This is a genomic window from Brevibacterium ihuae, from assembly GCF_900184225.1.
Classification (GTDB): Bacteria; Actinomycetota; Actinomycetes; order Actinomycetales; family Brevibacteriaceae; genus Brevibacterium; species Brevibacterium ihuae.
The window spans coordinates 286,157-514,191 of the sequence record NZ_FXWZ01000003.1 but is presented as its reverse complement, the minus strand read 5'-3'; the positions used below and the strand labels follow the sequence as shown (position 1 = coordinate 514,191).

The window sequence follows — 228,035 nt, the reverse complement described above, 5'->3', positions numbered from 1 at the left end:
TCACCCCAGGATCGTGCGGAGGATCCGGACTGCGCCGTCCTTGTCGAGGGGCTCGTTGCCGTTGCCGCACTTGGGAGACTGGATGCACGAGGGACAGCCGGAGATGCATTCGCACGACTCGATCGCTTCGAGGGTCGCCCGGTGCCAGTCGGCGAAGCAGTCGAATCCCCGCTGCGCGAACCCTGCCCCGCCGGGCTGCCCGTCGTAGACGAACACCGTGGTCATCCCGGTGTCGGCGTGCATCGCGGTCGACACCCCTCCGACGTCCCACCGGTCGCACCCGGCGAACAGCGGGAGCAGGCCGATCGCCGCATGCTCCGCGGCGTGCACCGTCCCGGGCACGTCCGCCCGTCCCACCTCGGCCTCGGCGAGCGCCTCGGGCGGGGCGGTCCACCACACCGCCTGGGTCCGCAGGGTTCGCTCCGGGAGGTCGAGCGGGTGCTCGGCGAGCACGACCCCGGTGCGCTGCTGACGCATCTGGTAGGCGACGACCTGATCGACAACCTCGACGGTCCCGGTGAACACCCGGGTGCCCGACGGCAGCGTCATCGACCGGTCGGTCGATTCGATGCTGATCTCGGTCACTGACTTCGCCTGCGTCGTGTAATCGACGGTGGTCTCCTCGACGAAGGCGACCCGGTCGTCGAGGTCGAGCTCGCGCACGGCGAAGGTGCGGCCCTGGTGCACGTAGACCGCTCCCGTGTGGCTCTGCGTGTGGGCTCCCGCGTCCTCCACCGTGCCGAGCAGGGTGCCCGTCGACTCCTCGACGATCCTCACCTGTCCGCCGCCGGAACCGCGGATGTCGGTGAGCGCCGCGGCCTGCTCCGCTTTCGCCCAGAACCACCCGGCCGGGCGTCTGCGGAGCATCCTCGCCTCGACGAGCGAGTCGAGGACCGCCGGGGCGGAGTCGCCGAACAGCGGCAGGTCGTCCTCGGAGAGGGGGATCTCCGCGGCCGCCGCGCACAGGTGGCCGGCGAGCACGAACGGGTTGCCCGGGTCGATCACCCCACCGTCCACCGGAGCACCGAAGATCGCCTCGGGGTGGTTGACGACATAGGTGTCGAGCGGGTTGTCCCGGGCGATGAGCACCGCAGCCCACTGTTGGCCGGCCCGTCCGGCGCGTCCGGCCTGCTGCCACAGCGAGGCGAGCGTGCCCGGCCAGCCGGCCATGACCACCGCGTCGAGGCCGGCGATGTCGATGCCGAGCTCGAGCGCATTCGTCGACGCGACCGTCCGCAGCCTGCCCGTGCGCAGACCCGTCTCGAGCAGGCGGCGCTCCTCGGGCAGATAGCCGCCCCGGTAGGCCGCGACGCTGCGGGGCAGCGCGGGGTCGACCAACCCGACCTGGGTGCGGACCGCCTCGGCGAGGGCTTCGGTGCCGCGGCGGGAGGCGATGAAGGCGATCGAGCGGTACCCCGCGCAGGTGAGGTCGGTGAGGAGATCGGTGGCCTCGGCGATCGTGCTCCGCCGATTCGCGTCGGTCACGGCGGCGGGCGTCTCGGCCTCGTCGTCACCCTCCGGGTCCGTCATCCCCCATGGTTCGGGCATCATCGGCGGCTCCCACAGCACGAAGTCCCCGGCCGCCCGCGGCGAGGCGTCCTCGGTGACCGCACGTGCCGGGCGGCCGGTGATCCGCGCGAAGGAGGCCTCCGGATCGGCCATCGTCGCCGACGCCCCGACGATCACCGGGTCGGCCCCGTAGTGCCGGGCGATCCGTACGAGGCGGCGCAGGACGAGTGCGACGTGGGACCCGAAGACGCCGCGGTATCGGTGCGCCTCGTCGACGACGATGAAGCGCAGGGTCTTGAACCAGCGGGTGAAGTACGGATGCCGGGGGAGGACCGAGCGGTGGAGCATGTCCGGATTGGTGAAGAGGACATTCGCATGCTTCCGCGCCCAGTCCCTGTCCGCCTGGGACGTGTCGCCGTCGAAGGTGCCCGGACGGAGTCCGCGGACCACCACGGTGCGGAGCTTCGCGAACTGGTCCGCCGCGAGCGCTTTCGTCGGCGCGAGGTAGAGCGTCGTCGCCGCCCGCGTGGGGATCTCCTCCCGGGTGCGCACTACGGCGTCGAGCACCGGCAGCCAGAAGCCCAGGGACTTGCCGGACGCAGTGCCGCTCGCGATGACGACGTCCTGCCCGGAATGGGCGAGGTCGGCGGCCGCCACCTGGTGCGTCCACGGCCGGTCGATGCCGGTCGACCGGAGAGCGGAGACCACCTCGGCGTCGGCCCATTCCGGCCAGTCGGCGGTGGTGCCGGCGCGGGCCGGGAAGTGCTCGATGTGCCGGATCCGATCCTCGCGTGCCCCGAAATCGCCCACGAGATCGAGGAGCAGGGAGCGGGAGTCGGGCATGGCGCACATTCTCCCACGCCTTCGGAGGGAGCGACGGGCTGCGAGCGCCTCCGGTGAAAGCAGTGGACTGCGAGCGGCAGACCTCGCGACGAGGTCCTCACCGCTGTCGGTGCCCACCGCCGCGGCAGGCCCCGACCGCGTAGCCTGGTGCGGTGACTCCCTCGCCTGCCTCCACTCCGCTGCCCCGTCCCGCCGTCTCCGACCTCCGAGCGCTCGCGGAACTCCTCCGCGCCTCCCAGTTCACCCCGGCCGGTCTGCGGGCGCTCTGGGGTGTCGATGCCGACGCCGCGCTCCAGCGCAGCAACGCCGCTCCTGCCCGGCTCCGTCTCCGCGGCAGGACCGAGCCGCAGGCCGTGCTCGTCGGGCTCTTCGTCCTCCGTGTGTCGCAGCCGGTCGCCGTGGTGCGCGCCGCGCTCGGCACCGAGCTCTGCGATGCCCTCACCGAGGCCGAACTGCTGGTGCAGATCGCCGGTGTGGCACCTGCGCTCGGTGCCGGCGCCTCCGGGGACCGCGCTGGGGTCCCGGTTGCCGCCCCGCCCCGGCTCATGTCGCGCCTCGCGCTCACCCCCTACGCCGTGCCCACCGGGGTGCCGCGCGGGCAGCGCCCCGGCGACGAGACGGTGTGGCTGTTCTCCGACCACGGCACGCTCACCCAGTCCGAGCCGGTGTCCGACGACTTCGTGCTCGGGCTCGGCGGAGCCGGTCGGACGCTCGCCGAGATCACCCCGCGCCACCGTGTCGGCACCGCGCTCGACCTCGGAACCGGCTGCGGGATCCAGGCGATCCTGCTGGCCCGTCACGCCGACCGCGTCGTCGCCACCGACTTCTCGATCCGCGCCCTCCACCTCGCCGCACTCACCGCGCAGCTCAACGGGGTCGAGGACACCATCGAGTTCCGGCTCGGCTCCCTGTTCGACCCGGTGCCGGAGGCCTTCGACCTCGTCGCCTCCAACCCGCCGTTCGTCATCACCCCGCAGGGCCGCGACCACCTCGAGTACCGCGACGGCGGGATGGAGGGCGACGGGATCATGCGCACGCTCCTCGCCCAGACCCCGGCCCACCTGCGACCCGACGGGCACGCGGTGTTCCTCGGCAACTGGGAGTACGGGCCGGACACCGTCGACCCCACCGGCTGGGTGGGCGACGCACAGACCTCGATCATGGTCATCGAACGCGAGCGGCTCGACCCGGTGGCGTACGCGGAGACGTGGATCCGCGACGGGGGAGTCGCCCGCGCCACCCAGCACTGGGCCGCGGACACCGAGGCGTGGCTCGCCGATTTCGCCTCCCGATCCGTCGATCGGATCGGGTTCGGATGGGTACGCATGCACCGCCTCCCCGACGAGGAGTCCGAACCCGCCTCGACGGCACCCGGCACCGGGCCCGAGGTGGGAACCGGACCTGACGCGAGTGCCGGGCACGCAGAGAACGCTGATCCCGAGGCGAGCGTCCCCTCGGGCCGGGAACCTGGGGAGTCCGGTGGTGCTGCCCCGGCTATGGACGCCGAGGCGCCGGGCAGTGCAGCCGCGGTGCGCCACTTCGAGACGCTCGATCAGCCGCTCGGCGCGAATGCCGCCGGCATCGCCGTCCACCTCGATGCACGGTTGGCGATGCTCGAATGGCTCGCCGCCGCGAACGACGCCGAGCTCGCCGCGACCGCGTTCGTCCGCTCGGGCGACGTCACCGAGCACAGGCATTTCATGCCCGGGCAGGAGTCGCCGACGATGATCACGATCGAGCAGGGGACCGGCTTCGCACGGACCTTCGCCTCCGACCCGGCGCTCTCCGGGTTCCTCGGCGTGGCCGACGGCTCGCTCACCCTCGGCGCCGTGGCCGCTGCGCTCTCCGAGCTGCTCGAGGTCGAGGAATCCGCACTGCGCGCCCAGCTCGTCGATCAGGTGCGCCTGCTCGTCCCCGCCGGAGTGATCTACCCGCAGGTGTGAGCGGCTGACCCTCCGGCGGCGCGCGGTGGCGTCACTCTCTGTTCCGCTTTCTCGGCCCGGTGATCCCGGCAGTGGGGAGGTTCGGCAGTCTTCACCTGCGGAAGATGTCCCGTAATCAGGCGTTCCGCGGGACTTCTGCCGCAGGTGAATCGATGAAGCGGGACGTTTTCCGCGAGTGAAGCCCGGTGCGACGGGGATGCGAGCGACGCTACGCACCTCGCCCGGCTCCAGGCCCTCCTCGGCCGCCCCGCCCAGATTCCCAGTCGAACACCGCTCTACGCGCCCCGCTCCGCCTCCCACCTCTATCTCGCGCATCGACATGTGAGACGGTGGAGGGGCCTAGTGCTACATTTCTCAGAGTTTCACACCAGCAACAGCGGGACTGACCGGCAGACGTGTCGGCGACAGTCGCCCACGAAAGGATCGCAGTGGCATCCTCCTCCTCGCAGCCGCGCCGACTCGTCATCGTCGAGTCGCCGACCAAGGCCCGCACGATCGTGGGATACCTCGGTGACGGCTACGACGTCGAAGCCTCCGTGGGCCACATCCGCGACCTCCCGCAGCCCTCCGAGCTGCCCGCAGACATGAAGAAGGGTCCGTTCGGCAAGTTCGCCGTCGACGTCGAGGACGGATTCACCCCGTACTACCGGGTCGACCCGGGCAAGAAGAAGAAGGTCTCCGAGCTCAAGGCCCTGCTGAAGAACGCCGACGAGCTCTACCTCGCGACCGATGAGGACCGGGAGGGCGAGGCGATCGCCTGGCACCTCCTCGAGGTCCTCAAGCCCAAGATCCCCGTCAAGCGCATGGTGTTCCACGAGATCACCCCCGAGGCGATCGCCCGGGCGCTCGAGAATCCCCGCGAGCTCGACACCTCTCTCGTCGACGCGCAGGAGACCCGCCGCATCCTCGACCGCCTCTACGGCTACGAGGTGTCCCCGGTGCTGTGGCGCAAGGTCAACCGCGGCCTGTCCGCCGGCCGCGTCCAGTCGGTCGCCACCCGCCTCGTCGTCGAGCGCGAGCGCGAGCGCATGGCGTTCGTCCCCGCCGACTACTGGGACCTCGACATCGACCTCGCCGTCCCCGGCAAGGGCAATGCGTTCTCCGCCCGTCTCGCCACCTACCACGGCACCAAGGTCGCCAGCGGCCGCGACTTCGATGACAACGGCAAGCTCAAGGGCAAGGCCGACGTCGTCGTGCTCGACGAGGAGACGGCGACCGCGCTCGCGGACACCCTCAACACCACGGCCAAGGACGCGCTCACCGTCGCGAGCCTCGAGACCAAGCCGTACTCGCGCCGGCCCGCCGCGCCCTTCACCACGTCGACCCTCCAGCAGGAGGCCGGACGCAAGCTGCGCCTGTCCTCCCGCCAGGCGATGCGCGTGGCCCAGTCGCTCTACGAGAACGGCTACATCACCTATATGCGAACCGACTCCTCGGCGCTGTCGGGCCAGGCGATATCCGCCGCCCGCCGCCAGGTGTCCGAGCTCTACGGTCCCGAGTACGTCCCCGAGTCCCCGCGCACCTACTCCGGCAAGCAGAAGTCGGCGCAGGAGGCGCACGAGGCGATCCGTCCCGCCGGCGACTCGTTCCGCACGCCCGCGCAGGTGTCCGGCGCGCTCTCCGGCGACGAGTTTCGCCTCTACGACCTCATCTGGAAGCGCACCGTCGCCTCCCAGATGGCCGACGCCAAGGGCAAGACCGCCACCATGCGGATCACCGCCGACCTCGGCGACGACAAGACCGCGGGCTTCACCGCCTCGGGCACGGTCATCACCTTCCGCGGGTTCCTCGCCGCCTACGAGGAGGGCAAGGACGTCGACCGCTACGACTCCGGCTCCGGCGAATCCCGCCTGCCCGAGGTCTCCGAGGGCCAGCAGCTCACCGTCGACCGCGCCGAGGCCGATGGCCACACCACCGCTCCGCCCCCGCGCTATACCGAGGCGAGCCTGGTCAAGACGATGGAGGAGCTCGGCATCGGGCGCCCTTCGACCTACGCCGCGATCATCTCGACGATCCAGGACCGCGGCTACGTCCGCACCCGCGGCAACGCCCTCGTCCCCACCTGGGTGGCGTTCTCCGTCGTGCGGCTGCTCGAGCTCCACTTCGGCGGGCTCATCGACTACCAGTTCACCGCGAGCATGGAATCCGACCTCGACCGGATCGCCTCCGGCGAGGAGGACCGCAACGACTGGCTCACGGCGTTCTACTTCGGCGACAGCACCGCGGACCGCCCCGGTCTCAAGCCCACGGTCGACGACCTCGGCGATATCGACGCGCGCGAGATCAACACCATCGGGATCGCCGAGGGCATTGATCTCCGCGTCGGCCGGTACGGCCCGTACCTCGAGGTGGCGCAGGCTTACGGCGAGGACCCCAAGCGCGTGTCCGTGCCCGAGGACCTCGCCCCCGACGAGCTCACCGAGGAGAAGGCGCGCGAGCTCATCGCGAGCCACGGCGACGGTGACCGGGAGCTCGGCACCGACCCGGAGACCGGGCACACGATCGTCGCGAAGTCCGGCCGGTTCGGCCCCTACGTCACCGAGGTGCTGCCCGAGGCCGAGGAGACGAAGGGCCGCAAGAAGGTCAAGCCGCGCACCGGCTCTCTGTTCAAGTCCATGGACCTCGCGACCGTCGACCTCGAGCAGGCGCTCAAGCTCCTGAGCCTGCCCCGCGAGGTCGGCACCGACGCCGAGGGGACGGTCATCACCGCGCAGAACGGCCGGTACGGTCCCTACCTCAAGAAGGGCACCGACTCCAGGTCGCTGACGGAGGAGGAGCAGATCTTCTCGATCACCCTCGAGGAGGCGCTCGAGATCTACTCGCAGCCCAAGCAGCGCGGCCGCCGTGCCGCGGCACCGCCGCTCAAGGAGCTCGGCGAGGATCCGGATTCGAAGAAGCCGGTCGTCGTCAAGGACGGGCGCTTCGGCCCCTACGTCACCGACGGCGAGACGAACGCGACGCTGCGCAAGGACGATTCGGTCGAGGGCATCACCCCGGCCCGCGCCTTCGCGCTGCTCGCCGAGAAGCGGGCGAAGGGGCCGGCGAAGAAGAAGACGACCCGCAAGGCTCCGGCGAAGAAGACCGCGGCCAAGAAGGCGCCTGCGAAGAAGTCGACCGCTGCCGCGAAGAAGCCGGCGGCGAAGTCGACGACCGCGCGGACCACCGCGGCGAAGAAGGCGACGACGGCGAAGAAGGCGGCCGGGAAGCCCACCACCCCCTGATCGAACTGCGCGGTATCTGCTGATCTGCGCGCAATTGCGCGTGGATCGTCGGATACCGCGCAGTTCGGTTGCTGTGCCCCCCTCGCGCGAGGTCCCGCGTCAGGCGCGGCGCTCCTTGCACGTGGTGCACCCCCGCGCGCGCACTGCCTCAGAGCACGTGCTGCGCGCGATACTCCTCGGCGGCCCGCGCCTCGGCGGGGGTGAGCGCGCCCGGCTCCACCGCGAACCTCTCGGTGTACGCGCTCCGGAAGGCCGCCTCGACGGCGTCGGCGGTGACATCCGGGTGCAGCTCCGCGATCGCCCCGCCGGTCGCCGGGTCCCACTCGACCCCGAGGGCGGACTGGATGTCGGTGAGCACCGCGCGGATCGGGTCGGGATCGGCGACGACGACCGAGGACGAGAACAGCCACCCGCTGTGCGTCACCCGCTGGGCGGTGCCGATCGCCTTGATCCGGCCGGCGACGTTGACGGTGTGCTCGCCAGGGCAGTACTCGCCGGGGATCTCGCCCAGCCGCGCATCGACGCCGAGGCCCCGCAGGATCCCGGTGTACCAGTCGCCGAACCCGGTGAAGCGCTCGAGAGTGCCCGACAGCAGACCGGCCGCCGGCTCGAGGTGATCGATGACGAGGCTGTCCTGGTGATAGACCGCGACGCGCCCGCCCAGGGAGCGCAGCACCGGGGTGAAGCCGTGGTCGCGGGCGGCGGCGATGGCGTCGGGGAAGCCCGGGAGGAAGCGATCGCGAGCCCCGAAGGCCGCGGTGGGTGCCGGGCGGTTGATCCGCAGAACCCCGGCCCGGTGTCCCGCCTTGATCGCGTCGAGGAGGGCGCGCGCCTCGGCGAGGGCGGTCGCCGGGTCGGGTGAGACGTCGTCGAGGGCGGTGAGGGAGATCGGCACCCGTCCAGGATAGGCGGGGCGTGCAGGACGCGCGGCCGAGGCCCGGGCCGGCCGCGCTCTAATATCCGTGTCAGAGTCGAGAAGTACAGTGGGCGACGTGAATAGCATCGAATCCCGCCCCGCCCCCCGGTCGGCCGTCCCGGCGCCCGCCGGTGCCTTCGGTCCGCTCGCCGTGGAGGTCTCCGGCTGGATGGTGATGTACGCGCTCATCGCGCTGGCGTTCGGGATCGCCGGCGTCGCGGGCTTCGCCCAGGTGCTCGAACCCGACTCCGCGCCCCTCATCGCCGAAGCGTTCGCCTCCGGCACGTTCGACCTGCGCCGCGGTGCCGCCGCGCTCCTCATCACGTTCGTCCTCGCTGCGGCCGGGGTGTTCCTGCCCCAGTCGGCCGCGAACCGTCTGAGCACCCCGCTGAGCCGCTCCGTCCTCGCCGGGTCGTCCGCGGGGGCTGCGGTGAGCGCCGCGCTCGTCTTCTTCTTCCCTGCCGTCTGGCTCATCTGGCTCACCGCGCTCCTGCTCGGCGTCTCCGTCGCCCTCCTCGTGCTCCAGGCACCGCACCAGCATCGCAAGCCCTGGCGCACCGCCGGGACGGCCGCGGTCCTGCTCCTCCTCACCACCTATGCCTTCCAGATCGTCGGCGGGGTCGGCGCGGGGATGAGCGGTGTGCGCTGGTTCCTCATGGCCGGCGCCGTCCTGCTCGCCGCCTCGGCGATCGTCGTCATGCTCGCGCCGAGGAGCCCGGTGGGCGACCCCTCGACCGGCGCCTTCCCGCGGAACCTCTCCGGCCCGGGCCTGCGCGCACCGGAGCTCATCGCTCGGCCCTGGGCCTGCCATCTGCTCTTCGGCGTCCTCGGCGCGGTGCTCGCCCTCGCCCAGCCTGCGGTGGCCGACCACCGCTTCGGACAGGCCGGCTTCGCCGTCATCATCTGCGCCGCGCTCCTCGGCTGGGCCGTGGGCTTCGAGGTCGGGCCGACCTTCGCGCCCGGCATGTCGCGACCGCGTCTGACCTCGCTCGCCCTGCTCGGCGCCGGTGTGCTCACCCTGGCGCTCGCGATCATCGAGGAACTGTCCGGCAAGGCGGTCCTCACCGCTCTCGTCGCCTTCGCGGTGGGGGTGGGCGTCCGCGCCCAGAACTACGACGCGTCCCGCCGGATGGGTGTGGGCGTCGGCGTCGTGCTCGCCCTGCTGCTCTGCCTCATCGACGTCGACACCGAGGTCCAGCTGAGCGCACACGCATCGTGGGGGATCAGCGCGACCACCGTCGCCTACGCCGTGATCGGGCTCGCCGCTCTCGTCGGCGGCATCATCGCGCTCTTCACCTTCGCCCCGCACGGCATCCAGGGACTCGGGGTCGACCTCGTCCATGCCTTCCGCACCACAGCGCTCGCCGGGGACCACCGCGCGGGTGCCGGCGGCGCACCGGCCACCGGCGACCTCGCCCGTCAGACCTCGGAGCACCTCGGAGGGCCCGGGTTCTTCATCGCCGTCGAGGGCGGCGACGGCTCGGGCAAGACCACGCAGATCCGACTCCTCGACGAGCACCTGCGCGCCCGCGGCCACGGTGCCGTCGTGCTCACGCGCGAGCCGGGCGGCACCGAGGCGGGGCAGGCGATCCGCTCCGTCCTCCTCGGCGGGACCGGCGTGGCCGCGCGCAGCGAAGCGCTCCTCTTCGCCGCTGATCGAGCCCACCACGTCTCCTCGCTCGTCCGGCCCGCCCTCGAGCGCGGGGACATCGTCATCACCGACCGCTACATCGACTCCTCGCTCGGCTACCAGTCGGCCGGACGGGAGCTCTCCACCGAGGACATCGCGGGCCTCTCCCGCTGGGCCACCGAGGGGCTCGTCCCGCACCTCACGCTCGTCCTCGACATCGATTCGGAGGTCGCCGCCCGCCGGACTGCCGAGCGCGGCGAGGAGAACCATCTCGACCGCGAGGACCTCGCGTTCCGTCAGCGGGTCCAGGAGGCGTTCCTCAGCATCGCCGCCCGGGAGCCGTCGCGCTACGCGGTCATCGACGCCAACCGCGACCCCGCCGCCGTCGCCGCCGATGTCGCGGCCGCGGTCGACGCGCACCTCGCCGGGTTCAACCCGAAAGGCCCCCGTCCGGACGCCGGACGAGGAGCACGGGCTGCTTCCGGGGTGCTGCCAGGTGCGTCCTCTTCCGAGCCGCGGGCCGCTGGATCGTCCGAGCAGCCGGGTGGCGCTTCGGCCCAACGGATGGATGCACCGCGAGCCGAGTCCTCCGCAGGCAGCGTTGCCGGGGCGCCCGGAACGGTCGCTGCAGGGCCGCATCCCGGTGGGCCGACCAATGGTCCCACCGGTTCGACCGCACCGGCGGCCGGAGCCGCAGCGCCAGCCGATGAGGCGGCAACGACGGTGATCCCTTCGGCGAGCGGTGCACCCGCGAGCGAGGCGGAGACGACAGTGATCCCCCCGGCGGGCAGCGCGCCCGCCGACGAGGCAGCCACGACGGTGATTCCGCCTGCCGGTCGCGCACCTGCGGGTCAGGGGGAGACTGCGGTGGCGCCGCCTTCCCGACGCCCGCGCGGCGTGGACGAGGATGCGGAGACCACCGTGCTCGGCGGTCCCGCAGCCGGTGCGGAATCCGCTCCGGGAGATCGCACGCCCGCGGGCGGAACCGCACCTGCATCGGTGCCCCCGGCCGGCAGCGCGACGAACCCCGACCCGGGCGAGGCCAAGACGACCGTCCTGCCCCCGGTGATGCCGGGAGCGCCCGGCGCCGCCGCCGGGACGGCCGAATCGGCTCACCCCGCCGTCGGTGAGGACGACCCCACCACTGTGCTGCCGGCCCGCCATGCGAATCGCTCGCCCGGCACGGGACCGGATCATGGCCGCGCGGCACCCGCATGGGATCTCGCGGAGACCCGGTCGGACGCCGCCCCGGGCGCCCCGCCGGACGCGGACCGCGCTGTCGATCCCTCACCGGAGCACGCCCGCGAGATCTCGATCGCGCAGGCCCATCAGCGGGTGAACCGGGACCGCCTGGTCGCGCAGGCGGAGATCGAGCGGCAGGCCCGTGAACGGCTCCGGCAGTCGCGGCTGCGGCGCTCCGGCCGGGAGAAGCCGCGCGACGACCTCACGGGTCGCTCTGGTCCCGGTCGCCCGCGCGGCAGCCAGCCCCGCGGTGGCGATCCGCGCATCGGCGATCCCCGCGGCGAGCATGGACCCGGCACGCCCGGGGGCGCGCGATGAGCGTGTGGGACGACCTCGTCGGCCAGGACGCGGCCATCGAGCAGCTGCGCCAGGCCGCGCACGCCACCGGCGGGGGCCCCGGTGCGGCGGCGATGACGCACGCCTGGCTCCTCACCGGCCCGCCCGGCTCCGGCCGCTCGAACGCCGCCCGCGCCTTCGCCGCAGCGCTGCTCAGCCCCGACGGCGGTGAGTCGCTCGGTCCGGAGGCGCAGCGGGCGCTCGCCGGGACGCACGAGTCGATGACGATCATGGCGACCCAGAAGTCGCTCATCACCATCGACGAGGTCCGCGAGCTCGTCTCCCAGGCGCAGAGCGCGCCGGTCAACGCCCCGTGGCGGGTGATGATCATCGAGGACGCGGACAGGATGGCCGAACGCACCTCGAACGTGCTGCTCAAAGCGATCGAGGAACCGCCGCCGGCGACCGTGTGGATCCTGTGCGCGCCGAGCCCGCAGGACGTGCTCACCACGATCCGCTCGCGCTGCCGCATCGTCACGCTCCGCATCCCTCCCACCGAGGCGATCGCCGAGCTCCTCCACACCAGGGACGGTGTCGATGAGCAGACCGCGGTGTGGGCGGCCGCCGCCGCGCAGAACCACATCGGGCGGGCCAAGCACCTCGCGACGAACGACGACGCCCGCACCCGGCGCGCCCGGATCCTCGACATCCCGCAGACACTCACCTCGCTCGGCTCCACCGTGCGCATGGCCGGGCGGATCGTCGAAGAGGCGACGGACCGGGCCAAGGAGCGCTCCGCCGAACGCGACGCTGCCGAACGCGCGGCACTCCTCGAGACCCTCGGGGTCGAGCCCGGGAAGGCGGTTCCGCCGTCCGTGCGGTCGCAGGTACGGCGCCTCGAGGAGGAGCAGAAGCGGCGGGGCGTCCGCGCCCGCAACGACGAGATCGATGCGATGCTCCTCGAGCTGCTCTCGCTCTACCGGGACGTGCTCCTGTGCCAGCTCGGACTCACCGAGGGGTGGATCAACCGCGGTGACGAGGAGAGGATCCGGGAGCAGGCGGCCGCCTCGGACGCGCTGAGCACGCTGCGCCGGATTGACGTCATCGGGCAGGCCCGCACCCGGCTGAGCACGAACATGACCCCGCTGCTCATCGTCGAGGCGGCGTTCATCGGTCTGTCGAACCCCTGGCTCACCGCGGAGTGAGCGCCGCGAGTCGTCGCACGACGGCGCGCACCGCACCAGCGCGCACCGCGCCGGTGCGGGAGCGAGCCGGAAGATCGCCCCGCGTCACTCCAGCGTGAGCTGCTGGGCGAGCATGACGATGATGCCGCTGGGCCCGCGGACGTACGTGAGCCGGTAGGCGTCCTCGTACGTCGCCACTCCGCGCAGCGGACGGCAGCCGTGCCGGGCGGCGATCTCGAGGGCCGCGTCGAGGTCGTCGACGGAGAACGCGATGCGGTGCATGCCGATTGCGTTCGGTCGGGTCGGCTCGGTCTCGATCGCCTCCGGGTGGAGGTACTCGAAGAGCTCGATGACGCCTTCGCCGTCCGGAGTGCGGAGCAGTGCGATCTTCGCGGGGTTCCCGTCGAGGCCGACCGCCGTCTCGACCCATTCCCCGCGCACGGTGTCACGGCCCACCACGGTGAGCCCGAGGTCGGTGAAGAAGGCGATCGTCGCCTCGAGGTCGCGGACGGCGATGCCGACGTTCTCGAATCGGATGGTCATCGGATCACCCGTCCCCGTCGGTCACCGCGCGATTGTGGTCGAGCGCGATGTCGAGCCAGAACTCCAGACCGTCGGGTTCGGCGATCGTTTCCGGGGCGACCCGGATCCAGCCGGGACCCATGTCGCGGTCGCGTCCCATGACCGCTTGCTGTGCTCCCGGCCGGTCGAGGAGTTCGTCGTGCGCTTCGGCGGGAACACGGACGAGAAGACTCCCGTCCTTCCCTGCGGCGACGATCATCTTCTCGCGGACCATGATCGCCCGGCTGCCGAACATCGCGACCTCGCGCACGGTCGGCTCGTCCTCGAGGAGCGTGCGGATGCGGTCGAGGAGGGCGGATTGCGCCGTATCCATGAGGCCGGCTCCTCAGTCCTATTCGGGCGGGCCGAAGGCCATCCGGTCGAATACCAGCACGGATTCGCTGATCAGACCGTCGCGCACCGTGAAGTGCTCAGCAGCCGGAGCCGTGTCCGTGGCCGCGGTCTGCGGGTAGTAGAACAGCGCGACCCGGTCCCCGTCGACGTACTCCGCGATGTCGCCGATCCCGGTGAGCGCCGGTGCGAACCCGCCGATGAATTCGCGGTACTGCTCCTTTCCGTGCAGGTCGATGCCGGGGGCGCGGCACACGATGTCGTCGGCGACGCAGTCCATCGCGGTGTCGATGTCGTTGCTCGTCCAGGCGCGGTGGTAGCGCTGCACGATGGAGCGGGCGGTGGTGTGTGACATGTCGTCTCCTCGTTTCCGATGGTGTCGTTCCGATTGGTGGTGATGCTGTTCTCGTGGGGGGAGCGGTGAGCGGATCACGATCGATGGGGTCAGTCGGCGGACGGTTGCCAGTCATCGGGACCGGTGTCGCCGCCGGCAGCGGCGATCACGAGGCGCGGGGCGAAGTGTGTCCAGCCGTCGGCATGGCCGGGGACTGCGGAGTCGGGGAGACCCGCGTGGAGGAGCTCGACCCGCGTACCGGATGCCGTCGGAGTCAGGACGAACTCGACGGTCGAGGCACCGGCGGGGAGTTCGTCGCTGCCGGCGAAGCCCCAGGACACGACCACCCGGGTGGCAGCATCGACGACGAGGTACTCGCCGCGCACCGGGTGCCCGGCGATGTCGACCGCGAACCGTCCGCCCGGCGTCGGGTCGAGGTCGGCGAACTGTCCCATCCAGGCCGTCATGCCCGCGTTCGTCGTGAGGTACTCGAAGACGTCCTCGGGCGGGGCCTCGATGTCGATCGAGGTGCGGAACTCAGCCATCGGTCCCACTCCGTCCGTTCTCGATGGCCTCCTTGAGCGCGGACAGCCTGTTCGGCCAGAAGTCGTCGAGGTAGGCGCGCACTGCGGTGAGCCCGTCGGTGTCGACCGCGTACAGGTGGCGCGTACCGTCTCGCGTCCCGGCTGCCAGGCCGGCCTTGCGCAGCACGGTGAGATGGTGCGAGGTGGTCTGCTGCGACAGGCCGAGGGTCGCGGCGATCGAACCCACCGGCTGCGGGGAGTGGCGGATCACCCGCAGGATGTCCCGCCGATTCCCATCCGCGAGAGCGCGCAGGGCGAGATCGAGATCGTCCGGTGCCGCTGAACCCATGTCTGAACCTCCTTCGGTGAGGTTCACGCTAACACAAACATCGGCTTGTACATATGGGATTCAGTAAAACGGTCGGCCAGAGGGTGAGGCCGGAGGGATCGGAGTGGAACCGGAGTGCGCCGTGAGCCCTTGAGTTCTGGCCGCCGTCAGCCCTGGAGTGCGGGTGCCCGTCAGCCTTTGAGCTCGGAGACGAGATCGCGGACGAGTTCGATCCGGCGCGGGATCCAGGCCTTGACAGCGTGCTCGCTGTCCGCGTGGGAGCCGCCGCCCACGGTGCCGAGGCCGTCGAGGGTGGGCACGCCGATCCCGGCGGTGAAGTTCCCGTCGGAGCCGCCGCCCACCGCGATCGACCGCAGCGGAGGGTGGCCGAGCCGGCCGGCGATCCGCTGCGCCTGGCCGTACAGACTCATCGACTGGCGCGGCTCGAGGGGCGCACGGTTGATCCCGCCGCGGAGCAGGAGGCGAGCGCTCGGATGGACCGGGCGCAGGGCGCGGAGCGCGGCATCCACCCGCATCTGCTCGGAGACCTCGGTCGCCCGGGAGTCGATGCCCACCCGGGCCCTCGCGGGCACGGTGTTCGTCGTCGTCCCCGAATGGAGCACTGTGGGCACCACCGAGGTGCCCGCCCGCCTGCTGCCCAGCTGCGCGATCGAGAGCACCTGGTGGGCCACCTCGGTCGTGGCGTTGATGCCCTTCTCCGGTTCGACACCGGCGTGCGAGGCGCGGCCGCGGACCTCGAGCTCGTAGATCGCCACGCCCTTGCGCGCGATCTTCACCGAGCCGTCCTCGCCGCCGCTCTCGAACACGAGCGCCGCACGGGCGCCCTCGGCCTCGGCCTCGATGAGGGCGCGCGAGCTCAGCGAACCGAGCTCCTCGTCGCCGGTGACGAGCAGGCTCACCCCGTCGAGGGACTCCCCGCGCTCCTGGAGCGCGGCGAGCGCATGGAGCGCGATGAGGACGCCGCCCTTCATGTCGTCGGCTCCGGGGCCGCGGACGATCCCCTCGACGTCGGAGAACGGCAGGCGGCGGATCGTGCCGAGCGGCCACACCGTGTCGTGGTGGCCGATGAGGACGGCGGTGCGCGGACCCTCGCCGAACCGCCACAGGACGTGCGGGCAGCCCTCGACGGTGACGATCCGCGGGGCGACGCCGAGCAGGTCGGTGCCGATCCGGGCGAGGAGCTCAGCAGACCGGGCGAGCGCCCCCGGATCCGAGGACGGCGACTCGCATTCGATGAACTCCTCGAACTCGCGCATGAAGCGCTGCATGTCAATGGCCACGTCGGTCTGAGGTCCTTTCGGGTGGGGCGCCACCCCACTCTACCGGGCGCCTTCTGCGGTTTTGACCGGGTCCGGCGCCCCCGGTACCCTGTACTGGTTGCCTCCTTAGCTCAGTCGGCAGAGCGTCTTACTCGTAATAAGAAGGTCGCCGGTTCGATTCCGGCAGGAGGCTCACGCTCCGGAACGCCCCCACCGCACAGGTGGGGGCGCTCCGTCGTTCCATGGCCCGCCCGCGTGGACCGCGGCCGTGACTACCACCGCCGCGCTTTGTTCTCTAGGATCGGGGTACACATGTTCGGCGAGGTCGTTCCCGGTCCTGGCACCGGGAAGCAAGGTGGAGCAATGCAGATCAACGGCGAGATCATCGTCGGCATCGACGGGTCCCGCACCTGCCGGGAGGCCGCCGCCTGGGCGCTCAAGGAGGCTCGCCACCACGGTGTCGGCGTCCGCCTCGTCTCCGTCGTCCGCCCCGCCGAACCCGGCGCCGAACCCACCGCCGAGGCGCGCGCGAAGGCTCAGGAGTCCCTCGATGCGGTAAGCGCAAAGCTGCGTGAGCTCCTGCCCGACTCCCCGTTCGACGCCGTTCTCGAAGCCGGCGATCCCGCCGAGGTGCTCGCCGGGATGTCCGAGCGCGCCGGACTCGTCGTCATCGGGCAGCACGGCTCCGACCAGGCCACCGGCGGACGGATCGGCACGATCTCCTCCGGCCTCCCCGGTCACGCGCTGTGTCCGGCCCTCGTCTACCGCGAGACCCAGGCGAGCGAGTTCGACTCCGCCGACGCCCACGTCACCGGCGGGGGAGGGGTCGTCGTCGGCCAGGACACCTCGGACTACGCCGGCGTCGCCGCGCTCGACGCCGCGAGCTACGCCGCCCGGACCGGAGTCGAGCTCACCATCGTCGTCGTCACCACCCCGCTCGCCGACGATGCGCGCGCCCGCGCCCAGACCGAGTTCGACATGGCCTGGCTGCGCTCGCAGGTGCCCGGCCTCCGGGTGCGCACGGAGTTCGTCGAGGGCGATCCGGTGGACGTGCTCACCGAGCGGTCCGCGGACGCCGACCTCCTCGTCATGGGCAAGCGCGGGCTCGGCCGCTTCACGAGCATGCGCGTGCAGCTCGGCCGCACGAGCTCCGAGGTGCTCAACTCCGCGCGCTGCTCGCTGCTCCTCGTGCCGTTCCGCGACGACCCGGCGCTCGAGCACCGACGCACTGCCGACTGAGCGTCCCGCCGCTCCGCTGCGCCGCACCATGACCTCATCCGACCTCACCGATTTCCCGAGGCCGTCGCTTGCCGTCGACACCGCCACCTTCTCCGTCGCGGACGATGCCCTCCACATCGTCCTCGTGCGCGACCGACACGGCCGGCTCCTCCTGCCGGGCACCTTCGTCCACGAGCGCGAGCGCCTCGCCGCCGCAGTGCTCCGCAGCCAGTCGGAGAAGGCGGGGATCTCCGGCCGCGAACCCCAGCAGCTCCAGGTCTTCGACGACCCGGACCGTGACCAGCGCGGCTGGGTCGTCACCGTCGCCCACCTCGACGTCGTGGACGCCGCGGTCGTCGCCGAGGGCATCGCCGCCGGCCGGATCTCGCTCGTCCCCGTGGCCGAGGTGGGGCCGGGCGGCTCGATCGATCTGCCCTACGATCAGCCGCGCGTCGTGTCCTTCGCGCTCGCCCGGGTGCGCGCCGACTACGCCGAGTCCCCGGACCCGTGGCGACTGCTGCCGGAGGCCTTCACCCTGCGCGACCTCCAGATCGTCCATGAGGCGGTGCTCGGCGAGGAGGTCCAGCGTGATGCCTTCCGCAGGCGCATGGAGCCGCTGCTCCAACCCACCGGCGAGATGACGGACGGACGGCGGGGGAGGCCGTCGAGGCTGTTCGTGCACCGGGGTTGAGCTCCCGCAGTAGGGTGCTGTCATGATCACCCACCGGATGCGCGCACCCCGGCCCACCACCGCGCTCGAGCAGGCCTACGAGCGGATCGCCGCCGACCTCCCGCACGAGTACCCGGCAGCGGCCCTCGCCGAGGCGCAGGACGCCGTCGCCGCGCTCACCGACCCGCACACTCCCGGCTACGACGGCATCGAGCAGCCGCGCGAGGACCTCACCGCGCTGCCGTTCATCACCATCGACCCGGACGGGGCCACCGACCTCGACCAGGCGATGCACCTGAGCGACAGCCCGGTCGAGGGAGCCCGCTGGCGGGTGCACTATGCGATCGCCGACGTCGGTCGGTTCGTCCGCCCCGGCGGCGCCCTCGACGCCGAGACTCGCGAGCGCGGACTCACCGAGTACCTGCCCGACCGCCGCATCCCGCTGCATCCGCCGGTGATCTCGGAGGGCGCGGCCTCCCTCCTCCCGGGCACGGTCAAGGCCGCCTACGTCTACATCGTCGACCTCGCCGAGTCCGGGGAGATCGTCGCCCAGGACCTCGTGCGCGCCGTCGTCCGCTCGGTCGAGCAGCTCGACTACGACACCGTGCAGGAGGCGCACGACGCCGGCCGCCCCCTCCACCCGAGCATGGCCGCCCTCCCGGAGATCGGTGCCGCGCTCCTCGCCCAGGAGCGGGCCCGCGGCGGCATCGACCTCGCGATCCCGGACCAAGAGGTCACGCGCGTCCAGGAGGCCACACGCGACGACGAGAGCACCTACACGCTCGCCTTCCGTCCGCGCCGGGAGATCGAGGACGCGAACGCGCAGATCTCCCTGCTCGCCGGTCGCGTCGCCGCCGCCCTCATGCTCGCTGCCGGCCACGGGATCCTCCGCACCCTCCCGCGACCCGACGACGCCACGATCGCGGAGTTCGCTGCGGTCGTCGCAGCGCTCGGCTTCGACGCCTCGGGCACCTACCAGGAGATCCTCGCCCTCATCGACCACACGGGAGGCGACCCGGCCGCACTCGCTGTCCACTACGCCTCGCCCATGCTCTTCCGCGGCGCCGGGTACACCGAGATCACCGCCGAACTCGGCGAGGAGGAGACCGTCCAGGCCGCCGTCGGCGCACCCTACGCTCACACCACGGCGCCGCTGCGTCGGCTCGTCGACCGCTTCGTGCTCCCACTCGCCTGGGCCGCGGCCCAGGGCGTCGAGGCGCCGGAATGGGCGCGCACCGCTCTGCCGGAGCTGCCGGACCTCATGAACTCGGCGGGCTCCCGGTCGCGGAAGGTCGAGAACGCCGTCATCGAGGCCACCGAGGCCGTCCTCCTCGCCGACCGCGTGGGGGAGACCTTCGAAGGCGTCGCCGTGTCCCAGCGCGACGCCACCGAACAGCGCGCAGCCCGCTTCGAGGTGCACTTCCCGGAGCCGGCCATCGTCGCGTTCGTCGACGGCGAGGCCGAGGTCGGCAGCCGGGTGAGCCTCGTGCTCTCCTCCGTCGACGTCGAGTCCGGGCAGATCGAGTTCGTGCCCGTGGAACGCTGAGCGCCTCCGAACACCGTGTGAGTCCGCTGGCGATCCCGTCGAGTCCGGCGCCTCGGCTTGCGACCGCGGACCGAGGTGCGAAAGCGTTGCAGGCGATGTCTGAGAGTCTCGTCTGGTACGTCAGCTACGGATCGAACATGTCCCGGGAGCGCCTCGCCTGCTATCTGCGCGGCGGTCGGCCGCCGGGCGCCGATGTCTCCTATCGCGGGGCGCGGGACCCCTCGATGCCGCGCGCCGAGGCCGGCGTCGACCTGCCGGGCAGCCTCTACTTCGCCGGCGAGTCCCGGGTGTGGGGCGGCGGCGGGATGGCGTTCTACGACCACGACGTGCCCGGCCCGACCCCTGCGAAGGCCTATCTCGTCACTGCTGGTCAGTTCGCCGACATCGCCGCCCAGGAGATGCACCGAATCCCCGACCCCGACGATCCGATCGAGGAGATCGTCGTCGGCCTCGAGGAGAACGCCCGCCACCGGGCCGGGCCCGGCCATTACGAGACGCTCATCGACGTGGGTCGCCGGGAGGGCACGCCCATGCTGACCTTCACCGCACCCCACGGGAGCGCCGCCGTCGAGCACACGATGCCCACGGCGGCCTACCTGTCGATGCTGAGCACCGGTCTGCGCGAGGCGCACGGCTGGTCCGCGAGCACCATCGATGAGCACCTCAGGTCCTGCATCGCGGCGTGAGCGGCGCTGGGACTGTCAGGCCACGTTGACGCGCATCCCCGGTGACGTACTCGATGGAGAGCTCGCCGCCGACGGCCTTCAGATAGCGGCGGACGGTGCCGATCCTGGTGTTCTCGAGGTCACCCCGCTCGATCGTGGAGATCTCGTCGACCGGCGAGCCGATCACAGGATTCCCAGCTGGGGCAGTGCGTTGAGGACGATGACGACGCCGGCGATCCCGAGGATCCAGCTCAGGGTGCTGCGCGAACCGGATTCGAGTGCGTCCTTCCAGCGGGCGAACCGCGCGTGCGTCCGCTCTCCCAGGGCGAGCGAAGCGGCGTAGATCCCCACGCCGGGCAGGATCATGATGAGGACGTACGCGCCGAGCAGCACGAGCCATCCGGCGGGCTCGAGGTCGGCCGCGGTCATGATGCCGATCGCCGCGAAGTAGGGCACGGCTGTGGCGAACTCGAACAGCCACGCTCCCACTCCCAGTCCGATCATCCCGCCGACAGTGAGGGCGCGCACGCGCTTCTCCGGCCCGGCGGACGGCCGCGTGGGGATGAGCCAGCTCGCGATGAAGAGCGCGACACCCATCCCGGCCTGGATCCACGGCGCGACCTCGGGGCTGATCGCCGGCAGCAGCGCGTCGAGGCCGAGCATGAGCACGACGCCGAGGGCGAAGTACGAGCCGGCCAGCGTGAGGAGGAACGTGCCGAGCAGGAGCCCGAGGCGCGGAGGGCGAGTGAGCACGAGGAACAGGGTGATCCCGAGGAGTGCCGGGCTCAGCGTGTCGAGCACGGCGAGTCCGAGGACCGGGGCGACCGTCGTGAGTGTCATGGGGATTCCTTCGATCGGTAAAAACACGGGCGTGCTAAATAAAATAACACGTGCGTGTTAATATCGGGGCATGCCACGAATCGTCGACCATGACCAGCGCCGCGCCGAGCTGGCGGAGGCCGCCGTTCGGGTGATCCTGCGGGAGGGCCTCGACGGCGTCACCGTGCGCGGGGTCGCGGCCGAGGCGGGATTCTCGACCGGCGCGCTGCGGCACTACTTCGCCAATCAGAAGGCGCTCCAGGAATACGTCATCACCACCGTGACGCACCGTCTGCGCGACCAGGCGATGCCGCGGATCCAGCGGCCCAGGTCCGGAGAGCCCCCGGCCGAGGTTGTCGCGCTGATGATCGAGGAGCTCCTGCCCCTGGACGCGCAGCGGCGGGAGGAGTATGCGCTGTGGATCGCGATCGCCGAATGGGAGCGCCGCCACGTGCCGCCCGGCGAATCCCGCACGTGGTCCGACCAGCGCTCGCTCTACCGGCAGTGCATCGCGGCGCTGCGCGGGCAGCCGGCCGCCGCGGATCCGGCCGCAGCCGCACGGCCGCATCCGGACGCCGAGGTCGAGGTGTGGGCCGCACTGCTCCACACCTTCGCCGACGGGCTCGCCTCCCAGCTCGTCAACACCCCGGGCGAGGTCTCGCCCGACTCCGCCCGCCGCCTGCTCCGCTCACTCCTCGCCGCGGTTCCGAGGCCCTGACGCAGCAGTTGGGTGCGGCCGCCCGGAGGCAGGGTAGGCAGGCCCGGGCTCAGCCCCCGCCGACCCCCAGCGTCGCCAGTGCTGCCGCGCGCAACCGTTCGGCCACGACTGCGGAATCGACCCGGCGCACGACGTAGGGCGTGGAGTTCACCATGCCGAACACCGCGTGGATCGTCACCGTCGCGGCGTCCTCGCTGAGCTCCGGCGCGTGCCGCCGGAGTGCGGCGACCCACAGCGACACGTACTGCCGCTGGAGGCGGCGCAGGCTGCTGCGCGCCTCGGCGGGAAGCGCGCTGAGGTCCCGGTCCTGGATCCGGATGAGCTCGGGCTCGCCGAGCGCGAACGCGAGGTGGAAGTCGACGAGCCGCCGCAGGGTGCCGGCCGGGCCGGACCCCGCGGTGACTGCGTCCCCGTCGCCCGGTGCGTCCCCGTCGCCCGGTGCGTCCCCATCGCCACGCTCGCCCCCGTCGCCCGGTGCGTCCCGCCCCGCGGCGATCTCCGCGCCCCCGGCATGGAGGTACTCCGAGATCCCGACGAGCAGCTCGGTGAGGATCTCCTCCTTCGACCCGAAATGCCGGTACACCGCCGGCCCGGAGATCCCTGCACCCGCGCCGATCTCCTCGATCGACACCGCGCGGAACCCCGAGGCCGCGAACAGCCGCTTGCTGTGGTCGAGGATCGCCTGCCGCCGGCGGGCCTTGGCGGTCTGCCGCATCGTCGCGCCGGCCGGCCTGCCCGCGCGCTCTGCCTCGGCTGCGCCCGGACCGCTCACGCGCTCCGCCCCGGCGGCATTCGTGCCGCCCGCAGTGCCTGCATCGCCCGTTCTCTTGTCCACTATGCCCATGATCGCTATGATACCAACTGAGTTAGCCTCAATTAACTGAAATGGGGATCATCCATGAAAGTGATCGGTTCACCGCTGAACTCGACCACTGGCGCCACCCACGCCTCGGCGCATGCCGAGCTCATCGCCGAGCTCCGTGAGCGGATCGCCGCCACCGCGCGCGGTGGGTCCGAGAAGTCCCGGCAGCGGCACCTCGACCGCGGCAAGCTCCTGCCGCGCGACCGCGTCGAGCAGCTCCTCGACCCCGGCTCGCCGTTCCTCGAGCTCTCCCCGCTCGCGGCGAACGGGATGTACGACGACGCCTCGCCCGGCGCCGGTATCATCACCGGGATCGGCCGGGTCGCCGGCCGGGAGTGCGTCATCGTCGCCAACGACGCCACCGTCAAGGGCGGCACCTACTACCCGATCACCGTGAAGAAGCACCTCCGCGCGCAGGAGGTCGCCAAGGACAACCGCCTGCCCTGCATCTACCTCGTCGACTCCGGGGGCGCGAACCTGCCCAACCAGGACGAGGTGTTCCCCGACCGCGAGCACTTCGGCCGGATCTTCTACAACCAGGCCACCCTGTCCGCCGCGGGCATCCCGCAGCTCGCCGCGGTGCTCGGCTCGTGCACCGCCGGCGGCGCCTACGTCCCGGCGATGGCGGATGAGTCGATCATCGTCAACGAGCAGGGGACGATCTTCCTCGGCGGCCCGCCCCTGGTCAAGGCCGCCACCGGCGAGGTCGTCACCGCCGAGGAGCTCGGCGGGGGAGCGCTCCACTCCCGCACCTCGGGTGTGACCGACCACCTCGCGGCGAACGACCCGCACGCCCTCGAGATCATGCGCGACATCGTCACCACCCTCGCCCCCCGCCCCGCGCCCGCCTGGGAGCGCACCGAAGCCGAGGCCCCCGCGTGGGACCCGGCCGAGCTCACCGCGGTGGTCCCCGTCGACTCGAAGGTCCCCTACGACGTCCGCGAGGTCATCGCCCGCCTGGTCGACGGCTCGCGGTTCCACGAGTTCAAGGCCGAGTACGGCACCACCCTCGTCACCGGGTTCGCCCGGATCGACGGCCACCCGGTGGGGATCATCGCGAACAACGGCGTGCTGTTCGGGGAGTCGGCGATGAAGGGCGCGCACTTCATCGAGCTGTGCGACCAGCGCGACACCCCGCTCGTGTTCCTCCAGAACATCTCCGGGTTCATGGTCGGCCGCGACTACGAGGCCGGCGGCATCGCCAAGCATGGTGCGAAGATGGTCAACGCCGTCGCCACCGCCCGCGTGCCCAAGTTCACCGTGGTCATCGGCGGCTCCTACGGGGCCGGCAACTACTCGATGTGCGGGCGCGCCTACTCCCCGCGCTTCCTGTGGATGTGGCCCAACGCCCGGATCTCCGTCATGGGCGGCGAGCAGGCCGCAGGCGTGCTCGCCACCGTCACCCGCGACCAGAAGACCGCCCGCGGCGAGGACTGGCCGGCCGAGGAGGAGGCCGAGTTCAAGGCCCCGATCCTCGAGCAGTACGAGCAGCAGGGCAACCCCTACTATTCGACGGCCCGGCTGTGGGACGACGGGATCATCGAACCCGGAGACACCCGCCGCGTCCTCGCGCTCGCCCTCGAGGCGTGCCGCCACGCACCGCTGACCCGCCCCCTCGACGCGCCGGGCTACGGCGTCTTCAGGATGTGACATGCTCTTCCACACCGTCCTCATCGCCAACCGCGGCGAGATCGCGCTGCGCGTCATCCGCACCTGTCGCAGGCTCGGCATCCGCACCGTCGCCGTCTACTCCGACGCGGACGCAGGCGCCGCCCACGTGCGCGCCGCCGACGCCGCCGTGCGGCTCGGCCCAGCAGCCGCGAGTGAGTCCTACCTCGACATCAGGAAGGTGATCGATGCCGCCCGGGCCACCGGCGCGCAGGCGATCCACCCCGGCTACGGGTTCCTCTCCGAGAACGCCGCGTTCGCCGCCGCCTGCGAGGACGCCGGGATCGTGTTCCTCGGCCCCACCGCCGAGGCGATCCGCACCATGGGCGACAAGATCACCGCCAAGCAGGCCGTCGCCGCCCACGGGGTGCCCCTGGTCCCCGGCGTCGCCGAGGCGGGACTCACCGACGAGCAGCTCATCACCGCAGCCGACGACGTCGGCTTCCCCGTCCTCATCAAGCCCTCCGCCGGCGGCGGCGGCAAGGGCATGCACGCGGTGTTCGACGCCGCTGAGCTGCCGGCCGCGCTCACAGCCGCGAGGCGTGAGGCCGCGAACTCCTTCGGCGACGACACGCTGTTCCTCGAACGGCTCGTCGCCACCCCGCGCCACATCGAGGTGCAGGTGCTCGCCGACGAGCACGGCACCGTCGTCCACCTCGGCGAGCGCGAATGCTCCCTGCAGCGCCGCCACCAGAAGGTCATCGAGGACGCACCGTCGGCGCTGCTCGATGCGGCGACGCGGGCGCGCATCGGCGAGGCCGCCTGCAACACCGCGCGTTCGGTGGGCTATCGGGGGGCGGGCACGGTGGAGTTCATCGTCGCCGCCGATGCCCCGGAGGAGTTCTTCTTCATGGAGATGAACACCCGCCTCCAGGTCGAGCATCCCGTCACCGAGGAGGTCACCGGGTTCGATCTCGTCGAATGGCAGCTGCGGATCGGCGCCGGCGAGCGTATAGATTTCGCCCAGGACGAGGTCACGCTCACCGGGCATGCGATCGAGGCCCGGATCTACGCCGAGGACCCCGCTCGCGGCTTCCTGCCCACCGGCGGCACCGCCCTCGCGGTCGTGTTCCCGGCAGGGGAGGGCATCCGCGTGGACGCAGGCCTGGACGCCGGGCAGCGGATCGCCACCGACTACGACCCGATGATCGCCAAGCTCATCGTCCACGCCCCGGACCGCCCGGCGGCCGTCGCGAAGCTCCGCGACGCCCTGCAGCGCTCCGCGGTGCCCGGCATCGTGACGAACATCGACTTCCTCCGCACCCTGCTGTCGCGCGACGACGTGGCGGCCGGTGAGCTCGACACCGGGCTCATCGACCGCATGAGCACGGGCAGCGAGCTCGAGCACACGCCGAGCGAGGCGGACTGGGCCTTCGCCGCGCTCGCCGTGCTCGGGGACGCGACGAAGGCCCGGACTTCGGACAGTGTGTGGAACCGGCCGAGCAGCTGGCGCACCTCCCAGCCGCCCGTGCTTCGCGTGCCGCTGACCCACGAGGGCGAGGAGCGCCTCGTCGAGGTCGACCTCGAGACCGTCGACCTCGCCCGGTTCGAACGCGACGGGGCCGGCAGTGCTCGTGCGGGCACGGCAGGTGCCGGGGTCGGCGGTGCTGCGGGCACCTCGGCCGAGGCGCCCCGGGGCCGGGAGATGACGTTCCGGGAGGACGGGGTGGATCAGCGGGCCACGGTGTGGACGACCCGGGTGGTCGACTCCCGCGCCCAGCGGCCGACCCTGGAGATCTGGGTCCGCTCGGAGACCGGGATCTTCCGGTTCACCCGCGCGGTCGCCGACCCGACGCTCGACCCGGGGGAGGCCGGCGCAGAGGTCACCGCCCCCATGCCCGGCTCCGTCATCGACGTGCGCGCCGTGGACGGTGACGCGGTCGAGGCGGGCCAGCCGCTCATCGTCGTCGAGGCGATGAAGATGGAGCACGTCCTCACCGCGCCCATGGCCGGCACCCTGCACCTCAACACCGCCGCCGGCGCTCAGGTGGCGCTCGACGAGCTGCTTGCCACCGTGACCGATGACGCGGGCACCGACACTTCTGAGACCAGCGATTCCTCCACCGACGCATCTTCGACAGACAAGGACGGCCAGTCATGACCACGACCTTCACCCCCGGAATGCTCCCCGATGAGTACGAGTCGCTGCGGAAGAGCGTCGCGAAGTTCACCGATGACGACGTCGCGCCGGTGAGCGCGGAGCTCGACGCCAAGCACGAATTCCCCTATGAGCTCGTGGCGAAGATGGGGCAGATGGGCCTGTTCGGCCTGCCGTTCGCGGAGGAGCACGGCGGGATGGGCGGGGACTACTTCGCGCTGTGCCTGGCGATCGAGGAGATCGCGCGGGTCAACCAGTCGCTCGCGATCACGCTCGAGGCCGGGGTGTCGCTGGGCGCGATGCCCATCCACCGGTTCGGCACCGAGGAGCAGAAGCGCGCATGGCTGCCCCAGCTCACCGACGGCTCCGGCCTGGCGGCCTTCGGCCTCACCGAGCCGGAGGCCGGCTCCGACGCCGGCGGCACGAAGACCCGGGCCGTGCTCGAGGACGGCATGTGGACGGTCAACGGCGGCAAGTGCTTCATCACGAACTCAGGCACGGACATCACCCGGCTCGTCACCGCCACCGCAGTGACCGGCACCCGGACCGGTAGGGACGGGCAGGAGAAGCCGGAGATCTCGACGATCATCATCCCGTCGGGGACCCCCGGGTTCACCGTGGAGCCGGCATATGACAAGGTCGGCTGGAACTCCTCGGACACGCACCCGCTGACCTTCGACAACGTCCAGGTGCCGGAGGAGAACCTGCTGGGGGAGCGGGGCCGTGGCTACGCGAACTTCCTCCGCATCCTCGACGAGGGCCGCATCGCGGTCGCCGCGTTGTCGGTGGGGGCCGCGCAGGGCTGCGTGGAAGAGTCGGTGAAGTATGCGAACGAGCGGAAGTCGTTCGGGAAGCCGATCGGGGAGTACCAGGGGATCTCGTTCAAGCTGGCTCGCATGGAGGCCCGTGTGGTGGCGGCGCGGGCGGCGTACTACCTGGCGGCCTCACGGATGCTCGCGGGGCTGCCGTTCAAGAAGGAGGCCTCGATCGCGAAGCTCGTCGCCGGTGATGCCGCGATGGACAACGCGCGCGACGCCACCCAGATCCACGGCGGCTACGGCTTCATGAACGAGTACCTCGTCGCCCGCCACTACCGCGACTCGAAGATCCTCGAGGTCGGCGAGGGGACGACGGAGGTGCAGCTCATGTTGATCGCCCGGGAGTTGGGGGTGGGGTGAGTAGGGGCGTCTACTTCGCATGAGCAGGGGCGTGCTGTGAGGACGATTTGAGCGTTCCGCGATTGCAGGTTCATCCCCGGAGAATGACGCACACTTAGGGCGTGTCTGACAATGATGTGGTTCGCTGGCTGAGAGCCTGGGAGCATGTCGAGATTCCAACTGCTCACGGATGCTCAATGGTCGCTGATCGCTGACTTGCTGCCTGCTCCGACCGGCCGCAGGGGCCGGCCCTTCGCTGATGCCCGCCAGATGGTCGAGGGCATCATCTACCGCTACCGGTGCGGGATCGCCTGGCGGGATCTGCCCGAGACGTTCGGCAAGTGGCAGACGGTATGGACCTGGCATCGCCGGATGGCCGACGACGGCACCTGGGACACCGCGCTGGCCCGCTTGGCCGCTCACGCTGACGCTGCCGGCCAGCTCGACTGGTCGCTGTCGGTGGACTCCACGATCGCGCGTGCTCATCAACACGCAACGAACATCACGCGCCTAAAAAAGGGACTCGTCGAACTACACGAATCCGGACGTCGAGCCGCCTGACCACGCGCTGGGCCGGTCCCGGGGTGGGCTGTCGACGAAGACCCATCAGCTCGTCGACGGCCACGGTCTGCCGTTGGTCACCGTGTGCACCGCCGGCCAGGACGGCGACTGCCCGATGCTCATCCCGCTCATGGATCAGCTGCGGGTCCAGCGCCCCGGACTCGGTAGCGCCCGCACCCGGCCGACAGCACTGCTGGGCGATAAGGCGTACTCCTCGCGGGCCAATCGTGCCTACCTGCGCAGCCGCCGGATTGAAGCAGTCATCCCCGAGCCGAACGATCAACAGGGCCACCGCAAGCGCCGCGGCTCCAAGGGCGGCAGGCCGCCGAAGTTCGACGCCGAGAAGTACCGGGGCAGGAACGTCATCGAGCGCGGCTACAGCCGCCTGAAGCAGTGGCGGGCCCTGGCCACCCGCTACGACAAACTCGCCATCGTCTACCGCGCAGCAGTCGTGCTCAATGCGGCTATTGCGTGGCTACACCATTTATCGGACACGCCCTAGGTCAGAGCTCCACCAATCCGTGCACGGTCCCCGGTGATGGCTGAGAGTGTGGGCGGATCGATAGTCGTGGCTATAGGGGCATGGAATTGCTGCTAGTCAATTTCGCACATGTTGAGTGACACCTTCCCCTCATGCGTTCGTAGCGAATTCTGATGGGCCATCGTGTCGAGTCGCGTCTCTCCTTGGTCGTCACGACGCGCTTCAGTTTCCCTGTCGTGGTGGACTGAATGAGAATGGTTGCGTCCTCTGCGTACCCGGCATTGAGGAATGCGTTGAGGCATTCCATAAGGTCACCGACCGTGGTCTGCCCGGAGCTGTGGGGCTGATCTCGAGCTGTGGTGGTGCCTGCTCGTGGCGGCGTTCCTACTCGGCGAGGTACACGAAGTCGCAGACGAGGATACCGGGAGTGGAAAGTTCGTCGTTCCGTTCTTACAGCTCCCGGTCCTCCGTCACACGATAGAGAGTGGCGGAAGTATCAACGGTCCGGAGTTCCATCCCTTCGAAGCTGCCGCCTCGGTACTGGTGAATAATGCTCATGGGGCCAGCCGAGGATTCGCGGCGGACAACGGACCTGTCTGAGGGTCGCGGCGGTCCTTAGTGAAGGCCGACTTACCGCTCCGAAGGGCGACTCCAGGAGAACCACCGGGTGCGCGAGTGTCAAGCCCAAACTTTGGGGGGGCGGCTCCAGAGGAGGCGCTGGAGGTACTTCGCACGGGTCGCCTCGGCCTTCGCGGTGCCCCTACGAAGGGGCGGCTATAGAGGATCCGCCGGGCGCGTCGCCCGGGCCGCCAGCGTGCACAAGTCGATGCCGACTCAACGAAGGGGCGGTTCCAGAGGAACCGCCGGCCAGGATGCGACGTGCCAGATCACCGCGGTGTAGAGGGCGCCTCAACGAAGGGGCGGTTCCAGAGGAACCGCCGGGGAACGTCGACAGGACGGAGATGGACGACTGGAAGTTGCCTCAACGAAGGGGCGGTTCCAGAGGAACCGCCGGGATCCAGTAGTCTTTGCCGGCGACGATGCGGTTGCCGCCTCAACGAAGGGGCGGTTCCAGAGGAACCGCCGGGGATCGCATTCACGCCGGGAGGCTCTACGATGACGGCGCCTCAACGAAGGGGCGGTTCCAGAGGAACCGCCGGCGGACGCGAGCGCATGTCCAAGGCGACGCTAGTCATCGGGCCTCAACGAAGGGGCGGTTCCAGAGGAACCGCCGGGCTGGTCGTCTCGGATCATAGGGAGTTGGTGTTCGATGCCTCAACGAAGGGGCGGTTCCAGAGGAACCGCCGGGTGAAGTCTCCGAGGTCGATGAGCGGTGCGGTGCCAGCGCCTCAACGAAGGGGCGGTTCCAGAGGAACCGCCGGGTAGGCGTCTAGTCGCGCGCATCGAGCGTCACCTCCTCGCCTCAACGAAGGGGCGGTTCCAGAGGAACCGCCGGCGCACATCGTCCGCGCCGTGAGCTCCGAGCAGACGGTGCCTCAACGAAGGGGCAGTTCCAGAGGAACCGCCGGTCGGCATCTCCCTGTACATCTGCCACCACACGATCGGGCCTCAACGAAGGGGCGGTTCCAGAGGAACCGCCGGGTGGTCATAGTGGTCTCCTTCTAGTTGTACTGACCGGATACGTTAGTCGGTACGGATCGTCAGGATCGATAACGTGCTGCCAACGCCTGGGCACGCACGTACAGCGCATCGCGGACGGATTCTGGCGCGAGTACGTCGGCGTCCGTGCCAAGGCGCCACACCGCCCATACCGCGTGGCGCAGGTCTTCGAAGGTCACGTCGAGCCGGACCCAATCATCCGGCTCCGGTTCCTCGGCGCGGACTGCTCGGGCGTTCTCCAGCAGCTCCTCACGACGTGACGTCTTGATGCGGATGACGACGGGGATGTGGTTCTCGGAGAGGAACTGTGCGGTGCGCTCGGCCCAGATGCGGTCGAGGTCGACCTGCGCAGGGCGTTGCGCCGGTTCGGGGAGCACTTCGGCGCTGAGCATCCGAGACAGACGGTAGGTCCGATCGTCTCCAGACCTCGTCGCCAGCAGGTAGGTGTGCCCGCGGACGGCGACCAGTCCAATCGGATCGACGGTTCGACGACTCGGTGCCTTGCCGGGTGCCGCATAGTCGAAGCGCAGCCGGCGGCCGGTGAGCACCGCGGTTCGGACTTCGCTCATGACGCCGTCGGCCAAGTCTTCGGTGGGGGCACGGCGAGAAAGCAGGTCGGTCTCCGGCTCCACGAGAAACCGTTTGGCCGCATCACCGAGGCTCATCTGGTGCCCCTCGGGTAACGCGTCGACGACCTTGCGCATCGCGGAGGCCAGTGGTGCGCTGAGGCCGAAGACCTTCTCACCACGGTTTGATCCGGCGGTGAGCAGCGCGAGCGCCTCGTCATGGTTCAGTCCGGTCAGTTCGGTGCGGAAGCCGGGAAGCAGCGAGAAACCGCCGTGTCGACCACGGTCGGCGTAAACGGGTACGCCCGCGGTCGAGAGGGCGTCGATGTCACGCAGCACGGTCCGCGTGGACACTTCGAGCTCTCCGGCCAGCTGGTCGGCGGTCATCCGGCCTCGCTGGCGCAGCAGCAGCACCAGAGAGACCAGTCGGTCTGCTCGCATGCATCGGATTCTACCAAAAATCATGACACAACATGTCATGGTTCCTCGGAAGGCTGGTAGAGCAGCGTCGAGGACGGCGACCACAGGGTTGCCGGGCGCTGGGCAACGAGCGAACGAACGGAGCAGCAATGAAACGCACGGCAGTGAACCCGGTGACGTGGTCGCAGGAGATGGGCTTCAACCAAGGGGAGGTCGTCGAGGGTGAGGCGCGGACCCTGTACATCTCCGGGCAGACGGCGATGGATAAGGACGGCCGGCCCGAGCACGACGGGGACATCGCGGCTCAGCTCGCGCTGGCTGTGGCGAACCTCGAGGCCGTGCTCGCCGAGGCCGACATGACGCTGGCGAACCTGGTTCGACTCAACGTCTACACGACCGACGTGGACGCGATGTTCCCGCACTACGGCGTGCTCGCCGGGAAGCTCGGGGCGGCAGGAGTCGCCCCGACTACCACGATGCTCGGCGTCACCCGCCTGGCGATCCCCGGCCAGATGGTCGAGCTCGAAGGAACCGCTGTCGCATAACGATTCCCCCCTTTTGAACCTCATCTCGGACGGTCAGCAGGGTAACCCTGCTGACCGTCCGACAGTCCTAAGGAGTCCCATGTCCAACGCAAATGCCGCTCTGACTCCCCGCCATCGCCTCAAAGTCGCTTGCCTGGTCGTAGATGGCGGTTGGCCGATTAGCGAGGTCGCCGCTCGCTTCCAGGTGTCCTGGCCGACAGTGAAGCGGTGGGTTGACCGCTACGCAAATGGCGAGTCGATGCACGATCGGTCCTCGCGGCCGAAGACCTCGCCGCACAGGACGAGCAAGGCGACGACGAAGCGGTGCGTGAGCCTGCGCCTGAGACTTCGCGAAGGGCCGGTTCAGCTCGCGAGCAGGCTCGGTATCGCGCCGTCTACCGTGCATCGAATCCTCACGGGCGTCCGGCTGAACCGGCTCGCAAACCTAGACCGCGCCACAGGCGAACCTGTTCGCCGTTACGAGCATGACTATGCCGGGTCGCTCGTGCACGTGGATGTGAAGAAGCTCGGGAACATCCCCGACGGCGGCGGCTGGCGCTATGTCGGCCGCCGCCAGGGCGACAAGAATCGCTCCGCTACGCCAGACAAGCCCCGCAGCAAGTGGCACAACCCCACGCTCGGGTACGCATTCATCCACACCGTCATCGACGACCACTCCCGCGTTGCCTACACCGAGGTCCACGACGACGAAACTGCCATCACTGCAGTCGCCGTCCTGCGCCGGGCGGTCGGCTGGTTCGCCGACCGCGGCGTCACCATCGAGCGCGTCCTGTCGGACAACGGCGGGGCGTACCGCTCGTTCCTGTGGCGCGACGCCTGCGAGGAACTATCGATCGCACCGAAGCGGACTCGCCCGTACCGGCCGCAGACCAACGGGAAAGTCGAGAGATTCCACCGCACCATGGCCGAAGGGTGGGCCTACGCCCGCTGCTACCGCAGTGAGCAGGAACGCCGCGACGCCCTGCAGTCCTGGCTGCACCAGTACAACCAGCATCGGCCGCACACGGCCTGCGGCAACCAGCCGCCCTTCTCGCGATTAACCAACGTCTCCGGTCAGTACATCTAGTTGTCTGGTTGTCCGCCTCAACGAAGGGGCGGTTCCAGAGGAACCGCCGGGCGACGGGTGACCGTCCACTAGACCGACCCGCACCGTGCCTCAACGAAGGGGCGGTTCCAGAGGAACCGCCGGGGGTCCGCGGTGGCCGGGATTCCCGTGGCGTCGACGCCTCAACGAAGGGGCGGTTCCAGAGGAACCGCCGGCGCGTCGCGCCACGGTAGGCGCATTTCGGCCCATGCCTCAACGAAGGGGCGGTTCCAGAGGAACCGCCGGCTGCCGCCGAGCAGGCGATCACCCGACTCACCGTCCAGCCTCAACGAAGGGGCGGTTCCAGAGGAACCGCCGGCCCGACAGCGGCCTGGGGGGCGAGGATATGATCCTGCCTCAACGAAGCGGCGGTTCCAGAGGAACCGCCGGGGCAACGTCATCGTGCGTGACGCGCTGGCGATGGAGGGGCCTCAACGAAGGGGCGGTTCCAGAGGAACCGCCGGGAAGCGAAGTGGAACTGCCCTCTACCCGAATTGGCGTAGCCTCAACGAAGGGGCTGTTCCAGAGGAACCGCCGGGTGTGGCATCACGCCCTCGGCCTTCACCCGCACCCAGCCTCAACGAAGGGGCGGTTCCAGAGGAACCGCCGGTTGGAATCGTTCGTCACGAGCGCGAACTGCGAGAAGTCGCCTCAACGAAGGGGCGGTTCCAGAGGAACCGCCGGCTGGATCGAAGACCTGACGGTGCGCGGCGACGTGCCCAGCCTCAACGAAGGGGCGGTTCCAGAGGAACCGCCGGGTTCCTCGCGATGGGCGACCCCAGCCCGTTCGACCTGCCTCAACGAAGGGGCGGTTCCAGAGGAACCGCCGGCGGTGGAATGAAAGGGTTGGTTGTCATTTCGCGGCCTCAACGAAGGGGCGGTTCCAGAGGAACCGCCGGCACGATGTCGGCGGGCACAGCGGGCAGGCCGTGGGTGCCTCAACGAAGGGGCGGTTCCAGAGGAACCGCCGGCCGGGGCTTCCCCTGCGACTCCTTCACATACCTGCCGCCTCAACGAAGGGGCGGTTCCAGAGGAACCGCCGGTCGGTTCGCCTCCGCTCGATCTCCGCGCTGATGCCCCGGCCTCAACGAAGGGGCGGTTCCAGAGGAACCGCCGGATACCCCGCAGCGACCCCGACTTGAACCGATCCCAGCCTCAACGAAGGGGCGGTTCCAGAGGAACCGCCGGGCACATCCGTGACGTCCGGGGCCACGTCCTCCCACGTGCCTCAACGAAGGGGCGGTTCCAGAGGAACCGCCGGCCATCAGGCGCGCCTCGAAATCCTCCATCGTTGCCAGCCTCAACGAAGGGGCGGTTCCAGAGGAACCGCCGGGGCACAGCCGACGGAGACCTGCGAGGTGATGTCGATGCCTCAACGAAGGGGCGGTTCCAGAGGAACCGCCGGCGGCCTCGACGCCGACGGCATCGAAATCTGATCCACCCGCCGGTTCCAGAGGAACCGCCGGGGGGTGCGGGGTGGGGTTTCCGTGTCATTCCGTGGAGCCTCAACGAAGGGGCGGTTCCAGAGGAACCGCCGGGGGCCGGCCACTGGATCGGCGGGAGGCGCGGTCAGGCCTCAACGAAGGGGCGGTTCCAGAGGAACCGCCGGAGCGAACCAAATTCATCATATCTGACCTGCGCTGACGAGCCCCTCCGCGAGCACTGCACGGAATCTGCTCGGTGGCATGGTCTCCTCTTCGAGCTGTATCAGCGAAGTTGCGTCTGACCAGCAAGAATGCGATTCGAGAGCTCAGCGGCGTGTCGTGCTGCACCGCAGTGCTCGCAGGCACCCCGAGGCATGAACCCATGTACGTCGGATCGCCGAGCAGTATCAGCAGCTAGAGAATGATTGAGGTGTCATCGGTGATGGTCCTCACTGCGCCGATGTATGAGAAGACAGAATCATTGAGCGATCGTCTCAGTCCCAGATCGCAGAAGAGCACGGAGTCCTCCTCCGCGTCGATGATCGAACTGACCTCAGATCGCAATCGAAGCAACTTCGCCGGTGCGACATCGACGACGAACACGCTGTACTGGATCCGATCGCCGTATCGGCTCAGTGCTTTCGCCAGCCGGGAACGCCTCCGGTCGTCGGGCACGTCGTAAGCGATGAGCGATCGGCGCGCATCGTCGCGGCTCATCGCACGCGCACCCCGGTGTACTTCTCTTGGCTCCCGTCGAGAACTCCCAACACCATCCGGGCCTGGATCTCCAGCGTTCGTCTCCACGTAGCCGAGTACCGGAAGACTGGGTGCACGATCTCAGTGCTGAGACGTCTTTCGAATGCGGAGAGAAGTCGTCTGCGCCCTTCATCGGTGAGCCTTGATGTTCCTAAGCGCGCGTCGAAGTGTTTCAATCGGATCTCGCCATTATTGATCAGCCTCAATACGACGGAATCGGCGATTGGTGCCCTGAACTCCTCGATCAGATCGAGTGCGAGTGCAGGTTTGTTCCGATGCGAACTGTGAAGGAAGCCTGCGTGGGGGTCGAGGCCGCACGCGACAATCGCTCGGATCATCTCTGCCGTCAGCAGCGAATAGGCGTAATTGAGCATGCTGTTGATCGGGTCCGACGCTCCCCGACCGGTCCGGCCGTTCCAAGTATCCAAGAGCGCTGCGGAATCCGGACCTCGAACGATGTGGGTGAACTCCCCGAAGTACACACGAGCAGCATCCCCCTCGATTCCGAAGAGCTCCCTCACTCCAGAGGCACTTCGGGCACGTGCTTGCAACCGGCGCAAGCTGTCGACTGCGGGACTCCGTTTCAGGGTCCGACGCAGAAGTGTCGCCTGATTGGCGATCTTCGATGCGACCATCTCGGATGCGATGTCGACTCTGCCGTTCGCGCTTGCAACGTGCTGGGCGACTCGGTGCAGTCCATTGGCGGATCGAGCCGGACGGGACCATGAGTACACGCGGCCCGTTCCAGAGCACCAGACGATCGACTGATCGCGCCAAGCCAGCTCGCGGACCAACGCGCTGGAAAGATCGATGTTGCCGTGGACGACGAGACCCATGATTCGCTCGAGCGGGACGTCCCCTAGTCGCTCACCGGCTTTGGTGACCACCAGACGGCCGCTGCGCACTCCGGCACGGCTTCCCGGAGTCGCCAGGTGGACGACTTGAGTATCCGGGTCAGCGACGAGGATCCGACGCGTTACCGGAACCGCAGATCGTTCGTCCGGAAGGCAAACCGAGACATGCGAGCATCGCGTGCATCGCGGGTCGTCCTCCAAAGGTTCGGGCGCCTTCGGAGCTGTGATCACCGCCCGGGTCTGATCGACGTAGCGGCGAGCGTCGGCGAAATCCGCTTCGTCGAGCTGCACCTCGACCCTGCGTCGGGTGGAGGTGAAGAAGACCTCCCATCCGGTGACCTCATTCCCCATGTCTTCCAGGCACAGCGTCTGGAGCGCCAGCTGAACACGGGTGGGGTGGGTGACCGAGCTCTGGCGCCGTACCGGATTCGCTTTAAACTCGACGACGGTCAATGGATCTCCAGGATCGCCTTCGACCACGTCGCACCTGCCGGAAAGGCTTAGCTCTGCATGCGTCACATCGAGTGCTCGGTGCTCGGAACCGCGTGATCTGCTCCGATCATCGCTCCGCGCATGGGCAGCTGCTCCGCTCTGCATCTGCGAGGTGTCGGTGTGCTCACCTGCGGCCTCGAGCCACGCCCTGCGCGGGCAGAAGACCGTGTGGGACACCAGGCTGAGCGGGATCGGACTCTCCACTTCTCGACGGAGATACTCCGTTGCAGGGGCGACGTACACCTCGTCGGTATCATCATCCATGACGATACTCCTCGCCGAGCGGGGTGACTTCGACGTCGAGAATGACCCGTTCGGGAGCTGAAGAACTGCCCCGAAGGTCGACCCGTGCGGCTCCGAGTGCAACCGAACCGAGTTCGACCAGCTGTGACTCCGCGGCGCGATCATATGCGCCCACGTGATCGTCATCGGCGATCTGTCTGCCCAGGACGGCCAGCGGCTCCGAGGCGATGACTGATCGCCAACGCGATAGGCTCACCGGTCGATCGAAGATCGGGACGACGAACCACCGCGTGTGCAACCGGTCCTGCGGAAACGCTCCTGCCGTCTGAGACTGCGCGTGCGGGTCGTGGGCCACCGGAAATGCGGTCAGTCCCCACAACGCCACCCATGCCTGAGCGGAATCGACTGGGCCGGGCCGCTGCAGGCCGGTGGCCGTCCGAGAATCGGGTGACCCATCGAGCTCGTCGTCGGTCCGCTCTCCGGTCACTCCGGCAAGTACGTCCTCCGGGGCACGGAGAGCAACCGTCCGGGCCAAGGGGGCGAAACGGTCCCCGATGAACTCAGCACCTCTGTTCCGGGTCTTCATCTCCCATCGACTGGCACCGGCGTCGGGCCGGGGCGACTGGCGCTCGAAGCGCCAGTAGGAGGGTTCCCCAAGAGCACCGATCATCGAAAGCGACAACCGATCATTGCGCTTGAGAAGCGCATCGAGGGAGCGTCTCCGCAGACGGGTGAGATTCGCCCACGAGTCGCCCGAGGTCGGTACTTTGATCCGTGGGCTAAAGACTCCCGTCGACTGCCTCTTTTCATGGTTCATGGTCTGCTGGACCCAGGATTCCGGATCTGCCATGCTCACAGCGTGTGCATGCAGCGAAGTGGCGATAGAGTCTGCCGACTCATGAGGGAAGCTCACTGATAGCCGAGGTTTGTCCTCGTCCGACCAGGACAACCGGATTCCGACAAACCCGGCGGCTTCGCCGATGGTGGCGAGCCCAAGGCCGGTGAAGTGCGTCAGCGCCGATTCGATCTCCCCGTTCACAACGATGTCGGTCATGATCTCTCCTTCGAGACTTGAGCGTCTGCGGCGCGCAGCACCGCCTCCAGATAGGCCATCCCCCACGTTCCATATGCGCGGCGGTTACGCTCGACGAGGCTGTCCCATTCCCCGCCGTCGAAGAGCTCGAAGGCTTCCCGGGCGGATTCGCACCGGTTGTCTCCGATCGCTGGCGAGTCGGCGGTGACGTCTTCCCGCGCGCGGGTGCCTTCGGAACTCATCGGCTCGGTCCCGAGGAGCAGCCGTTCGGCGCCGTGGGAGAAGAACGGTCGTCCATGCCCGTGTGTGGTTCCTACGAGCTGGATGAGGAGGTCCGACTCCGGCCTAGTCATCCTCCGTTCGAACGCAACACGGGCCGCTGCCGCAGCCGAGAGCTGTTCGTGGCGCCACCCGCTGGGCAATCCTGAGCGCTCTCGGGCGGCTCGAACCTCTACGGGAGAACGCTGCGTACTCTTCGCGATGAACCCCGTCTGCGTGCGTGCTCCCAGCATGCGCTGGAACCGCTCGGCCGATTTCCCCTCATCGTGGAGCAGCCCGGCCAATTCGACTACGGCACTGACATCGGAGTCCAACCCCAGGGCGTCGGAGTGGAACCGTGCGCGCGATGCGACTGCTCGTGCATGCTCGGAGAGCGCAACCGGGACCTCGGCCAGGCTGAACTCCTGCACAGTCGACTCGTCGTCGAGTGCACGAGCGCGCTCGGTGATGAGTACCCACGCCGGATCTTCGCCGGCAACCGGTTCGGAGAACCGCGCTTCTACATCGATGCCGGCAGGGTCACCCCAGATCACCTGGGCGTGGTCAGCAACGATCTCGTGATCCCAATCGGGACCCAACTCCGAAATCTCGGGTTCGGACAGGAGTGCGACCACGCCGTCGAGTTCGCTCCAATCCACCGCCGCGGCTCTGCGGGTCGGATTGCCGGACACCGCGCCGTCCCGCAAGATCGGATGTATGTCGTCGACGATGACGATGTCCCCGCTCCGGACGTATTGGTGGAGAGCACCGGCATCACTGTTCGGGAGCTGCAGTACCATGCGGTCGCGGACGCGGAATGCTCGAGCGCGGGCCGCCGGCTCCCACTCGGCGGGGTCGTGCAGGATCCCTGCGATGAGGTCTCTGCCGTGCCGGGGCTCGACGGGGAATACCTCGAGTGCCTGCGGGAGAGCTTCGGACAGGAGTGCGAGGGCATCCCCGTCGTCCTCCGGAAGGCGACTCCGCACGACCAGACCCATGGATTCCCTCTCCGGCGAGAGGTCGTCGCGCAGGTGCAGCGTCACATCGTCCGAGCCGAAGCTCGGCTGCGAGGAGTGGGACCATCTCCGCGCGTCCCAGTCCTCAGGGCGCTGCAAGACCTCGCGGTCGAGTTCGGCCTCGGGCGGCGGGTTCCGGGTCACCGCCCATGGTGAGACCCCGTCCTTCGAATCGACTCGGGACCTCAGCCATTCCAGTGCACGGTCGAGTTCGTCAGTGGTATATGGCGGCCGGGCATAGTCGCCGGCGCGGTTCGCCGGGACGATGACGCTGATCATGGTTCTGGCGCTACGACCGATCCGGTTCACCCGGCCGAAGCGCTGTACGAGCGAACTCCCAGGGGCGAGCTCAGTCACCATCGCGGAGAAGTCGATATCCACACCGACCTCGACCGCCTGGGTGGTCACGAGAACGGACACATCCGGGTTGCCATCAATCGTGTAGAGGCCCGGGAAGCGCTGGACCGGTGCGCCCTCCTCGCCGGTGACGCCCCGCTCGATGTCGATCGGGCGGGACTGGCCAGTGCGGCAGACGACGGCGAGATCACGTCGTGAGCGGAGGAGTTCGGCGGCTACGAGGTTGGCGGTGTCGACATTGTTGACTACGCAACCGACCGTCCGTTCGCCGCCTTCCGCCGACATCAGGTCATGCACGTCGAGGACCTCGCGGCATAGCGCCTGAATGTACTTCTCGCGGGGTTTCGCGGTGCCGGAGTGCTCCGCCGATTCGACGATGCGCACAGGCTTCGGTGTGCACAGGCGACGTCGCAGAACCTCATCGCTGTCGAGGTCAGCGGGCAGGACGCCTTCGATTTCATCGCTATGACCCTCCCCGGGAAGGGTCGCCGAGGTGCTCATAACCTGCAGGCGGGGAACAGTGGGAGGTCTGTCCGCCATGGATTCGAGAGCATCGATCCGGCGCGCGGTGAGATCGAGCTGGCGGGAGAGATGGGCCTCATCGATCACCGCGACGGTGTCATAGGCCAGGAGTCCGGCCTCGCGCGGCCGCGCGAGACGGCTGGAGCCGTAGCCGCGGAAAAGCAACCTGCTTCCGAACATCTCCGGAGTCGCACAGATCACCGTGCAGGTCGAGACGTCATCGACCCAGGACCGATCGCGAGGCGCGGCTCCGCGCAGCAGCACCGACCGCAGACCAGGCGTGGCCGTCCCCGGCGGTCGCGCAGGGGCCAGTAAACGGAGAGCCTCGCGAACCCGCGCGACGACGCCTCCTTCCGGCGCCATCGCCAAGCGATTGATCAGCTTCTGCGCCTGTGCGAGGTGGGAATCGACCAGTGCACGGCGACCCACGATCATCGCCATTCTGCGCGGCACGCGGGTGCCGGAGAGCGAAGCGGCGGCGACCGCGAAAGCGTGGATCTCGATCACCGAGCTCTTGCCCGCGCCGGTGGGCGCCCCGAGAGCTGCCGGCCAACGGCCGGTGCGCAGCACCGTTTCGAGGAGCCTCGTCTGCCAGGCGAACGGCGTGTGCCCGGTGATCTCGGCGAAGAACTCGCTGAACTCCTCGGCGGTGAGCTGCGCGGTGGTGGAGGGCACATTCATCTCGATTCACCTCGAGTCCTGATGAGCGATGCCGGCATGTCGACCGGAACGAGGAGGCCCCCGCCCAGGTGGCGGCTCTGGCCGATGGCGGCCATCGCACCGTCCGGCAGGTGGTCACCGAGGTCGATGAGTGCTCTGAAGGGCTCTGCCGGGACACCCTCGGGGAGTCGGTGAACGTAGTCCGAACCGTCGACGGGCAGCCGGTGGACGTCGAGGACAACGGGGTCGAGATCTTGTCTGACTGCGTCGACGAGTCGTCGATACCGCTCACCGCGACCGGCCAGCACAGGGCCGTATCCCTGCTGGTCCCGCCAGGTGAAGCCGATGGATGCGAGGACGGTCTCGACAAGAGACCACGGGGACCGCTGCCGGCGGATGTCGGCGATCATCGCGGGGATCGTCGACCGCAGGCGAACCATGCCGGCGGCCGGCGGATTCCAGAAGTCTTCGCACGAGACCTCGACGTCGCGCACCCGGACGCGGGCGAATCCGTGGCGGGAGCGAATCTCGCGCAGGCCGATGAGCGCATGCTCGAGTGCGAGCAGGTCATCACTTGCTGCCAAGGCGGGCAGGAGCAGCAGGAATGCGCCGTATTCTCCTGCGAGCGACGAGTACCTGCTGGCAGCCATGAGCGCCGGATCCAGATACTGGAGCGCAAGACGATTGGCCGGCTTCGTGAGGCCGTCCGGGTATCGCCCCGTGATAAACGACGGAGCCGGCCCGCTGATCCTCTTCACCAGCGCCCGGTGCAGCGCCACGCACCACGCGACGCGCTGCGGCTCGGGAATCTCGTCTGCGAACGCCCTCGGCTCCGCGCCGGGATGTGGTGTGAGCTCATCAACGGCGATGACGATAGCGTTCGTCCAGGGGAGCGAGGATGCGACACGTTGCGGGCGGACGTAGCGCTGACGCCGGTTCATCGATTCGGGGACCGGGTGCCGCCTCGACGACTCACTGGCCGTGTGCTTGTCACCGGCCACCGTCGGAGGCTTGAGCGGGTTCGCGTGCTCATGGGCATGCTGAAGCTCGTCGAGCCTGCCTGGCTGCGGGATGCGCACCCGGATGCCACCGCGGGTGAAGCGGCGCGCCTCCGGATCGCGCAGCCACGTGGCGTTCAGTTGCGTGCCTTCAGCGGAGGTTCTGGCGACCTCGAGGACCGCGGGTGAGAGCGCCTCGCCGATATGTGAGACCTCTGCGCAGAGGTGATCGAGCGCGGTGACGACCTCGTCGGGCGGGATCTCGTTCCATGACATACCGAACACCCCGTCGACGGAGACACCGTCGTCGGTCGCCTTCCCCGAAGTCTTGTCGACGAACCTCCCGCCTTCCTTCGGAATGAGGCCCTCTTTGCGAAAGGCGATCGGCGCGTCCGGATTCGGGCGCGACGTCCGCGGCAGATGCAGCGCATCCGGCGGGTGGGTTTCGAACCAGCGCAGTGCCGCGCGGCTTTCCGGCGACGGCTGATTCCGGCCGGCTTCGACGACGGCGCTGGTACCGGTGAATGCGGATTGGGTCAGTGCGGAGTACACCCGGGCCGGGTCGGGGAAGTAGTCTGCGGAACCATCGGCGCGATGGCCGGTGTACGTTCCCAGGGGGAACCGGATTCTGAGCTCGAACACACCCATCATTCGTCCGATTCCTCTTCGGCGGCGTGGTGGACCTCAGGGTTGCCCACCACGTGGAGCACTTCGCCGTCCCAGCTGATGCCGGCGGTCGACTCTGCCTGCTGAATTGCAGCGGCGAGGAGCTCGTCCGCCTCAGGAATGGTCAGCGGCTCCAGCGTGACAGAGTTGCCGTGCCGCTGGTCGAGGGTGACCACGGGCGCGCCGTCCTCGACGAGGTGGCAGTCGGCTCGCAGGAGGAGTTCGGAATCCGACCGGGCAAGGCCATTGAGAGCGTATGCGGCCAGAAGTGCCCGGCACGCGGCATCTCCCTCAGGACCTGCGCCGAAGCGGAGCTGCCGCAGAGCGGCGAAGGACAGGACGTGGGAGCGGACGATTCGGGAGCAGGAGACTCCGCCGAGGGATTCCAGGGTGGGTGGTACCCCGCCCAGGCCCAGCGTGGATCCGGAGAGCGTGGCGCCTTTCGCCTTCTTGGCCTGTGCCCGCGTTTCCGTGACGGTCTTGGGGCTCAGCTCGTCCTCCTGCGCGTCGATGAGAGTGGTCATCTGGTCGCCGGTAAGCTGCACGCTCATGCCGACGGGGTCGACGCGAGCTCCGCCCTTCCGGGGAGGATCGGTAGCTTCTGCGCCGGACTGATCGGCGAGGAACCCAATGATCTCACCTGAGAGGGCGCTTTGATAGCGGCCCTGGTTCGATGCGCGGGAGGAGTCCCACGACCCGAACACGAGGCTACCGGGGCTGAGTTCGAGCAGCGCACGGGCGTTGGTCTTGCTCGCATTGCGGGCTTCGCGGTAGATCGGGTTTTTCGTCGCGGGCGCGCCGTCGATGGAGCCGGCACGGATATGCCCGTCGAATGCTCGGTGTGGGAGTTCGATATCGGTGAACGCCTGATCAGAGTACGTGACTCGAATGCGAGGTGTGCGGCTCAGAATTGCGTGACCATCGGCGATCGCCGCGGCGATCTGCTCCTCGCAGCGATTGAGCTGTGACTGCTTCGAATCGATGAGCACTGCATGCTGTGCCGAGCCGTTCACGAACCTGATGAAGTACGAGAACGCCGAGGATCGCCCGGAGACGAATTTCGCGGGGGAGACGGCTGCGTGTGGGCCGGCCGCAGGGCTCAGTGCGGTGACCGAGGTGAGGACGCTGGGGCCGCCTGCCCGGCAGGCGGCCGTGAGGGTTTCAAGAGTGAGCTTCTCCATGGGATCCTCCTGGATCAGAGTGTGGTGGGACGGGACGGAGATCGGAATGATCTGGGCAGAGAGATTGAAGGACTGCGAGCTCTGTGCGCATCACCGGATCAGTGACGCATGTGCGCTCCCGCGGGGCGCCGGCACGCTGCAGATCAGGGGCTCCGTGGAGCTCCGCGTCCGTCTCCCCGGGGTCTCCGGGAAACGTCGGAGAATCGGGTCTACAGTTCCTCCTTCGTTTCGGCTGCTCTGGGCGGGACGGGCGTCACGACGGTGTTGCGGGATTTGATGAACTCACGCGTCCATCGGCGGATGGAAAACACGCTGACGTTCTCCTTGCGAGCGGTCTCGCTGATGTTCACCTCACCCGACAGGACGCTCAGCACGATCCGGCGCTGCTATTTCGGCGGAACCGGGGCAGTTCTAACCATGATCGAACTCTCCTTCGGGCGCGATGTTTCAGCACTGTCATCGGGCGTAGGTGCGACGGTTGTTTTCACCGCGCCCTCCGCCCTGCCCATGGTTCGTGTTGAGTCCACGATCATCATTGGCCGAGGCACGGACACGGGCTGCTGCGGAGGGTTCGTGCCCAATTAGTAGGGGTGATGACGATCACAGCCTAGCACGAGAGTGAGTGTTTAACAGAAGTTAACACATTAGCTCCTGTGGACGAGCTGGTGAATGCTGTCGAATGGTGTCACTGAGGTGATGGAGACCGGTGCCGCTCCCGAGCGTTGAGCGGCACCGGAAACGAAGCGGAGAGGCGTGGGTGCGCATCTCCGGTGCGCGACGCGGCATGTGCGCGGTTCAAGTTGACACACCCTCAACGAAGTACTGCATATCGTACGCGTGTCGCGTCATTCACCCGCAGCAGTGGTCGTCGTTCTGACGGTGGGATGCGCGGCGCAAGCACGAGGCTAGCAGGGAAACGTCCCCGGGTGTGTGCCCGCGGACGCGCGACTCTCTCCCATACTCTGCCGAGAGAGCCACCGCATCGACCTCCCGGTTCCACCTTATTCCGGATCCAGCTCGTGATCCCCGGGCGTGCATGCCGGAGGGTGTCAAATGAATTGTGTACCGGTTCACTCATGAGAGGACATGATGGTGACTGTGACCGATGCACAATCGAACCCGAATCAGGCATCCGAGCTGATTGAGCAGCTCAAGGCGTCCGGGGCTCTGGATGAGCTGTTTTCCAAGATCGATTCCGGTGAGGTCGAGCTGACCGGCGACGGTGGTCTGGTGCCGGCGCTGATCAAGGAGACACTCGAGCGAGGCCTGCAGGCGGAGATGACCTCGCACCTGGGCTACGGGCGACCGCGACGACAAGGTGACGGCCAATTCCCGCAACGGCTCCTATGCCAAGACCGTCGCGTCGGAGGCCGGCGATATCGAGATCGCCGTGCCCCGGGACCGGGACGGGTCGTTCACCCCCAGGCTGGTGCCGAAGGGCTCCCGGCGGTTGGGTGGACTCGATGACATGATCATCAGCCTCTACGCCGGCGGGATGACGATCCGGGACATCCAGCACCACCTGCTGTCGACGATCGGCACCGAGCTGTCGCACGAGACGATCGCCAATATCACCGATGCGGTGCTGGAGGCGGTGATGGAGTGGCAGAATCGACCCTTGGAGGAGTTCTACCCGGTCATCTACCTCGACGCGATCCGGGTCAAGGTCCGCGACAACGGCCACGTCAGATCCAAGGCCGCTCACATCGCCGTCGGTGTCGACATGGACGGCATCAAGCACGTGCTCGGCATCTGGGTGCAGAACACCGAAGGCGCCTCGTTCTGGGCCCACGGGACTGCTGACGGTTTAGTTGACTCCGGGGTTTATGCCGCCAGAGCGACGGCCTTGTGGTGAACAAGCTCGTATTCAACCGGAGTCAGTTTACCCAAACGCCGTTGCCGACGCTTCCGGTGGTAGGTCCGCTCGACCCAGTGGACGATCGATGTCCGCAACCTCGCTCGCGTGTCCCAACGGCCCCGGTCGAGGACGTTCTTCTGCAACACAGCGAAGAATGATTCCATCGCCGCATTATCACCAGCAGCGCCGACCCGACCCATCGATCCGACTAGCCCGTAACGCCGTAGAACCTGCTGGAACTTACGAGAGCGAAATTGCGACCCGCGATCCGAGTGAACGACACACCCTGCCACGGCTCGCGGTCCGCCACGACGAGCCACAGCGTCATCAATCGCCGCCACAGCCAGACGAGATTTCATCCTCGAATCGATGGCATAACCGACGATTCTGTTGCTGAACACATCCTTGACCGCGCACATATACAGCTTGCCCTCACTGGTGTGATGCTCGGTGATATCGGTCAGCCACAACTCGTTGACTGCCTTTGCTGTGAAGTCGCGTTCGACGAGGTCATCACACACTGGCGGGCCGGGCTTCTTACCGTGCTTCCGGGCTCGTTTGATCGTGTGGGAGAACAGCTCCTGCTGCGAGCACAGCCGCCACACACGACGTTCAGAGGCGCTGTATCCGCACGCCTGGAGCTCATCAGCGATGAACCGGTGCCCGAACTCAGGATCGTCCGTATGAACGTCGTAGGCGGCATTGATCAAGTGCGCCTCCTCGAGTTCCCGGTCAGAGACAGGTTTCGCGCACCACTTGTAGAAACCCTGCTTGGTAAAGCCGAGTACCCGGCAGGCCACTGCCACCGGCACCCCGGCGGCAGCAAGGTCGAGGACCAGCGGGTACATCATTTTGGGTGATGACCACCGAGCTTCAAGTTCGCTTGCGAGAGATACGCTGCAGCCTCGCGGAGGATCTTGTTCTCCCGCTCGAGTTCCCTGATCCGCTTCAGTGCTGCTGCCTGGGCGCGAGACTCCTCGACATCACGAGAGGGCTCGAGTCCGTGCTCACGCAGGCGTGAGTCACGCACCCAGGCCTGAAGGGCTGATTTCGAGATGCCGAGGTCGGCGCAGACCTGCTTCTGGGTCATCCCCTCGCCCAGGAGCTCGAGAGCTGATTGCTTGAACTCATCGGTGTAGATCTTTGGCATGACTTCCATCCTTCCTGGAACTTATCCAGTCGTGAAGTCAACCAAACCTTCAGCAGTCCCACACGTGCGCCATCGGGCCTGCGCATTCCGCTCGACGCCCGGGCCTGCGAGAATCGGGATCACGACCAACATCCTCAGCACACGAAGGGACATCGGCATGACCACCGAGGCGAACCCAGACTCCACGTCCGCACCGAGGACCATCACCCAACGCGGCCTGTGGTTCGACGAGATGGAGGTCGGCACCGTCTACAAACACGCTCCGGGCCGGACCATCACCGAGGCCGACAACACATGGTTCACCGCGGTGACCATGAACACCCAGGCGCTGCACCTCGACGCCGCCTTCGCGGAGACCGAGCCGTTCGGCCAGCGGCTGGTCAACTCGATGTTCACGCTCGCCACCCTCGTCGGGCTCTCCGTCTCCCAGCTCACCCAGGGCACGATCGTCGGCAACCTCGGCTTCTCCGAGGTGTCCTTCCCCAAGCCTCTCTTCCACGGCGACACCCTCTACGCGGAGACGACGATCCTCGACAAGCGCGAATCGAAGTCCCGCCCCAACCACGGCATCGTCACCCTCGAGCACATCGGCCGCAACCAGCGCGGCGAGGTCGTCGCCAAGGCCGTCCGCCAGACCATGGTCTTCAACTCCGCCCACGACCCGCAGAACCCGGAGATCATCGCATGAGCCCCGCCGACTCCGCCCACACCGGCCCCACAGCAGACAACACCCAGCCCGCCGACTTCGACTTCGCGCCGGCCTGGCTGTTCGTCCCCGCCGACCGCCCCGATCGCTACGCCAAGGCAGCCGAGCGCGCCGACATCGTCATCATCGATCTCGAGGATGCCGTCGCCCCCGCGGACAAGGCCGCCGCCCGCCAGTCAGTCGCGGAGAACCTCCTAGACCCGGCCCGCACGGTCATCCGCATCAACCCGCGCGACACCGAGGAGTTCGCCGCCGACGTCGAACTCCTCACCACCCTGCCCTACACCTACGTCATGCTCCCCAAGGCGGAATCCGCGCAGGATTCCGCACCCCTGTCCGACTACCGCGTCGTCGCGCTCATCGAGACCGCCCGCGGCGCCGTCAACCTCGCCGAGATCGCCGCCGCCCCCGAGGTCGCCGGCCTCATGTGGGGCTCCGAGGACCTCATCGCCGACCTCGGCGGCGGCTCCTCCCGCCTGCCCGCTGGCGGCTACCGCGACGTCGCGCTCCACGTCCGCTCGCAGACCCTGCTCACCGGGCGCGCCCACGGCAAGTGGGTGCTCGACTCGATCTGGACCGACATCCACGACCTCGACGGGCTCGCCGCGGAAGCACTCGACGCAGTGGAGAGCGGCTTCGCCGGCAAGGTCTCCATCCACCCCAAGCACATCCCCGTGGTCCGCGACGCCTACCGCCCCACCCCGGAGCAGCTCGCCTGGGCGCGCGCCGTCCTCGAACTCGCGGAGACCTCCGCCGGGGCCTTCAGCTACGAGGGCAAGATGATCGACGCCCCGCTGCTCAAGCACGCCGGCCACATCGTCGCCCGCGACCGCTGACACGGAACCCTCGCGGGCCGGTCAGCACCTCGGCCCCGCACCTCCCGACCGCACCACCCCGCTACCCGCGGCCCGGCGGAATAATCGCCGGGTCGCGGGTGTCCTACACGGTATGCAGACTCTCACTCTGGCCGCCGGGTGCTTCTGGTGCCTCGACGCGGTCTACCGCCGCACCCGCGGCGTGACCGACGTGACCTCCGGGTACACCGGGGGAGAGGTCGAGAACCCGGACTACTACTCCGTGTGCGCCGGCATCACCGGCCACGCCGAGGCCCTCCAGGTCACCTTCGACGAATCGATCGTCCCCGCCGAGGTCATCCTCGGCCAGTTCTTCACCGGCCACGACCCCACCTCGCTCAACCGGCAGGGCCACGACGTCGGTACCCAATACCGCTCCGCGATGTTCTACCGCGACGAGGACGAACGCGCCCGTTTCGCCGCCGCCATCGAACAGGCGCAGGAGCTCTTCAACGAGCCCATCGTCACCACCCTCGAACCCCTCGGCACGTTCTACCCCGCCGAGGAGGTCCACCAGGACTTCTACTCCCGCAACCCGTACAACGGCTACTGCACGTACATCATCGACCCCAAGCTCGCCCGGGCCCGCGCCGGGTTCGCGGAGTGGATGTCGTGAAGCACTTCGAGGACCCCGTGCTCCAGGCCATGGCCTCGCGCCGCTCGGTGTCGAAGGTCGGCCCACACACCCCCACGGACTCAGAGATCGCCCGGCTGCTCGCCGCCGTCACCCCGGTGGCCGATCACAAGGCGCTGCGCCCCTGGCGGCTCCTGCTGCTGCGCGGTGGCGACCGCCTGCGCCTGGGCGCGGCCCTCGACACCGCCTCCGGCACCGAGCGCGCCCCCGGCGAGGTCAACCCCAAGCCGCTGCGCGCCGAACTCCTCATCGCCGTCATCGCCTCACCCACCGAGCACCCCAAGGTCCCCGCGTGGGAGCAGCACGCCACCGCCGCCGGCGCCGCCCACCTCCTCGAGCTCGCCCTGTTCCAGGCCGGGTGGGGCGTCATGTGGCGCTCCGGCGTGCAGGCGAACGCCCCGGCCGTCCGCGCCCTCCACGGGCTGGACGACTCCGAGCTCCTCATGGGCTGGCTCTACGTCGGCGACATCGACCCCGCCTTCCGCGAGAAGCTCGCCGCCTCCAACCGCCCGCCGCTCGACCCGGCCCCGTTCCTCGGCCGCCTCCCGGACCCGACGCCGAGGTGACCCGCACCCGCCCGGACACCGCCGCCCCGGGGGCGACGCTCCCCACCGACATCTGGGTGCTCGTCGCTGGGGCGTTCATCGTCGCGATCGGCTACGGGATCATCGCGCCCGTCCTCCCGCAGTTCGCCGAATCCTTCGGCCTCGGGGTGACCGCCGCGACGATCGTCGTGAGCTCCTTCGCGTTCTTCCGGCTTGTGTCCGCACCCGCTGGCGGCAGGCTCGTCAACCGGTTGGGCGAACGGCCCGTCTACGTCACCGGCCTCCTCATCGTCGCCGCCTCGACCTTCGCCGTCGCCCTCGCCCAGACGTACTGGCAGCTCCTCCTCTTCCGTGCCCTCGGCGGGCTCGGCTCGACGATGTTCACCGTGTCCGCGATGGCGCTCATCATCCGCCTCGCCCCGCCGTCGGCCCGGGCGCGCGCCGCCGGTCGCTACGCCACTGCCTTCCTGCTCGGCAACATCTTCGGCCCCGTCGTCGGCGGCCTCATGGCCGGGTGGGGGATGCGCGTGCCGTTCCTCGTCTACGCGGTCGCCCTCGTCATCGCTGCCGCCGTCGTGTACTTCCGACTCGGCCGCAATGAGCGTCTCCTCGCTGCCGAGGCGAAAGCCGCGGCGGAGCGGGCCGCCGAGGACGCGGACGCCGAGGACGGCGACGCCGGTCCGGATCCAGCGAACGAGACTGCCACCGGGGAGTCCCCCGAACCCGACACGGTCGACCCCGACCGCTCGACCATGCGCTTCCGCGAGGCATGGCAGGACTCCGCCTACCGCGCCGCCCTCGTGTCCGTCCTCGCCCACGGCTGGACGTCCATGGGCATCCGGGTCGCGATCTACCCGCTCTTCGCCCTCCACGTCCTCGGCGCGGGAGCTGGGGTGTCCGGACTCGCGCTCACCGTGTTCGCCCTCGGCAACACCGTCGCCGTCGCCGCGGTGGGCCGCTGGGCCGACCGCCTGGGCCGCCGCCCGTTCATCCTCACCGGCCTGCTCATCATGGGCGTGAGCACGATCGCCCTCGGCTTCTCCGGCAGCGTCGCGGTGTTCTTCGTCCTGTCCGCGATCGCCGGGATCGGCGCCGGCCTGCTCAACCCGTCCCAGCAGGCCGTGGTCGCCGACGTCGTCGGACCCCACCGCGCCGGCGGCGTCGTCCTCTCGCGCTACCAGATGGCGATGGACACCGGAGCGATCTTCGGGCCGATCATCGCCGGCCTCCTCGCCGAATCACTCGGCTACTCCGCGGCCTTCGCAGTGTCCGGCGCGGTGGTGCTCCTCGCCTTCGTCGTCTGGCTCTCCGAACGGGAGACGCTCCCGGCCGGCGAGGGCAAGTCGCAGCCGGCCCAGCGGTAAGAGCCCACCGCTTCGCGCCCGGTCCGCGACAGCGCACCGTTGTCGGCCGAGCTGCGGGAGCCACCGCCTCGCGCCCGGCCCACGGGAACACGTCGCGAGACCCCGCCGCCGGGTGGGGAAACCCCGACCCGGATCCGGGGAGAACCCTGAGCGCCCCCGCACGCACCGACTCCTAGGATGGTGGGGACCCACCTCCCGGACGAAGGACCTCCCCCTGTGAACCAGCTGACGTTCATCAGCCTGAAGAACCGGGCGCTCATCGCGCTGATCTCCGTGTGCGCGGTGGTCTTCGGCGTCATCGGGGCCGGTGCCCTCAAACAGGAGCTCTTCCCCTCCTTCGAGCTCCCGCAGTCCTTCATCTCCGCCCAGTACGAGGGCGCCTCGCCCGAGGCCGTGGAATCCGAGGTCGTCGAACCCCTCGAAGCTGCGCTGGGCGGCGTCGAGGAGGTCGAGTCGGTGTCCTCGGTGTCCTCGACCGGGTCGGCCCAGATCACCGTCGAGACCGCCTACGGCACGAACTCCGACGACATCGTCCGCTCCCTCCAGCGCGCCGTGTCCCAGGTCGAGTCCCAGCTGCCCGACGGGGTCGAGCCCACGGTGATGTCCGGCGGGCTCGACGACTTCCCGATCCTCGTCTTCTCCGTCACCGGCGGGGAGGAGACCGATGCGCTCGCCGCCGACCTCGAGGACATCGCGGTCCCGGAGCTGCGCGACATCGAGGGCGTCCGGCAGGTCGAGGTCGCTGGTGACCTCCCGCAGGAGGTCGCGATCACCGTCCGCGAGGACGACCTCGAGGACGAGGGCGTGTCCGTCGACCAGCTCGCCTCGATCCTCCAGGCCAACGGCGTGCCCACCTCGGCCGGTGCGCTCGAGACCGGCGAGGGGTCCGCCCCCGTGGAGATCGGCACCCGGATCCGCAGCGTTGAGGCGATCGCCGACATCGCTCTCGCCGGACCCGACGGCCCCGTGCTCGTCCGCGACGTCGCTGACGTCGAGCTCCGCGACGAGGAGGCCACCTCGATCTCCCGCACGAACGGCGAGCCCTCGCTCACCCTCTCGGTGTCGAAGAAGCCGGACGCGAACACCGTGGAGATCTCCAACGCCGTGATCGCCGCGCTGCCGGAGATCACCGACACCATGGGCGGCGACGTCGAGTTCGTCACGGTGTTCGACCAGGCGCCGTTCATCGAGCAGTCCATCGAGGACCTCATGACCGAGGGTCTGCTGGGCCTCGTGTTCGCCGTCGTCGTCATCCTCGTCTTCCTCTTCAGCGTCCGCGCGACGATCATCACCGCGATCTCCATTCCCCTCTCGCTGCTCGTCACCCTCATCGGCCTGTGGCTGGGCGGGTACACGCTCAACATGCTCACCCTCGGAGCGCTGACGATCTCGATCGGCCGCGTCGTCGACGACTCGATCGTCGTCATCGAATCGATCCGCCGCCGCCACTCCCTGGGCGGCTCGAAGTTCTCCAACATCCTCGCCGCCGTCGGCGAGGTCGCCGGCGCCATCACCGCCTCGACCCTCACCGCGGTCGCCGTGTTCCTCCCGCTCGTCTTCGTCTCCGGGCAGACCGGCGAGCTGTTCCGGCCGTTCGCGATGACCGCGACGATCGCGCTGCTGAGCTCGCTGCTCGTCGCGCTCACCATCGTCCCCGTCCTCGCCTACTGGTTCCTCCGGGCCCGCGAGAGCCGGGTCAGGCTCACCCGGGAGCAGAAGGCCCGCGTGAAGTCCGACCGGAAGTCCGCGCTCGCGGAATGGAAGGCCGAGCGGAAGGCCGCCCGCTCCCGTGAGGTCGACGTCGAGAACCCGTCGGGTCGGCACTCGACATCCGAGCTGCCCGTCGTGGGCCCGCGGACCGACGACGAGGCCGCGGAGGTCGACGAGCTCGCGAGCCTCAAGTCGCCGGTCACCCGTCTGCAGAAGACGTACCTCCCGGTCATCGGGTTCACCACCCGGCACCCGGTGATCACCGTCGTCGCCTCGCTGCTCGTCCTCGTCGCGACCTTCGCGATGACGCCTCTGCTCAAGACCGAGCTGTTCGGCGACACCGGAGAGGACAGCGTCCAGGTCATGCAGACCTTCGAGCCGGGCACCGAGCTCGAACAGGCGGGCAGGGACGCCGAACCGGTCGAGCAGGTCATCGCCGACCACCCCGACGTCGAGTCCTACCAGCTCTCGATCGGCGGCGACCTCGCGTTCGGCGGCGGTGCGACGACCGGCAACTACTTCGTCAACATCGCCCCCGGCACCGACACCGGTGCGTTCGGCACCGAGCTCCAGGAGCAGCTCGACGAGCTCACCGATGTGGGCGACGTCGAGGTGCTCGCCGGCGGCACCATGCCCGGTGGCTCGACGATCGACGTCACCCTCACCGCGAACGACCCCGACGAGCTCGAAGCCGGCGCCGAGGCGCTCACCACGGAGCTCGAGGACCTCGCCGAGGTGCAGTCGGTGTCGACCGACCTCGAGGCCGTGCAGCCGATCATCGAGGTCGACATCGACCGCGAGGAGGCCGCGGACAACGGCCTGTCGGAGTCCGAGATCGGCAGCCTCGTCGCACGGGCGATGCGCGGCCAGCAGCTCGGCGACGTCGTGCTCGACAACATCTCCCACCGCGTGCTCCTCTACGACGGGAACGTCGAGACGGTCGAGGAGCTCCGCGACTTCGAGATCACCTTGCCTGCGCAGCCGGCCGCAGCTCCCGCTCCGGCAGCCCCCGCACCCGGTGGTCCCGAGGGTGGGGCCGGCGGCCAGGCACCGGGGGGTCAGGCTCCCGGCGGCGGGGCGCAGGCACCCGGCGGTGCTCCCGCTGTGCCGGCCCCGGAACCGGAGCCGGAGACGATCACCCTCGACGAGGTTGCCGACGTCAACGAGGTCATGACCGCGCCGACGATCACCCACTCCGACGGTCTGCGCTCGGTCACGGTGAGCGTCACCCCGGCCGGCGACGACCTCGGCGCGGCGAGCACCGCGGTCACCGGTGCTCTCGACTCCGCCGAACTGCCCGACGCGGTGAGCGCGGACATCGGCGGTGCGACCGCGGAGCAGACCGAGGCGTTCACCCAGCTGGGCCTCGCGATGCTCGCCGCCGTGCTCATCGTGTTCGTCATCCTCGTCGCGACCTTCAAGTCGCTGCTCCAGCCGCTCATCCTCCTCGTGTCGATCCCGTTCGCCGCGACCGGGTCGATCGGGCTGCTGCTGCTCACCGACACCCCGCTCGGCCTCACCGCGATGATCGGTCTGCTCATGCTCATCGGCATCGTCGTGACGAACGCGATCGTCCTCATCGACCTCATCAACCACTTCCGCGCCCGCGGGGTGCCGCTGCGCACCGCGGTGGTCCAGGGGTCGCGCCTGCGCTACCGGCCGATCCTCATGACGGCGGCGGCGACGATCTTCGCGCTCGTCCCCATGGCGCTCGGCCTCACCGGCGGCGGCGTGTTCATCTCGAAGCCGCTCGCGATCACCGTGATCGGCGGCCTGGTGAGCTCGACGATCCTCACGCTCGTCCTCGTCCCCGTGCTCTACCAGCTCCTCGAGGGCATCAAGGAGCGCCGGGCGGAGAAGCGGGCGATCACCGAGATGGCGCGCGGCCGGGTCATCGACGAGGCCGAGGCGGCCGAGGACTCCCGCCGCGAGGCCGAGCGCTCCGAGCGGATCCGCGCCGAGGCCGCCGCGAGTGGCGGTGGTGCGGCTGGTACTGGTGCTGCCGCTGGTGCAGGTACCGCAGACTCGACGGATTCCGATGCTGTCGCGGGACGCGGGGACCTCGACGACGCCACCGGGCGTGTGGACGAAGGCTCTGCGGCTCGGGATCGCGCTGATGGTCCTGGCGCCGCTGAGGCGGATCGTGCGGACGGCCCCGACCACGATGACGGGCCTGGCACCACCGGCGGCGGTTCCACCGACCGGTGACCCGGATGCCCGACGAGACCGCTCATCCCGAGGCGGGAGGCCCACCGGCTCCCCGCCTCGGCCGCCCGCGCTGGGGCTGGGAGCTCACGCTCGTCGCCGCGCTCGCCCTCGGCCAGTCGGCGGTGTACGCGCTCGTCCGGCTCATCGACATCTCCACCCGCGGACCGCTCACCGAGGCGCAGGCCCGACTCAACGTCGAGGCCTCACCCCGGCCGTGGTTCGACCTCGTGTACCAGCTCCTCGGCATCGGGTTCGCGCTCGTGCCGGTGCTCCTCGTCCTGTTCCTCCTCAACCGCGACCGGGTGTGGGCGGCGGCCGGGGCTGACCTCGACGGCGGTCCCGTAGCCCTGCGTGGCCTGTCCGGCAGGCGCACCGACGCTGTGGCGGATGTCCGGCCGGCGTTCCGGCGGATCGGGTTCGACCTCCGGCGTCCGGGCTGGGACCTCGGGACGGGGACGCTGCTCTTCCTCGTCATCGGGATCGGCACGCTCGGCGTGTACGCGACCGGCCGGGCGCTCGGGCTCACCGCCGAGATCCTGCCGAACAACCTCCAGGCCTACTGGTGGACGGTGCCGGTGCTCCTGCTCTCCGCGGCGAAGAACGGCGTCCTCGAGGAGGTGCTGCTTCTGGGCTACGGCGTCGACCGGCTCGAGAAGCTCCGGGTGGGACCGTGGGCGATCATCATCGGCCTCGCCCTGTTCCGCGCCTCGTACCACCTGTACCAGGGGGTCGGACCGTTCCTCGGCAACGTGCTCATGGGGCTGCTGTTCGGCTGGCTCTACCTGCGGTGGCGGCGTGTCATGCCGTTCGTCGTCGCTCACACGCTCATCGACGCCGTGGGCTTCCTGGCACCGGGCATCCTCGCCGCCGTCGACCCGCTGTAGTGCGCCCTGGGTGCGGGGAGATCAAGCAGGGTCGATGATCTTGCGATGTCGGTGATCTCGCGGGGCGGGCGATTCAGCGGGCCGGTGAGCGATGCCGGGTGCATATCGCGCGCTGGTCGGTGATCTCCCGCTTCGGTCGACCCGCTCCGAATCCGGCAGGCCCGACGGCGCGGGCCGGATGCCCGGCGGTCTCAGATGCCTGTCGACCCCGGACGTCTGTCCGCTCCGGAGGTCTGCCCGCCCGGGATATCTTTCCGCCCCGGAGGTCTGCTCGCCCGGGATGTGTTTCCGTCACGGCTGACGGGCCGACGCGCACCGGCGCAGACGCAGAACCCGCCGGTGACGCAGAAAGCCGGAGGACCCGGAGAGATCTCTCCGGGTCCTCGCGGGGCAGGGTCTGTGGGCGTCAGAGGGTGACGGGCCCGTTCGGGGTCTCGAAGGTCACCGACATGAGTCCCGGGGTGCCGTGCGGGGCGGTCCAGTCGATGCTGATCTCCGGGATCGGCTTGGGCTCGTCGGTTCCCAGCCACTCGCGCAGCCGGTCGCGGTCGCCGGCGATCTCCAGTGCGGAGATCGTCACGCCGGACCCCGCGCCGCGCGCAGAGGGGTGCTGGGTCGCGGGGGAGAGCCAGTGGATGAAGAACGGCAGCTGGGGATCGGCGATGAGGCCCTTGACGCCGATCTGCTTCCACAGGAGCTCGACGCCGTCGTCGGGGGTGCGGTTGCCGTCGACGGCCTTGCGCTCGAGGCGCTCCTCGACGGGGGCGAGGTCGCTCACCGACACGCACCAGCCCATCCAGCCGCCGCCGAGCTCGCTGCGGGCGCGCACGGCCTGGCCGAACGGGGTGCTCAGTGCGGCGGGGTGCTCGAGGGCTTCGACGACCTCGAGGTAGTGCCCGTCGGCGAGCGGGAAGATCAGGTTGCGGGTGCCGAACCGGGGGTGCACGCCGCCGTCGTAGGGTTCGATCCCGAGCTTCTCGGAGATCCGAGCCGCGGTGGCCTGGAGGCCGTCGTGTTCGCTGGCGAAGGAGACATGATCGAGATGCATGGCACGAGAATCGCATATCGCCGCCCGGCGTGTGAGTTAGGTCACCCTAAGTTGCATTTCTGTGGCCCACGTCACTCACCCCGGGCTCCTGCCCGGGCCGCCACCTCGGGTGCGGGCGAGAGCCTGGGTCCAGCGCGGCCCTGGCTGCGCCCCGGGAGCGACTGAGGTATCTGAATGCGACTGAGGTATCGATCCGGTGCGGTTCCGGGCGGGAAACCGTACGGGATCGATACCTCAGCGGCAGGTTGAAACGTCAGGTGACCGAACGAGTCCTCAGCGGACCGTGCGGGTGCGCCCTGAGGCCGCGCGGGAGGGGCCTCGGCTCACTCCTCGACGTCGCGGCCCTGGCGGCCTTCGCGGTCCGCGGGCTCGGTGGGCTCGCCGGCGGCCTGGAAGCGGTCGAGCGAGGCCTGGACCTCTGCCTCGGCCTCCTCGCGGCCCACCCAGTTCGAGCCCTTGACGAACTTGTTCGGCTCGAGGTCCTTGTAGTGGACGAAGAAGTGCTCGATCGCGTCGCGGGTGAAGGAGTCGACGTCGTCGATGTCCTGGATCGCGTCCCAGCGGGGATCGCCGGCCACCACGGCGAGGACCTTGTCGTCGCCGCCGGCCTCGTCCTCCATCTTGAACATGCCGATCGGGCGGACGTCGACGGCGCAGCCGGGGAACACCGACTCGGTGAGGAGCACCATGACGTCGAGCGGATCGCCGTCGAGGCCGAGGGTGTCCTCGAAGTAGCCGTAGTCCGTGGGGTAGGCCATCGAGGTGTAGAGGTAGCGGTCGAGCTTGACGTGACCGGTCTCGTGGTCGACCTCGTACTTGTTGCGCGAACCCTTGGGGATTTCGACGGTGGCGAGCAGTTCCATGAAGACTCCTTGACGTGGCGTGCGGTGCGGGAGCGCCCTCGGCGGGATGAGGTGCGCCGTGCAACTCCACTAGCATAATGACAGGCGAGCCGCGGCCCCCAATCGGTCCGGGCGGCAGACAGCAGGGCCGGACCGGCCGGCGTCACCGTCGGTCCACGCACCACAGGACCGGCGCGCACCGCCCGACGGTCTGCACCATCCGATGGGTCGGACCGTCGCACCACAGGGCCGGGCAGCCCACCGCCGACTCGAACGAGGCCCGCTCCCGAGGCGAGGCACGGCACCCGTACGCCGCGGCTTCGGCTCGCACATCACAGGCACGGCACCCGCACACCAGAGAACAGGACGGTCACGTGGAGGACACCCGAGGCAACCGCCGGCAGGGAGACACCCGGCGCGCCGCCACCCGGCGTGAGGCCCGGCAGCGCTCCGGTCGAGCGCGCCGCTCCCGGGTCCTGCCGATCACCGCAGGCGTCCTCGCCCTCCTCCTCGTGGGCTACGGCACAGCCGACGCCCTGGACGCTGCTCCCGGCGTCCTCACCCTCGACGACCCGATCGAGGTCCAGCCGCTGCCCGCCCCCGAAGCCGAGGCGCCCGCCGCCGGGGCTGCCGCCCAGCCGGTGAGTGCGCTGCCCGACACCGCGCCGATCCCGCAGGACCTCGGCTCCCGCCTGCAGTCGATCCTCGACCAGGACGGCATGACCGGGGCGCTCAGCGTCGACATCCGGGATGCGCTCACCGGGGAGGTCCTCTACACCGCCGACGAGAACAGCGCGAAGACCCCCGCGTCGGTGACGAAGGTCCTCACCGCCGCGGCCGCGCTCGGCACCCTGGGCGCCGACACCCGCTTCCGCACCACGACTGCGCTGTCCGGACAGGACGGCACGGCCGGCGCGGTGCACCTCGTGGGCGGCGGCGACGTGCTGCTCGGCACCGGCGAATCCGCCCCGGACCGCGTCATGGGCCATGCCGGACTCGCCACCCTCGCCGCGGACACCGCCGCTGCGCTCGCCGAGGAGGGCATCGACACCGTCACCGTGAGCGCCGACCTCTCCCGCTACACCGGGCCCGCCTTCAACCCCGGCTGGGACCGCGCCGACATCGGCAACGGCTACATCGCCCCCATCGAACCCCTGATGACCGACTCCGCACTCACCTCGTTCGACCGCGGTGCGCCACGCCAGGAGGAGCCCGCACAGGTCGCCGTCGACGCGTTCGCTGATGCCCTCGGCGGGCACGGCATCACCGTCGAGACCGCGGATCCCGCACCCGCCCCGGACGGCGCGACCGAGCTCGCCGCCGTCGAGTCCGCCCCGGTCGCGGGCGTCGTCGGGCACCTCATGCTCGCGAGCGACAACGTCGTGTCCGAGGCGATGGGCCGCGAGGTCGCGCTCGCCCTCGGCAAGCCCGGGGCCGCGGCCGAGGCGCCCGCCGCCGTCATCGAGTCGCTCGCCAACCAGCAGCTCGACACCGGCTCGATCGCGCTGTCCGACACCTCCGGCCTCGACTACGCCAACCGGATCTCCGCCCACGACCTCACGACGATCCTCAGCACCGCGGCCGCCTCCGACGGCGACCTCTCCCTCCTCATCCCGAGCATGCCGGTGGGCGGCCTGTCCGGCACCCTGTTCGACCGCTACCTGTCCGACGAGACCGAGGCGGCCGCCGGCCGGGTGGCGGCGAAGACCGGAACCCTGCGCACGGTGACCTCGCTCGCCGGGTCCGTGCTCACGCAGGACGGCAGGCTCATCGTGTTCTCGATCCTCGCCGACGACCTCGACCCGGGTTCCGCGCTCGCCGCCCGGCAGGTCGTCGACGAGGCCGTCACCGCGATCTCCGACTGCGGGTGCCCATGAGCCTGATCTCCGTCCCCGCCGTCGTCGGCGCCGCCCGCGAGGTCATGCCGCCGGGCCGGCTGCCGGAGCCGTCCGCCGCCCGCGCCCTCGTGAGCGACCTCCGGGAGGCCGCCGACACCGCGACCGACCTCGTCCTCGACGCGATGCGCCTGCCCTCGGACGTCGAGGACACCGCACGTTCGCGGCTGGCGCTCGGCGACACCCGGGTCGTCGACCGGCTCGGCTGGGTGCGTGCGAACGCGGAGACCTTCGCCGGACTGCTCGGCGGCGTGCAGACGCCCGGGGGATCCGGCATGTTCGCCCGGGTGCGCGACCGGGCCGCGCGGACGGCCGCGTCGGCGGAGCTCGGCGGGGCGCTCGCGCTCGTCGGGCCGCGGGTGCTCGGCCAGTTCGACCCGTTCGCCGGACCCGCCGGCGTCCTCTACCTCGTCGCGCCGAGCGTCGCCGAGGTCGAGGAGGCGCTCGGCGTCGACCCGCGCGACTTCCGGCTCTGGGTCGCCCTCCACGAGCGCACCCACCACGTCCAGTTCGCCGCCGCCCCCTGGCTCGCCGACCATCTGCGCGTTCGGATCGACGGCCTGCTCGGCACGGTGCTCGGCGGGAGTGGCGTGGCACCGGTACACCCGAGCTCCCCGGGGGAAGGGCTCCTCGACACCCTCCGCGCCCTGCCGCGTGCGCTCGCCGAGGGCGAGAGCCTCCTCGACGCCGTCGCGGGCCCCGGGCAGACCGCGCTCCTCGACGAGGTCGGAGCGCTCATGAGCCTCCTCGAGGGACACGCGGACGTCCTCATGGACACCGTCGGCCGGAAGGTCATCCCCGGCGTGAGCACGATCCGCCGCGCCTTCGAGGCCCGCCGCCGTTCGGCCACCGGACTCAAAGCCGTCGTCTCCACCCTGCTCGGCGTCGACGAGAAGATCGCCCAGTACGCCCGCGGCGCCGACTTCGTCCGCGCCGTCGTCCGCGATCGCGGGCACGCCGGCCTCGCCGCGGTGTGGGAGTCGCCGGAGCACCTGCCGAGCGCTGCGGAGATCGCGCAGCCGCGGCTCTGGCTCGACCGCCTACCCCGCCCCGAGCGGACCTGACCGGAGCAGCCGCCATGACCGGAAACTCTCCGTCCCGTCCTGACCGGGCCCGTCCGGAGCAGGCGCCGATGACCGGAGACCGCCTGCCGCGCCTCGACCGCGCGACCGCCGAGATCCGCAACGCCGTGCGCGCGATGCTCGCCGAGGCGCCGGAGACAACCAAGGCGACCGAGGCGCCTGAGACAACCACGGCGACCGAGGCACCGGAGGCGAGTGAGTCGACCGCGACGCCCGACGCGCACGAGTACATCCTCGCCGTCTCCGGGGGAGCGGACTCGATGGCGCTCGCCGCCGCCTGCGCCCACCTCGGCGGCGCCCGTCCCGCGCAGACGGCGACCGGTGAAGCACGGGCGCCGTACGCAGGCGGTCTCCGTTCCACCGCGTTACCGGCGAGCGATGACGCCGCTCCTGCCGGAGCCGCCACCACCGCCCGGTCAGCCGCGTCACCCGCCACCGCCCGGTCATCAGCGGCTCCCGCCACCCCGCGGTTCCACGCCGTCGTCGTCGACCACGGCCTCCAGCCCGAGTCCGCCGCCACCGCCGCCGAGGTCGTCGAGCGCCTGCGCGCCCTCGGCCTCGGCGCCGAGTCCGTGCGGGTCGAGGTCCCCACCGCCTCCGGCGGCATCGAGGCCGCCGCTCGCACCGCCCGCTACGCCGCACTCGAACGGATCCGCGCCGACCGCGCAGCGACCGCGATCCTCACCGGCCACACGAGCGACGACCAGGCCGAGACCGTGCTCCTCGGCCTCGTGCGCGGCTCCGGAGCGCGCTCGCTCGCCGGGATGCGCCCCCGCACCGGCCGCGTGTGGCGCCCGCTGCTGCCGATCACCCGCGAGCAGACCTCTGCGGCCTGCCGGGCCGCCGGGATCGCCGTGTGGGAGGACCCGATGAACGCCGATCCCCGCTTCGCCCGGGTCCGCGCCCGCGCCCGCGTCCTCCCCGTCCTCGAATCCGAGCTCGGCCCCGGCGTCGCCCGTGCGCTCGCTCGCACCGCCGCCCTCCTCGCCGCCGACTCCGATGCGCTCGAGGATCTCGCGGCGACCGCGCTGGCCGCCCACACCTCGGGCCCGGAGGTGTCCGCTGCGGCCCGGGACCTCGCGCCGGCCGTGCGCACCCGGGCGCTGCGCGACTGGCTGCGCGCGCAGGCCGGGACTGCGCAGGAGGTCGGCGCCCGGCACGTCGGGGAGGTGGACGACCTGCTGTGCGGCAGGCGGTCGGGGGCCGTGTCCGTGCCCGGTGACGCCGCGGTCGTCGCGACCTCCGGCGGGGGCGTCCGGTTCCGGCGGAACGGCCCGGATTCCGGCTCCTGATCTGCGTTACTGTAGAAGCAGGCAGCCGAGCATCGAGGAGCACACCGTGGATCAGAACGACCTGGGCACCGACATCGAGAAGGTCCTCGTCACCGAGGCCCAGATCGCCCACCGCCTCACCGAGATGGCCTCCGACATCGACCGGGACTACCAGGGCGAGGACCTGCTCCTCGTCGGCGTGCTCAAGGGCGCCGTCATGGTCATGGCCGACCTCGCCCGGGCGCTCCACTCCCCGGTGCGGATGGACTGGATGGCGGTGTCCTCGTACGGCTCCGGCACCAAGTCCTCCGGCGTCGTCCGTATCCTCAAGGACCTCGACACCGACCTCAAGGACCAGCACGTCCTCATCGTCGAGGACATCATCGACTCCGGCCTCACCCTGTCCTGGCTGCTGACGAACCTCCGCTCCCGCGGGGCGGCCTCGGTGGAGATCTGCACTCTGCTGCGCAAGCCGGAGGCGGTCAAGGTCGAGCTCGACGTGCGCTATGTGGGCTTCGACGTGCCCAACGAGTTCGTCATCGGCTACGGGCTCGACTACGCGGAGAAGTACCGCAACGTGCCCTTCGTCGCGACGCTCGCGCCGCACGTCTACGAGTGACCTGAACCGTCCCCGGCCGCGGTGCCGGGCACGCCGACAGAGCCCGCCCGCACCCGGGGCGGCACCTCGGCGGTGCCGCGCACCCCGCCGCCCGCACCCGGAGGATCCCCGTCATCCCAGGGATTCCCCATCCGCACTCCGGTAGGCTGACCGTGCTCCGAAGTGAACCGTCTGCCTGAGAGGACCCATGGCCGAGACCAAGAAGAGCGGCACCGACGTGAAGAAGATGGCGCGCGGGCCGCTGGTGTGGATCATCCTCGCCATCATCATCGTGTCGATCGGCACGATGCTGCTGTCCGGCGGCGGGTTCCAGCGGATCGACACCGACCAGGGGCTCAAGCTGCTGGCCGACGGGAAGGTCGAGCAGGCGAAGATCGTCGACAACGATCAGCGCGTCGACCTCGTCCTCACCGAGGATTTCACCGTCGAGGACCGCGAGTACGGGAACCAGGTGCAGTTCTACTACGTCGCGCCGCGCGGCGAAGAGGTCGTCACCGCCGTCACCGAGGCGGCCCCGGCGGAGGGCTACACCGACGAGGTGCCCCGCCAGTCGTGGCTCACCACGCTCCTGCTCAACCTCCTCCCGTTCGTCATCATCATCGCGATCTTCTGGTTCCTCCTGTCGCAGATGGGCGGCGGCGGCAAGATCATGAACTTCGGGAAGTCGCGCGCCAAGCTCGTCAACAAGGAGAACCCGGACGTCACCTTCACCGACGTCGCCGGCGTGGATGAGGCGCTCGAGGAGCTCGAGGAGATCAAGGAGTTCCTCGCCGAGCCGAAGAAGTTCCAGGAGGTCGGCGCGAAGATCCCCAAGGGCGTGCTCCTCTACGGCTCGCCCGGCACCGGCAAGACCCTCCTCGCCCGCGCCGTCGCCGGCGAGGCGGGCGTCCCGTTCTACTCGATCTCCGGCTCGGACTTCGTCGAGATGTACGTCGGCGTGGGCGCCTCCCGCGTGCGCGACCTGTTCGAGCAGGCGAAGAACAACTCGCCGTGCATCATCTTCATCGACGAGATCGACGCCGTCGGCCGCCAGCGCGGGGCCGGCATGGGCGGCGGCCACGACGAGCGCGAGCAGACCCTCAACCAGCTCCTCGTCGAGATGGACGGCTTCGACGCGACGAGCAACGTCATCCTCATCGCCGCGACCAACCGGCCCGACGTCCTCGACCCGGCGCTCCTGCGCCCCGGCCGCTTCGACCGCCAGATCTCCGTCGAGGCCCCGGACATGAAGGGCCGCCAGCACATCCTCCAGGTCCACGCGCGCGGCAAGCCGCTCGCCGACGACGTCGACCTCGCGATGGTCGCCAAGCGCACCCCCGGGTTCTCCGGCGCCGACCTCGCGAACGTCCTCAACGAGGCCGCGCTGCTCACCGCCCGGATGAACCGGACCGTCATCGACAAGCACGCCCTCGACGAGGCGATCGACCGCGTCATCGCCGGTCCCCAGAAGCGCACCCGCCTGATGAACGACAAGGAGCGCCTCGTCACCGCCTACCACGAGGGCGGCCACGCGCTCGTCGCGGCGTCGATGAACGACACCGACCCCGTCACCAAGGTGACGATCCTGCCCCGCGGCCGCGCGCTCGGCTACACCATGGTCATGCCCTCGGAGGACAAGTACTCGACCACCCGCAACGAGCTCCTCGACCAGCTCGCCTACGCGATGGGCGGGCGCGTCGCGGAGGAGATCGTGTTCCACGATCCGACGACGGGTGCGAGCAACGACATCGAGAAGGCGACCGGGATCGCCCGCAAGATGGTCACGCAGTACGGCATGAGCGAGAAGGTCGGCATGGTCAAGGTCGGCGAGGACAACTCCGAGCCGTTCGCCGGCAAGGGCTACGGCCACGGCATCGACTACTCGCAGGACACCATCGGGGTCATCGACGCCGAGGTCCGCGGCCTCATCGACGACGCCCACGCCGACGCCTACTGGGCGCTCACGACGAATCGCGACGTCCTCGACCGGCTCGCCCACGAGCTGCTCGAGAAGGAGACCCTCGACCAGCACGAGCTCGCCGCGATCTTCGCGCCGGTGACCAAGCGTCCCGTGCGCGAGGTGTGGCTCGCGAGCGACGATCGCCCGGTGTCCGAGCGCGGGCCGATCGAGATCCCCGAGCGCCGACAGCATCCCTTCGCCCCCGAGGTCATGGCCGGCGGGTCGAGCACCCCCGGTGCCGAGGGGCCCGGCGCAGATGGGCCCGGAGCGGGCGGTCCCGGTGCCGGCGGACCCGGTGCCGGCGGTCTCGCCCCGCCGGCCGGACCGCCCGGCGGGGCCGGCACGCTGCCTCCGCATCCCGGCCCGACGCCTCCGGGCACTCAGGGTCCCACGCCTCCGCCGGCGAACCCGCCGGGCTTCGGACCGGACGGCCAGCAGGGACCCGGTCCGCAGGGACCCGGTCCGCAGGGACCCGCGTCCGGCGGCCCGCAGGGACCGGTGCACTGACATGGTCGACCAGCCGCGCATCGAGGCCGCCGTGCGGGAGATCCTCGCCGCCATCGGCGAGGACCCGGACCGGAGCGGTCTGCAAGGCACGCCCGCCCGCGTCGCCCGCGCCTACGAGGAGGCGTTCTCCGGCATCGGCCGCGACGCCTCCGAGGTCCTCGGGGTCCACTTCGACGTCGGCTACGACGAGATGGTCCTCGTGCGCAACATCGAGATGTACTCGACGTGCGAGCACCACCTCGTGCCGTTCCACGGGGTCGCCCACATCGGCTACATCCCCGGCAAGGACGGACAGGTCACCGGGCTTTCCAAGCTCGCCCGGCTCGTCGAGATCTACGCCCGCCGCCCCCAGGTGCAGGAGCGGCTCACCGCGGAGATCGCCGACGCCATGGTCGAACACCTCCATCCGGCCGGCGTCATCGTCGTCATCGAGGCCGAGCACCTGTGCATGTCGATGCGCGGAGTGCAGAAGACCGGCGCCTCGACGATCACCTCGGCGGTGCGCGGACAGCTGCGCGACGGCGCCTCCCGCGCGGAGGCCATGAGCCTGATCCTGGGACGGTGAGCCGGATGCGGACGAAGATCATGGGCGTCCTCAACGTCACCGCGGACTCGTTCTCCGACGGCGGGCACTGGCTCGACTTCGACGCCGCCGTCTCCCACGGCATCGACCTCCTCGAGGCCGGCGCCGACATCATCGACATCGGCGGCGAGTCCACCCGGCCCGGCTCCGTGCGGGTGCCGGTCGACGAGGAGATGGCCCGCGTCGTCCCCGTCACCCGGGAACTCGCCCGGCAGGGCGCGGTGATCAGCGTCGACACCATGCGTGCGGAGGTCGCCCGCGCCGCCCTCGACGCCGGCGCGCACATCATCAACGACGTGTCCGCCGGGCAGGCCGAGCCGGAGATGCTCGCCGTCGCCGCGCAGACCGGCGCCCCGGTCATCCTCATGCACTGGCGCGGCCTCCTCACCGACGCGCACGCCGAGTACACCTATGACGACGTCGTCGCCGAGGTGCGCACCGAGCTCTCCGCCCGCATCGACGCCGCGCTCGCCGCCGGGGTCGCCGAGGCCGACATCATTCTCGATCCCGGCCTGGGCTTCTCCAAGGACGCCGAGCACAACTGGCAGCTCATGGCAGGTCTCGACACCCTCGTCGACATGGGCTTCCGCCTTCTGGTCGCCGGCTCCCGCAAGCGGTTCCTCGCCTCGCTCCTGGACCCGCAGGATCCCTCCCGGGTGACGAACGAGGACCGGGACGCCGCGACCGCCGCACTCAGCGCGATGGCCGCCCGGGCCGGTGCCTGGGCGGTGCGCGTCCACGATCCGCGGACCTCGCGCATCGCCGTGCAGGTCGCCGAGGCGATCGCCGACCATGCGTCCACCGCACCCCCGCTGCCCCTGCCCGAGGATCCCTGATGGACCGGATCCGGCTCACCGGGCTGCGCGCCCGCGGACACCACGGGGTGTTCGACCACGAGCGCGCGGACGGGCAGGCGTTCGTCGTCGACCTCGAGGTGCCGCTCGACCTCGCACCGGCCGGCACCGGGGACGCGCTCGCCGACACCGTCGACTACGGAGTGCTCGCCGAGGAGGCGGTCGCCGTCATCGAAGGTGAGCCGTTCGACCTCATCGAGTCCGTCGCGCAGGCGATCGCCCGGCGCTGCCTGGCCCACTGCCCGGCGATCACCGTCACCGTCCACAAACCGCAGGCCCCGATCCCGCACGCCTTCGACGACGTGTCCGTCACCGTCACCCGCACGCGGGAGGGCTGGGATACCGAGGCGGCCGGGAGGAGCGCGGCCGTCGAGTCCGACGCCGTCGTTGCCGGCGATTCCGCATCCGCGGCGCCCGGATCAGGTCCCGCCAGCCCCGACGCGGCTGCCGCGGGCGGACTGCGCGCGGTGCTCGCGCTCGGAGCGAACCTCGGGGACGCCCGCGCCGCACTCCTCGGCGCGGTCGCCGCCCTCGACCGCCACCCGCACATCGCCGTCCTCGCCGGCTCGCACATCTACCGCACCGCGCCCGTAGGCGGGGTCGAGCAGCCCGACTTCCTCAACGCCGCCGTCGTCGTCGACACCGCGCTCACGCCGGCCGAACTCCTCGGCGTGGCCCAGGGCATCGAGATCGCCGGCCACCGCACCCGCGAGGTGCGCTGGGGTCCGCGCACCCTCGACATCGACCTCATCCGCTGCACCCCGGCCGGGTTCGACCCCGACGACCCGGACCGCGAGCTGCGCCTGACCCGCCCGCGCCTCGAACTGCCCCATCCGCGGGCGGCCGAGCGCGCCTTCGTCCTCGCCCCGTGGCGCGACATCGCGCCCGCCGCCCGGGTGCGACTGAACGGCCCGGACGGATCGGGGGAGACGCTCACCCTCGACGATGCGCTCGCCCGCGCCGCCGATGCCGACGGCATCGAACGCACGTCGGACGTCCTGTGGCCGCCGGCCCGGGAGGCAGAGGATCCGGGGCAGAACCGGAATGCCGAGGATCCGGGGCCGCGATGAAGCAGACGACGACGAAGCAGCTGATCTCCTGGGGCGTCATCGGCCTCATCGCCGCACTCGCCTTCCACTACGTCTGGGAGACGCTGGGTCAGGCGCTGCCAGGTCTGCCGTGGCCGGCGATCCTCGGCATGATCGTGCTCTCGATCGTCCTCCTCCTGCTCGGCCGCCCCATCAAGAAATGGAACGAGGGGGACCGCACCCGCGAGATCGACCACGTCGCCGCCGCTCGCACCGCGATGCTCGCCAAGGCGGCCTCGCTCGCCGGGTCGCTGCTGAGCGGCTGGTACCTCGGTGCTGCCGCCTACCTCTTCATCAGTGCCGGCGGGGTGCGGGCGAGTGCCGCCCTCGGGATGCTCCTGGCCGTCGCGGCCTCCGCGATCCTCATGGTCGTCGGACTCATCGTCGAATCCGACTGCCGCCTCCCGCCCGACGACACCGCCGGCACCGACCCCTCAGGAGCCGATCTCGCATGACCTCCCCTCAGCCGCCCCCGACCCGCATCGACTTCAACCCGGTGAGTCCCAAGCTCGTGTGGGCCCACCTCCCGGGCCTCGTCCTGTGGATGCTCCCGACCGTCATCGCTCTCATCGTGCTCGGCGTGATCTTCGCCGGGTTCCGGCCGTGGATGTGGGCCGGGCTCGGGCTCTCGCTCGTCATCACGGTGTGGACCGCGATCGTCATCGTCCGGCAGGTGCGCCGCCTCGGCTATGCGGAGCGCGCGGACGACCTGCTCATCCGCCGCGGGATCCTCTTCCGCTCGACGACCGTCGTGCCGTTCGGCCGCATGCAGTTCGTCGACGTCAAGTCCGGACCGATCGATCGGATGCTCGGACTCGCCACCGTCGAACTCCACACCGCGTCGGCCTCGACCGATGCGTCGATCCCCGGGCTCCCCGCAGCCGAGGCCGACCGTCTGCGCGATGCACTCGCCGCCCGCGGCGAGGCCCGCCTCGCGGGGCTGTGATCGCCGATGAGCGCGACACCGCACCCCGGACCCGAGGATCCGCGTCCTGACCCCGTCGGTCCGGCCCCCACCGGGTCCTCGACGGACTTCACCACCTGGCGCCGGGTCCACCCGCTCACCCCGGCGCTCAAGAGCTGGGTCTTCATCGTCGCATCGGTCGGTGTGATCCTCGCCCAGAGCCAGCAGTTCCTCCAGGACATCATCAGCGGTGCCGCGACCGCCTCCGACGGGCCGGTGGGCTGGCTGCTCGAGCACCCGCTCGTCCTCCTCGGGATCGTCGGCGGGATCCTCGGCTTCATCGCGCTCGTCGCAGTCCTCAACTGGCTGATCTGGCGGCGCACCGGCTTCCACATCGACGACGATTCCATCTACCTGCGGCAGGGCCTGCTCAACCGCCAGCACCGGAGCGCCCGCCTCGACCGGGTCCAGGCCATCGACATCAACCAGCCGCTCGTCCCGCGACTCTTCGGCCTCGCCGCCTTGCGGTTCGACGTCGCCGGGGGCAAGGGCTCGTCAGTCGACCTCGAGTACCTCGCCAGGGCCCGGGCCGAGGAGCTGCGCGACGCGCTCCTCGAACGCGTCCGCACCCTGCGCGCAGCGGAGGCGGCCGGGACGGCGAAACCGGCTGGTGCGCCCTCGCACCTCGGGGATGGGCAGGCCGCGGGTGGGCACACCGACCCCGGCCGCGAGGCGGTAGCCGGTTCCGCCCCCGGCCCGCGCCCTGCCGACGCCGCATCCGGCCCCGGGAGCGCGCCCCGCGCCCGAGGTGCCGGGCATCGGACCCCGGCTACCAACCTCGGCGGCCGCATCCTTGCGAGCATCGAGCCGACGGCGGCCGGGGTGGGCGAGGACCTGAGCCGCACGATCACCGAGGTGCTCGCTCCCTATCGCGTGCGGGCCCGGGCTGAGGACGACGGCCGGATCCTCCGCATCCCCGCGCACACCGTCCTCCTGTCCGGCATCCTCTCGACCGAGACGATCATCACCGCACTATTCGTGTTCGGCGCCGTCATCGCGCTCATCGTGCTCGCCGTGCTCGGTCTATGGCAGGCCGTCGCGGCCACCGCGGCGGGCGTCTTCCCCGCCATCGCCGCCGGATTCGCCGTGCTCAAGAGGCCCCTGGACGAGGCGAACTTCTCCGTGGCGGTGAGCGAGGACGGCCTCACCGTGACCCACGGGCTCACCACGACGACCCGGCGGATCATCCCGCTCGACCGGATCCAGGCCGTCAAGCTCAGCCAGCCGCTCCTGTGGCGGATGACCGACTGGTGGCGGGCGGAGTACACGATCGCCGGACAGGCCGAGGAGGAGAAGAAGTCGACGACCCTGCTCCCGGTCGGCAGCCTCGACCAGTGCCTGCTCATGCTCGGGCTCGTGCTGCCGCATCCGGAGGTGCCGCACGGAGTGAGCGGGAGGGCGCTCATGGTCCAGGCGATGTACGCCGACCGCAGCCTGGCCCTCGCACGGACCACAGGGGATCCTGGGACACCGGATGGCCGGGCCGCAGAGCACGGTGCGGCATCGGACGCGGAGTCCCGCGGATACGCGGAAGGGCAGGCCGCGGAGTCCCGAGAACACGCCGAGGCGCAGGCCGCCGAAGCGCTCTTCCGCGGCCAGGCGCCGGCCTCGAAGTGGCTCGACCCGCTGACCTATAAGCGGAACGGGCGGGCTGCGACCGGCAGCATGCTCGTCATCCGGCACGGGCGGCTCGGCCGCGAGGTCGTGTGCGTGCCCCACGCCCGCGTCCAGTCGATGCGGCTGTCCGCCGGACCCGTCCAGCGGGCGCTCGGACTCGCGAGCGTCGACCTCCACTCGACCGCCGGACCGGCCAAACCGCGCGTCCACCACCTCGACGCGGCCGATGCCGAGGCGTTCTTCTTCGAGCACGCCGAGGTCACCCGGCGGGCGCGGGCCGCCATCGACGCGCACAGCGGGCCGGGAGCGGATGATGCCGCGGAGGTGCAAGGCGGTCGGTTCGCCCACGAGTCGCCGGAGGTGCAGGGAGAACCCCGGGCCCGCGACGCTTCACAGGCGCCCGGCGGTCGGCTCGCCGACGGGGCGGCGGACGGGCCCAGCACCCGGTTCACCCGCGACGCGGTGGATCCCGCGCCGCCGGACGGGGTGTGATCCAGCTCACTCCCTGAAAGTGGAGTTCAGTACTCCGATTTGGATACGGTGGAGCCATGCAGCTCACCCGCTTCACCGATCTCGGGCTCCGCGTGCTCATGATGCTCGCGAGCGCGGAGGCGGGTGCGCGCATGACCACCGGTGAATTGGCCCAGGCGCTCGACGCCTCGGAGACCCACCTCGCCAAGATCGTCTCCCGGCTCGTAACCCTCGACGTCGTCGAATCCCGCCGTGGCCGCTCCGGCGGCCTCAGCCTCACTGCCGCGGGTCGTACCCGGACCGTCGGCTCGGTCGTGCGCGAACTCGAAGGTGCCGGCGTCGTCGACTGCTCGACCTGCCCGCTCCGGGGGAGCTGTCGCCTCAAGAATCTCCTCGACCGCGCCGAGCAGGCGTTCCTCGCCGTCCTCGACGAGGCGACCCTCGGCGAACTCGTCGACTCGCCCACCGGGCCCTTCCTCCTCACCCTGCTCTCCGCCCCGCGCGGGAGTGCATCGGCCGACGACCCCTCGACGTTCCACCGCACCGCTCAGACCCGCCGCACCACCGCGGCGGGCGCATCACCCGTCATCGAACAGGAGAATCCATGAGCACTGCCGACCTCTACCTCGACGAGAAGGAACTCGAATCGATCGGGCTCACCCCCGAGCACGAGGAGACCATCCGGGCGACCCTGCCGCTCGTCGGATCGAAGATCGACGAGATCACCCCGAACTTCTACTCCCGCATGTTCGAGGCCCACCCCGAGCTCATCGCCGACACCTTCAACCGCGGCAACCAGAAGCAGGGCGCCCAGCAGCGCGCGCTCGCCGCCTCGATCGCGACCTTCGCCACCATGCTCGTCGACCCGGAGGCCCCGGCCCCGGTGAATCTGCTCTCGCGGATCGGGCACAAGCACGTGTCGCTCGGCATCACCAAGGACCAGTATCAGATCGTCCACGACAACCTCTTCGCCGCGATCGTCGAGGTGCTCGGCGAGGACACCGTCACCCCCGACGTCGCCGCTGCCTGGGATTCCGTCTACTGGCTCATGGCCGACGTCCTCACCGACTTCGAGTACGACCTCTACCGCTCCGCACAGGTGGAACCCGGCGACGTGTTCCGGCAGACGACCGTCGTCGACCGGAAGGAGCTGCCAGGAGAGATCACCCACTTCACAGTCCGGGCCGCCGAGGGGTCGGCCGACCTGCCCGGCCACCTGCCGGGCCAGTACGTGTCGGTCGGTGCCCGTCTGCCCGACGGAGCGCGCCAGCTCCGGCAGTACTCGCTCGTCACCGGCGGCAGCGGTGCGTCCGGCGAGCTGTCCTTCGCGGTCAAGCGCGTCCGGGGCGTCGACGAGGCGCCCGACGGCGAGGTGTCCAACTGGCTCGCCGACACGATCAACGCAGGCGACGCGCTCGAGGTCACGCTGCCCGCCGGCGACCTCGTGCTCGATGCCCAGGCGACGAATCCCGTCGTCCTCATCTCCGCCGGCATCGGCGTCACCCCGATGCTCGGGATGCTCGACCGCCTCGCCGCGGACTCCTCGGACCGGACCGTCGTCGCACTCCATGCCGACGACTCCGCCGAGGTCGACGCCTTCGCCGCCGCCCGCACCGGCTACGCCGATGGCCTGGCCAACGGCTCGGCCATCACCTGGTACGGCGCCGGGACCCCGGATGCCGGGCTGCGCGGCGAGGTCCGCGAGGGCTTCATGAACCTCGGCGAGGTCGACCTGCCGGAGGGCGCGAGCGTCTACATCTGCGGCTCGAACGGCTTCCTCCAGTTCATCCGCTCTCAGCTCTCCGAGCGCGGGATCGATGCGAAGGACGTCCACTACGAGCTGTTCGCGCCGAACGACTGGCTGCTCGACGCCTGAGCGGCGAGGCCCCGGCACCGGCGGACTGATCGGAGCGTCCGCCCGCAGCCACTCGGAGCGCCCGCCGGACGTGCATCCCAGACGTCCGGCGGGCGCTCCGGTGCGTCCCGCGCCCACCCGGGTAGCCTGGGGGCGACCGGCCCGCGCGGGGCGCGGGCCCAGGGAGGGGAGACGATGAACCACGAGGACGAGACGCGGCTGGGAGTCGGCGTCATCGGCTGCGGCAAGGTCGGCGCGGTCATCGGTCGCGCGCTGCGAGCGGCCGGCCACGCGATCGTCGGCGTCACCGCCTCTTCCGAGGCGAGCCGCGACCGGGCCGAGGCGATGCTCCCGGGCGCCCCCGTGCTCGACATCGAGACCGTCGTCGAGCGCGCCGAGGTCGTCCTCTTCACCGTGACTGACGACGTGCTCGGCGAGCTCGTGTCCGGGCTCGCCCGCCTCGGCCGGTTCAAGCCCGGGCAGATCGTCCTCCACTGCGCCGGCCGGTTCGGCACCGAGGTGCTCGAGCCCGCCGCCCGGGCCGGGGCGATCACCATCGCGCTCCACCCCTCGCTGTCGTTCACCGGGACGAGCATGGACCTCGCCCGGCTGCGCGAGGCGACGATCGCCGTCACCGCCGCGCGCACCGTCCTCCCGATCGGGCAGGCGCTCGTCGTCGAGATGGGCGCCGAACCGATCGTCGTCGCCGAGGCCGACCGGCCGCTCTACCACGCAGCGATCGCCCACGCTTCGAACCACACGGTGGTGATCCTGTCCCAGGCGCTCGAGGCGCTCGCCGGCCTCGGCATCGAGGACGCCCCGCGGGTCCTCGCCTCGCTCATGCGCGCGAGCGTCGACAACACCCTGCAGTCCGGGCCCGGCTCCCTCACCGGGCCGGTGAGCCGCGGCGACGTCGACGCCGTGCGCGCCCACCTCGCGGCCCTCGCCGAGCACGCGGTCGCGAGCGGGTCGACGGAGCTCGACGACACCTACCGGGCGCTCGCGCGCGCGACGGTGTCCCGAGCGCTGCGCAACGGCACGATCGACGACGCCCGCGCCCTGCGGATCATCGAGCTCCTCGAGAGCTGACCGCGCTCCCGGTGGCCGGGCTGGCCTCGGGACCTCGGGCCCGGGCGATTCCTGTCGTGCCCGGGCCAGGCGGTAGCCTTGGGATCATGCCAGAACACGTTCCCGCCCAGGCCGAGGACGCCTCGGCCGATGCCCCGGACCACCTCGATCCCGAACAGCTTCGCATCCGCAAGGACAAGCGCGCCCGGCTGCTCGCCGAGGGGGACGAGCCGTACCCGGTCGCGGTGCCGCGCACCCACACCCTGGCCGAGGTGCGCGCCGCCCACCCCGACCTCGAGGATGGGGAGGAGACCGAGGACGTCGTCGCCGTCGCCGGCCGCGTCGTGTTCTTCCGCAACACCGGGAAGCTCTGCTTCGTCACCCTCCAGGCCGGTGACGGCACCCGGCTCCAGGGCATGCTCTCGCAGAAGGAGGTCGGCAAGGACCGCCTCGACGCGTGGAAGTCCGACGTCGACCTCGGCGATCACGTGTTCCTCACCGGACGGGTCATCAAGTCCAAGCGCGGCGAGCTGTCGGTCATGGCCACGGAGTGGAAGCTCGCGGCGAAGGCGCTCCGGCCGCTTCCCGCGCTCCACACCGAGCTCACCGACGAGACCCGCGTGCGTCAGCGCTACATCGACCTCATCACCCGCGATGCAGCGCGCCAGGCGGTGAAGCTCCGCTCGGACGTCATGATCTCCCTGCGGCGCACCTTCGACGAGTCGGGCTTCATGGAGATCGAGACCCCGATGCTCCAGACGCTCCACGGCGGGGCCGCCGCCCGTCCGTTCACCACGCACATGAACGCCTACGACATGGAGCTGTACCTGCGGATCGCGCCGGAGCTCTTCCTCAAGCGCGCCGTGGTGGGCGGTCTCGACAACGTGTTCGAGATCAACCGCAATTTCCGCAACGAGGGCGCCGATTCGACGCATTCGCCGGAATTCGCCATGCTCGAGGCATATCAGGCATATGGCGATTATCATTCCATCGCTGATCTCACGAAGACGCTCATTCAGAATGCGGCCCGCGACGCGACCGGTTCTATGCAGGTCACCCTGTCCGACGGTACCGAATACGATTTCGGCGGCGAATGGGCGGTCGTGAGCATGTACGATTCGCTGTCCGAGGAAGTCGGGCAGCAGATCACCCCGGAGACCACCGTCGGCGAGCTCGCGGAAATCGCCGAGCGTTTCGAGATCGATCTCGAGGGCGTATTCCGCGGCCACGGCAAATACGTCGAGGAGATGTGGGAGCACTTCTACTCCGATCGCCTGTGGGCACCGACCTTCGTCGTCGACTTCCCGGTCGACACCTCGCCGCTCACCCGCGAGCACCGGTCCAAGCCGGGCGTCGTGGAGAAGTGGGATCTCTACGTCCGCGGGTTCGAGCTCGCCACGGGATACTCCGAGCTCATCGACCCCGTGATCCAGCGGGAGCGCTTCGAGGCGCAGGCCCGCGACGCCGCCCGCGGCGACGACGAGGCGATGGCCGTCGACGAGGAGTTCCTCATGGCGATGGAGTACGGCATGCCGCCGAGCGGCGGCATGGGCATGGGGATCGACCGGCTGCTCATGGCGCTCACCGGCCTGGGCATCCGGGAGACGGTGCTCTTCCCGCTCGTTAAACCGCTCGAGAAGTGATTCGACAGATGAAATGGAATTTCGATTCCCGCGAATTCCTGTGTAATCAAGATCATATTCTCGCCCGCTCTTTCGCATCGTCGGTATTCGTCGGTTAGGATTCGATATGGAATACGTCAAAGTTCTCCTCCCCTCGATCTGCGTGGGACTTCTCTTCTGGTATGTCATCAGATCGGTTGTGCGTGCGGACAGCATCGAGCGGCGGGAAATGGATCGCTTCTATGCGGAGAACGATGACGTCGACGCGCGCCCGGACGGCGCTGCGGAATCGACGGAGCCGGCCCGCGGGGCCGATCCGGAATACGGAAAGGACCCTGTCCATGGCACGCGAGATGAAACTCGTCCTGACTGACGACATCGACGGCACCGACGCCGCGGAGACCGTGAGCTTCTCCCTCGACCAGCACAGCTACGAGATCGAGCTGTCGAACGCGAACGCGGAGAAGCTCCGCGAGACGCTCGCCCCCTACATCGAGAAGGCCCGCCGCGTGGCCGGCCGTCAGCGGCCGGCCGGCCGGCGGCGGTCGTCGTCGACCGGCAGCGCCTCGCGCACCGGTGCCGACACCTCGACCGTCCGCGCCTGGGCGCGGGAGAACGGGCACGACGTGTCCGACCGCGGCCGCATCCCGGCCGAGGTGTTCGAGGCCTACGACGCCGCTCACTGACGCTCGTAGCGTCGAACTGCGGGTCACGCCGCAGCTGAGCGCTCACGTCACCGAACTGCGGGGTATCTTCCGATCTGCACGCAATTGCGCGCAGATCGGAAGATACCCCGCAGTTCGACGTTCCCGCACCCTCCGCGATACGCCGCACAGGCTCTCGCAGCACCCGCCGCTGCCGCGATTACGCCGTGAGCCGAATCCGTTTCGGCTGACCGCGAAACCGCAATAAATCGCGGCGGAGCCTGGTTAGAGTCGTAGGAATCCACAGACTCAGGAGGGGCAAATGTTCGAACGGTTCACAGATCGTGCCCGTCGCGTGGTGGTCTTGGCGCAGGAAGAGGCCAAGCTGCTCAAGCACAACTACATCGGCACCGAGCACATCCTGCTCGGCCTCATCCACGAGGGCGAGGGCGTCGCCGCCAAGGCCCTCGAAGGCATGGGCATCTCCCTCGACCAGGTCCGCGACCAGGTCACCGAGATCATCGGACAGGGGCAACAGGCGCCCAGCGGGCACATCCCGTTCACCCCGCGCGCCAAGAAGGTCCTCGAGCTCAGCCTCCGCGAGGCCCTCCAGCTCGGCCACACGTACATCGGCACCGAGCACATCCTCCTCGGCCTCATCCGCGAGGGCGAGGGCGTCGCCGCGCAGGTGCTCGTCAAGCTCGGCGCGGACCTCGGCCGCGTGCGCCAGGAAGTCATCAAGCTCATCTCGGGCTACCAGGGCAAGGAGCCGGTGTCCGCCGGCGGACGCGAGGAGGGCACCCCCTCCGGCTCGCTCGTGCTCGATCAGTTCGGACGCAACCTCACCGCCGCCGCCCGCGAGGGCAAGCTCGATCCGGTCATCGGCCGCGAGGAGCAGATGCAGCGGGTCATGCAGGTGCTCTCGCGCCGGACCAAGAACAACCCCGTCCTCATCGGCGAGCCCGGCGTGGGCAAGACCGCCGTCGTCGAGGGCCTGGCCGCGAAGATCGTCAACGACGAGGTGCCGGAGACCCTCAAGGACAAGCAGCTCTACACGCTCGACCTCGGGTCGCTCGTCGCCGGCTCCCGCTACCGCGGTGACTTCGAGGAGCGCCTGAAGAAGGTGCTCAAGGAGATCCGCACCCGCGGGGACATCATCCTCTTCATCGACGAGATCCACACCCTTGTGGGCGCCGGTGCGGCGGAGGGTGCGATCGACGCGGCCTCGATCCTCAAACCGATGCTCGCCCGCGGCGAGCTCCAGACGATCGGTGCCACCACCCTCGACGAGTACCGCAAGAACATCGAGAAGGACGCCGCGCTCGAGCGCCGGTTCCAGCCGATCCAGGTGCCGGAGCCCTCGCTGTCCGACGCCATCAAGATCCTCGAGGGACTGCGGGACCGCTACGAGTCGCACCACAAGGTGACGATCACCGACAGCGCGCTCGCCGGCGCGGTCAACCTCTCCGATCGCTACATCAACGACCGGTTCCTGCCGGACAAGGCGATCGATCTCATCGACGAGGCCGGTGCGAAGCTGCGGATCTCGCGGCTGTCGACCCCGCCGGAGATCAAGGAGCTCGAGGAGAAGATCGTCGAGGCCCGCCACCGCAAGGAGGCGGCGATCGACGCGCAGGACTTCGAGCTCGCCGCGAACGAGCGCGATGCGGAGATGAAGCTCCAGACCCAGCGCGACCAGGCCGAGAAGGACTGGCGCTCGGGGGCGAAGAACGGCTCGGCCATCGTCGACGAGGAGCTCATCGCCGATGTGCTCGCCTCGGCGACCGGCATCCCGATCTTCAAGCTCACCGAGGAGGAGTCGGCCCGGCTGCTCCGCATGGAGGACGAGCTGCACAAGCGGATCATCGGCCAGGAGGACGCCATCAAGTCGGTGTCCCGGGCGATCCGCCGCACGCGCGCCGGCCTCAAGGACCCCAAACGCCCCTCGGGCTCGTTCATCTTCGCCGGCCCCACCGGCGTCGGCAAGACCGAGCTCGCCAAGGCGCTCGCGGAGTTCCTGTTCGGCGACGAGTCCTCGCTCATCTCGCTCGACATGAGCGAGTTCTCGGAGAAGCACACGGTGTCGCGGCTGTTCGGCTCGCCCCCCGGCTACGTCGGGTACGAGGAGGGCGGCCAGCTCACCGAGAAGGTGCGGCGCAAGCCGTTCTCCGTGGTCCTCTTCGACGAGGTCGAGAAGGCGCACGCGGACATCTTCAACTCGCTGCTGCAGATCCTCGAGGACGGGCGTCTGACGGATTCACAGGGTCGTGAGGTGGACTTCAAGAACACCATCATCATCATGACCACGAACCTCGGCACCCGTGACATCGCCAAGGGTCAGCAGCTCGGCTTCCAGGTCGAGGGCGACACCACGACCTCGTACGAGCGGATGAAGCAGCGGGTCAACGACGAGCTCAAGCAGCACTTCCGGCCGGAGTTCCTCAACCGCGTGGACGACACCATCGTGTTCCCGCAGCTGAGCAAGCCGGAGATCGTCAAGATCGTCGACCTGTTCCTCGCCCGTCTCGACGAGCGTCTGGCGGACAAGGGCATGAAGGTCGAGGTCACGCAGGAGGCGAAGAACCTGCTCGCCGAGCGCGGCTACGATCCGGTCCTCGGTGCGCGCCCGCTGCGCCGCACCATCCAGTCCGAGATCGAGGACCAGCTCTCCGAGCGGATCCTGTTCGACGAGCTCCGCTCCGGCCAGACCGTCAAGGTCGACGTCGAGGGCGAGGGGGCGGACGCGAAGTTCACCTTCGAGGGCGTCGAGAGCGCGCGGGTACCCGTGGCCGTGGGCGCCGACGAGTCCGCCGAGGACTCGAGCGGAGCGATCCCGGAGGCGGGTGCTGCCAACGCGGCGGCCACCTCGCACGCGGATCCGGAGGGCGACGCCCCGTCGTCCGAGGGCCCCGCGGCCGGAGGCGCCGAGCGCACCCTCTGACCCACCCCTGAAAGTGCAATTTCCTGCGGTTTCTGTGAACGAAACCGCAGGAAATTGCTGTTTGGGGGCGGCGCGGCCGTGCCCGGTCGGATCCGAGTGCGGTGGGGCGCATCCGTCGCGCCGCGGGATCTGCGCTGTCGGGCCCAGGCGGTACGCGATGCCCGGGGCACCTCGGGCCCGGGGCCGAGGCGGCACGCGAAGTTCGGGGCACCTCGGGCCTGGACCCGTGATGGCACGTGATGCCCGAGTGGTACGCAGCCTTGGTACCGAGCCGGCGTGCGACGTCCTGGTCCGAGGCGGGCTCCGCGCCGCTCGCTGAAACGTCGGGTTCGCGGTCCCGGCCCGCTGACCTTGCACAATCGTGCGGATCGGCTCACAGGAACCTTCCGAAATTGCACTCTCGGGTGTTGAATGGGCGGATGACTGGTCAACCTCCGATCTCCCCTCCGGCGCCCGAAGCGCGCGAGCTGCCGAGCGGACTCTTCCTCCGCCGGGCCCGGACGCCGGACGTGGCAGCGATCCGGGCGCTCGTCGAGCCCCTCGCCGAGGAGCGGATCCTCGTCGCCAAGGACCCGGTCAACTACTTCGAGTCCCTCCAGGAGTTCCGGCTCGTCGTTGACCGCCCCGCTGACGGGCCCGAGGTCGTCGTCGGGTGCGCGGCCCTCCATGTCCTGTGGGAAGACCTCGCCGAGGCGCGCACCGTGGCGACCCACCCGGACTACCGGGGCCGCGGGATCGGCCGCTCGCTCATGGAGCAGATCCTCGCCGACGCGCGGGACATCGGGGTGTCCCGGGTGTTCTGCCTGACCTTCGAGACCCGGTTCTTCCAGTCACTCGGCTTCGAGGAGATCTCCGGCACCCCGGTGTCACCCGAGGTGTACGTCGAGCTCCTCCACTCCCACGACGAGGGCACCGCGGAGTTCCTCGACCTCGCGCGGGTCAAGCCGAACACGCTCGGCAACTCACGGATGCTTAAGCACCTCTGACGCACCCGAGGTGCGGTCGCCACCGCCGGCCAGGCGCCGTTGCGGGCGGGCCACCAACGCAAGCGAGTCACGCCTCTGCGCACTGCTGCTCCCGCCCGCTGCGCCCGGGAAGGCCAGGCACCATCGCAGGCGCGTCACCGCCTCACCGCGGCAGGCGCAGGCGCTCCTCACCGGCGTCCCCGGCCGTTCGCTCGGCGAGGCCGTCGGCGACGAGTGCCGCGACGAGCCGCGCCACCCGTTCGGCCGAGCCGAGCGCCCGTACGCGCAGCACCGCTGCCTCGACCGGATCCGGCAGCGCGGTGAGCGCCTCGGGATCGAGGTCGGCGGTCTCCGTGACGAGCAGCGCCACAGGCACCTCCGTGTCCGGGTCCGCGCGCAGAGCGGCCATGATCGCACCCCGGAGCTGCCGGTCGGTGCCGTGCCAGGTCTGGGTGCTCGGCCGGCGCGCCGGGTCGATCGGCCGCCCGGCGTCATACCAGTCGCAGTCCCCGCGCAGCGGGCATGCCGCGCAGTCGGGATTCCGCGAGGTGCACACGAGAGCACCGAGCTCCATGAGGCCGGCGTTCCACTCGACGTGACCGGTCCCCGGGACGAGGGCCGCCGCCCAGTCCCGTTCCCTGCGGGTGGGTGCCGGTGTCGGGTGCGACCGACCGGCGAACACGCGCCCGAGCACCCGCCGGATGTTGACGTCGAGGACGGTGGCCGGCGCGCGATGGGCGAACGAGGTCACCGCCGCCGCGGTGTAGTCGCCGACCCCCGGGAGGGCGCGCAGTGCAGCCTCGCCCACGGGCACGGTGTTCCCGTGCTCCTCAGCGATCGCGACGGCGGTCTCGCGCAGCCGCAGGGCCCGGCGCGGGTAGCCCAGGGTGTCCCAGGCGAGGAGCACCTCGGCGGGGGAGGCGGCGGCGAGGTCCGCCGGGGTGGGCCAGCGGTCCATCCACTCCGTCCAGCGCGGGGCGACGCGCACCATCGGGGTCTGCTGCGACATGACCTCGCTCACGAGAATGCCCCAGGCCGAGGTCCCCGCCGCCCGCCACGGCAGGTCGCGGGCGTGGCGGGCGAACCAGTCGACCACCGTCGTGCGGACCCGCTGGAGCCGGGAATCCTCCGGGGTGCGGAGTGTCTGTCCCGGCTTTCGCTCCGGCCGATCTACTCTCTGAATGATGTCTCCTTCGTCCTGTGGCCCAGGTTCCGAACCCCCGCGCTCGTCCGGTCGCTCCGGCGCGCGTCGCACAGGGGGGTCCGCAGGCTCCGGTGGAGCCGGCCGCTCCTCGTCCGCCGGTCGCGGGGCCGGGTCGCGCAGCTCCGGCTCCGCCTCCGGGAAGTCTAGTGGGCGGAAGACCCCCGCGGCCGCGGCGAAGAGCGGCGCGACCAGCCGCCGGACCGGCACCGCAGGGGCGCGCCCCCAGCGATCGGGCGGCCGCGGCGGGGGAGCCGGTGGCGGACGTCCCCCGGGCGGGCGCGACATGTCGGCGACCTATCGCCGCCGGCGCCTCACCGTCGGGATCCTCGCCGCCCTCATCCTCGCGGTCATCGTCGTCTCGCTCGTCGTCATCGTGCAGGCGCTGCGCCAGCCCTCCGAGGAACCGGTCGCGGCGCCGACCGAGACCGCCGAGCCCACCGCACCGATGCCCAGCGGCGACGACGCGAGCGGGAAGTGCCCCACCGAGGCGATCGCGGTGTCCGCGGAGACGGATGCGGAGTCCTATGAGCCGGGCTCCACGGCGACCCTCGAGCTCGTCGTCACGAACACCCACGACGCCGCATGCATCATCTCCGTCGGCACCGCGGAGCAGACCTTCTCCGTCCGCCGCGACGGCGAGACGGTGTGGAGCTCGGACTACTGCGCCGATCCCGAGGCCGACGGCGACGCCGCCGAGGCCGAGGTGGTCTTCGCCGCCGGCTCCGAGAAGCGCTCGGCGCTGACCTGGAACATGGAGCGGGTCGACTCCGACTGCAACCGGATGGCCGAGGGGTTCGAGGGCGGGAAGTACGAACTCGTCACCGAGCTCGGCGACGCGAAGAGCGAACCGGTGGCGTTCGAGATCGTCGTGCCCGAACCCACCGAGGAGGAGAGCTCCGAGGAGGAACCCGCCGCAGACGACGGCGAGGGCTGAACCGCGGGCTGAACCGCGGACTCAGCCGCTCAGCCCTCGGTGGCCTCCTCGACGATCCGGTTGAGCCCTTCGCGGACGATCCGCGCCCGGTGCTCGCCCACGCCCTCGACGGACTTGAGCTCGGTGACGTCGGCGGCGAGGAGCTCGGTGAAGCGACCGAAGTGCTCGGCGAGCCGGTCGACGACGAGTGAGGGGACCCGTCGGATCGAGGACAGCACGCGGTAGCCGAGCGGGTACACGTGACGATCGAGCGACTCGCTCGCCGCCGAGGCGCCGATCGAGCGGGCGACGACATCGATGTCGACGAGCTCGCTGCCCGACAGTCGGGTGAGGTTGTCCATGACCCGGGCGATCTCCGCGTGCTCGGGGATCGCGTCGATGTAGTCGCGGAGCAGGTTGAACTGCACGTTGCCGAACGACCCCATGAGCTCTTCGTGCTGGAGGGTGACGAGGCGCCCGTCCTCGCCGAGCTCGAGGATGTAGGTGGAGATCTCCGCGGAGATCCGGCGCACCATCTCCTGCCGCTGGAGGACGACGAGGACGTCGGCGAGGGTGGCCCGGTCGACGACCTCGAGGTAGGTCAGGGTCGCGGTGACCTCGTCGAGGCGCGACTTGTACCGTTCGAGGGTGTCGAGCGCCTGGTTCGCGTGGGACAGGATCCGGTCGGAGACCTGGAGGACGTGGCGGCTGTTGTGGACGTAGATCTGGACGATCTGCATCGACTGGCTCACCGAGATCACGGGGAATCCGGTCTGCTTGGCCACGCGCTCGGCGGTGCGGTGGCGGGTGCCGGACTCGGTCGTCTCGATCGAGGGGTCGGGGAGCAGCTGCACTCCGGCGGAGTGGATGCGGGAGGCATTGCGATCGAGGACGATCGCACCGTCCATCTTCGCGAGCTCGCGCAGCCGGGTGGCGGAGAACTCGATGTCGATGGGGAAGCCGCCGGTGGAGATCGACTCGACCACCCGGGAGCTCCCCAGCACGATGAGTGCGCCGGTGCGTCCGCGGAGGATGCGCTCGAGGCCGTCGCGGAGCTCGGTGCCCGGGGCTGCGGCGGCGAGGGTCGAGAGCAGCAGATCGCGGCTCGCGCGGTCCTCGTCCGACTGCGGATCGAGGATGTGCGGGTTGGAATGGGTGCGCACCGAACGGCCTTTCGGGACAGAGCTGACAACTTCCCCAGCCTATCGACCGGCGTGCTTCCCGCTCCGGGGGCGCAGGTAACGAATGGAGTTCGAAATGGCGTCGGTTTCGACAAGTACCGTTGGTTACTCGCCGGTTGCCTCCCCGGAGCCCGCCCGACCCGCAGCTGCCGCGCGGCCAGCCACCGAGCCCGCACCAGCGGCTGCCGCCCCCGAGGTCGTACCCGCCGGGCCCGAGGTCGCAGCTGCCGAACCCGCGGCTGCCGCACCCGCAGTCGACTGATGCGCGGCCGGTGCCCCGGTGATGACGAGCTCGATGGCATCGACCACCGTCTCGCACTCCTTCACCCGCATCCCGGGCGGCACGCCGACGTTCTCGAGCGCCCCGCGGGCGACGACCGCGTTCGTCACCCCGAGCCGCGCGGCCTCGGCGAGCCGCAGCCCGATGTTCGGCACGTTCCGGATCTCCCCGGACAGGCTGATCTCGCCGATCGCGACGAGCCGGGAGTAGAGCGGCCGGTCCACCGCGGCGGACACGAGCGCGAGGCACACGGCGAGGTCTGCGGCGGGTTCGGCCACCCGCGCCCCGCCCACCGTCGCGACGAACACGTCGTGCTTGCCGAGCTTCGTGTACTTCGAGGTCACGGCGATGTTCATCGCCACCCGGTTGCCGTCGACCCCGCTCACCGTGCGCCGCGGACTGCCGCCGGTGGCCTCCTCGACGAGGGCCTGCACCTCGACGACCATCGGCCGTCTGCCCTCCTGGCTCACCGCCAGGCACGTCCCCGGAGCCCGGGTGTTCGAGCGGGAGAGGAACAGCCCCGAGGGGTCGGCGAGGCTCTCGATCCCCTTCTCCGTCATGTCGAAGCAGCCGACCTCGTCGGTGGGCCCGAACCGGTTCTTCGTCGCGCGCAGCAGACGCAGCCGGGAGTGCCGGTCGCCCTCGAATCCGCACACGACGTCGACGAGGTGCTCGAGCAGCCGGGGCCCGGCGACGGTGCCGTCCTTGGTGATGTGGCCCACGAGGATCGTGGGGATGCCGTGGTCCTTGGCCGCCCGGATGACCCCGGCGGCGACCTCGCGCACCTGGGTGACCCCGCCGGGCACCCCGTCGACGTCGCTCGAGGCGAGCGTCTGCACCGAGTCGATGACGAGGAGATCGGGCTGCTCCGTGCCGATCATCCCGAGCACCACGCCGAGGTCGGTCTCCGCGGCGAGGAGCAGGTCGTCCTCGAGTGCGCCGATCCGCTCCGCCCGCAGCCGCACCTGCCCCGCGGACTCCTCGCCGGTGACGTAGAGCGCCCGGCCGGCGGTGCGTGCGGTGCGGGCGGCGACGTCGAGGAGCAGGGTCGACTTGCCGACACCGGGCTCGCCGGCGAGGAGGATCACCGCCCCGGGGACGAGGCCCCCGCCGAGCACGCGGTCGAACTCGCCGACGCCGGTGGGCCGGGCGCGGGCCAGCGTGCCGTCGACCCCGGTGATCGGTGCCGCCCGGCGTCCCGCCGGAGCGGCCTTGGCCTTCGTCCGCACCGTGCTCGCAGCGGGTCCGGTCTCCTCGAAGGTGCCCCACGCCTGGCACTGGGGGCAGCGGCCGAGCCACTTGGGGTTCGAATGACCGCATTCGGTGCACGTGTACGCCATGGTCATCAGTCTGGCACGCGGCCCGGACACGCCGATGCCGCCGCTCCCCGGAGGGAACGGCGGCATCGGCGGTGGGCTGCGCGCGGCGGATCACCCGCGCCCGCAGCGATCCGGACTCAGAGGAACTCGACCCCCTGTGCGAGCGGCAGCTCGCCGGAGTAGTTGATCGTGTTCGTCGCCTGCCGCATGTAGGCCTGCCACGAATCCGTGCCGGACTCGCGGCCGCCGCCGGTCTCCTTGTTACCGCCGAACGCGCCGCCGATCTCCGCACCCGAGGTGCCGATGTTGACGTTCGCGATGCCGGTGTCCGAGCGCGCGATGAACCGCTCAGCCTCGGACAGCTCGGAGGTGAAGATCGCCGAGGACAGTCCCTGCGGCACCGCGTTGTTGAGCTCGATCGCGGCGTCGAAGTCGGTGTACTCCATGACGTAGAGGATCGGCGCGAAGGTCTCCTCCTCGACGATCTCCGTCTGCCCCGGCATCCGCACGACCGCGGGCTCGACGTAGAAGGCGTCGGCCGCCTCGTCCTCGAGCACGCGCTTCCCGCCGCACAGGATTTCCCCGCCCTGGGCCTCGGCGGCGCGCAGCGACTCCTGCATCCGCTCGAAGGACGCCTGGTTGACGAGCGGGCCGACGAGCACGCCGTCGGCGGTCGGCGAGCCGATGCTCAGGGTGCCGTAGGCGGCGACGATCTTGTCGACGAGCTCTCCGGCGATGTCGGAGTGGACGATGAGCCGGCGCAGGGTGGTGCAGCGCTGTCCTGCGGTGCCGGCGGCGGCGAACACCACGCCGCGCAGCGCGAGGTCGATGTCCGCGCTCGGGGTGACGATCGCGGCGTTGTTGCCGCCGAGCTCGAGGAGCGAGCGGCCGAACCGCTGTGCCACGCGCGGGCCGACCTCGCGACCCATCCGGACGGAGCCGGTGGCGGACACGAGCTCGACGCGCGGGTCGTCGACGAGCGGCTCGCCGATCGCGCGCTCGCCGATGAGCAGCCCGTTGAGCCCGGCCGGACCGTCGTGCTCCTCGATCGCGCGGGCGAGCAGCGCGTTCGCACCGATCGCCGACAGCGTCGACACCTCCGAGGGCTTCCACACCACGGAGTCGCCGCAGATGAGCGCGAGCGCGGTGTTCCACGAGTAGACCGCGACGGGGAAGTTGAAGGCGGAGATGATGCCCACGACGCCGAGCGGGTGCCAGGTCTCCATGAGCCGGTGGCCGGGCCGCTCGCTCGGCAGGGTCTTGCCGAACAGCTGCCGGGACTGCCCGACGGCGAGCTCGCAGATGTCGATCATCTCCTGCACCTCGCCGGCGGCCTCGGACGGGGTCTTCCCGGCTTCGAGGGTGACGAGCTTGGCGAGGTCCTCCTTGTGCTCGGTGAGGAGCTGTCCCCAGCGCTGGACGACCATGCCGCGGACCGGTGCGGGGACGTCGCGCCAGGCGAGGAACGCCTCGTGCGCCTTCCCGATCGTGTCACCGGCGGACTCGGGGGAGTCCGCCGGGAGCTGTCCGAGCACCTGACCGGTGATGGGGGAGCGCAGCGTGATCGTCTCACCGCCGGCCCCATCGCCGGCGAGCAGGGAGTCGAGGTCGACCCCGCAGGCGGAGAGCCCGCTGCGGGCGAGGTCCAGGATCGCGTCGTGGCCGGGCAGGGCGGTCGCGGTGGAAGGAGCGGTCATGGGGTGGGGTGTCCTCTCTGAACGGGATCGGTGCTGGGTTCGGTCTGGTGCCATGGTGCCATGGCTCACACGATGTTGAGCTCCACCCGCAGGGCGTCCGCGGCGAAGCGCTCGACGCTCATCGGGGAGATGTCGACGAAGGGCTCCCGGCCGAGGTAGAGGTCGCGCAGGACCTCGCCGACCGCCGGCCCCTGGAGGAATCCGTGACCGGAGAACCCGCAGGCGTAGAGGAAGCCGTCGACGTCCACGGCGGAGCCGATGAGCGCGTTGTGGTCCGGCGAGCACTCGTACAGGCCCGCCCAGCCGCGGCGGATGCACACGTCCTCGAGGGCGGGCGTCCGGTGGGCGATGAGCCGACTCAGGTGCTCGATCCATTCCGGATCGCGGTGGGTGTCGAACTCGCGCACGTCGGTGAGCTCGGGAGCGCCCATGAGCAGTCCGTCGCCCTCGGAGTGGAAGTAGTACGAGGTCGAGAAGTCGATGGTGAACGGCAGCTTCCGGGCGTCGAAGTCGACCGGCTCGGTGACCATGATCTGGCGGCGCAGCGGGGTGACCGGCAGCTCGACCCCGGCCATCGCACCGAGCGCCTGCGACCAGGCGCCTGCGGCGCACACCACGGCCGAGGTGGTGATCGGGCCGCGGCTCGTCTCGACCCCGGTCACCGCGCCGTCCTCGACGACGATGTCGGTGACCTCGGTGTGCCTGAGGACGGTGACGCCGCGGCGGCGGGCCGCGCGGGCGAATCCGGCGACCGCGGCCTCGGGGGTGCAGTGCGCGTCGTCGGGGTTGAAGGCCCCGCCCACGAGGCCGGCGGTGCTGATGACGGGGGAGAGCTCGGCGGCCTCGGCGACGGTGACCATCCGGGAGCTCTGGCCGAGCGACTGCTGGAGCGCGACGTTGCGCTCGAACCGCGCGGCGTCCTCCTCGTCGTCGAGGAGGAACAGGTAGCCGCTCGTCACGAGGTCGATGTCCTGGTCGAAATCGGAGCGGAACCGCCGGAACGTCTCGAGGCTGCGCGCGCCGAGCGCGATGTTGACCTCGTCGGAGAACTGGGAGCGGAGGCCCCCGGCGGCCTTCGAGGTCGAGCCGGAGCCGAGCTCGTCGCGCTCGACGAGGACGACGTCCTCGACCCCGGCCTCGGCGAGGTAGTGGGCCGTGGCCGTGCCCATGATGCCGCCGCCGACGATGACGACGGAGGCGTGCGTCGGAGCCACCTGTGGGGTTGATCCCGTGGTCATCGATCCTCCCGCGGTCTGGGAACTCGGTGCCGAGCGGGGCGCGGTCGCGCCCGGCCCGGGATGCGTGTGAGGCGCATCACGTTCGCTGTGCTCCCATCGTGGGGTCTCGTCATCGTTGAGACAAGCGAACAATCGTCAACTGTTCTGTCAGTAACACTGAAAGGTAGGCTCTCACCATGCAGTGGACGATGAATTGGTCGCTCGGCCAGCTCCGCACCTTCGTCGCGGTGGCCGACCATGGGACGATGACCGCGGCCGCCCGCCTGCTCGGCTACACGCCCGGGGCGGTGAGCCAGCACATGAGCGCGCTGCGCCGGGTCGTCGGGACCGACCTCGTCGTCCGCTCGGGCCGCACGCTCACCCTCACCGAGGCCGGGCGGCTGCTGCTCGGCCGTGCGCGGGCGATCCTCGCCGCCGAGGCGCAGGCCGCCGAGGCGATCCGCGGCAGGGTCGACGACAGCCTCCACGGGGTCACCCTCGGGGTGTTCGGATCCGCCTCGGTCGTGGCGTTCGGCCCCGCCGCCGCCAAGCTCGCCGGTTCCGGGATCGGTCTCCAGGCGCGCGAGGTCGACGTCGAGATCATGCCCTCGGCGGTGCTCGAGGGGCGGATCGACGTCGGGATCGGCATCGACTATCCCTCGTCCCCGCTCGCCCCGCAGCGAGGGCTGCTCATGCGGACCGTCCGCGAAGAGGCATTCAATGTCGTCACCGCCTCCCACCTGCCCGACCCGACCGCCGCGGATCTCGCCGATGGCTCGTGGATCCTCCCGCGCAACGACTCGACGTTCGGCCGGGCGATGCGCTTCGCGTGCGCGGAGCTCGGCATCGCGCCGCGGGAGTCACACATCGTCGTCGATTCGGCCGTGGCCCTCGCGATGGTCGGCAGCGGAATGGGCTTCTCGCTCGCCACGCCCGTGACGATGTCGCTCGCGCCGTCGACCGCCCGGCTCGTCCCCGGGTGGAGTGCCGGGGGCAGGCGGATCGTCGTCCTCGTGCACGAGGCGATGGCCGACCAGCCCGCGATCTCCCACGTCGTCGACGTGCTCGCAGAGGTCTTCGCCGAGCTCGTGCCGGCCGCGGACCCGGGCAGGCGGGGCTCCGGGTCCGTAGGATGACCGCATGACGTACTCGCACATATGGGATCGGATGCGGGAGCGCGACCCCGAGCACTCGGCGCGCTACGCGCAGCGCTGGCGCGACCTCGCCGCCGACGGGCGCGACCTCGACGGCGAGGCGCGCTTCATCGATGCGATGGCCGAGAGGCGCAGCCGCATCCTCGACGCCGGCTGCGGCACCGGCCGCGTCGGAGGCTACCTCGCCGAGCGCGGCCACGAGGTGGTGGGCGTCGACCTCGACGACTACCTCATCGCCGAGGCGCAGGAGACCTACCCGGCCGCCGACTGGTTTGTCGGTGACATCGCCGAGTTCGACCTCGCGGCGCTCGACGGCGGCGCCCACGAGGGGTTCGACATCATCGTCTCGGCCGGCAACGTCATGACCTTCCTCGATCCGGCCAGCCGCGCGGCGGTCATGGGCAACCTCGCTGGCGCGCTGCGCCGCGGCGGCCGCCTGGTATGCGGGTTCGGCGCCGGGCGCGGGTACGCGTTCGAGGACTTCGAGGCCGATCTCGCCGGCGCCGGGCTCTCCGTCACCGCGCGCTTCTCCACCTGGACGCTGCGGCCGTTCACCCCGCCGGGGGACTTCCTCGTCGCCGTCGCGGAAAGACCCGCCTGACCACGGCCATGTCGGATCCGCAGGGGGTTATGCCGCCGCATCCGCTGGGATCTCTGCCGTTCCCGCAGGGAGGGTGGCGGTGCCGCTGCGGTCGATCCGGGACCGGTGCGCCGGTTGCGGGGATCGTGCTCCTCGGTGCGGAATCCCGCGCTCGGTGTCCCGGCCACTCGGTGCCGCTGCCCCTTGAACGGCGAGAACCCTTCGCCGATCCACCCCACCGCCAGAACACCCCGATGAGAGGACTCCGCCATGAGCACCCGTCCCGGCAGCACCGCCGCCATCGCGAACGCGACCGGCCTGAGCTGGTCGGATATCACCGCAGCCCTCGATCACGCAGGCGGTGCCGAGGCCGACCATGCGGGACTCGCGGAGGCTGCGCACGCGCTCGTCCGCGATCTCGTCGACAACGCCGGCTGGTGGGCGCAGAGCGCGGCGGTCGCCTATGAGCAGCAGATCGGGCGCCGGGTGCCCGGCCAGTCGGGGGATGGGACCTTCCAGGTGAGCGTGTCGAAGACGGTGCCGGGCGATCCCGATGCCGCGCTCACTGCGGTCGAGGCCCTCATGGCGGGCCGGACCGGGCTCGGCGACGTGCCCTTCGCCGAGGAGCCCACCACCTCGGGCTCGGAGAAGTGGCGGTACTGGGGGGCGAGACTCGCCGACGGCCCCCGCGTGACCGCCACGATCGGTGCCAAGGCGCCGGCCCGCGGCGCCACACCCGCCGGCGGTACGGGTGAAGCGTCCGGCAGCACTGTCCGCAGTGCGGATGTCCGGAGCACGGCGGCCTTCCAGATCAGCAGACTGGACAGCGCAGGCGCCGTCGAGGACTGGCGGGCCTGGTTCAAGGACCTGCTGAAGGAGCTGCGATGAGCGCACAGCCGAAGTACACCCACGGGTACGCGGAATCGGTGATCCGCTCCCACTCGTGGCGGACCGCGCAGCGCTGCGCACCGGACCTGCTCGCACGCCTCGAGCCCGGGATGCGGATCCTCGACATCGGCTCCGGCGCCGGCACGATCACCTGCGACCTCGCCGGGCACGTGGCGCACGTGACCGCGGTGGAGCGGGCCGAGGAGAGCGCCGCGCTCACCCGCGGGGAGGCGCAGCGGCGCGGCATCGACACGATCGACGTCGTCGTCGCCGACTGCCACGCGCTGCCCTTCGCGGACGCCTCCTTCGACGCCGTCCACATCCACCAGGTGCTCCAGCACGTCGCGGATCCGGTCACCGCGCTCGCCGAGGCGATCCGCGTGGTCCGCCCGGGCGGCACCGTGTCCGTCACCGAATCCGACTACGCCGGCTTCCGCTGGCACCCCGAGTCCCCGGAGATCGGCCGCTGGCTCGAGCTCTACCGGGAGACCGCGCGCCGCAACGGCGGCGAGCCCGACGCCGGGGTGTTCCTCCGCGCCTGGACGAACGCCGCGGCACCGCGGGTGCTCGGCCACGGGCCGGCCGCCGTCGACTACCTGTCCCGGCCGTGGGTGTTCGCGAACCCGGAGGACTGCGGCTGGTGGTCCCAGACCTGGGCCGACCGCGTCTCACGCACCGCGCTCGCCGAGGACATCGTGGCCTACGGCTTCGCCTCCCAGGAGGAGCTCGAGCGCATCGCGGACGGCTGGCGCAGCTGGGGCGAGGGCCCCGACGCCTGGTTCACCGTCGCCCACAGCGTCGCTCTCATCACTCGGTAGGGCGACCGCGCCCGTCACTCGGTGACACGCGCCCCCACCTGGCCGCTCACTCGCGCGCCCTCACCGTCGAACTGCGGAGTATCCAGAACGCGACGCGCAATTGCGCGCCCGCTTTCGGATACTCCGCAGTTCGGTCAGCCGCGCCGCACCGCCCGCGCCCCCACGCCCCGGGCGCATCTCACACGATGAGGTTCCAGGAGCCCGTCGCGATCGCCGCGCCCACGGCGGTCGCGGCCATGAGCAGTGCCCCGGCGAGGAGCCCGAGGTCGCGCGCGGCGAAGCGCGAGGTCCTGGCCCAGGTGCGGCCCGGGGCCCCGAACGCGCGCCCCTCCATCGCCATCGCCAGGCGGGTGCCGCGACGGATCGCCTGGACCAGGAGGGCGAACATCACCGGGAAGAACGCGCCGAGGTGGGACAGCGGCCCGGAACCGCCGACCCCGCGCGCCCGCCGCGCCATCCGCAGCACCTGCCACTCCGCGATCCACAGGGAGACGAGCCGCCCGGCAGCGAGCGCCGCCAGGGCGAAGCGCTCCGACACGCGGAGCTTCTGGATGAGCCCGTCGGCCAGATCCGTGGGGTCGATCGTGGCGAGGAGCACGACCGCCGGCAGCGCGAGCGCCATGGTGCGCAGGCCGATCGCCGCCCCGGCCGTGAGCGAGTCCGCGGTCAGGAGCACCGGACCGAGGTCGACGACGGTCGCCCCGGTCTTCTCCGCCAACAGCGCAGTGCTCCAGCCGCCGGTGAGCGCGATGATCGGGAGGAACCACGTCCGACCCACGACGGTGCGCCACGGCAGGCCGGCGAGCGGCAGGAGCGCGAGCTCGAGCAGGAGGAGCACCCCGGCGGACACGACGTCGACGCTGAGCAGGACGGCGAACATGAGGATGAACCCGGCCGCGAGCTTGGTCACCGGGTTGCAGCGCACAAGCGGCGTGGCCCGGGGTGCGAGTGTGCTCATGCCGCGCCCTCCGCCGTGCGCACCCCGACGGGGTGCTCGTGCGCCCCGAGCGCTGCGATGAACGGCTCGTCGTGGGACACGAGGAGGATCCCGGTCCCGCGGTCGAGCTCCGCGGTGAGCAGCAGGCGCAGCCCCTCCCAGGTCGCGGCATCCTGCCCGAACGTGGGCTCGTCGAGGACGAGCAGGGGCGGCGAGCAGGCGAGCATGCACGCCACGGACAGCCGCCGCTTCTCCCCACCGGACAGGGTGTGGGGGTGGGCGCGGGCGAGGTGCGCGAGGCGCAGCACGCCGAGCAGCTCCTCGACCCGGTCCCGGATCCGCGCCTCGGGGAGCCTGGCCCGGTGGAGTCCGAAGGCGAGCTCGGAGGCGACCGAGTCGGTGAGGAACTGGTGCTCGGGCTCCTGGAACACCGAGCCGATGCGGGTGACGAGCTCGCGCGAGCGCCACGCGGCCGGTTCCCTGCGGCGGGGGACCGGCCGGTGGGTGCGGAGCAGCGCGTCGGTCGCCCGGATCGCGCCGGCCGCCGGGCGCAGCAGCCCGCCGAGGGTGAGCGCGGTCGTCGACTTCCCCGCTCCGTTCGGCCCGACGAGCGCGGTCGCCGTGCCGGCGCAGAGCGTGAGGTCGATGCCGCCTGCGACGGGTTCCCGCCGGCCGGGACGGGTGACGGCCAGGTCGCGGGCGGTGAGCAGCGCCTCCCCTCCGGCGGCGGGCCGTCGTGCCGGTGGCGGGGGAGTGCCGGGGATGCGGACGCCTGCGGTGCGCAGCAGGTCGCGGAGTCCGGGGTCGGTGAGGAGGTCCGGGGTGCCATCGGCGACGATCCGCGACCGGTCGAGGACGACGACGCGGTCGACGTGATCGCACCACAGGTCCACGCGATGGTCGACGACGAGGAGGGTGGCCCCGGTGACCGCCTGCGCGCGGAGCGCGGCATCGCGCAGCACCGGGGCCGAGGCGGGGTCAATGTTCGCCGTCGGCTCGTCGAGTGCGATGAGCCCCGGTTCCATCGCGAGCACCCCGGCGAGCGCGAGGCGCTGCTTCTGCCCGCCGGACAGGGTGCGGGTGAGCCGGGCGCGCGCCTCGGCAGCGGCGGCTCCGCCCGGACCGAGGCCGACGGTGTGCAGCGCGGCGTCGACGCGCGGCCAGATGTCAGCGGGGTCGATCCCGAGGTTCTCCATCCCGAAGGCCGCGTCGTCCCCGGCCCGGGCGAGGATCACCTGGGATTCGGGATCCTGGAGGACGAGCCCGGAGCGGCCGCGCGCTGGATCGGGATGACGGCCGTCGACGAGCAGCTCCCCGGTGCGGTGCCCGGAGTCGGCCGGCAGCACTCCGGTGAGCGCGTGGAGGAGCGTCGACTTCCCCGAGCCCGAGGCGCCGACGAGGAGCACCCGCTGACCGGCGGGCACGGCGAGGTCGATGTCGGCGAGCGCGGGCGCCTTCCGGCCGGCGTGCCGCCAGCCGTAGCCGCGGGCGGTGATGACCGCAGGCCCCCGGGAGGTGCTCACTGCCGGGGCCGGGCGGCCGGTGGTGCGCATCGGCCGGCTCACACCTCGGCGGCGGTGCGGCCGGAGGCGAGCGGGGCGAGCACCCCGGTGCGGCGCAGCGCCCGGACCGCCAGCAGGGTGCCGCCCCCGGCGAGCACGAGCCCAGAGACGCCGGCCGCGGCGAGGTAGACGAGCTGCCAGGCCGGCTGCCATTCGGTGTTGTACATGAGGTTCTCGCCGAGGCCCAGGAACAGTCCGGCCCCGAGTCCGGAGAGCAGGGTGACGACCGGGCCGAAGCGGCGGTAGAGGAAGAGGAGGACGACGAGCTCCGCGCCGAGGCCCTGGAGCGCGCCGGAGATGAGGACCTGCATGCCCCACTGGGTGCCGAGCACGGCGGACACGGCGGCGGCGAGGATCTCGCAGTAGAGCGCGGCGCCGGGGCGGCGGATGATCATCGCGCCGAGCGGCCCGGCGAGCACCCACACGCCGGTGAGCAGGCCCGCGGCGGGCGGGAAGGCGAGGAACGGCAGCGAGAGCGTCGACCAGGCCGTCGACCACACCCAGAACACGACGCCCACCGCGACGCCGAGCACCGAGGCGACGACGATGTCGACGACCCGCCAGCGCAGACGGCTCGGCGGCGCGGGGTCCGATTCCGGGGTGGGCGGACGCGCGTCTGCGCCCGAGGCCGAGGCCGGGGACGGAGCCGTGTCCGCGGGAACTCGGTCGGAGGAGACGGAGTCCGCGGGAGCAGTGTCCGCGGGAACCCGGTCCGCGGGTTCGGGGAATGACGATGAAGGTGCCATGGTGGATCCTCCTGTGAATGGCAGGAGGGGATGAAGAGACTCGACTTCCTCCGGCGGTATGAACCGCGTCAGGTTCGAGGGTCTGCGATGCTCGCACTCTCAGCGCCCTGGTGGCGCTCCCCTGTCGTGAGGACGAGCATAGCGCAGAGGCGGGGTCCGTGCAGTCCGTGGGGGACTCGTGGACGGGGGGACCCGTGGACGAGAAGGCCCATGGACGGGAGGACTCATGGGCGAACTGCGCGGTATCCGGAACGTGACGCGCAATTGCGCGCTCGGTCTCGGATACCGCGCAGTTCGAGGGGCGGGCTGCGCGCGAGGGCGCCGGGACCGCTGTGTTCGGACCACCAGACCTTCAGGCACTGCAGTCCACCAGATCTTCAGGCCCTGCAGACCTTCAGGCGTTCAAACCCTCAAGCCTTCAGGTCCAGGCGCCTCGGAACCCCAGGCTTCTCAGAACCTCAGAACCTCGGTGCCTCAGTGCATCAGGGAAGGATGCCGAGGTGGGCCAGGGCGGCGCGCACGATGTGCTCCTGGCCGTGGCACATCTCTGCGACGACGTCCTCGCGGATCGCCTCGGCCGGGGTCAGCCAGTCGAGGCTGAGCGCATCGCGGCGCGGGGAGCACTCGCCCTGCATCGGCAGGATGTAGCACAGGGCGACCGCGTGCTGGCGCGGGTCCTGATAGGGCGAGGGCCCCATCTGCGTGGGGAAGTACTCCGCGACGTGGAACGGGGTCAGCGCCGGGGGGATCTGCGGCAGCGCGAGCGGGCCGAGGTCCTTCTCCACATGGCGCACGAGCGCCGAGCGGAGCGGCTCGTGGTAGCGCACCCGGCCGCCGACGATCTCCCGGCCGAGCGTGCCGTCCTCGGCGGTGCGCAGCAGCAGGCCGATCTTCTCCACCTGCCCGTGGTCCGCGAGCTGCACGGGGACGGCGTTGACGTACGTGATCGGCATCCGGCGCCGGAACCGGGCGAGCTCCTCGGGGTCGAGCCAGTTGTCGTCGAAGTCGAGTGCGGTGCGGGTCATGGCCCCATGCTCGCACACGTCGCCCCGGCGGGGAAGAACGCGTTGAGCGGCTCCGTGCGAGGTGAGCTGCGGTGCCCCGGGCCGGGGGTTGCCGAGGCCCCGACGAACCAAGTATCTTGATATCGAGATAAATTGTTACCCGCGGCACCTCGCCTCCAGAACCAGGGCATACAGTGGAACGGACGGCCGCTCGCCGAAACCCGCGGCGGACCTCCGGCGGTCGACGTCGACACGAGGAGAATCTCCATGATCAATCACGAAGTCCGGACCTACAAGAGCTCCGAGGACCTGCCGCGCGAAGAGCAGCTGGCCTGGAAGATCGCCGAGGTCGCCTCCGATCCGGTGGCCGTCGACGCCGACGTCACCGACATGGTCATCAACCGCATCATCGACAACGCCTCCGTGGCCGCGGCCTCGGTGCGCCGCGGGGCCCCGACCCACGCTCGCGAGCAGGCACAGACCCACCCGTCGAAGCCGGGCGCCCCGGTGTTCGGCCTCCAGCTGTCCGAGCGCATCTCCCCGGAGTGGGCCGCCTGGGCCAACGGAGTCGCCGTCCGCGAGCTCGACTTCCACGACACCTTCCTCGCGAAGGAGTACTCGCACCCTGGTGACAACATCCCGCCGATCCTCGCCGTCGCCCAGCACAAGGGGATCAGCGGCCAGGACCTCATCAACGGCATCGCCACCGGCTATGAGATCCAGGTCGACCTCGCCAAGGGCATCTGCCTCCACGAGCACAAGATCGACCACGTCGCCCACCTCGGCCCCTCGGCCGCGGCCGGCATCGGCGCCCTGCTCAAGCTCCCCACCGAGGTGACCTTCCAAGCCATCCAGCAGGCGCTCCACGTCACCACCGCCACCCGTCAGTCCCGCAAGGGCGAGATCTCGACCTGGAAGGCCCATGCCCCGGCGTTCGCCGGCAAGATGGCCGTCGAAGCCGTCGACCGTGCGATGCGCGGCGAAGGCGCTCCCAGCCCGATCTACGAGGGTGAGGACGGCTTCATCGCCTGGATCCTGTCCGGTCCCGAGGCCCGCTACACCGTGCCGCTGCCGAGCCAGGGCGAGGCCAAGCGCGCGATCCTCGACACCTACACCAAGGAGCACTCCGCGGAGTACCAGGCGCAGGCGCTCATCGACCTCGCCCGCCGGATGGGAGCGCAGATCGAGGACAAGTCGAAGATCCGCAAGATCATCATCCACACCTCGCACCACACCCACAACGTCATCGGCACCGGGGCGAACGACCCGCAGAAGATGGACCCGAAGGCCTCGCGCGAGACCCTCGACCACTCGATCATGTACATCTTCGCCGTCGCGATGGAGGACCAGGGCTGGCACCACGAGAAGTCCTACGCCCCCGAGCGCGCCGGCCGCCCGGAGACCGTCGAGCTGTGGCACAAGATCGTCACCACCGAGGATCCCGAGTGGACCCGCCGCTACCACTCGACCGACCCGGACGAGATCGCCTTCGGCGGTCGTGTGGTCGTCGAGATGGAGGACGGCTCGGTGATCGAGGACCAGATCGCCGTCGCCGACGCCCACCCGCACGGTGCGCGTCCGTTCGCCCGGGCGAACTACGTCGAGAAGTTCCGCACCCTGGCCGACGGCATCGTGTCCGACGCCGAGCAGGACCGGTTCCTCGACCTCGCCCAGAACCTCGAGAACCTCGGCGCCGACGACGTCGCGCAGCTGAGCTTCGCGGTCGACGGCCTCGAGCACACCGGATCGAAGGGAATCTTCTGAGATGCTCGGAGCCACCACCACACCCGCCGACCGGCGCAGGCGGTTCCGCGAACTGCTCGCCGGCAGTGAGATCGTCCAGTTCCCGGGTGCGATCAACCCGATCAACGCCCAGATCATCGAGCAGATCGGCTTCGAGGGCATCTACATCTCCGGCGGCGCGTTCTCCGCGGCGCAGGGTCTGCCCGACATCGGTCTGACCACCCTGACGGAGGTCGCCGACCACGGTCGTGCGATCTCCCGGGTGACGAACCTCCCGACGTTCATCGACGCGGACACCGGCTGGGGCGAGGCGATGAACGTCGCCCGCACCGTCCAGGAGTTCGAGGATGCCGGCCTCGCCGGCATGCACCTCGAGGATCAGGTCAACCCCAAGCGGTGCGGCCACCTCGACGGCAAGGAGGTCGTGGGCACCTCGGAGATGGTCAAGCGGATCTCCGCGGCCGTCAAGGGGCGCCGGGACGAGAACTTCGTCATCTGCGCCCGCACCGACGCGCGCGCCGGGGAGGGCCTCGACGCCGCGATCGAGCGGGCCAAGGCCTACATCGACGCCGGAGCGGACATGATCTTCCCCGAGGCGATGCGCGACCTCGGCGAGTTCGAGACCTTCGCGCAGGCCGTCGACGTGCCGATCCTGGCGAACATGACCGAGTTCGGCAAGAGCGAGCTGTTCACCACCGAGCAGCTCGCCGACGCCGGCGTGCGCTTGGTGATCTACCCGGTCACCACGCTGCGCCTGGCGATGGGCGCGATCAAGTCCGGTCTGCAGACCATTCGCGACACCGGCACCCAGGTGACGCTGCTCGACGGCATGCAGACCCGGGCCGACCTCTACGAAACCATCGACTACGCGGCGTACAACGACTTCGACGCCGCCGTCTTCAACTTCTCTCAGGAGGGTCACCAGTGACCGATCAGGACATCAAGAAGGGCCTCGCCGGCGTCGTCGTCGACACGACGAAGGTCTCCAAGGTCGTGCAGGAGACGAACTCGCTGACCTACCGCGGCTACCCCGTGCAGGAGCTCGCCGCGAACTGCTCGTTCGAGGAGGTCGCCTACCTCATCTGGCACGGCGAGCTGCCGACGCCCGAGCAGCTCGCGGAGTTCACCGCCCGGGAGCGCGGCCAGCGCGCGATCGACCAGAAGCTCATCGATCTCATCCTCTCCCTGCCCACCGACTGCCACCCGATGCACGTCGTGCAGACCGCGGCGGCCTACCTCGGCGCCGTGGACCCGGAGGCCGATGTCGAGGGGCCGGAGGCGAACCTCGCCAAGGCCGAGCGGATGTACGCCCAGCTGCCGACCATCGTCGCCGTCGACCACCGCCGTCGCCACGGCCTCGACCCGGTCGCACCGACCGAGGACCTCGGCTACGCGGCCAACTTCTTCAAGATGGTCTTCGACGAGGTGCCGGCCGAGGAGGTCGTGCGCTGCTTCGACGTGTCGATGATCCTCTACGCCGAGCACTCCTTCAACGCCTCGACGTTCACCGCCCGCGTCATCACCTCGACGACCTCGGACATGTACTCCGCGGTCGCCGGTGCGATCGGCGCCCTCAAGGGACCGCTGCACGGCGGTGCCAACGAGGCCGTCATGGCGATGCTCGAGGAGGTCGGCACCGCCGACAAGGCCTCGGCGTGGATCGACAAGGCGCTCGAGAACAAGGAGAAGATCATGGGTTTCGGCCACCGCGTCTACAAGAACGGCGACTCGCGCGTGCCCACCATGCGCAAGGCCTTCGAGGACATGGTCGAGGCCAAGGGCGCGACCGATCTCCTCGACCTGTACAACGCCTTCGAGGAGGACTTTGTCGGGCGCAAGGGGATCTACCCGAACCTCGACTACCCGTCGGGCCCGGCCTACCACCTCATGGGCTTCGACACCCCGCAGTTCACGCCGATCTTCGTCATGGCCCGCATCACCGGTTGGACGGCGCACATCATGGAGCAGCAGGCCTCCAACGCGCTCATCCGTCCGCTGTCGGCCTACGACGGCGAGGAGCAGCGCTCGGTCCCGTCGAAGTCGAACTGACGCACGGCGCATGAGCGATCACGCTCTGGTCGAGGGTTTCGAGCTCACCGTCTCCGGTGGGATCGGAACCCTCGTCCTGTCGCGTCCGTCCAAGCGCAACGCGCTCTCCCGGGAGATGTGGCTCGCGCTGCCGGACATCATGGCGGCGATCGACGCCGACCCCGGGATCGAGGTGCTCGTCCTCACCGGCGCCGGCGGCCACTTCTCCGCGGGTTCGGACATCGGCGACCTGAACGTCCCGCTCGCGGACTTCTGGGCGGCGAACGCCCCGGCCGAGGAGGCGCTCGCCTCCGTCGACGTGCCGACGATCGCCGCGATCGAGGGCAACTGCGTGGGCGGCGGCACCGAGCTCGCTGCGGCGTGCGACGTCCGGATCGCCGCCCCCGGCACGATCTACGGGGGACGGTCTACGGGGTGACGGCGGCGAAGCTCGGCCTCGTCTACCCACCCGGACCCACCCGCCGGCTCGCCGGCATCATCGGGGACGCGTGGGCGCAGTACCTCCTGCTCACGGCCGAGATCATCGACTTCGACGAGGCGGTCAACCTCGGGTTCATCCACCGGGTGAGCGAGACCCCGCTGGCGACGGCGCACGAGCTCGCCACGACGATCGCCGGACGCTCGGCCCTGAGCCAGACCGGGGCCAAGCGGATCCTCCGCGGCGAGGAGCCGGACCCGGCCCCCGGCAGCTGGCTGGCGGAGGCCTACGCCTCGGAGATCGTGCGCGGGCAGGAGGGCTTCTTCGCCAAGCGCCCGCCGGAGTTCACGTTCCGCCGCCACGACTGGCGCCCCTGACATCCCCTTCAGAGAGCAATTTCCGAAGGTTCCTGGGAACGGAACCTTCGGAAATTGCTGTTTCACCGGGCTCGAGGTCCGGGGCCGGGCGGGCGAGCACGTCCTACTGCGCGGTATCTGCCGATCTGCGCACAATTGCGCGCAGATCGGCAGATACCGCGCAGTTCGGTTTCGGGGCGACGATGCCTTGCGCGGAGGACCCGGGCGAGCGCGAGGTGCCCCGCCCAGCGCGGGGACCGCCACCGCCCGACCCGTGCCCCGACCCGCCGCCGTGACAGCGGACCGGCCCCGTGCCAGTAGACTGACATCGTGCGTCTCGCAGTCCTCGACATCGGATCCAACAGCGTCCACCTCCTCGTGGTCGACGCCCGGGTGGGAGCCCCGCCCCTTCCCGCGACCTCCCACAAGGAGGTGCTGCGGCTCGCCGAGCACCTCAAGGAGGACGGCTCGATCTCGACCTACGGCCAGAAACGCCTCGTCGAGTTCTGCTGCGAGGCGATCTCGATCGCGGAGGAGCAGGGCTCCGAGCAGATCCTCGCCTTCGCCACCTCGGCGATCCGCGGAGCGCCGAACGGCGAGGAGACGATCACCCGGATCCGCGAGGAGTCCGGCATCTCCCTCAACGTCATGACCGGCGAGGAGGAAGCGCGGATCACCTTCCTCGCCGCCCGCCGCTGGTTCGGCTGGTCGGCCGGCAGCATCCAGCTCCTCGACATCGGCGGCGGTTCGCTCGAGCTCGCCGCCGGCCGCGACGAGTACCCCGACGCCGCGCTGTCCGTCCCGCTCGGAGCCGGCCGGATGCACTCCCGCTTCCTCTCCGCCGACGTCCCGTCGGGCGAGGACATCGAAGCGCTCCGCCGTCACGCCCGCCACACGATCGGCCGGGTCGCCGGCGAGATCAATCGGGTGGGCCGCCCGGAGAAGGTCGTCGGGTCGTCGAAGACCTTCCGCTCGCTCGCGCGGATCGGTGGAGCGGCGGCGAGCGGCGAGGGCATCTTCGTCCCTCGCGTGCTGTGCAGGAAGGACCTGCCGGACATCATCGCGGCCCTCGCGGAGCGCACCCCCAAGGAGCGCGCCGAACTGCCCGGCGTCTCGCTCGCCCGCGGCGGACAGGTGTTCGCCGGCGCGATCGTCGCCGAGGCGGCCTTCACGATCTTCGACATCGAGGAGATGCACATCTCGCCCTGGGCGCTGCGCGAGGGCATCATCATGCGCAAGCTCGATCTCCTCGACTCCTCCGAGGAGATCTCGCTGCCGCGCGAACGCCCGGGGGCGCCGACGACCTCCCTGCTCCCGGGCTGAGAGCCCGCGCCTGCGAGACCGCTCCGGTCGAGTCGCGACCTCGACCAGCGGCAGCCCTGCCCGCCGGTACTAGACTCGGAGCCGTGAGTCCGAAGAAGAATCCCACCCGTAAGGTGCTGACGCAGAAGAACTCGGCGCGCGCCGACTCGCGCCGCCACCGGGAGCACCTCGAGCAGAATCCCGTGTACGAGCACGATCGCACGCACACCTCGGACCACCCGATCCGGATCGGCCTCTCGACGTCCTCGGTCTACCCGATGACCGTCACCGAATGCTTCAGCGCCGCGGACCGCCTGGGCTACGACGGGGTCGAGGTGATGATCACGAACAACGCCGAGACCCAGGACACCGACCTCATGCGCGGCCTCACCCGGGACACCGGTCTGCCCGTGATGTCCCTCCACGCCCCGACCCTGCTCTTCATGCCGCGCGTCCTCGACAAGGACCACTGGACCAAGCTGCGCCTGACCTGCGAGATGGCCGCCGAGGTCGGAGCCCGTTCCGTCGTCGTCCACCCGCCGTTCCGCTGGCAGGGGGACTACGCGAAGGGATTCGTCACCGGGGTCCGGAAGCTCTCGCAGGAGACCGGGATTACCCTCGCGGTGGAGAACATGTACCCGTGGCGCGCCGGGGTGCGCGAGGTGCTCGTCTACTACCCGGACTGGAACCCGCTCGACGAGGACTACGACGCGATGACCTTCGACTTCTCCCACGCCGCCACGGCCGGGATGAACGCGCTGGAGACCGTCGCGGGGATCTTCGACCGGCTCGCGCACATCCATCTCACCGACGGATCGGGCTCGCTCAAGGACGAGCACCTGGTCCCCGGCCGCGGGAAGATGCCGGTGGCCGAAACCCTGCAGTACCTCGCGAAGCACAACTGGTCCGGTGACGTCGTCGCCGAGGTCAACACCCGCTTCGCCGCCCGGAAGTCCACGCGCGACGAGATGCTCGCGGAATCCCTCGCCTTCGCCCGCCGGCATCTCGGCCAGAACGGGCTGAGCGACGCCGATCCGCGGACCGCCCAGGAGAAGTCCGAGGCGACCGACGCGACGTGACGGGCGCATTGCCGCGGGAACCCGGGAGCCGCCCGCAGTGCGCTGGTGTGCTCGCGGCGACCATCGGCGAGCCCGATGCGGGGACCGGACGGAGGCCCCGGGTGACGAAGGACCACGAGAGAAGAGGACGCACATGACCATCGCATCGATCGGCACCGGATCCATGGGCGGGGCCCTGCTCGCCGGGGTGCTCCGCGGCGGAGCCGACCCCGAGAGCGTCATCGCCACCACCGGCTCCCGCGCGTCGGCGGACGGACTGCGGGAGAGGCTCGGCGTCCGGACCGCCTCGGTCGAGGAGGACACCGAGGCGAACCGCACCGCAGTCGCGGACGCGGAGTTCGTGCTCCTCGGCGTCAAGCCGTGGGCCATGAAGGACACCCTCGCGGAGATCGCCGGCAGCCTGCGCCCCGACGCGGTTCTCGTGTCGATGGCCGCCGGCGTCTCGATCGCGCAGCTCACCGAATGGTCCGGGAGCTCGCGCATCATCCGCATCATGCCGAACACCCCGAGCGCGGTCGGACACGGCGTCATCGCCCTCGCCGCGACCGCGGACGTCCCGCAGGAGTCCGTCGCCGAGGTGGCCGGCCTGCTCGCCGGTGCAGGCGACGTCGTGGAGATGACGGAGGACGAGCTGCAGACGATGATCGGGCTGTCCGGCTCCGGAGTCGCGTACTTCTTCCTCCTCGCCGAGAAGCTCGTCGAGGCCGGGGTGGCCCAGGGGATGGGCGAGGAGATGGCACGGAGGATCGTCGTCGGCACCGCGGCAGGCGCCGGTCGCCTCCTCGAGGAGACCCCGGATCCCGCGGGCCTGCGCACGGCCGTCACGAGCAAGGGCGGGACCACGCACGCCGCGATGACCTCGTTCGAGGGCGACGACTTCGGTGCGATCGTCGAACGGGCCGCCCGCGCCGCCTCGGCCAGGGCGCGCGAGATGGAGAGCGGCGGCTGACCGCACTGCGGCAACCCGTCCGGCCCGCTCCGTCAGGGGCCGGTCCGCGACGTCCGCGCCCTCCGGGCTGTGAGCCTCGGCGCTGCCTCACGGGCGGCCGGCGAAGCGGCCGAGCAGCTCGACGTGGCCGGCGACGATGAGGACGTCCTGGCTGCCCACGCGGCTCGCGGGCTCGGCGTAGGTGAAGTCGCGCCCCGGGCTCTTGATGCCGACGACGGTGACGCCGTAGGTGTCGCGGATCCCCGCCTCGGCGAGGGTGAACCCCTGGACCTCCTTGGGCGGGCGCATCTTGACCACGGCGAAGTGCCCGTCGTCGAACTCGATGAAGTCGAGCATCCGGGACGATACGAGGTGGGCCACGCGCGACCCGGCCTCGGACTCGGGGTAGAGGACGTGCTCGGCGCCGATCCGGCGGAGGATCTTGCCGTGGGGGTTCGACATCGCCTTGGCCCACACCTGGTCGATGCCGAGGTCGACGAGGTTCGCCGTGGAGAGCACGCTCGCCTCGATCGAGGTGCCGATGCCGACGACCGCGGTGCTGAACTCGCCGGCGCCGATCTGCCGCAGCGCCTCGATGTTCGTCGCATCGGCCTCGACGACGTGGGTGAGCTTGCCCGACCACTCCTGGACGGCCTCGGGGTTCTTCTCGATCGCCATGACCTCGCGGCCGAGCTTCATGAGGTTCTCCGCCGTCGCTCCGCCGAACCGTCCGAGCCCGATGACGAGGATCGAGGCGCTCGACTCGATCGCTGACGCGCGGTCGGCGCGGGACTTCCTAGCCAATGATCGGCCTCTCTTCCGGATAGCGGAACAACCGGCGCGTGTTCTGCTGCGACAGCGCTGCGGCAAGCGTAATCGTACCGAGCCGCCCGAGGAACATGAGCACGCTGAGCACGTAGAGGCCGGAGTCCGGTGCCTCGGCGGTGACCCCCGAGCTCAGGCCGCACGTGCCGAAGGCGGAGATCACCTCGAACAGCACGAGGTCGAGCGGCATCCGGGTGAAGTGGAGCATCGCGAGGGTGCCGGCGAACACGAGCGCGCTGCCGGCGAGCGTCACCGAGATCGCGACCTTGATGACCGGCGGGTCGATCCGGCGATGGAACGCGGTGACCTCCTGGAGGCCGCGGGCCTCGGACAGCGCGGCGAGGGCGAGCACCGCGAGCGTGGTGACCTTGATGCCCCCGGCCGTCGACGAGGAGCCGCCGCCGATGAACATGAGCACGTCGAGGAGCAGAAGGCTCGTCTGATTCATGTCCGCGATCTCCATCGTCGCGAACCCGCCCGAGCGCGGCATGACCGCCATGAAGAGTACCTCGAGGGCGGTGTGGCCCGGGCCCTCGGCGCCGAGGGTACGGGGGTTCGAGGCCTCGAAGAAGAGGAGCATGACGAAGCCGATGAACACGAGGATCGCCGAGGTCGCGAGCGTGAGCTTGGTGTGGAGGTCCCACGACCGCGGCCGGTTCCACGCGATGGTGATCATGAGGACGACGGGGAAGCCGAGCGAGCCGACGAACACCGAGACCATGATCACCGAGAGGAACCACGGGTCGTTCGTGAAGTGCTCCATCCCGCCGGGGTGGACGGTGAAGCCGGCGTTGTTGAACGAGGAGATCGCGTAGAACACCGAGTGCCAGATCGCGGTGCCGATCGACTCGCCCTTGCCGAGGAACGACGGCAGGAGGAGGCCGGCGACGATGAGCTCGGCGATGAGGATCGTCGAGACCACGGTGCGCAGCAGGGTGCCGACCTGGCCGATCTGGAAGGTGTTCGTCGCCTGGGCGGCGATGAGGCGCTGCCGCACCCCGAGCTTCTTCGACACGGCCATGCCGAGCACCGAGGCGAGGGTGAGGATGCCGAGGCCGCCCACCTGGATGGCCGCGGTGATGACACCGATGCCGAAATCCGACCAGTACTCCTCGGTCACCACGGGGGAGAGGCCGGTGACGCAGACCGCCGAGACCGCGACGAACAGGCTGACGGCGAAGCTGAAGTCCTCGGGGTTCCGATGGGCGACCGGCAGGCAGAGGAGCGCGGTGAAGATCGCGATCGCCCCGAGGAACGACACCATCGCCAGGCGCGCGGGCGAGGCGTCGGCGACCTCGTCGATGAAGTCGCGGAGGCGCCGGCCGGGGGAGAGCACCCGGTCGCGGAACTGGGAAGGAGACCGCCGACCATTCACAGGGACAGTATAGACAGTGCCGACGCCCACCAGGAGCGGGTTCGCTCCCGGCGGGCGCCGGCGGTTCGCGCGGGGTCTTCGGTCGCCGGGTCCGGGGTCGCTGGGCCCGAGGTGGGTGAGCCCGAGGTTGTCGGCCCGAACCTGTGGGGCCCGAGGCGGCCGGGTCCCGCGTCCTCACGCGGACCCGGCCGGAGCTCACCCGACGATCATGAGGGCCGGTGCTCGAGCGCAGTCTCCTCGAAGACACGCTCGGCCATCGGGGAGAAGTCGGTCTCGCTGCTCTCCCACCACTCGTCCATATCCTCGAAGGAGCCGCCGTCCTCGTAGCCGAGTTCCTCCACCGCGCTCGACCAGGTCTCGATCGACTCGTTCACGCGTGCGTCGATGTCATCGCCGAGGATTCCGCCGTCCACGACCTCCTGACGCTGCCGCGCGTTCTCCTCCTTGATGAGCTCCTCGGTCGCCGGGTCGAAGACCGCGATCTCCCCACCGGCTTCCTTGGCCTGGCGCACGCTCTCCGCGTTGCCGTCGGCGGTGATTCCGACGAATCCGGAGTAGGCGCTGGACGCGGCATCGAAGATGATCTGCTGGTAGGCGAGAGGGAGGTTCGCGAAGCTCGAGCCGGCAAGTTCGGCGCCGACTGCGCGCGAGGACATGCTCGCCTCGTCCGTGCTGTACGAGATGTTCGGAGCGACTTCGAGGATCCCCGATTCCGCTGAGGGCAGCAGCTGAGCGAAGGTGCAATCCACTGTCCCGCGCTGGAGCGCTTCGAAGACCTCGACGTACTCCATCGATACCGGCGAGGCTCCCAGTGCGTTGGCGACACCGTGGTGGGAGGTGCTGGCGACGCGGATCTGCCGGCCCTTCCAATCGTCGGGCTCCGAGCCCGGATCGGCACACACGGCGTAGTAGCCGCCCGAGGACACGATCGGGGTCAGGGGAGTGACGCCCTGCGCCTCGTACTCGTCGAGCAGCGACTGCGTGTCCCAACCGATGTCCGCCGACACCGCGGTCATCACCATCTCTCCCGTCATCGGCGAGATCGGCACGCCGGAGAACGACTTCGCGGCTGCATCGAACGACGGGTAATCGCTCGGGTTGTAGATCGGCAGATCGTAGGCGAGGTCGAGACGACCATCGGCCAGGGCATCGTCGACCTCCGAGTAGCCGGCGATGGCCTGGCCCCAGATGATCTCGATCTCGATCTTGCCGCCCGAGCGCTCCTCGATGTAGTCCTTGTACCCGAGCGCGGCCGGAGCCATCACCGAGTTCTGCGAAGCCGCGGGCGGCTGGTACTTGAGCGTCACCGGGTCGAGGTCGGCGATCGCGGCGTCGACCTCCTCTTGGGACGCGCCGTACTCGAAACCCTCGCCCCCGCCGGAGCCGCCGCTGCCGCCGGAACCGGCGGAACCGGCGCAGCCGCTGAGGAGCAGGGCACCGGTAGAAGCGAGTGCGAGGAGGGGCAGTGATCTGTTCGTCATGTCTCGGACACCTTCGTCATCGAAAAGAATGGGCTGGAACCAGGGGTACTTTGAACTCTAGCTAACGATCACTCAGTTTTAGAAGTTTGACGAGGCCGGGTCCGATCCCGGCTGTCCGCCCGCTCTCGCCTCCCAATGCCGCCCGCCAGCCCGCAGTCCTCACCCCTCCCGCCCGCAGTCCGTCGTGCGCCTGCGCGGAGCCCGGACCCGACCGTGACCCCGGTCGCATTCGGCGCTACAGTGGGGGAATGAGCAGGCGCGAGACCGACGTTTTCGTCATCTGGGACGACTCCTTCACGGAGTACAATTTCGGCCCGGATCACCCGATGAACCCGCTCCGTCTCGACCTCACCGCCAAGCTCGCCACCGACTTCGGGCTGTTCGACAATGCCCGCGTCCACATCTCCGGCGTCCCGCACGTCGACGAGGAGAACCTCCTCCGGCTCCACTCCGAGGAGTTCGTCGACGCCGTCAAGGCCTCCGAGCAGACCACCTCCATCGACGAGGCGACTGCGACGAAGTACGGCGTCGGCACCGAGGACGTCCCGCGCTTCGAGAAGATCCACGAGGCGTCCGGCCGGATCTTCCAGGGCAGCGTCGAGGCCGCCCGCGCGATCACCGGCGGGAACTTCGAGCGCGCGGTGAACTTCTGCGGCGGGATGCACCATGCGATGCCCGGCCGGGCCGCCGGGTTCTGCGTCTACAACGACCTCGCCGGAGCGATCGACCACTTCCTCGCGAACGGCTACGAGCGCATCGCCTACCTCGACCTCGACGCCCACCACGGCGACGGCGTCGAGAACTTCTACTGGGACGACCCGCGGGTCCTCACGATCTCCGTCCACGAGAACGGCCGGTTCCTGTTCCCCGGCACCGGGTTCGCCAACGACATCGGCGGGATGTCGGCCTCCGCCTCGGCGGTGAACATCGCCCTGCCCCCGCGCGCCGACGACGCCGACTGGCTCCGGGCGATCGATTCCGTCGTGCCCGCGATCCTCCGCGAGTTCCGCCCCCAGGTCCTCATCTCCCAGCACGGCTGCGACGGCCACCGGCTCGACCCGCTCACCCACCTCCGGCTCAGCGTCGACGCGATGCGTCGGGCCACCGAATGGGTGCGCGACCTCGCCGACGACTACGCCGAGGGGAAGTGGCTGGCCACCGGCGGAGGCGGCTACGCGCTCGTCGACGTCGTGCCGCGGGCCTGGGTCAACCTCGTGGCGATCGCCGCGGGGGCGGACATCGCCCCGTCCACCGCGCTGCCCGACCGCTGGAAGGACTACGTCCAGGCGATCGCCGGCGTCACCCCGCCCGAGGTCATGACCGACGGCCACGACGGGATGTTCACCTCCTGGGCCGAGGGCTTCGATCCCGAGTCCGACCTCGACCGCACCGTGATGTCGACCCGGAAGAACATCTTCCCGTTCTACGGGCTCGACGCCTACTACGACTGAGGCGCCGCACGGCCCGCGCGCCGGCGTGATCGGTGCGGGGAGCGAGGTCCCGTGGGGCACGCCCGGACCACCCCGCTGCACCGGTAGGCGGCACCGGGAGCACCCCGCCGCGCTCTCGCACGCACCCTCCGGCGTCCCACGGTGCGGACCGCGGAAATTGGGGTTCCGCGCCCCGAGGCGATAGAATCGAGCGGTTCAGTTCAGCAGGTGGGCACCGCATGTTCACCTGGATATCGACTCCGTGAGGAGAACCTGTGGGTTCAGTCATCAAGAAGCGTCGCAAGCGTATGGCCAAGAAGAAGCATCGCAAGCTGCTTCGCAAGACCCGCCACCAGCGTCGCAACAAGAAGTAACCGCGAAGGTGCGGCCCGGACCCCCGTCGGATGCGCCGACGGGGCTTCGTAGTGCCGTGCCCGCGGCGGGAGCCGTCGCCCGGAGATCCGGAGGAGCGCCATGAGCGTCGAACTCACCTTCCTCACCCGTGACGGCTGCCATCTGTGCGAGACCGCGCGGGAGCAGGTGACAACCGGGATCGGCGCGCGGGACGTCACCGTGACCGAGGTCGACGTCGACGCCGATCCCGAGCTGCAGGACCGGTACGGCTGGGACGTGCCGGTGGTGCTCCTCGACGGGCGCCAGCACAGCTTCCATCGCGTCGACCCGGGCCGGCTCTCCCGGGCGCTCGACGCGATCCTCGCCCGCCGGGCCTGAATCGGCGGACGGACACACGGAACAGGAGTGACAGCGGTGGTGGATACCGTGTCCAGGCCGGATCCCCGGCCCGGCATGCCCGCGCGCGCTGTTCCGGCGCCCGTCGTCACCCGGCTGCCCGGCTATCTCCAGGCGCTCGAGGCGCTCATCGGCCGGCAGACGACCACGGTCTCGAGCGAGGAGCTCGCCGGGATGTGCGGGGTCCGCTCGGCGATCCTCCGACGCGATCTCAGCCACCTCGAATCCGCCGGTCGACGGGGCGTCGGCTACGACTGCACGGCGCTCGCCGCCACCATCCGCGGCTTCCTCGGCGTCGACCGCATCCGCCGGATCGGGATCGTCGGTGCCGGCCGCCTCGGCTCCGCGCTCGCGGACTACGCCGGCATCCCCGAGCGCGGATTCGCGCTCCACGGCGTCTTCGACGTCGATCCCGGAGTCATCGGCACCGCCGTGGGCGGCGTCGACGTCGCGCCGATGTCCCGGCTCGCCGAGGTCGTCGAGGCCGAGGGCATCGAACACCTCGTCATCGCGGTCCCCGCCGCGTCCGCCCAGGCCGCCGCCGACGCCGCAGCTGCCGCAGGCATCCGCGGCCTCATGAGCTTCGCTCCCGTCGTGCTCTCCGTTCCCCCGGACGTCCACGTCCGTCACGTGGACATGGCCACCGAACTTCAGGTGCTCGCCCATTACACGGCGGCAGAAAGCAGGGATCGGCAGTGACCCTCCTCGTCCTGGGAATCTCCCACCGCTCGGCGCCGATGTCGGTGCTCGACGCGATCGCGCTCGACACCTCCGGCGCGGACGCGCTCGTCGACCGTGCGCTCGCGGGGAAGTACGTCTCCGGGGCCGCCGTGCTCGCCACCTGCAACCGGCTCGAGATCGTCGCCGACGTCGCGGCCTTCCACGGCGGGCTCGCCGATCTCGGGTCCGCCCTCGTCGAGACCGTCGGACTGCCCTGGGACGAGCTCGCCCACCACGTCTACGTCTACTTCGACGAGAAGGCAATGGAGCACCTGCTCACCCTCGCCACCGGGCTCGACTCGATGGCGCTCGGCGAATCGCAGATCCTCGGCCAGCTCCGGCAGTCGTTCACCGATTCGCAGGACGCCGGGCATCTCACCGGCGACCTCTCGCAGGCGATGCAGCAGGCGCTGCGGGTCGGCAAGCGCGCCCATTCCGAGACCGCCCTCGACAGCGTCTCGCAGTCGCTGCTCGACACCGCGCTCGCCGCGGCCGTCCCCCACATCGGTCCGCTCGAGCAGGTCGACGCCCTCGTCGTCGGGGCGGGCGCGATGTCCGGCCTCACCGTCGCCACCCTCCACCGCCGCGGGGTCAACCGGATCACCGTGATCAACCGCACCCTCGAGCGCGCCGAGCGCCTCGTCGCACCCGTGGGCGGGCGCGCGATCGTGCTCGACGAGCACACCCTCGCCCGCGAGATCGCCGACGCGGACCTCATCGTCTCCGTCACCGGCTCCCGCGGCACCGTGCTCGGCCAGGAGCAGATCATTGCGGGCATGCAGCAGGACCTCGACGATCAGCCGAACAAGTTCCTCGTCGACCTCGCCCTGCCCCACGACATCTCCCCCGACGTCGAGGAGCTGCCGCACATCCGCCTCATCGGCCTCGAGGACCTCTCGGCGATGTTCGCCGACACCGGTCATCGCACCGACTCCGGCGTCGTCGAGGTCATCACCGAGGTGCGCTCGATCATCCGCACCGAGATGGAGGAGCTCGCCGCAGGCCGGCGGGCCCGCGCCATCGCGCCCACCGTCACCGCCCTGCGCTCGCAGGCCGAGGCGACCGTCGCCGCCGAGTTCGAGCGCCTCCGGAGGAAGCTCGGCGACGCCGTCGACGACCGGGCGCTCGGCGAGATCCGGAAGTCGCTCGCGCGCGCGGTGGACAAGATCATCCACACCCCCACGGTCAAGGTCAAGGAGCTCTCCGCGGCCGACGGCGAGGTCGACTACGCCGCCGCTCTCACCACGCTGTTCGACCTGTCCGCGAAGCCGCGCCCCGACGGCATCGACCGCTCGAAGGTCACCGTCAGCGCCCCCGGCGTCCCGGCCGTCGCCGCCCGCGACAACCACTACGTCGCCGCCGACGGCCTGCGGCCCGTTGCCGACCACACCCTCGACGTCGTCGAGCCGAAGAACCCCACCGGCCGCACCCTGCGGCTCGGCACCCGGCGCTCGATGCTCGCCCGCTCGCAGTCGACCGCGATCGCCCAGCAGATCGCCGCCCAGACCGGCTGGCGGGTCGAGATCGTCGAGGTCGTCACCGAGGGCGACGTCAACATGAACCCGCTCGCCCAGATGGGCGGCACCGGCGTGTTCGTGTCCGCCGTGCGCACCGCGCTGCTCACCGGCAAGATCGACGTCGCCGTCCACTCGCTCAAGGATCTGCCGACCGCCCCGGCCCCCGGCATCGAGCTCGCCGCGGTGCCGCCGCGCGTCGACCCCTCCGACGTCCTTATCGCCCGCGACGGACTGTCGCTGTCCGAGCTGCCCGCCGGCGCGAGCGTCGGCACGGGCTCGCCGCGCCGCGCCGCCCAGCTGCGCGCCGCCCGCCCCGACATCGAGGTGCGCGGCGTCCGCGGCAACGTCGACACCCGGATCCGCCACGTCACCGAGGGTCGGCTCGACGGCGTCGTGCTCGCCGCCGCCGGCATCCGCCGACTCGGCCGGCTCGCCGAGGTCACCGACGTCATCGACTCCTCCGTCATGCTCCCCGCACCCGGCCAGGGTGCGCTCGCGATCGAGTGCCGCTCGGTCGACTCCGACCTCGGCGAGTTCGACGCCGAGGTCCGCCGCGCCCTCGGATCGATCCACGACGAGGCGACCGCGCTCGCCGTGATGAGCGAGCGGGCCGTGCTGTCGCGGGCCGAGGCCGGCTGCTCCGCCCCGATCGGCGCGCTCGCGACGATCGAGGGCCACTCGCTCTCCATCACCGGCGTCATGGCCGACGACGACGGCCGGCTCCAGCGCGTCACCCGGATGGCGCGGCTGCCGCGCCGCAGCGCTGAGGTCTCCCGCGCCGAGGTCCGCCACGCCGCCCGCGCGCTCGGCGCCGAGACCGCCGACGAGATGCTCGCCGCGCTCGGCATCACGATCGGCGGGTCCGCCGGGACCAACGCGCCCGCCGTCCACGTCGATCCGCGCACCGCGGTTCCCGCCGGCGCCGGACGCGGCGGGAAAGGCGGCGACGATGAGCGCTGAGCCGATGAGCGGGATCCGCGCGGGCCGGCCGATGGTCGTCTTCCTCGGCGTGGGTCCCGGCGACCCCGGTCTCATGACGTACAAGGGCGCGGAGCTGCTCGAGCGCGCCGCGCTCGTCGTGCGCGACCCGGGAGTGCTCGACGAGATCGTCGAGGCCTTCGTCCGTCCCACCATGCCGCTCGTCGACGCCGAGGAGCTCGGTCAGACGGCGACGACCCGCGGCCGGAAGCTCGCCGAGCTCGCCCGCGAGCACGGCACGATCGTGCGCCTCGTCCCGCACGACGGGATCCTGTTCTCGACCACGACGGACGAGGCGGCCGCCTGCCGCCGCCAGGACGTCGACTTCGAGATCGTCCCGGGAGTCGGCACGAGCTCGTCGATGTCGGCCTACACCGGCACCCCGATCACCACCAACCGGGTGCGCTCCGTGCGCTTCGTCGAGGCCGGCCCGCAGACCCATACCGACGTCTCCAAGCACCGCAACACCGGGCACGTCATCAGCGGCCGCGTCGAGCAGATCATCGAGGCGCTCGGCGCCCTGCTCGCCGACGGCTGGGCCGAGGAGACCCCCGTCCTCCTCGCCACCCAGATCTCCACCGTGCAGCAGATGACGATCGAGGCGACGATGTCGACCGCGGCGGCCATCCTGCTGCGCGACGCCGACCCCGCCGACCAGGTCACCATGCTCATGGGGCAGGGCATCGAGAAGCGCGCGGATCTGTCGTGGTTCGAGACGAAGCCGCTGTTCGGCTGGCAGGTGCTCATCCCGCGCACCCGCGAGCAGGGCGCCTCGACCGCGGAGATGCTCGCCGAATGGGGTGCCGAGGGGACGATCGTGCCGACCATCGCGATCCAGCCGCCGCGCACCCCGAACCAGATGGAGAAGGCGATCCGTGCGCTCGTCACCGGCGACTACCAGTGGGTGGGCTTCACCTCGGTCAACGCCGTGCGGGCCGTGCGCGACTGGCTCGCCCAGTTCGGCCTCGACACCCGCTGCCTGGCCGGGGTGAGGATCGCCGCGGTGGGCGGGCCCACCGCTCAGGCGCTCATCGACTGGGGAGTGGCCCCCGACCTCGTGCCCTCGGGCGAGTGGTCGGCCCGGGGCCTCCTCGAGGACTGGCCCGAGTTCGAGGCCTCCGGCGACCCGATCAACCGGGTGCTCCTGCCGCGCGCCGACATCGCCACCGACGTGCTCGTCGACGGACTGCGCGAGGCCGGGTGGGACGTCGACGACGTCACCGCCTACCGGACCGTGCGCGCCGCGCCGCCGCCCGCGCCGATCCGCGAGAGCATCAAGCGCGGGGACTTCGACGCGGTGCTCTTCACCTCGTCGTCGACCGTGCGCAACCTCGTCGGCATCGCCGGCAAGCCTCACCCGGCGACCGTCGTCGCCTGCATCGGCCCGGCCACGGCCCAGACCGCGGAGGACCTCGGTCTCACCGTCGACGTCATCGCGTCCGAGGCGCACGTCGGCTCCCTGATCAGCGACCTCGTCGAGCACGCGCGCACGCTGCGCACCGCCGACATCGCCGCGAACCGCACTCCGCTGCGTCCCTCGCAGCGGCGCAGGACGTCTCGCAGGAGGAGATGACATGAGCGACTACTCGCTGGCGCCGGGGGCGCCCCGTCCGCGCCGGCTGCGGCGCTCGCCCGCCGTGCGCCGGCTCGTGAGCGAGCACCGGCTGCACGCCGCCGACCTCGTCCTCCCGATGTTCGTCAAGGAGTCGCTGAGCGAGCCGGTCGAGCTCCAGGGCATGCCCGGCGTCCATCAGCACACGCTCGACTCCCTCGTCGAGGCCGCCCGTGCGGCCGCTGATGCCGGGGTGGGCGGCATCATGCTCTTCGGCATCCCGGCGGAGCGCGACGCGGTCGGCTCCGGAGCCTGGGACCCCGACGGCATCCTCAACCGCGCGATCGCCGCAGTGGGCGCCGCCGTGGGGGAGCGCACCGTCGTCATGGCCGACCTCTGCCTCGACGAGTTCACCTCGCACGGGCACTGCGGAGTGCTCGACGCCCACGGCGAGGTCGACAACGACGCGACGCTCGACCGCTACGCGCAGATGGCGCTCGCGCAGGCGGCGGCCGGGGCCGAGGTGCTCGGCCTGTCCGGCATGATGGACGGCCAGGTGGCCGCGGTGCGCCACGCGCTCGATGCGGCCGGCCGCAGCGACGTCATCGTGCTCGGCTACACCGCGAAGTACGCCTCGGCCTTCTACGGCCCGTTCCGCGAGGCCGTCGACTCCCAGCTCGAGGGCGACCGGCGCACCTACCAGCAGGATCCGGCGAACGGCCGCGAGGCGCTGCGCGAGCTCGAGCTCGACCTCTCCGAGGGCGCCGACATCGTCATGGTCAAGCCCGGCCTGCCCTATCTCGACGTGCTCGCCGAGGTCGCCGCGGCGAGCCCGGTGCCGGTGTGGAGCTACCAGATCTCCGGCGAGTACGCGATGGTCGAGTTCGCCGCGCGCGCCGGGGCGATCGACCGGATGCCCGCGATCCTCGAGAGCCTCGTCGCCTTCAAGCGCGCCGGCGCCGATGCGATCCTCACCTACTGGGCGGCCGAGGTCGCCGGTGAGCTCGGACGGTCCCGGTGACCGCCGCTGAGGAGCCGCGCTGGCTCGATGCCACGGAGCAGACCGCGTGGCGCAACCTCGTCGAGGCCTATGAGCTCCTGCAGCGCCAGCTCGACAAGGAGCTGCGCGCCGCGCACCCGATCGGCCTGCCGGAGTACGAGCTCCTCGTGCGACTGTCCGAGCGGCCCGAGCACACCATGCGGATGGCGCAGCTCGCCGACGAGGTCGGGATGTCGCGCTCGCGCCTCACCCACATCGTGTCCCGGATGGAGGGCCGCGGTCTGCTGAGCCGCTGCACGATCCCCGAGGACGGCCGCGGGGTCAACTGCACGATGACCGAGGCGGGCTACGACCTCCTCCGCGCCGCCGCCCCGATCCACGTCGCCGGCGTCCGCGAACACCTCATCGACTTGCTCGACGAGCACCAGATCGAGACGATGAGGGACGTGTTCGTCGCCGTCAACGCCCATATGCGCACGCACCGCTGACACCGTCCCGAACCCGCACCCCGCACTGAGGAGCGCCATGAGCCAGCAGTCCATCGACCGGTCCCGGACCCTGTTCGAGCGAGCGTCCGCGGTGATCCCCGGCGGCGTGAACTCCCCGGTCCGCGCGTTCGGCGCCGTCGGCGGCACCCCCAGGTTCATCGACCGGGCCGAGGGTGCTCTGCTCACCGACGTCGACGGCAACGAGTACGTCGACCTCATCGGCTCCTGGGGGCCGATGATCCTCGGCCACGCCCACCCCGAGGTGCTCGCAGCGGTCCAGCAGGCCGCCGCCAAGGGCTTCTCCTTCGGCACCCCGAGCGAGACCGAGGTGCTGCTCGCCGAGGCGATCATCGCCCGCATCGACCCCGTCGACGAGGTCCGGCTCGTGTCCTCGGGCACCGAGGCGACGATGTCGGCGATCCGGCTCGCCCGCGGGTGCACCGGCCGTCCCGTCGTCGTGAAGTTCGCCGGCTGCTACCACGGGCACGTCGACGCGCTGCTCGCCGAGGCCGGCTCCGGACTGGCGACCTTCTCCCTGCCGGATTCCCCGGGTGTCACGGGAGCGAGCGCGGCCGACACCATCGTCCTGCCGTACAACGACCAGGACGCGCTCCGCGCGGCGTTCGCCGAGCACGGCGACCGGATCGCCTGCGTCATCACCGAGGCGTGCCCGGGCAACATGGGCATCGTCCCGCCGCGCGACGGCTTCACCCAGCTCATCCGCGCGCTCACCCATGAGCACGGCGCGCTGATGATTTCCGACGAGGTGATGACCGGATTCCGCGTGAGCCCCACCGGGTGGTACGGCTGGGAGTTCGACCGCGGCGGCTACCCCGACGGCCCGCCGGACCTCCTCACCTTCGGCAAGGTCATGGGCGGCGGCTTCCCGGCCGCGGCGTTCGGCGGACGCCGCGAGGTCATGGCCCACCTCGCCCCGGCAGGGCCGGTCTACCAGGCCGGCACGCTGTCGGGGAACCCCGTCGCCACCGCCGCCGGGCTCACGACGCTGCGCCTCACCGAGGAGCTCGACGTCTACCCCGTGCTCGAGACCGCCGCCGACGCGCTGCGTCCGGCGATCGCCGAGGCGCTCGGCGCCGCGGGGGTGCCCCACGTCATCCAGAGCGCGAACTCGATGTTCTCGGTCTTCTTCACCGATCGCGAGGTCGTCGACTACGCCGACGCCCGCTCCCAGGACGGCGCGGCCTACTCCGCGTTCTTCACCGCGATGCTCGAGCAGGGCATCCACCTGCCGCCGAGCGCCTTCGAGGTGTGGTTCCTCTCGCTCGCGCACACCGATGCGATCCTCGACCGCATCATCGCCGCCCTCCCCGCCGCGGCCCGTGCGGCGGCCCGTGTCCAGGGGGCGCCCGCATGACCCGGGTGACGATCCACCTCACCCGCCACGGCGAGGTCCACAACCCCGAGGGCATCCTCTACGGCCGGCTCCCCGGCTACGGACTCTCCGAGCGCGGCCGGGCGATGGCCGAGCGCCTCGGCGAGTTCTACTCCGCCCCCGACCGCTCGGTGCGCCTCCTCATGAGCTCGCCGCTCCAGCGCGCCCAGGAGACCGCGGCCCCGATCGCCGCCGCGCTCCGGCTCGAACCGCGGATCGACGAGCGCGTCCTCGAGGCGGGCAACTCCTTCGAGGGCCAGCAGGTCGATCGCGGCACGCTGGCGAGCCCGGAGAACCTCGTGCGGTGCTACAACCCGCTCCGGCCGTCCTGGGGCGAGGCCTACAGCGACCAGGTCAAGCGCGTGCGCGCCGCGATGGCGAGCCTGCGGACCCGGCTCGAAGCGCGCGCCGACGAGGCCGCCGGGACGCCCGAGGGCGTCATCGTGTCCCATCAGCTGCCGATCTGGGTCACCCGCCTCGCCGCGGAGGGCCGCCCGCTGTGGCACGACCCCCGCAAACGGGAGTGCGCGCTCGCATCTGTCACCTCATTCACATTCGAGTCCGGCACACTGGTGGCCGTGGAATACCAGGACGTGTGCGCAGACCTCCAGCCCACCCGGGCGGTGCCCGGGGCATGACGAGCCGACGCCAGCTGCTCGCCTGGGCCGCCGCGGCCGTCGCCGGGACCGCGATCGCCGGGTGCTCCCCGGAATCCGACGCGCTCGCCGAGCAGGCCGGATCCGAACAGGGCTACATCTCCGGCACCGGGGTCATCACCCAGGTGCCGGCGGGGGAGAGGGGTGCCCCGCTCGAGCTCGATTTCGAGCTCCTCGACGGTTCCGCCGCCTCGCTCGCCGGATGGCGCCCGCGGGCCGTCGTCATCAATCTCTGGTACGCCGCGTGCCCGCCCTGCCGCAAGGAGGCGCCGGACCTCGTCAGCGCCGCCGAGGCGTTCGCCGACGACACGGTGTTCCTCGGCGTCAACGTCCGCGATCAGGCGGCGGCCGCGCAGGCCTTCGTCGAGTCCTTCTCCGTGCCCTACCCGAACATGCTCGACACCGACGGCACCATGGTCGCCGCGCTCTCGAGCATCCTGCCGCCGCAGGCCACCCCCTCGACGGTGATCCTCGATCGGGAGGGCCGCCCCGCCGCCCGCGTCGTCGGCGCCGTCGAGGAGTCCACCCTGCGCGGCCTCATCGAAGACGTGCTGGCGGAATGATCCGTGCCTGACCTGCTCGCCGGAATCGGTTCGACCTTCGCCCAGACCGCCTTCGACGGACCCCTCATCGCCGCGATCGCGGTCGCCGCGCTCGCCGGTGCGGTGTCCTTCGCCTCGCCCTGCGTGCTCCCGCTCGTCCCCGGCTACGTCGGGTACGTCACCGGGCTGTCCGGCGATGCGCTGCGCGATCGGCGGACCGGCCGCGTCGTGCTCGGGATCAGCCTGTTCGTCCTCGGGTTCGCCGTCGTGTTCGTCGCGCTCGGCACTCTGTTCTCGGGCCTCGGGATGGTCCTCGCACCGTGGATCGACCTCGTCACCCGGATCATGGGCGTCGTCGTCATCCTTGCCGGCATCGTGTTCCTCGGCGGGTTCCGGTTCTTCCAGCGGGAGGCCCGCATCCTCGCCCGGCCGCGCGCCGGGCTGTGGGGCGCGCCCGTCCTCGGCGCGACCTTCGCGCTCGGCTGGGCGCCGTGCATCGGCCCCACGCTCGCCGCGGTGCTCGCCCTGTCAACCGGCTTCGGCGCCGACGGAGGCGTGTGGCGCGGGGCGCTGCTGACCTTCGTGTACTGCCTCGGGCTCGGCATCCCGTTCATCCTGCTCGCCGTCGCCCTCCACAAGGGCATGGGCCGGGTCGCGTGGCTGCGCCGCCACCAGCGGACCATCGTGCAGATCGGCGGCGTCATGCTCATCCTGCTCGGCATCCTGCTCGTCACCGGCCTGTGGACCCGCTGGATCTACAGCCTGCAGGGACTCATCTCCGGCTTCGAGATGGTGATCTGAGACCGTGGCACGACGAGAGGAGACGGATCCGACCGTGACGACGAGCGACAGGACGCCCACGGGCGGAAGCGGCAAGCTGGGCGGAAACGGGAAGCCCGCCGGGGGGAGCGGCACGCCCGCCGGCGGCGGGAAGCCCGGCGGCGCGAAGGCCGCCCCGGCCGACATCGGCGCGGTCGGCATGCTCCGCTGGGCCTGGCGCCAGCTCACCACGATGCGGGTCGCGCTCATCCTCCTGCTCATCCTCGCGCTCGCCGCGATCCCCGGCTCCCTGCTCCCACAGCGCATCCAGGATCCGGCGAGGGTGACGAACTTCATCGAGGAGAACGGGCGCTGGGGCGAGATCCTCGACTCCGTCCAGGCCTTCGACGTCTACTCCTCGTTCTGGTTCTCCGCCGTCTACATCCTCCTCATGATCTCGCTCGTCGGGTGCATCCTGCCGCGCACCGCGCAGCACTGGAAGGCGATGCGCGCGGACCCGCCGAAGGCCCCGCGCAGGCTGGCCCGGATGCCCGGGTACGCGACTCTCGACCGCGCGCCGGACGAGGACGTCGATGCGTTCCTCGACCACGCGCAGGCACGGTTGCGGAAGCACGGCTACCGCACCGTGCGCCGCGACGACCACATCGCGGCCGAGCGCGGGTACCTCCGGGAGACCGGCAACCTCCTGTTCCACGCCGCGGTGCTCGGCACGGTGGTGACGATGGCCGTCGGCTCGCTGTTCGGCTACTCCGGACAGCGCGTGCTCGTCGAGGGCGACACCTTCACCAATTCGCTCGTGTCCTACGACTCGTTCGAGCGCGGCACGTACTTCGACGCCGACCGCCTCGACGACTACCGGCTCCGGCTCAACTCCTTCGCCGCGACCTTCGACGACGAGGCTATCGGCAACCAGTTCGGCCAGCCCCGCAGCTTCGACGCCGACATCACCGCCTTCCACGACGGCGGGGAGAGCCGGCACATCGTCCGCGTCAACGAGCCGATTCGGATCGACGGGAGCCGGATCTACCTCACCGGCAACGGCTACGCGCCGGTGCTCACCGCCCGCGACGCCGACGGCGACGTCACCTTCTCCGGGCCGGTCGTGTTCCTCCCGCAGGACGGCGTCTATACCTCGCGCGGCGTGCTCAAGGTCCCGGATGCGCAGCCGGAGCAGCTCGGCTTCGTCGGGATCCTCCTGCCCACCGCGGCGCTCAACGAGAACGGGGAGCTGATCTCCGAGTTCGCCGAGCTCCGCAACCCTTACCTGGTGATGAGCGCCTACGCCGGCGACCTCGGCCTCGACGACGGGGTCCCGCAGTCGGTGTACGAGCTCGAGGCCGAGGCGATGACCGAGGTCGTCGACGCCGCAGGCACCCCGGTCACCCTCCAGCTCGCACCGGGGGAGACCGCCGAGCTGCCGAACGGGCTCGGTAGCGTGACGTTCGAGGGCGTGAGCACGTTCATCGCCCTCGACATCCGCCACGATCCCACGCAGGGGCTCATGCTCCTGTTCTCCGTGCTGCTGCTCGCCGGACTCGGGCTCTCGCTCTTCATTCCCCGCCGCCGCGTCTGGGTGCGGGTGAACGACACCGAGATCGAGGTGGCCGCGCTCGCCCGCGGCGAGGATCCGAGGGTGGAGCAGACTGCCAGGGGGCTGGCAGTAGAATTGGACGACTGACCGCCGTCATCGCAGAGCGCCCCGTCCGCGGGCGCTGTGGAACCGTGAGGGAACAACGCACATGGATGTCGACTACGAGCTCGCCAGCTGGTCCAACCTGCTGATCTATTCGGCGATGGCGGTGTACGCGATCGCGTTCATCGTCTACGCCTTCGATCTGTTCGGCGGGCAGAAGCTGCGCTCGCATGCGACGAGGACGCGCGAGCGCTCCGCCGTCGCAGGATCCGCGCAGAGCACCCGGACCGCGCGGTCGGAGTCGCGGACGAGCGCCCGCGGCGGAGTGCGGCGCACCTCGCGCGCCTCCGCGGTCGCGGTGCTCGACGCCGAGGATGCGCCGCCCACCGACGCGCCCGCATCCGGCGCCGGCGGCTCGGACGATAGCACCGCCACGTCCACGGCCGGCGCCGCGGACGCGGGGCCCGGCACCGGTCGGTCCCGCCGGCTGGCCCGGATCGGCACCGGGCTCACCGCCCTCGCGCTCGCCCTCCACATCGCCGCAGTCCTCACCCGCACCCTCTCGGTCATGCGGGTGCCGTGGGGCAACATGATGGAGTACGCGCTCACCGCTGCGGCGATCGCCGGCCTCATCTACCTCATCGCACTGCGGTTCCGCGACCTGCGCTACCTCGGCACCTTCATCACCGGCACGATCCTCGTCACGCTCGGCCTGTGCATCACCGTGTTCTACACCCCGGCGGCCCAGCTCGTCCCGGCGCTCGACAACTACTGGATCTACATCCACGTGCCGATCGCCATCCTGTCCACCGCGCTGCTGTCGCTGTCGGCCGCGCTCGCCCTCTTCCAGCTCCTCCAGGCCTATGCGGAGACCCGCACCGCCCCGCGCGGCCTCGGATTCCTGCGCCGGGTCCCGGCGTCCGCCGAGATCGAGCAGGTGTCCTACCGCATCGCGGCGGTCGGGTTCATCACCTGGACCTTCACGCTCATCGCCGGCGCGATCTGGGCGGAGCTCGCCTGGGGCCGCTACTGGGGCTGGGACTCGAAGGAGATCTGGACCTTCGTCGTGTGGGTCGTCTACGCGGCGTACCTCCACGCCCGCGCGACCCGCGGGTGGGGCCCGACCAAGGTCGCCGTCCTCAACCTCATCGGCTTCGCGACCGTGATCTTCAACTTCGCGATCGTCAACGTCTACTTCGACGGACTCCACGCCTACTCCGGCCTCTGATCCACCTCCCACAGAGTGCAATTTCCTGCGGTTCCTGAGAATGGAACCGCAGGAAATTGCTGTTTGACCGTCGATGGCGGAAGGCGAACGGCTGCGGCCACGGCAGTGCATCGGCCCGCGCGCCCCGCACCGGCTCCGAGGAGTGCAACCACCTGACCCTGAGGGGTGCAACTTCCTGACCTTGAAGGGTGCAACTACCTGACCCTGAGGGGTTCAGCCGTCCGACCCTGTGTGGTGTGACCGCCGAGGCCGAGCGAGGAGGTCCGATCGGGGCCCCATGCGGGTGGCCGCGCCGGGCCTCACGGGGCCAGGCCTCGCGCTCTCCCTCCCCGCTCCGCCCCGGTGGGGACGAGATCCGCCCGGTGGGGACGCTCCGCCCCGGGGGGGCCGGTCCGCCCCGGGGGGCCGGTCCGCCCCAGTGGGGCCGGTCCGCCCCGGCCGGCTCAGCGGCCGGGCGAGTCCTCGTAGGCGCGGCGACCCACGACCGCGGCGACGGTGAGGAGGACGGCGGCGGCAGCGGCGAGTCCGAAGAGCAGCGACCAGCGCTGCGCCTCACCGAGCGCTCCGCCCACTGATGCGCCCAGCGCGCTGCCGGCGAACAGGCTCCCGGCGAAGAGCGAGACCACGGTGCCCCGCGCGCCCGGGAGCACCCCGGTGACCCACGTCTGCAGGGAGGAGTGGAGGAACGACCACGTCACTCCGAGAAGGAGCGCCGCGACGACGACGGCGACCACGGACGCGCGGGCGGCGAGGAGCAGGAAGCCGAGCACAGCAGCCGTGCTGCCGATCGCCATGAGGCCGGGGATCGGCAGGCGGCGGGCGACTATCCGCACGAATCGGGTGGCGATGACGACGCCGATCCCGTAGGCCGCGGTCGCGAGTCCCGCGGCGGAGGCCCCGATCCCCTGCGACTGGAGGGCCGGGGCGAGCAGGGTGAGGACTCCGAGGACGACCGCGCCCTCGACCGCCGCGAGCGCGATGATGACGAGCACCCAGCGGTGCATCAGGGCGTCGCGGATCGGTCGCAGCACACCGGCGCCTCCGGGCCGCGGCGGCTCGTGCACGCGGCGCAGGCCCACGGCGCAGACGGCTGCCAGGACGGCGGGCACCGCGAACACCGTCCGCCAGTCCACGAGGTCGGCGATGACCCCGGCGAACGCGGTCGCGAGCGCGGTGCCGAGGGCGATCGCCGCCATGAGGTCGGCGAGCGCCGGCTGGCGGTGATGTTCGGCGACGGTGTCGCCGACGTAGGTCAGGGAGGTGGGGACGACAGCGCCGAAGAACGCCCCGGTGAAGCCGCGGGCGATGACGAGGGTCGCGAGCCCGGGTGCGAACGCCGACACCGCGCCGGCGACGGCGGCGGCGAGGAGCGCTGCCCGCATGAGGCGGATGCGGCCGAGGAGGTCGGAGAGCACGCCCCACAGCGGCTGGCTGAACCCGTAGGCGAGGAAGTACGCGCTCGCGATCGCGAGCGTCTGCGCGAGCGTCGCACCCATGTCCGCCGCCACGAGGACGATGAGGGGCCCGACGGCGAACCGGTCGAGGCTGCTGACGAACGCGGCGAGGGACACCCCGAACGGTGCACGGGTGGGGCCGACGAGGTCATCCGGAGCGGGATCGTTCACGATCGACGACCGTGCAGGGCCGGATGCGCCGGCGGATGGGCGATCACATGCGGGGGTCGTCGGGACCCGGGCGGTTCTGCTCGTCCCGGTGCCGCTGCGCATCGGGCAGGTCCGGATCGTCCGCCGCAGCGGAGCCGTCAACGGGGCGTCTGCCGTCCGCCGCGGATCCGGTGCCGCTCTCCGCCCGGCGCCGCTCCTCGGCGTCCTCGGCGTGCTTCCGGCGGCGCTTCTCCGCCTCGACGTCGTCGGCGATCCGGCGCAGGAACTCGGGATCGTCGTCCGGGGCGACGGGGCCGGAGTCCTCACGCGGTCGGAACGACGAGCGGCCGAACACGTACCACAGCGCGAGCCCGAACACCGGGACGAACAGGATGACGAGCACCCAGGCCCACTTGGGCATGATCCGGATGTGCCGGCGATCGCGCAGCAGACAGTCGAACACCCCGTAGAGGGTGATGGCGGTCAGCAGGACGATCGCTCCGACAAGGATTCTGGGCATGTGTCCCAGGATAATCGACAGCCCTGGGAAGCGACTCAACACCGCGAGCCACTAGACTCGGGGCATCATGCGCAACGTCCTCATCTACTCCCTGCTCCGGCTCGTCCTCCTCGCGGGGACCGTGGCGATCGTCTGGTGGATCGCCGGGATCTCGCTGCTGAGCACCATCGCGGCCATCGTCATCGCCACCCTGCTCAGCATCCTCCTCCTCGGCGGCGCTCGCAGCCGGGCGACGTCGACGATGGCCGACTGGGACGGCGAGCGGAAGGACCGGCGCGCCGCACGGCGACGAGCACCGGCGGCGGCCTCCGACGAATCGTTCGAGGACGCGGCCGTCGAGGATTACGCCGTCGAGGATTCGGCGGTCGGCTCAGAGGGAGAGGCCGAGCGCGAGGAGCGCTGAGTAGGTCAGCGCCGTCAGCCCCGTGTTCTTGATCGGCGGGATGAGCGCGGTGCCCTCGGCACCGCCGAGCACCGTCTGCAGCGGCGCGATGGCGAGCACGAGGGACAGCGCCGTGAGCACGCTGGCCGGGTGGCCGGTGAGGATCGGGACGAGCAGCAGCAGGTACGGCACCGCGACCATGACGGCGTAGACCGTGCGGGAATGCGCGTCGCCGAGCAGCACTGCGAGCGTCGTCTTCCCGGCCTCGGCGTCGGTCGGGATGTCGCGCAGGTTGTTGACCATGAGCACCGCGCAGGAGAACAGTCCGATCGCCACTGCGCCGGCCCACGCGGCCGGGGGCAGGCGCTCGATCATGACGTAGGTCGTGCCGAGGGTGGCGACGAGCCCGAAGAAGATGAAGACGAACACCTCGCCCATCGCGTAGTACCCGTAGGGGTGGCTGCCGCCGGTGTAGAACCAGGCCGCGAGCACGGCGAGGATCCCCACCGGGATGAACCACCACGCCTGGGAGACGAGCACGAGGATCACCCCGGCGAGGGCGGCGATGCCGAACGCGATGAACGCCGCCCGCTTGACCGCTGCGGCCGGGGCCGCGCCCGAGGCGGTGAGCCGCTGGGGGCCGACGCGCACGTCGTCGGTGCCGCGGATCCCGTCGGAGTAGTCGTTGGCGAAGTTCGAGCCGATCTGCAGTCCGAGGGACACGATGACGGCGAGCAGGGCGCGGACGAGAACGGTGCCGATGCCCACCTCGGGCCGCTCCGCGGGATCGACCGATCCGATGATGAGCGAGGAGAACCCGCCCATCGCGCCGATGGCAGCCCCGGTGCCGATGAGCACGGGTGCGATCGCGAGCGGGAGGGTGCGCAGACGTGCGCCTTCGACCCATTGGGCGATGGTGGCCATGGGCCTCCCCTCACTGCTCCGAAAACCGACCTCACTCATGGTACCGATGCGTATCCCGGTGGCCCGGGGCCGGTCGGTTTCAGGTTCATAACGTCGGAGGCTCCCGGTGGGAGCGGCGGCGGAGCAGGTGGTCGGGAGGGCTCGGAAGACGCCGCCCGGGGGTGCGGACACCCTGTCCTCCGAGGCCCGGGCGCCGCGGCATCCGGCGGCATCCGACCGGCGCAGTCCCTCCTGCCCCGTGCGGCCGGGTCCTCAGCCCCGGTCGGTGAGCAGCCGTGCAGCGAGCGCGCGGGCGGCTGTGCGATCCGGTTTGCCGATGGAGCGTTCGGGCAGCGCCTCCACCGTGAGGACGCGACGGGGGAGCGCATGGCGCGCCAGGTGCTCCGCGGCGAGAGCGCGCACCTGCTCGGTGAGCCGGTCCGTGCCGGTGCCGGCGGCCGGTTCCGCCCCGATGCCCGCGACGGCGTCGAGAGCTCCCGCTGATCCGAGCGCTCCCGACGGTCCGTGCGGGCCGGGGCGCACGAGGGCGACGAGCGCCTCGCCCCATTCCGCGTCGGGCACGGCGGTGACGAGCACCTCGACGATCCCGTGCGGTTCGAGGACGGCGAGCAGGGCGCTCTCCACCGCGTGCGGCGAGACGTTCTCGCCGCCGGTGATGATGACGTCGTCGGCCCGCCCGAGGACCTCGAGCACACCGCCTTCGATCCGTCCGAGATCGCTCGTGAGGAAGCTCCGGCCGCCGTCCGGTGCGGTGCCGAATCCGGTGTCCGCGTCCGGCAGGGCGGTGAGCCGCAGTCCGCCGGCCGCGTCGTCGACGCGCAGGTACCCGTCCGCGACGACCGCACCGGACAGCACGATGCGTCCGGCATCGAGTCCGATGTCGACCTCGTCGAAGGGCACCCCGTCGTAGACGCATCCGCCGCAGGTCTCGCTCATCCCGTATGTGCGGACGATCCGGATGCCCGCGTGCTCCGCGGAGGCGAGCAGTGCCGGGGAGATCGCGGCCCCGCCGAGCAGCACCGCATCGAAGGCCTGCGCCGCGCGCACCGCAGCGGGGTCGGCCAAGATGCGGACGAGCTGGGTGGGCACGAACGAGGTGTAGAGCGGGCAGCGCTCGCGGTCGCCCGAGTCGCCCGCGCCGGCGCGCAGCCGTTCGACGTCGGCGGTGAACTCCGCGGCGGAGAACCGCCCCCGGGCGACGAGCGGGGTGGTGCCGGCGAGGAGGGACCGGAGGAGCACCTGGGCGCCGGCGATGTGGTTGCTCGGCAGGGTGAGGTACCAGCGGCCGGGGCCGGACAGGAAGCGCTCGGTGGCGCGTCCCGACGCGGTGATGGCCGCGGCCGAGAGCGCGACCCCCTTCGGTGCTCCGGTCGAGCCGGAGGTGAAGACGACGAGCGCGGGGTGCGGCCTGCCGGTGCCGGCGGGGTCGTAGCGGCCCGGGTCGACGACCTCGACCGCACCATCGCGCTCGCGCGGCAGGACGACGACGACCTCGCCCGCGAGGGCTCGCCGGAGGTCGTCGAGCAGGTCCGGATCAGCGGGGGCCACGCGCAGGCCTCCCGGCCGGGTGCGGGAGCGCCACGGCGGTCAGTAGTACCAGGGGTACGGGGTCCAGTCCGGATCGCGCTTCTCGAGGAAGGCGTCCCGGCCCTCGACGGCCTCGTCGGTCATGTAGCCCAACCGGGTGGCCTCACCGGCGAACACCTGCTGGCCCATGAGGCCGTCGTCGACGAGGTTGAACGCGAACTTGAGCATGCGCTGCGCGTTCGGCGACTTGCCGAGGATCTCCCGCGCCATGGCGAGTGCGGCGACTTCGAGCTCCGAGTGGTCGACGACCTCGTTGACCGCGCCCATGTCCGCCATGTCCTGCGCCGAGTATGTGCGGCCGAGGAAGAAGATCTCCCGCGCCCGCTTCTGGCCGACCATCTTCGCGAGGTACGCCGAGCCGTAGCCGGCGTCGTAGGAGCCGACGTCCGCATCGGTCTGCTTGAACCGCGCGTTCTGCCGGGAGGCGATCGTCATGTCGGACACGACGTGGAGGCTGTGGCCGCCGCCGGCCGCCCAGCCGGGGACCACCGCGATGACGACCTTGGGCATCGTGCGGATGAGGCGCTGGACCTCGAGGATGTGGAGGCGACCGGCGCGCGCCGGGTCGACGGACTCCGCGGTCTCGCCGCTCGCGTACTGGTATCCCGACCGGCCGCGCATCCGCTGGTCACCGCCGGAGCAGAAGGCCCAGCCGCCGTCCTTGGGGCTGGGGCCGTTGCCGGTGAGGAGCACGCAGCCGACGTCCGGGGTCTGGCGGGCGTGGTCGAGCGCGCGGTAGAGCTCGTCGACGGTGTGGGGGCGGAACGCGTTGCGGACCTCCGGCCGGTCGAAGGCGATGCGGACGCAGCCGAGGTCGCTGCCGTCGGGGTTGAGGGCGCGGTGGTAGGTGATGTCCGTGAAGTCGAATCCGGACACCTCCCGCCAGGCGCTCGGGTCGAAGATCTCGGACACGGTGCTGGTCTCGGTCATGGGCCCCAGCATATCGGGCGGGTCGGACACGGGCGGTCGAGTCTAGGCTGGTGACATGGATCCCGACCTCCCCGGCCCGCAGCACGGCGCCCCGCTTGCGCCCGCCGCCCCGTGCGACGTGCAGTCGATCCTCGCGGCGCCGGACCCGCGCGAGGTGCTCTCCCGGATCGCCGTCGTCTCCCTGCCCATGGTCACCCGGTTCCGGGGCATCACCGTGCGCGAGGCGATGCTCTTCGAGGGCCCCGCCGGCTGGGCGGAGTTCTCCCCCTTCCTCGAGTACGACGTGCCCGAAGCCTCCCGCTGGCTTGCCGCCGCCCTCGAGTGGGCGTGCGTCGACCCGCCCGCCACGAAGGCCGCGACGGTGCCGGTCAACGGCACGATCCCGGCCTGCCCGCCGTCCGCCGTCGCCGAGGTCGCCGCGCGGTACGCCGGAGTCGGCACCTTCAAGATCAAGGTCGCAGAGGCCGGGATCGACTCCCTCGACGAGGACTGTGCGCGGATCGAGGCGCTCCGCGCCGCCCGGCCGGGTGCGCGCATCCGGCTCGACGCGAACGGCCGCTACACCGTGGCGCAGGCGCGCACGGCTCTCCGCGCGTTCTCCCGCTTCGAACTCGAGTACGTCGAGCAGCCGGTCATGGCGGTCGAGGACCTCGCCCAGGTGCGGGAGGAGATCGACCGGGAGGGCTGGGGGATCCGGATCGCCGCCGACGAATCGATCCGCAAGGCCTCGGACCCGCTGCGCGTCGCCGCGCTCGGTGCCGCCGACGTCGTCATCGTCAAGGTCCAGCCGCTCGGCGGGGTCCGGTCCGCGCTCTCGGTCATCGAGGCCTCGGGGCTGCCCGCCGTCGTGTCCTCGGCGCTCGACACCTCGGTCGGGCTGAGTGCGGGCGTCGCGCTCGCCGCGAGCCTGCCGGAGAGCGCCCGCCCGGACGGGTCGATCCCCGCCTGCGGGCTGGGGACGAGCGCCCTGTTCCGCTCCGACGTCGCCGACCCGCCGCTGCGTGCCGCGGACGGGGTGCTGCCGGTCGGGCGGACCGCACCGAGCGAGGAGCGGCTCAGTGCGCTCGCCGCGGCTCCGGAGCGGGCACAGTGGTGGACGGAGCGGCTCCGCGCGTGCTGGTCGCATCTGCGCGAGCAGCGGTGACGGGCGCCTCGACCGGGGTGATGCTCACCGTGGTGAGCTCGTCCTGGCCCCAGGTGCGGAAGTGGCGGGTGCGCTTCCCGGGCACGATCGGGTCGTGGAGTGCGCCGGCCATCCGCCCGGTGAGCTCGAGGCGGCCGTCGGCGTCGGCGGCGAGGTCGTAGACGTTCTCCGCCAGAGGCGAGGAGATCGCGATCCGGTAGCGCTGCCCGGGATGGTAGAGCGCTGGGGTGCGCACGCGGAAGGTCCCTGCGCCGTTGAGCGTGAACGACGCAGCGGTCACCTCGGCGAAGGTGACGAGCTGGGCCCGGCGCCGCGAGATCGCGACGTCCCAGCCGTGGACGCTGAACACCGGTTCGCCGGTGACGTAGGTGAAGGCGGCGCCGTCGGACACCCCGCGACCGGACACCCCGGAATCCCGCAGTCCCGCATCCCGCAGTCCCGCCCGGTCCGCTCCCGCCGCCGAGGTGCCGGCTCCCGTCGCTGCGTCGGTCCCCGCAGGATGCCCCGCGGTGGGGGTGCGCGCCGGGTCGTCGAGCGCGGCCAGCCATTCGGCGAGCTCCCGCTGCCATGCGAACCAGTTGTGGAGGCCGGTGGGGCGCGGCGACCACGTGTGGGCGATCCCGAGCTCGCTCAGCCGCTCGTGGAACTTCAGGCCGTGGTGGTTGACCGTCGCCTCGAGGACGTCGACGTGATCCTCGTCCTCGTCATCCGCATGCGGGGTGCCGGAGCCGGCGGTGAACCACAGGTCGGTGCCGGCGAGGTTCGGTGCCAGGCTCATCGGCGAGTTCGCCTGCCATTCCGCGAGGTCCCGCTTGGGGTCCCCGAACAGCGACTTCGCCGCCCCGCCCTCGCGGAGAGCGATGATGTCGAACAGCGGCACCGCGGAGAGCGGGTCGAGCGGGCAGGAGAACGCGGCCGCCGCGCAGTAGCGGTCGGGGTGCTGCGCGGCGTACTTCATCGCCCCGTACCCGCCCATCGACAGGCCGGCGAGCAGTGCTCCGGAGCGCTCCGGGTTGACCGAGTAGCGGTCGGCGATGAACGCGGGCAGCTCCACGGTGTGGAAGGTCGGCCAGTCGAGGGTCGCCTCGGCACCGGCGGCGCCGATGACGTGACGGGAGTACGAGGCCGCGCCGGCGTCCGGCATGACGACGAGGTACGGGCTGTCCGCGGTGAGCTGCTCGGCGGCACCGAGGTCGGTCCACGACCGGAAGTCGTCCCCGCCGCCGTGGAAGAGGTAGATGACGTCGGCGACCTCGCTCGGCCTGCCGGGCAGGAGCACCCGGACTCCCACGGTGCGGCCGAGCGCGGGGGAGTGGACGAAGAACTCGCGGAGGCGAGCCGACAGCTTGCGCTTCTCGCGCACATGGAAGGTGCGGGCGGCCTCGCCCGTGGGCTCCGGCCCGAGGAAGCTCAGCGTCTGGTTGCGGCCGGGGAACTCGCCGGCGCGGGTGCGGGCAGCGGTGAGCGTCCGCACGAAGCGGGCGCCGACGGACAGCATGAGCGAGCGGGAGTTCATCGGAGGGGCCTCCGGGACGGCATGAAGCGGATGCGGATCGGTGAGAGGTGGACGCGGGATTGCGAATATACATCGCGAAGGTGAACGGGCGAACGGGCGGAGCATCCGGCCGGCGGTGTCCGGGCCGCGTGGTTGAATCGAGGGGATGAACATCTCGACTGCGACCGCCCGCGCCCTCGTCTCGGCACTGCTCACATCCGGGGTGCGCGACGTCGTGATCTCCCCGGGCTCCCGTTCGGCACCCCTGACCTACGCCGTCGCCGAGGCGGCCGCCGCCGGACTCTTCGACGTCCGGGTGCGGATCGACGAGCGGGAGGCGGCGTTCCTCGCTCTCGGCATCGCGAAGGGCCTGCGGGCGGCCGGCCGGGAGCGGCCGGTTGCGGTGATCACCACCTCCGGCAGCGCGGTGGCGAACCTCCATCCGGCGGTGCTCGAGGCCTCGTACGGGTACCTCCCGCTCCTCACGCTCACCGCGGATCGACCCGCGCGCCTCCGGGCGACGGGCGCGAACCAGACGATCGATGACCAGTCGATCGTGCTCAGCGACGTGCGTGAGCGGTTCGACATCCAGGCCGGGGAGTCCGCGCCGGCGCTCGCCGCCGAGGTCGCCGTGGCCGCGGTCGACCTCGCCCTCGGGGACGGGTTCGCCGGCGGGGCTCCGCCCGGCCCCGTCCAGCTCAATGTCCAGTTCGACGTCCCGCTCGTGCCCGATGCCGTGGACGTCTCCCCGTGGTGGCCGGAGATCCCGGCCGGCACCGACCGTGCACCGGTGCCGCTCGCGGCGGACGTCGTCGAGGCGGTGCTGCCATCCTTCGGCCGCGAGGTCGTCGTGCTCGCCGGCGACACGTTCGGCCTGCCCGCGCGGCGCCTCCGCGAGCTGCTCGAGCGGCATCGGGTGCCGGTGCTCGCCGAACCCTCCTCACCCCTGCGCGCGGTGCCCTCGAGCGTGCCGGACCATACCCGGGTGCTCGACGCGCGGCCGGATCTCGTCGACCGGATCACCGACCTCGTCGTGCTCGGCAAGCCCACGCTCTCCCGCCAGGATCAGCGCCTGCTCGCGCACCCCGGGCTGCGGGTCCACCGCATCCAGTCGGACCTCGATCAGGTTGCGGAGGAGGAGTGGCGCGCCGCGCTCGCCCAGGCGCTGCCCCCGGTCCCGGATTCGCGGTCGGACTGGGCAGCGGAATGGGCGGCCGCCGGCGGAGCGGCCGGTGACGCGGCGCTGCCGCAGGCGTCACCTGCACCCCTCGGGGACGGCGCCGGTGACGGCGGGCGCGAGGTGCTCGAGGGGCGCGCCGCCGCAGCGGCCGTCGCGAGCGCACCCGGCACCGTCTACATCGGCAGCTCCAACGCGGTCCGCTACCTCGACCGGGTGCTCGGTCCCGGCGCGGCGGTGGAGGTGTTCGCATCCCGCGGGCTGGCTGGGATCGATGGACTCGTGTCGACCGCGATCGGCTTCGCGTTCGGCAGCGGCCGACCGGTGCGCCTCCTCCTCGGCGACGTGTCGCTGCTCCACGGGATCGGCGGTCTGCTCCGCGAGGCTGCGGAACCGCTGCCGGCCGTGCAGATCTTCGTCCTCAACGACGACGGGGGAGCGATCTTCGGGGGACTCGAACACGGGCAGCCGCACCTCGCCGCGCACTTCCCCCGCTACTTCGCCACTGCGCACGGCCGGACCTTCGCGGATCTCGCCCGCGGCTACGGCTGGCCGCACGCGCTGTGCCGGACGGCGGCCGAGGTCGCCGCGGCCGCGGAATCGGGACGGCCGGGCGTCTACGAGATCCCCATCCGCCCCGTCGTCGGCTGACCGGTGCGGTCGACCCGGGCACGCACCCCGAGCGCGGCCGCCCCGGGAACCCGCTCTCGGTTCGGTCGACCCGGGAGCGGGTTCCGAGCGCGGTCACCGCAGGCGGGATCTCGTCAGCCGTCCACCCCGAGCGCCCGCTTCATCGGAGCGAGCTTCGCCTCGGTCTCGGCGAACTCTGCGGCCGGATCGGAATCCGGCATGATGCCGGCACCGGCGAACAGCCGGATCCGGTGGGGCTCCTCGAGCTGGCCGCAGCGCAGCGCGATCCCGAACTGGCCGTTGCCCCGGTCGTCCACCCAGCCCACCGGCCCGGCGAAGCGTCCGCGGTCGGCGCCCTCGAGCTCCTCGATGACGTCGAGCGCCCGGTCCTTGGGGAAGCCGCCCACAGCGGCGGTCGGGTGCACAGCGGCCGCGACGTCGAGCGCGGACGGGAGTCCGTCCGGTCCGCTGCGCAGCGTGCCGTGCGCGTCGGAGGCGAGGTGGATGACGGTGGGGAGCTGGAGGAGGTGCGGTTCGGCGTCGACGTGGAGATCCGCGGTGACCGGCCCCAGGCTCGCGGCGAGCGAGTCGATCGCGAAGGCATGCTCGCGCGTGTCCTTCGCGGATCCGAGCTGGGTGCGGGCGGCGGCGATCTCCGCGGCCGGGTCGTCCTCGACCTGATAGGTGCCCGCGAGCACGCGCGAGGTCACCTGCCCCTCGGACACCCCGATGAGGAGCTCCGGGGTCGCGCCGACGAGGCCTGCGACGTTGAAGGTCCAGCAGTTCGGATAGGCGGAGTTGAGGCGGCCGAGGACGGCGCGCACGTCGATGTCCTCCGCGGTCTCGACGACCTCGTCGCGTGCGAGGACGACCTTCCCGAGCGGATCCGCACCTGCGCCGGCGCCCGCGTCCGCGCCCTGGCGGAGACGCTCGACCGCCCGGGCGACGATGTCGACGTAGGACTCCGCAGAGACCCGTCCGGGGTCGGTCTCTTATACGCGGGGGAGGGAGAGCGGGGCGTGCGCGAGCGTCAGGGCGTCGGGATCGGCCGGGGAGTCGGGGGTGCTCACCGCGGTGAGCCAGACGCGGCCGTCGCGCCGGCCCATGACGTACTGCGGGATGTCGATGACGGATGCGGTCGTCGAGTGCGCGGAGAAGGCGATCGCGGCGAATCCGATGAGGCCCGAGCCCCGGAGTCCGACCTCGTTGTCCACCGCGGCGGCCGCGGAGATCGCCTGCCACGCCTGCGAGAGCGCGGTGAATCGGTCCGGCCCCGTCGCGCTCAGCCGCAGGGCGCGGCCGATGCCGACGAGTCCCGCGGTGCCGCGCACCCAGCAGCTGAAGCCGGACGGGGGCAGCTGGGCGAGGAACTCCTGCGGAGTCGTCGGCAGTCCCTGGACGAAGGGCCGGGACGCCTGGGGGCTCACGCCGTCGATGAACCAGGAGCGCACCGCGAACCCGGGTGTCGGGGACGGTGGTCCCGCAGTGACGTCGTAGGTCTTCATCGCGGACATCCTATCCGGCGGGCAGGCGGCAGGGGGCGTTGTGTCTCGGACGGCGGGGCCCGCCGGCGGTGCTCGGGCCGTCCGGCGGAGCCTGCGCACCGCTGTCGGCCCGACCGGCAGGCGGACCGATTGGCGCGCGGGTGAGCGATGTTGAGACGATGGTGCGCATGATTCGCGCGCGGCTGGACAAGAAGAAGACCGAGATGGCGTCGATGTTCGACGGCGTCGCACGACGCTATGACGTCACCAACGACGCGATGACCTTCGGGCTCGCCCGGCTGTGGCGTCGTGAGATCACCCGGGCCGTCGACCCGCGGCCCGGTGAGCGGATCCTCGACCTCGCGGCCGGCACCGGGGTGTCGTCCGTGCCGCTCCAGGCCGCCGGCGCCCAGGTCGTCGCCGGGGACATCTCCGAGGGCATGCTCGCCGTCGGGCGGCAGAAGCGCCCGGAGATCACCTTCGTCCACGCCGACGCCACCGATCTCCCCTTCGCCGACGCCGAGTTCGACGCGGTGACGATCACGTACGGACTGCGCAACGTCCAGGATCCCGAGCGTGCGCTCGGCGAGATGCTCCGGGTGCTGAAGCCCGGCGGCCGCCTCGTCGTCGCCGAGTTCTCCACCCTCGAGTCCTCGGCCCTCAACACGGTGTACTCGGAGTACATCATGGCCGCGCTGCCCGCGGTCGCCCGCGCGGTGAGCTCGAATCCCGAGGCCTACGTGTACCTCGCGGAGAGCATCCGGGAGTGGCCGGATCAGGAGACCCTCGCTCACCTCATCCGCGACGTCGGCTTCGACCAGGTGAAGTACCGCAACCTCACCGGCGGCATCGTCGCGGTCCACCACGCGCTCAAGCCCCTCGACTCCGGTGACGACGGCGACGGCGCGGACAGCGTCGATGACCGGGCCGCGACCCCGGTGACCGCCGTAGCCGCACAGCCGTCCGAGGCGGTTCCCGCCGAGGCCGACTCCTCCGCCGCGCCCGTGGCCGGGATCCGCTCGGAGAATGACGAGGCCCGCTCGGAGGACGGCCTCGCCGCCGAGAGGGATCCCGACCGCGAGGACCCGGCCGGCACCGAAGCCGACGCAGGTACCGACGCCGACCCGAGCATCCGCCTCGCCGTCGAGGCAGCCGACTCCCGTGAGGTCCCCGCCTCGGGAGTCGAGGCGCCCCGGTCCGCGGCCGTCGGTTCGGCCGCTGCCGACCGCGCGGACAGGATCGACGCCGACGAGGACAGCGACGACGCGGACAGCGCCGATGACCGGACCGCGGCCCCGGTGGCCGCAGGAGACAGCGAGCCGTCCGCGGCTGCTCCTGCCGAGGACGATTCCTCGGCCGCACCCGTCGCCGAGGCGCGTGCGGATGATGACGAGGTCCGCCCGGAAGACGGCATCGCCGCCGCCGAGGGGGATTCCGACCGCGAGAACCCCGCCGGCACCGAAGCCGACGCAGCGACCGACGCCGACCCGAGCATCCGCCTCGCCGTCGAGGCCGCCGACTCCCGCACGGAGCCCGGTGCATGACGACCACGATCGATGCCGACGTCGTCGTCGTCGGTGCCGGGCCCGCCGGTTCCGCGGCGGCGGCGCACCTCGCGCGGGCCGGGCTCGAGGTCGTCGTCCTCGAGAAGGCGTCCTTCCCCCGGGACAAGGTGTGCGGTGACGCGCTCACCCCGCGCGCGGTCCAGGAGCTCGACGCGCTCGGCTTCGCGACCCCGGAATCGGCCGGATGGCATCGGAACCGGGGCCTGCGCCTCATCGGGGGCGGCCACCGGCTCGAGATCGACTGGCCGACGGTCCACGGCGTCCCCTCCTACGGGCTCACCCGGGCGCGCACCCGCCTCGACGAGGAACTCGCGCGCCACGCCCAGTCGTGCGGTGCGCGCCTGTTCGAGCAGGTGTATGCCTCGGAGCCTGAGTTCGGCGCCGACGGCTGGGTGCGCGGCGTCCGCGCGACCGGCACCGACCACCGCGGGCGCAAGGTCGGCCCGGAGGCATTCTTCCGCGCTCCGACCGTCATCGCCGCCGACGGCGTGTCCGCGCGGATGGCGATCGCCCTCGGCATCGAGAAGCGCGACGACCGACCGATGGGCGTCGCGGTGCGCACCTACCACGCGTCCCCGCGCCACGACGAGGATCTCCTCGAGAGCTGGCTCGAGCTCCGCGGGCGGAACGCCGACGGCACCCGCGGCGAGCCGATGCCCGGCTACGGGTGGCTGTTCCCGATGGGCGACGGCACTGTCAACGTCGGCCTCGGCATCCTCGACTCCTCGCCGCAGTTCGGCCGCGTCGACTACCGAGCGGTCCTCCGGGACTGGATCGCGGCGATGGGCGAGGAATGGGCGATCGGCGAGGAGACCCGGCTCGAGCCCGTGCGCAGCGCCGCGCTGCCGATGGCCTTCAACCGCACTCCGCACTTCCGCAGCGGCGTCCTGCTCGTCGGGGACGCGGCCGGCATGGTCAACCCGTTCAACGGCGAGGGCATCGACTACGCGATGCTGAGCTCGCGGCTCGCCGCCGAGGCGATCGCCACCTATGCGCGCTACCCCGAACGGGTGCGCCGCGAGAAGCTCGCCGAGTACCCGGCCGCGGTCCGCGCGCACCTCGGCGGCTACTTCACCCTCGGGCGGGTGTTCGCCGAGCTCATCGGCAGGCCAGAGGTCATGAACCTGGGGATCAAGTACGGTATGGGTGTCGACACGCTCATGCGGTTCGTGGTCAAGCTGCTGGCCAACCTCTACCAGGACAGGACCGTGCGCGACCGCGATCTGTACGATCGCATCATCACCGCGCTGACCGCGCTGGTCCCTGCGACCAGCAACGACTGAGCCCGACGACCCGCCCATGACGACGAATGACGAGGACATGACGAACGCCGCCGAAACCTCTCCCACGCCGGTGGACCCGGATGCGCCCGCGGCGCGTCCGCTCTCCCCGGGGGCGTTCGTGCAGTCCGATTCCGCGCTCGCCGGGCGGCTGGTCGAGCGGCTCGGACGGATCGAGGTGCTCCTCGACGAGGTCGTCGCGCAGGCGAGCGCGCTGCCCGACGAGACCTGCCACCACCTGCTCCGCGCCGGCGGGAAGCGCATCCGCCCCGTCCTCGTGCTGCTCGCGGCGGAGTTCGGCACCTCGGATCAGATCGACGTCGACCGTGCGGCCGCCGCCGTCGAGCTCATCCACCTCGCGACCCTCTACCACGACGACGTCATGGACGAGGCGCCCATGCGGCGCGGCGCCCCGTCCGCCCACGCGGTCTGGGGCAACAGTGTTGCGATCCTCACCGGGGACCTGCTCTTCGCCCGCGCCTCGCTGCTGACCTCGATGATGGGACCCGAGGCGGTCCGCCTGCAGTCGGAGACCTTCGAGCGCCTCGTCCTCGGTCAGCTCCATGAGTTCACCGGCCCCGTCGACGGCGCGGACCCGATCGAGCACTACCTCGCGGTGCTCGGGGACAAGACCGGGTCGCTCATCGCGACAGCGAGCGAGTTCGGACTGCGCTTCTCCGGGGCGCCGGAGTCGCTCATCGCGCCGCTGCGGGAGTACGGGGAGAAGGTCGGGGTGGCCTTCCAGCTCGCCGACGACCTCATCGATCTCGTGTCCGACGGCGCGAAATCGGGGAAGCGGCCCGGCACGGATCTGCGCGAGGGGGTGCCGACCCTGCCCGTGCTCCACGTGCGCGCCGACGCGGCCGCAGGCGATCCCGCAGCGGCAGCCGTGGTCGAACTCCTCGACGCGGACCTGAGCTCCGACGACGCCCTCGAGCGGGCGCGCGCCGCGCTCGTCGCGCATCCGGCCACCGCACGCGCCCGGCAGGTCGCAGAGGCCTGGGCCGAGGACGCCGTGAAGGCGCTCGCCGCGGTGCCCGACGGCGAGGTCAAGGACGGACTCATCGAGTTCGCCCGTACCGCGGTCTCCCGCGTCGCCTGAATCCGGGGACCCGCACCGGCACCGGACCTCTCCGGGGCGGCCTGTCTTCGCTTCGCCGCCGCGCGGCAGGTCCCGCTCAACCGCAGCGGGTTGCGCCTTCGCCTCGCTGCCACGGCACGGGCTGTCCGCCTCACCGCGGCGGGCTGTGCCTCTGCTTCACCGCCACGGCACGGGCCGTCCGCCTCACCGCGGCGGGCTGTGCCTCCGCCTCACCGCCTCGGCCGGCGCCGCGGGGCGCGGAGCATGTCCACGGTGAGGATGACCACGGCCGACCAGATGATGAAGAACCCGATCCAGCGGGTCGTCGACATCTCCTCGCCGAGCACGGTGACCCCGAGGATGAACTGCATCGTCGGGGTGATGTACTGCATCATCCCCACCCAGGACAGCGGCACCCGGCGGGTGGCGGCGCCGAACAGGATGAGCGGGATGGCGGTCACCGGGCCGAGGGAGAGCATGATGAGCGTGTGCCCGAGCCCCTCGGTGCCGAAGTGCGAGTTCCCCGACAGCACGAACCAGCCGATGACGACGAGGGCGAACGGGGTGAGGACGGTGGATTCGACGGTGAGCCCCTCGAGAGCGCCCACCCGTCCGCCGACCTTGTTCTTGATGAGGCCGTAGAGGCCGAACGAGAACGAGACGAGGAGCGCGAGCCAGGGGATCTGGCCGTAGCCCACGGCGATGACGACGACGGCGAGCGTGCCGACCGCCATCGCGATCCATTGCAGGGGGCGGAGCTTCTCGCCGAGGAACACCACCCCGAGGAAGACCGTGACGAGCGGGTTGAAGAAGTAGCCGAGCGAGATCTCGAGCACCCGGCCCCATTCGACGCCGAGGAGGAACCCGAACCAGTTGATCGCGACGACGATGCTCGCCGCCGCGAGGGTCCAGAACACCCGCGGGTTCCGGAACGCCGCGATGACCCGGCGATAGCCGCGGGCGACGACGAGGAGGAGCAGGCAGAACACCATCGACCACAGGATCCGGTGGGCGAGGATCTCCAGGCTCGTCGCGGGTGCGGCGGCCGCGAAGATCAGCGGCATCCCGCCCCAGAACAGGTACCCCGAGAGGCCGAGGAGGAGGCCGGTCCTGCGCCGGGCCGACTCGTCGTCCGGGATGTCTGGGTCAGTCACATCGGCAGTCTAGTGACAATCCGCACAGTCCGCTGTGACTTCGTCGAATCCGGACATCCCGGTTCGCTCGTCCCCAGCGGCCTCACTAGACTGAGAGGCTGACCGAAACGAAAGGTGTGAGAATGACTCGTCCTCTCCGGGTGGCCATCGTCGGCGCTGGGCCGGCAGGGATCTACGCCGCAGACCTCCTCACGAAGGCCGAACGGGAATTCGACGTCAGCATCGATCTCTTCGAGAGGCTCCCGGCCCCCTTCGGACTCGTCCGATACGGCGTCGCGCCGGATCACCCCCGCATCAAGGGCATCATCAACGCCCTTATCAAGGTGCTCGACCGAGGTGACATCCGACTCTTCGCGAACGTCGACTACGGCACCGACATCACCCGCGAGGAGCTCCAGGAGCACTACGACGCGGTGATCTTCTCGACCGGCTGCTTCATCGACGCCAAGCTCGACATCCCGGGCATCGACCTCGAGCGCTCCTACGGCGCCGCCGACTTCGTCAACTGGTACGATGCGCACCCGGATGTGCCGCAGACCTGGCCGCTGGACGCCGAGCGCGTCGCGGTCATCGGCAACGGCAACGTCGCGCTCGACGTCGCCCGGGTACTCGCCAAGCAGGCCGACGACATGCGCAGCACCGAGATCCCCGACCACGTGTACGAGGGGCTCCGGCGATCGCAGGTCACCGACGTCCACGTGTTCGGCCGGCGCGGGCCGGCGCAGGCGAAGTTCACGCCGCTCGAGCTCCGCGAGCTCGGTCACGTCAAGGACGTCGACATCATCGTCTACCCCGAGGATTTCGAGTTCGACGAAGCCTCGATGGCGACGATCCACTCGAACAACCAGGTCAAGCAGGTGACGAAGACGCTCACCGACTTCACCCTGCGCGAGCCCACCGGCGCGCCCCGCCGCCTCCACCTCCACTTCCTCCACGCCCCCGTCGCGGTGCTCGGGGAGACCGAGGTCACCGGCCTGCGGACCGAGCGCCAGGAGCTCGACGGCTCGGGCGGCGTCACCGGCACGGGGGAGTTCACCGACTGGCCGATGGACGCGGTGTACCGCGCCGTCGGGTACTTCGGGACGGCGCTGCCCCAGCTCCCGTTCGACGACCAGCGCGGCGTCATTCCCAACCACGAGGGCCGGGTCGCCGACTCGCTGCGCCAGGCCGATGCCGCCGAGGCGCCCTTCCTGCCCGGCGTCTACGCGACCGGCTGGATCAAGCGCGGTCCGGTTGGCCTCATCGGCCACACCAAGGGTGACGCGCTCGAGACCATCACCCATCTCATCGAGGATCACCTCGCCGGCGATCTCCCCGATCCGGCGGAGCCGGGCGAGGACGCGATCGTCGAGCTGCTGCGCTCCAAGGGCGTCGATTTCGTCGACTGGGAGGGCTACCACCTCCTCGAGGCGGCGGAGAAGGCGCTCGGCGAGCCGCACGGGCGCGAGCGCGTGAAGATCGCGACCCGCGAGGCGATGCTCGCCGAGGCCCGCCGGGCGGTCGTGCCCGCGGACGGGACCGTCGGCTGAGCAATCCGGCGTGACCGGCTGAGCCGCGGCAGCGGACCGCACCGCCTGCCGGCCGCCTGAACGCGACGGGGCCGGGACGAGGAATCCTCGTCCCGGCCCCGTCGCGCGTCGCTGCGCGTCAGCGATAGTTGGTGAACTGCAGGTCGACGTCGAGGTCCTTGCCCTTGAGGAGGGCGATGACGGCCTGGAGGTCGTCGCGCTTCTTCGAGCTCACGCGCAGCTCGTCGCCCTGGATCTGGGCCTTGACGCCCTTGGGCCCCTCGTCGCGGATCGTCTTGGAGATCTTCTTCGCGTTCTCCTGGTCGATGCCCTCCTTGAGGCTCCCCTCGATCCGGAACTCCTTGCCGGAGGGGAACGGCTCGCCGGTGTCGAGCGACTTGAGCGAGATGCCGCGCTTGACGAGCTTCGACTGGAAGACGTCGAGGACGGCCTTGACGCGGTCCTCGCTCACCGCCTTCATGAGGACCTTCTCGCCGGACCACTCGATCGAGGCGTCGGTGCCCTTGAAGTCGTAGCGGGAACCGATCTCCTTGGCCGCCTGGTTGAGCGCGTTGTCGGCCTCCTGCCGGTCCACCTTGGACACGATGTCGAACGATGAATCACTGGCCATTGCTGCTCCTCGCGATGGGGGATGTCGGTCGACGGCCAGTCTAGTGGGCGCGGTTTGGCGTTTTCCGGGAGGGCCTAGTATTCTTCCATAGGTGCTCGGCGAGGAATCGGCGGGCGCGCAGCATTGGCAGGTTGCCCGAGCGGCCAAAGGGATCTGACTGTAAATCAGACGGCTTCGCCTTCATAGGTTCGAATCCTATACCTGCCACAGCTCGGACGGCCCCGGCCCGGTGGAGACACCGGACCGGGGCCGTCGTCGTCCGCCGCCGAGGTGCGGCCCGGCACCCTCACCCGCCCGCACGGCCACGCCCGCCGCACCCCGCTCGCATGCCGTTCCGCGCCCGGCCGGACGCCGACTCGCGCCCGCGCGCGATACCGATAGTGTGGCCGTATGTACGCACCCATCCAGAGATACCTCGACACCGTCCACGAGAGCCTCCTCGACATCCGCGGCGGGTCCACGAAATCGTCGAACACCGTGCTCGCCTCCCAGGACCCCAACCTGTGCGGGCTGGCGATGACGACGTCCGACGGCTTCACCTACACCGCCGGCGATGCCGAGGTGCCCTTCGCGATCCAGTCGATCTCGAAGGTCTTCTGCTACGCGATCGCGCTGCAGGACAGGGGCTTCGCCTACATGGACTCGAAGATCGACGTCGAGCCCTCCGGCTCGTCCTTCGCGGACCTGTCCTCGGAGTCCGGCAGCGGCCGGCCGAAGAACGCGCTCATCAACATCGGCGCGATCGCCGCGACCGGGCAGATCCTCCCCGAGCGCGGCAGGACCGTGTTCGACAAGATCCTGTCGGTGATGTCGGCGTGCGCCGGCCGCCAGCTCATCATGGACGAGGACGTCCATTCGCAGGACAGCCAGGGCAGCGCCCACAACCGCGGCCTCACCTGGTTCCTCTCCTCCTGGGGCATCCTCGAGGGCGATCCGAACCCGGCCCACGACGACTACACCAAGCAGTGCGCGATCGCGGTGACCGCCAAGGACCTCTCCGTCATGGCCGCCACGCTGGCCAACCTCGGGGTCAACCCGGTGACCCAGGAGCGGGTGTTCGACACCCGTGTCGTGCAGCGGGTGCTCTCCGTCATGCTCACCTGCGGCATGTACGACGATTCCGGCGACTGGGTGGCGAGCGTGGGCCTGCCCGCCAAGAGCGGGGTGGGCGGCGGCATCATCTCCGTGCTCCCCGGCCAGCTCGGCCTCGCCTCCTTCTCCCCGCCGCTCGACGAGCACGGCTCGAGCGTCCGCGGCCTCGCCGCCCACCGGCAGATCTCGAGCGACCTCGAGCTCCACTTCGTCCGCACCTCGAAGGCCGGGCTGTCGACCATCCGCTCGAACGAGACGATCGACAAGACCCCGTCGACCACCCGTCGCCCCGAGGCCGCTGAGAAGGTGCTCGCCGAGCACGGCCACCAGGCGCACGTCGTCGAGGTCATGGGTGACCTGCTGTTCTCCGGTGCGGAGGTGCTCTCCCGCGCGGTCGCCGTGTTCGGCGACGACACCGAATGCATCGTCATCGACCTGAGCCGGGCCGACGACATCGCCGAGGTCTCGGTGGGCCAGCTCTCCCGCATGGCCCGTGCCCTCGACGAGTCCGGGATCGCTCTCGGCCTCGTCGACCCCGACGACCGCCTGGCCGAGCTCATGGTCCCGGTGGAGATGGACGTCGAGATCTTCGGCTCCCGCAACGAGGCGCTGACCTGGGCGGAGAACCGGATCCTCGAGGAGTACGGCGACGCGGACTGCTTCCCCGACGAGGAGGCCGACCGCCCCACCCTCATCGGCTCGATCGACCCCGAGTTCCGGGAGAAGATCGCCGAGCACCTCGTCGACGAGGAGTACGCCGCCGGCGACGTCATCCGCCGGATCGGGCAGAAGTTCGACGGGATCCGCTTCATCACCTCGGGCACGGTCCACACCCTCTCCCCGGCCGACCGCGGCCGGGAGGTCGTGTCGATCCTCACCGCGGGCATGTCGTTCGGGGAGCTCTCCCTCAACGACCACTTCAAGCAGCCCTTCACCGTCAAGGCCGAGACCGACACGGAGATCAAGCTCCTGCCCAAGGACGCGATCGAGAAGATGATGGAGACCGACCCGATCACGGTCTCGCACCTGTGGCGGGCCATCGCGGTGGAGGGCTACGCGCGGCTCGGCCAGGTGCTCCGGGGCCACAGTTGAGCTTCGCGGAGTACCTCCGCGCCCAGCGGATCCGCATCGTGCCCGGGCGGGACGCGCGCCCCTGGGTCATCGCACACCGCGGGTACTCGGGCGCGGCCCCGGAGAACACGCTCGCCGCAGTGGACGCCGCACGCGCGATCGGCAGCGATCTCATCGAGGTCGACCTCGGGATCAGCGGCGACGGCACCCCGATGGTGCTCCACGACTCGACGCTCAACCGGACGACGTCCGCGAGCGGCACGATCGCGCAGATGAGCGACGAGCGCATCTCACTGGCGGACGCGGGGTCGTGGCTGGGCCCCGGGTTCGCCGGGCAGCGCGTCCCGCGGCTGCGGAACGTGCTCGCCGACCTCGCGGAGCACGGCGGCACGCTGCTCCTCGAGCTCAAGGACGACTGGTCGCCCGGTGCGGTCTCGCAGGTCGCCGAGGACATCATCGAGACCGGCACCGCGGACAGGATCATCCTCCAGAGCTTCTCGGTGACCACCCTCGAGGCGCTGCGCGACCTCATCCCGATGGTCCCGCGGTGCCTGCTGCGGCTCGTTCCGCGCGACGGCGACGTCGAGCTCGCCCACGCGCTCGAGGTCATCGCATACAACCCCTCGCAGCGCGGGTTCTTCGGCCGCAGGCAGCTCGCCGAGGAGTTCATGGAGCTCGGATTCGGGATGTTCGTGTGGACCGTCGATGAACCCGCCGTGTGGGAGCGCCTGCTCGGCTCGGGTGTCTCCGGGATCATCACCAACCACCCCGGTCGGCTGCAGGGGTATCTCGCCGCGAAGTACGACGCGGTGTGAACCGCTCCCGGTCGGTCTGCGGTCGCGCGCGGACAGCCGACGCGGCGTCGTCGCAGGGGATCGGGGCCCGGTGACGTCTTCGTCGCGCGTGTGACCGAACGGGCACAGGTGCGCAGGCGGCTCGCCCGTCACCAGGCCGTAGAGTTCTTCGTATGCCCGACTGTCCTCCGCCTGACCGCACTGTGCGCCGTCGTCGGCGTGCCTCGGTGCTCGGGCGTGCGCTCGGTCTCGTCGCCTGCGTCGCGCTCGGATTCGGCCCCGCGATCCTCGCCCGTCCCGCCGCGGCGACCTCGCCCGCGGGCCCGAGCAGCGCGGAGGTCCGTGCCGCAGCCGAGGCGCCCGCCGACGAACCGGCCGGCGGCATCCCTCCGGGGGACGAGGGGTCCGAAGCCCCAGCGGACGACGGGGGAGCCGAACCCGACGATGCAGCGCTCGCCGAGTCCGCTCGGCAGTGGTACATCGACGGCTACGTCGAGCGGATGGGCGCCGCGTGGAGCGCGGGTGAGGTGTACGCCGACCCGCAGGTCGCGTCGTTCTGGGACGAGCGCCAGCAGGAGATCACCTCGCGCGCGCTCGAACAGGTCGAGCCGGCGAGCACGCCGGTCTTCATCGCACTCATCCGCGATCTCCCCAGCCGCGATCGCACCGGAGAGCTCGACACGGGCGAGGCGGACGAGCTGATCATCGAGGAGATCCTCCTCGCCGATGCCGAAGCGCGCGGGATCGGCACGGCGCTCTACGTCCTGTGGGTCCCGGACAGCGGGGTGCTCACGCTGCGTCTGTCGGATGGTGCGCTCTCCCGCTCGCTCACGCAGGTCCATGCCCGCGATCTCAACACCGAGGTCCCCGGTCCCGCGATCCACTATGCGGTCCGCACCGGTCTCGACCCGTCCGCGGACGCGGAGCCGCTCGACATCGAGGAGCTCACCCCGACGGCCCGGGACGTGCGGCCCGAGCACGCCGCAGCCGACCGGGTGCCGATGGTCCCCGTGTTCTGGACGGCCGTCCTCATCGGGGTGGGCGGCGGCCTCGGCGTCGCCTACCTCGTCATCATCTGGATGATCCGCGCCGGGGCCGAAGCCCTCGGAGCCGTTCCCTTCCTGCGCTCGACGGTGGGGCGCGGTCGCGCTGCGGCGGCGGACTCCGTCGTGCTGCTGCGCGATCTCAACCGGATGCGCGACCGGGCGATCGGTGCGCGGATGAGCCTGGAGCGGCGCGAGCCGCTGCCGGGAGACCTCGGCGCCGCCGTCGATCGGCTGCCCGCTCCGGGCGACACGACGAACCCCCTCGTGTGGACCGCGTGGACGGTGCTCGATGACGAGGCGCGCGGACGCTCCCGCGAACGCTGCTTCTTCCTCCCGCAGCTCGAGGCGGATGAGCGGCGGAGCTGGGACGGGTTCGGCGGCGACGTCGAGGTGCCGGTGTCCGCCGGGATCGCCCGCCAGCTCGCCGCGGGGGAGGACCCCGACTTCCTCTCCGCAACGGGCCTCGGGCAGGGCCGGCCGTACTGGCGGGACGCGGACTCGCCGTTCGCACTCAGCGGCTTCGGCGCGTTCCGACCGCTGAGCGCCGCGCTCGCCGATGCGCCGGAGGACTGGGAGCCGGAGCCGGGTGTGTTCGACGAGCCGAGTGCATTCGACGCGGCGCTCCGCGAGGCCGATGAGCGCGACCGCGCCCGGAGGCGTCAGAACGCCGGCGACCGTCGTGCGACTCCGGCGAGTGCACCTCTGCGCCCGTGGCTGCCGGCGTGGGTCCATGTCACGGTCCTCGCCCTCATCATCCCGGCCCTCGTCGCCGGCCTCGGGTCCCTGCGGGAGAGCGACCGTCGCGAGAGCATCGTCTCGGTCGCGTCGCCTGCGCATCTCCCGCTCGTCGCGCTCGGCTCCGAGTACGACATGGCCCGTGTCGACGCGGTGGCCGCGGCCGTCGAGGAGGACGGGGTGTACATCGACCCGACTGCTCGGATCCGGTACGCCCCCGAGGACGAGGAGCGCTTCGCCCAACTCGTGGGCGAGTCCGAAGAGCCCGTCGCCGTCGTGGTGACGAGCATCGAGAGGACCGACGAGTTCCGCGGTGAGCAGACGGCCTTCGAGCTCGCGCTCTTCGACCGGATCCCGCAGGACACGACGCTCATCCTCGTCGGGGACGGCTTCGTGCGCTACGAGCGCTATGACGCGATCTCCGATTTCACGAGCGGGGAGCAGGAGCTCCGCGAACGGACCGACGACCTGCCGCCGCCGCGTGTCGTCGGGGAGTACCTCCTCGCGCTGCCCCGCATCGAGTGGTACGAGGGGATGGACCTCGAGTCCGAGGCCCGCAGGCTCTACGAGGCCGACGCCGAGGACTACGAGCCGGGGCCGTTCCCCGGCACTCCGGAGTACCTCGACCGGGTGCGGACCTCGGTGATCGTCCTCGGCGCGACGGTGTTCGTGGTGCTCGGCATCGGCGGACTGGTGCTCGGCCGCACGTACATCAGCAATCAGGGACGGAAGTGAGAGACCGGTGAGATCGATGTTCGCCGCCGCCGGGCTGGCGGCGGGGATGGCCGCAGCGCTGCTCAGCGGTGCCCCCGCGCTCGCCGCGACCCCGCAGGACGGGGCCGTCGCGGCGCCGTTGCTCGCCGCATCGCAGCCGAGCACGGACCCGGGCTCGGGCTCGACGACCGAGGTGCCGGAGCAGACCGATGCGGAGAAGGTCGAGGAGCTGCTCGAGGGCTCGGAGACGACGCTCGAGACCGCGATGCGGATCGCCGAGGCGCTCGACGAATCCCCGCTGTACGTCGACGACGCGGCGGCCGACCGCTACACGCAGCCCACCCTCGGCCTGCTCGAGGAGAAGGTGGCGGCGACGAAGCACCCCACCTACCTCGTCCTCGCCGGGCAGCTCGACTACGAGAGGCTCAACGATCTCTCGCTGCTCATCGCACAGGCGCACGGCGGTCAGGGCGCCTACGTCGTCATGTCCGCCGACGGGGAGCTCGGCCACGCCGTCGAGCTCGAGGACCTCGACGCGAGTCTCGCCGTCGAGCAGCAGTTCGACCAGTGGGTTCACGACCCGGACTACCGGCTGTCGGGTCTCGAATGGCTCAACGATGTGCTCGATCGCCTCGTCGATCCGCAGTACGAGGCTTATGAGCCGTCTCTGTCGGATCGGCTGCAGAATGCGGTGATGTTCCGTCCCGTGCGCTCTGCGCTCATCGCCGGTGCGGTCTTCGCCGCGCTCGTGGCCGGCGTCTGGCTGTTCGCCCGGAGCCGTCCCGTGCGATCCCGGAAATACCGGATCCCCGACAGCGTCATGGAGGCGGCGCGGAGCTCCGACCGCGATCGCATGCGGCGCGTGCTCGGACAGGATGCGCTGCGGATCGCGGAGAAGCTCGAGGCGCTGCGGACCGAGGGGCTCACCGCCGAGCAGTCCGAGACCGTGCAGCGCGGTCTCGACGCGTTCGGCCTCGCACGACGGATCGCCGAGGACGCCTCCGCGGCCGAGGACGACCTCGTCGGCTCGCTCGTGCTGTTCGACATCGCCGAGCGCTCGCTCGAATCGGTGGAGCGTCAGCGCTCAACCCGGATGACGACCGCTCCGCGACTCCGCGGGACCTGCACGGTCAACCCCCGGCACGGGGAGGCGCGCAAGGAGGGGAAGGTCACCGCCGGCGGCGGCCGCGACCTCACGGTGCCGATGTGCGCGAAGTGCGCGCACGACCAGCGGAAGGGTCAGCCCCTCCAGTGGCTGCGCGTCGACGGCGCCCCGTACCCCGACCGCGACACCGTGTGGGCGCGCACCCTCTACGGGGCGACCGAGGCCGACCTCGTCGAGGAGGTCATCCGCGCTCGCGCGATGCGCTGAGCCGGCGTGCCCGCCTCGCCGGATGGGCAACGGGCGCTGCGGCCGAATCGGCGGGCTCATCTCGCCGAGCAGGCAACGGAAACTGCGGTGGCGGGCGGAGAATTCGCAGGTTCCGGCGGCCACCGCAGTTTCCGTCGCACAGCGGCGCAGCGGGGGCGCATCCGGGCGTCCGGATCACCCCGCGAGGCCGCTGCCGAACGGTTTTGCGTTCGCGGAAACGGATGTGTAGAGTATCTTCTCGTTGCCCCAATAGCTCAGTCGGCAGAGCGTTTCCATGGTAAGGAAAAGGTCAAGGGTTCGATTCCCTTTTGGGGCTCTCGTACGAATCACGATTCGTGCCGGGGCGGGGTAGCTCAGCTGGTTAGAGCGCACGACTCATAATCGTGAGGTCGCGGGATCGAGTCCCGCCCCCGCTACAGACACAGCCGCTCATCCGGATTTCCGGGTGAGCGGCTGTCGTCGTATCCGGCCCGCTCAGAGCACTGCGATCGGGTTGACCGGGGAACCCGTCGCCCCGTGCACCCGCAGCGGCGCAGCGGCGTAGAGGAACTCCCACCGGCCGGTCTTCCGGCACGCCTCGATGAGCGCGGAGAAGTCGCACAGCTCGGTGAACGCCACGCCGAGGTTGCGCATGAGCGCATTGTGGAGGGTGAGCGAGAACCCCGTGCGCGGATCGGTGGTGATCTCGTTGCCGATCGTGTCGGTGACGAGGTTGGGGATCCCCCGCTCCGCGAACCAGTCGACGAGCTCGGGCGAGTAGGCCAGACCCGGTTCGCAGAAGTCGGCGAAGAACGCCTCCGGATCCGCATCGAACAGCGCGAGGTGGTTGGTGCGCAGCAGGAGGATGTCGTGCTTCTCGATCGTCACCCCCTGCCGGTCCGCGCAGGCGAGGAGGTCCGCGAGGTCGAAGGCGGTCCCGGCGGGTACGGCATCGACGCCGAGGTGGCCGGCGAGGTCGAGGAGGATCCCGCGGCCGACGACCCCGCGCCGGGCGATCGGATCGACCCCGGCGAAGCGCATCTCACCGTTCGTCGTCGACGCCGGCCGATCGTTCCAGATCCGACCGGAATGCCACACGTGCCCGAGCGCGTCGTACTGGGTCGAGCCCTGGAGCGACATCCGGATCGAGTCGTCCGAGCTGTGCGCGCCGCCCGGCATCTCCGGGAATCCCGCCTCGTACTTCGATTCGTCGAGGTGCATGCGGCGGCTCGGCTGCGGACGGCCCGGCCACACGGGATCGCCGGCGGGATCCCCGATGAGGCGCTGGAGGGTGCACACCCTCCCGCTGCGGACAGCGGCGACCCCGCGCAGCACCTGTGCGGCGTCGAGGTGGTTGAGCGATCCGACCTCGTCATCGGGGCCCCAGCGACCCCAGTTGTGCGGCGCGGAGGCGAGGAGCTCGGCGAGATCGGTCGGATCGGACATGGCGACGCTGCCTTTCGAGATCGACGGCACCGAACGAACAGTCGGTGCTCCGTGCGCCCATGCTACCGGCGGGTGTGCGCGTTCACCCCGGAATCCCCGCTTCCCGGTGTTAGGGTTTTTAGCATGACTAAAGCAACAGCGGAGACCGCGGGCAGCGGAGAGCTCGGCCGCCGGGTGCGCGCGGCGCGCAACGGAGCGGGTCTCACCCTCGAGCAGGTGAGCTCGAAGATCGGTGTGAGCCCAGCGACCCTCTCCCTCATCGAGCGCGACAAGGTCTCGATCACCGTCGACCGGCTCACCGACATCGCCGCCGCCCTCGACCTCGAGCTCGACGAGCTCGTCTCCCCCCACCGGTCCGACACCCGGCACGACGACACCCTGCCGAAGGTCCTCGAGGCGGCCATCGAGTGCTTCACGCGCTGGGGGTACCACGGGACGTCGATGCGGCAGATCGCGCAGGCCGCGAACGTCAGCGTGGCCGGCGTCTACCACTACTACGAGAGCAAGCAGCAGATGCTCGTCGCGATCCTCGACTCGACGATGACGGGCCTCATCGACGGCGTCGAGGGGGTCCGGGCGAAGGTCGCGGACCGCCCGCCGGAGGAGCGGTTCGCCGCGATCGTCGAGGCGCTCGCCTACTACCACGCGACCTCGCGCGGCACGGCCTTCATCGGAGCGAGCGAGATGCGCAGCCTCGAGGAGCCGAACCGGACCCGGATCGCCCAGCTCCGGCGCTCGGTGCAGCACGTCATCGACGAGGAGGCCGCAGCCGCAGTCGAATCGGGCGCGTTCTCGGTCCCCGACCTCAAGATCGCCTGCCGGGTGGTGGCGAACATGTGCACTTCGCTCGCGCAGTGGTACAGCCCGAGCGGACCGGTGGGCCCGGAGGAGGCCGCCGCGGACGTCGCCGAGTATGCAGTCGCGATCATGAAGATCGGTCCGCGCCGGGCAGACTGAGGCCACCGGTGCCGGACCGGCGGCCACGACAGGTCCACCGACGATCCGGGTGCCCGTCACGTGGAGCGCAGAGGGCCGCCGCCGATAGACTGCCGGGGCCGGGATGTCCGCATCCGGCACCCGCACGCCAGATCCGAGGAGGAGCACCATGGCAGTGAATACGGAGCTGCAGGGCACGAGCTATCCGCTCGAGCAGCCGTTCGAGGTCACCCGGGAGGCGATCGCGCAGTTCGCCCGCGCCACCGGCGCGCACAACCGCGCCCACGTCGACCCCGCGGTCGCCCAGGAGTTCGGCTATTCCGACGTCGTCGCACCGAGCACCTTCGCCGTGATCCCCGCGCAGCGCACCGAGGCGCTCTACATCCGGCGGCCCGACGCGGGCATCGACTTCTCCCGCGTGGTCCACGGCTCGGAGCAGTTCACCTACACCCGGCCGATCGTCGCCGGCGACGTGCTCGCCGCGACCTGCCACGTCGACGGCATCCGCGAGGCCGGCGGCCATGCGATGATCACCACCCGCACCGAGCTCACCGACGCCGACGGCGGCGATCCCGTCGCCACCGTGGTGTCGACCATCGTCGTGAGAGGAGAGGACGCATGAGCGCCCAGAGCAGCCCGGTCCCGCGCGAGGAGGTCCGCCGCTCGGCGTCCGACCTCGCCCCCCGTCTCGCCGACCTCGAGGTCGGCCGGACCGTCGTCTCGGCGAGCATCCCGGTGTCGCGCGCGGACCTCGTCCGCTACGCCGGCGCCTCGGGCGACTACAACCACATCCACTGGAACGAGCGCTTCGCCCGCGAGGTCGGCCTCGAGAACGTCATCGCCCACGGCATGCTCACCATGGGCTCGGTGATCTCCCGGATCAGCGAGTGGGCGGTCGACCCCGGTGCGATCGTCGACTACCGCACCCGCTTCACCGCTCCCGTCGTCGTGCCGGACGCGGAATCCGGCGCCCCGGACACCCCGACTGCGTTCCTCGAGATGACGGCGGTCGTCGGCGCGGTCGACCCGGAGGCCGGGATCGCGCGCCTCGACGTCGAGGTCTCCGCGGGGGAGAAGAAGGTGCTCGGCCGGACGCAGGTCAAGGTCCGGCTGTCGTGAACCTCGCCGAGCTCACGACATTCCGCGTGGGCGGCCCGGCGGGCTCGGTGGCCGAAGCGCACACGCGCGAGGAGCTCCGAGCCTTCTCGGACGTCCTGTTCGTCGGCGGCGGCTCGAACCTCCTCGTCGCCGACGAGGGCTTCCCCGGCCCCGTGTGCGTCATCCGGACATCCGGCGTCGAGGAGCGCCCGCTGCGCACCGAGCGCCGGGTCCTCACCGTCGAGGCGGGGGAGAACTGGGACGATCTCGTCGCGCGCACCCTCGACGCCGGTCTCGCCGGGCTCGAGGCGCTGTCCGGGATCCCCGGCTCGGTCGGTGCGACGCCGGTGCAGAACGTCGGCGCCTACGGGGCCGAGGTCGCCGATTCGATCGAATCGGTGCTCGTGTTCGATCGCCTGAGCGGCGACGAGCTCGTGCTCGGCCGCACCGAGCTCGAGTTCGGCTACCGCACCTCCCGGCTCAAGCGCACCGCCGCGAACACCGGTGCGGTGCAGTTCGTCGTCCTCGCGGTGACGTTCCGCCTCGCGGAGTCCACGCTCTCCGCCCCCATCCGCTACGCGCAGCTCGCGCGCGCTCTCGAGGTCGATCTCGGGGACCGGGTCGAGACCGCCGAGGTGCGCCGGGCGGTGCTCGATCTCCGCGCCTCGAAGGGCATGGTGCTCGATCCTGCCGACCACGACACCTGGTCGGCCGGCTCGTTCTTCACCAATCCGATCCTCCCCGCGAACGCGGCCCTGCCCGCCGATGCCCCGGTGTACCCGGTGGTCGACCCGGTCACCGGAGCGCGCGACGCGACGCTGCTCAAGACCTCGGCCGCGTGGCTCATCGACAACGCCGGGTTCTCCCGGGGCTTCGGCCTCGACGACCGCGCGACGCTGTCGACCAAGCACACGCTGGCGCTGACGAACCGGGGCGGGGCGCAGGCGGCGGACATCCTCGCCCTCGCCCGCCGCATCCGCGACGGCGTCCGCGAAGCGTACGGGATCGACCTCGAACCGGAGCCGAATCTCATCGGGTGCAGCCTGCAGGCATGAACCCCCTCCTCAGCCGGACGCCGACGGCGGAGCCCGAGGTCCGGACCGGACCCCGCCCCGGCACCCGGGCGGGGGAGGACGGCCTTCTCGCGCGGGTGCTGTTCCGCGTGCTCCCGGCCGTCGGCGTCGTCCTCGCGTGCCTGCTCCTCGTCGCCCCGTGGGCCGCGCTCACGGCCCGCACCGAGGCGAACTTCGGCCCCCATGTCGCCGACTACTCGATCACCACCGACACCACCGTGACGATCGACCTCGGCGCGCTCGGAAGCGTGCGGATGCCAGCGACGGACATCCTGCCGTTCGGCCTCGGGGTGCTCATCGAGGTCGGCGAGATCCCCGCGGAGTCAGCACTCGGCGGGACCGCCCTCGACGCCGTGGGCGAGGACGTGGCCGCCTATGCGACCTTCTTCGCCTCGCCCGAGGCGCAGTTCGACATCGTCGCCCGCGGCCTGCTCATCGACGCGCTGTTCCGGGCCGTGGGTGCCGGGCTCGGCCTTGCGGCGCTCATCGGGGTCGTCGTCGTGCTGCGCGGTCCGCCAGACCGGAGCACGCCCCGCTCCCGCCGGCGTCTCACCGTCGGCCTCGTGTCCGGTACCGCGCTCGCCTGTCTCCTCGGAGTCCTCCTCGTCCCGATCCAGCGACCGCGGCCCATCGAACCGAACCCCGGGTTCGCGGGCACCCCGCTCGCCGGCGCCGAGGTGACCGGACGGCTGTCCGGGGTGATCGACGAGGCCGCCGGCCTCGTGTCCGGCTTCATCGAGGACAACGACGCGTTCTACGACGCAGCGACGACCGCGCTCGACACCGCGTGGGAGGACCGGCCCTTCGAGGCCCGCTGGTCCTCGGCCGCCGCCCTAGTCCCGCCGCCCGATCCGCGCACCGGGGGCCACGCCGGTGAGGTCGTCACCGCAGTGTTCGGATCCGATCTCCACTGCAACGTCGGCATGGCCCGGATCGTCGGGGAGGTGGCCGAGCGCACGGGGGCCGACCTCTACCTCGACGGCGGCGACATCACGATGACCGGCACCCCGGCGGAGAACTACTGCGTCGACGCGCTCTCCCATCAGCTCCCCGACGGGCTTCCCCGGGTGTTCGTCAAGGGCAACCACGACTCCCTCGACACCGCTCGGCACGCCGCGGACACCGGGTGGACGGTGCTCGACAACGGCGTCGTCGAGGTCGCCGGGCTCCGGATCCACGGCGGGGCGGATCCGCGCCGGACGGTGTTCGGGTCCCCGGCGCCGGTGCTCGAGACCGGCGAGACCGCCCAGGAGTTCGCTGACAGGATGGCGGACGAGGCGTGCGAGGCCGATGCCGCGGTCACCCTCATCCACGATCCGCGCCACGCCCTGCCGGCGCTCGAATCCGGCTGCGCGCGGTTCGCGCTGAGCGGGCACTGGCACCGGCGGGTCGGGCCGGAGCCCTACGCCCAGGGCTCCCGGTACGTCGGCTCGACGACCGGCGGCGCTCTCGCCGACGCCCTCACCCCGGGTCCGCTCAAGATGCCCGCCGAGCTCACCGTGCTGCGCTTCGACGCCGACACCGGTTCGCCCCTCGACCTTCAGGTGGTGACCGTCGGGATGGATGCCCAGGTGTCCTTCGCTCCGTGGCAGCCGGTACCCCCGCCCGGGCCGTGGGCGGCGCCCGAGGAGTAGACGGGCCGGCCTCGGCCCCGGACTCGGGGCGTCGCGGCACGGGTGCGGGGCGCGTGAGCGGTCCCCGCTGCCCGGTTCGACGGACCACGGGCGGAGACTGTATGCTCGTACCTTGGCGGCGGGCCGCCTGCTTCTCGCGGGTGCCTCCGAACGCCGAAGGGGTGTGGCGCAATTGGTAGCGCAACGGTCTCCAAAACCGTAGGTTGCAGGTTCGAGTCCTGTCACCCCTGCTCAGGCTTCGCCGGTCGGGACGACGATCCGGCTCGGCGGAACAGCGGCAATTTCAACGACGACCGAGTGAGGATGCGTGGCAGACACACCTGCGAAGACCTCCGGTGCCCGGCGGGAGCGCGAGACCGAGCAGAAGAAGCGCGGACTCCTCGGCGGAATCCTGCAGTTCTTCCGCGAAGTCGTGGCCGAGCTCAAGAAGGTCGTCACGCCCACCCGCAAGGAGCTCATCAACTACACGCTCGTCGTGCTCGCCTTCGTCATCGTGATGATGCTGCTCGTCACCGTACTGGACTTCATCTTCGGCAGGCTCGCCGGGTTCGTCTTCGGGGGGACCCCGCTCTGGCCGCTCTGGTGAGCCGCCCCGCGACCACCCGCAGCCGCCCGGCCCGCACGGACCTGGCGCATGCCACCCACTGATTCACAAGGAGAACTGGTGTCGGACAACACCCCGGAAACCGAGAACGTCGAAGCCGTCGAGGAGACGACTGCAGTCGAGGAGCAGACCGCCGCGGTCGAGACCGAGCAGCAGTCGGCTGACTCCGCCGACGCCTCGGCCGAGGTCGACGGCGCCGACTCCTCCGCAGACGCCGCCGCGGGCACCGGTTCCGACGATGCCGAGGCCGCTGCCGCGCCTGCCGCCGACGACGCCGAGCAGTCCGCCGGTCCCGCCGCGGACGAGGTCGACCCGGCCGAGGAGTTCAAGGCCGAGCTCCGGATGAAGGAGGGTGACTGGTACGTCATCCACTCCTACGCCGGCTACGAGAACCGGGTGAAGGCGAACCTCGAGAACCGGATCGTGAGCCTCGACATGGAGGAGCACATCTTCGAGATCCAGGTCCCGATGGAGGACGTCGTCGAGATCAAGAACGGCCAGCGCAAGCAGATCCGCCGCGTGCGGATCCCCGGCTACGTGCTCGTGCGCATGGACCTCACCGACGAGAGCTGGGGCGTGGTGCGCCACACCCCGGGCGTCACCGGATTCGTCGGCAACGCCTACGATCCCGTCCCGCTGCGCCTCGACGAGGTGTTCTCGATGCTCGCTCCGGTGTTCGAGGAGCAGCAGGCGAAGGCTGCAGCCGAGTCCGGCGCGGCCGGCTCCGCGCAGCCCGGCGCCCCGATCTCGGTCGAGTTCGAGGTCGGCGAATCGGTCATGGTCAAGGAGGGCTCGTTCGAAGGCCACCCGGCGACCGTGCAGGAGATCCGCCCCGAGTCGCAGAAGCTCACCGTGCTGCTCTCGATCTTCGAGCGCGACGTTCCCGTCGAGCTCGGCTTCGAGCAGGTCTCGAAGATCTGATCTGCACGAACACCCGCTTCGCGACAGGCGCCCGGTGCACACCGGGCGCCTGTCGCGTCGGTGGGCGCCCACCGGATTAGAGTTCCCCGGTAAACCGTGGAACAATGGTGTGGTTTGATTGCTGATCCTCATCGGGACCGGCGATCACCTGCCCCTCAGCACTCGGCTGCGGGGCCGACGAAACAGAAAAGGACCGAAACATGCCTCCCAAGAAGAAGGTCACCGGTCTGATCAAGCTCCAGATCCAGGCAGGTGCCGCGAACCCGGCGCCTCCGATCGGCCCGGCGCTTGGTCAGCACGGCGTCAACATCATGGAGTTCTGCAAGGCCTACAACGCCGCGACGGAGAACCAGCGCGGCAACGTGGTCCCGGTGGAGATCACCGTGTACGAGGATCGCTCGTTCACCTTCATCACCAAGACCCCGCCGGCCGCAGAGCTCATCAAGAAGGCTGCGGGCGTGAAGTCCGGCTCGGCCACCCCGCACACCGACAAGGTCGCACACCTCACCGTCGACCAGGTGCGCGAGATCGCCGAGACGAAGATGCCCGACCTCAACGCCAACGACATCGAGACCGCATCGAAGATCATCGCGGGCACCGCTCGCTCGATGGGCATCACCACCGACGTCAAGCTCTGATCCGACCGGATCGGAACGTTCCAGTGGCAGGGCCGGCGCGGCCCGCACCACGACTGCAAGGAGAGAAGCAGATGGCACAGCGCTCGAAGGCCTACAGGGCCGCCGCCGAGAAGATCGCGACAGACACGCACTACGACCCGGCTCAGGCGATCGCCCTGGCCAAGGACACCTCGGTGTCGAAGTTCGACGCGACCGTCGAGGTCGCCTTCCGCCTGGGCGTCGACCCGCGCAAGGCGGACCAGATGGTGCGCGGCACCGTCAACCTCCCGCACGGCACCGGCAAGACCGCCACGGTCCTGGTGTTCGCCGCCGGCGACCGTGCGGAGGCCGCCCGTGAAGCAGGTGCCGATTTCGTCGGCTCCGATGACCTGCTCGAGAAGGTGGCCGGCGGTTTCACCGGCTTCGACGCCGCAGTCGCCACCCCGGACATGATGGGCAAGGTCGGTCGCCTCGGTAAGGTGCTCGGTCCCCGCGGCCTCATGCCGAACCCCAAGACCGGCACGGTGACCATGGATGTCGCCAAGGCGGTCCAGGACATCAAGGGCGGAAAGATCGAGTTCCGCGTGGACAAGCACTCGAACCTCCACTTCATCATCGGCAAGGCGTCGTTCGACCAGGACAAGCTCCAGGAGAACTTCGACGCGGCGCTCGAAGAGGTGCTCCGTCTCAAGCCGTCCTCGTCCAAGGGTCGCTACATCTCGAAGGCCACCATCTCGACCACCAACGGTCCGGGTGTGCCCGTCGACACCAACGCGCTGCGCGGCTGACGCCCAGCTCGAGTACCGCCGGACGGCGGGGTGCGGATCTCCGCCCCCGCCGTCCGGCGCATTCAGGGTCGGTGCGCGGAGGTGGACCGGTGTGGGGTGGAACGGTGTGCGGGGTGAACCGGTGTTCGAGGGTCGACCCGTGTGCGGGCCGCCCCGATCCGATCAGTCCTAAGACCGCCGCTCGATCCACCAGTCGCCCAGGCGCGAGATCACGAACCCGAGGACGACTGACAGCACGATCGCGATGACGACCGCGACGATCGTCGGCACCGGGATCCAACGGGCGGTGAGCCAGCCGAAGCCCACGGAGTAGACCGCCCAGAGCACCGAGGCCGCTGACAGCGCACCGACGAAGTCGCGCACCGACATCCTGCCGGAGCCGGCGAGCAGGGACACCGCGGTCCGGCCGAGGGGGATGAAGCGGGAGACGGCGAGGACCTGGATCGACTCCGATTCGAGTCGCGCGTCGATCCGGTCGAGCCGCCGCTGCGCGCGGGCGGAGGACAGCATCGGCCACGCCCGGAAGTCGAAGCGGGAGGCGACCGCGAAGAGCGCGAGATCGCCGACGAGCGACCCCGCGATCATCGCGAGCACGAGCCCGAGGAAGGACGGTTCGCCGCTCGTCGCATTGAGCGCGCCGAGCCCCACGAAGAGGGCTGTCGAGGGCACCGGCGGGATGATCGCGGCGAGTGCGTTGACGAGAGCGGCGATGGGGTAGACGAGGAGCGTTCCGGCGAACTCCGCCACCCACGCCCCGATCTCGTCCACCGACCCAGCCTACAGGCCCCGTGCCCGGATCCCGCCGCGGCCGCGCGGGCTGCCCTCACGCCGCTGTACCCGCCCTCGGCCCTCGTCCGCACCTCATCGACCTGCCGATTCTGCTCGATGGATGTCGCCCTGCCGTTCATGCCCGAGATTCGGCACCGGATTCGAGCGCAGGTGGCAGGTCGACGGAGGGATCGAGCAGAAACGGCAGGTGGACCACGTCGCCTTCCGAGCGTGGACGTCGCCATCCGGGTGGATTTGGAGCCGGGGTGGCGCGTGCACTACGATGGAATCTGCCCAAGACCGTCGGTCCCCGTGGGAATCACCGCCATCCGTTCTCGGACGGCGGTGCCCGCAGGCGAAGAGCTCGACAGAGCGGCCAGCGCAGGTGTCATGAGAACGACGACCGGATGCTCGCATCCGCACTCCCAGCGTTCCGTGCATTCTGCGCGGAGCGCTTTTTCGTGTTCTCGGCACCGACACCGTACGAAAGGAATACCATGGCGAGGCCTGACAAGGCAGCGGCAGTTGCGGAGCTCAAGCAGTTGCTCGAGAACTCCCCGGCTGCAGTGCTGACCGAGTACCGCGGTCTCACCGTCGCGCAGATGAAAGACCTGCGCGTTGCACTCGGTGAGACGGCAAGCTACGCCGTGGTAAAGAATACGCTCACCGCTATCGCTGCCAAGGAAGCCGGCATCGAGGCATTCGACGGACTCCTCAACGGACCCTCCGCCATTGCCTTCGTCAACGGCGAACCCTCCGAGGCCGCGAAGGCGCTGCGTGACTTTGCCAAGGCGAATCCGCAGCTGGTCATCAAGGCGGGCTACCTCGAGGGGAAGCCGCTGACCGCTGAGGACATCACGAAACTCGCCGACCTCGAATCCCGCGAGGTGCTGCTTGCGAAGGCAGCCGGTGCCATGAAGGGAAGCCTGTACAAGGCCGCCTACATGTTCACCGCCCCGCTGGTCAAGACCGTCCGGACCGTCGACGCTCTTCGCGAGAAGAACGCCGGATCCGAGTCGGCTCCTGCCGAGGACGCCTGAGTTTCACCCCTGTAAACCACCCCGGCTGCTCACGGCAGCCATGTAAGGAAGGACATAGCCATCATGGCTAAGCTCACCCCCGAAGAGCTCATCGAAGCGTTCAAAGAGCTCTCCCTGATCGAACTCTCCGACTTCGTCAAGCAGTTCGAAGAGACCTTCGAGGTCGAGGCTGCCGCTCCGGTCGCCGCTGCCGCTGCCCCGGCCGCCGGCGGTGCCGGTGGCGAGGCCGCCGCCGAGGAGAAGGATGAGTTCGACGTCATCCTCGAGTCCGGCGGCGAGAAGAAGGTCCCGGTCATCAAGGAGGTCCGCGGACTGACCTCGCTCGGTCTCAAGGAGGCCAAGGAACTCGTCGACGGCGCGCCCAAGGCCGTCCTCGAGGGCGTCAACAAGGAGACCGCGGAGAAGGCCAAGGAGGCCCTCGAGGCCGCTGGCGCCACCGTCTCCCTCAAGTGATCCGGTCCGCCGCGGCGTGATCACTCGGACCGTGCGCGGAACGCATCCAGCATCGGACCCCGCTGCCATCACGGCAGCGGGGTTCCGTGCATTCACCCCTCAATTTCCGAAGGTTCCTGAGAACGAATCCGCAATCTATTGCAATCTCGACCGGCAGGCGCGGCCCCGCAGCCGGTCTGTCGGGCGGTCGGTCATGTGCCCGGACCGGAACATGACCGTCACGTCCGGCGCGGAGTGCCATCGGAGACTCGTCTCATGACCCGCACTCACCGGCACCTGCGCCAGACGTCCCGCGCTCATCGACAGGCGCGCCGGACACCCCACGTTCCGCCGCGCCGTTCTCCGGCAAGCCGCGTCACGACGAAACGCTTCCCGGCGCAGCGCGTCGCGATGGTCGGCCTCGGGCTCCTGCTCGTCCTCTCGACGACCGCATGCATCCCCACACTCAACCCGCGACCGGAACCGACCGGGACCGCGACGAACCACCCGGAATGGCCCGCGGGGTCCACCGCGCAGCCGCTCGATCCCGCAGGCACTGCGCTGCGCGTGAGCTACCGCGACGTCTCGACCCCGCCGCGGTACCACCGGAGCTACCGGCTCGAGGCAGATGCGTCCGACGCCGCGATCGCGGTCTCCGCCTACGGTGCGCACGTGGGAAGCGGGCGGGTGGAGATGGATCCCGAGGTCTGGGAGACCGCCGTCGCCGCAGTCGAGCCCGTAGTCGCCGATTCCGGGTCGTGTCCGCCGCCGTACCCCTCCGGGGCGACCTCGTACTCTCTCGAGGTGTGGGTCGGGGACACCCGGGTCCGGACGGTCGAGGCGAACACCCTGTGCTGGCGCGATGACCCGGTCCACGCGAGCATCGCGGAAGCCGTCGCTCCTCTGCTCGACCTGTTCGACGAGGACGAGGTCTTCCGTCCCGACCACGAACCGGATCCCGCGGTGAGCGCGCAGCCGGAGGACACCGGGCCGCCGTAGCCCTTACCCCCTCGCGAGCGAGTTGTGGGCGGCGCGCAACCCGCCCACGTCCTCAGCGGAGTCGGCGCACCCCGGTCGGGAACTCGCCGGGCACCCAGGGGAACGGGTCCGCGGTGCGGGTGGGCACCTCGGCGGAGGAGTCGGTCTCGGCGACCGCGGCCACGTCCCCGAGCTGCGCGGAGACGAACGCGCGATCGACCGGATGCCCGTGCCCAGGAGCGAAGACCGTGATCCCGCGCTGTGCGAGCAGGGTCTCGAGCGCATCGGCCCAGCGGGCGGGCAGCGCGTCGTCTCCGAACTGCGGAGGGGCGCCCTCCTCGACGAGATCGCCGACGAGCGCGATGTCCTCGCACAGGACGACGAGATCGGATTCGGTGTGCCCGCCGAGTGCGAGGAATGTCGCCGTGCAGCCGCCGAGGTCCACGCGATCCCCCGTGCGCACCTCGCTCACGGAGACGAGCAGGCGGTCGGGGGTGGGGAGGTCGGGTTCGTGGGAGAGCGGGACCGCCTCGAGCTGGATCCAGGCCGAGGCCGCATGATCGCGGACGAATCCCGGTGAACCGAGGAACTCGGTGACGCCCGCGGCGGCGAACGTCGCATTGCCGAAGAAGTGGTCCCAGTGGTCATGGGTGTTGACCACGGTGAGGGGGAGGTCCGTGAGGGCGCGGAAGGCGGAGAGGATCGCCGCGCCCTGGTGGGGGCCGGCTCCGGTGTCGATGACGAGGGCACGGTCGGATCCGACGACGAGGTAGGCGTTGAGCTGCACCGGGTCCGAGGTGAAGACGTAGATCTCAGCCATTCCCACCCCCGTGCCGAGGTGCCTGCGGCGGTCCGCTGCCGGGGTCTGTCGCAGGAGGCCGGGTGGCGTCCGGGGTCGGGGCGGCCCCGGGTCGCATCCCGGGGTCACGGTGCTCCGGTGGTATCCGAAGTTTCGGCCGGCGGGCGGAGCGAACGGGTGTCCCTGACCCGGACGGACCGGAGCCGAGGCCCCGGGAACAGTGCGCGGAGGCGCGGGCATCGGGGGAACCGCGGGACCTGGAGACGGCGACGCGGGTGGGACCCGACGACCGACCGATTCCGGGGTTCCGGGTTGGACCGGGCCGCCGACCGGACCCGGAGACCCGGGTGCGAACGGGTTCCCGGCCGGCGGCACGGAGCGGTACGGGTCGCGGCCCGGCATCCCGCCGACCGGCCCGCCGTCGCGCGGAGCGAACCCGGGCGCCCCGCCCCCGGGCACCCGGCCCGGTGCAGTGTCGTATCCCGGCGCAGCGCCGAATCCCGGAGCCGGCCCTCGGCCGACACCGCTCACCCCGGGACCGGCACCGTTCGGCCTGGTCCCGTCGTTCTGTCCGGGCCCGCCGGCCGCCGGCTTCCGCAGCAGCAACCAGACCACGACGCCGATGAGGACGAGTGCGAGGACGATGAGCGCGAGCCAGACGAGATCGCGGAGAAACCACACGATCGCCGCGACGGAGGCGCCGAGCCCCCACCACAGCGCCCATGGTCGGGAGCGCACTGCGCCGTAGACGAGGAGGGCCACATGGTCGACGAGGAAGAGCACGGTGTACCAGCCTCCGTCGACGAGAGCCGCGACCACCCCGGCGACGGTGATGGCGGCGGCGGACACGGACCGGCGGATGAGCCCGCCGGCGGGGGCGTCTCCGCGGCGGTCGGCGAGCCATGCCCACAGCCAGGCCGCCGCGACGAGGATGTGGAGGTTGACGACGAGCGCCGTCGACACCACGCCGTAGAGCGCGATCATCAGGCCGACGGCGCCGATGTACGAGGCGATCTCCGGCACGACCCGCCGCGCGGTGGGGTCGGCGAGGCGGGCGGTGAGGAGGGCGAGCATGAGCGCGGGGATCGTCACCGAGATCCCCGCCGCGAGCTGCGTGACGGAGTGGAGCCAGGGGACGTCCACATCGAGGAATGGGGTGGCGGCGATCGCGACCACCGCGGCCGCGAAGGCCACCGCCAGCGGTGCGAGCGCCGGCACTCGGCGGCTGCTGAGGACCCAGTAGCACGCGTACCACAGCGCCCAGACGATCCAGGCCGACAGCACCGTGCGCAGCGCCCCGTCGTCGAGGAGGAGGCCGGTGAGCCTGCCGACGAGGACCGCAGTGGCGGCGGCTGCCGGCAGGAGGATCCACGAAGACCGGTGCACCCAGGCCGCGTGCACGCTCAGCGCGATGACGACGAGGGCGGTGACGACCGCGAAGATCTCCGGTGCGATCGTCGCTCGGCGGAGGGCGAGCAGCATGAGCGCTCCGAGGCCCGCCCACAGTGCGATGACCGCGAGGGTGGGTGACGGCCGCCGGCGGCCCGGGCGAGCGAGGTCGGGTGCGCCCGTCGGAGGGCTGGTCGGCGGTCGGGTCACGGCGTATCCGCCCGGGCCGGGAACCGGTGATCCAGGAGCAGCCGAGCTGGAAACAGCCGGTCCGGGACCAACCGATCCGGGAACAGCCGGTCGGGGAACCGAGTACGCGGACCGGCCGGACGCCACGGGAGCCACCGGAGCCGAGGGCGCCGCGGGCCCGGGAGCTGAGTGGGCGGATGCGGCGGGATGCAGCCGGAGACAGACTTCGTAGGCGACGTAGAGAAGGGCGAGGAAGACCGCCGCCCCGAGCGCGATGGCGCCTGTGCCGAGGTCGGACTCGATCGGCGGGAACACCGGAACCACGGCGTCGAGGCCGACGACGGCGCCGAGCACCAACGCCATGATGCCGGCGTACCGGGCCCGCCACCGTCGCCCGGCGCGCAGCAGCAGGAGCTCCGCGATCGCGACCCCGGCGAGGAGCGCGACGAAGAGGCCGGCCCGGGTGAGCTCGAAGACCGCGGGTGCCGGTGTCCGCGCCTCCGGGGTCGCGTACGAGCCGGCGAGGGACAGCGCGACGGCCACGGCGAGCGGGATCGCCCCGGTGAGGAGGAGCGCCGACCGCACCGCCCAGGCTGCGGCGCACAGGGTGAGGAGGACGAGGAGATAGCCCACGAACGCGATCATCGGGTGACCGAGGTCGGGTGCACCGGCGGCGGGGGCGAGGAGAGCGCCGCTCGTCACCGCCGACATCACCGGAGCGGTCCGCCGGAGGTTCCGAAGCCGCCTGCCGCGCCGCGAGGTGATCCACACCGCTCCGGCCGAATCCGCGGCGAGCACGAGGATGAGGGTGACTACGAGGATGAGGTAGGCCGCGCTGCGAGCCGCCGAGGGCGACGCCTCGATGCCGAGGGCGGCCGCGACCCACGGGCCCAGGGTGACTCCGAACGCCACCGCCCCGGCCCGGGCGAGCGGGGAGTCGAACCGCAGTGCGATGACGACGAGGAGGACGACGAGGACGAGGTCGAGCGCGATGAAGCCGCCGGCGAGCACGCGGGCGGCCGGGGACTCGAGCACGACGGGGGAGACCACCGTCCCGATGAACCCGAGTGCGGAGGCAACCCCGAACACGAGCCACGTGGTCGCCGAGCGGGTGCGGTGCAGCAGGGTCTCGCCGTAGAAGACGCAGGCGAGCACGAGTGCGCACAGGGCGATCGCAGCCCACCGGGTGCTCTCCGGCTGGTCCGGCCAGAGGGTCCGCACGAGAGCGCCGGTCGCGCAGAGCGCCGCTGCCGCCAGCGCCAGCCGGGCCGCCGGACCGCGCACCCGAGCGCCCAGGAGCCATGCGCCGACGACGTAGTGGATTCCGAGCACGGTGAACAGGGCGGCCCACGCCCACGCGCTCGGGAAGGGCCTGACGAACAGCGCGGCGAACACGGCCACGGGCGCGACGACCTCGCCGAGCAGGAGGTGGGGGAGGACGAAGGACCGGTCGACCCGGCCGGTGAGGAGGCGGGCGCCGACGGCGAACACGGTCGCCGCCACGACGAGCGCGCAGAAGTACCAGACGGTGGGTGCCGGGGTGAGCGCCACCGCCGACATCACGAGCGACAGGACGAAGAGCAGGCCGAACCAGGTGACGATCCGCGAGCGGAGCCGGAACGCCGCGAACCCGTAGCAGAGCACGCCGACGAACGAGGCGATGAACCACGCGAGCGAGGGGCTGGTGAGCGAGAAGCCGCCGAGGAGCCCGCCGGCTATCGGGACGAGCGCGAGGCCGAGCCCCGTGAGGGCGATCCCCACCGGGCGCAGCCGGGGGGCGAGGCCGTGGAGCAGGAGGCCGGCTGCGTAGGAGACCAGCGCGACCGCCCAGATGCTCGCGGCGCGCAGCACCGCCGAACCGCTGATCCCGGCGAAGACGACGGCTGCCGCGAGAACGAACAGGCAGGCGACCCCGAGGAGGAGATTCGGGTAGAGCGTGCTCCGTCGGGCGGCCGGGTGTTGCGGCATCCCGGGGCCCGGGTACGGCGGAGAACCGGGGCCGAGGCGCGGGGGAGCACCAGGGCCGAGGTGCGGGGGCGCCCCGGCGGCGTATGGCGGTTGGGCCGAGGTGCGGGGGCGCCCCGGCGGCGTATGGCGGTTGTTCGGGGCCGGCGCTGTGTCCGAAACCAGGTTCGGTCACGTATCCCACCCCGGGGGCGGGCGGTGGGCCGGGCGCGTGACCCGGTCCGGGCACCTGCTCGACCTGCGGCCGGTCTGACTCGGCAGCGCGGCCGGACCACGGAGGGGGAGGCGCCGGGTGTGCGGACGGGGGTACCGGGCCCGGAGAGCGAGAGGGTCGTGCCGACCGCCCCGCGGAGACGCTGACGAGGGTGGCGACGACGGCGGTGACGAGGACGGGGAGTGCGATCGCCCAGGTCAGCAGCTGCCAGAGCGCCAGATAGGTGAGATCGACCATGGGAACAGCTCTCTTCCGCGTCCAGGGGGACTGCACGGCAGCAGACGTGCGGGGCGGAGCACGCCCTCCGCGTATGCCGAACCTACCAGCCGATCGGCTCCCGCGGCCGTCGTCCACAGCCGCATGTCCCCTGCATCGGTGGTCGGGAGGAGAGCCCCGTGGTACGAGTGGACCATGGACGCCGCCATCCCCGCTGTCACCCCCGCGCTCCTCGCACACGCCCGCCCGCACCCTGGCGCCGCACCCGAGGTGCTGCTGGTCCTCGCCGCCGACCTCGGCGACGCCCCCGCGCTCCGGGCCGAGCTCTTCTCCCGCATGCAGGAGATCGAGGAGGAGCTGCTCATGGACGCGATCGGCCTGCCCGAGCTCGCGACCACGGCCGAGGAGCTGGCGGCGACCTGGGAGTCCGACCCGCACCACGAGCGCGACTGCGCGCTCGCCGTCGACGGTGCGGGACGCTGCCTGGGTGCCGCGACCATCGCCCTGCCGCTGCGCGAGAACCTCGAATCCGCCGACGTCCGGGTGATGACCCTCCCCGAGCTCGGCACGGACCTCGCGCGGCTCACGGCCGATGCCCTGTGGAACCGGATCGACCGGATCGCCGCGGCGCGCGGCCGTACCGTCCTCTACGGGTACGAGGAGCACGCCGACCACCCGCGCGCGAACTTCACCGCGGCCGCGCTCGGCGATCGGGAGGCGGGGACGGGCGACTGCGCGCACGTGAGCGGCGATGCCGCGGGGGACCTCGGCTCCGGATCCGGGGAAGTGAGCCCGCCGTCGCGACCGCTGCTCACCCTTGCCCCGGATCACGGCGCGCTCTTCGCCGACGATCCCGTGGTCCGGCGATTCGCGGAGCGCGGGTTCCGGCTCGTGCAGATCGAGCGCTTCTCGGTCCTGCCCGTGCGCGACGTCCCCGTGCGCGCGGTGCCCGCCGGCCTGCGTGCGGAGAGCTGGGTGGGCGATGTGCCCGATCGCCTGCTCCCGGCGGTCGCCCACCTCTTCACCGTGTTCGAGGAGACGATCCCCACGGGCGAGGCCGAGTTCGACGCCGTCGTGCACACCCCCGAACGGGTGCGGGACGAGGATCGGCTGCGGCGCGCTCGCGGCATGACCGCCTACGGCACCGTCCTCCTGGCGGACGCCGACGATGCGCCGCTGGGCCTGACGTTCTTCGAGGTCTGCACCGGCCGGGAGTTCGGGTTCCAGGAGCACACCGTGACCGTCCCCGCCGTCCGCGGCCGCGGATATGCCGCGCTCCTCAAGGAGCTCAACGCCGGTCACCTGCGTGCGCAGGCCCCCGAGGTCGAACGGATCTACACGTGGAACGCCGCGGAGAACGCCCCGATGCTCGCGATCAACAACCGGGTGGGCTTCCGGCCGCTCGGGATGACCGGGCTGTGGCAGCGCGGCGGATCCGCAGCCGACTGATCGCGGGCCGGGAGCGGCCGGGAACCATACCACATCCCGACTTGCACGGCGGGGAACGCAGGTCTACAGTGGATATTTGCGTTGCTTCGCCTTCGTGGTGCCTTCATATAGCGGTGGGCACATCGGAAATCCCGGACTGAGACGACCGCGGGAACCGGATGTGTACGTTACACCCGGATCTCCCTGGCCTCGGCCCCGGCTCAGGTGAAGCCGGACTCAACAGGTGACCCACTCGGAAGGATCCCATTGGCCGCCGCCAACGAAAACACCAGGACCGCTAACCCGCCCCAGCGCATCTCCTTCGCGAAGATCCACGAGCCCCTCGAGGTTCCCAATCTCCTCGGACTGCAGACCGACAGCTTCGACTGGCTCATCGGCAACGAGCGCTGGCAGGACCGCGTCATCGACGCCACCGAGCGCGGGGACGATTCCGTCGCCACGACCTCCGGTCTCGAGGACATCTTCGAGGAGATCTCCCCGATCGAGGACTTCTCCGGATCGATGTCGCTGTCGTTCCGCGAGCACCGCTTCGAGCCTCCGAAGTACTCGATCGACGACTGCAAGGAGAAGGACATCACCTACTCCGCTCCGCTGTTCGTCACCGCGGAGTTCATGAACAACAACACCGGCGAGATCAAGAGCCAGACGGTCTTCATGGGCGACTTCCCGCTCATGACCGAGCAGGGCACCTTCGTCATCAACGGCACCGAGCGCGTCGTCGTCTCCCAGCTCGTCCGCTCGCCCGGCGCCTACTTCGAGTCGACCCCCGACAAGACCTCGGACAAGGACATCTTCACCGCGAAGATCATCCCCTCGCGCGGCGCATGGCTCGAGTTCGAGATCGACAAGCGCGACCAGGTGGGCGTCCGTCTCGACCGCAAGCGCAAGCAGTCGGTCACCGTGCTGCTCAAGGCGCTCGGCTGGACCGAGTCGAAGATCCTCGAGGAGTTCGGCGACTTCGAGTCGATCCGCGAGACCCTCGCGAAGGACACCGTGTCCACCCGCGAGGAAGCCCTCATCGACATCTACAAGAAGCTCCGCCCCGCGGAGCCGGCCACCGTCGAGGCCGCAGAGGGACTGATCAACAACCTCTACTTCAACCCCAAGCGCTACGACCTCGCGAAGGTCGGCCGCTACAAGGTCAACCGCAAGCTCGGCATCGACCGCCCGCTCACCGACTCGGTCCTCACCACCGACGACATCGTCGCGACGATCCGCTACATCGTCTCGCTCCACGCCGGTGCGGACACCATGCCGGGCGTGCGCGACGGCAAGGACATCGACCTGCGCGTCGCGCTCGACGACATCGACCACTTCGGCAACCGCCGCATCCGCGCGGTCGGCGAGCTCATCGAGAACCAGGTCCGCACCGGGCTGTCGCGCATGGAGCGCGTCGTCCGCGAGCGCATGACCACGCAGGACGTCGAGGCGATCACTCCGCAGTCGCTCATCAACATCCGTCCCGTCGTGGCCGCGATCAAGGAGTTCTTCGGAACCTCGCAGCTCAGCCAGTTCATGGACCAGAACAACCCGCTGGCCGGGCTCACGCACAAGCGCCGCCTGTCCGCGCTCGGCCCCGGCGGCCTGTCGCGCGACCGGGCCGGCATGGAGGTCCGTGACGTCCACCCCTCGCACTACGGACGCATGTGCCCGATCGAGACCCCGGAAGGCCCGAACATCGGCCTCATCGGCTCGCTCGCCTCCTACGCGCGGATCAATCCGTTCGGCTTCATCGAGACGCCCTACCGCAAGGTCGAGAACGGCGTCGTCACCGATCGCACCGAGTACCTCACCGCCGACGACGAGCTCGAGTACTCGATCGCGCAGGCCAACGCACCGCTCACCGACGACCAGAAGTTCGCCGAGGACCACGTCCTCGCGCGTCCCAAGGGCGGCGGCGGCGAGGCCGAGCTGCTCCCGGCCGAGGAGATCGACTTCATGGACGTCTCCGCCCGCCAGATGGTGTCGGTGGCGACCGCGCTCATCCCGTTCCTCGAGCACGACGACGCGAACCGCGCCCTCATGGGTGCGAACATGCAGCGCCAGGCCGTGCCGCTCGTCCGCAGCGAGGCCCCGTTCGTCGGCACCGGCATGGAGTACCGCGCCGCAGTGGACGCCGGCGACGTCATGGTGGCCACCAAGGCCGGCGTCGTCACCGAGGTCTGCGCGGACTACGCGACCGTCCTCAACAACGACGGCACCACGACGATGTACCGGGCGGAGAAGTTCCGCCGCTCGAACCACGGCACCTCGTACAACCAGCGCGTGCTCGTCGACGAGGGCGACCGCGTCGAGGTCGGTGCCGTGATCGGCGACGGACCGTCGACCGAGAACGGCGAGATGGCGCTCGGCAAGAACCTCCTCGTGGCGTTCATGTCCTGGGAGGGCCACAACTTCGAGGACGCCATCATCCTGTCCCAGCGCATGGTGCAGGACGACATCCTCTCCTCGATCCACATCGAGGAGCACGAGGTCGACGCCCGCGACACCAAGCTCGGCGCGGAGGAGATCACCCGGGACATCCCGAACATCTCCCCGGACGCTCTGGCCGACCTCGACGAGCGCGGCATCATCCGGATCGGCGCGGAGGTCACCGACGGCGACATCCTCGTCGGCAAGGTCACCCCGAAGGGCGAGACCGAGCTCACCCCGGAGGAGCGCCTGCTCCGCGCGATCTTCGGCGAGAAGTCGCGCGAGGTGCGCGACACCTCGCTCAAGGTGCCCCACGGCGAGTCCGGCACCGTCATCGCGGTCAAGGAGTTCGACCGCGAGGACGACGACGAGCTCGCACCCGGCGTCAACCAGCTCGTCCGCGTGTACGTGGCCCAGCGCCGCAAGATCACGATCGGTGACAAGATGGCCGGCCGCCACGGCAACAAGGGCGTGATTTCGAAGATCCTCCCGATCGAGGACATGCCGTTCCTCGAGGACGGCACCCCGATCGACATCATCCTCAACCCGCACGGCGTGCCGCGCCGGATGAACATCGGCCAGGTGTTCGAGATCCACCTCGGCTGGATCGCCAAGCAGGGCTGGAAGATCGAGGGCAATCCGGACTGGGCGCAGGAGCTCAAGCACTTCCACTTCTCCCGCGAGGCCGAGGCCGGCACGAACGTCGCCACCCCGGTGTTCGACGGCGCCCACGAGGAGGAGCTGCGGGGTCTGCTCGACTCCACCCACCCGAACCGCGACGGCGACCGCCTCATCGACAGCTCCGGCAAGGCCCGGCTGTACGACGGCCGCTCCGGAGAGCCGTTCCCGTACCCGGTGTCGGTGGGCTACATGTACATGCTCAAGCTCCACCACCTCGTCGACGACAAGATCCACGCGCGCTCGACTGGGCCGTACTCGATGATCACCCAGCAGCCGCTCGGCGGAAAGGCCCAGTTCGGCGGCCAGCGCTTCGGCGAGATGGAGGTGTGGGCGCTCGAGGCGTACGGCGCCGCCTACACGCTGCAGGAGCTGCTGACGATCAAGTCCGACGACATCCCCGGCCGCGTCAAGGTCTACGAGGCGATCGTCAAGGGCGAGAACCTGCCGGACCCGGGCATCCCGGAGTCCTTCAAGGTGCTCATCAAGGAAATGCAGTCTCTGTGTCTCGACATCGAGGTGCTGTCCTCGGACGGAATGCAGGTGGAGATGCGCGACTCCGACGAGGAGGTCTTCCGCGCGGCCGAGGAGCTCGGCATCAACCTGTCCCGTCACGAAGCCAACACCGTCGAAGAAGTCTGATACTTACGAACGCGAACCGACGATCGCCCGACGATCGTCACGAGAAAGAGGATTTACGTGCCTGACGTCAATTTCTTCGATGAGCTGCGGATCGGCCTGGCCACTGCCGACGACATCCGCCGCTGGTCGCACGGCGAGGTCAAGAAGCCCGAGACCATCAACTACCGAACCCTCAAGCCGGAGAAGGACGGCCTGTTCTGCGAGAAGATCTTCGGACCGACTCGCGACTGGGAGTGCTACTGCGGCAAGTACAAGCGCGTCCGCTTCAAGGGCATCATCTGTGAGCGCTGCGGCGTCGAGGTGACCCGTGCCAAGGTGCGCCGCGAGCGGATGGGCCACATCGAGCTCGCCGCCCCGGTCACCCACATCTGGTACTTCAAGGGCGTCCCGTCGCGCCTGGGCTACCTCCTCGACCTGGCGCCGAAGGATCTCGAGAAGATCATCTACTTCGCCGCCTACATGATCACCTGGGTCGACGAGGACTCCCGCCACCGGGATCTGCCGACCCTGCAGAACCAGATCGACGTGGAGAAGAAGCAGCTCACCGACCGGCGCGACGCCGACATCGACCGTCGTGCCCGGAAGCTCGAGGAGGACCTGTCCGCGCTCGAGGCCGAGGGCGGCACCGCCCAGGCCAAGAAGAAGCTGCGCGACCAGGCCGAGCGCGAGATGGCGAACCTGCGCAAGCACGCCGAGCGCGACATCGATCGCATCGAGAAGGTGTGGGACCGCTTCAAGGGCCTCGCCGTCTCCGATCTCGAGGGCGACGAGTCGCTCTACCGCGAGATGGTCGAGCGCTTCGGCATCTACTTCTCCGGTGCGATGGGCGCCGAGGCGATCCAGAAGCGGCTCCAGGACTTCGACCTGGCCGCCGAATCGGATGCCCTGCGCGAGCTCATCAAGACCGGCAAGGGACAGCGCAAGACCCGTGCGCTCAAGCGCCTCAAGGTCGTCAACGCGTTCCTCACCACGGACAACACCCCCGAGGGCATGGTCCTCGACGCGATCCCGGTGATCCCGCCGGAGCTCCGCCCGATGGTGCAGCTCGATGGCGGTCGGTTCGCGACCTCGGACCTCAACGACCTCTACCGGCGCGTGATCAACCGCAACAACCGCCTCAAGCGTCTGCTCGACCTCGGGGCGCCGGAGATCATCGTCAACAACGAGAAGCGGATGCTCCAGGAGGCCGTGGACTCGCTGTTCGACAACGGCCGTCGCGGACGTCCGGTGACCGGACCGGGCAACCGCCCGCTCAAGTCGCTCTCCGACATGCTCAAGGGCAAGCAGGGCCGGTTCCGCCAGAACCTGCTCGGCAAGCGCGTCGACTACTCCGGCCGTTCGGTCATCGTCGTCGGCCCGACCCTCAAGCTCCACCAGTGCGGTCTGCCCAAGACCATGGCGCTCGAGCTCTTCAAGCCCTTCGTCATGAAGCGGCTCGTCGACCTCAACCATGCCCAGAACATCAAGTCGGCCAAGCGCATGGTCGAGCGCCAGCACCCGCAGGTGTGGGACGTCCTCGAAGAGGTCATCACCGAGCACCCGGTGCTGCTCAACCGCGCACCGACGCTGCACCGCCTGGGCATCCAGGCCTTCGAGCCGCAGCTCGTCGAGGGCAAGGCCATCCAGATCCACCCGCTCGTCTGCTCGGCGTTCAACGCCGACTTCGACGGCGACCAGATGGCCGTGCACCTCCCGCTGTCGGCCGAGGCGCAGGCCGAGGCCCGCGTGCTCATGCTGTCGGCGAACAACATCCTCAAGCCCTCGGACGGCAAGCCGGTCACCATGCCCAGCCAGGACATGATCATCGGCATCTACCACCTGACGAGCGAGCGCTCGGGGGCCGCGGGCGACGGACGCGAGTTCTCCTCGGTGGCCGAGGCGATCATGGCCTTCGACCGCCACGAGCTCGACCTCGGGGCGCGGATCCGCGTGCGGATCGAGAACATCGTCCCGGACGACTCGATGACCATGCCCGAGGGCTGGGAGGCCGGGCAGCCGGCCATCGTCGAGACCACCCTCGGCCGCGCGCTGTTCAACGAGACGCTTCCCGCGGACTACCGGTACGTCAACCGGACCGTGGACAAGAAGACGCTCTCGCAGATCGTCAACCGGCTCGCCGACTTCTACCCGAAGGTCGAGGTCGCCGCGACGCTCGACAACTTCAAGGCCACCGGCTTCCACTGGGCGACCCGCTCGGGTCTGACGGTCGCGATGTCCGACATCGTGTCCCCGGACGCCAAGGAGGGCATGCTCGCCCAGGCCGAGGAGCTCGCCGCCAAGGTCCAGGACCAGTACGACTTCGGTGCCCTGACCGACGACGAGCGCCGCAACGAGCTCGTCAAGATCTGGTCGGAGACCACCGACGAGGTCGCCGAGGCGATGCAGCAGAACTTCCCGGAGAACAACTCCGTGCTGCGGCTCGTCGAGTCCGGAGCCTCGGGCAACTGGACCCAGGTCCGTCAGCTCGCCGGCATGCGCGGACTGGTGACGAACCCCAAGGGTGAGATCATCCCGCGTCCGATCAAGTCGAACTACCGCGAGGGCCTGTCGGTGCTCGAGTACTTCATCGCCAGCCACGGCGCGCGCAAGGGCCTGGCCGACACCGCGCTGCGGACGGCGGACTCGGGCTACCTCACGCGTCGTCTCGTCGACGTGTCCCAGGACGTCATCGTGCGCACCGAGGACACCGACACGACGAAGGGCCTCACCCTGCCGATCGCGCAGGAGAGCCCGACCGGCGGGATCGAGCTCCACGAGTTCGTCGAGACGAGCGTGCTCGGCCGCCTCACGGTCGCCGACATCGCCGACGCCGACGGCACCGTCCTCTACCCGGCGAAGACCGATGTCACCGCCGAGGTCGTGGAGAATCTCGTGGCCCACGGGATCCGCGAGATCAAGGTGCACTCGGTCCTCACCGCGGACTCCGACGTGCAGATCTCAGCCGTCCACTACGGCCGCTCGATGGCCACCGGTCAGCTCGTCGACATCGGCGAGGCGATCGGCACGGTCGCAGCGCAGTCGATCGGCGAGCCCGGCACCCAGCTGACCATGCGGACCTTCCACACCGGCGGTGTGGCCGCCGGCGGCGGGGGAGACATCACGCAGGGTCTGCCGCGCGTGACCGAGCTGTTCGAGGCCCGGACCCCCAAGGGATTCGCGCCGATCGCCGAGGCCAGCGGCCGGGTCAAGGTCGACGACTCGCGCAAGACGCGCTACGTCATCGTCGTGCCCGACGACGGCTCGGAGGAGATCGAGCACGCCGTGGGCCGCCGCTCGCAGCTGCTCGTCGAGGACGGCCAGCACATCACCGCGGGCGACAAGCTCGTCCAGGGTGCGGTCGACCCCAAGCAGGTGCTCCGCATCCGCGGTCGCCGGGAGGCCGAGCGCTTCCTCGTCGACGAGGTGCAGAAGGTGTACCGCTCGCAGGGCGTGGGCATCCACGACAAGCACATCGAGGTTATCGTGCGCCAGATGCTGCGTCGGGTCACCGTCATCGAGTCCGGCGACACCACGCTGCTCCCGGGCGAGCTGGTGGACCGCGGCCGGTACCAGGAGGAGAACCGGCGGATCGTCGCCGAGGGCGGCACCCCCGCCTCGGCCCGCGACGAGCTCATGGGCATCACCAAGGCCTCGCTCGCGACCGAGTCGTGGTTGTCGGCCGCGTCCTTCCAGGAGACGACCCGCGTCCTCACCGAGGCTGCGCTCGAGGGCAAGTCCGATCCGCTCCTCGGCCTCAAGGAGAACGTCATCCTCGGTAAGCTCATCCCGGCCGGAACCGGAATGCACAAGTTCCGCGACATGGTCGTCGAGCCCACCGAGGAGGCCAAGCAGGAGATGTTCAACAACTCCTACGGCGACTTCTACCCGAGCCTGAGCGGCGAGGGAGCGGCGATCCCGCTCGAGGACTACGACTTCGGAGCGTTCAGCTGAGCCGAACCCCGCAGTCGCAGCACCCGTGAATGGCGGCGGGCCCGGAGAGATTCTCTCCGGGCCCGCCGCCATTCATCGGTCCTGCCGGACCCCCGAACGTCGAGTGGTCGGTTCCGGTCGAATACTCGCGGGTATCCGACCGGAACCGACCACTCGATGGGTGATGCGGCTCAGTAGAGGGCGACGAGCCGGCCCACGACCTCGCCCTTGGCGAGCTTGTCGAGGCCGTCGGGGATGTCGTCGAAGCCGATCGTGGTGATCGTCGGCTCGAGCTTCCCGGTCGCGAGGTACTCGTAGACCCCGGCGATGTCCTCCTTGGTACCGCCCTGGGAACCGACGAGGGTGACCTCGGAGAGGATCATGGCCTTGGTCGAGATCGTCGCCTCGAGCTTGCCCATGCCGACCTGGACGACGCGTCCGCCGCGGCCCACGGTCTCGATCGCCTCGGCGGTCGTGGTGCCGAAGCCGGCGTAGTCGACGATCGCGTCGAACTCGACGTCGGCGAACTCGGTGATCGACTACGCGACACCGGCTGCGCCGATCTCCTTCGCGGTGTCCCACACCTTCTCGTTGACCTCGGCGACGTAGACCTCGGCGCCGGCGAGGATCGCCACGCGGGTGCCGATCTGGCCGAGTCCGCCGAATCCGATGACGCCGATCTTCTTGCCCGGGCCGGCCTGGCCGTTGGTGATGATCGCGTGGTACGAGGTCATGCCCGCATCCGTGGCGGCCGCGCCCTGCTCCCAGGACACGCCGTCCGGGATCGGGGCGAGGGCATCGGCGGAGAAGGCGATCTTCGGCTGGAAGCCGCCGTCGGCGACGTAGCCGGGTGCGCCGGCCGGGGTGGTGGGGCAGACGCCCACGCGGTCGCCGACCTGGACGTTCGTCACGCCCTCGCCGAGCTCGACGACGACACCGGCGTTCTCGTGGCCGATGGTGATGGGCTGCTTGGCGAGAGTGGAGAGCCAGCCCTCGTCCTCGAGCAGTCCGACGTCCGAGTGGCACAGGCCCGCGGCCTTCATCTCGATGACGACCTCGCCGGGTCCGGCCTTGGGCTCCTCGACCTCGTTGAGGACGAGGGGCTCGTGGGTGTTGGTGAAGTGCCATGCCTTCATGGGGCACCGCCTTCCTTCGGATTGCGGCGGCGACTCGTCCTGCCTTTCGGACGGCGCGCGACCGCCATCCGGTCGGACGGCGGTCGCGCGGAATCGGCATCAGCCGAGGAGCACCTGGACCTCGTCCCAGCGCTCGCGGGGCACGAACTTGAGGTTGTCGACCGCATCGGCGAGGCGCACCCGGGTGATCGCCGTGCCGTCGAGAGCGGCCATGTGGCCCCACTGCTCGTCGCGCACGATGTCGACCGAGGCCATTCCGAGCCGGGTCGCGAGCACGCGGTCGTACGCCGTGGGGGAGCCGCCGCGCTGGAGGTGGCCGAGGATCATCGCCCGCGTCTCGATGCCGGTCGCCTCCTCGATGAGCGGCGCGAGGTGGTTCCCGATGCCGCCGAGGCGCACGCGGCCGTGCTTGTCGGTGCCGCGATCGGCGACCTGGTCCTCGACCCCTTCGGGCACGAAGCCCTCGGCGACGACGACGAGCGGCGCGCGCCCGCGGTCCCAGGCCGAGCGCACCCAGTCGTAGATCCGCTCGTAGCTCACCGGGAACTCGGGGATGAGGATCGCGTGCGCGCCGCCGGCCATCCCGGCCTGGAGCGCGATCCAGCCGACATTGCGGCCCATGACCTCGAGGACCATGCAGCGGTGGTGGGAGTCGGCGGTGGTGCGGAGGCGGTCGATCGCCTCGGTCGCGATCGACTGCGCGGTGTCGAAGCCGAAGGTGTAGTCGGTGCCGTCGAGGTCGTTGTCGATGGTCTTCGGCACGCCGACCACCGGCATGCCCTCGTCGTCGGCGAGGCGCGCGGCCCCGGCGAGGGTCCCCTCGCCGCCGATCGCGATGATCGCGTCGATCCCGCGCCGCTCCATCACCGTGCGCATCTGCTCTGGTCCGCCCTGCGAGTAGGGGTGGGTCCGCGAGGTTCCGAGGATCGTGCCGCCGCGGCCCGACAGCCCGCGAACGTCGACCATGTGGAGCGGGAAGGTGTCGTCCTCGAGGAGGCCGCGCCAGCCGTCCCGGATGCCGGTGAAGGAGAAGTCGTGCGCGCGGATCCCCTTCCGGACCGCCCCGCGGATCACCGCGTTGAGGCCGGGGCCGTCGCCGCCCGAGGTCATGATTCCGATGTTCATCCGTTCTCCTTCGGTCGTTCGCTGTGCGGTCGAGTGGCCGGGCAGGGGTGCGCGTCCCCGCGCGGGCTCCTCCGGCAGGCTATCGGTCGTGGGTGAGCAGGAGGTTACGAGCGTTCGACCGCCCGGGCCCAGCCGGGATCGATCTTGATGTCGTGACCGGCCATGAGGCTGAATCCGGTGAGGACGAGGGTGCCGTTCGAGCCGTCGCCGCGCGCCTTCTTCTTGACGTCGTTGCCGGCGATGATGTTGACCGTCCGGTCGATGATGCGCACCCCGCCCGGGATGTAGATCGTGTTGCCGCCCATGAGGGCATAGCAGTCGAGGGTGATCTCGACCCCGGGGCCGAGCGCATCGGTGAGGTAGATGTCGTCGCCGCCCATGACGCAGTAGCTGTGGACCGCGGGGGTGCCGGGGGCGACCTCGATCTCACGGCCGGAGAGGATCGCCACCGAGTTCTCGGACGCGCCGGAGCCGGGCCGGGCGGGGACGACATCGGCCGGGCCCGAGGCGGGCGCGGGGACCAGGCCGGTGCCGGGCCGCCTCCCGGTCCCGAGCTGCGTCTCGATGCGCCGGGTGACCTCGGCGCCCTCCGGCAGGTCGGCGATCGGGTCGAGGAGCGCGTCGAGGAACTTCGCGCGCACGACCGCGGTCTGGCGCTCGTCGACCTCGAAGGGGTCGAGGCGCCCGGAGGCGTGAGCGGCGGCGAGCACGTCGAGCACGGCATCGCGGTCCCGGTCGGAGGCCCGGATGCGGCGGGGAGCGGGTTCGATCGGTTCGGAGGGGGAGTCGGCGTCCATGGTCCAACTCTAGGACACCCGGAAACCGCCCGGACTCCCCGGTGTCCGCCGTTTTGACCGATGGAACCCGCACCGTCTACGCTTGATCGTGTCTGACTCCATCAGACGTGCCCGCACGCCTGCGGGCGGGACCCGGACCGCTGAGACCGTACATCGGCGGTGACGAGCGGGCCGCCGCACGGGCGAGCGAGCCGCACAGTCCAGTTCCCACCGTATCAAAGCGGGAGCGTGTCATTGCGACACACCCGACCTCGGGGTGGGAGAGGCCGTGCGGGAACTGGGATCGAGCAGGTCGCTTCACTCGATCGCAGTGAGACATGTGCGAGATGTACGGGCCGGCGCCGCACCCGCGGTCGGCGGACTCTCGGACTTAGGACCAGCGAGAAGCAAACGGAGAACATCTCAGTGCCAACAATCCAGCAGCTCGTCCGCAAGGGACGGCAGGACAAGGCCGCGAAGAACGCGACGCCTGCCCTCAAGGGCAGCCCGCAGCGGCGCGGCGTGTGCACCCGCGTGTACACGACCACCCCCAAGAAGCCCAACTCGGCCCTCCGCAAGGTCGCCCGCGTGAAGCTCTCGAGCCAGATCGAGGTCACGGCCTACATCCCGGGCGAGGGACACAACCTGCAGGAGCACTCGATCGTGCTCGTGCGCGGCGGTCGTGTGAAGGACCTCCCCGGTGTCCGCTACAAGATCGTGCGCGGTTCGCTCGACACCCAGGGAGTCAAGGGTCGTCAGCAGGCCCGCAGCCGCTACGGAGCCAAGAGGGAGAAGAAGTAATGCCACGCAAGGGCCCCGCACCCAAGCGCCCGGTCGTCATCGACCCGGTCTACAGCTCGCCGCTGGTCACCCAGCTCATCAACAAGATCCTCCTCGACGGCAAGCGCTCCACCGCTGAGCGCATCGTCTACGGCGCCCTCGCCGGCGCCGGCGAGAAGACGAACACGGATCCGGTCGTGCTGCTCAAGAAGGCGCTCGACAACATCCGCCCCTCGCTCGAGGTCCGGTCCCGCCGCGTCGGCGGTGCGACCTACCAGGTCCCGGTCGACGTCCGCCCCGCGCGCTCGACGACCCTGGCCCTGCGCTGGCTCGTCGGGTACTCCCGCCAGCGCCGCGAGAAGACCATGACCGAGCGTCTGCAGAACGAGATCATGGACGCCAGCAACGGCCTCGGCGCCGCCGTCAAGCGGCGCGAGGACACCCACAAGATGGCCGAGTCCAACAAGGCCTTCGCCCATTACCGCTGGTGACCGTCGGGCCGGGCGGACCACCGTCCGCCCGGCCGGCACACCCAGTCATCGAGACGAGAGAGAGACATCGTGGCACTCGACGTGCTGACCGACCTCAACAAGGTCCGCAACATCGGCATCATGGCCCACATCGATGCCGGCAAGACCACCACCACCGAACGCATCCTCTTCTACACCGGTGTGAACTACAAGATCGGCGAGACGCACGACGGTGCCTCGACGATGGACTGGATGGAGCAGGAGCAGGAGCGCGGCATCACCATCACCTCGGCTGCCACCACCTGCTACTGGGAGGGCAACCAGATCAACATCATCGACACCCCCGGGCACGTCGACTTCACCGTCGAGGTGGAGCGCTCCCTGCGCGTGCTCGATGGCGCCGTCGCCGTGTTCGACGGCAAGGAGGGCGTTGAGCCGCAGTCGGAGACCGTGTGGCGGCAGGCCGACAAGTACAACGTGCCGCGCGTCTGCTTCGTCAACAAGATGGACAAGCTCGGCGCCGACTTCTACTTCACCGTGTCGACCATCAAGGACCGTCTCGGTGCGAAGCCGCTCGTCATCCAGCTGCCGATCGGCGCGGAGAACGACTTCGCCGGCGTCGTCGATCTCGTCGAGATGAAGGCCTGGATCTGGCCGGACGAATCCCAGAAGGGTCAGGACATGACCGAGACGGAGATTCCGGATGATCTCAAGGGGCGCGCCGAGGAGTACCGCAACCAGCTCGTCGAGGACGTCGCAGAGGCGAACGAAGAGCTCATGGAGAAGTACCTCGAGGACGGCGAGCTCACCGTCGACGAGCTCAAGGCCGGAATCCGCCAGCTCACCATCGCCTCCGAGGCGTTCCCGGTGATGTGCGGTTCGGCGTTCAAGAACAAGGGCGTGCAGCCCATGCTCAACGCCGTCATCGACTACCTGCCGACCCCGCTCGACGTCGAGGCCGTCGAGGGCCACCCGGTGGGCGACGAGGAGACCGTCGTCACCCGCGAGCCCTCCGTCAACGAGCCCTTCTCGGCTCTCGCGTTCAAGGTCGCGACCCACCCGTTCTTCGGTTCGCTCACCTACGTCCGGGTGTACTCCGGCAAGGTCGCGTCCGGCGCCCAGGTGCTCAACACCACGACCGGGAAGAAGGAGCGCATCGGCAAGCTCTTCCAGATGCACTCCAACAGGGAGAACCCCGTCGAGGAGGCCGTCGCCGGCCACATCTACGCGTTCATCGGCCTCAAGGACACCACCACCGGTGACACCCTGAGCGATCCGAACAACGCCGTGGTGCTCGAGTCGATGAGCTTCCCGGACCCGGTGATCTTCGTGGCCATCGAGCCCAAGACCAAGGGCGACCAGGAGAAGCTCTCGACCGCGATCCAGAAGCTGGCGAAGGAGGATCCCACCTTCACCGTCAATCTCAACGATGAGACGGGCCAGACCGAGATCGGCGGCATGGGCGAGCTGCACCTCGATATCCTCGTCGACCGCATGAAGCGGGAGTTCAAGGTCGAGGCGAACGTCGGCAAGCCCCAGGTGGCGTACCGCGAGACCATCCGCCGCAAGGTGGAGAAGGTCGACTACACCCATAAGAAGCAGACCGGCGGCTCCGGCCAGTTCGCGAAGGTGCAGGTCACCTTCGAGCCCCTGGAGGTCACCGGCGAGACGATTTACGAGTTCGAGAACGCCATCACCGGCGGCCGCGTGCCGCGCGAGTACATTCCGAGCGTCGACGCCGGCATCCAGGACGCCATGCAGATGGGCGTGCTCGCCGGCTACCCGCTGGTGGGAGTCAAGGCCACCCTGGTCGACGGGGCCTACCACGACGTCGACTCCTCGGAGATGGCGTTCAAGATCGCCGGCTCGATGGTCCTCAAGGAGGGCATCAAGAAGGCGAACCCGGTTCTGCTCGAACCGCTCATGGACGTCGAGGTCCGTACGCCCGAGGAGTACATGGGCGACGTCATCGGCGACCTGAATTCGCGGCGCGGACAGATCCAGTCGATGGAGGATGCGTCGGGCGTCAAGGTCGTCCGTGCATACGTCCCGCTGTCGGAGATGTTCGGATACATCGGTGACCTGCGGTCGAAGACCCAGGGCCGCGCCGTGTACTCGATGCAGTTCGAGAGCTACTCGGAGGTCCCGAAGGCAGTCGCCGAGGAGATCATCCAGAAGGTCCGCGGAGAGTAATCTCCGCCCCCAGTCTGCGCGGGCTGCCCGGCCCGACGGCATATGAATATCCAACCCAGGCGTAGGATGTGAACCGCACATCCTGCACCACCCACGAGGAGGAACCCAGTGGCAAAGGCTAGCTTCGACAGGACCAAGCCGCACGTCAACATCGGCACCATCGGCCACGTCGATCACGGTAAGACGACGCTGACCGCGGCGATCACCAAGGTCCTGGCCGACAAGTACCCGGATCTCAACGAGGCCCGTGCCTTCGACCAGGTCGACAACGCGCCGGAAGAGAAGCAGCGCGGCATCACCATCAATGTCTCGCACGTCGAGTACCAGACCGAGAAGCGTCACTACGCTCACGTCGACGCCCCCGGTCACGCCGACTACATCAAGAACATGATCACCGGCGCGGCACAGATGGACGGCGCGATCCTCGTGGTCGCCGCCACCGACGGCCCGATGCCCCAGACCCGTGAGCACGTGCTGCTCGCGCGTCAGGTCGGCGTGCCCTACATCGTGGTCGCGCTCAACAAGTCGGACATGGTCGACGACGAGGAGCTCCTCGAGCTCGTCGAGATGGAGGTGCGTGAGCTCCTCTCCGACCAGGAGTTCGACGGCGACAACGCTCCGGTCGTCAAGGTCTCGGCACTCAAGGCTCTCGAGGGAGACGCCGAGTGGGTCAAGACCGTCGAGGAGCTCATGGACCAGGTCGACGAGTACGTTCCGGAGCCGGAGCGCGACGTCGACAAGCCGTTCCTCATGCCCGTCGAGGACGTCTTCACCATCACCGGCCGCGGCACCGTCGTGACCGGTCGTGTGGAGCGCGGCGTGCTCCTCCCCAACGAGGAGATCGAGATCGTCGGCATCAAGCCGGCCTCCTCGAAGACCACCGTCACCGCCATCGAGATGTTCCGCAAGACCCTGCCGGACGCTCGCGCCGGTGAGAACGTCGGTCTGCTCCTCCGCGGCACCAAGCGCGAAGAGGTCGAGCGCGGTCAGGTCATCGTCAAGCCGGGTTCGATCACCCCGCACACCAAGTTCGAGGGCCAGGTCTACATCCTGTCCAAGGACGAGGGCGGCCGTCACAACCCGTTCTACTCGAACTACCGTCCGCAGTTCTACTTCCGGACCACCGACGTCACCGGCGTCATCACGCTGCCCGAGGGCACCGAGATGGTCATGCCGGGCGACAATACCGACATGTCGGTCGAGCTCATCCAGCCGATCGCCATGGAGGAGGGCCTCCGCTTCGCCATCCGCGAGGGCGGACGCACCGTCGGCGCCGGTCGCGTCACCAAGATCACCGAGTGATCTGATCTGCGACTGAACAGCGGCCCCGGAGAGCGATCTCCGGGGCCGCTGTCGTGTCCGGACGCGTCCGTCGTCATGCACTCCGACCGGTTCGGCGTTAGGGTGGGGCTGATATGACGAAGACGACGGCGACGACGGAGGCTCGATGATGAGGCCGCAACGGCGGAGGTCCGGGCGACTGCTGGCCCTGGGTGCAGCGGCGGGTGCGGCGGTGATGGCGCTCTCCGGCTGTCAGACCGACCCCGGCGGCAACACCATCACCTGGTACATCAATCCCGACAACGGGGGACAGGCCGCGCTCGCCGAGAAGTGCAGCGCCGATTCCGGCGGTGAGTACTCCATCAGCACCTCGGTCCTGCCCAACGACGCCTCGAGCCAGCGCGAGCAGCTCATCCGCCGTCTCGCCTCGCAGGACTCGTCGATCGACATCATGAGCCTCGACACCGTGTACGTCGCCGAGTTCGCGAACGCCGGGTACCTCGAGCCGGTGCCCGGGGAGTACACCGAGACGTTCACCGAGGACGTCGTCGAAGCCGCCGTCGAGTCCTCGCTGTGGGAGGACGAGCTCGTCGCCGCCCCGCTCCAGGCCAACACCCAGATCCTGTGGTACCGCAAATCGGTCGCCGAGGCCGCCGGGCTCGATATGGAGCAGCCGGTGACGTGGGACCAGATCATCGAGGCCGCGCAGAGCCAGGAGAAGGAGATCGGGGCCCAGGGCATCCGCGCCGAGTCGCTCACCGTGTGGCTCAATGCGCTCATCGAATCCCAGGGCGGCAGCATGGTCGTCGATCCCGAGGCGGAACCGGAGGAGACCGAGCTCGGTCTCGACACGCCGGAGGGGGAGAAGGCCGCGGAGATCATGTCGACGATCGGGAGCGAGGGCCTCGGCGGCCCGTCGTTCTCCAACCTCGACGAGAACGGCTCGCTCCTCCGCTTCCAGGGTGAGAACGGCGGCTTCATGGTCAACTGGCCGTTCGTGTACTCGGCCCTCGTCGCCGGCGTCGAGGACGGCTCCATCGACCAGGAGGTGCTCGACGACGTCGGCTGGGCGCCGTATCCCGCGGTCGAGGAGGGCACCCCCGGTGCGGCACCCTTCGGCGGCGTCAAGCTCGCTGTCGGCTCGTTCTCGACGAATCCCGAGGCCGCCTTCGCCGCGATCGACTGCATCCGCGCACCTGAGAACCAGGCGGAGTACTTCATCACCGACGGACTGCCGCCGGCCACGCGCGCCGCGTTCGACGACCCGGCCGTGCAGGACGAGCTCCCGTACGCGCAGACCATCCTCGACTCGCTCGAGAACGCCGCGTCCCGGCCGACCTCGCCCTACTACAACTCGATCACCGGCGGCATCCAGCGCAGCTGGCACCCGCCGGAGGACATCGACCCGGCGACGACACCTGCGGAGTCGACCGAGCTCATCCTGGACATCATGCGAGGGGAGGCGCTGCTGTGAGCGAATCGACGACGGTCCACGGATCCGGGTCGGGCTCCTCGGCGGCCGCCGGCGGCACTGCGCCGGGCGGAAGGACGAAGAAGACGAAGCGCTACACCTCGGAGCGGAGCCGGGCCGAAGCGAAGCTCGGGCTCATGCTCGCGGCTCCCGCCGCGATCGTGCTCCTCCTCGTCACCGGCTACCCGATCCTCCAGGCGGTCTACCAGTCGTTCTTCAGCCTGCGCCTGACCGACCAGGAGAACTCGTACTTCAACTGGGGCGCGAACTACGTCACGGTCCTCACCGACCCGCTGTGGTGGCAGACCCTCGGCTTCACCCTTCTCATCACCGTCGTCACCGTGGCGATCGAGCTCGTGCTCGGCTTCCTCTTCGCGATGGTCATGCTCAACGCGATGAAGGGGGTCCGGGGACCCATCCGCACGATCATCCTCGTGCCCTACGGCATCATCACCGTGGTCGCCGCCTTCTCGTGGCAGTACGCGTTCGACCTCGGCACCGGGTTCGTCGGCACGTGGTTCGGCATCGAGACGTTCGACTGGTTCGGCAACTTCTGGTCGTCGTTCTTCGTCATCGCGCTCGCCGAGATCTGGAAGACGACCCCCTTCATCTCGCTCCTCATGCTCGCCGGGCTCGCCCAGATCCCCGGTGACATGGTCGAGGCCGCGACCGTCGACGGCGCCACCTGGTGGCAGCGGCTCACCCGCGTGATCCTGCCGAACATGAAGAGCGCGATCATGGTCGCCCTGATGTTCCGCACGCTCGAGGCGTTCCGCATCTTCGACTCGGTGTTCGTCATGACCCAGGGCGCCAACGGCACCGCCACGGTGTCCTCGCTCGCCTACGACCAGACGATCTCGCAGCTCCAGACCGGCCTCGGCTCGGCGGTGTCGGTGCTGCTGTTCCTCTGCGTCGGCCTCATCTGCCTGCTGTTCATCAAGGGGTTCCGCGTGAACCTCGGCGATTCGAGAGGATGAGTCGATGGCCGCCAAGCGCACCACCTCACCGCTGACCACCGGCCTGTGGATCGTCGCCTTCGTGCTCATCGCGCTGTGGGCCCTGTTCCCCGTCGTGTGGATCCTGTCCCTGTCGCTCAAGAGCCCGTCCGACGTCGCGAACCGGCAGTTCTGGCCGACGGAGATCTCGTGGGAGAACTACGAGCTCATCCTCGCCGGCGGCGCCCAGGACCTGTTCCTGCCGGCGCTGCGGAACTCGATCGGGATCTGCCTCATCGCGACCCTCGTCGCCGTCGTGCTCTCCACGCTCGCGGCCTACGCGATCGCCCGCCTCGACTTCCCGGGGAAGAACATCGTGCTCTACATGTCGCTCGCGATCACCGTGTTCCCGGTGATCTCGATCGTCACCCCGCTGTTCAACCTGTGGTCGGTCATCGGTCTCTACGACACCTGGCTCGGGCTCATCATCCCTTACCTCTCGCTCACCCTGCCGATCTCGATCTGGACGCTCACGTCCTTCTTCCAGGAGATCCCGTGGGAGCTCGAGCAGGCGGCGCAGGTCGACGGCGCAACCGCCTTCCAGGCGTTCCGCAAGGTCATCGTGCCGCTCGCCGCGCCGGGGGTCTTCACCACCGCGATCATCGCCTTCTTCATCGCGTGGAACGACTTCCTCTACGGCATCTCGCTGACCTCGACCTCGGCCGCGCGTCCGGTGCCCGCCGCGCTGTCGTTCTTCACCGGCGCCTCGCAGTTCGAGGAGCCCGCCGGGTCGATCGCCGCGGCGTCGATCATCGTCACCATCCCGGTGATCGTCATCGTCCTCCTCTTCCAGCGCCAGATCGTGTCCGGCCTGACCTCGGGCGCGGTCAAGGGATGAGCGCGCCCGACACCTCGAACTCCGTCCGCCCCCGACCAGGAGCACACCATGGCTGAAATCGAACTCAAGAACCTCGTCAAGCGCTACGGCGACGGATTCCCCGCCGTCAACGACGTCAGCCTCCACATCGACGAGGGCGAGTTCGTCATCCTCGTCGGGCCCTCGGGCTCGGGCAAGTCGACCGTGCTGCGGATGATCGTCGGGCTCGAGGACATCACCGACGGCGACCTCCTCATCGACGGCGAGCGGGTCAACGACAAGGCCCCGCGCGATCGGGATCTCTCGATGGTGTTCCAGAACTACGCCCTCTACCCCCACCTCACGGTGTACGAGAACATCGCGTTCCCGCTCCGCCTCGACAAGGAGTCCTACCCCGAAGGCGAGGTCCGCTCCCGGGTCGACCGGGCGGCGTCGATGCTCGAGCTCGGCGAGCACCTCGACCGCAAGCCGGCCAACCTGTCCGGCGGCCAGCGGCAGCGGGTGGCGATGGGCCGCGCGATCGTGCGCGACGCCAAGGCGTTCCTCTTCGACGAGCCGCTGTCGAACCTCGACGCGAAGCTCCGCGGCCAGATGCGCACCGAGATCGCGCGGATGCAGCGCACGCTCGGCATCACCACCGTCTACGTCACCCACGACCAGACCGAGGCGATGACGCTCGGCGACAAGGTCGCCGTGCTCAAGCGCGGCGCACTGCAGCAGTACGCGAGCCCGCAGGAGCTCTACCGAGAGCCGGTCAACATCTTCGTCGCGGGATTCATCGGCTCGCCGTCGATGAACTTCCTGCCCGTGACGCACCGCGGCGACGGCGAGCTCGAGTCCCCGTTCGGCACCTTCCGGCTGCCGGAGGAGCGGGCCCGCGGGCTCGCCGACGCGCCCGAGCTGCTCATCGCGGGCCTCCGTCCCGAGGCGTTCCAGGACGCCGAGCTCCTCGAGGACGCGGACCTCGAGCGCGGGGCGGTCATCGCCGCCGAGGTCGACGTCACCGAATGGCTCGGCAACGAGATCTACGCGTACCTCCCGTTCGAGGCCTCGTCCGAGGTGCAGGAATCGCTTGACGAGCTCGACCGCGATCTCGACGGCGAGGGCATGCGGACCCAGGTTGTCGCCGCGCTCGACCCGCAGTCGCGGGTGCGCGAGGGCGACACCGTGAAGCTGTTCTTCGACCCCGCCGACGTCATGGTGTTCGATCCCTCCACCGGGGCGAACCTCACCCGCGACGAGGAGCGCGCCGCGGAGATCACGCGGAAGTCCGAGGAGACGCGCAAGCGCGCGCTCGAGCGCGCCCGCGCCGATCACGACTCCGCCGACCTCGACGCCCGCCGGACAGACGACCGGGCCGACGACCGGGCCTGACCGGCGAGCCTGCCGGGCCTGACGAGGAGTGGGTCGGCCCGACGACTGCTCCGACGATCGGCGCGACGGCCGAGATCTCGATCGGCCCGCCGGCCGGAACCGGCCCCGGCGGGTCCGGCTCCCGCCTCGGCCGCGGACCGCACCCCAGGGGAGGGGCCCGCCGTGGACTGCGCGGTATCCCGCGAGCTGCGCGCAATGATGCGTGGATCGTGGGATACCGCGCAGTTCGCCGGAGGTGCGCAGCCGGGAGCGCGCGGATCCGCTCGGCAGGATGAGCGGCCGGAGGAGTGCGGGCCCGGTTCGCGGCGGGTGAGCAGCCGCGGGAGCGAGGACTCACCGTCGCCGGGGTGAGTAAGCACGGAAGTGAGGAATCGCCCCGGCCGGTCACGAATCACCGTCGCCGGCGCCCGGAAGCAGGAGTCGAACGTCACACCGGGGCCGGCCGCCCCGGATTTGCGGTGACTTGTGCCCTGTGACAAGATGAACAAGTTGTATTTCGGGCTCATGACCCCTGCACAGCGGCCTCCGCGCCGCGAACAGTCCGAGATCTACCGGGAGAATCTGCCGCAGGCGGGTTCGTCAGCACCGGGCAGCCGATTGATGAAGTGGAGCTTCGCCCGCAAGGGAGTGGCGACACGCCCGACCTCGGGGGTCGGTCACACCAAGCCGGAGCAGACCGCGCGATCCGCACAGGACGGCGGTTGATGTCCGGGAAGACCAAGAGAGAGAGTTACGACGCCATGGCGGGACAGAAGATCCGCATCCGGCTCAAGTCGTACGACCACGCGGTCATTGACAGTGCAGCACGCAAGATCGTGGACACTGTCACCCGCGCTGGCGCTACGGTTGTGGGCCCCGTGCCGTTGCCGACGGAGAAGAACGTGTACTGCGTCATCCGTTCGCCGCACAAGTACAAGGACAGCCGCGAGCACTTCGAGATGCGCACCCACAAGCGGCTCATCGACATCGTCGACCCGACGCCGAAGGCCGTCGACTCGCTCATGCGACTCGACCTCGCCGACGACGTCAACATCGAGATCAAGCTCTAAGGGGGAGTAATGGCCAACATGCGTTCCAGCGCTCTCCCCACCACCCGGACCGTCAAGGGTCTGCTGGGCACCAAGCTCGGCATGACCCAGGTGTGGGACGAGCAGAGCAACCTGGTTCCGGTCACGGTGATCGCCGCCGGTTCCAATGTCGTCACCCAGATCCGCAACGAGGACGTCGACGGCTACACCGCCGTGCAGATCGCCTTCGGCGAGATCGACCCGCGCAAGGTGGACAAGCCCACCGCCGGACACTTCGAGAAGGCCGGGGTCGCCCCCCGCCGCCACCTCATCGAGCTGCGCACCGCCGACGCCGGCGAGTACACGCTCGGTCAGGAGCTCGGCGCCGACGTCTTCGAGGCCGGCACCAAGATCGACGTGACCGCCAAGAGCAAGGGCAAGGGAACCGCCGGCGTCATGAAGCGCCACGGCTTCGCCGGCGTGGGCGCCTCGCACGGTGCCCACCGCAACCACCGCAAGCCCGGCTCGATCGGTGGGGCATCGACCCCCGGTCGCGTCTTCAAGGGACTGCGGATGGCCGGCCGGATGGGTGCCGTCAAGCACACCACCCAGAACCTCACCGTCCACGCTGTCGACGCCGAGAACAACCTGCTGCTCATCAAGGGTGCCGTCCCCGGCCCCAAGGGCGCAGTCGTCTTCGTCCGCACTGCCGCGAAGGAGGCCTGAGAGCGATGACCGAGAACACCACCATCGACGTCCTCGACGCCACCGGCAAGAAGTCCGGCACCGCTGAGCTCCCCGCCGACGTGTTCGGCGTGGCAACCAACGTGCCGCTCATCCACCAGGTCGTCGTCGCCCAGCTCGCCGCTGCGCGCCAGGGCACCCACAAGGCCAAGACCCGTTCCGAGGTCCGCGGCGGCGGTCGCAAGCCGTACCGCCAGAAGGGCACCGGCAACGCACGTCAGGGCTCGATCCGCGCTCCGCAGTACGCTGGCGGCGGAATCGTCCACGGCCCGGTGCCGCGCGACTACTCGCAGCGGACCCCGAAGAAGATGAAGGCCGCCGCTCTGCGCGGTGCCCTGTCCGACCGCGCCCGCCTCGACCGGGTGTTCGTGGTCAGCGGCCTGATCGACGGCGACGTGCCGTCGACCAAGCAGGCCCGTACGGCTCTCACCAACCTCAGCGACCGGGCGAACAAGCTCGTCGTCGTCGAGCGCGCCGATGAGCTCACCTATCTCAGCGTCCGCAACCTGCCGAAGGTGCACGTGCTGCCCGCCGACCAGCTCAACACGTATGACGTGCTGATGGCCGACGACATCGTGTTCACCGAGGGCGCGCTCGCGACCTTCCTCGACGGAGCCGCTCGCGGCCGCGTCGCTGCAGGCGGACGCTCCACCCGCGAGGAGGACGCAGAATGAGCGTGACGTTCAAGGACCCGCGCGACATCATCATCGCCCCGGTCGTCTCGGAGAAGACCTACAACCTCATGGACGAGGGCAAGTACACCTTCCTCGTCGATCCCCGGTCGAACAAGACCGAGATCAAGTACGCAATCGAATCCATCTTCGGCGTGAAGGTCGCATCGGTGAACACCCTGAACCGTCAGGGCAAGCGCCGTCGCACCCGGTCCGGTTGGGGCAAGCGCAATGACACCAAGCGTGCCATCGTCGCCCTCAAGGAAGGTTCGATCGACATTTTCGGCGGATCGCTCTAAGCGATACCCCTCGTCAGAAGGATCAAGACTCATGGGAATCCGTAAGCACAAGCCGACGACCCCGGGCCGACGCGGCTCCTCGGTCGCCGACTTTGTCGAAGTGACCCGGTCGACGCCGGAGAAGTCGCTTCTGCGCCCGCTGTCCAAGAGCGGCGGCCGCAACAGCCAGGGACGCGTGACCACCCGCCACCACGGCGGTGGACACAAGCGCCAGTACCGTGTCATCGACTTCCGTCGCCATGACAAGGACGGCGTGCCCGCACGCGTCGCACACATCGAATACGACCCGAATCGCACCGCACGCATCGCGCTGCTGCACTACGCGGACGGCGAGAAGCGCTACATCCTCGCGCCGAACCGCCTCAAGCAGAACGACCGCATCGAGGCCGGCCCCACGGCCGACATCAAGCCGGGCAACAGCCTGGCCCTGCGGAACATCCCGGTCGGCACCGTCATCCACGCAGTCGAGCTGCGTCCGGGCGGCGGAGCCAAGATCGCTCGTTCCGCCGGCTCCTCGGTGCAGCTCGTGGCGAAGTACGGGCCGTACGCGCAGCTGCGCCTGCCGTCCGGCGAGATCCGCAACGTCGACGTGCGCTGCCGCGCCACCGTCGGCGAGGTCGGCAATGCCGAGCAGTCGAACATCAACTGGGGCAAGGCCGGACGCATGCGTTGGAAGGGCAAGCGCCCGACCGTCCGCGGCGTCGTGATGAACCCCGTCGACCACCCGCACGGCGGTGGCGAGGGCAAGACCTCGGGTGGCCGCCACCCGGTCAGCCCGTGGGGTCAGAAGGAAGGCCGCACCCGCCGCCCCAAGAAGGAAAGCGACAAGCTCATCGTGCGTCGCCGCCGTACCGGCAAGAAGCGTTGATAGGGAGCCTGAAGAATGCCTCGTAGCCTCAAGAAGGGCCCCTTCGTTGACGAGCACCTGTACCAGAAGGTCGCTGCTCAGAACGAAAAGGGCACCAAGAACGTCATCAAGACCTGGTCCCGACGCTCGATGATCATCCCGGACTTCCTGGGACACACGATCGCCGTGCACGACGGACGCAAGCATGTGCCGGTGTTCATCACCGAAGCCATGGTCGGGCACAAGCTCGGCGAATTCGCCCAGACGCGGACTTTCCGCGGCCACGACAAGGACGATCGCAAGGGCCGCCGCCGCTGAGGCGGGCAGCTCTGAGCGATCTTCGACAAGGAAAGAAGGAAGCGATGGAAGCCAAGGCGAAGGCGCGTTACCTGCGCGTCACGCCCCAGAAGGCTCGGCGCGTCGTTGACCTCATTCGTGGTCAGCAGGCAACCGAAGCTCTGGCGGTGCTGAAATTTGCAGAACAGTCGGCCTCCGACCCGATCTACAAGCTCGTCGCCTCGGGCATCGCGAATGCGCGTATCCAGGCCGACAAGCTCGGTGAGGCGTTCGACGAGAACGAACTGGTCATCTCGGAAGCATTCGTGGACGAGGGACCGACCATGAAGCGGTTCCGGCCTCGTGCCCAGGGACGTGCCTACCGCATCAACAAGCGCACCAGCCACATCACCGTGGTCCTGGCGTCCGGCGACGACGTCCCGGCGAGCGCTTCACGGAAGGGGAACCGCTGATGGGACAGAAGATCAATCCCAACGGATTCCGACTCGGAATCACCACCGACCACAAGTCGAAGTGGTACGCAGACTCGACGAAGGCCGGGCAGCGCTACCGCGACTACGTGGGCGAGGACGTCAAGATCCGGCGCCTGCTGAGCACCGGCCTCGAGCGGGCCGGCATCTCGAAGGTCAACATCGAGCGCACCCGTGACCGCGTGCGCGTCGACATCCGCACCGCGCGTCCCGGCATCGTCATCGGCCGCCGCGGCGCCGAGGCCGACCGCATCCGCGGGCAGCTCGAGAAGCTCACCGGCAAGCAGATCCAGCTCAACATCCTCGAGGTCAAGAACCCCGAGACCGATGCCCAGCTGGTCGCCCAGGGAGTCGCCGAGCAGCTCGCGAGCCGCGTGGCGTTCCGCCGCGCGATGCGCAAGGCCATCCAGTCCGCGCAGCGCGCCGGCGCCAAGGGCGTCCGCGTCCAGTGCGCGGGTCGGCTCGGCGGCGCCGAGATGAGCCGTTCGGAGTTCTACCGCGAGGGACGCGTGCCGCTGCACACCCTCCGCGCGAACATCGACTACGGCTTCTACGAGGCGCACACGACCTTCGGCCGGATCGGCGTGAAGGTCTGGATCTACAAGGGCGACCTCACGGACAAGGAGCTCGCAGCCCAGGAGGCCGCGCAGCCCAACGCCCGCGGACCCCGCGGCGGTGCAGCGCGCGGTCGCGGTCGCGGCGGACGCGGTCGGGGCTCCGACCGTCGTCCCGAGGCCGGCCAGAGGAAGACTGACAACAACGCCGAGGCGGCTCCCGCCGCGGCCGGATCGGAGGGCTGACACATGCTGATCCCTCGTCGAGTCAAGCACCGGAAGCAGCACCACCCCAAGCGCGGTGGCATGTCCAAGGGCGGCAACGAGGTCACGTTCGGCGACTGGGGCGTCCAGGCGCTCGAGCCCGCCTATGTGACCAACCGGCAGATCGAGGCCGCTCGTATCGCCATGACCCGTCACATCAAGCGCGGCGGCAAGGTGTGGATCAACATCTACCCCGACCGCCCGCTGACCAAGAAGCCCGCTGAGACCCGCATGGGCTCCGGCAAGGGCTCACCCGAGTGGTGGGTGGCAAACGTCAAGCCCGGTCGAGTTCTGTTCGAGCTCGCCGGCGTCCCCGAGGAAGTCGCTCGTGAGGCCTTGCGCCTGGCGATCCACAAGCTTCCTCTCAAGGCCCGCATCGTGCGGCGCGAAGGTGGTGAATGACAATGGCGATCGGTTCCAAGGACCTGTCCATGGACGCCCTCGACGGCTTCGACAACGACCGTCTTGTCGAGGAGCTGAAGAAGGCCAAGGCCGAGCTGTTCAACCTCCGGTTCCAGTCGGCCACCGGCCAGCTGGAGAGCCACGGCCGTCTCAAGGCCGTGCGCCGCGACATCGCCCGGATCTACACCGTGCTCCGTGAGCGCGAGCTGTCGATCCGGTCGAACCCGGCCGATGCCAAGGAAGAGGATAAGTGATGGCCGAGCAGACCCAGGCTGCCGCAGAGCAGGCGACCGAGCGGAACTCGCGCAAGACCGCCCGCGGCTACGTCGTCTCCGACAAGATGGACAAGACCATCGTGGTGGAGATCGAGGACCGCAAGAAGCACCGCCTCTACGGCAAGATCATGCGCAAGACCAACAAGATCAAGGCCCATGACGAGGAGAACACCGCCGGCATCGGCGACCTCGTCGTGGTGTCCGAGACCCGCCCGCTGTCGGCGAGCAAGCGCTGGCGCCTCGTCGAGATCGTCGAGCGCGCCAAGTAAGACGCCCGCCGACGCCCCGGGTCCCTCCCGGTCCCGCCCCTTCCGAGGCGGCCACCGGGACCCCGGGGCAGGGCACACACGTCAACCATCCGTTCCGTCAGGCTCGCCCGCGCGGTGAGAACCGACGAGACGACAGGAGATAACCAGTGATCCAGCAGGAGTCGCGACTCAAGGTCGCCGACAACACGGGCGCGAAGGAGATCCTCGCGATCCGCATCCTCGGCGGCTCCGGCCGGCGCTATGCCGGCATCGGCGACACGATCGTCGCCACCGTCAAGGACGCCATTCCCGGCGGCAACGTCAAGAAGGGCGACGTGGTCAAGGCCGTCGTCGTCCGCACCGTCAAGGAACGCCGTCGCGCCGACGGCTCGTACATCCGATTCGACGAGAACGCAGCGGTCATCCTCAAGACCGACGGCGAGCCTCGCGGCACCCGTATCTTCGGGCCGGTCGGACGCGAGCTGCGCGACAAGAAGTTCATGAAGATCATCTCGCTCGCGCCGGAGGTGTTGTGAGCATGGCAGCCAAGCTCAAGATCAAGAAGGGTGACCTCGTGCAGGTCATCGCCGGTGCGCGGGCCTCGCGCGGCGGCGACCGCGGCAAGCAGGGCAAGGTCCTCGAGGTGTTCCCCGAGACCAACCGCGTCCTCGTCGAGGGCGTCAACCGCGTGACCAAGCACCGCAAGGCCGGGCAGACCGCCTCGGGCGCCACCGCCGGCGGCATCGAGATCCACGAGGCGCCGATCCACGTGGCCAAGGTCATGCTCGTCGATCCCAAGGACAACAAGCCGACCCGCGTGGGCTACCGCACCGAGGAAGTCGAACGCGACGGTCGCACCCGTACCGTGCGGGTCCGCGTCTCGCGCCGGACCGGGGAGGACATCTGATGACCGAGAGCACCGTGCAGACCCGCCCGGCACCCCGCCTTAAGCAGGTCTACCGCGAAGACATCGTGCCGAAGCTCCAGGAGGAGTTCGGCTACGGCAACCCGATGCAGGTTCCCGGCCTCGTCAAGGTCGTTGTGAACATGGGTGTGGGAGACGCCGCGCGCGACTCCAAGCTCATCGAGGGCGCGATCCGCGACCTCACCCTTATCACCGGTCAGAAGCCCGTGGTGACGAAGGCCCGGAAGTCGATCGCGCAGTTCAAGCTGCGCGAGGGACAGCCGATCGGTGCCCACGTCACCATGCGCGGAGCCCGGATGTGGGAGTTCCTCGACCGCGTCGTGTCCCTGGCGCTGCCCCGCATCCGCGACTTCCGCGGACTGTCGGACCGCCAGTTCGACGGGAACGGCAACTACACCTTCGGCCTGACCGAGCAGTCGATGTTCCACGAGATCGACCAGGACTCGATCGACCGGGTCCGCGGCATGGACATCACCGTGGTGACCACCGCCAAGACCGACGACGAAGGCCGGGCGCTGCTGCGCCACCTGGGCTTCCCGTTCAAGACCAACTGAATCTCTACGTTGTAGGTCCGAGCGGCTCCGGCCGCAGACGAAACCCCAACGAGGAAGGGCACCAGCCCAATGACAATGACTGATCCTGTCGCAGACATGCTCACGCGTCTGCGCAACGCCAACTCGGCGTACCACGAGGATGTCAGCATGCCCTACAGCAAGCTGAAGTCGAACATCGCCGAGATCCTCAAGACCGAGGGCTTCATCTCCGACTGGCGCGTCGCTGACGCCGAGGTCGGCAAGAAGCTCGAGCTCGACCTCAAGTTCGGCCCCAACCGCGAGCGCTCGATCGCCGGCATCCGCCGCGTGTCGAAGCCCGGTCTGCGGGTCTACGCGAAGAGCACCAACCTGCCCAAGGTCCTCGGCGGTCTCGGAATCGCGATCTTGTCGACCTCCTCGGGTCTGCTGACCGACAAGCAAGCGTCGAAGAAGGGCGTGGGTGGGGAAGTCCTCGCCTACGTCTGGTAAGGAAGGGGGAGAGCAGAATGTCACGCATTGGCAAGCAGCCGATCTCCGTTCCGTCCGGTGTCGAGGTCAAGGTCGACGGCCGCCGGGTCTCCGTCAAGGGACCCAAGGGCGAGCTCGGCCTCACCGTCGCCGAGCCGATCGAGGTCGCGCTCGAGGACGGCACCGTGACCGTCACCCGTCCGAACGACGAGCGCGAGTCGCGCTCGCTCCACGGACTCACCCGCACCCTGATCAACAACCAGATCGTCGGTGTGACCGAGGGCTACTCGAAGTCGCTCGAGATCGTCGGCACCGGCTACCGTGTGCAGGCCAAGGGCTCGAACCTCGAGTTCGCGCTCGGCTACAGCCACTCGATCACCGTCGAGCCGCCGGCCGGGATCACCTTCTCGGTCGAGGGGCAGAACAAGCTGACGGTCTCCGGCATCGACAAGCAGCAGGTCGGTGAGGTCGCGGCCAACATCCGCAAGCTGCGCAAGCCCGAGCCGTACAAGGGCAAGGGTGTTCGCTACGCCGGCGAGAACGTTCGCCGCAAGGTCGGAAAGGCTGGTAAGTGACCATGGCCTTCGGAAAGAAGCAGAGCTACGGCAAGGGCAAGGCCGCTGCGCGTGCCCGTCGCCACAACCGTCTGCGCAAGCACATCAACGGCACCGCCGAGCGGCCGCGTCTCGTGGTCAACCGGTCGAGCCGCCACGTGTTCGTGCAGGTCATCGACGACACCGTCGGCAAGACCCTCGCATCGGCCTCCACCATGGAAGCGGATCTCCGGGGTGCCGGCGACGACAAGACCGCGAAGGCGCGCCGGGTCGGCGAGCTCGTCGCAGAGCGCGCCAAGGCAGCAGGCGTTGAGACCGTGGTGTTCGACCGCGGCGGCAACACCTACCACGGCCGCGTCGCCGCGATCGCAGAAGGTGCACGCGAAGGAGGACTGTCCCTGTGAGCACTGAAGAGAACAAGGACCAGCAGGTGGCCCAGACCGAGACCCCGCAGACCGACGACCGCAACCGCGGACGCGGCCGGGGACGCGGCGAGGGCGGCGGTCGCGACAACCGTCGCGGCAACCGGCAGGACCGGGACGACAAGAACCAGTTCATCGAGCACGTCGTCACCATCAACCGCGTGTCGAAGGTGGTCAAGGGCGGACGTCGGTTCTCCTTCACCGCGCTCGTGGTCGTCGGTGACGGCAACGGCATGGTGGGCATGGGCTACGGCAAGGCCAAGGAAGTTCCCGCGGCCATCGCCAAGGGTGTCGAGGAGGCGAAGAAGAGCTTCTTCCGCGTCCCCCGCATCCAGCAGACCATCCCGCACCCCGTCCAGGGTGAGGCCGCGGCAGGCGTCGTCCTGCTCCGCCCGGCCGCACCGGGCACCGGCGTGATCGCCGGCGGTCCCGTGCGGGCCGTCCTCGACTGCGCGGGCATCCACGACATCCTCTCGAAGTCGCTGGGCTCCTCGAACGCCATCAACATCGTGCACGCCACGATCGCGGCGCTCAAGGGTCTCGAGCGGCCGGAGGAAGTCGCCGCCCGCCGTGGACTCCCGGTCGACGAAGTGGCGCCGTACGCCATGCTGCGCGCGGCAGAGAGCGGGGCGAAGGCCTGATGGCACAGCTGAAGATCACGCAGATCAAGTCCGAAATCGGTGGCAAGCAGAACCAGCGCGAAACCCTCCGGAGCCTCGGTCTCAAGAAGATCAACGACGTCGTCGTGAAAGAGGACCGGCCGGAGTTCCGCGGCATGGTGAACACCGTGCGCCACCTGGTGAAGTGCGAAGAGGTGGATTGAGATGGCAGAAGAGAACGTGCTGAAGCTGCACCACCTGCGTCCTGCTCCCGGTGCCAAGACCGCCAAGACCCGCGTGGGTCGCGGTGAGGCGTCGAAGGGCAAGACCGCTGGTCGCGGTACCAAGGGAACGAAGGCCAGGTACCAGGTGCCCCACGGCTTCGAGGGCGGGCAGACCCCGCTGCACATGCGGCTCCCCAAGCTGCGCGGGTTCAAGAACCCGAACAAGGTGACCTTCCAGGTCATCAACCTCGACAAGCTGTCGGCGCTGTTCCCCGAGGGCGGCACCGTGGGCGTCGAGGAGCTCGTCGCCAAGGGCGCCGTGCGCGCCAAGCAGCCGGTCAAGGTGCTGGGCACCGGAGAGATCTCCGTCAAGCTCGACATCACCGCCGACAAGTTCTCGGCGTCCGCCGTCGAGAAGATCGAGGCGGCCGGCGGAAAGACGACGACCGCCTGAGGATGATTCCTCACCCCGGTCGATAGCGGAGGGAGGTCGCCTGCGGGCGGCCTCCCTCCCGTCGCGTCCGCACCCGGGGCCGGCGGCGATCGGCCCGGCAGGGGCCGGTTCTCCGGTTTCGGGCGCGCGGAACCACCCTGCTACAGTTCAACAGGTACTCTCAACGACTCATCATCCGAGGATCGACGGCGCCGGCGCGCGAGCGCGGCCGTCCGGCCCGGTGGACACCCCCAGGAGGACGCTTGCTCGGCGCAATTGGGCGGGCTTTCAGAACGCCCGATCTGAGGAACAAACTCCTCTTCACTCTCGGCGTTGTCGTGCTCTACCGGCTCGGCTCGTACATCCCCGCCCCCGGCATCGACTACGCCCAGGTCCAGCAGTGCGTCGCGAACCCGCAGCTCAGCCAGGGGGCCTTCGGCCTCATCAACCTGTTCAGCGGCGGGGCCCTGCTCCAGCTCTCGATCTTCGCGCTGGGCATCATGCCGTACATCACCGCGAGCATCATCACCCAGCTCCTGCGCGTCGTCATCCCGCGCTTCGAGGCGCTCCACAAGGAGGGCGCCTCCGGTCAGGCGAAGCTCACCCAGTACACGCGCTACATGACCATCGGCCTCGGCATCCTCAATGCCACGACCCTCGTGTCCACGGTGCGCACCGGTGCGCTCTTCGGCAACGTCGAGGGATGCCAGGACCTCATCGTCAACGACACCTGGTGGGGCGTCCTCATCATCGTCATCACCCTTACCGCGGGCACCGGCCTCATCATGTGGCTCGGCGAGCAGATCACCGAGCGCGGCGTGGGCAACGGCATGTCGCTGCTGATCTTCACCGCCGTGGCCGCCGGCTTCCCGGCCGCTTTCGGCGCGATCCTCACCTCGCAGGGCATCGACATCTTCCTCATCGTCGTGGCCGTCGGCCTCGCGATCGTCGCGCTCGTCGTGTTCGTCGAGCAGTCGCAGCGGCGCATCCCGGTGCAGTACGCCAAGCGCATGGTCGGCCGCCGGATGTTCGGCGGCACCTCGACCTACATCCCGATCAAGGTCAACCAGGCCGGCGTGATCCCGGTGATCTTCGCCTCCTCGGTGCTGTACCTGCCCAGCCTCGTCGCGCAGTTCGGCGATCCCGAAGCGCAGTGGGTCCAGTGGATCACCGAGTACCTCACCACCGGCGACCACCCGGTCTACATGCTCGTCTACTTCCTGCTGACGATCTTCTTCACCTACTTCTACGTCGCGATCACCTTCAACCCCGAAGAGGTCGCGGACAACATGAAGAAGTACGGCGGATTCATCCCCGGCATCCGCGCCGGACGGCCGACCGAGCAGTACCTGAGCTACGTGCTCACCCGGATCACCTTCCCGGGTTCGCTCTACCTCGCGTTCGTGGCGATGATCCCGCTCATCGCGCTCGTGCTCATCGACGCCAACCAGAACTTCCCGTTCGGCGGCACCTCGATCCTCATCATCGTCGGTGTGGGCCTCGAGACCGTCAAGCAGATCGATTCGCAGATGCAGCAGCGTCACTACGAAGGCCTGCTGCGCTGACAGCCGCCCGCGGCGCCCGTCGTCCGCCCGGGGCCACCCGGCGGGAGCGGACGCCGGCGGGTCCCTCCTGAAAGGAAAACACACGCATGAGCGTTCGGATCATCCTCATCGGCCCCCCGGGTGCGGGCAAGGGCACCCAGGCAGCGCGCCTGTCCGAGGAGCTGGGCATCCCGGCGATCTCGACCGGTGACATCTTCCGCGCCAACGTCGCCGGGGAGACGGAGCTCGGTCGGACGGCCAAGCGGTACATGGACGCCGGCGAGTACGTCCCCGACGAGGTCACCAACTCCATGGTCGCCGATCGGCTGGCCCAGCACGATGCGAGGCCCGGCTTCCTCCTCGACGGCTACCCGCGCACCGCCGCGCAGGTCGCCGAGCTCGACTCGATGCTCTCCGCGCGCGGAGAGTCGCTCGACCACGTCGTCGAGCTCACCGCCGACACCGACGAGGTCGTCGAGCGGCTGCTCGCCCGCGCCCAGCTGCAGGGCCGCGCGGACGACACCGAGGACGTCATCCGCCACCGCCTCGACGTCTACGCCGAGCAGACCCAGCCGCTTACCGACATCTACGCCGAGCGCGGCCTGCTCCGGCAGGTCGACGGCCTCGGGGAGATCGAGGACATCACGGCGCGCATCCTCGCGCAGATCGGTCGCTGAGTGTTCGGTTCCAGGACGGAGCTCAAGACCGAGGCGCAGATCCGCACGATGCGCCGCGCCGGTCTCGTCACGCGGGCGGCCCTCGAGGCCGCCCGCGCGGCGTGCGTCCCCGGTGCGACCACCGCAGAGGTCGACGCCGCGGCCGCCGCCGTCATCGCCGACGCCGGGGCGCGCTCGAACTTCAAGGGCTACCACGGCTTCCCGGCCACCGCGTGCATCTCCATCAACGACGAGATCGTCCACGGGATCCCCGGACCGCGCGTCCTCGAGACCGGCGACCTCGTCTCGATCGACTGCGGCGCGATCGTCGACGGGTACCACGGCGACTCCGCCTTCACGCTGTGCGTGGGAGGCTGGGACGCCGCGAGCGCCGCCGACCGGAGGCTCTCCGAGGTCACCGAGGAATCGATGTGGGCCGGCATCGCGGCCTTCGCCACCGCCAAGCGGGTGGGGGAGATCGGCGCGGCGATCGAGGACTTCGCGGAGCGCGAGGCCCCGGATCTCGGCCTCCTCGAGGACTACACGGGGCACGGCATCGGGACGCAGATGCACATGGAGCCCGAGGTGCTCAACTACCGGGCGCGCAACATGGGGCCGAAGGTCCGGCCGGGGATGTGCCTCGCGATCGAGCCGATGCTCGTCGCCGGCGACATCGCCTCCCGCACCCTCGACGACGAGTGGACCGTGGTCACCGTCGACGGGAAGCGGGCCGCGCACTGGGAGCACACGGTGGCCAGGCACGCCGCCGGCATCTGGGTGCTCACCGCCGAGGACGGGGGCGCGGCACGGCTGCGGCCCTACGGCGTCGTCCCGGTTCCGCTCGAGGACTGAGCCCCGGGCGGAGCGACCGCATCCACGAGAACCGGACGGCCGGAGTGCGACAGTGCGCTCCGGCCGTCCGGCATCCGGTGGGGTGTGCGACGGTCAGGCGGGGGCTCCGGTCCGCGCCGGAGCCGGTGCCCGGCCGGTCGCCGGTGCGGTGACCCCGGCCGAGGCGTCCCCGGGGGCGGTGCGACGGGCGGCGGCGCTCGTCCCGATGGCCGTGCCGATGTACGTCCCGGACCCGCACACGAGCACGAGGACCGCGAGCCAGACGGCGGTGGTGCCGATGTCGACGCCGACGAGGGTGAACGCGATGAATCCGACGACGGCACAGATCGCGGCGGCCATGAGCGCGGCCGACACCGCGGAGACGAGGATGTAGGACCGGCGGGTGAGTTCGAGGGGGTTCATGATTCCTCCTGGGTGGGGGAGCGGGATGTGGCACTCCTCACGGTAGGATCGCGCACACCGGTGCTCCATTTCGTCCCGAAACGGAGGTCAACTGTGATGGATCGACCGCGCTACCGCATCACCCGCGGGGGCTTCGACGTCGTGTCGGTGTTCGGATCGCTCGGCGCCGAGGCCGTGCCCGGTCCCGTCGTCACCGCGGTCCTCGAGCTCCACGGCTACACCGAGTCGGCTGCTCGGAATCAGATCACACGGCTCGTGCAGCTCGGGATGCTCGAGCGCTCCTAGGCCGGCAGGATCGCCGTCTACCGGCTTGCACCCGCTCTCCGGCCGAGCTTCACCCGCCTTGCGGGGCAGGCCGGGGCACCGGAGTTCGACGGCTTGTTTCCCGCCGTCATCCTCTCGATCCCGGAGTCGCGGCGCTCGGTGCGGGACCGCGTCCTCTACAACGCCCGGTTCTCCGGGTACCGCCAGCTGCGCCCCGGCGTCCTCATCGCGATCACCGAAGCGGCCGAGGCGCTCCGCGCGGAGATCTCCGCCGACATCGGTGCGGAGGGGCGGGCGTGGCTCGACTTCTGCACCCTCACCCCGGAGAGCCCGGAGCAGGCGCGCCGGTGGGCCGACCGGGCGTTCGAGATCGCGGCCCTGAGGCGCACCATCGACGAATCCGAGGCCCGGGTCGCGGCGGCGCTCGACGATCCCGGCGGTCTCCCGTTCCCACGCTACTTCGACCTCTACTACGCCGTCTCCGGCCAGCTCATGAGCGCCCCGGTGCTGCCCCCGGAGCTCGCGCCCGACCTCGACGTCCACGCCCGCCTCGGGACGTGCATGGGCATGCTCAACAGCTACTGCTGGAGCGTGCTCGCCCCCGAGGTCCTCGCCCGGGTGAGGGAGATGCCGAGCGCCGAGCTCATCGAGTGGGAGCCGCGGGAGCCGGCCGGGCAGCACCCGCCCGCCCGGTGATCGCCTCGGCGGTCCGTTCGACGATCTCGACGAGGATCGCACGCGGGGTCGCGGTGTTGATCCGGACGTGCCCGGCCCCCGCCGTGCCGCATTCGCGGCCGTCGGTGAGCGCGACGCCGGCGTGCTCGCGGAGGAACCCGGCGGGATCGTCGCCGAGGTCGTAGGCCCGCAGATCCACCCAGGCGATATATCCGCCCTCCGCGGGCAGATGCTGCGCGGCGGGCAGGTGCTCGGCGAGCAGCCCGGCGAGAGCACGACGGTTGCCGTCGAGGTAGTCCACGAGCTCGGCGAGCCAGGAATCGCCCTCGCGGTACGCGGCGATGGTCGCCGCGATCCCGGGGTTCGCGGTCGAGTGGGCGACGAACTCGCCGAGCTCGGCGAACCTCCGGCGGTCCGCGGGGTTCGAGAAGATCATCTGGGCGCACTTGAGGCCGGGGATGTTGAAGGCCTTCGAGGCGGACACCGCGGTGATCGCGTGCGCGGCCGCCGCGGGGGAGACGGAGGCGTAGGGCACGTGCGCGGACCCGGGGAACACGAGCGGGGCGTGGATCTCGTCGGCGAACACCCGGCTCCCGGTCCGCTCCGCGATCCGGCTCACCGTCTCGAGCTCGGTGCGCGAGTAGACCTTGCCCACGGGGTTGTGAGGATTGCACAGCACGAGCAGCGCTCCGCCGGAGAGCGCAGCTTCCAGGGCGGGCTCGTCGATCTCCCAGCCGTCGGCGGTGCGGAGCAGCGCGACCTCCCGGATCTCCCGGCCGCGCAGCGGCGGGACGCGGAAGAACGGCATGTACGCCGGCGTCATGAGGACGACGGGGGTGCCCGGTTCGGTGTAGAGGTCGATCATCGCGGCGTAGGCGGTGATGACGTCGGGGACCGCAGCGATCCGCGCCGGCGGGATCTCCCAGCCGTGGTGACGGGAGCAGAACTCCGCGGTCGCCTCACGGAGCTCGCGGAGCATCCACGGCGGCGTATAGGTGAAGAGCTCGCGCTCGCTCAGGTCGGCGAGCGCGCGGTGCACGGCCGGCGCGGTGCCGAAATCGGCTTCGGCGATGAAGGCGCCGAGGGTGTCGGGGACGGCGGTCCACTTGAGGGCTCCGCGCTCACGGAGCTGGTCCGGGGTGTACTCGGGAAGCGTCATGCATCCACGGTATCCCGGGGCACGGGCCGGACCCGAGCGGCGACGGAGGGGAGGCCGAACGCGAGACCCGACCGCGGTGGACATCCGATCCGCCCGCAGGCCGGTGCGCGCCGCGACAGCCGCGGGCGGTGGCAGCTGTGGGTGGCGCGGTCGGGCGGCGTGCGCACCGTGCTCACCGCGCCCGCGCTCCCGCGGCACCGGCGGCGTCTCAGCGCAGGCGGGGGCCGACGTTGACGCTGATGCAGGCGCGGCGGAGCTGCTCGGCGGAGAGGAAGAGGTCGGTGCGCCGCGGCTCGGTCTCCCGGCCGCCCACCGGGTTCCGGAGGTGGACGCGGAGCTCCGCAGACGGATCGGGAGCCCCGTCCTCGGTGGTGCGGGCGACGCCATGGACGACGTACACGTGGCGGTCCATGACGGCGACGGCGCGCTCCGGGTCGTCCTCGCGGGGCACGAGGAAGGGGCCGCCCGGTCGGACGAGGGTCGAGGCGACGACGGGGCGGGCACCACCGGTCGGTGAGGAGGCGGAGGGCCGTGCCGGCGAACCAGTGCTGGGTGCGGCGGTAGCTGCCGCGGCCGTACGTCACCGCGAGCGCCTTCTCGACGAGCGAGGCGGCGGTGGGCCGCAGTCGGAGATCTCCGGCGCGATGGGCGACCGGCACCCGGCGGGTGAGGGTGACGGGGCGGGGCGCGAGGCCCGGGAAGTGCACGCTCACGAGGCCGTTGGGCAGATCGCGGACGAGTCCCTCGACGAACCCGGGACGCGAGTGCTCGCAGGCGGCGAGGGCGGCGATGAACCAGCAGTCGCCCAGCCGCCCCTGGCGGATCGGCAGGGGAGTGCGATCCGCGGGTGCCTCCCCGGAGCCGGGCGGGGTGGCCTGTTCGGCGGTGCGAACAGGCAGGGGCGCCGGTCGGCAGCGGCGGGCGGACGACGGAACCCGGACCCAGCGGGCGGGGCCGCGCGGGACGGGTTCGAGCGCCGGCACGGTGTCCGCGGCGCGGCGGACCTCGGCGGCGGTGAGGGCGGGACCGATCGCATCGAGGAGCCGGGGACCCCGGTCGAGGCCGAGACCGAGCCGGCGGCGCAGGCGGGCGAGGAGCGACGGGGCGCGGGCCGGGGACGGGCGGAGTGCGGCGGACAGGGCGCCGAGGTCGGCGCGGGGGAGCGGCTCGACGGCGAGCAGCGTCCGGAGCGCCTGCGGGGAGATGTCGGTTCCGCTTGGCATGCACCACCCGGTTCGGGTACAGTAGTTGATTGGTCTGTTATCGGCAAGGAATGATTCCGCCGTGTCGCCCCGATCCTAGCGCACGTTCCGTGCGCTGCGGTCCCAGGACGCCATGCGCGGCATCGCACCCGCCCTGCAGATCCCGGTCGAATCGGATCCCGCCCGGGAGACCGAAGAGGATCCGAGATACGAACGATGCGTGGCCCTTTGCGGCCACGGGAAGATGAGGTTGACGAACGATATGGCCAAAAAAGAAGGGGTCATTGAGATCGAGGGCTCCGTTGTGGAGGCTCTGCCGAACGCCATGTTCCGCGTCGAGCTGACCAACGGGCACAAGGTGCTCGCGCACATCTCCGGAAAGATGCGCCAGCACTACATCCGCATCCTCCCCGAGGATCGGGTCGTGGTGGAGCTGTCTCCCTACGACCTCACCCGCGGTCGTATCGTCTACCGGTACAAGTAAACGGTCTTTTCGACAGTTTTCGCCGCTCCCAGCCCCCGGGTCCCGACCCGGGGTCTTCGCGGTGAGAAGAAGGATGAACGATGAAGGTCAAGCCCAGCGTCAAGAAGATCTGTGAGAAGTGCAAGGTCATCCGCCGCAACAGCCGCGTCATGGTGATCTGCGACAACCCGCGCCACAAGCAGCGCCAGGGCTGATTCGCTCGCTCCGAGCAGATCGACACAGCTGTGCCGCACCCGCGGCCGCAGTGAGCACCACACCCAAGCAGGCCTCGCCCCCTGGAGACAGGACGACACCCGCGGCTCGGAGGCCGCGGACCGGTGAGATCCCCGGACAGGTCTGAGCAAGCACCTCCGAACAACCCATGGAGTATCAACAATGGCACGTCTTGCCGGAGTCGACCTCCCGCGTGAGAAGCGCGTGGAAGTCGCCCTGACATACATTTTCGGTGTGGGCCGCACTCGTGCGAGCCAGACCCTGACCGAGACCGGGATCGATCCGAACACCCGGGTCAAGGATCTGTCCGATGCCGAGCTCGTGCAGCTGCGCGACTACATCGAGGGCACGTTCAAGGTAGAGGGCGATCTCCGTCGCGAGGTCGCCGCCGACATCCGCCGCAAGGTCGAGATCGGCAGCTACGAAGGCCTGCGCCACCGCCGGGGTCTCCCCGTCCGCGGTCAGCGCACGAAGACCAATGCGCGCACCCGCAAGGGGCCCAAGCGCACGGTGGCCGGTAAGAAGAAGTAACGCACTCTAGCCTTCGAACAGGAGTTTCACACTTATGCCTCCCAAGACTCGCGCAGCCTCCGCTGCTCGGAACACCCGCCGCAAGGCCAAGAAGAACATCGTCAACGGTCAGGCCCACATCAAGTCGACCTTCAACAACACCATCGTGTCGATCACCGACCCGACCGGCGCCGTGATCTCATGGGCTTCCTCCGGTGAGGTCGGCTTCAAGGGCTCCCGCAAGTCCACCCCGTACGCAGCGCAGATGGCCGCGGAATCCGCTGCCCGCCGCGCCCAGGAGCACGGCCTCAAGAAGGTCGACGTCTTCGTCAAGGGCCCGGGCTCCGGACGCGAGACCGCGATCCGCTCGCTCCAGGCCGCCGGCCTCGAGCTCGGCACCATCCAGGACGTCACCCCGACGCCGCACAACGGCTGCCGCCCGCCCAAGCGCCGGCGCGGCTGACCCGGATCGGCCGTCGGCACCGCGGACCCGCGTCCGCGGTCCCGGCGCGCCGGACCCCACCCACCGCAAGCGTCACGAGTAGCAATACTCTCAAGTGCATTGCGAGCGTCATATAGCGGATGCTCGCCGAAAGGAAGCCCACGTGCTGATTGCACAGCGTCCCACGCTCACGGAAGAGGCTGTAGACACCCACCGGTCGCGGTTCGTCATCGAACCGCTCGAGCCCGGCTTCGGCTACACCCTCGGAAACTCGCTGCGGCGAACCCTGCTGTCCTCGATCCCCGGTGCCGCCGTCACGAGCATCCGGGTCGACGGAGTGCTGCACGAGTTCACCACGGTTCCGGGCGTCAAGGAGGATGTCACCGAGTTCATCCTCAACCTCAAGTCCCTCGTGGTCTCCTCGGAGTTCGACGAGCCGGTCGTGGCCTACCTGCGCAAGCAGGGTCCCGGCACCGTCACCGCCGAGGACATCTCCGCTCCCGCCGGTGTGGAGATCCACAACCCCGAGCTGTTCATCGCCACCCTCAATGAGGACGGCCGCCTCGACATGGAGCTCACCATCGAGCGCGGTCGCGGCTACGTCTCCTCGGCGCAGAACAAGAACGCCGACGCCGAGATCGGCCGGATCCCGGTCGACTCGATCTACTCGCCGGTGCTCAAGGTGACCTACAAGGTCGAGGCGACCCGTGTCGAGCAGCGCACCGACTTCGACCGCCTCGTGGTCGACGTCGAGACGAAGCCCTCCATCACCCCGCGTGATGCCGTGGCCTCGGCCGGCAAGACCCTCGTCGAGCTGTTCGGGCTCGCCCGGGAGCTCAACGTCGAGGCCGAGGGGATCGACATCGGTCCGTCCCCGGTCGACGCCGCGCTCGCCGCCGACCTCGCGCTGGCGATCGAGGATCTCGATCTCACCGTCCGCTCGTACAACTGCCTCAAGCGCGAGGGGATCCACACCGTCGGCGAGCTCGTCGCCCGCAGCGAGACCGACCTCATGGACATCCGCAACTTCGGCTCCAAGTCGATCGACGAGGTCAAGCAGAAGCTCAACGAGCTCGGCCTGAGCCTCAAGGACAGCCCCGCCGGCTACGAGAGCCCGGTCGACGGCGAGGACGTGTCCTACGTCGAGGACGAGCAGTTCTAAGAATTCCAAGGAGATAAATCATCATGCCTACGCCCACCAAGGGTCCCCGCCTCGGCGGCTCCCCGGCGCACGAGCGGATGCTGCTGAACAACATGGCGTCCCAGCTCTTCGAGCACAAGTCGATCACCACGACCGTCACCAAGGCCAAGCGCCTGCGTCCGGTCGCCGAGCGCCTCATCACCTTCGCCAAGCGCGGTGACCTGGCCGCACGCCGTCGCGTGCTCTCCCAGATCGCCGACAAGTCGATCGTGCACGAGCTGTTCACCTCGATCGCTCCGGCCGTGGCCGAGCGTCCCGGCGGCTACACCCGCATCACGAAGATCGGTCCCCGGAAGGGCGACAACGCCCCGATGGCCGTCATCGAGCTCGTGCTCGAGGCCTACTCGCCCAAGCAGGCGACGGTGAAGGAGGCCGAGGCCGCCACCGCCGCAGCCGCGGCCCCCAAGGCCGAGGAGTCCTCGGCGAACGAGGACGCCGGGTCGAAGGACGCGGAGTCGACCGAGGAGACCCCGGAGGTCGAGCCGGACGTCACCACGGAGAACGATTCCGAGGACGAGATGGCCGAGGCGGAGTCCGCCGAGGAGAAGTCCGAGGACAAGTGACCCGCTGATCCGCTCCGGCGGATCGACGACCACCATTACAGCGGTGCGTGCCCAGGGCACGCACCGCTGTCGTCGTCCCGGGGCGGTGCCGCGGATCCGGGATAGGCTCGGGACATCCGAGGACAGGAGATCCCCGATGGTCCGCCGCCCTTCCCGCCCCGGCGAGCGCCGGCGCCGTGCGCGCCTGCGACGCATCCTCGTGCTCTCCCTCGCAGGGCTGCTCGTCCTCGTCCTCGTGCTCTCCGGCGTCGCGGCCTGGTCGGTGGTGCGGGCCTTCCCGCAGTCCGCCGGCGACCTCGACGTCCCGGGTCTGCAGGACACCGTCGTCGTCCAGCGCGATGGGCACGGGATCCCGACGATCACCGCGCGGACCGCAGACGATCTCCTCTTCGCGCAGGGGTTCGTCCACGCGCAGGACCGCTTCTGGGAGATGGACTTCCGGCGCCACATGACGAGCGCCCGGCTGTCCGAGCTCTTCGGCGAATCCCAGCTCCCCACGGACGCCTTCCTCCGGACCCTCGGCTGGCATCGGATCGCCGAGGAGGAGGTCGACGCGCTGCCCACGGACGTGCGCGACTACTACGAGGCCTATGCCGACGGCGTCAACGCCTACCTCGCTGAGCGCTCCGGGGGAGGTCTCGCCCTCGAGTACACCGTGCTGGGCCTGCAGAACCGCGGCTACGAGCCCGAGCCGTGGACGCCGGCGGACTCCGTCGCCTGGCTCAAGGCGATGGCGTGGGACCTCCGCACGAACATCGAGGACGAGACCGCTCGTGCGCTGCTCACCGGGCAGCTCGACGCCGGGCGGCTCGACGACCTCTATCCCGGCTACCCCTTCGACGAGCACCCGGTGATCATGGCCGAGGACCCTGCCGGCACAGGCGCCGAGGTCCCGCCGCCGGCAGAGGACGCACCCGCCCGCCCGGGCACGGACGGGGCCGCGACGCGCCCGTCCGCCCCGGCCGCGGCGGAAAGCGGTGCGCGCGCCGCGGGTCCGGCTGCTCCCGGAGCCGCCGCCTCCGGCCAGGCGTCGCTCACCGCCCTGCTCACGGAGGTCGATGGCCTCGTCGGCGGCGCCGGCGAGGGCATCGGCTCGAACTCCTGGGTCGTGGCGGGCGAGCACACCGCATCCGGGGCTCCGCTGCTCGCCAACGATCCGCACCTCGGCGCCTCGCTGCCGTCGGTGTGGACGCAGATGCAGCTGCGCTGCGCGGAGGTCACCGCGCACTGCCCGTTCGACGTCGCGGGATACAGCTTCTCCGGACTGCCAGGGATCGTCATCGGACACAATCGCGAGATCGCCTGGGGCTTCACCAATCTCACCACCGACGTCGCCGACCTCTACATCGAGCGCGTCGACGCGGACGGGTACTGGCGCGACGGGGAGAAGGTGCCGTTCGACACGCGCGAGGAGACGATCCGGGTCGCCGGGGGCGAGGACGTCGAGATCGAGATCCGCTCCACCGCCCACGGTCCGATCATCTCCGGCCTCACCCCGGAGTTCACCGCGATCGCCGAGGCGCCCCCGGGGCAGGAGGGCGAGGAATCGCGCGAGCGGACGGACGGGGAGAGCGCCACGTGGGGCGGGGAGCACGCGGTGAGCCTGCGGTGGACCGCACTCGACGCGGGAACCACGGCGCAGGCGATCTTCGCCCTCAACCTCGCTGCGGACTTCGCCGACTTCCGCAGTGCCGCACAGCTGTTCGACGTCCCCGCCCAGAACCTCGTCTACGCCGATACCGACGGCAACATCGGCTACCAGGCGCCCGGACGGCTGCCGATCCGCGGAGCAGGGGACGGCTGGCTGCCGCAGCCGGGGTGGGACAGCGCCTACGACTGGCAGGGATTCATCCCGTTCGCGGAGCTGCCGGCGGAGTACAACCCGACATCCGGCTACATCGTCACCGCGAACAACGCGATCGTCTCCGACGAGTACCCCCACCTCCTCAGCCGCGATTGGGACTACGGCGACCGGGCGGACCGGATCGTCGCCCTGCTCGAGGACGCGATCGACGCCGGATCCGTCACCGCGGACGATCTCGCCGCGATCCACATGGACTCGGCCTTCCCCGCCGCTGCCGTCCTCCAGGAGGCCTATGCCGCGGTGAGCGCGGACGACGCCGAGGTGCAGGCCGCTCTCGACCTGCTCGCCGGATGGGACGGCGACAACGGCGCGGACTCCGCCGCCGCCGCTTTCGCCAACGTCCTGTGGAACCGGGTCACCGCGGCGATGGTGGCCACGCAGGATGCGGAGATCCCACGCGACGACCAGTCCCGGTTCGCCCTCGTGCTCGAGCGCGAGCTCGCCGACCCCGGTTCCCCGTGGTGGGGCGGAGATCGCGAGGAGCTGCTCCGCACCGCGGCCGAGGAGGCCTATGCCGAGATCGTCGACCTCCAGGGGTCGGACCCGGAGGACTGGAGCTGGGGAGAGCTCCACGCACTCACGCTCGTACACGGCACCTTCGGGGAGAGCGGGATCGCCCCGATCGAAGCACTCTTCAACCGGGGACCGTTCCCGGTGGGCGGCGGTTCCGGTGTCGTCAACGCCACCGGCTGGGCGCTCGACGAGGGCTACGCGACGGAGACGGTGCCCTCGATGCGGATGGTCATCGACCTCGCTGACTGGGACGCGTCGACCTGGCAGAACCTCACCGGGGCGAGCGGCCACGCCTTCCATCCCCACTACACCGACCAGACCGAGGGCTGGACGACGGGCGAGCAGTACCCGTGGGGCTACACCGTTCCGGCGGTCGACGCCGCCGCCGAGGACGAGCTCACGCTCCGTCCGGGCTGAGCGCGCCGCCGTCGGACCCGGGCGTCAGCGCGGGTGCGGGCAGCCGTCGGGAGCGCGGTGGGTCCGAGACCGATCGGCCGACCGAGAACACTGCGTACGGCCCGTCCGGCTGTCCGCGGCGAGCGAGGTGCCCCGAGAGCCGCGCGCGGGTGTCCGGGCAGTCCTTGAGCTCCGAGTGGACCGCGACCCGCAGGCCGTGCCGGGCGAGGACGAGCCACAGCCGCAGCAGCTCCCGCCCCTGACGGAGACCGACCTCCGCGGATGCGGCCGGAGAATCGGGCCGCACCGGATCGGCGCGGGTGCTGAGGACGATCCGGGTGGGAGGCGGGTGCAGGCGCCCGGCCGCGCTGCGCAGGGTGCGCAGGCCGGGGACCGTGCCGAGGTCGTCCACCGCGGTGAGCGCCGTGCGTGCGAGCGGCTGCGTGCGGGCGAGGAGCCGCGCGGTGCGCGGCGAGGTGCGCGCGCCGGCGAGCGGGGCGAGGACGCGGACGGCGCGCGGCAGGCGCAGGCATTCCGCGGAGAGCCCATCGCTCGCCGTGTCGTGCGGATCGAGACGCAGCCAGCGCAGCGTCTCCGCCGCCATCTCCGGCGAGGAGAGGACGTGGGTGGAGGCCTGCGTCCGGAGTGCGGAGAACAGCGGCTCCGGCACGGCGGTGATCACCGTTCCGGGAACGAGAACCGCAGCCTTCGCGAACGCTGTCTCGAGTGCGCGCTCGGCGGCGGCCAGCCGCCCGCGGTCGACGCGCCGGGCGCGCAGCTCCGCGACGGAGAAGTCCCCCGGGCCGTCCGCCGGGACGAACGCGCACTCGACGGTGAGATCCGGCCCGCTGCCCTCGGTCGATCGCATCCGCAGCTCCCAGCCCGAGGCGCGCGCGGCGATCGCGAGCGCCTCGAGCCAGCACCCGAGCGAGAGGTGGAGGTCCTCATAGGCGGGGTCGGCCTCGGGCAGGGTGCGGGAGCGGTCGACGGCGAGGAGCACCCCGGAGGCGGTGAGCCGCGGCAGCCACGGCTGGGTGTTGTGGGCCGAGGGCGCGCATCCGGCGATCGCGACCCAGCGTGCGCGGAGGGCAGGCGGCGGGCCGCTCACGGCACCGCCCGGACGTAGTGGGCGAGCCCGTGGAGCGGCCTGCCGCCGGCGTGGGCGAACACCGCTGAGGATGCCGGGTTGTCGCGGCCGATCGAGGTCACCCGCAGTCGTCGGTAGCCCCCCGCGGCGAGGTTCGCGTACACCTCCCGGAGCACGAGGGAGAGGAGACCGCGGCCCGTGTGCTCCGGGTCCGTGCCCTGGATGAGGAGGATCGCGTCGCATCCCCGCCGGCCGTGCGAGGCGAGGAGGTCCGCGGCCGCCCGCGGTCCGAGCCGGCCGTCGTGCCGGCGGAGCACCGCTGTGGGGTCGGGGACGACGAGGGCGAAGCACCGCGGAGGCGCATCCGCGGGATCGTCGAGTCCGTCCGCGGCGACGATGAGCGCGGGGTCCATGAGGAGCTCAAGACCGGCGGTCTGCCCGGCCATCTGCGACGGGGTGATCGGGGTGTAGTAGGGGAGTCGGGCGAACGCCCGATTGAGGGTGGGGAGCAGGCGGCGGACGAACCGGCGGGTGGCGCACCCCGGCGCGGGCGGCCTCGGCGGCGGTGGGCGCCGTGGCGCGCGGGGCGGGGACGTCGGCGAGGTCGACGATCCAGGTGTCGGCCTCGGCCCAGCGGGAGAAGTCGTGCGTCTCGTACGTCCGCGGCACGTCCGGCGGGTTCCACGGCGAGTCGAAGAACCCGGGCGCCTCGAACCCGGAGGTGACCACCGCGCTCGTGACGTTCGGCAGCGGGGACACCGGGCCGAACAGGTGGGTGCACCCCGCGGCGCGCGCTCGTGTCTCGAGAGCGGCGAAGAGCTCGCCGGCCGCGGCCGCATCGGCGAACTCGACGGCGCCGAAGCACAGGGCGCGGACCTCGGGACCGAGGGCGCTCGCCCCGGTCGACAGGCGGATGTCGAGGGCGGGAGAGCGATGCGCGGTCGTCCGGCCGGTGACGGTGCCGCCGGTCCGGGCGAGGAGGAGCTCGATCGGCTCGGGGTACCACGTGCGCCCGGAGTGCCACGACCGGATCTCCGAGCGCAGGAGCGGCACCCGCGATCCCGCGGTGCCGTCCGCGGCCGCGAGCCGGGCGGGCAGGTCGAGGAACGCCGCGAGGTCGCGCCGCGTCCGCACGGTCCCGATGCTCATGAGCGGGCGCGGGAGGCAGCGGCCGGCAGCGCGGTCGAGGGGGATCCGGCGGTCTCCTCGGTGAGCGGCGAGAACGTGTCGATGAGCCCGAGCGCGCTGTCCTCGGCGCGGAACTCGCCGTTCGTGTATCCCCACTCCTCGGCGGCGAGGATGCGGATGAAGCCGCCGCGGGCGGGGGAGGAGTCCCCGTCGCCGACGAGCCAGTGCATGATCGTGCGGTGCTCGGGCGTGCGGGCGAACCGCATGAGGTCGTCCCGGGTGGCGAAGGCGACGACGAGCCCGATGCGGTCGGGGAACTCGTAGTAGCTCCGGTGCCAACGGTAGCCGGGGGCGCGGCGCAGCGCGCGGGCGAGCGCCGGCCAGCGGCGCAGCTGGCCGAGCATCGCGAGCGGGCTGCGGTAGCGGTTGCAGCCGAGGAAGATCGATTCGGCCCGCGCCTGCGGGGGTCCGGCGGAGAAGTCGTTCGTGCGCATGGCTCAGGCCTCCAGGTAGACGTTCTTGATCTTCGTCGAGCGGCGGGAGAACGGACCCGTCCCGTGGTCGTGGATCCGCACGCGCAGGTCGGCTGCGGTGGGATCCTCCTCGAGCGACTCCGCGAAGTCCCGCGACACCGATCTCAGGTGGGCCACGACCCCGGCCCGCACGGTGTCGGCGAGCGCGGTGCGGTCCGCGGCGGAGAGGGCGGCGTCCGGTTCGGTGTCGGGGTCGCGCAGCTCGAGGTGGAGGGTGGGCCGCTGCTCGAGCTCGCCGACGTCGTCGAGGCTGATCCGGAACCCCTCGATGAGGTGGGCGCGCGGGTTGTCGGCATAGATCCCGTTCTCGACGTCGAGCGGGTAGATGTTCGCTCCCATGTAGGAGATCGTCGAGTCCGAGCGGCCGAACAGGAGGACGAAGGGGAGCTTCATCCGCTGGCGGCGGAACGCCTCCGAGCAGGCGCGGGCGAGCTCCGGGTGGCCCCGGGTGAGCTCGACCATCGTCGGGAAGTCGATGAGCCGCGCCTCGTCGCCGATGTTGTAGCGCAGGCGCGGGCTCATCACCGCGGCCGAGTTGATGGTGACGACGAGCTCGCCGTCCGGGGTGGTCTCGAGGAAGGTCTCGAGCGGGTTGTACTGGAACACCATGGGGGTGCGGGCCTCGTCCGGACCGAGCACCCGCGCGCGGAATTCGGGGTCGTCGGCGAGGGCGCGGCGGATCACCACCGACAGATCGGACTCCCCGGCCATACCGATCGTCAGGTCCGAGGCGCCGTACCCGGAGTACACCCGTGCGAAGCGCTGCTCGAGGTGGTCGCGCAGGCCCTCGGTCATCGCCTCCCCGCCGACGAAGCCGTTGAGCGTGTAGGCGTCCCACGCCTCGGGCTCGGCGGCCATCCGGTCGACGACGTGCTTGAGGAACGGCGGGTACGCGCTGATGAGGTACGTGAAACCGGGACCGAAGTGCCGCAGGGTGTCGAGGATCTTGTCGAGATCCGGGCCGGTGTTCTTCACCATCGCGACCTTCGCCATCGCCTGTCCGGTGTTCGTGCCGGTGGCCCAGGCGCCCATCGAGAAGGCGTTGATGCAGAACAGGTTCTCGCTGCCGAACAGCATGGTGACGTAGCCGGCGACGTTCTTGTGGACCGTGTGGAGCTCCTTCTTCGAGCGCATCCAGTTGAACGGGGTGCCCGAGGAGCCCGAGGATTCGTCGACGACGGTCCCGGCGAGCTCGATCTCACCGTTCCAGCAGCGCTCGGCCTCCGGGTAGACGCGCACGTAGTCGTCCTTCGAGGTCGGGGTGTAGCTGTCGAGGTCCCACCACGCGAAGGAGTACCCGGAACGCGCGAGGTGGTCCTGGTAGGCGGGGACGTCGAGGCTCGCGTGCTGGCAGATCATCCACGCGTTGAGGCGGGCGAAGCGCTCGAGCGAGGGATGGTAGTGCCGGGCGGTGAGCCGCCAGATCGCCGGGTGGACGCGATAGGCCCCGTAGGCCGTGGTGAGCCCGGCGTTGGCGAGGCGCAGGAGCGCCTGGCGCGCGAGGTTCACCGGTCCGCGGCGGATCGGGAGGGTCTGCAGAGGAGTCGAGGTCATGCCGTCACGCTAATCCGCCGGCACAGCGGTGCGGAAGGGCGGAGCGGCGGATGTGGCGGGTTCGGTACACCGCGTTCCGGTGGCGGAACAGGGGCCCGGACCGTGCGGATCAGCGGAAGACGACCGTCCGTCCGCCGTCGAGGATGGCGCGGCCCTGCGCGTGCCAGCGCACCGCTCGGGCGAGCACGGAGGCCTCGATCTCCTGGCCCTGCTGCACGAAGTCGGCGACCGGCTGGGCGTGGGTGACGCGCGCGACGTCCTGCTCGATGATCGGGCCCTCGTCGAGGTCGCTCGTGACGTAGTGGGCGGTCGCGCCGATGATCTTCACCCCGCGGGCGTGGGCCTGGTGGTAGGGGCGCGCGCCCTTGAAGCTCGGGAGGAAGGAGTGGTGGATGTTGATGACCCGCCCGCGCATCCGTTCGCACACCGTCGGCGAGAGGATCTGCATGTACCGGGCGAGCACGACGAGCTCGACGTCGAGTGAGTCGACGAGCTCGAGCAGCCGGGCCTCGGCCGCGTCCTTCGTGTCCGGGGTGACGGGCACGTGGTGGAAGGGGACGCCGTGGAAGTCGGCCATCGGGGCGAGGTCGGTGTGGTTGCCGACGACGCCGACGATGTCGATCGGCAGGGAGCCGGACTCCTGCTGGAACAGCAGGGTGTTGAGGCAGTGGCCGGCCGTGGACACCATGACGAGGGTCCGCTGCCGGCGGCTCGCGGGGTGGAGCTCGAGGTCCATGGAGAGCCGCCGCACGACGGGGGCGAGCGCCTCCCGGATGACGTCCTCGCCGGCTGCGGTGCGGAACTGGAGGCGGAGGAAGAACACCTCGGTGTCGGGGGAGCCGAACTGCTGGGACTCGGTGATCGTCGCGTCGATGTCGACGAGCACCCCGGTCACGGCGTGGACGATGCCTCCGCGGTCGGGGCACGAGAGGGAGAGGACCCATTCCTGGTCTGAGGTCATGCGCCCATGATAGGGAGGTCCTGCCCCGCCCGGAGGTCCGGGTCCGGTGGGCGGACTTGCCTCCGGGATCCGGCCCGTGCGGACGGTGGCGGACCGGTGGAACTCGACTAGGATTGAGGCCGAGCGGACGGTCAGCCCGCTGCGCCGTCGCATCCCGCACCCTCGCTGCAAGGAGTCCCAGGAATGAATGAAGCACCCGATTCGATGACCGCCTCGCTCGGTTCGATCGATCCGGAGATCGCGGCAGTCCTCGATCAGGAGCTCGCCCGCCAGCGGGACTACCTCGAGATGATCGCCTCGGAGAACTTCGTGCCGCGCGCGGTGCTCCAGGCCGCCGGCTCGGTGCTGACGAACAAGTACGCCGAGGGCTACCCCGGCCGCCGCTACTACGGCGGGTGCGAGGCCGTGGACATCGCGGAGAACCTCGCGATCGATCGCGCGAAGACGCTCTTCGGCGCCGAGTACGCCAATGTCCAGCCCCACTCGGGCGCGTCCGCGAACGCCGCCGTCATGCACGCCTTCGCCCGTGCCGGCGACAAGCTCCTCGGCCTCGACCTCGCCCACGGCGGCCACCTCACGCACGGGATGAAGATCAACTTCTCCGGCCGCCTCTACGACATCGCCTCCTACGAGGTCGACCCGGACACCTACCGCATCGACATGGACGTCGTGCGGCAGCGCGCCCTCGAGCACCGGCCCAAGGTCATCGTCGCCGGCTGGTCGGCATACCCGCGGCAGCTCGACTTCGAGGCGTTCCGCCAGATCGCCGACGAGGTCGGTGCGGCCCTGTGGGTCGACATGGCGCACTTCGCCGGGCTCGTCGCCGCCGGTCTCCACCCGAACCCGGTGCCGCTCGCCGATGTCGTGTCCTCCACCGTCCACAAGACGATCGGCGGCCCGCGCTCGGGCTTCATCCTCAGCCGGGATCCGGAGCACGCGAAGAAGCTCAACTCGGCGGTGTTCCCCGGCCAGCAGGGGGGACCGCTCATGCACTCGATCGCGGCCAAGGCCGTGGCCTTCAAGCTCGCCGGGACCGACGAGTTCCGCCAGCGCCAGGAGCGCACCCTCGAGGGTGCGCGCATCCTCGCCGAGCGGCTGCTCGCCTCCGACGTCGCCGAATCCGGCGCGACGGTGCTGTCGGGCGGCACCGACGTCCACCTCGTGCTCGTCGACCTCCGCAATTCGCAGCTCGACGGGAAGCAGGGCGAGGACGTCCTCCACGAGGTCGGCATCACGGTGAACCGCAACTCGGTGCCGTTCGATCCGCGTCCCCCGATGGTCACCTCGGGCCTGCGCATCGGCACCCCGGCGCTCGCCACCCGCGGCTTCGGCGCGGCGGAGTTCACCGAGGTCGCCGACATCATCGCCGAAGCGCTCAAGCCCGGCCCCGACGTCGAGGCGCTGCGGTCCCGGGTCGCCCGCCTTACCGCGGAGTTCCCCCTCTACGACGGACTGGAGCAGTACTGATGACCGCGCAGATCCTCGACGGCAGGGCAGCGGCGGCGGCGATCAAGGACGAGCTGCGCACCCGGGTCGATCGGCTGCGCGAGGCCGGGGTCGTCCCCGGTCTGGGAACCGTCCTCGTCGGTGAGGACCCCGGATCGCAGTCGTACGTCGCCGGCAAGCACCGCGACTGCGAGCAGATCGGCATCCGGTCGATCCGGAAGGACCTCCCGGAGTCGATCAGCGCCGAGGACCTCGATGCCGTCATCGACGAGCTCAACGCGGATCCGGAGTGCACCTCGTACATCGTCCAGCTGCCGCTGCCGAAGCACATCGACACCGATGCGGTGCTCGAGCGGGTCGATCCGGACAAGGACGCCGACGGGCTGCACCCGATGAACCTCGGCCGTCTCGTGCTCAACGCGAACCGGCCGATCACCTCGCCGCTGCCGTGCACGCCGCGCGGCGTCATCGAGCTCATGGAGCGCAACGGGATCGAGCTGCCGGGCAAGCACGTCGTCGTCGTGGGCCGCGGGGTGACCGTGGGCCGCTCGATCGGCGCGCTCCTCACCCGGCGCGAGTACAACGCGACCGTCACGCTCACGCACACGGGAACGCGGGACCTCGACGCGGTGCTCCGCACGGCCGACGTCATCGTCGCCGCCGCCGGCTCCGCCCGCCTCGTGTCGCCCGCCGCCGTCGCGCCGGGCGCCGTCGTGCTCGACGTCGGGGTCTCGCGCGAGGAGGATCCGGAGACCGGCAAGGGCCGCATCGTCGGCGACGTCGATCCCGCGGTGGCCGAGGTCGCCTCGTGGATCTCCCCGAACCCCGGGGGAGTGGGCCCGATGACCCGCGCGCTGCTCCTCCGCAACGTCGTCGAGATCGCCGAGCGCCAGGCCGGCCTCGCCTGAGCCCGTCCGCGGGGACCGCGGACGGGGTCAGGCGGTCGGTCCTTCGGATCGGGCTGCACGCCGTCCGTCCCGGAAGGACTCCAGCGCGCCGTCCTGGTCGCTGACCTGCAGGTCAGCGACCAGGACGGCGCGCTGTGATCATCCGACGCCGCTGCGCCGCCGCGAACCGCCCGCACCACGGATGATGGGTGAGGGCGGTTCGGGCGTCAGAGCTTCATGTGGAACAGCACGCGGGCGAGGCCGGGGCCGCCGTAATCGCTGATGAGCTCGGCTTCGAAACCGAGGGAGGAGTGGAAGGAGATCGCGTCGGTGTTCTCCGGCACCGTCGTCGCCTCGACCTCGTCCTCGCCCAGCCGGCGCGCGCGCTCGATGAACGCCTCGTAGAGGCGACGACCGATGCCCTGGTGGCGGAAGTCGTTGTGGGCGGCGACGAGGTGGATGTACGACGGGCCGTCCTTGGGGAAGCAGCCGAGCAGGTATCCCACGATCTCGTTGCGGAAGCGGGCCACGAGTCCGCCGGACGCCATCTGGCGGAACCAGTACGGATCGTGCTCCTCGCTGAGATCCTTCTCGCCCCAGAAGTCCTCGGACTGCTCGACGAGGAAATCATGGAGCTCCATCGCGTCGATCTCGTCGAGCGGGCTGATGGTGAGCTGTTCCAGGTCGAATGTCGACCGCTCATCGGTCATGGCGTCCTCCTCGGGGTGCGATGGTGTGAGCTCAGTCTACGTGGTCCCCGGCGGTTCGAGCAGGCGTCTCATCCTCCGTGCGAGGATTGACCCATGATGCGAATCGCGACAGTCAACGTCAACGGGGTGCGCGCCGCGTGGCGCAAGGGGATGGAGCCGTGGCTCGATGCCGCCGGCGCCGACATCGTCACCCTGCAGGAGGTCCGCGCGACCGACGAGATCGCCGCCGAGGTGCTCGCCGGCACCGGCTACGCCGTCCACAGCGCGGAGGCGGAGGCCAAGGGCCGGGCCGGCGTCGCCGTGCTGTCCCGCATGCCTGCGGCCGAGGTCCGGGTGGGAATCGGCGAGGAGTATTTCGCGCGCTCGGGGCGCTGGATCGAGTCCGACTTCCGGCTGACCGACGGCAGCTCGCTCACCGTGGTGTCCGCCTACGTGCATTCGGGCGAGGCCGGGACGCCGAAGCAGGAGGACAAATATCGGTTCCTCGACCGGATGATCACCCGCCTGCCGGAGCTGCAGGCCTCCGCCGACCACGTCCTCGTCACCGGCGACCTCAACGTCGGTCACACCGAGCTCGACATCAAGAACTGGAAGGCGAACCGGAAGAAGGCGGGGTTCCTGCCCGAGGAGCGCGCCTACTTCGACCGGTTCTTCGGCGAGCTCGGCTACGTCGACGTCCACCGCCGGCTGTCCGGCGAGGTACCGGGACCGTACACGTGGTGGTCGATGCGGGGCAAGGCCTTCGATAACGACGCGGGCTGGCGGATCGACTACCAGATGGCGACCCCGGGGCTCGCGGAGACGGCGACGGCGGCACGGGTGGACCGCGCCGCCGCGTGGGGTGAGCGCTGGAGCGACCACGCGCCCCTCGTCATCGACTACGATCTGCCGGGGATCGCCCCGGCGGGCTGATGCCGTCGGCGATCGCTCGATCCGACGGAAGTGCCGGGGTACCGCGATCGAACGCGGTACCCCGGCACTCCTGGGTCAGGCGGTGGACCTCGGCGGCATCGCCGGAGCCCGACCGTGGCTCACGCGCGGGGGTCGACGAGGATCTTGACGTGCTCCTCATTGTTGTTGATGAGCTGGTCGAACCCTTCGTCGACGAGGCCGTCGAGACCGATCCGGCCGGTGATGAAGGATGCCAGATCGATCTTGCCCTCCTGGACGAGGCGGATCGTCGCGGGATGATCGTTCGCGTAGCCGATGGTGCCGCGGAGATCGATCTCCTTGAGTACGAGCGAGGGCATGTCGACCTCGGGCTTGTGGCCCCAGATCGACACGTTGACGATGACCCCGTTCGGGCGCACCGCGTCCATGAGCGTGTCGAGCACCGCGGGGACGGAGCTGCACTCGAAGCCGACGTCGGCTCCCGCGCCGTCGGTGAGCTCCCTGACCCGGTCGGCCACGTCGACCTCGCGCGGGTCGAAGACCTCGTCGGCGACTCCGGTCTCGCGGGCCTTCTGCTTGCGCGCCTCGCTGAGTTCGGAGATGTACACGGTGAGTCCCTCGGCCTTGAGCACCGCGGCGGTGAGCAGACCGATCGGGCCTGCACCGCCGACGAGTGCGACGTCCCCGGATCCGGCGCCGCTCCGGACGTAGGCGTGATGGCCCACCGAGAGGGGTTCGATGAGGGCGGCCTGGTCGAGCGGGATGTCGCCGACCGGGTGGACCCACCGGCGCTCGACGACGATCTTCTCCGCCAGTCCGCCTCCGCGGCCTCCCAGGCCGATGAAGTTCATGTCGGGGGAGAGGTGGTAGGAATGGCCCGGTCCCACCTCGACGTCATCGCGGATGATGTAGGGCTCGACCACGACGCGCTGACCGACCTCGAGATCGGTCACGCCCTCACCGAGCGCGGTGATGGTGCCGGAGAACTCGTGGCCCATCGTCACCGGGGCCTCCTCGCCGGAGATCGGGTGCGGCGACCCCTTCGGCGGGATGAAGATCGGTCCCTCGAGGTACTCGTGCAGGTCGGTGCCGCAGATTCCGCACCAGGCGACGTCGATGGCGACGTTCCCGGGGGTGAGCTCCGGCTCGGGGATCTCCTCGATCCGGATGTCCTTGCGATCGTAGTAGCGGGCAGCCTTCACGGCGCGTCTCCTCTCGAACAGCGGGCGGCACGGTCCGTGCCGCTCCTCCACCTTATCGAAGACCGCGCCGGGTGGTCGGCCGCACCGGCCCCCGCGGTCGCCCCCTGACGCTCGCCGGGCCGGGGTCGCGGACGAGGTTTGACCCGGGGCGCGCCGTCTGCCGGTCTGAGATCGCAATTCTCGGCGGATTCGCTCTCAGGAACCTTCGGAAATTGCAGGGTGGGACGGCGAAGGGCCGCCGAGGTGGGTGTCACCTCGGCGGCCCTTCGTGGGATGCTCGCCGGCCGGTCAGTCCGCCGGCTCGGCGGGACGTCGATCCGTCAGCAGCAGCGGACCTTGGGGTTGCGGTCCTGCTCGTCGGTGAGATCGCGCCAGAACTCGCGCTCGCACAGGGCGCCCTCGCGGGTGCCGTGACGCCGCTGGTACGACTCGATGTAATGGAGGTAGGCGTTCTCGCCCATGATCTCCTTGAGGTACCAGTGGACGGCGCGGAACGGGGTGGCGATCCGCGCGATCACTGCGGTCCGGCTCATGCGTGCTCCCGATGCTCGACGGCGGAGGGCTCCAGCTTATCCCACTGGGCCTGAACCTCCTTCTCCGCCTTCGTCGCGATGAGCCCGGCCGGCGCGAACCGGCGGGTGGGCTGGTAGGGCTCCTCCGTGGTCGGCAGCGGCTCGCGCGCGGTGAGGGCCTTGAAGGCCGCCCACAGCGCCATGACGACGACCATGAGGACGACGGCGGCGAAGATGATCGACAGCGTTCCCTGGATGAACGTGTTGCGGACCACCGCATTCATCGCCTCGGCTCCCTCGGTGGTGCCGAGCGAGGTCTCGCCGGTGGCCACCGCGTCCCGGTAGGCGAAGTGCTGCGCCCAGTAGCCGAGCTTGGGATCGGAGGAGAAGATCTTCTGCCACGACGCGGTCATCGTCACCGCGAGATCCCACGCGAGCGGGATGCCGGGGATCCACGCGTACTTCGCGTAGCCCGACTTGCACACGAGGGCGAAGATCACCGCCAGCGCGATCGCCGCCAGCAGCTGGTTGGAGATGCCGAACAGCGGGAACAGCGTGTTGATGCCGCCGAGCGGATCGGTCACGCCCATGAGGAGGATCGACCCCCAGGCGCCGACCATGACGATCGTCGTGATCCACGCGCCGACGTTCCACGAGGGGTCGCGGAACTTCGGGATGAAGTTGCCGAGCGCGTCGCCGAGCATGAAGCGGGCCACGCGGGTTCCGGCATCGATCGTGGTGAGGATGAAGAGCGCCTCGAACATCACTGCGAAGTGGTACCAGAACGACATCCAGGCCGGACCGCCGAACACGTTGTGGAGGATGTGGGCCATGCCCATCGCGAGCGTCGGCGCACCGCCGGTGCGCGACACGATCGACTCCTCGCCGACGTCCTGCGCGGCCTGGTCGAGGAACTCCGCCGAGGTCTGCACGCCGGACATGCCGAGCGAGTTGTTGATGAAGTCGGCCGCGCCCTGCGGGGTACCGCCGGTGAGCGGCTCGGCGGCGTTCATCGCGAAGTAGATGCCCTTGTCGAGGCAGACCGCGGCGACGAGCGCCATGATCGCCACGAAGGACTCCATGAGCATGCCGCCGTAGCCGATGAGCCGGGCCTGGCTCTCCTTCTCGATGAGCTTCGGGGTGGTGCCCGAGGAGATGAGTGCGTGGAAGCCCGAGAGCGCACCGCAGGCGATGGTGATGAAGAGGAACGGGAACAGCGCACCGGCGAAGGCCGGGCCCGCGGTGTTCGAGGCGAACTCGGTGACGGCGGGCATCTGCACGGTCGGGTTGACGAGCAGGATGCCGACGGCGAGCAGCACGATGGTGCCGATCTTCATGAAGGTGGAGAGGTAGTCGCGCGGCGCGAGCAGCACCCACACCGGCAGGACCGCGGCGAAGAAGCCGTAGATCATCAGGCACCAGGCGAGCGTGGTCTTGTCGAGGTGGAAGAACTCCGACCACACCGGGCTGTTGTGCACCCAGCCGCCGGCGATGATCGCGAGGACGAGGAGCGCGACGCCGATGACCGAGGTCTCGATGACCCGGCCCGGGCGCAGGTAGCGCATGTAGATGCCCATGAACACGGCGATCGGGATGGTCATCGCGATCGAGAAGACGCCCCAGGGGCTCTCGGCGAGCGCGTTGATGATGACGACGCCGAGCACGGCGATGAGGATCGTCATGATGAGCAGGATGCCGAGCGAGGCGATGAAGCCGCCGACCTTGCCGAGCTCGTCGCGGGCCATCTGGCCGAGCGAGCGGCCGTTCCGGCGCATCGAGAAGTAGAGGACCATGTAGTCCTGGACGCCGCCGGCGAGGATGACGCCGAAGATGATCCACAGCGTGCCGGGCAGGTAGCCCATCTGCGCGGCGAGGATCGGGCCGACGAGCGGGCCGGCGCCGGAGATCGCAGCGAAGTGGTGGCCGAACAGCACACGGCGGTCGGTCGGCGTGAAGTCGCGGCCGTTGTCCTTGAGCTCGGCCGGGGTGGCGCGGCTCGGATCGGGCCGGCACACCTTCCACTCGATGAACTTGGCGTAGAACCGGAAAGCGATGAGATAGCTGCCGACAGCGGCGGCCACGAACCACGTGGCGCTGAGGTTCTCGCCGCGGACGAACGCCACCATGACCCAGCCGATGGCGGCGATGAGGGCGATGGCGACCCAGATGACGATCTTCACCGGGGTCCAGCGGGGCCGTTCGACGACGGCGACGGGCGGCAGGTTCTCATCGGTCTTGACGTACTCAACCGACATGGGTGCTCCTTCGGACTGACAGGGACGGCGCGGGGTCCCGCGCGGGTGGGACGAGGTCGTCTCTGACCTCGGTGGAAATGAGGGTGCGGGACGGTCCGGTGCTCTTGTGGAACCTGCGGAACCGCTCCGCGTCGTCTGTGCGGTCGCTGACAGACAGTCCAGGGTGCACCCTCGTCCCCGGCCGTGTCCAATCCGAACACCGCATCGGGTGGGGAATGATGCCCGAATCGTTATCAGCACGGCGCGCCGGTGCGCGGTGCGGGTGCCCGGCCCCGGTCCGCGGGCCGGGGCCGGCGGTGGCAGAATGGGCACCATGACGCAGACCTCCGAATCGCAGCACCGCCCCCGTTCCCTCTCCGGCATCCAGGCCACCTCGGACTCGCTCCACCTGGGGAACTACATCGGGGCGCTGCAGCAGTTCGTCGAGCAGCAGGAGACGCACGACGCCTTCTTCTTCATCGCCAACATGCATGCGATCACCGTCGAGCAGGATCCGGTCGAGCTCCGCGAGCGGACCCTGCGCACCGCCGCACAGTTCATCGCCGCCGGCCTCGACCCGGAGCGGTCGACGATCTTCGTCCAGTCCCACGTGCCCGAGACCACGCAGCTGAGCTGGGTGCTCGAGTGCACGGCCTCGCTCGGCGAGGCGCAGCGCATGACGCAGTTCAAGGACAAGGCCGCGAAGAACGCGCACATCTCGCTCGGCCTGCTCACCTACCCGGCGCTCATGGCCGCCGACATCCTCCTCTACCAGGCCGACATCGTCCCGGTCGGCGAGGACCAGCGCCAACACCTCGAGCTCACCCGCAACCTCGCCGTGCGATTCAACCAGCGCCACGGGACGACCTTCACCGTGCCGGAGCCCGGCATCCTCAAGGAGACCGCGAAGATCTACGACCTCCAGAACCCCGGGGCCAAGATGTCGAAGTCCGCGGCGAATCCCGCCGGCCGGATCGACGTGCTCGACGAGCCGAAGGCGCTGCTCAAGAAGTTCAAGTCCGCGGTCACCGACAACGACACCGTCATCGCCTACGACCCCGAGGCGAAGCCCGGCGTGTCCAATCTCCTCACCATCTACTCCGCGTTCTCCGGGGAGCCGGTCGAGTCGATCGTCGCGCAGTTCGAGGGGAAGATGTACGGCCACCTCAAGGTCGCGCTCGCCGAGCTCGCCGTCGAATCCCTCGCCCCGGTCCGGGAGCGGACCTTCGAGCTGCTCGACGATCCCGCCGAGCTCGAGCGGATCCTCCACGCGGGAGCGGACCGCGCACGCGTGATCGCCCGCGCCACCGTCGAGGACGTGTACGCCCGTGTCGGATTCCTCTCCCGCTGAGGCAGTGGGGCCCGGCTGGGGGACCCCTCCGGACACCCCGGCGCTGCCCACCCCGGATGCCCACGGGATGGTCGCCATCGGCGTCACCCTCGACGTCCCCGAGCCCTACGCCTCCGCGCTCCGGCAGGCCCGCCTCGACTACGGCGACGAGCGCGCCCGCACGGTGCCGACGCACATCACGGTGATCCCGCCGCTCGAGATCCCCGTCGAATCGTGGCCCGTCGTGCGCTCCCACATCCGGCGGGTCGCCAACGACACCTCGCCCTTCGTCATCGAGCTGCGCGGGTCCGGTACGTTCCTCCCGATGTCGCCGGTCGTCTTCATCACCGTGGCCCGGGGGATCTCCGAGTGCCAGACGCTCTCGACCGGGCTCCGCCACGGGGTCCTCAACCAGCAGCTCGCCTACCCCTACCACCCGCACGTCACCGTGGCCCAGGAGGTGCCCGAGGAGACGCTCGAGCGCGCCTACCGGGAGTACGCCGGGTTCGAGGTCCGCTTCATGGCCCACGGCTTCGGCGTATACTTCCACGACGCCTCCGGACGGTGGCGGATGTTCGACAAGGTGCCCTTCGGCCCCTGAGGGCGTCCCCGCGGTGCCGACGCCGCACCGGGCCGGTGCCGGGCGGCGCCGGGCCGATGAGCGACAGCCGCGCATTCCGTGGGAGAATGCTGTCGTGGCCACGAAGAAGAACCAGACCCCGCTGAACCTGTCCCCGGAAGTCCTCCACACCGCCGCTCGGTGGGAGGACCGCTATCACGACTGGGCGCGCGGCGTCGTCCGCCGGCGGGACTGGAAGCCGACCGTCATCGCCTACGACTCCTACGGCACCGAGACGAGCCTGCGCGTGCTCGCCCGCGTCGTCCTCACGAAGACCGGACAGCCGGCCGCCGACACCAAGGCGAGCATCCGCGGCTGGCGCTCGTTCGGCAACGTCCCGCTGTCGAACGAGACGGCCTGGGTGCGGGTCGGCGACGCCGAGCACATGGTCACCGCCGACCGCGGCGGCATCGTCGACGCGGTGATCCCCGGCGACTTCCAGCCGGGTCCGGTCGAGATCGAGATGTGGACCGGCGATTCGCTCGTCGACCGCGCGACCGTGCGGATCATCGGCCAGGAGCAGAGCTTCGGGATCATCTCCGACATCGACGACACCGTCATGGTCACCGCGCTCCCGCGTCCCATGCTCGCCGCGTGGAACACGTTCGTCCTCGACGAGCACGCCCGCTCGCCGGTGGCCGGGATGTCGGTCCTCTACGACCGTCTGACCTACATGCGCCCGAACTCGCCGATCATCTACCTGTCGACCGGCGCCTGGAACGTCGCCCCGACGCTCAAGCGGTTCCTCGGCCGGAACCTCTACCCGGACGGGCCGCTGCTCCTCACCGACTGGGGCCCCACCGCCACTCGGGTGTTCCGCTCCGGCCAGGAGCACAAGCGCTCGACCCTCGAGCGGCTCGCCCGCGAGTTCCCCCACATGAAGTGGCTGCTCGTCGGCGACGACGGCCAGCACGACGAGGAGATCTACGGCGAGTTCGTCGAGAACCATCCGGAGAACGTCGCCGCCGTCGCGATCCGCCAGCTCACCGTCGGCGAGGCCGTGTGGGCGGGCGGTCGCTCGCAGAAGGGCGGCCGCGGCACCGGGGTGCCATGGGTGTACGCGAACGACGGCGCGGGGCTCGCCTCGAAGCTCACCGAACGCGGGATCATCTCCGCGATCTGAGTCGGGCCCCGGCGGACGTGGTCGAAGCCGTGGCCGGAGGCCGTGGACAGGGGGGTGACTGCGGAGCCGGAACCGGGCGGATCCGTGAACCCGGGGACGCGAGTCAGCCGCGCCCGGCGGCGCCTCCGCGCCGGCGCAGGACGATGAATCCGATGCCGCCGGCAAGGACGACGAGGCCGGCGGCCCCGAGCAGGATGCGCGGGTCGAGGCCCGCACCCGCCGGATCGGCGTCTGCGGCGTTCGCCCCGACCTCGGGCGTCGGGTTCGGCGACGGGGCTGCGGTCGTGGGCTCCGCTGTGGGCTCCGGGGTGAGCTGCACCGTGTCGACGACCGCGGGATCCTCCTGATTGAATGCCCAGTCGATGAGGTCGAGGGCCGCGCGCCGGGTGTTGTTCTCGCTCGTCAGCACCGCCGAGCCGAGGGTTCGGCCGTCGCGCTCGACGACGGCGACGAACGAACCGCGCGCCTCCTCGGTGTAGCCGTTCTTGAGGCCGATGCCGCCGTCGACCTCGCCGACGACCCGCGTCCGGTTCCCGATCTGGTAGCCCTCGGTCCGCACCCCGGTGTCCGGATCCGTGGCCCCGGGGAAGTCGTAGACCTCGGTGCGCGCGATGTCCATGAGGTAGTCGTCCTCGAGGAACGCCGCCGCGACGATCATCTGGTCGGCGACCGTCGTCACCTGGCCCGGCGCGTCGAGGCCGGAGGTGGTGCGGGCCACGGTCCCCGTGAGGCCGAGCTCGGCGGCCTTGTCGTTCATCAGCCGGACCGCCTCCTCCTGCCCGCCCACCGCGTTGCCGAGCGCGTGGGCGGCGTCGTTGGCGCTGGACATGATCATCGCGTGGAAGAGGTCGTCGATCGTGTACTCGTTCTCCCGGACGATCCCCGCCTTCGTGCCGTCGACGGCCATGTCCTCGAACACCGGCACGTACACCTGCTCGGGGTCGTCGAGCTCCTCGACGAGGGCGAGCGCGGTGAGGAGCTTGATCACCGAGGCGGGCGCGCGGCCGGCCTCGATCTCGTGCGCGGCGAAGGCCTCCCCGGAGTCGAGGTCGGCGACGATCCAGGCGTCGGCCACCGGTTCGGGCGCCGGGGTGCCGGGCCCGAGGTCGGGGGAGACGTAGACGGGCGCGCTCGCCTCGGGTGCGGGCTCCGCGGCAGCCGCGGCAGGCAGCGCGAGGCCTGCGGGCCCGAGCAGCAGGGAGCCGGAGAGGAGGAGCGCGGCAGGCGCGCGGAGGTCGATGGTCACCCGCCCGATTGTACCGGCGCGGATCGCGGGGGAGGATGCGCGGCGTCCGGACCACGGCGGTGAATGCGCACGGCGCCCGGACCATGGAGGTCCGGGCGCCGCGACTGCGGTGTGGGGAGGGTCAGAAGGCGCGGGTGAGCAGCGCCTGCTTGACCTCGGCGATCGCCTTCGTCACCTGGATGCCGCGCGGGCACGCCTCGGTGCAGTTGAAGGTCGTGCGGCAGCGCCACACGCCCTCCTGGTCGTTGAGGACCTCGAGGCGGAGGTCGGTGCCCTCGTCACGGCTGTCGAAGATGAAGCGGTGGGCGTTGACGATCGAGGCCGGGCCGAAGTACTGGCCGTCGGTCCAGAACACCGGGCACGAGCTCGTGCACGATGCGCACAGGATGCACTTCGTGGTGTCGTCGAACCGCTCGCGGTCCTCCGCGGACTGCAGCCGCTCGCGGGTCGGCTCGGCGCCGTTCGTGATGAGGAACGGCATGACCTCGCGGTAGGACTGGAAGAACGGCTCCATGTCCACGATGAGGTCCTTCTCGAGCGGCAGGCCCTTGATCGCCTCGACGGTGATGGTCTTGTTCGTGTCGAGGTCCTTGAGGAGGGTCTTGCAGGCGAGCCGGTTGCGGCCGTTGATCCGCATCGCGTCGGAGCCGCACACGCCGTGGGCGCACGAGCGGCGGAACGACAGCGAGCCGTCGATCTCCCACTTGATCTTGTGGAGAGCGTCGAGCACCCGGTCGGTGCCGTACATCGTGACGCTGTACTCCTCCCAGTGCGGCGCCTCGTCCTGCTCGGGGTCGAAGCGGGCGATCCGGAAGGTGCAGTCGAACGACGGGATCTCCCCGCCGCCCCCGCCGAGGTGGTCGGGGATGTCGACCTTGGAAGCCGGTTCTGCGGTGGTGGTCTCGGGATTCGCGCTCATCAGTACTTACGCTCCATCGGCTGGTAACGGGTCATGACCACGGGCTTGGTCTCGAGACGCATGCCCTTGATGCCCTCCGCCTCGCTGTTCGGATCGAGGTAGGTCATCGTGTGGTGCATGAAGTTCTCGTCGTCGCGGTCGGGGAAGTCCTCGCGGAAGTGGCCGCCGCGCGACTCCTTGCGGTGGATCGCGGCCACGGTGACGACCTCGGCGATCTCGAGCAGGAAGGCGAGCTCCACGGCTTCGAGGAGGTCGAGGTTGTAGCGCTTGCCGCGGTCGTGGATGCCCACGTTCGCGTAGCGGGCCCGCAGCTCGGCGATGACGTCGAGCGCATTGCGCAGGGTCTCGTCGGTGCGGAACACCTGGACATCGGTATCCATGACCTCCTGGAGATCCCGGCGGATCGCGGCCACGGACTCGGTCCCCGACGCCTTGCGCATCGACTCGATCATCTCGACGACGCGGGCCTCCGGTGCCTCCGGGAGCTCGGGCATGACCGCGGTCGCGGAGTACTCCGCCGCCGCGATGCCCGCGCGCTTGCCGAACACGTTGATGTCGAGCAGCGAGTTCGTGCCGAGGCGGTTGGAGCCGTGCACGGACACGCAGGCGCATTCGCCGGCGGCGTATAGGCCGGGGACGACGTCGGTGTTGTTCGACAGCACCTCGGCCTTGATGTTCGTCGGGATGCCGCCCATCGCGTAGTGCGCGGTGGGGAACACCGGCACCGGCTCGGTGTAGGGCTCCACACCGAGGTAGGTGCGGGCGAACTCGGTGATGTCGGGCAGCTTCGCATCGATGTGCGCCGGCTCGAGGTGGGTGAGGTCGAGGAGCACGTAGTCCTTGTTCGGACCGCAGCCGCGTCCCTCGCGCACCTCGTTGGCCATCGACCGGGCGACGATGTCGCGCGGGGCGAGGTCCTTGATGGTGGGGGCGTAGCGCTCCATGAAGCGCTCGCCGTCGGAGTTGCGGAGCACCGCGCCCTCACCGCGGGCGGCCTCGGACAGGAGGATGCCGAGTCCGGCGAGGCCGGTCGGGTGGAACTGGAAGAACTCCATGTCCTCGAGGGGGAGGCCCTGGCGGTAGGTCACCGCGACGCCGTCACCGGTGAGGGTGTGGGCGTTCGAGGTGGTCTTGAAGACCTTGCCGAAGCCG

General features: G+C 70.2%; 206 protein-coding genes, 5 tRNA genes, 3 pseudogenes, 2 CRISPR repeat arrays and 1 riboswitch (1 of these 217 cut by a window edge). Of the genes and pseudogenes, 147 read left to right on the top strand and 67 right to left on the bottom strand.

Features of this window, described 5'->3' with window-relative positions; translation table 11 throughout:
* The gene (locus C1A17_RS07720) at window positions 1–2,352 is read right to left on the bottom strand and encodes a DEAD/DEAH box helicase (protein WP_101652405.1); all 2,352 of its coding nucleotides are present in this window, start codon (window positions 2,350–2,352) and stop codon (window positions 1–3) included.
* 152 nt (window positions 2,353–2,504) lie between these two features.
* Here C1A17_RS07720 and C1A17_RS07715 point away from each other — a divergent pair, with 152 nt between their 5' ends.
* The gene (locus tag C1A17_RS07715; protein ID WP_101652403.1) at window positions 2,505–4,295 is read left to right on the top strand and encodes a DUF7059 domain-containing protein; all 1,791 of its coding nucleotides are present in this window, start codon (window positions 2,505–2,507) and stop codon (window positions 4,293–4,295) included.
* Window positions 4,296–4,723: 428 nt separating this feature from the next.
* Window positions 4,724–7,516, top strand: coding sequence for a type I DNA topoisomerase (gene topA / locus C1A17_RS07710; RefSeq protein WP_101652401.1), 2,793 nt, complete (start codon window positions 4,724–4,726; stop codon window positions 7,514–7,516).
* Between the two features lie 148 nt (window positions 7,517–7,664).
* On the opposite strand, the gene C1A17_RS07705 is transcribed toward topA, so the two are convergent.
* Window positions 7,665–8,411 carry a lipoate--protein ligase family protein gene (locus tag C1A17_RS07705; protein WP_245873576.1) on the bottom strand — a complete coding sequence of 249 codons (747 nt, stop codon included), beginning with the start codon at window positions 8,409–8,411 and terminating at the stop codon, window positions 7,665–7,667.
* Between the two features lie 97 nt (window positions 8,412–8,508).
* On the opposite strand from C1A17_RS07705, the gene tmk reads away from it, so the two are divergent.
* Window positions 8,509–11,622 carry a dTMP kinase gene (tmk, locus tag C1A17_RS07700; protein WP_146000601.1) on the top strand — a complete coding sequence of 1,038 codons (3,114 nt, stop codon included), beginning with the start codon at window positions 8,509–8,511 and terminating at the stop codon, window positions 11,620–11,622.
* Complete coding sequence (locus C1A17_RS07695; RefSeq protein ID WP_101652397.1) at window positions 11,619–12,785, top strand: DNA polymerase III subunit delta'; 1,167 nt, start codon at window positions 11,619–11,621, stop codon at window positions 12,783–12,785. The genes tmk and C1A17_RS07695 overlap by 4 nt, the downstream gene beginning before the upstream one ends.
* 84 nt (window positions 12,786–12,869) lie before the next feature.
* On the opposite strand, the gene C1A17_RS07690 is transcribed toward C1A17_RS07695, so the two are convergent.
* From C1A17_RS07690 to C1A17_RS07665, 6 genes are all read right to left on the bottom strand, one after another.
* Window positions 12,870–13,307 (bottom strand): VOC family protein, encoded by a 438-nt coding sequence (locus tag C1A17_RS07690; protein ID WP_101652395.1) that lies wholly within the window; start codon window positions 13,305–13,307, stop codon window positions 12,870–12,872.
* A 4-nt stretch (window positions 13,308–13,311) separates the two neighbouring features.
* Window positions 13,312–13,659 (bottom strand): TfoX/Sxy family protein, encoded by a 348-nt coding sequence (locus C1A17_RS07685; protein WP_101652393.1) that lies wholly within the window; start codon window positions 13,657–13,659, stop codon window positions 13,312–13,314.
* A gap of 18 nt (window positions 13,660–13,677) precedes the next feature.
* Window positions 13,678–14,031 carry a nuclear transport factor 2 family protein gene (locus C1A17_RS07680; protein ID WP_101652391.1) on the bottom strand — a complete coding sequence of 118 codons (354 nt, stop codon included), beginning with the start codon at window positions 14,029–14,031 and terminating at the stop codon, window positions 13,678–13,680.
* A gap of 89 nt (window positions 14,032–14,120) precedes the next feature.
* The gene (locus tag C1A17_RS07675; protein WP_101652389.1) at window positions 14,121–14,555 is read right to left on the bottom strand and encodes an SRPBCC family protein; all 435 of its coding nucleotides are present in this window, start codon (window positions 14,553–14,555) and stop codon (window positions 14,121–14,123) included.
* The gene (locus C1A17_RS07670; RefSeq protein WP_101652387.1) at window positions 14,548–14,883 is read right to left on the bottom strand and encodes an ArsR/SmtB family transcription factor; all 336 of its coding nucleotides are present in this window, start codon (window positions 14,881–14,883) and stop codon (window positions 14,548–14,550) included. The genes C1A17_RS07675 and C1A17_RS07670 overlap by 8 nt, the downstream gene beginning before the upstream one ends.
* 170 nt (window positions 14,884–15,053) lie before the next feature.
* Window positions 15,054–16,163 (bottom strand): M20/M25/M40 family metallo-hydrolase, encoded by a 1,110-nt coding sequence (locus tag C1A17_RS07665; RefSeq protein ID WP_245873575.1) that lies wholly within the window; start codon window positions 16,161–16,163, stop codon window positions 15,054–15,056.
* A 99-nt stretch (window positions 16,164–16,262) separates the two neighbouring features.
* Here C1A17_RS07665 and C1A17_RS07660 point away from each other — a divergent pair.
* From C1A17_RS07660 to C1A17_RS07640, 5 genes are all read left to right on the top strand, one after another.
* Window positions 16,263–16,335: transfer RNA gene (locus C1A17_RS07660), tRNA-Thr, on the top strand.
* A 170-nt stretch (window positions 16,336–16,505) separates the two neighbouring features.
* Window positions 16,506–17,381 (top strand): universal stress protein, encoded by an 876-nt coding sequence (locus C1A17_RS07655; RefSeq protein ID WP_180953243.1) that lies wholly within the window; start codon window positions 16,506–16,508, stop codon window positions 17,379–17,381.
* 28 nt (window positions 17,382–17,409) lie between these two features.
* The gene (locus C1A17_RS07650; protein ID WP_101652380.1) at window positions 17,410–18,051 is read left to right on the top strand and encodes an NUDIX hydrolase; all 642 of its coding nucleotides are present in this window, start codon (window positions 17,410–17,412) and stop codon (window positions 18,049–18,051) included.
* 22 nt (window positions 18,052–18,073) lie between these two features.
* The gene (locus C1A17_RS07645; protein ID WP_101652378.1) at window positions 18,074–19,576 is read left to right on the top strand and encodes an RNB domain-containing ribonuclease; all 1,503 of its coding nucleotides are present in this window, start codon (window positions 18,074–18,076) and stop codon (window positions 19,574–19,576) included.
* A gap of 95 nt (window positions 19,577–19,671) precedes the next feature.
* On the top strand, window positions 19,672–20,262 hold the full coding sequence (locus tag C1A17_RS07640; protein ID WP_101652376.1) for a histone deacetylase: 591 nt from the start codon (window positions 19,672–19,674) through the stop codon (window positions 20,260–20,262).
* Here C1A17_RS07640 and C1A17_RS07635 read toward each other — a convergent pair.
* Complete coding sequence (locus tag C1A17_RS07635; RefSeq protein ID WP_101652374.1) at window positions 20,240–20,428, bottom strand: hypothetical protein; 189 nt, start codon at window positions 20,426–20,428, stop codon at window positions 20,240–20,242. The two genes, C1A17_RS07640 and C1A17_RS07635, sit on opposite strands and share 23 nt — an antisense overlap.
* Complete coding sequence (locus C1A17_RS07630; protein ID WP_101652372.1) at window positions 20,425–21,081, bottom strand: GAP family protein; 657 nt, start codon at window positions 21,079–21,081, stop codon at window positions 20,425–20,427. Before C1A17_RS07630 ends, C1A17_RS07635 begins: the two co-directional genes overlap by 4 nt.
* A gap of 70 nt (window positions 21,082–21,151) precedes the next feature.
* Here C1A17_RS07630 and C1A17_RS07625 point away from each other — a divergent pair, with 70 nt between their 5' ends.
* The gene (locus C1A17_RS07625; protein ID WP_101652369.1) at window positions 21,152–21,778 is read left to right on the top strand and encodes a TetR/AcrR family transcriptional regulator; all 627 of its coding nucleotides are present in this window, start codon (window positions 21,152–21,154) and stop codon (window positions 21,776–21,778) included.
* Window positions 21,779–21,827: 49 nt separating this feature from the next.
* Here C1A17_RS07625 and C1A17_RS07620 read toward each other — a convergent pair whose 3' ends face one another.
* Window positions 21,828–22,613: a TetR/AcrR family transcriptional regulator gene (locus C1A17_RS07620; RefSeq protein WP_245873574.1), complete on the bottom strand. Its 786-nt coding sequence runs from the start codon at window positions 22,611–22,613 to the stop codon at window positions 21,828–21,830.
* Between the two features lie 63 nt (window positions 22,614–22,676).
* On the opposite strand from C1A17_RS07620, the gene C1A17_RS07615 reads away from it, so the two are divergent.
* From C1A17_RS07615 to C1A17_RS07600, 4 genes are all read left to right on the top strand, one after another.
* The gene (locus tag C1A17_RS07615; RefSeq protein WP_101652367.1) at window positions 22,677–24,290 is read left to right on the top strand and encodes a carboxyl transferase domain-containing protein; all 1,614 of its coding nucleotides are present in this window, start codon (window positions 22,677–22,679) and stop codon (window positions 24,288–24,290) included.
* A 1-nt stretch (window position 24,291) separates the two neighbouring features.
* The gene (locus tag C1A17_RS07610; protein ID WP_101652365.1) at window positions 24,292–26,409 is read left to right on the top strand and encodes an acetyl/propionyl/methylcrotonyl-CoA carboxylase subunit alpha; all 2,118 of its coding nucleotides are present in this window, start codon (window positions 24,292–24,294) and stop codon (window positions 26,407–26,409) included.
* 20 nt (window positions 26,410–26,429) lie between these two features.
* Window positions 26,430–27,584, top strand: coding sequence for an acyl-CoA dehydrogenase family protein (locus tag C1A17_RS07605; RefSeq protein WP_425427317.1), 1,155 nt, complete (start codon window positions 26,430–26,432; stop codon window positions 27,582–27,584).
* 144 nt (window positions 27,585–27,728) lie between these two features.
* Window positions 27,729–28,626 (top strand): IS5 family transposase gene (locus C1A17_RS07600; RefSeq protein ID WP_101652361.1). Its coding sequence is split into 2 segments (ribosomal slippage): window positions 27,729–28,085 and window positions 28,087–28,626, totalling 897 coding nucleotides; the frame shifts between segments, so codons are not numbered across the junction.
* Between the two features lie 735 nt (window positions 28,627–29,361).
* A CRISPR array of direct repeats spans window positions 29,362–30,207; the repeat unit is 36 nt; unit sequence GCCTCAACGAAGGGGCGGTTCCAGAGGAACCGCCGG.
* Window positions 30,208–30,266: 59 nt separating this feature from the next.
* Here the strand turns inward: C1A17_RS07600 and C1A17_RS07595 are convergent.
* Complete coding sequence (locus C1A17_RS07595) at window positions 30,267–31,232, bottom strand: helix-turn-helix transcriptional regulator (RefSeq protein WP_101652359.1); 966 nt, start codon at window positions 31,230–31,232, stop codon at window positions 30,267–30,269.
* Between the two features lie 128 nt (window positions 31,233–31,360).
* Here C1A17_RS07595 and C1A17_RS07590 point away from each other — a divergent pair, with 128 nt between their 5' ends.
* Window positions 31,361–31,756, top strand: coding sequence for a RidA family protein (locus C1A17_RS07590; protein ID WP_101652357.1), 396 nt, complete (start codon window positions 31,361–31,363; stop codon window positions 31,754–31,756).
* A gap of 79 nt (window positions 31,757–31,835) precedes the next feature.
* Complete coding sequence (locus C1A17_RS07585; protein ID WP_101652355.1) at window positions 31,836–32,822, top strand: IS481 family transposase; 987 nt, start codon at window positions 31,836–31,838, stop codon at window positions 32,820–32,822.
* Between the two features lie 14 nt (window positions 32,823–32,836).
* Window positions 32,837–34,245: a CRISPR direct-repeat array (repeat unit 36 nt; unit sequence GCCTCAACGAAGGGGCGGTTCCAGAGGAACCGCCGG).
* A 433-nt stretch (window positions 34,246–34,678) separates the two neighbouring features.
* On the opposite strand, the gene cas2 is transcribed toward C1A17_RS07585, so the two are convergent.
* The 7 genes from cas2 to C1A17_RS14360 all read right to left on the bottom strand — a co-directional run bounded on the left by cas2 (window position 34,679) and on the right by C1A17_RS14360 (window position 43,650).
* On the bottom strand, window positions 34,679–34,981 hold the full coding sequence (cas2, locus tag C1A17_RS07580) for a CRISPR-associated endonuclease Cas2 (protein WP_101652354.1): 303 nt from the start codon (window positions 34,979–34,981) through the stop codon (window positions 34,679–34,681).
* Window positions 34,978–36,630, bottom strand: a complete 1,653-nt coding sequence (cas1, locus tag C1A17_RS07575) for a CRISPR-associated endonuclease Cas1 (protein ID WP_219618258.1) — start codon at window positions 36,628–36,630, stop codon at window positions 34,978–34,980. Before cas1 ends, cas2 begins: the two co-directional genes overlap by 4 nt.
* Entirely contained in the window at window positions 36,623–37,663 is a 1,041-nt protein-coding gene (locus C1A17_RS07570; RefSeq protein ID WP_101652352.1) for a hypothetical protein, read from the bottom strand. The genes cas1 and C1A17_RS07570 overlap by 8 nt, the downstream gene beginning before the upstream one ends.
* A complete protein-coding gene (gene cas3g / locus C1A17_RS07565) occupies window positions 37,660–40,476 on the bottom strand; it encodes a type I-G CRISPR-associated helicase/endonuclease Cas3g (RefSeq protein ID WP_101652350.1) in 2,817 nt (938 codons plus the stop codon). The genes C1A17_RS07570 and cas3g overlap by 4 nt, the downstream gene beginning before the upstream one ends.
* On the bottom strand, window positions 40,473–42,104 hold the full coding sequence (csb2, locus tag C1A17_RS07560; RefSeq protein WP_101652348.1) for a type I-G CRISPR-associated protein Csb2: 1,632 nt from the start codon (window positions 42,102–42,104) through the stop codon (window positions 40,473–40,475). The genes cas3g and csb2 overlap by 4 nt, the downstream gene beginning before the upstream one ends.
* On the bottom strand, window positions 42,101–43,300 hold the full coding sequence (gene cas7g, locus C1A17_RS07555; RefSeq protein ID WP_101652346.1) for a type I-G CRISPR-associated RAMP protein Csb1/Cas7g: 1,200 nt from the start codon (window positions 43,298–43,300) through the stop codon (window positions 42,101–42,103). The genes csb2 and cas7g overlap by 4 nt, the downstream gene beginning before the upstream one ends.
* Window positions 43,301–43,509: 209 nt before the next feature.
* Window positions 43,510–43,650, bottom strand: coding sequence for a hypothetical protein (locus tag C1A17_RS14360; RefSeq protein ID WP_245873802.1), 141 nt, complete (start codon window positions 43,648–43,650; stop codon window positions 43,510–43,512).
* On the opposite strand from C1A17_RS14360, the gene C1A17_RS14060 reads away from it, so the two are divergent.
* On the top strand, window positions 43,601–43,885 hold the full coding sequence (locus tag C1A17_RS14060; RefSeq protein ID WP_146000600.1) for a hypothetical protein: 285 nt from the start codon (window positions 43,601–43,603) through the stop codon (window positions 43,883–43,885). The two genes, C1A17_RS14360 and C1A17_RS14060, sit on opposite strands and share 50 nt — an antisense overlap.
* 504 nt (window positions 43,886–44,389) lie before the next feature.
* Window positions 44,390–45,125, top strand: a pseudogene (locus C1A17_RS07550) (IS256 family transposase); the annotation flags it as partial.
* Here C1A17_RS07550 and C1A17_RS07545 read toward each other — a convergent pair.
* A protein-coding gene (locus C1A17_RS07545) for an IS3 family transposase (protein WP_425427285.1) occupies window positions 45,125–46,308 on the bottom strand; the annotation gives its coding sequence in 2 pieces (ribosomal slippage) (window positions 45,125–46,048 and window positions 46,051–46,308; 1,182 coding nt in all). The pseudogene C1A17_RS07550 and the gene C1A17_RS07545 sit on opposite strands and share 1 nt — an antisense overlap.
* 157 nt (window positions 46,309–46,465) lie before the next feature.
* Between C1A17_RS07545 and C1A17_RS07540 the strand changes: the two genes are divergently transcribed.
* The 7 genes from C1A17_RS07540 to C1A17_RS07510 all read left to right on the top strand — a co-directional run bounded on the left by C1A17_RS07540 (window position 46,466) and on the right by C1A17_RS07510 (window position 55,213).
* Window positions 46,466–46,996: a MaoC family dehydratase gene (locus C1A17_RS07540; protein ID WP_101652344.1), complete on the top strand. Its 531-nt coding sequence runs from the start codon at window positions 46,466–46,468 to the stop codon at window positions 46,994–46,996.
* Window positions 46,993–47,850, top strand: coding sequence for an HpcH/HpaI aldolase/citrate lyase family protein (locus tag C1A17_RS07535; RefSeq protein ID WP_101652342.1), 858 nt, complete (start codon window positions 46,993–46,995; stop codon window positions 47,848–47,850). The genes C1A17_RS07540 and C1A17_RS07535 overlap by 4 nt, the downstream gene beginning before the upstream one ends.
* A 112-nt stretch (window positions 47,851–47,962) precedes the next feature.
* The gene (msrA, locus tag C1A17_RS07530; RefSeq protein WP_101652340.1) at window positions 47,963–48,484 is read left to right on the top strand and encodes a peptide-methionine (S)-S-oxide reductase MsrA; all 522 of its coding nucleotides are present in this window, start codon (window positions 47,963–47,965) and stop codon (window positions 48,482–48,484) included.
* Between the two features lie 29 nt (window positions 48,485–48,513).
* A complete protein-coding gene (locus tag C1A17_RS07525; RefSeq protein ID WP_101653577.1) occupies window positions 48,514–49,068 on the top strand; it encodes a nitroreductase family protein in 555 nt (184 codons plus the stop codon).
* Window positions 49,065–50,411 carry an MFS transporter gene (locus tag C1A17_RS07520; RefSeq protein WP_146000599.1) on the top strand — a complete coding sequence of 449 codons (1,347 nt, stop codon included), beginning with the start codon at window positions 49,065–49,067 and terminating at the stop codon, window positions 50,409–50,411. The genes C1A17_RS07525 and C1A17_RS07520 overlap by 4 nt, the downstream gene beginning before the upstream one ends.
* Window positions 50,412–50,627: 216 nt before the next feature.
* Window positions 50,628–54,329 carry an efflux RND transporter permease subunit gene (locus C1A17_RS07515; RefSeq protein WP_245873572.1) on the top strand — a complete coding sequence of 1,234 codons (3,702 nt, stop codon included), beginning with the start codon at window positions 50,628–50,630 and terminating at the stop codon, window positions 54,327–54,329.
* Between the two features lie 5 nt (window positions 54,330–54,334).
* Window positions 54,335–55,213 carry a CPBP family intramembrane glutamic endopeptidase gene (locus C1A17_RS07510; protein WP_101653575.1) on the top strand — a complete coding sequence of 293 codons (879 nt, stop codon included), beginning with the start codon at window positions 54,335–54,337 and terminating at the stop codon, window positions 55,211–55,213.
* A 406-nt stretch (window positions 55,214–55,619) separates the two neighbouring features.
* Here the strand turns inward: C1A17_RS07510 and C1A17_RS07505 are convergent, their stop codons facing one another.
* Window positions 55,620–56,261, bottom strand: a complete 642-nt coding sequence (locus C1A17_RS07505; RefSeq protein ID WP_101652336.1) for a VOC family protein — start codon at window positions 56,259–56,261, stop codon at window positions 55,620–55,622.
* A 323-nt stretch (window positions 56,262–56,584) separates the two neighbouring features.
* The gene (locus tag C1A17_RS07500) at window positions 56,585–57,124 is read right to left on the bottom strand and encodes an inorganic diphosphatase (protein WP_101652334.1); all 540 of its coding nucleotides are present in this window, start codon (window positions 57,122–57,124) and stop codon (window positions 56,585–56,587) included.
* A gap of 353 nt (window positions 57,125–57,477) precedes the next feature.
* Here C1A17_RS07500 and dacB point away from each other — a divergent pair, with 353 nt between their 5' ends.
* The 19 genes from dacB (at window position 57,478) to C1A17_RS07405 (ending at window position 79,109) form a co-directional block, all read left to right on the top strand.
* Window positions 57,478–58,980: a D-alanyl-D-alanine carboxypeptidase/D-alanyl-D-alanine endopeptidase gene (dacB, locus tag C1A17_RS07495; RefSeq protein WP_245873571.1), complete on the top strand. Its 1,503-nt coding sequence runs from the start codon at window positions 57,478–57,480 to the stop codon at window positions 58,978–58,980.
* Window positions 58,977–60,062: a zinc-dependent metalloprotease gene (locus tag C1A17_RS07490; protein ID WP_101652332.1), complete on the top strand. Its 1,086-nt coding sequence runs from the start codon at window positions 58,977–58,979 to the stop codon at window positions 60,060–60,062. Before dacB ends, C1A17_RS07490 begins: the two co-directional genes overlap by 4 nt.
* A gap of 68 nt (window positions 60,063–60,130) precedes the next feature.
* Window positions 60,131–61,372 (top strand): tRNA lysidine(34) synthetase TilS, encoded by a 1,242-nt coding sequence (gene tilS / locus C1A17_RS07485; protein WP_245873570.1) that lies wholly within the window; start codon window positions 60,131–60,133, stop codon window positions 61,370–61,372.
* Between the two features lie 46 nt (window positions 61,373–61,418).
* On the top strand, window positions 61,419–61,970 hold the full coding sequence (gene hpt, locus C1A17_RS07480) for a hypoxanthine phosphoribosyltransferase (RefSeq protein ID WP_101652330.1): 552 nt from the start codon (window positions 61,419–61,421) through the stop codon (window positions 61,968–61,970).
* 187 nt (window positions 61,971–62,157) lie between these two features.
* Window positions 62,158–64,416 (top strand): ATP-dependent zinc metalloprotease FtsH, encoded by a 2,259-nt coding sequence (ftsH, locus tag C1A17_RS07475; RefSeq protein ID WP_146000598.1) that lies wholly within the window; start codon window positions 62,158–62,160, stop codon window positions 64,414–64,416.
* Between the two features lies 1 nt (window position 64,417).
* Window positions 64,418–64,981, top strand: a complete 564-nt coding sequence (folE, locus tag C1A17_RS07470; RefSeq protein WP_101652328.1) for a GTP cyclohydrolase I FolE — start codon at window positions 64,418–64,420, stop codon at window positions 64,979–64,981.
* A 5-nt stretch (window positions 64,982–64,986) separates the two neighbouring features.
* Complete coding sequence (gene folP / locus C1A17_RS07465) at window positions 64,987–65,835, top strand: dihydropteroate synthase (RefSeq protein WP_101652326.1); 849 nt, start codon at window positions 64,987–64,989, stop codon at window positions 65,833–65,835.
* Window positions 65,835–66,923: a 2-amino-4-hydroxy-6-hydroxymethyldihydropteridine diphosphokinase gene (gene folK / locus C1A17_RS07460; protein ID WP_101652324.1), complete on the top strand. Its 1,089-nt coding sequence runs from the start codon at window positions 65,835–65,837 to the stop codon at window positions 66,921–66,923. The genes folP and folK overlap by 1 nt, the downstream gene beginning before the upstream one ends.
* Window positions 66,920–67,396, top strand: a complete 477-nt coding sequence (locus C1A17_RS07455; protein WP_101652322.1) for a DUF3180 domain-containing protein — start codon at window positions 66,920–66,922, stop codon at window positions 67,394–67,396. The genes folK and C1A17_RS07455 overlap by 4 nt, the downstream gene beginning before the upstream one ends.
* The gene (locus C1A17_RS07450) at window positions 67,393–67,887 is read left to right on the top strand and encodes a PH domain-containing protein (protein WP_101652320.1); all 495 of its coding nucleotides are present in this window, start codon (window positions 67,393–67,395) and stop codon (window positions 67,885–67,887) included. Before C1A17_RS07455 ends, C1A17_RS07450 begins: the two co-directional genes overlap by 4 nt.
* Before the next feature lie 6 nt (window positions 67,888–67,893).
* Window positions 67,894–70,014 (top strand): PH domain-containing protein, encoded by a 2,121-nt coding sequence (locus C1A17_RS07445; RefSeq protein ID WP_101652318.1) that lies wholly within the window; start codon window positions 67,894–67,896, stop codon window positions 70,012–70,014.
* A gap of 56 nt (window positions 70,015–70,070) precedes the next feature.
* Window positions 70,071–70,601: an RrF2 family transcriptional regulator gene (locus tag C1A17_RS07440; protein WP_101652316.1), complete on the top strand. Its 531-nt coding sequence runs from the start codon at window positions 70,071–70,073 to the stop codon at window positions 70,599–70,601.
* Window positions 70,598–71,869 carry a globin domain-containing protein gene (locus C1A17_RS07435; RefSeq protein WP_101652314.1) on the top strand — a complete coding sequence of 424 codons (1,272 nt, stop codon included), beginning with the start codon at window positions 70,598–70,600 and terminating at the stop codon, window positions 71,867–71,869. The genes C1A17_RS07440 and C1A17_RS07435 overlap by 4 nt, the downstream gene beginning before the upstream one ends.
* Window positions 71,870–72,043: 174 nt before the next feature.
* A complete protein-coding gene (locus tag C1A17_RS07430; RefSeq protein ID WP_101652312.1) occupies window positions 72,044–72,937 on the top strand; it encodes a Rossmann-like and DUF2520 domain-containing protein in 894 nt (297 codons plus the stop codon).
* Window positions 72,938–73,023: 86 nt separating this feature from the next.
* Window positions 73,024–74,559 carry a lysine--tRNA ligase gene (lysS, locus tag C1A17_RS07425; RefSeq protein WP_101652309.1) on the top strand — a complete coding sequence of 512 codons (1,536 nt, stop codon included), beginning with the start codon at window positions 73,024–73,026 and terminating at the stop codon, window positions 74,557–74,559.
* A 106-nt stretch (window positions 74,560–74,665) separates the two neighbouring features.
* The gene (locus tag C1A17_RS07420; RefSeq protein WP_101652307.1) at window positions 74,666–74,911 is read left to right on the top strand and encodes a hypothetical protein; all 246 of its coding nucleotides are present in this window, start codon (window positions 74,666–74,668) and stop codon (window positions 74,909–74,911) included.
* Window positions 74,880–75,224, top strand: a complete 345-nt coding sequence (locus C1A17_RS07415) for a histone-like nucleoid-structuring protein Lsr2 (RefSeq protein WP_101652305.1) — start codon at window positions 74,880–74,882, stop codon at window positions 75,222–75,224. Before C1A17_RS07420 ends, C1A17_RS07415 begins: the two co-directional genes overlap by 32 nt.
* 280 nt (window positions 75,225–75,504) lie before the next feature.
* Complete coding sequence (locus tag C1A17_RS07410) at window positions 75,505–78,123, top strand: ATP-dependent Clp protease ATP-binding subunit (RefSeq protein ID WP_101652304.1); 2,619 nt, start codon at window positions 75,505–75,507, stop codon at window positions 78,121–78,123.
* 419 nt (window positions 78,124–78,542) lie between these two features.
* Window positions 78,543–79,109, top strand: a complete 567-nt coding sequence (locus C1A17_RS07405; RefSeq protein ID WP_101652302.1) for an amino-acid N-acetyltransferase — start codon at window positions 78,543–78,545, stop codon at window positions 79,107–79,109.
* 142 nt (window positions 79,110–79,251) lie between these two features.
* Here the strand turns inward: C1A17_RS07405 and C1A17_RS07400 are convergent, their stop codons facing one another.
* Window positions 79,252–80,184: an HhH-GPD family protein gene (locus C1A17_RS07400; RefSeq protein WP_245873568.1), complete on the bottom strand. Its 933-nt coding sequence runs from the start codon at window positions 80,182–80,184 to the stop codon at window positions 79,252–79,254.
* A gap of 391 nt (window positions 80,185–80,575) precedes the next feature.
* Between C1A17_RS07400 and C1A17_RS07395 the strand changes: the two genes are divergently transcribed.
* Window positions 80,576–81,226 carry a hypothetical protein gene (locus C1A17_RS07395; protein WP_101652298.1) on the top strand — a complete coding sequence of 217 codons (651 nt, stop codon included), beginning with the start codon at window positions 80,576–80,578 and terminating at the stop codon, window positions 81,224–81,226.
* 29 nt (window positions 81,227–81,255) lie between these two features.
* Here the strand turns inward: C1A17_RS07395 and disA are convergent, their stop codons facing one another.
* The 4 genes from disA to C1A17_RS07375 form a co-directional block, all read right to left on the bottom strand.
* On the bottom strand, window positions 81,256–82,368 hold the full coding sequence (gene disA / locus C1A17_RS07390) for a DNA integrity scanning diadenylate cyclase DisA (protein WP_342750302.1): 1,113 nt from the start codon (window positions 82,366–82,368) through the stop codon (window positions 81,256–81,258).
* A 123-nt stretch (window positions 82,369–82,491) separates the two neighbouring features.
* Window positions 82,492–84,006, bottom strand: coding sequence for a DNA repair protein RadA (gene radA / locus C1A17_RS07385; protein ID WP_180953242.1), 1,515 nt, complete (start codon window positions 84,004–84,006; stop codon window positions 82,492–82,494).
* Between the two features lie 116 nt (window positions 84,007–84,122).
* Window positions 84,123–85,682, bottom strand: a complete 1,560-nt coding sequence (gene amaB, locus C1A17_RS07380; RefSeq protein ID WP_101652296.1) for an L-piperidine-6-carboxylate dehydrogenase — start codon at window positions 85,680–85,682, stop codon at window positions 84,123–84,125.
* Window positions 85,683–85,747: 65 nt separating this feature from the next.
* The gene (locus C1A17_RS07375; protein WP_101652295.1) at window positions 85,748–86,920 is read right to left on the bottom strand and encodes an NAD(P)/FAD-dependent oxidoreductase; all 1,173 of its coding nucleotides are present in this window, start codon (window positions 86,918–86,920) and stop codon (window positions 85,748–85,750) included.
* 176 nt (window positions 86,921–87,096) lie between these two features.
* Here C1A17_RS07375 and C1A17_RS07370 point away from each other — a divergent pair, with 176 nt between their 5' ends.
* The 4 genes from C1A17_RS07370 to C1A17_RS07355 all read left to right on the top strand — a co-directional run bounded on the left by C1A17_RS07370 (window position 87,097) and on the right by C1A17_RS07355 (window position 90,339).
* On the top strand, window positions 87,097–88,035 hold the full coding sequence (locus tag C1A17_RS07370) for a LysR family transcriptional regulator (protein WP_245873565.1): 939 nt from the start codon (window positions 87,097–87,099) through the stop codon (window positions 88,033–88,035).
* A 4-nt stretch (window positions 88,036–88,039) separates the two neighbouring features.
* The gene (locus C1A17_RS07365) at window positions 88,040–88,654 is read left to right on the top strand and encodes a class I SAM-dependent methyltransferase (protein WP_101652293.1); all 615 of its coding nucleotides are present in this window, start codon (window positions 88,040–88,042) and stop codon (window positions 88,652–88,654) included.
* 249 nt (window positions 88,655–88,903) lie between these two features.
* Entirely contained in the window at window positions 88,904–89,521 is a 618-nt protein-coding gene (locus C1A17_RS07360) for a hypothetical protein (protein ID WP_101652291.1), read from the top strand.
* Window positions 89,518–90,339 (top strand): class I SAM-dependent methyltransferase, encoded by an 822-nt coding sequence (locus C1A17_RS07355; protein ID WP_101652289.1) that lies wholly within the window; start codon window positions 89,518–89,520, stop codon window positions 90,337–90,339. Before C1A17_RS07360 ends, C1A17_RS07355 begins: the two co-directional genes overlap by 4 nt.
* A gap of 178 nt (window positions 90,340–90,517) precedes the next feature.
* On the opposite strand, the gene C1A17_RS07350 is transcribed toward C1A17_RS07355, so the two are convergent.
* The 4 genes from C1A17_RS07350 to C1A17_RS07335 all read right to left on the bottom strand — a co-directional run bounded on the left by C1A17_RS07350 (window position 90,518) and on the right by C1A17_RS07335 (window position 94,609).
* The gene (locus C1A17_RS07350) at window positions 90,518–91,297 is read right to left on the bottom strand and encodes an energy-coupling factor transporter transmembrane component T family protein (protein WP_101652287.1); all 780 of its coding nucleotides are present in this window, start codon (window positions 91,295–91,297) and stop codon (window positions 90,518–90,520) included.
* Complete coding sequence (locus C1A17_RS07345) at window positions 91,294–92,829, bottom strand: ABC transporter ATP-binding protein (RefSeq protein WP_101652285.1); 1,536 nt, start codon at window positions 92,827–92,829, stop codon at window positions 91,294–91,296. Before C1A17_RS07345 ends, C1A17_RS07350 begins: the two co-directional genes overlap by 4 nt.
* A gap of 8 nt (window positions 92,830–92,837) precedes the next feature.
* Window positions 92,838–93,584 carry an ECF transporter S component gene (locus C1A17_RS07340; protein WP_101652283.1) on the bottom strand — a complete coding sequence of 249 codons (747 nt, stop codon included), beginning with the start codon at window positions 93,582–93,584 and terminating at the stop codon, window positions 92,838–92,840.
* Window positions 93,585–93,612: 28 nt separating this feature from the next.
* Window positions 93,613–93,717, bottom strand: a riboswitch (TPP riboswitch).
* A 349-nt stretch (window positions 93,718–94,066) separates the two neighbouring features.
* Window positions 94,067–94,609 (bottom strand): DUF4916 domain-containing protein, encoded by a 543-nt coding sequence (locus C1A17_RS07335; protein ID WP_101652281.1) that lies wholly within the window; start codon window positions 94,607–94,609, stop codon window positions 94,067–94,069.
* Window positions 94,610–94,855: 246 nt separating this feature from the next.
* On the opposite strand from C1A17_RS07335, the gene C1A17_RS07330 reads away from it, so the two are divergent.
* The 8 genes from C1A17_RS07330 (at window position 94,856) to proC (ending at window position 102,484) form a co-directional block, all read left to right on the top strand.
* On the top strand, window positions 94,856–96,352 hold the full coding sequence (locus tag C1A17_RS07330) for an MmgE/PrpD family protein (RefSeq protein WP_101652279.1): 1,497 nt from the start codon (window positions 94,856–94,858) through the stop codon (window positions 96,350–96,352).
* 1 nt (window position 96,353) lies between these two features.
* A complete protein-coding gene (prpB, locus tag C1A17_RS07325) occupies window positions 96,354–97,259 on the top strand; it encodes a methylisocitrate lyase (RefSeq protein WP_101652277.1) in 906 nt (301 codons plus the stop codon).
* Window positions 97,256–98,380 (top strand): bifunctional 2-methylcitrate synthase/citrate synthase, encoded by a 1,125-nt coding sequence (locus C1A17_RS07320; RefSeq protein WP_101652276.1) that lies wholly within the window; start codon window positions 97,256–97,258, stop codon window positions 98,378–98,380. Before prpB ends, C1A17_RS07320 begins: the two co-directional genes overlap by 4 nt.
* A 10-nt stretch (window positions 98,381–98,390) precedes the next feature.
* On the top strand, window positions 98,391–98,798 hold the full coding sequence (locus C1A17_RS14535; protein WP_245873564.1) for an enoyl-CoA hydratase/isomerase family protein: 408 nt from the start codon (window positions 98,391–98,393) through the stop codon (window positions 98,796–98,798).
* Window positions 98,795–99,175, top strand: coding sequence for an enoyl-CoA hydratase/isomerase family protein (locus C1A17_RS14530; protein ID WP_245873562.1), 381 nt, complete (start codon window positions 98,795–98,797; stop codon window positions 99,173–99,175). The genes C1A17_RS14535 and C1A17_RS14530 overlap by 4 nt, the downstream gene beginning before the upstream one ends.
* Before the next feature lie 309 nt (window positions 99,176–99,484).
* Window positions 99,485–100,477, top strand: coding sequence for a Ppx/GppA family phosphatase (locus C1A17_RS07310; protein ID WP_101652274.1), 993 nt, complete (start codon window positions 99,485–99,487; stop codon window positions 100,475–100,477).
* Window positions 100,478–100,560: 83 nt separating this feature from the next.
* The gene (locus C1A17_RS07305; protein WP_101652272.1) at window positions 100,561–101,535 is read left to right on the top strand and encodes a sugar phosphate isomerase/epimerase family protein; all 975 of its coding nucleotides are present in this window, start codon (window positions 100,561–100,563) and stop codon (window positions 101,533–101,535) included.
* 133 nt (window positions 101,536–101,668) lie between these two features.
* On the top strand, window positions 101,669–102,484 hold the full coding sequence (proC, locus tag C1A17_RS07300; RefSeq protein WP_101652270.1) for a pyrroline-5-carboxylate reductase: 816 nt from the start codon (window positions 101,669–101,671) through the stop codon (window positions 102,482–102,484).
* Between the two features lie 87 nt (window positions 102,485–102,571).
* On the opposite strand, the gene C1A17_RS07295 is transcribed toward proC, so the two are convergent.
* The 3 genes from C1A17_RS07295 to dctP all read right to left on the bottom strand — a co-directional run bounded on the left by C1A17_RS07295 (window position 102,572) and on the right by dctP (window position 106,144).
* The gene (locus tag C1A17_RS07295; RefSeq protein ID WP_180953241.1) at window positions 102,572–103,267 is read right to left on the bottom strand and encodes a potassium channel family protein; all 696 of its coding nucleotides are present in this window, start codon (window positions 103,265–103,267) and stop codon (window positions 102,572–102,574) included.
* Window positions 103,260–104,663, bottom strand: coding sequence for a TrkH family potassium uptake protein (locus C1A17_RS07290; protein WP_245873559.1), 1,404 nt, complete (start codon window positions 104,661–104,663; stop codon window positions 103,260–103,262). Before C1A17_RS07290 ends, C1A17_RS07295 begins: the two co-directional genes overlap by 8 nt.
* Before the next feature lie 206 nt (window positions 104,664–104,869).
* A complete protein-coding gene (gene dctP, locus C1A17_RS07285; protein WP_101652268.1) occupies window positions 104,870–106,144 on the bottom strand; it encodes a TRAP transporter substrate-binding protein DctP in 1,275 nt (424 codons plus the stop codon).
* Window positions 106,145–106,392: 248 nt separating this feature from the next.
* Here dctP and C1A17_RS07280 point away from each other — a divergent pair, with 248 nt between their 5' ends.
* From C1A17_RS07280 to ccsB, 14 genes are all read left to right on the top strand, one after another.
* Window positions 106,393–107,595 carry an acetoin utilization protein AcuC gene (locus C1A17_RS07280; RefSeq protein WP_101652266.1) on the top strand — a complete coding sequence of 401 codons (1,203 nt, stop codon included), beginning with the start codon at window positions 106,393–106,395 and terminating at the stop codon, window positions 107,593–107,595.
* 254 nt (window positions 107,596–107,849) lie between these two features.
* Window positions 107,850–107,948, top strand: a complete 99-nt coding sequence (locus tag C1A17_RS07275) for a 30S ribosomal protein bS22 (RefSeq protein ID WP_003792170.1) — start codon at window positions 107,850–107,852, stop codon at window positions 107,946–107,948.
* Window positions 107,949–108,048: 100 nt separating this feature from the next.
* A complete protein-coding gene (locus C1A17_RS07270) occupies window positions 108,049–108,306 on the top strand; it encodes a glutaredoxin family protein (protein WP_101652264.1) in 258 nt (85 codons plus the stop codon).
* 39 nt (window positions 108,307–108,345) lie between these two features.
* On the top strand, window positions 108,346–109,023 hold the full coding sequence (locus tag C1A17_RS07265) for a redox-sensing transcriptional repressor Rex (RefSeq protein ID WP_245873557.1): 678 nt from the start codon (window positions 108,346–108,348) through the stop codon (window positions 109,021–109,023).
* On the top strand, window positions 109,020–111,521 hold the full coding sequence (gene hemA / locus C1A17_RS14750; RefSeq protein WP_101652260.1) for a glutamyl-tRNA reductase: 2,502 nt from the start codon (window positions 109,020–109,022) through the stop codon (window positions 111,519–111,521). The genes C1A17_RS07265 and hemA overlap by 4 nt, the downstream gene beginning before the upstream one ends.
* A complete protein-coding gene (locus C1A17_RS07255; RefSeq protein ID WP_101652259.1) occupies window positions 111,511–113,112 on the top strand; it encodes a bifunctional uroporphyrinogen-III C-methyltransferase/uroporphyrinogen-III synthase in 1,602 nt (533 codons plus the stop codon). Before hemA ends, C1A17_RS07255 begins: the two co-directional genes overlap by 11 nt.
* 1 nt (window position 113,113) lies before the next feature.
* Window positions 113,114–114,112: a porphobilinogen synthase gene (gene hemB / locus C1A17_RS07250; protein WP_101652257.1), complete on the top strand. Its 999-nt coding sequence runs from the start codon at window positions 113,114–113,116 to the stop codon at window positions 114,110–114,112.
* Window positions 114,109–114,579 carry a MarR family winged helix-turn-helix transcriptional regulator gene (locus tag C1A17_RS07245; protein WP_101652254.1) on the top strand — a complete coding sequence of 157 codons (471 nt, stop codon included), beginning with the start codon at window positions 114,109–114,111 and terminating at the stop codon, window positions 114,577–114,579. Before hemB ends, C1A17_RS07245 begins: the two co-directional genes overlap by 4 nt.
* A gap of 37 nt (window positions 114,580–114,616) precedes the next feature.
* A complete protein-coding gene (hemL, locus tag C1A17_RS07240) occupies window positions 114,617–115,954 on the top strand; it encodes a glutamate-1-semialdehyde 2,1-aminomutase (RefSeq protein WP_101652252.1) in 1,338 nt (445 codons plus the stop codon).
* Window positions 115,951–116,610, top strand: a complete 660-nt coding sequence (locus tag C1A17_RS07235) for a histidine phosphatase family protein (RefSeq protein WP_101652251.1) — start codon at window positions 115,951–115,953, stop codon at window positions 116,608–116,610. The genes hemL and C1A17_RS07235 overlap by 4 nt, the downstream gene beginning before the upstream one ends.
* A complete protein-coding gene (locus C1A17_RS07230; RefSeq protein WP_101652250.1) occupies window positions 116,607–117,191 on the top strand; it encodes a TlpA family protein disulfide reductase in 585 nt (194 codons plus the stop codon). The genes C1A17_RS07235 and C1A17_RS07230 overlap by 4 nt, the downstream gene beginning before the upstream one ends.
* 3 nt (window positions 117,192–117,194) lie before the next feature.
* Window positions 117,195–117,971, top strand: a complete 777-nt coding sequence (locus tag C1A17_RS07225) for a cytochrome c biogenesis CcdA family protein (protein ID WP_101652249.1) — start codon at window positions 117,195–117,197, stop codon at window positions 117,969–117,971.
* Between the two features lie 34 nt (window positions 117,972–118,005).
* The gene (resB, locus tag C1A17_RS07220; protein WP_245873556.1) at window positions 118,006–119,628 is read left to right on the top strand and encodes a cytochrome c biogenesis protein ResB; all 1,623 of its coding nucleotides are present in this window, start codon (window positions 118,006–118,008) and stop codon (window positions 119,626–119,628) included.
* A 61-nt stretch (window positions 119,629–119,689) separates the two neighbouring features.
* Window positions 119,690–120,811, top strand: a complete 1,122-nt coding sequence (gene ccsB, locus C1A17_RS07215) for a c-type cytochrome biogenesis protein CcsB (RefSeq protein WP_101652248.1) — start codon at window positions 119,690–119,692, stop codon at window positions 120,809–120,811.
* A gap of 443 nt (window positions 120,812–121,254) precedes the next feature.
* Here the strand turns inward: ccsB and C1A17_RS07210 are convergent, their stop codons facing one another.
* Window positions 121,255–122,436 (bottom strand): MFS transporter, encoded by a 1,182-nt coding sequence (locus tag C1A17_RS07210; RefSeq protein ID WP_245873555.1) that lies wholly within the window; start codon window positions 122,434–122,436, stop codon window positions 121,255–121,257.
* A 43-nt stretch (window positions 122,437–122,479) separates the two neighbouring features.
* Complete coding sequence (locus tag C1A17_RS07205) at window positions 122,480–122,935, bottom strand: PLD nuclease N-terminal domain-containing protein (protein WP_101652246.1); 456 nt, start codon at window positions 122,933–122,935, stop codon at window positions 122,480–122,482.
* A 67-nt stretch (window positions 122,936–123,002) separates the two neighbouring features.
* Between C1A17_RS07205 and C1A17_RS07200 the strand changes: the two genes are divergently transcribed.
* Entirely contained in the window at window positions 123,003–123,338 is a 336-nt protein-coding gene (locus C1A17_RS07200) for a DUF4229 domain-containing protein (RefSeq protein ID WP_101652245.1), read from the top strand.
* On the opposite strand, the gene C1A17_RS07195 is transcribed toward C1A17_RS07200, so the two are convergent.
* From C1A17_RS07195 to C1A17_RS07185, 3 genes are all read right to left on the bottom strand, one after another.
* The gene (locus C1A17_RS07195; RefSeq protein ID WP_101652244.1) at window positions 123,306–124,241 is read right to left on the bottom strand and encodes a 1,4-dihydroxy-2-naphthoate polyprenyltransferase; all 936 of its coding nucleotides are present in this window, start codon (window positions 124,239–124,241) and stop codon (window positions 123,306–123,308) included. The genes C1A17_RS07200 and C1A17_RS07195 overlap by 33 nt on opposite strands.
* A gap of 252 nt (window positions 124,242–124,493) precedes the next feature.
* A complete protein-coding gene (locus C1A17_RS07190; RefSeq protein WP_180953240.1) occupies window positions 124,494–125,789 on the bottom strand; it encodes an AMP-binding protein in 1,296 nt (431 codons plus the stop codon).
* 39 nt (window positions 125,790–125,828) lie between these two features.
* The gene (locus tag C1A17_RS07185) at window positions 125,829–126,758 is read right to left on the bottom strand and encodes a 1,4-dihydroxy-2-naphthoyl-CoA synthase (RefSeq protein ID WP_101652242.1); all 930 of its coding nucleotides are present in this window, start codon (window positions 126,756–126,758) and stop codon (window positions 125,829–125,831) included.
* Between the two features lie 55 nt (window positions 126,759–126,813).
* Here C1A17_RS07185 and C1A17_RS07180 point away from each other — a divergent pair, with 55 nt between their 5' ends.
* Entirely contained in the window at window positions 126,814–127,902 is a 1,089-nt protein-coding gene (locus tag C1A17_RS07180; protein ID WP_101652240.1) for an o-succinylbenzoate synthase, read from the top strand.
* Here the strand turns inward: C1A17_RS07180 and C1A17_RS07175 are convergent.
* The gene (locus tag C1A17_RS07175; protein WP_101652238.1) at window positions 127,814–129,418 is read right to left on the bottom strand and encodes an alpha/beta hydrolase; all 1,605 of its coding nucleotides are present in this window, start codon (window positions 129,416–129,418) and stop codon (window positions 127,814–127,816) included. The genes C1A17_RS07180 and C1A17_RS07175 overlap by 89 nt on opposite strands.
* 145 nt (window positions 129,419–129,563) lie before the next feature.
* Here C1A17_RS07175 and menD point away from each other — a divergent pair, with 145 nt between their 5' ends.
* Window positions 129,564–131,225, top strand: coding sequence for a 2-succinyl-5-enolpyruvyl-6-hydroxy-3-cyclohexene-1-carboxylic-acid synthase (gene menD / locus C1A17_RS07170; RefSeq protein ID WP_101652236.1), 1,662 nt, complete (start codon window positions 129,564–129,566; stop codon window positions 131,223–131,225).
* A 113-nt stretch (window positions 131,226–131,338) separates the two neighbouring features.
* On the opposite strand, the pseudogene C1A17_RS14515 reads toward menD, so the two are convergent.
* Window positions 131,339–132,166, bottom strand: a pseudogene (locus tag C1A17_RS14515) (isochorismate synthase); the annotation flags it as partial.
* Between the two features lie 30 nt (window positions 132,167–132,196).
* On the bottom strand, window positions 132,197–132,709 hold the full coding sequence (locus C1A17_RS14510; RefSeq protein WP_245873554.1) for a hypothetical protein: 513 nt from the start codon (window positions 132,707–132,709) through the stop codon (window positions 132,197–132,199).
* A 167-nt stretch (window positions 132,710–132,876) separates the two neighbouring features.
* Here C1A17_RS14510 and C1A17_RS14505 point away from each other — a divergent pair.
* The 3 genes and pseudogenes from C1A17_RS14505 to C1A17_RS07150 form a co-directional block, all read left to right on the top strand.
* A pseudogene (locus tag C1A17_RS14505) lies at window positions 132,877–133,566 on the top strand (demethylmenaquinone methyltransferase); the annotation flags it as partial.
* 662 nt (window positions 133,567–134,228) lie between these two features.
* Window positions 134,229–135,536, top strand: a complete 1,308-nt coding sequence (locus tag C1A17_RS07155; RefSeq protein ID WP_101652234.1) for a geranylgeranyl reductase family protein — start codon at window positions 134,229–134,231, stop codon at window positions 135,534–135,536.
* A gap of 37 nt (window positions 135,537–135,573) precedes the next feature.
* Complete coding sequence (locus C1A17_RS07150) at window positions 135,574–136,635, top strand: polyprenyl synthetase family protein (RefSeq protein WP_101653566.1); 1,062 nt, start codon at window positions 135,574–135,576, stop codon at window positions 136,633–136,635.
* Between the two features lie 209 nt (window positions 136,636–136,844).
* Here C1A17_RS07150 and rarD read toward each other — a convergent pair whose 3' ends face one another.
* Complete coding sequence (gene rarD / locus C1A17_RS07145; protein ID WP_101652232.1) at window positions 136,845–137,768, bottom strand: EamA family transporter RarD; 924 nt, start codon at window positions 137,766–137,768, stop codon at window positions 136,845–136,847.
* A gap of 122 nt (window positions 137,769–137,890) precedes the next feature.
* Between rarD and C1A17_RS07140 the strand changes: the two genes are divergently transcribed.
* Entirely contained in the window at window positions 137,891–139,297 is a 1,407-nt protein-coding gene (locus C1A17_RS07140; RefSeq protein WP_101652230.1) for an FAD-dependent oxidoreductase, read from the top strand.
* 118 nt (window positions 139,298–139,415) lie between these two features.
* Here the strand turns inward: C1A17_RS07140 and C1A17_RS07135 are convergent, their stop codons facing one another.
* Complete coding sequence (locus tag C1A17_RS07135; RefSeq protein WP_101652228.1) at window positions 139,416–139,907, bottom strand: YajQ family cyclic di-GMP-binding protein; 492 nt, start codon at window positions 139,905–139,907, stop codon at window positions 139,416–139,418.
* 125 nt (window positions 139,908–140,032) lie between these two features.
* Between C1A17_RS07135 and C1A17_RS07130 the strand changes: the two genes are divergently transcribed.
* The 7 genes from C1A17_RS07130 to C1A17_RS07100 all read left to right on the top strand — a co-directional run bounded on the left by C1A17_RS07130 (window position 140,033) and on the right by C1A17_RS07100 (window position 147,147).
* Window positions 140,033–140,114: transfer RNA gene (locus C1A17_RS07130), tRNA-Tyr, on the top strand.
* Between the two features lie 183 nt (window positions 140,115–140,297).
* The gene (gene glsA, locus C1A17_RS07125) at window positions 140,298–142,091 is read left to right on the top strand and encodes a glutaminase A (RefSeq protein ID WP_101652226.1); all 1,794 of its coding nucleotides are present in this window, start codon (window positions 140,298–140,300) and stop codon (window positions 142,089–142,091) included.
* Window positions 142,088–142,885, top strand: a complete 798-nt coding sequence (locus tag C1A17_RS07120; RefSeq protein ID WP_101652224.1) for a glycerophosphodiester phosphodiesterase — start codon at window positions 142,088–142,090, stop codon at window positions 142,883–142,885. Before glsA ends, C1A17_RS07120 begins: the two co-directional genes overlap by 4 nt.
* A gap of 152 nt (window positions 142,886–143,037) precedes the next feature.
* Window positions 143,038–145,380 (top strand): hypothetical protein, encoded by a 2,343-nt coding sequence (locus C1A17_RS07115; protein ID WP_146000597.1) that lies wholly within the window; start codon window positions 143,038–143,040, stop codon window positions 145,378–145,380.
* A 7-nt stretch (window positions 145,381–145,387) separates the two neighbouring features.
* The gene (locus C1A17_RS07110; protein ID WP_146000596.1) at window positions 145,388–146,731 is read left to right on the top strand and encodes a hypothetical protein; all 1,344 of its coding nucleotides are present in this window, start codon (window positions 145,388–145,390) and stop codon (window positions 146,729–146,731) included.
* 243 nt (window positions 146,732–146,974) lie between these two features.
* Window positions 146,975–147,047 (top strand) — tRNA-Thr (locus C1A17_RS07105).
* Window positions 147,048–147,073: 26 nt separating this feature from the next.
* Window positions 147,074–147,147, top strand: a tRNA-Met gene (locus tag C1A17_RS07100).
* A 58-nt stretch (window positions 147,148–147,205) separates the two neighbouring features.
* On the opposite strand, the gene C1A17_RS07095 is transcribed toward C1A17_RS07100, so the two are convergent.
* The gene (locus C1A17_RS07095) at window positions 147,206–148,156 is read right to left on the bottom strand and encodes a cyclase family protein (RefSeq protein WP_101653565.1); all 951 of its coding nucleotides are present in this window, start codon (window positions 148,154–148,156) and stop codon (window positions 147,206–147,208) included.
* A 123-nt stretch (window positions 148,157–148,279) separates the two neighbouring features.
* Between C1A17_RS07095 and C1A17_RS07090 the strand changes: the two genes are divergently transcribed.
* The 10 genes from C1A17_RS07090 to rplA all read left to right on the top strand — a co-directional run bounded on the left by C1A17_RS07090 (window position 148,280) and on the right by rplA (window position 155,827).
* Window positions 148,280–149,113 carry a TetR-type transcription factor C-terminal domain-containing protein gene (locus C1A17_RS07090; RefSeq protein ID WP_101652218.1) on the top strand — a complete coding sequence of 278 codons (834 nt, stop codon included), beginning with the start codon at window positions 148,280–148,282 and terminating at the stop codon, window positions 149,111–149,113.
* A gap of 148 nt (window positions 149,114–149,261) precedes the next feature.
* On the top strand, window positions 149,262–149,714 hold the full coding sequence (locus tag C1A17_RS07085) for an FAS1-like dehydratase domain-containing protein (RefSeq protein ID WP_101652215.1): 453 nt from the start codon (window positions 149,262–149,264) through the stop codon (window positions 149,712–149,714).
* The gene (locus C1A17_RS07080; protein ID WP_101652213.1) at window positions 149,711–150,211 is read left to right on the top strand and encodes a MaoC/PaaZ C-terminal domain-containing protein; all 501 of its coding nucleotides are present in this window, start codon (window positions 149,711–149,713) and stop codon (window positions 150,209–150,211) included. Before C1A17_RS07085 ends, C1A17_RS07080 begins: the two co-directional genes overlap by 4 nt.
* Entirely contained in the window at window positions 150,208–151,245 is a 1,038-nt protein-coding gene (locus C1A17_RS07075) for a UDP-N-acetylmuramate dehydrogenase (protein WP_101652211.1), read from the top strand. Before C1A17_RS07080 ends, C1A17_RS07075 begins: the two co-directional genes overlap by 4 nt.
* Window positions 151,242–152,897 carry a metallophosphoesterase family protein gene (locus C1A17_RS07070; RefSeq protein WP_101652209.1) on the top strand — a complete coding sequence of 552 codons (1,656 nt, stop codon included), beginning with the start codon at window positions 151,242–151,244 and terminating at the stop codon, window positions 152,895–152,897. The genes C1A17_RS07075 and C1A17_RS07070 overlap by 4 nt, the downstream gene beginning before the upstream one ends.
* A 157-nt stretch (window positions 152,898–153,054) precedes the next feature.
* Window positions 153,055–153,127 (top strand) — tRNA-Trp (locus C1A17_RS07065).
* Window positions 153,128–153,204: 77 nt separating this feature from the next.
* The gene (gene secE / locus C1A17_RS07060; protein WP_101652207.1) at window positions 153,205–153,483 is read left to right on the top strand and encodes a preprotein translocase subunit SecE; all 279 of its coding nucleotides are present in this window, start codon (window positions 153,205–153,207) and stop codon (window positions 153,481–153,483) included.
* Between the two features lie 48 nt (window positions 153,484–153,531).
* The gene (gene nusG, locus C1A17_RS07055; RefSeq protein ID WP_101652205.1) at window positions 153,532–154,422 is read left to right on the top strand and encodes a transcription termination/antitermination protein NusG; all 891 of its coding nucleotides are present in this window, start codon (window positions 153,532–153,534) and stop codon (window positions 154,420–154,422) included.
* Between the two features lie 200 nt (window positions 154,423–154,622).
* Window positions 154,623–155,060, top strand: a complete 438-nt coding sequence (rplK, locus tag C1A17_RS07050; RefSeq protein WP_101652204.1) for a 50S ribosomal protein L11 — start codon at window positions 154,623–154,625, stop codon at window positions 155,058–155,060.
* Window positions 155,061–155,131: 71 nt separating this feature from the next.
* Window positions 155,132–155,827: a 50S ribosomal protein L1 gene (gene rplA, locus C1A17_RS07045; protein ID WP_101652202.1), complete on the top strand. Its 696-nt coding sequence runs from the start codon at window positions 155,132–155,134 to the stop codon at window positions 155,825–155,827.
* 168 nt (window positions 155,828–155,995) lie between these two features.
* Here the strand turns inward: rplA and C1A17_RS07040 are convergent, their stop codons facing one another.
* Window positions 155,996–156,595 carry a DedA family protein gene (locus C1A17_RS07040; protein ID WP_101652201.1) on the bottom strand — a complete coding sequence of 200 codons (600 nt, stop codon included), beginning with the start codon at window positions 156,593–156,595 and terminating at the stop codon, window positions 155,996–155,998.
* Between the two features lie 497 nt (window positions 156,596–157,092).
* On the opposite strand from C1A17_RS07040, the gene rplJ reads away from it, so the two are divergent.
* The 3 genes from rplJ (at window position 157,093) to C1A17_RS07025 (ending at window position 159,066) form a co-directional block, all read left to right on the top strand.
* Window positions 157,093–157,635: a 50S ribosomal protein L10 gene (rplJ, locus tag C1A17_RS07035; protein WP_101652199.1), complete on the top strand. Its 543-nt coding sequence runs from the start codon at window positions 157,093–157,095 to the stop codon at window positions 157,633–157,635.
* A gap of 63 nt (window positions 157,636–157,698) precedes the next feature.
* Complete coding sequence (gene rplL / locus C1A17_RS07030; RefSeq protein WP_101652197.1) at window positions 157,699–158,088, top strand: 50S ribosomal protein L7/L12; 390 nt, start codon at window positions 157,699–157,701, stop codon at window positions 158,086–158,088.
* Window positions 158,089–158,343: 255 nt separating this feature from the next.
* On the top strand, window positions 158,344–159,066 hold the full coding sequence (locus tag C1A17_RS07025) for a hypothetical protein (RefSeq protein ID WP_146000595.1): 723 nt from the start codon (window positions 158,344–158,346) through the stop codon (window positions 159,064–159,066).
* Window positions 159,067–159,118: 52 nt separating this feature from the next.
* Here the strand turns inward: C1A17_RS07025 and C1A17_RS14705 are convergent, their stop codons facing one another.
* A complete protein-coding gene (locus tag C1A17_RS14705; RefSeq protein WP_101652193.1) occupies window positions 159,119–163,390 on the bottom strand; it encodes an MBL fold metallo-hydrolase in 4,272 nt (1,423 codons plus the stop codon).
* Window positions 163,391–164,012: 622 nt separating this feature from the next.
* On the opposite strand from C1A17_RS14705, the gene C1A17_RS07015 reads away from it, so the two are divergent.
* The 3 genes from C1A17_RS07015 to C1A17_RS07005 all read left to right on the top strand — a co-directional run bounded on the left by C1A17_RS07015 (window position 164,013) and on the right by C1A17_RS07005 (window position 172,928).
* Window positions 164,013–165,266, top strand: a complete 1,254-nt coding sequence (locus tag C1A17_RS07015; RefSeq protein ID WP_101652191.1) for a GNAT family N-acetyltransferase — start codon at window positions 164,013–164,015, stop codon at window positions 165,264–165,266.
* Window positions 165,267–165,512: 246 nt separating this feature from the next.
* Window positions 165,513–168,998: a DNA-directed RNA polymerase subunit beta gene (rpoB, locus tag C1A17_RS07010; RefSeq protein WP_101652189.1), complete on the top strand. Its 3,486-nt coding sequence runs from the start codon at window positions 165,513–165,515 to the stop codon at window positions 168,996–168,998.
* A 57-nt stretch (window positions 168,999–169,055) separates the two neighbouring features.
* The gene (locus C1A17_RS07005) at window positions 169,056–172,928 is read left to right on the top strand and encodes a DNA-directed RNA polymerase subunit beta' (protein ID WP_101652187.1); all 3,873 of its coding nucleotides are present in this window, start codon (window positions 169,056–169,058) and stop codon (window positions 172,926–172,928) included.
* A gap of 170 nt (window positions 172,929–173,098) precedes the next feature.
* Here C1A17_RS07005 and C1A17_RS14490 read toward each other — a convergent pair whose 3' ends face one another.
* The 4 genes from C1A17_RS14490 to C1A17_RS06990 form a co-directional block, all read right to left on the bottom strand.
* Window positions 173,099–173,443 carry a zinc-binding dehydrogenase gene (locus C1A17_RS14490; protein WP_281258720.1) on the bottom strand — a complete coding sequence of 115 codons (345 nt, stop codon included), beginning with the start codon at window positions 173,441–173,443 and terminating at the stop codon, window positions 173,099–173,101.
* Window positions 173,444–173,446: 3 nt separating this feature from the next.
* Window positions 173,447–174,043: an alcohol dehydrogenase catalytic domain-containing protein gene (locus tag C1A17_RS14485; RefSeq protein WP_245873550.1), complete on the bottom strand. Its 597-nt coding sequence runs from the start codon at window positions 174,041–174,043 to the stop codon at window positions 173,447–173,449.
* A gap of 99 nt (window positions 174,044–174,142) precedes the next feature.
* A complete protein-coding gene (locus C1A17_RS06995; RefSeq protein ID WP_101652184.1) occupies window positions 174,143–175,168 on the bottom strand; it encodes an ATP-dependent 6-phosphofructokinase in 1,026 nt (341 codons plus the stop codon).
* Window positions 175,169–175,272: 104 nt separating this feature from the next.
* The gene (locus C1A17_RS06990) at window positions 175,273–175,965 is read right to left on the bottom strand and encodes a DUF1707 SHOCT-like domain-containing protein (protein WP_101652182.1); all 693 of its coding nucleotides are present in this window, start codon (window positions 175,963–175,965) and stop codon (window positions 175,273–175,275) included.
* Window positions 175,966–176,370: 405 nt separating this feature from the next.
* On the opposite strand from C1A17_RS06990, the gene rpsL reads away from it, so the two are divergent.
* The 31 genes from rpsL to map all read left to right on the top strand — a co-directional run bounded on the left by rpsL (window position 176,371) and on the right by map (window position 198,613).
* Window positions 176,371–176,745: a 30S ribosomal protein S12 gene (gene rpsL / locus C1A17_RS06985; protein ID WP_029090268.1), complete on the top strand. Its 375-nt coding sequence runs from the start codon at window positions 176,371–176,373 to the stop codon at window positions 176,743–176,745.
* Complete coding sequence (gene rpsG, locus C1A17_RS06980) at window positions 176,745–177,215, top strand: 30S ribosomal protein S7 (protein WP_101652180.1); 471 nt, start codon at window positions 176,745–176,747, stop codon at window positions 177,213–177,215. The genes rpsL and rpsG overlap by 1 nt, the downstream gene beginning before the upstream one ends.
* Before the next feature lie 69 nt (window positions 177,216–177,284).
* Window positions 177,285–179,387 carry an elongation factor G gene (fusA, locus tag C1A17_RS06975; RefSeq protein WP_101652174.1) on the top strand — a complete coding sequence of 701 codons (2,103 nt, stop codon included), beginning with the start codon at window positions 177,285–177,287 and terminating at the stop codon, window positions 179,385–179,387.
* A 108-nt stretch (window positions 179,388–179,495) separates the two neighbouring features.
* Window positions 179,496–180,689: an elongation factor Tu gene (gene tuf / locus C1A17_RS06970; RefSeq protein ID WP_101652172.1), complete on the top strand. Its 1,194-nt coding sequence runs from the start codon at window positions 179,496–179,498 to the stop codon at window positions 180,687–180,689.
* Window positions 180,690–180,834: 145 nt separating this feature from the next.
* A complete protein-coding gene (locus C1A17_RS06965; RefSeq protein ID WP_101652170.1) occupies window positions 180,835–182,142 on the top strand; it encodes an extracellular solute-binding protein in 1,308 nt (435 codons plus the stop codon).
* Complete coding sequence (locus C1A17_RS06960; protein ID WP_245873548.1) at window positions 182,139–183,116, top strand: carbohydrate ABC transporter permease; 978 nt, start codon at window positions 182,139–182,141, stop codon at window positions 183,114–183,116. The genes C1A17_RS06965 and C1A17_RS06960 overlap by 4 nt, the downstream gene beginning before the upstream one ends.
* A 4-nt stretch (window positions 183,117–183,120) precedes the next feature.
* Window positions 183,121–183,972 carry a carbohydrate ABC transporter permease gene (locus C1A17_RS06955; RefSeq protein WP_101652167.1) on the top strand — a complete coding sequence of 284 codons (852 nt, stop codon included), beginning with the start codon at window positions 183,121–183,123 and terminating at the stop codon, window positions 183,970–183,972.
* 48 nt (window positions 183,973–184,020) lie between these two features.
* Window positions 184,021–185,325, top strand: coding sequence for an ABC transporter ATP-binding protein (locus C1A17_RS06950; protein WP_101652165.1), 1,305 nt, complete (start codon window positions 184,021–184,023; stop codon window positions 185,323–185,325).
* A gap of 740 nt (window positions 185,326–186,065) precedes the next feature.
* A complete protein-coding gene (gene rpsJ / locus C1A17_RS06945) occupies window positions 186,066–186,374 on the top strand; it encodes a 30S ribosomal protein S10 (protein ID WP_009379191.1) in 309 nt (102 codons plus the stop codon).
* Window positions 186,375–186,392: 18 nt separating this feature from the next.
* Window positions 186,393–187,058 (top strand): 50S ribosomal protein L3, encoded by a 666-nt coding sequence (gene rplC, locus C1A17_RS06940; protein ID WP_245873546.1) that lies wholly within the window; start codon window positions 186,393–186,395, stop codon window positions 187,056–187,058.
* Between the two features lie 5 nt (window positions 187,059–187,063).
* The gene (gene rplD / locus C1A17_RS06935) at window positions 187,064–187,750 is read left to right on the top strand and encodes a 50S ribosomal protein L4 (protein ID WP_101652161.1); all 687 of its coding nucleotides are present in this window, start codon (window positions 187,064–187,066) and stop codon (window positions 187,748–187,750) included.
* The gene (gene rplW, locus C1A17_RS06930; RefSeq protein WP_101652159.1) at window positions 187,747–188,046 is read left to right on the top strand and encodes a 50S ribosomal protein L23; all 300 of its coding nucleotides are present in this window, start codon (window positions 187,747–187,749) and stop codon (window positions 188,044–188,046) included. The genes rplD and rplW overlap by 4 nt, the downstream gene beginning before the upstream one ends.
* Before the next feature lie 31 nt (window positions 188,047–188,077).
* On the top strand, window positions 188,078–188,914 hold the full coding sequence (gene rplB, locus C1A17_RS06925; RefSeq protein WP_101652157.1) for a 50S ribosomal protein L2: 837 nt from the start codon (window positions 188,078–188,080) through the stop codon (window positions 188,912–188,914).
* Window positions 188,915–188,929: 15 nt separating this feature from the next.
* Window positions 188,930–189,211 carry a 30S ribosomal protein S19 gene (gene rpsS, locus C1A17_RS06920; RefSeq protein WP_101652155.1) on the top strand — a complete coding sequence of 94 codons (282 nt, stop codon included), beginning with the start codon at window positions 188,930–188,932 and terminating at the stop codon, window positions 189,209–189,211.
* Between the two features lie 44 nt (window positions 189,212–189,255).
* Complete coding sequence (gene rplV, locus C1A17_RS06915) at window positions 189,256–189,642, top strand: 50S ribosomal protein L22 (RefSeq protein WP_101652153.1); 387 nt, start codon at window positions 189,256–189,258, stop codon at window positions 189,640–189,642.
* Entirely contained in the window at window positions 189,642–190,460 is an 819-nt protein-coding gene (rpsC, locus tag C1A17_RS06910; protein WP_101652151.1) for a 30S ribosomal protein S3, read from the top strand. Before rplV ends, rpsC begins: the two co-directional genes overlap by 1 nt.
* 3 nt (window positions 190,461–190,463) lie before the next feature.
* Window positions 190,464–190,880: a 50S ribosomal protein L16 gene (gene rplP / locus C1A17_RS06905; protein ID WP_101652149.1), complete on the top strand. Its 417-nt coding sequence runs from the start codon at window positions 190,464–190,466 to the stop codon at window positions 190,878–190,880.
* Window positions 190,881–190,882: 2 nt separating this feature from the next.
* Window positions 190,883–191,134, top strand: a complete 252-nt coding sequence (rpmC, locus tag C1A17_RS06900; RefSeq protein ID WP_101652147.1) for a 50S ribosomal protein L29 — start codon at window positions 190,883–190,885, stop codon at window positions 191,132–191,134.
* On the top strand, window positions 191,134–191,424 hold the full coding sequence (rpsQ, locus tag C1A17_RS06895) for a 30S ribosomal protein S17 (protein WP_101652145.1): 291 nt from the start codon (window positions 191,134–191,136) through the stop codon (window positions 191,422–191,424). Before rpmC ends, rpsQ begins: the two co-directional genes overlap by 1 nt.
* Window positions 191,425–191,570: 146 nt before the next feature.
* On the top strand, window positions 191,571–191,939 hold the full coding sequence (gene rplN, locus C1A17_RS06890) for a 50S ribosomal protein L14 (protein WP_101652143.1): 369 nt from the start codon (window positions 191,571–191,573) through the stop codon (window positions 191,937–191,939).
* Window positions 191,940–191,941: 2 nt separating this feature from the next.
* Window positions 191,942–192,310, top strand: a complete 369-nt coding sequence (gene rplX, locus C1A17_RS06885; protein ID WP_101652141.1) for a 50S ribosomal protein L24 — start codon at window positions 191,942–191,944, stop codon at window positions 192,308–192,310.
* Complete coding sequence (rplE, locus tag C1A17_RS06880; protein WP_101652139.1) at window positions 192,310–192,882, top strand: 50S ribosomal protein L5; 573 nt, start codon at window positions 192,310–192,312, stop codon at window positions 192,880–192,882. The genes rplX and rplE overlap by 1 nt, the downstream gene beginning before the upstream one ends.
* Window positions 192,883–192,951: 69 nt before the next feature.
* Window positions 192,952–193,350, top strand: a complete 399-nt coding sequence (gene rpsH, locus C1A17_RS06875; RefSeq protein ID WP_101652137.1) for a 30S ribosomal protein S8 — start codon at window positions 192,952–192,954, stop codon at window positions 193,348–193,350.
* 17 nt (window positions 193,351–193,367) lie between these two features.
* Window positions 193,368–193,904: a 50S ribosomal protein L6 gene (rplF, locus tag C1A17_RS06870; protein ID WP_101652135.1), complete on the top strand. Its 537-nt coding sequence runs from the start codon at window positions 193,368–193,370 to the stop codon at window positions 193,902–193,904.
* 2 nt (window positions 193,905–193,906) lie between these two features.
* A complete protein-coding gene (rplR, locus tag C1A17_RS06865; RefSeq protein ID WP_101652133.1) occupies window positions 193,907–194,287 on the top strand; it encodes a 50S ribosomal protein L18 in 381 nt (126 codons plus the stop codon).
* Window positions 194,284–194,946 (top strand): 30S ribosomal protein S5, encoded by a 663-nt coding sequence (gene rpsE / locus C1A17_RS06860; protein ID WP_101652131.1) that lies wholly within the window; start codon window positions 194,284–194,286, stop codon window positions 194,944–194,946. Before rplR ends, rpsE begins: the two co-directional genes overlap by 4 nt.
* Window positions 194,946–195,128 carry a 50S ribosomal protein L30 gene (gene rpmD, locus C1A17_RS06855; protein WP_101652129.1) on the top strand — a complete coding sequence of 61 codons (183 nt, stop codon included), beginning with the start codon at window positions 194,946–194,948 and terminating at the stop codon, window positions 195,126–195,128. The genes rpsE and rpmD overlap by 1 nt, the downstream gene beginning before the upstream one ends.
* Window position 195,129: 1 nt before the next feature.
* Window positions 195,130–195,582, top strand: coding sequence for a 50S ribosomal protein L15 (rplO, locus tag C1A17_RS06850; RefSeq protein WP_180953239.1), 453 nt, complete (start codon window positions 195,130–195,132; stop codon window positions 195,580–195,582).
* A gap of 242 nt (window positions 195,583–195,824) precedes the next feature.
* Window positions 195,825–197,126, top strand: coding sequence for a preprotein translocase subunit SecY (secY, locus tag C1A17_RS06845; RefSeq protein WP_101652125.1), 1,302 nt, complete (start codon window positions 195,825–195,827; stop codon window positions 197,124–197,126).
* Window positions 197,127–197,212: 86 nt separating this feature from the next.
* Entirely contained in the window at window positions 197,213–197,782 is a 570-nt protein-coding gene (locus tag C1A17_RS06840; RefSeq protein ID WP_101652123.1) for an adenylate kinase, read from the top strand.
* Complete coding sequence (gene map / locus C1A17_RS06835; RefSeq protein ID WP_101652121.1) at window positions 197,783–198,613, top strand: type I methionyl aminopeptidase; 831 nt, start codon at window positions 197,783–197,785, stop codon at window positions 198,611–198,613.
* 93 nt (window positions 198,614–198,706) lie between these two features.
* Here map and C1A17_RS06830 read toward each other — a convergent pair whose 3' ends face one another.
* Window positions 198,707–199,015 carry a hypothetical protein gene (locus C1A17_RS06830; protein WP_101652119.1) on the bottom strand — a complete coding sequence of 103 codons (309 nt, stop codon included), beginning with the start codon at window positions 199,013–199,015 and terminating at the stop codon, window positions 198,707–198,709.
* Window positions 199,016–199,108: 93 nt separating this feature from the next.
* Here C1A17_RS06830 and C1A17_RS06825 point away from each other — a divergent pair, with 93 nt between their 5' ends.
* Together C1A17_RS06825 and C1A17_RS06820 are read left to right on the top strand one after the other, a co-directional pair.
* The gene (locus tag C1A17_RS06825) at window positions 199,109–199,300 is read left to right on the top strand and encodes a hypothetical protein (RefSeq protein WP_146000594.1); all 192 of its coding nucleotides are present in this window, start codon (window positions 199,109–199,111) and stop codon (window positions 199,298–199,300) included.
* Window positions 199,301–199,393: 93 nt separating this feature from the next.
* A complete protein-coding gene (locus tag C1A17_RS06820; RefSeq protein WP_101652115.1) occupies window positions 199,394–199,975 on the top strand; it encodes a hypothetical protein in 582 nt (193 codons plus the stop codon).
* Here the strand turns inward: C1A17_RS06820 and C1A17_RS06815 are convergent.
* Both C1A17_RS06815 and C1A17_RS06810 read right to left on the bottom strand, forming a co-directional pair.
* Window positions 199,923–201,113 (bottom strand): MalY/PatB family protein, encoded by a 1,191-nt coding sequence (locus C1A17_RS06815; RefSeq protein ID WP_101652113.1) that lies wholly within the window; start codon window positions 201,111–201,113, stop codon window positions 199,923–199,925. The genes C1A17_RS06820 and C1A17_RS06815 overlap by 53 nt on opposite strands.
* A gap of 208 nt (window positions 201,114–201,321) precedes the next feature.
* The gene (locus C1A17_RS06810) at window positions 201,322–201,564 is read right to left on the bottom strand and encodes a hypothetical protein (RefSeq protein ID WP_146000593.1); all 243 of its coding nucleotides are present in this window, start codon (window positions 201,562–201,564) and stop codon (window positions 201,322–201,324) included.
* A gap of 1,013 nt (window positions 201,565–202,577) precedes the next feature.
* Between C1A17_RS06810 and infA the strand changes: the two genes are divergently transcribed.
* From infA to C1A17_RS06770, 7 genes are all read left to right on the top strand, one after another.
* On the top strand, window positions 202,578–202,799 hold the full coding sequence (infA, locus tag C1A17_RS06800; RefSeq protein ID WP_101653563.1) for a translation initiation factor IF-1: 222 nt from the start codon (window positions 202,578–202,580) through the stop codon (window positions 202,797–202,799).
* Window positions 202,800–202,879: 80 nt separating this feature from the next.
* Window positions 202,880–202,993 (top strand): 50S ribosomal protein L36, encoded by a 114-nt coding sequence (rpmJ, locus tag C1A17_RS06795; RefSeq protein WP_101652107.1) that lies wholly within the window; start codon window positions 202,880–202,882, stop codon window positions 202,991–202,993.
* A gap of 181 nt (window positions 202,994–203,174) precedes the next feature.
* Window positions 203,175–203,543 carry a 30S ribosomal protein S13 gene (rpsM, locus tag C1A17_RS06790; RefSeq protein WP_101652105.1) on the top strand — a complete coding sequence of 123 codons (369 nt, stop codon included), beginning with the start codon at window positions 203,175–203,177 and terminating at the stop codon, window positions 203,541–203,543.
* A 34-nt stretch (window positions 203,544–203,577) separates the two neighbouring features.
* Window positions 203,578–203,985, top strand: a complete 408-nt coding sequence (gene rpsK, locus C1A17_RS06785) for a 30S ribosomal protein S11 (RefSeq protein ID WP_101652103.1) — start codon at window positions 203,578–203,580, stop codon at window positions 203,983–203,985.
* A 142-nt stretch (window positions 203,986–204,127) separates the two neighbouring features.
* Window positions 204,128–205,126, top strand: coding sequence for a DNA-directed RNA polymerase subunit alpha (locus C1A17_RS06780; RefSeq protein WP_101652101.1), 999 nt, complete (start codon window positions 204,128–204,130; stop codon window positions 205,124–205,126).
* Window positions 205,127–205,149: 23 nt separating this feature from the next.
* Window positions 205,150–205,728, top strand: a complete 579-nt coding sequence (gene rplQ, locus C1A17_RS06775) for a 50S ribosomal protein L17 (RefSeq protein ID WP_101652099.1) — start codon at window positions 205,150–205,152, stop codon at window positions 205,726–205,728.
* Between the two features lie 136 nt (window positions 205,729–205,864).
* A complete protein-coding gene (locus tag C1A17_RS06770; protein ID WP_101652098.1) occupies window positions 205,865–208,522 on the top strand; it encodes a penicillin acylase family protein in 2,658 nt (885 codons plus the stop codon).
* Here the strand turns inward: C1A17_RS06770 and C1A17_RS06765 are convergent.
* The 6 genes from C1A17_RS06765 to purU form a co-directional block, all read right to left on the bottom strand.
* The gene (locus tag C1A17_RS06765) at window positions 208,503–209,609 is read right to left on the bottom strand and encodes a hypothetical protein (protein WP_101652096.1); all 1,107 of its coding nucleotides are present in this window, start codon (window positions 209,607–209,609) and stop codon (window positions 208,503–208,505) included. The two genes, C1A17_RS06770 and C1A17_RS06765, sit on opposite strands and share 20 nt — an antisense overlap.
* On the bottom strand, window positions 209,606–210,034 hold the full coding sequence (locus C1A17_RS06760; protein WP_101652094.1) for a GNAT family N-acetyltransferase: 429 nt from the start codon (window positions 210,032–210,034) through the stop codon (window positions 209,606–209,608). The genes C1A17_RS06765 and C1A17_RS06760 overlap by 4 nt, the downstream gene beginning before the upstream one ends.
* Complete coding sequence (locus tag C1A17_RS06755; RefSeq protein WP_101652092.1) at window positions 210,009–210,737, bottom strand: hypothetical protein; 729 nt, start codon at window positions 210,735–210,737, stop codon at window positions 210,009–210,011. The genes C1A17_RS06760 and C1A17_RS06755 overlap by 26 nt, the downstream gene beginning before the upstream one ends.
* Window positions 210,734–211,210 carry a hypothetical protein gene (locus C1A17_RS06750; protein WP_101652091.1) on the bottom strand — a complete coding sequence of 159 codons (477 nt, stop codon included), beginning with the start codon at window positions 211,208–211,210 and terminating at the stop codon, window positions 210,734–210,736. Before C1A17_RS06750 ends, C1A17_RS06755 begins: the two co-directional genes overlap by 4 nt.
* Before the next feature lie 3 nt (window positions 211,211–211,213).
* A complete protein-coding gene (locus C1A17_RS06745; RefSeq protein WP_101652089.1) occupies window positions 211,214–212,803 on the bottom strand; it encodes a phenylacetate--CoA ligase family protein in 1,590 nt (529 codons plus the stop codon).
* A gap of 109 nt (window positions 212,804–212,912) precedes the next feature.
* Window positions 212,913–213,764: a formyltetrahydrofolate deformylase gene (gene purU / locus C1A17_RS06740; RefSeq protein ID WP_101652087.1), complete on the bottom strand. Its 852-nt coding sequence runs from the start codon at window positions 213,762–213,764 to the stop codon at window positions 212,913–212,915.
* 183 nt (window positions 213,765–213,947) lie between these two features.
* Between purU and glyA the strand changes: the two genes are divergently transcribed.
* Window positions 213,948–215,231, top strand: coding sequence for a serine hydroxymethyltransferase (glyA, locus tag C1A17_RS06735; protein WP_101652085.1), 1,284 nt, complete (start codon window positions 213,948–213,950; stop codon window positions 215,229–215,231).
* Window positions 215,231–216,118 carry a bifunctional methylenetetrahydrofolate dehydrogenase/methenyltetrahydrofolate cyclohydrolase gene (locus tag C1A17_RS06730; protein ID WP_101652083.1) on the top strand — a complete coding sequence of 296 codons (888 nt, stop codon included), beginning with the start codon at window positions 215,231–215,233 and terminating at the stop codon, window positions 216,116–216,118. The genes glyA and C1A17_RS06730 overlap by 1 nt, the downstream gene beginning before the upstream one ends.
* 206 nt (window positions 216,119–216,324) lie before the next feature.
* Here C1A17_RS06730 and C1A17_RS06725 read toward each other — a convergent pair whose 3' ends face one another.
* Window positions 216,325–216,807: a GNAT family N-acetyltransferase gene (locus C1A17_RS06725; RefSeq protein WP_101652081.1), complete on the bottom strand. Its 483-nt coding sequence runs from the start codon at window positions 216,805–216,807 to the stop codon at window positions 216,325–216,327.
* A 93-nt stretch (window positions 216,808–216,900) separates the two neighbouring features.
* Here C1A17_RS06725 and C1A17_RS06720 point away from each other — a divergent pair, with 93 nt between their 5' ends.
* Window positions 216,901–217,719, top strand: a complete 819-nt coding sequence (locus tag C1A17_RS06720) for an exodeoxyribonuclease III (protein WP_101652079.1) — start codon at window positions 216,901–216,903, stop codon at window positions 217,717–217,719.
* 119 nt (window positions 217,720–217,838) lie between these two features.
* On the opposite strand, the gene C1A17_RS06715 is transcribed toward C1A17_RS06720, so the two are convergent.
* From C1A17_RS06715 to C1A17_RS06705, 3 genes are all read right to left on the bottom strand, one after another.
* Complete coding sequence (locus C1A17_RS06715) at window positions 217,839–218,900, bottom strand: 2,3-butanediol dehydrogenase (protein WP_101652077.1); 1,062 nt, start codon at window positions 218,898–218,900, stop codon at window positions 217,839–217,841.
* A gap of 320 nt (window positions 218,901–219,220) precedes the next feature.
* A complete protein-coding gene (locus tag C1A17_RS06710) occupies window positions 219,221–219,433 on the bottom strand; it encodes a YbdD/YjiX family protein (RefSeq protein ID WP_101652075.1) in 213 nt (70 codons plus the stop codon).
* Window positions 219,430–221,667, bottom strand: a complete 2,238-nt coding sequence (locus C1A17_RS06705; protein ID WP_101652073.1) for a carbon starvation CstA family protein — start codon at window positions 221,665–221,667, stop codon at window positions 219,430–219,432. The genes C1A17_RS06710 and C1A17_RS06705 overlap by 4 nt, the downstream gene beginning before the upstream one ends.
* Before the next feature lie 313 nt (window positions 221,668–221,980).
* Between C1A17_RS06705 and trpS the strand changes: the two genes are divergently transcribed.
* From trpS to C1A17_RS06690, 3 genes are all read left to right on the top strand, one after another.
* Window positions 221,981–222,997: a tryptophan--tRNA ligase gene (gene trpS / locus C1A17_RS06700; RefSeq protein ID WP_425427280.1), complete on the top strand. Its 1,017-nt coding sequence runs from the start codon at window positions 221,981–221,983 to the stop codon at window positions 222,995–222,997.
* Window positions 222,975–223,577 carry a 2'-5' RNA ligase family protein gene (locus tag C1A17_RS06695; RefSeq protein ID WP_146000592.1) on the top strand — a complete coding sequence of 201 codons (603 nt, stop codon included), beginning with the start codon at window positions 222,975–222,977 and terminating at the stop codon, window positions 223,575–223,577. The genes trpS and C1A17_RS06695 overlap by 23 nt, the downstream gene beginning before the upstream one ends.
* Before the next feature lie 94 nt (window positions 223,578–223,671).
* A complete protein-coding gene (locus tag C1A17_RS06690) occupies window positions 223,672–224,718 on the top strand; it encodes an App1 family protein phosphatidate phosphatase (RefSeq protein WP_101652067.1) in 1,047 nt (348 codons plus the stop codon).
* A gap of 103 nt (window positions 224,719–224,821) precedes the next feature.
* Here C1A17_RS06690 and C1A17_RS06685 read toward each other — a convergent pair whose 3' ends face one another.
* From C1A17_RS06685 to sdhA, 3 genes are all read right to left on the bottom strand, one after another.
* Window positions 224,822–225,964: a D-alanyl-D-alanine carboxypeptidase family protein gene (locus C1A17_RS06685; protein ID WP_245873544.1), complete on the bottom strand. Its 1,143-nt coding sequence runs from the start codon at window positions 225,962–225,964 to the stop codon at window positions 224,822–224,824.
* Between the two features lie 121 nt (window positions 225,965–226,085).
* A complete protein-coding gene (locus C1A17_RS06680; RefSeq protein WP_101652063.1) occupies window positions 226,086–226,883 on the bottom strand; it encodes a succinate dehydrogenase iron-sulfur subunit in 798 nt (265 codons plus the stop codon).
* Window positions 226,883–228,035 carry the 3' portion of a succinate dehydrogenase flavoprotein subunit gene (gene sdhA, locus C1A17_RS06675; RefSeq protein ID WP_101652061.1) on the bottom strand. Its footprint extends 608 nt past the window's final position, so 1,153 of the gene's 1,761 nt are visible here — the last part of the coding sequence; its start codon lies beyond the right edge, outside the window; it ends in the stop codon at window positions 226,883–226,885. The genes C1A17_RS06680 and sdhA overlap by 1 nt, the downstream gene beginning before the upstream one ends.

What these genes read in the sequence shown, in the direction of transcription:
- C1A17_RS07535 (WP_101652342.1), top strand. Translation starts at nt 46,993, where the DNA reads ATGAGCCCCGCCGACTCCGCCCACACCGGCCCCACAGCAGACAACACC.
- C1A17_RS06710 (WP_101652075.1), bottom strand. Translation starts at nt 219,433, where the DNA reads ATGAGCCGGACCGCAGTGATCGCGCGGATCGCCACCCCGTTCCGCGCC.
- C1A17_RS06755 (WP_101652092.1), bottom strand. Translation starts at nt 210,737, where the DNA reads ATGAGCATCGGGACCGTGCGGACGCGGCGCGACCTCGCGGCGTTCCTC.
- C1A17_RS07350 (WP_101652287.1), bottom strand. Translation starts at nt 91,297, where the DNA reads ATGAGCACACTCGCACCCCGGGCCACGCCGCTTGTGCGCTGCAACCCG.
- C1A17_RS07570 (WP_101652352.1), bottom strand. Translation starts at nt 37,663, where the DNA reads ATGACCGACATCGTTGTGAACGGGGAGATCGAATCGGCGCTGACGCAC.
- hemB (WP_101652257.1), top strand. Translation starts at nt 113,114, where the DNA reads ATGAGCGACTACTCGCTGGCGCCGGGGGCGCCCCGTCCGCGCCGGCTG.
- rpmJ (WP_101652107.1), top strand. Translation starts at nt 202,880, where the DNA reads ATGAAGGTCAAGCCCAGCGTCAAGAAGATCTGTGAGAAGTGCAAGGTC.
- C1A17_RS07690 (WP_101652395.1), bottom strand. Translation starts at nt 13,307, where the DNA reads ATGACCATCCGATTCGAGAACGTCGGCATCGCCGTCCGCGACCTCGAG.
- C1A17_RS14510 (WP_245873554.1), bottom strand. Translation starts at nt 132,709, where the DNA reads ATGAAGACCTACGACGTCACTGCGGGACCACCGTCCCCGACACCCGGG.
- dctP (WP_101652268.1), bottom strand. Translation starts at nt 106,144, where the DNA reads ATGACGAACAGATCACTGCCCCTCCTCGCACTCGCTTCTACCGGTGCC.
- C1A17_RS07330 (WP_101652279.1), top strand. Translation starts at nt 94,856, where the DNA reads ATGATCAATCACGAAGTCCGGACCTACAAGAGCTCCGAGGACCTGCCG.
- amaB (WP_101652296.1), bottom strand. Translation starts at nt 85,682, where the DNA reads ATGACCGCTCCTTCCACCGCGACCGCCCTGCCCGGCCACGACGCGATC.
- glyA (WP_101652085.1), top strand. Translation starts at nt 213,948, where the DNA reads ATGAATGAAGCACCCGATTCGATGACCGCCTCGCTCGGTTCGATCGAT.
- C1A17_RS07135 (WP_101652228.1), bottom strand. Translation starts at nt 139,907, where the DNA reads ATGGCCAGTGATTCATCGTTCGACATCGTGTCCAAGGTGGACCGGCAG.
- lysS (WP_101652309.1), top strand. Translation starts at nt 73,024, where the DNA reads ATGCCAGAACACGTTCCCGCCCAGGCCGAGGACGCCTCGGCCGATGCC.
- rplA (WP_101652202.1), top strand. Translation starts at nt 155,132, where the DNA reads ATGGCACAGCGCTCGAAGGCCTACAGGGCCGCCGCCGAGAAGATCGCG.
- C1A17_RS07435 (WP_101652314.1), top strand. Translation starts at nt 70,598, where the DNA reads ATGAGCACTGCCGACCTCTACCTCGACGAGAAGGAACTCGAATCGATC.
- rplP (WP_101652149.1), top strand. Translation starts at nt 190,464, where the DNA reads ATGCTGATCCCTCGTCGAGTCAAGCACCGGAAGCAGCACCACCCCAAG.
- C1A17_RS07070 (WP_101652209.1), top strand. Translation starts at nt 151,242, where the DNA reads ATGAACCCCCTCCTCAGCCGGACGCCGACGGCGGAGCCCGAGGTCCGG.
- C1A17_RS07415 (WP_101652305.1), top strand. Translation starts at nt 74,880, where the DNA reads ATGGCACGCGAGATGAAACTCGTCCTGACTGACGACATCGACGGCACC.
- C1A17_RS14535 (WP_245873564.1), top strand. Translation starts at nt 98,391, where the DNA reads ATGAGCGATCACGCTCTGGTCGAGGGTTTCGAGCTCACCGTCTCCGGT.
- C1A17_RS07670 (WP_101652387.1), bottom strand. Translation starts at nt 14,883, where the DNA reads ATGGGTTCAGCGGCACCGGACGATCTCGATCTCGCCCTGCGCGCTCTC.
- C1A17_RS07270 (WP_101652264.1), top strand. Translation starts at nt 108,049, where the DNA reads ATGAGCGTCGAACTCACCTTCCTCACCCGTGACGGCTGCCATCTGTGC.
- C1A17_RS07280 (WP_101652266.1), top strand. Translation starts at nt 106,393, where the DNA reads ATGAGCAGGCGCGAGACCGACGTTTTCGTCATCTGGGACGACTCCTTC.
- C1A17_RS07340 (WP_101652283.1), bottom strand. Translation starts at nt 93,584, where the DNA reads ATGGCACCTTCATCGTCATTCCCCGAACCCGCGGACCGGGTTCCCGCG.
- C1A17_RS07640 (WP_101652376.1), top strand. Translation starts at nt 19,672, where the DNA reads ATGTCTGAGAGTCTCGTCTGGTACGTCAGCTACGGATCGAACATGTCC.
- C1A17_RS07235 (WP_101652251.1), top strand. Translation starts at nt 115,951, where the DNA reads ATGACCCGGGTGACGATCCACCTCACCCGCCACGGCGAGGTCCACAAC.
- ftsH (WP_146000598.1), top strand. Translation starts at nt 62,158, where the DNA reads ATGGCCGAGACCAAGAAGAGCGGCACCGACGTGAAGAAGATGGCGCGC.
- C1A17_RS07490 (WP_101652332.1), top strand. Translation starts at nt 58,977, where the DNA reads ATGAGCCTGATCTCCGTCCCCGCCGTCGTCGGCGCCGCCCGCGAGGTC.
- rplR (WP_101652133.1), top strand. Translation starts at nt 193,907, where the DNA reads ATGGCCTTCGGAAAGAAGCAGAGCTACGGCAAGGGCAAGGCCGCTGCG.
- proC (WP_101652270.1), top strand. Translation starts at nt 101,669, where the DNA reads ATGACCATCGCATCGATCGGCACCGGATCCATGGGCGGGGCCCTGCTC.
- C1A17_RS07015 (WP_101652191.1), top strand. Translation starts at nt 164,013, where the DNA reads ATGGACGCCGCCATCCCCGCTGTCACCCCCGCGCTCCTCGCACACGCC.
- C1A17_RS07360 (WP_101652291.1), top strand. Translation starts at nt 88,904, where the DNA reads ATGAGCACCCGTCCCGGCAGCACCGCCGCCATCGCGAACGCGACCGGC.
- C1A17_RS06830 (WP_101652119.1), bottom strand. Translation starts at nt 199,015, where the DNA reads ATGAACCCCCTCGAACTCACCCGCCGGTCCTACATCCTCGTCTCCGCG.
- folP (WP_101652326.1), top strand. Translation starts at nt 64,987, where the DNA reads ATGCGGACGAAGATCATGGGCGTCCTCAACGTCACCGCGGACTCGTTC.
- glsA (WP_101652226.1), top strand. Translation starts at nt 140,298, where the DNA reads ATGTACGCACCCATCCAGAGATACCTCGACACCGTCCACGAGAGCCTC.
- C1A17_RS07200 (WP_101652245.1), top strand. Translation starts at nt 123,003, where the DNA reads ATGCGCAACGTCCTCATCTACTCCCTGCTCCGGCTCGTCCTCCTCGCG.
- C1A17_RS14060 (WP_146000600.1), top strand. Translation starts at nt 43,601, where the DNA reads ATGGAAAACACGCTGACGTTCTCCTTGCGAGCGGTCTCGCTGATGTTC.
- C1A17_RS07115 (WP_146000597.1), top strand. Translation starts at nt 143,038, where the DNA reads ATGCCCGACTGTCCTCCGCCTGACCGCACTGTGCGCCGTCGTCGGCGT.
- C1A17_RS07185 (WP_101652242.1), bottom strand. Translation starts at nt 126,758, where the DNA reads ATGACCGAGACCAGCACCGTGTCCGAGATCTTCGACCCGAGCGCCTGG.
- C1A17_RS07680 (WP_101652391.1), bottom strand. Translation starts at nt 14,031, where the DNA reads ATGTCACACACCACCGCCCGCTCCATCGTGCAGCGCTACCACCGCGCC.
- rplE (WP_101652139.1), top strand. Translation starts at nt 192,310, where the DNA reads ATGACCGAGAGCACCGTGCAGACCCGCCCGGCACCCCGCCTTAAGCAG.
- C1A17_RS07440 (WP_101652316.1), top strand. Translation starts at nt 70,071, where the DNA reads ATGCAGCTCACCCGCTTCACCGATCTCGGGCTCCGCGTGCTCATGATG.
- C1A17_RS07375 (WP_101652295.1), bottom strand. Translation starts at nt 86,920, where the DNA reads ATGACCACGGGATCAACCCCACAGGTGGCTCCGACGCACGCCTCCGTC.
- C1A17_RS06965 (WP_101652170.1), top strand. Translation starts at nt 180,835, where the DNA reads ATGATGAGGCCGCAACGGCGGAGGTCCGGGCGACTGCTGGCCCTGGGT.
- rplX (WP_101652141.1), top strand. Translation starts at nt 191,942, where the DNA reads ATGGCAGCCAAGCTCAAGATCAAGAAGGGTGACCTCGTGCAGGTCATC.
- ccsB (WP_101652248.1), top strand. Translation starts at nt 119,690, where the DNA reads ATGGATGTCGACTACGAGCTCGCCAGCTGGTCCAACCTGCTGATCTAT.
- C1A17_RS07585 (WP_101652355.1), top strand. Translation starts at nt 31,836, where the DNA reads ATGTCCAACGCAAATGCCGCTCTGACTCCCCGCCATCGCCTCAAAGTC.
- C1A17_RS06990 (WP_101652182.1), bottom strand. Translation starts at nt 175,965, where the DNA reads ATGGACGCCGACTCCCCCTCCGAACCGATCGAACCCGCTCCCCGCCGC.
- C1A17_RS06760 (WP_101652094.1), bottom strand. Translation starts at nt 210,034, where the DNA reads ATGGCCGGGCAGACCGCCGGTCTTGAGCTCCTCATGGACCCCGCGCTC.
- C1A17_RS07650 (WP_101652380.1), top strand. Translation starts at nt 17,410, where the DNA reads ATGACCTCATCCGACCTCACCGATTTCCCGAGGCCGTCGCTTGCCGTC.
- C1A17_RS06730 (WP_101652083.1), top strand. Translation starts at nt 215,231, where the DNA reads ATGACCGCGCAGATCCTCGACGGCAGGGCAGCGGCGGCGGCGATCAAG.
- radA (WP_180953242.1), bottom strand. Translation starts at nt 84,006, where the DNA reads ATGGCGTACACGTGCACCGAATGCGGTCATTCGAACCCCAAGTGGCTC.
- msrA (WP_101652340.1), top strand. Translation starts at nt 47,963, where the DNA reads ATGCAGACTCTCACTCTGGCCGCCGGGTGCTTCTGGTGCCTCGACGCG.
- C1A17_RS07720 (WP_101652405.1), bottom strand. Translation starts at nt 2,352, where the DNA reads ATGCCCGACTCCCGCTCCCTGCTCCTCGATCTCGTGGGCGATTTCGGG.
- C1A17_RS07175 (WP_101652238.1), bottom strand. Translation starts at nt 129,418, where the DNA reads ATGAACTCCCGCTCGCTCATGCTGTCCGTCGGCGCCCGCTTCGTGCGG.
- rpmD (WP_101652129.1), top strand. Translation starts at nt 194,946, where the DNA reads ATGGCACAGCTGAAGATCACGCAGATCAAGTCCGAAATCGGTGGCAAG.
- C1A17_RS07085 (WP_101652215.1), top strand. Translation starts at nt 149,262, where the DNA reads ATGGCAGTGAATACGGAGCTGCAGGGCACGAGCTATCCGCTCGAGCAG.
- tilS (WP_245873570.1), top strand. Translation starts at nt 60,131, where the DNA reads ATGACCGGAGACCGCCTGCCGCGCCTCGACCGCGCGACCGCCGAGATC.
- C1A17_RS07540 (WP_101652344.1), top strand. Translation starts at nt 46,466, where the DNA reads ATGACCACCGAGGCGAACCCAGACTCCACGTCCGCACCGAGGACCATC.
- C1A17_RS07335 (WP_101652281.1), bottom strand. Translation starts at nt 94,609, where the DNA reads ATGACCCGCACCGCACTCGACTTCGACGACAACTGGCTCGACCCCGAG.
- C1A17_RS07590 (WP_101652357.1), top strand. Translation starts at nt 31,361, where the DNA reads ATGAAACGCACGGCAGTGAACCCGGTGACGTGGTCGCAGGAGATGGGC.
- C1A17_RS07365 (WP_101652293.1), top strand. Translation starts at nt 88,040, where the DNA reads ATGACGTACTCGCACATATGGGATCGGATGCGGGAGCGCGACCCCGAG.
- rplQ (WP_101652099.1), top strand. Translation starts at nt 205,150, where the DNA reads ATGCCTACGCCCACCAAGGGTCCCCGCCTCGGCGGCTCCCCGGCGCAC.
- C1A17_RS07450 (WP_101652320.1), top strand. Translation starts at nt 67,393, where the DNA reads ATGACCTCCCCTCAGCCGCCCCCGACCCGCATCGACTTCAACCCGGTG.
- prpB (WP_101652277.1), top strand. Translation starts at nt 96,354, where the DNA reads ATGCTCGGAGCCACCACCACACCCGCCGACCGGCGCAGGCGGTTCCGC.
- C1A17_RS06705 (WP_101652073.1), bottom strand. Translation starts at nt 221,667, where the DNA reads ATGTCGGTTGAGTACGTCAAGACCGATGAGAACCTGCCGCCCGTCGCC.
- C1A17_RS07655 (WP_180953243.1), top strand. Translation starts at nt 16,506, where the DNA reads ATGCAGATCAACGGCGAGATCATCGTCGGCATCGACGGGTCCCGCACC.
- C1A17_RS07180 (WP_101652240.1), top strand. Translation starts at nt 126,814, where the DNA reads ATGGATCCCGACCTCCCCGGCCCGCAGCACGGCGCCCCGCTTGCGCCC.
- C1A17_RS06770 (WP_101652098.1), top strand. Translation starts at nt 205,865, where the DNA reads ATGGTCCGCCGCCCTTCCCGCCCCGGCGAGCGCCGGCGCCGTGCGCGC.
- C1A17_RS07430 (WP_101652312.1), top strand. Translation starts at nt 72,044, where the DNA reads ATGAACCACGAGGACGAGACGCGGCTGGGAGTCGGCGTCATCGGCTGC.
- rplB (WP_101652157.1), top strand. Translation starts at nt 188,078, where the DNA reads ATGGGAATCCGTAAGCACAAGCCGACGACCCCGGGCCGACGCGGCTCC.
- folK (WP_101652324.1), top strand. Translation starts at nt 65,835, where the DNA reads ATGGACCGGATCCGGCTCACCGGGCTGCGCGCCCGCGGACACCACGGG.
- C1A17_RS07150 (WP_101653566.1), top strand. Translation starts at nt 135,574, where the DNA reads ATGACGAACGCCGCCGAAACCTCTCCCACGCCGGTGGACCCGGATGCG.
- rpsJ (WP_009379191.1), top strand. Translation starts at nt 186,066, where the DNA reads ATGGCGGGACAGAAGATCCGCATCCGGCTCAAGTCGTACGACCACGCG.
- folE (WP_101652328.1), top strand. Translation starts at nt 64,418, where the DNA reads ATGGTCGACCAGCCGCGCATCGAGGCCGCCGTGCGGGAGATCCTCGCC.
- rplJ (WP_101652199.1), top strand. Translation starts at nt 157,093, where the DNA reads ATGGCGAGGCCTGACAAGGCAGCGGCAGTTGCGGAGCTCAAGCAGTTG.
- rpsS (WP_101652155.1), top strand. Translation starts at nt 188,930, where the DNA reads ATGCCTCGTAGCCTCAAGAAGGGCCCCTTCGTTGACGAGCACCTGTAC.
- C1A17_RS06680 (WP_101652063.1), bottom strand. Translation starts at nt 226,883, where the DNA reads ATGAGCGCGAATCCCGAGACCACCACCGCAGAACCGGCTTCCAAGGTC.
- C1A17_RS07645 (WP_101652378.1), top strand. Translation starts at nt 18,074, where the DNA reads ATGATCACCCACCGGATGCGCGCACCCCGGCCCACCACCGCGCTCGAG.
- C1A17_RS07195 (WP_101652244.1), bottom strand. Translation starts at nt 124,241, where the DNA reads ATGGCCACCATCGCCCAATGGGTCGAAGGCGCACGTCTGCGCACCCTC.
- C1A17_RS07370 (WP_245873565.1), top strand. Translation starts at nt 87,097, where the DNA reads ATGCAGTGGACGATGAATTGGTCGCTCGGCCAGCTCCGCACCTTCGTC.
- trpS (WP_425427280.1), top strand. Translation starts at nt 221,981, where the DNA reads ATGACGCAGACCTCCGAATCGCAGCACCGCCCCCGTTCCCTCTCCGGC.
- rpsM (WP_101652105.1), top strand. Translation starts at nt 203,175, where the DNA reads ATGGCACGTCTTGCCGGAGTCGACCTCCCGCGTGAGAAGCGCGTGGAA.
- rplO (WP_180953239.1), top strand. Translation starts at nt 195,130, where the DNA reads ATGGCAGAAGAGAACGTGCTGAAGCTGCACCACCTGCGTCCTGCTCCC.
- rplV (WP_101652153.1), top strand. Translation starts at nt 189,256, where the DNA reads ATGGAAGCCAAGGCGAAGGCGCGTTACCTGCGCGTCACGCCCCAGAAG.
- rplF (WP_101652135.1), top strand. Translation starts at nt 193,368, where the DNA reads ATGTCACGCATTGGCAAGCAGCCGATCTCCGTTCCGTCCGGTGTCGAG.
- C1A17_RS06745 (WP_101652089.1), bottom strand. Translation starts at nt 212,803, where the DNA reads ATGACCTCGACTCCTCTGCAGACCCTCCCGATCCGCCGCGGACCGGTG.
- C1A17_RS06950 (WP_101652165.1), top strand. Translation starts at nt 184,021, where the DNA reads ATGGCTGAAATCGAACTCAAGAACCTCGTCAAGCGCTACGGCGACGGA.
- cas2 (WP_101652354.1), bottom strand. Translation starts at nt 34,981, where the DNA reads ATGAGCCGCGACGATGCGCGCCGATCGCTCATCGCTTACGACGTGCCC.
- C1A17_RS07500 (WP_101652334.1), bottom strand. Translation starts at nt 57,124, where the DNA reads ATGGAACTGCTCGCCACCGTCGAAATCCCCAAGGGTTCGCGCAACAAG.
- C1A17_RS07405 (WP_101652302.1), top strand. Translation starts at nt 78,543, where the DNA reads ATGACTGGTCAACCTCCGATCTCCCCTCCGGCGCCCGAAGCGCGCGAG.
- rplC (WP_245873546.1), top strand. Translation starts at nt 186,393, where the DNA reads ATGCGTTCCAGCGCTCTCCCCACCACCCGGACCGTCAAGGGTCTGCTG.
- C1A17_RS07630 (WP_101652372.1), bottom strand. Translation starts at nt 21,081, where the DNA reads ATGACACTCACGACGGTCGCCCCGGTCCTCGGACTCGCCGTGCTCGAC.
- C1A17_RS07445 (WP_101652318.1), top strand. Translation starts at nt 67,894, where the DNA reads ATGAGCGCGACACCGCACCCCGGACCCGAGGATCCGCGTCCTGACCCC.
- C1A17_RS06750 (WP_101652091.1), bottom strand. Translation starts at nt 211,210, where the DNA reads ATGCGCACGAACGACTTCTCCGCCGGACCCCCGCAGGCGCGGGCCGAA.
- C1A17_RS07025 (WP_146000595.1), top strand. Translation starts at nt 158,344, where the DNA reads ATGACCCGCACTCACCGGCACCTGCGCCAGACGTCCCGCGCTCATCGA.
- C1A17_RS07345 (WP_101652285.1), bottom strand. Translation starts at nt 92,829, where the DNA reads ATGCGCACCACCGGCCGCCCGGCCCCGGCAGTGAGCACCTCCCGGGGG.
- C1A17_RS07255 (WP_101652259.1), top strand. Translation starts at nt 111,511, where the DNA reads ATGAGCGCTGAGCCGATGAGCGGGATCCGCGCGGGCCGGCCGATGGTC.
- rpmC (WP_101652147.1), top strand. Translation starts at nt 190,883, where the DNA reads ATGGCGATCGGTTCCAAGGACCTGTCCATGGACGCCCTCGACGGCTTC.
- C1A17_RS07625 (WP_101652369.1), top strand. Translation starts at nt 21,152, where the DNA reads ATGCCACGAATCGTCGACCATGACCAGCGCCGCGCCGAGCTGGCGGAG.
- C1A17_RS07395 (WP_101652298.1), top strand. Translation starts at nt 80,576, where the DNA reads ATGTCGGCGACCTATCGCCGCCGGCGCCTCACCGTCGGGATCCTCGCC.
- C1A17_RS07155 (WP_101652234.1), top strand. Translation starts at nt 134,229, where the DNA reads ATGACGACCACGATCGATGCCGACGTCGTCGTCGTCGGTGCCGGGCCC.
- C1A17_RS07205 (WP_101652246.1), bottom strand. Translation starts at nt 122,935, where the DNA reads ATGCCCAGAATCCTTGTCGGAGCGATCGTCCTGCTGACCGCCATCACC.
- cas7g (WP_101652346.1), bottom strand. Translation starts at nt 43,300, where the DNA reads ATGGAGAAGCTCACTCTTGAAACCCTCACGGCCGCCTGCCGGGCAGGC.
- hemL (WP_101652252.1), top strand. Translation starts at nt 114,617, where the DNA reads ATGAGCCAGCAGTCCATCGACCGGTCCCGGACCCTGTTCGAGCGAGCG.
- C1A17_RS06725 (WP_101652081.1), bottom strand. Translation starts at nt 216,807, where the DNA reads ATGACCGATGAGCGGTCGACATTCGACCTGGAACAGCTCACCATCAGC.
- rplK (WP_101652204.1), top strand. Translation starts at nt 154,623, where the DNA reads ATGCCTCCCAAGAAGAAGGTCACCGGTCTGATCAAGCTCCAGATCCAG.
- C1A17_RS07510 (WP_101653575.1), top strand. Translation starts at nt 54,335, where the DNA reads ATGCCCGACGAGACCGCTCATCCCGAGGCGGGAGGCCCACCGGCTCCC.
- C1A17_RS07355 (WP_101652289.1), top strand. Translation starts at nt 89,518, where the DNA reads ATGAGCGCACAGCCGAAGTACACCCACGGGTACGCGGAATCGGTGATC.
- C1A17_RS07420 (WP_101652307.1), top strand. Translation starts at nt 74,666, where the DNA reads ATGGAATACGTCAAAGTTCTCCTCCCCTCGATCTGCGTGGGACTTCTC.
- C1A17_RS07610 (WP_101652365.1), top strand. Translation starts at nt 24,292, where the DNA reads ATGCTCTTCCACACCGTCCTCATCGCCAACCGCGGCGAGATCGCGCTG.
- rpsH (WP_101652137.1), top strand. Translation starts at nt 192,952, where the DNA reads ATGACAATGACTGATCCTGTCGCAGACATGCTCACGCGTCTGCGCAAC.
- C1A17_RS06955 (WP_101652167.1), top strand. Translation starts at nt 183,121, where the DNA reads ATGGCCGCCAAGCGCACCACCTCACCGCTGACCACCGGCCTGTGGATC.
- C1A17_RS07095 (WP_101653565.1), bottom strand. Translation starts at nt 148,156, where the DNA reads ATGTCCGATCCGACCGATCTCGCCGAGCTCCTCGCCTCCGCGCCGCAC.
- rplW (WP_101652159.1), top strand. Translation starts at nt 187,747, where the DNA reads ATGAGCGTGACGTTCAAGGACCCGCGCGACATCATCATCGCCCCGGTC.
- rpsG (WP_101652180.1), top strand. Translation starts at nt 176,745, where the DNA reads ATGCCACGCAAGGGCCCCGCACCCAAGCGCCCGGTCGTCATCGACCCG.
- C1A17_RS07605 (WP_425427317.1), top strand. Translation starts at nt 26,430, where the DNA reads ATGCTCCCCGATGAGTACGAGTCGCTGCGGAAGAGCGTCGCGAAGTTC.
- purU (WP_101652087.1), bottom strand. Translation starts at nt 213,764, where the DNA reads ATGACCTCAGACCAGGAATGGGTCCTCTCCCTCTCGTGCCCCGACCGC.
- C1A17_RS07230 (WP_101652250.1), top strand. Translation starts at nt 116,607, where the DNA reads ATGACGAGCCGACGCCAGCTGCTCGCCTGGGCCGCCGCGGCCGTCGCC.
- C1A17_RS07525 (WP_101653577.1), top strand. Translation starts at nt 48,514, where the DNA reads ATGGCCTCGCGCCGCTCGGTGTCGAAGGTCGGCCCACACACCCCCACG.
- nusG (WP_101652205.1), top strand. Translation starts at nt 153,532, where the DNA reads ATGCCACCCACTGATTCACAAGGAGAACTGGTGTCGGACAACACCCCG.
- C1A17_RS07140 (WP_101652230.1), top strand. Translation starts at nt 137,891, where the DNA reads ATGACTCGTCCTCTCCGGGTGGCCATCGTCGGCGCTGGGCCGGCAGGG.
- C1A17_RS07675 (WP_101652389.1), bottom strand. Translation starts at nt 14,555, where the DNA reads ATGGCTGAGTTCCGCACCTCGATCGACATCGAGGCCCCGCCCGAGGAC.
- C1A17_RS07505 (WP_101652336.1), bottom strand. Translation starts at nt 56,261, where the DNA reads ATGCATCTCGATCATGTCTCCTTCGCCAGCGAACACGACGGCCTCCAG.
- rplD (WP_101652161.1), top strand. Translation starts at nt 187,064, where the DNA reads ATGACCGAGAACACCACCATCGACGTCCTCGACGCCACCGGCAAGAAG.
- C1A17_RS14705 (WP_101652193.1), bottom strand. Translation starts at nt 163,390, where the DNA reads ATGCCGCAACACCCGGCCGCCCGACGGAGCACGCTCTACCCGAATCTC.
- C1A17_RS14485 (WP_245873550.1), bottom strand. Translation starts at nt 174,043, where the DNA reads ATGAAGGCATGGCACTTCACCAACACCCACGAGCCCCTCGTCCTCAAC.
- C1A17_RS07080 (WP_101652213.1), top strand. Translation starts at nt 149,711, where the DNA reads ATGAGCGCCCAGAGCAGCCCGGTCCCGCGCGAGGAGGTCCGCCGCTCG.
- C1A17_RS06995 (WP_101652184.1), bottom strand. Translation starts at nt 175,168, where the DNA reads ATGAACATCGGAATCATGACCTCGGGCGGCGACGGCCCCGGCCTCAAC.
- C1A17_RS06840 (WP_101652123.1), top strand. Translation starts at nt 197,213, where the DNA reads ATGAGCGTTCGGATCATCCTCATCGGCCCCCCGGGTGCGGGCAAGGGC.
- C1A17_RS07695 (WP_101652397.1), top strand. Translation starts at nt 11,619, where the DNA reads ATGAGCGTGTGGGACGACCTCGTCGGCCAGGACGCGGCCATCGAGCAG.
- C1A17_RS06720 (WP_101652079.1), top strand. Translation starts at nt 216,901, where the DNA reads ATGATGCGAATCGCGACAGTCAACGTCAACGGGGTGCGCGCCGCGTGG.
- C1A17_RS07090 (WP_101652218.1), top strand. Translation starts at nt 148,280, where the DNA reads ATGACTAAAGCAACAGCGGAGACCGCGGGCAGCGGAGAGCTCGGCCGC.
- C1A17_RS07595 (WP_101652359.1), bottom strand. Translation starts at nt 31,232, where the DNA reads ATGCGAGCAGACCGACTGGTCTCTCTGGTGCTGCTGCTGCGCCAGCGA.
- rpsK (WP_101652103.1), top strand. Translation starts at nt 203,578, where the DNA reads ATGCCTCCCAAGACTCGCGCAGCCTCCGCTGCTCGGAACACCCGCCGC.
- menD (WP_101652236.1), top strand. Translation starts at nt 129,564, where the DNA reads ATGAACATCTCGACTGCGACCGCCCGCGCCCTCGTCTCGGCACTGCTC.
- C1A17_RS07410 (WP_101652304.1), top strand. Translation starts at nt 75,505, where the DNA reads ATGTTCGAACGGTTCACAGATCGTGCCCGTCGCGTGGTGGTCTTGGCG.
- rpsC (WP_101652151.1), top strand. Translation starts at nt 189,642, where the DNA reads ATGGGACAGAAGATCAATCCCAACGGATTCCGACTCGGAATCACCACC.
- C1A17_RS07685 (WP_101652393.1), bottom strand. Translation starts at nt 13,659, where the DNA reads ATGGATACGGCGCAATCCGCCCTCCTCGACCGCATCCGCACGCTCCTC.
- C1A17_RS07615 (WP_101652367.1), top strand. Translation starts at nt 22,677, where the DNA reads ATGAAAGTGATCGGTTCACCGCTGAACTCGACCACTGGCGCCACCCAC.
- rpsQ (WP_101652145.1), top strand. Translation starts at nt 191,134, where the DNA reads ATGGCCGAGCAGACCCAGGCTGCCGCAGAGCAGGCGACCGAGCGGAAC.
- rplL (WP_101652197.1), top strand. Translation starts at nt 157,699, where the DNA reads ATGGCTAAGCTCACCCCCGAAGAGCTCATCGAAGCGTTCAAAGAGCTC.
- C1A17_RS06815 (WP_101652113.1), bottom strand. Translation starts at nt 201,113, where the DNA reads ATGACGCTTCCCGAGTACACCCCGGACCAGCTCCGTGAGCGCGGAGCC.
- csb2 (WP_101652348.1), bottom strand. Translation starts at nt 42,104, where the DNA reads ATGATGGGTGTGTTCGAGCTCAGAATCCGGTTCCCCCTGGGAACGTAC.
- cas3g (WP_101652350.1), bottom strand. Translation starts at nt 40,476, where the DNA reads ATGAATGTGCCCTCCACCACCGCGCAGCTCACCGCCGAGGAGTTCAGC.
- infA (WP_101653563.1), top strand. Translation starts at nt 202,578, where the DNA reads ATGGCCAAAAAAGAAGGGGTCATTGAGATCGAGGGCTCCGTTGTGGAG.
- cas1 (WP_219618258.1), bottom strand. Translation starts at nt 36,630, where the DNA reads ATGGATGATGATACCGACGAGGTGTACGTCGCCCCTGCAACGGAGTAT.
- C1A17_RS07455 (WP_101652322.1), top strand. Translation starts at nt 66,920, where the DNA reads ATGAAGCAGACGACGACGAAGCAGCTGATCTCCTGGGGCGTCATCGGC.